Genomic DNA, 162,497 nt, shown 5'->3' on the forward strand with positions numbered 1-162,497 from the left:
ATCCGCTCGCCCGCACATTCACCCTCGCATTGAACCTGACATTCTAAACCCGACCTGAACTTATGAAACTCAATACCATCATTTTCGGCTCCTTGTGCGTGCTGGCCTCGGGCTGCTCGGGCTTTCTGGAGCTCGCGCCCATCGACGCCACCAACGTGAACAACTTTTACAAAAACGCCTCCGATATGCAGGCCGCCGTCACGGCCGCCTACGGAATGCTCGCCAATGCCGGCGAATACGGCTACGCCTATTACAACGTGGCCGAAGTGCGCTCGGATAACACCATGAACTGGGAAGGCGGAGGAAACCTGCCCGACGCCGAGCTCGACCAGTTCAAAATGGCTTCGACCAACGAGATTATCCGCGTAATGTGGGTGGATACCTACCGCGGCATCCTCGCCGCGAACACCGTGCTCGACCATATCGGCGGTGCGCAGATGGACGATGCGTTACGGCAGCGGTTTATCGGTGAAGCGCGTTTCCTGCGTGCATTGCAGTATTTCAACCTCGTACGTACATTCGGCGACGTGCCGCTCGTGCTGTCCGAAACCAAATCGGTAGACGAAGGTTACAGCCAGCCCCGTGTGCCGAAAGCGGAAGTGTACGCCCAGATCATCGCCGATCTGACGGACGCTGAGCAAAAGTTGCCCGTTTCCTATTCCGGCAACGACATCGGCCGGGCCACGCGCGGTGCGGCCAGGGCATTGCTCGGCAAGGTGTACCTCACCACCGGCGATTTTGCCAAAGCAAAAGATAAGCTGAAAGAAGTGATCGATGCGGGAACCTACAAGCTGCTCGACGATTATGCGGCGCTCTGGCCCGTTGCCAATGCGAACAATGCGGAGTCCCTTTTTGAAGTACAATTCAAAAAAGGCGGGACAGGTACCGGCAGCAGTTTTTATAACAATTTCGCCCCGCGCAACTCGGGTAGCTCGGTGATTAAAGTCGGCTTTGCCGGTGGGCGGCATTTGCCCACCACCGATCTCATTGCCGCCTACGAAGCAGGCGACTACCGTAAAAATGTTTCATTATCATTGGGTTACACCGACAATGTGACCGGCAAATATGTGGCTGATCCTTACACACTTAAATTTCAGGACACACCCTTCTCCGATGGCGATGCCGACAACAACTGGCCGGTATTGCGCTATGCCGATGTGCTGCTCATGTACGCCGAGGCCGTGAATGCAACCGACGGCCCCGCCCCTGCGGCCTACGATGCCATCAATGCAGTGCGGAAGCGTGCAAAGCTGGCCGAATTGCCGGCAGGCTTGTCCAAGGCGGCATTTGCCCTGGCCATCGAGCACGAGCGGCAGGTGGAGCTGGCATTCGAAGGCCACCGCTGGTTCGACCTCGTGCGTACCGGACGGGAGGTGGCGGTGATGAATGCGCATTTCAAAGCTACGGTCGTGCAGGATTTCAATGCCATTTTCCCCATCCCGCAGACGCAGATCGATATCAATCCGAGCGGGATCAAGCAGAATCCGGGGTATAGTTTTTAATGATTGAATGATTGAATGATTGAATGACTGAATGACTGAATGTCAAGAATAGTCAGGTATTGTCATTGTGAATCTTCTGAATAAATCTAATCACTCGTTCCCCGTTCCAAGGCGGCTCCTTTGCTCATTCAAAATTCATTCACTTATTCCCGTTCCACGGCGGTTCATTCAATCATTCAATCATTCAATCATTCAATCATTCAGTCATTCAATCATTCAATCATTATCACCATGAAGCAAGTTGCATTTTTCATCTTCGTTCTGTCACACCTGGCAGGGTCGGCATTTGGCGCACGGGAGAGCTCGCATAGCCGCGCGACCGCCGACAGCATTGTGACCCCCAAAATATTTATCAACACCGGCTTCGAAAACGCCTCGCCCATGAACTGGCGTATCGATTCGGCGGGGCGGGTGATCGGGCAGATGGTGTACGACCATGAGCGCTTCTCACCAAACCGGGCCGTAAACCATTACCATTTCCGGGTGGAAGCCGCTGTGGGTACCGAGGTGACTTTGATCCTCGAAAATTTCGATAACATCTGGAACGGCAGGCTTGCCAGCGACCTTTCGGAGAAGTCGCGGTATGTAGTTTCATTTGACAATAAAAAGTGGGAAAGCCGCTCAGTGATCCCGCTGCCGGGCCGCAGGGTGTTTATCAAATTCAAAATGGAGGCGCCGCATGCCTACATTGCGAGCGTGGAGCCATACCGGATCAGCGACCTGGACAAAATGCTGGCGCGCGTCAGGCAGGATAAGCATGCCAGTGTGACTACCATCGGGAAAACATCCGAAGGGCGCTCGCTGGAAATCGTGCGCATTGGCAACGAGAATGCGCCGAAACGGCTCTTCCTGCGGGCCCGCGCGCATGCGTTCGAGGCGGGCGGGAACTGGACCGTGGAAGGACTGGTGCAGAAACTGCTCAGCAACGACGAAGCTGCCAAACGTTACCTCAAAACCTATTGCGTATATATTCTCCCGATGGCCAACAAAGACGGCGTGGCGCGCGGCAAAACGCGTTTCAACGCGAACGGTTACGACCTGAACCGCAAATGGGACGTTCCCGCCGATTCACTCATTGCCCCGGAGAACTATTATCTCGAACAATGGCTGCACCGCATGATCAAGGCCAATAAAAGGCCCGACCTGGCCCTGGACATCCATAACGATGCCGGCGGCTACCTGCACATCAGCCGCCCCGACGGCGACATCAGCGCCTATCTCTCCAATATGGAAAAACTGGAAATGCTGCTGCGCAAACACACCTGGTTTACGGCCGGCTCTACAAAACCGAGTTTCCGTAACCCGGGCACACTCGGCGAAGGTTTTATGGAACGCTTCGGCATTCACGCCGCTGTTTATGAACTGAACTACGAATGGATCGCCGGATTGAATAAAGCCCCTCTGGCGGAGGACTGGATTTCACTGGGAAAAGATCTTGGGGAGGTGTTTTACAACTATTTCAGTGAAAAGCGGTAAACCGTATTCCCTCCGGCAAAAGGCCCGGACCTGCAATCGTGGGCAATGGTGTGTTTTACACATCATTGCCCATAAACAGATTTTAAGATTCGACTCTCTTAAAATGCATAGCCGAGAACAAGGTTGAACCGGCGGCCGTTTCCTCGCGTGTAGTTCGCATCGTTACCGTAAAACTGTGCAATTGTAGGATAGTAGGCCGTGTTAAGCAAGTTCTCCACTCCCAGGCTAAGTTTTAACTGTTTGGTGATTTTGTAGGCAGCTGCCAGGCTCCAGAGGTTGAAAGATTCGATAGGAGCTTCCCCGAGCGCATAAATACCTTTTTCATTTGGTTTGAACCTGTTGCGACTTCCAACGTACATCCAGTTAAGGTCTAAGCTCAGATTCTTGTGATTGAACTTGGCATATGCGGTAATCTTGGCCGGTGTAATCCGGTTGGAATTCAGATAAATGTCTTTTTCTCCGCTAAAAGATCCGTCCTGATCCTTGTCTCCTTTGCCTTCCACATAAGCATAGTTGCCTCCAAGGGTCAGCCCGGAAAGCACGCGATAATCCACCTGGACTTCATATCCCCATACGCGCTCGGGCATACGTTCGGCAATGTACACGCCATCTACTTCCAGCAGATTGGATCCGAGTTTCGACGTACTGTAATAGTAGGCGGCTGTCAGGCCGACTTTACCCAGCTGGCTACTGAAACCACCTTCGTAGTTGTTGACGATAATAGGCTTTGTTTCCAGTTTGGATATCGTACTTTCTTTGGCCGCCCGGAGCACCCTGCCCAAGTCAAAAATGGAGAAGGACTGCGAGTAGCTCACAAACGGGTTAAAGAGGCGAAACTTCGAATACCGGGCTCCGGCATTGAAAACGAGTGCATTATAATTGAGCGTCCCGCCTTTCACCGCAATACTGCCTGCTCCGTTTGCTCCGGTGGCCAGTGTGTTATAGTCGTTAATTTGAATTCTTATGTTTTCCGCCCTGGCGCCGGCTTTCAAATTCAGGTGGTCAAACCACTGGACTGAAAGCTGCGCGTAGGGTGCGAGGTTACGCATATCGATTTTGGGGACCCACACCCTTCCGTCGACAAGGCTCTGCGCGGTTTTATCATTCAAAAGGTCAAAACCATAAGTCACATCGCCAGAAATTTTGTCGGTTAACCGTAAGGGAGTGTTTAAATTAACTCTCAGACCCTTTTTGTTGGAAACAATTTCAGACTGGCCGCTGCCGTAGAAGGAGGCGGAATTGGAGTATACAGTCCAAAAGTCCTGCAAGTAAACGTTGGCTGTCAGGCTTGTTTTGCCAAAGATTTCTTTGCTGGTATATTGAAGGTTAAGATTGTGGTTATGCCTTGTACCTTCATCGATCCCGACCCTCTTTCCAAGAACCCCGATGGCGGGACTTTTCCCGAACACACCGTTTTTCAAAACAAAAGCGGAATGCTGATTTGAGCTGTAAAAGTTGTACATCAACTCCAATCTCTGATTTTGGGAAAAATTGTAGCCCAGCTTGGTAAAAGCATTGTATATTTTCGTTTCGCCAAGGCCATATTCAGGTGAAATCACCAGGCCTTCGGCATCACGGTAAACGCCCGTCTTTTCATACATACCACTGACCACATAGTCGAACTTATTGAGTTGCCCGAAAAGTTGCTGGGACACGCGAAACCCAATAGTGCTATCCCCTTTGGTATTTCCGGTCAGGCCGACCTGAGAAAGTCCGCCGATTTTTCGCCCGTCTCCGGGCACTTTGGTGATGTAGTTGATCAATCCTCCATCGGCCCCGTTTCCGTATATGGCCGTCGCCCCTTTTATTACTTCAACCCGTTCGATCACAGAAGGATCAATCGAGCGAATGTCCCTTCCGCCTGCGCGAAGCGGTGTGGATTGTGGGATGCCGTCGATTAGCACAAGCAGGTTTCTCCCGCGAAGGGTTTGGCCGTAATTACCGGTTTGATTGGTCGGTGAGCCCAGCCCTGGAACGGCATATCCCACTATGTTGGCAATATTGGGGCTGACCGTAGAAAGAGCGTCAATTTCCCTGGGGCTGATTACCGTTACCGAGGATGGCGTTTCAGAGAGCGATTCAACCCTGCGACTGGCCGATACGATTACCTCGTCCAGTTGGGATGTGTTTTGTTCGAGGTTGAATTCGATGGTCGTGACCTCTCCTGAGCCGATCCGGACTTTTTTCTCCTGCGGAGCAAAGCCCAGCGAGGATACTGTGAAGACCACAGCGCCGGGAGCGAGGTCTGTTACGACAAAAGCCCCATTTTCATCGGTCTGAGCGCCTAAGCCGCTCCCTTTAATCAAAATATGGGCCGACGGGACGGGTTGATTGAACGAATTTTTAACGATACCCTTTACCGTTCCTCTTTCTGTTTGAGCAACCAGATTTTGGGATAATACAAAAATGGATAGTAGAAAAATAAGTATAACTCTCGGGTGCATCGATGTTGGGAATAGATGAAATTTCCTCAAAAATAGTTTATTTAGACTTATTATAAATATTTTTATCGAAAAAATCAATCCTTCCCGGAAAAAGGCACTCTGGGCCTTGTGAAGGCATGTTACACGCAGTTTACCACAAATGAATGGGACAGAAACTGCGGTATAATGATCATTCTCCCCTGACCTTTATTCGCTTCGCAAACTCCTTACCGGGTTCATAAAGGCGGTCCGCATGGATTGAAAGCTGACTGTCAGAAATGCTACCAGCAGGGCTAATAGTGCGGTTTTCAAAAATATGAATGCATCGACACCAACCCGGTAGGGATAGTTTTGCAACCATTTGTAGATGGCGCAGTAAGCCAGAGGAAATGCGAAAACAAAGGAGACCAGGACCAGTTTCAGAAAATCGGAAGTCAGCAGGCGGGTAATGCTGGCCACCGACGCTCCCATGACCTTGCGAATACCGACCTCCTTGCTGCGTCGCTCGGCCGAAAGCGTAGCCAGCCCGAAAAGCCCGGTGCATGAAATGAAAATCGTGAGAATCGTACCAAAGAGCATGATTTGCCTCCATTTAGCCTCGTATCCATACTGTTTCATATTCTCATCGTCCATGAACCGATAAACAAATGGATTGAGGGGAAACAGCGTGGAGTAAGTTTTGGTGATGTGCCGGAGGCTGGAAGTTTCGGTTCCGGGTTTGACCTTGACCAAAAACCTTCCGTATGGGTTAGCTGGCCGCATCGTGAAGAGCTGGGGGCCGATTTTCTCGCTTAAATCGGTATAGTGATAGTCTTTTACAACGCCCACGACCGTGCATTTGAGATTCTCATACGAGAAATCAACGATTTGGCCGATCGGGTTTTTCCATCCTGCCTGCATGACAAAGGCTTCGTTCACCAGCACCGAGTGGGTTGAATCGGCCGGAAATGCAGCCGAGAAATTACGGCCTGCCACAATGGGCACCTGGATGGCGGGCAAATACTCAGGGTCGATCGTTTCGTACGTGAAAGGAATCTCATCGCCTCTGTTGACCTTTGCCGCTGTGTTCCACCGGCCGGCATTCTTGGGTGCTACCGCAATAATGTTGGGGTCTTTTTGGAGTTCTTGCCTTAGCAGATACGCTTGCTCCCTGGTGAGGTTAGGCTTTTCGATGCTGATCAAATGCTCGTCGTTGTAGCCCAAATCTTTGTTGATCAGGAAATTAAACTGGGAGTCAATCGTGAGCGTTCCGATGATTAGAAAGGAAGCGATGGCGAACTGGAGTACCACGAGGGTAGTCTGTAAATGGCCTTTGCCCGAAAACCGCATACGATGGTAAAGCGTTTTGACAGGATTATAACCTGATAACACAATCGCCGGATAAAAACCGGCCAGTAAACCGGTGACCAGCAAAAGTGCGATGTAGCCCAGTGCAAGGTCAGTATCCAAAAGATACGAAAGGGACAGGGCCTTGTTGGCGAGGTCGTTAAATGCAGGCAATGCAAGCTGGACAAGCAAAAGCGCAAAAGCGAATGCAATCATGCAAAGCAGGAAGGATTCACCGAGAAACTGCATCGCCAACTGTATACGGCCACTTCCAACCACTTTACGGATGCCGATTTCCTTCCCACGTTTCAGCGAGCGGGCGACAGTCAGGTTTATGAAGTTGATGCAGGCAATGATAAGAATAAAAGCCGCGATGCCACTGAGAATATATGACCACAGCGGATTGCTGTGCCCCACCAGGCCGCCGTCAGAGGGTAACTCGGCGCTCAGGTGCATATCCGTAAAGGGTTGAAGGGTATAGACTTTCCGGTCCTTCATACCGTATTTCAGTGCCACTTCCTTAATGGCTTCTTTAGCGTCGGCATTGTACACCGGGTTCATTTTCCGCTCGACCTGCGCCACGTTGGCTCCCGGGGCGAGGAGGACGAAGGTGTTCATGAAGGTATTGAACCAGTTAGTAGCGCGATGAACTTCTCCCGGCCCGATGATCATCGGAATGACCATATCGAACCTGATCGACGAATTCTGGGGAAGTTTTTTGGCCACGCCCGTTACGTTATAAGGCTCAAAGCGAGCGTCTTTGTCAAAGCTGTCTTTCATCAAAATCGTCTTTCCGAGCACATTCTTACTGCCAAAATGCCTTTCAGCCATTTCTTCAGAGAGTACTACCGACCGGGGTTCTCTCAATGCAGTTTTCGGGTCACCGCTCAGCAAGGGAAAAGAGAATATCGAAAAAAAGGCAGAGTCCGCACGAAAAATTTCTTCACTCCTGATTTCATGACCCTTTTTGACATCGTTCCGGTAACCGTGGAAACGCACAAAAGCCCTGATTTCCGGCACACTTGCGGCAAATTTCGGGCCGGCAACATAGCCCGTGTTCCCCATCGAGCCGACCTTCTTGCCGTCGGGGGAGATGTATTTGTTGGTGATGCGGTAAATGTTTGGATTGTTGTCATGAAATTGGTCAAAACTGACCTCGTCCTTCGTATAAAGCAAAATCAGCATAGCGGCGGCGAGCCCGATGCTCAGTCCGGCAATATTGATGAACGAGTAGATCTTGTTATGGACGAGGGTCCGCCGGGCGATGGTGAAGTAATTACGGATCATATCATGGCCGAATAAAAAGGTGGATGGATAGTAGTTTTCAGGTCTTTTAATATACCTCCATTTCAGAAAACCCAGAGCTTCGCGCCAGTACCGCAGCCGCGCTTTCCGTTCGCCGGAGCGGCGGACCTGGTAGTCAAACTCTTCATGCAGGTCGCCCAGGATCGACTCCAGAAAGTATGGGTTGCAAATCAGGCTCAGCAGCTTATCGGCCCAGGCGGGCGGCTGAGGAGGCAGGGGCGGTTTCATAAGTCGATCACGAGTTTAAACGGTTTGGCAAGACGGGACCAGAGATTTTCGCGCACTTCGCGCACTTGCGTAAGCGTGCGCTCGCCGTAGGCTGTAATCGTATACAGGCGCTTGCGGCGGCCACCGCGTTCCGCAGTAGGCTCGCCCATCGCGGATTTGACCATCCCTTTTTCCTCCAACCGTTGCAGTGCGGAGTGGACCTGATTCAACCTCACCAGACGCCCGGTGGTTTCCGTAATCTCATGCACGAGCGCCACGCCATATGCACGTCCGTCGAGCGCGGCCGTGGAAAGCAGCACAATTTCTTCAAACTCTCCTAAGTAGGCCCTGTTCATACGTTCAATTAGTTTCATATTTGCTGATAAAATACTTTGCCAGCGTTTTGTTGGAAGTTTAATTTGTTGTAAAACAGTTAGTTGATTTTCGGGTAGGCAATATGAAATGTTCATTTGCGGACGGTAAAATGTCCGGTTATAGGTTGTGTAGGGTAGAACATTTTAGTACTGCTCAGCAATTCAGGAATTACTTTTCCAAATGCCGGATTGGCATACGGCAAGGGCACAGGAAGCCTTTCTGGCACATTTATTTACAAATGCCGGTTCGCAAATCTGCGCGGCGGAAATATTGGACTTAAACAGGACGGATATGGCTGTTGTAAAAAATATCGACACAATGGAACGTGGAAAAGAAAGATTGGGAGTGGCCCTGGTCGGACTGGGAGAGTATGCGACCGGCCAATTGATGCCTGCACTGAAAGAAACAAAGAACTGTTTTCTGGCCGGACTCGTGAGTGGCGACCCGCGGAAGCTGGATCAATACAAGAACGAGTTCGGTTTGACGGACGATTGCCTTTATAGCTACGAAAATTTTGATTCGATCGCTGAAAATGGGCAGATCGATATCGTCTATATTGTGCTTCCCAACAGCCTGCACGCCGAGTACAGCATACGCGCGATGAAAGCCGGTAAACATGTCATTTGTGAGAAACCAATGGCGATGAACGTGGCCGAGTGTGAGCAAATCATTGAAACGGTCCGGGAGACCGGAATGCGGTTTTCGATGGGTTACAGGCTGCATTTCGATCCGTTCAACCAGGAAATGATGCGGCTGGGCCGGAGCGAGAAATACGGTCAGGTGAGAAATCTGACATTGCTGGACAGCATGGAGATCGGCGAAAAAGACCAATGGCGGCTGGATCCGGCCCGGTCGGGTGGTGGACCGTTGGTCAACAATGGTATTTACTGCATCCAGGCTGCCATTTATATCACCGGCAAACTGCCCGCTGCGGTCGACGCCAGGTTTACGCCCAAAACCGATCCAGAAAAATTCCGGGGAGTAGAGGAGGGTATCACCTGGACGATGTATTTCGGGGACAACGTAGTGGCCGACTGCGAAAGCAGCTATTCAAAAAATCAGAATCTGATGCGGGCGGAGGCAGAATCGGGCTGGTTCGAACTTGATCCTGCGTATGAATACGAAGGGTTGAAGGGCCGAACTTCGGAGGGGGAAATGCAGTGCAGGCCGGTTAATCAACAGGCATTGCAGATGGATGATTTCGCGCTCTGCGTGGTCACTGGTAAGGAGTCGCGTGTACCGGCGGAAATGGGACTCCGGGATATGAAAATTATCGCTGCTGTGTATGAGTCCGCAGAAAAGCGTGCCAAAGTAGATTTATATTTAGCCGATTTCGCCGTACCCGGCGAGGGTGGATGAAAATAATAGTTATCAGACCTTATTTCTTGTTCGATCACTGCGTAAATACCTCATAAAATCACTAAATTTTAATCCCTATTTTCTATGTTTAACGGACGGGAAGCCTTCACCTTCTATGGCGAACAGCAATTATGTACAGACCAAGGTGCTTGTGGTGAAATAAAAAACAAAGAGTATTCAGACATGGAGAGAAGATATGGGATTTGACTTCCATATCTTCTCTTCATGTCCGGTTATAACTTGCCATTTATCGCCCGCAGAATCTCAAACCCCATTTGAGTCTGGAACGGGTCCGGGTTCAGCGAAGAGTTTGACAGGATTACCACGCCGGTCTTCGACGATTCGTCAAACCCTATAAAAGAAGTGTAACCGCCATTTCCGCCGTTTTTCCAGATGTAGTTCTTTTGATCATATGCAACCAGCGTCCACCCGAGTCCAATACCGTCCTGGTGGTCTCCATTGTGGGTGAATGTACGTTGATGGGTGAGACTGATGGCCTCTTTGAGTGGATTGTTGACCAGGCCTATATTCGCCTCGAGGAAAGTCAGCATGTCGTTCAGACTGGAAATCAGCGATCCGGTTCCCTGGAAGATGTTGGCCATGTATTTGCTCCACGACTCGACAGGCTTATTCCCATGGTGGCCGCTGACCAGGTTTGACATCTGCTCTTCGGTGAATGAAACTGTGGTGTGTGTCAAGCCCAACGGCCTCAGCACATTGTGGCTGATCATTTCCTCGTAACCCGACTTGTACCGGTTGCTCAGGATCTGTCCCAATAGTCCATACCCCACATTCGAGTATTCGAGCTTGCTGCCGGGCTCGCGGTCGAGGGTGTAGCCGTTGACAAATTCATACATCTTTTGCTCGGTATAGCCTATGTAGGGGTTGTAGGCGTCGTCGTCGATGTTGGAAGGCAGCCTGGGAAACCCCGATGTGTGGTTTGCCAGGTGTCGCAAGGTGATTTTTTTTCCGTTGAACGAAGGTACTTTCACTTCGGCAGGCAGGAACTTTTCAATAGGGTCGTCCAGGTTCAGCTCTCCGCGCAAATGCATATTCGCCAGTGCGATGGCGGTAAATGTTTTGGTAATGGATGCGATTTCGAGAATTGACGTCGGTTCGATCTGATCCGGAGCGCCCGGTTCCTTTTCACCATAACTGAATATTTGCCTGGCGCCATCTTTGACTATCCCGACGATTACGCCGACGTTCGCACCTGTTGCGATGTAGGGATAAACCGCATGGTCGACCGCTTCTTTGACTGTTCTGGGCGCGGGCACCTTTTTTTCGCAGGAACAACATAAGGCAGCGATGAGGATGAAAAGCAGGGAGTATTTAAATGAAGACATGTCTGTATGAATTTCAATGGCTGTTAAATATTGTGGTCAAGGGCAATTCTAAGGCCCGGGAATACATAATTATATACCCCGAATTCTTTGTTGGTTTTGGAAATTGATTTCAGATCGGAAGACAGGTAAAGCTGTGTCGAGAGGTAGTATGAATGCGTCAACTTAAATTTAAAACCCGCAGCAAAGGGGACCGCCATCGTCGTTTTACGGAGGTATGGGGTAATATTGGCCGACGCGCCATGCTCATAGCTGAGTTTCGCTTGGGTCAGATATGAAAGCTGTATGCCCGACTGAATGGTAAAAATCAGCTTCTTTTCCGGTGCCGTATTATATCCGACCCAGAATGGTAGATTCAGGTAGCCGAGATCTGTTCGCCTTTGTTCAAATCCACCACCCTGAAAAGCAAAAAGCAGGTCGCATCCGACATTGAGTTTTCGGGTCGGGTTGTAGCTCAGGCCCAAACCCTGGGCAGTACGAATTCGGGAATAATGCGGCGCGATTTTGAGGAAATCGGCGATGGGAATACCGGTATCGTAACGAAACATCGTGGCCGAGGGCATAAATCTCACACCGACCGACAGTTTGTTCTGTGCAAAGCCGTGCGGGCCTAAATGCAAAAAAGAAATAATGAGTGTGAATAAAGAAATACATTTCATGGCGGAGTCAGGCAATCAGGGATAAAGGTTGAGCAGATAATTACTACCTGACAAAAGTACCTGGGTGCCAAACGTCACACGTTCGGGTTTATGTATTTTTATTGTATTTAAGTGATTGTAAATCAGGAAATTGATAAATCGGAACTTGTTTAGGAATCTTCCGCCGGTCTGCTGCGCTCGCGAAATTCCCTCGGAGAGTAACCGGTGTATTTTTTGAAGGCGGTATTAAAAGAGGTTTTGGAATTGAAACCCGATTCGAAAGCGATGTCGAGAATGCTCAGATGATCGAACTCCGGATTAGCAAGCATTCTTTTGCAATCTTCGAGCCTGTACCGGTTGATGAAATTGTAAAAGTTCTCATTGAATCCGGAATTGATTAGATAGGATGTCTGGTATGAATTCAACAAAATCATTCTGGCCAGTTTGGGCAAGGTAATTTCGCTGTCTATGTAAGGTTTTTCAGTTTCCATTAGGGTCAACAATCGTTGATGGTAAAGCCTGAGTTTTTCATCGCTGATTGTCTTCTTCTTTTGCAGGGTGGGGCTTTCGGGGACGGTATCCAAATAGGGTTCATCCAGATCTGCCATATCGGCGTCTTCGCCAACTTCCTGGTTTGGCGAAGACCGCTGCGACTGACTATCGACAAGGGCCGATAGACTTTTGGCCTGCTCATTGGAGAAGGAGAAAACATCTTGCTGTCGGACCAATTGAAAGCCGACATAATAGAATCCGACCAGGTAAACGGTGGGAAAAAAGCCCGACAGAAAAGCATTGCCTGCGATAACTTCTGCCAAAGAAACCGCAAACAAAATGCACATGCCTATCATGATATTGGAAAGCCAGTGATAATCATTGTCGGGAAGGTTGGACACAAACAATGGCAATGATTTTCGGTGTTTGGTCAGTTTACGGATTGAAAGGTACATGTAGATCGCAATTTGCAGAAAGAATGCGGCCACCAGAAATGCATCAATCGGATTGTGTTCAGCGGAAACAGCGGCTTTACTCAGGGTCGCCAGGTCAGCGTTTGTGAAAACGTAGCTTTTAAAATACAGCAGCAGGATGAGAAGATATGGAACAAAATGATAGAAGATCTTCGCCGACCATTTCTGCGAAACCGATGTCAGGTAAAAGGTGGCCCAATAAATAATGGGGGCAAATGCGAACAACACCGGCTGAAAAGCCACACATAGCCAGGGATACCGGTTGTAGGCTCCCGCGGTGGCCAGTATTTCGTCTGTAAAATCGAAGGCGATACCGGTAAAAAGTGCAGCCAGAAAACGGTAACCAAGAAAATTCCGGCTCCTCTTGGTCATAGCCAGAACCGATAAAAAGAGCAGGCAACTGGCGGTAGCTGCATTAATAATCAAACTGTACATTTGGCAGCGAAATAGAGTGTGGGTTTAGGCATTATGAATGGTACTCGTGTTCGATCCATGAAAATAAATATGCATTTTACAGCCAATTTCGATACTAACCTAAAACCAGTATTGTTTGACTAAGCTATTAGATTTAAATCCCAAGGTGCTCTGGAGTCTCCTTCAGGGCCCTGCCCACCGGTTTACCCTGCAAACCCGTATTTTCCATTTTATTTGTATTGCTACGCTGCTGGTAATGGTTTATGTGCTGATATTCAGTATGGTTGTCGGCATGATACAATACGCGTGGATTACGGCGGCGCTGATTCCATTGCAATTGCTTTTGTACTACCTGTCGCGGGTCAGAGGATTTACGCTTCTGTCGCTTTCCGTTTACTCGCTGTTGTTCCATATCTTTTTTGTGGCAAGTTACCGTGTTAGTGATGGCGTTAATGGCTCTACATTGCTTTCATTATGCCTGGTCTATTTTCTTTCGCTGGCGGTTGCCCCCAGGCGCGGATACCTGGTTCTGACGGTCGTCAACCTGGCCACCGCGGGTGGGTTGCTTTGGCTCGAATACCAGGATCCGTCCTTTATCCTTACGGCCTATGCTAATAGAAAAGAGCATTTTATCGATATAGCTTCAACTTACGCGGTCAATGTAGTCATGATACTGATTGGCCTGGGATACATTATCAGTAATTATAGCAAGGAGAAAGACAAGGCCGAGCAAAGGGCAATGCTGCTCGATGAACTGCATGAGGAAAAAGCCAGATTGATTTCCGTCATTTCCCACGATTACCATACCCCGCTGATTTCCTTAAAAAAATACCTCGACATTATAGACAACTATGATCTTAGCAGTGCTGAAAAGCAAATGCTTACCAACGAGTTGAGGCAATCGATCGTCAACACGCAAAACCTGCTGATGAACCTGCTCGATATGACCAAATCCGAAGGCAGACTAGTCAATCAGGATACCTGTTTCAACCCGTACTACGCCGTTGAAGATACGATCAAAGTCTATCAGGATATCGCCCGTGCGAAAGGCCTGACATTTGAATCAGTGCTGCCGGAAACGCTGCTTTTGAAGGGAAACCCTTACCTTTTTACCATTATCGTAAGAAATTTAATCAACAATGCGGCCCGTGCCTGCCGTGCTGCGGACAACATTAAACTTGCCCACGAATACCAGGGCCGCTATCACGTTTTTTCTGTAAGCGATGCCGGGCCGGGTATTTCTGAGTCAGCGCAAAAAGATATTCTGGACCGCTGGCAAAATCCGCTGCTGCACACCCTTCATTCCGGTGGGCTTGGCTTAATGCTCTCCAAAAAATACACCGAGGTGCTGGGCGGTGAATTGACGTTTACGACTCACGCCAATAGAGGCACCGCCTTCTTTATCAAGCTTCCCTTGGTTAGCCATCCCAACGGAGTAGCTGCAATGTCCAGACATTAACAGACCGTTGAACCTTGCCGATCGGGATTGCCGCCGGCTCAGATGGAACTTCGCAATACGCAAGTCCGGGAATTTGCTGCCTTTCAGGGCCACCATCGCGGCCCGACAGAAAAAAAACTGCCGAAAAATTTGACAACCATTTGGTTGTTTTTATATTTGACAACCAAATGGTTGTCAAATGATAGAAAGAAGAGATGTTTTCCAGGCCATAGCCGATCCAACGCGAAGGATGATTATCCAAAAATTGTCCCAGGGGCCCTTGAATATCACCCAGATAGGGGAGGATTTCGGCATCAGCAAGCAAGCCATAGCCAAACACGTCAAAATACTCAGTGAATGCGGTTTGATCCTTATGAGCCAGAAGGGGCGCCAGCAGGTTTGCGAAGCGCGTCTTGACCAACTTGATGAGGTTACAGACTGGGTAACGGCGTCGCGCAAACTTTGGAACAACCGCTTTGAAAAACTGGAACAATTCCTGATCAACACCAAAAAACAATAGCTATGAATACAGAAAGAAAGCAGCTTTTCATCACCCACCTGTTCGACGCGCCTGTCGAAGCCGTTTTCCAGGCCTGGGTCGATCCGGACCAACTCACACACTGGTACGCGCCAGACGGATGCACCATTGAATTCAGGACCATCGATGTCAGTACCGGCGGAAGGTTTCATTCCTGTATACACGATCCGGTACATGGCGAGTGCTGGGTTAAAGGGACTTACCTGGAAGTGACTCCGAACCGGAGGCTTGTTTTTACGATGATCATGTCAGATGAGGCCGGTAATTCGGTTAGCTCGGTTGCGGCGGGTAAAAGTGCGGACTGGCCCGAGCATCAAACGACTACGGTGACTTTTCAGGCGCTGGGCGCTCAAACTAAGGTATCTATTTACCAGACCGTATCGGAAGAAGAGGCCCGAAAAACCGGTGCCTATCAGGGATGGCTTAAAATGCTCGGCAGACTTTCATCGATGCTGGTCGAAATCTGATCGCGGTTGCTGTACTAAAAATCAAAAAAAGATGAAAAAGACAATTCTATACTTTGCCCTGATGTTTTTGACGGTGGAGTATAATAGCCAGGCCCGGCAAACTTCTGATGGTCGCCAGCTTCCGGCAGACCGGAAGGATACAGTCGCTTTTCAAAGCGGGTATTTGCCGGTTAATGGCATTAAAATGTACTATCAGATCCACGGTAGCGGACAGCCCGTCGTGCTGATCCACGGTGGTGGTTCGACCATCGAAACCACATTTGGAAGGGTTATTCCCTTGCTTGCCCGGCACCGGCGGGTCATCGCCATGGACCTGCAAGCCCACGGAAGGACTAGTGACCGGAACCAGGACGAGTCATTTGAGCAGGATGCGGACGATGTTGCGGCGCTCTTAAAGAAGTTGAACATTGCCGAAGCAGATTTCTTTGGTTTCAGCAATGGTGCGACTACTACGCTGCAAATTGCGATACGCCACCCCGAAATGGTTCGTAAAATGGTGTTAGGTTCTGCCCTGGCTAAGCGCAGCGGGGTGCCCGTTGAATTCTGGGATTTTATGAGCAAGGCAAATCTGGATAACATGCCAAAAGAGTTAAAGGACGCTTATCTGGCGGTTACTCCCGATACGGCGGGCCTGCGGACGATGCAGCGTAAGGATGCAAAGCGGGTGGTCAATTTCAAAGACATTTCTGACGCACAGCTAAAGTCGATCAAGGCGCAGGCACTCATTATCATTGCTGACAAAGATGTAATTAAACCCGCGCATGCCCTCGAAATGCAGAGACAAATCCAGAAATCGCAGCTGGCTGTCATTCCGGGTTTGCACGGAGAGTATATAGGCGAAGTCACCACTTTGAAACAGGGATCATCCAGCCAGGCAGACTTCGTAGTGCCGATGATCGAACGGTTTCTGGATAGCACAGATTAATAGGAGAAAAAGGCCCTTTTGTCGAGCTCCGGCATATCGGCGATCTTAACTGATGATTGCCGGAAAGTGTAGATGGGCTATTTTGCCGAAAACGGAGAAAGGGCCTGTTTCCATAAATCAATTGCGCAGGCCATTTCCCGTTCATCCAGGGAACAGTAACCTATGCGTATGAAGTCATTGGGCATGGAAACAGCAGATTGAAAAAAATAGCCCCGGCCGTCGTTGATCTTTAATCCCAATTTCCAGGCATTCAGGGAAACCGCCCTGGCGCTTATACCCTGTCTGTACGCTGCCCAAATGGCTAGACCACCATCCGGCTGTTCAAAAGTTAGAAATTCTCCGAGCTGCTCGCGAAGCAATCGGCAGGTGTTTTCCAACCGGCCCTGATAAATCCTATGCGACTTTTTGATGTGTCTGGAAATCTCTCCGTTGCTCAAAAGTTCGGCGATCGCTTCTTCGAGCAAAAGCTCACCCTGGCGGTCTATTAATTTGCGAAGGGCAGCCGCCTGCTCCACCACTTCCTCCGGTGCTACCATAAACCCTATACGAATGCCCGGTGCAATACTTTTACAAAAAGAGCCAACATAAATAATATGTCCGCTCGTATCCAGACTAGCCAGGGGAAGTAGAGGGTTACTGGCGAAGTGATAGTCAAAATCATAATCATCTTCAAGCAACGCGAATCCATATTTACGGGCCAGGTCCATCAGCCGCATACGCCGTTCTGCACTTAATGTAACAGTGGTGGGCCGGTGATGATGGGGAATAATATAGACCATCTTGGGCGGCTTCCTTTCGCACAACTGTTCAATCCTGTCTACATCCATTCCTTCTTTGTCTACCGGAATAAATACCAGTTTGGCCCCGGCCAGGTTAAATGTCCGATTGGCGTCCATGTAACCGGGTTCGGGCACAAATACAGTGTCACCCTGACGGAGCAGTAGCTGAGCTGTCAGATAAATGGCCATTTGAGTTCCCTTAGTGATCAGGATTTCCTTTTCAGAAACCTGCATTCCTCTCGTCCGATTCAGATACTTGGCAAGCTCCACCCTGAGACGGTAGGAACCCTGCTCCGGACCATACATGAGAAACTTGTTTGTCAACCGGCTTTTCCCTAATCTTCTATACTCCCGTACAATCTGCTCGATGGGTGCTATTCTCGGATCGGGGAAGCCGTCTTCGATTTTGTACAAGGGCGGTGGCCCCTTTAAGGTGTTGGCTTCAATGTTCGCATCGTTCGGGATTGGGCCATAGCCTGTCTGCTGTATCAGCTGGTATCCGGGTTGCCGGCTCCGCACCCGATTTTTACTGTTTACTTTAATGGCCCTTGATGAAGTATCAGGCAAATGGCTGGACACATAAACGCCGCTTCTGTCTCTGGTCTCGACCCAGCCTTGCGCGGCCAGTTCTTCATAGGCCGCAACCACGGTTTTTCGGTTGATTTGCAGCCGCTGCGCCAGCTCGCGCGAAGAAGGTAATCCCTGCCCGGGTTTTAAAATGCCTTCACAAATCAGCTGAATAATTTCAGACTCCAGTTGCAAATAGAGCGGGCTGTGCTGGCTCCCTTTTTTAAACGAGATCTCGAGAATTTTTTCAATCATATCTGGACCCACAGGTATTTTAAAACTGGCCCGCTAAGGTAGCCAAACGAATAGATAATTTTGCAGAGTATCACAGTTCATCAAACATTTTAAACTAATTAAATCATGCAAAAAATAACATTGAAAACAGTCACGCTTTTGATAACTCCTGGATTGCTCATTAGCCGGAAAGGAGGTGTGCAATGAAGGCGATCATTGTAACAGACCAGGCTGCGGGAACAGCCGGAATGAAGCTAGCGGATCGGCCCGAACCACAAGGGCTCGGCAGCCTTGATGGCGCGAACTATGGCGATGTCGTTGTCCGGGTTCGTGCATCAGGATTTACAGGAGATGAGCTTGCATGGCCCTCAACATGGGTCGACCGCCTTGGTCGTGACAGGACGCCTTCTATTCCCGGTCACGAGGTGGCAGGAGTGGTCACTTCGCTCAGTTATGGAACGACCGGGTTTTCAGTGGGGCAGCGGGTGTTCGGCCTGACCGATTGGACCCGCGACGGCTCGCTCGCAGAGTATGTAGCGGTTGAAGCGCGCAACCTTGCTCCGCTGCCGGCGGACATTGATTTCACGGTAGGGGCAGCCCTGGTTATGCCGGGCCTGACGGCCTGGCAGGGATTGTTCGAGCATGGCCGTCTTCAGTCGGGCCAGACGGTACTCATCCATGGTGCTGCCGGTGTTGTCGGGTCAATGGCAAGCCAGCTTGCACGAGAGGCCGGAGCTTATGTCATTGGCACCGGTCGGGCTGCCGGCCGGCAGACGGCGTTGGACTTCGGTGCCCACGAGTTTGTGGATATGGAAAGCGACTCCCTGGAAGATGTCGGGGCCGTTGACCTCGTTTTCGATGTGCTGGGTGGCGACATTGCGAAACGGTCCGCGGAAATCATACGTCACGGGGGAACGCTCGTAACCATCGCTGGTCCTACCGATGCACGGCCTACCGGTGGCCTGACTATTGATTTCATCGTTGTACCTGATCGCGCTCAATTGACGGAGCTTGCTGAGCGTGTGAAGTCGGGACGGTTGAGGACATACATCGGCAACATAGCAAACCTTGACGACGCTGTCGCCGCATTCAATACCGCCAAACCAACCAAGGGTAAGACGATCATTCGTATAGACCCATAATGGTACGGGACGGCGATGTTTATCCTTTTTAATCATCGCCGTCTTCCTGATGGTTGCAATTCACAAACCTGGAACTGATTGGTATCAGACCGGTCGTTATCGATTAACCAATTCCATTTAAACAAACGAAATGAACCAATATGCTCAAATTCTCTTAAGAGTTGCCATCGCAGCAACAATGCTTTCAGCAGTGGCTGACCGATTTGGCCTCTGGGGTGCGCAATCCGGCTGGGGCAACTGGCAGAATTTTGAAAAGTACACCGCGCAGATTACTTCATTCCTTCCCGGCATTTTGAGCAAGTTCTCGGCCTATGCCGCCACCTTTTTCGAAACAGTATTCTCGATCATGCTGCTTTTGGGCTTCAAAACGAAACTAGTCGCCATGGGCACAGCAGTCCTCTTGTTGATTTTCGCAGTGTCTATGGCTGTCACACTGGGGCCAAAGGCACCCCTTGATTACTCCGTCTGGCTAGGCAGCGCCGCTGCATTTTTGCTTGCCACACAAAACGACAGCGATCCGAAATCATAGAGCTGAAAAAAGGTAGCTATCGGCGTGGAAGAGTTCCACAAACAACACAAGCTTCTGCTCCCGAAAGGAATAACATTTAACTCATAAGCAGTCCTGAGGGGATGAGGCAGCTTGGAGTCAGACTTTTAATGCACCCAGCTGCATGATCAGCGATAAGTTGTCGACAATCCCGTACTCGCGGATTACCTTACCACCGCTAATGTCAAGTATAGTGAGCCCGCTGACATTTACCTTCTTACCCGCAGGATCGACCCCGAAAAGTGTATCTTTCTGATGGGTGCCGGTGTATGTCCATTTCAAGATCGCCTTGTTATCATAAACGTCTACTTCGTGGACGGAGATTCTTATGTCCGGGAATGAGTGATACGTCTGCTTCAATACCCGACGATATTCGTCAATGCCGACGAGACGTTTTGGAAAGTGCGTGTACTCGACATTCAACTCATTATCTGCCCACTTGTCCAGCAGAAAGTCATTCCCCGCATTCCAAATCTGCATGTAGTTTTTGGCTATTTCTTTTGATTCGATATTTTCCATTTGGTCAGTTTCGTTGGTTTAGCATCGACTGACAAAAATCGGACCGATAACATCGTACCGTTAAGCTGGGCCGTCACCCGCCGTCGGCGGCTACTTACCGGGGAAGAATTTGGCCCTACACGAGACACCGACAAAATCAGAAGCGGAACGTGATTGTAAGCGTCGCATTCCTGGGCGCTCCGGGAAAAAGGCGAAAGTAATTTTGCGCGCCCAGCCAATAGGTCCTGTTCAGCAAATTTCCTGCATTCAGGGCCAGCTGGACATTACTTTTGGCCGGCGTGTAATATAGCGCAGCATCAAAAACCGTAAATGCCGGAACGATGAATGCGCGGGTAAACCAGGGTACCTTGTTGCCCTGATGCTGCACGCCCAGCCCGATTCCAAACCCTTTCAATGCGGAGCTGCCCGTGAAATTATACCGCGTCCACAAATTGGCACTATGCCGGGGCGTGTTCTGTTTTCTGGCGCCGATCAGGCTTTCGTCCTGGTCGCGGGTGATCACCGCGTCGATAAAACTGTATGAGGCATTTACCTGCCATTCGGGTGTGATGTACCCCGCAAGGTCCCATTCAATTCCCCGGCTGCGCTCAGCTCCTCGGGTTACAAGGCGGTCGGGGTTTGCCGGATCGTTGGCGTTCATGAGAATGTTCTTCTGAATGATTTCATACAATGCAAGGTTTACTCTCAGCCGGCTACCGGGCAAATCTGCTTTCAGTCCGAGCTCTTTCAGGTCGCTTCGCAGGGGATCGAACCGGCTTCCGGCAGGCAAGGTACCGGTTTGGGGCATGAGCGTGACGGTATTGGATTGAGGCTGAAAGCCTTCGAGATAGGTGCCGTACACATTCAACGCATTGTTAATAGTGTAGGTCAGCCCCAACCTTGGCAGCACCGCGGTTTGGTGCACCGTTAGTGTATTAGGTGCTTTGTAATTGGTAATATCCTCAAACCATTCGTGTCGCAAGCTAAGCAGCACAGTCAGTTTACTAATCTGTATTTGCTCCTGAATGTAGACCGCATGGGTGGTGGTCAATGCGGAAGGCAGCGCGGTACGGACGTTCAAGTTATAATCTTCCGCATTCCGGATGGTATACACCGGGTTTTGGAGGTCGAAATGGTTCACGTTTGGTTTAGGAAGTGTTTTGCCGTTGACGGTGATCGTCTGATAGCTGGCGGAGTTGGCCGGGATAAACGAGGGTGCCACGGTGCCGTCTTTCAGCAAAAAGCCCCGGGCTGCATTTTGTCCGCCTCCTTTCAGTTTGCGCCAGCTGCTCAGGTCATAGCCTGCGAGCAGTTTATGGATCATTTTACCGGTGTTAAAATTAAAATTGAAATATGCATTCACATTGTCGATGTTCCAATACTGCCTGCGCTGCACGAATTGCATCGCGGCAAGGCTGGTTACCGGCTGGTTATCGATGTCGGGTGCGAATGCGTTGGTGGTGCGGTGCTCCTGCAAATCTTCGGACCAGGATTGTTTCATGTACGACGCGTTGAAGCCCATCTGCGAAGTCAGCTTATGGGCCAGGCTACCCGTGATGATCATCTCTTTGGAATGGAAGAAATCGTTGGGAGCGCCCAGGTTCAGCGCGATCGGCGTGCTGCTAAGTCCGGTTTTTCCCGCTATCGCTCCGAAAATAGGTTGACCGCGGTCGAGCATTCCGTTCATATTGCTGTAAATCAGCTCCGCATTCAGCGCCGTTTTCTCATTGGGAATGTAGCTGATCGAGGGCGACACGAGCAGGGCTTTGCTTCCGACCATATCCCGGAACGAACGTGCCTGCTGAAAGGCGCCGTTCAGGCGATAAAGCAGCGTTTTCGATTCATTCAGCGGACCTGTGAAATCCAGCGTGCCGCGAAACGTACTGAAACTGCCTGCGCTCATGCCGACTTCCCTGCGCTCGTTTGCCAGGGGCTTTTTGGTAACCAGGTTAATGCTCCCACCGGGATCAACCGATGAAAAGGTTGCGCTCGCTGGTCCTTTGATCACCTCCACACGCTCTATATGGGTTGTCAATGGTTGCAGAAAATAGTATTGGCGTGTCCGCATTCCGTTGACGATCTGTCCTTCCTCATTCTGGCTGATGCCGCGGATCGTGTATTGATTGTAATAGCTGGTCGGGATCACGCCGCTGGCGATCTTCACCGCATCCGCGAGCTGAAATGCCTGCCGGTCGGCCATCAGCTCCTTGGTAATGGAGGCGATCGACTGGGGAATGTCTTTGTTCAGGGCAGAAACTCGCGTGGCCGAGAAAGAATAATCGCTGTTGTAATCTTTCGCGGCGCGGCCGGTCACCTCTACGGTTTGCAGTTGGCTGGTCGCGGACTGCAATTCGATACGCATGTAGTCGGGCGAGGCTTGTAGTCTGGCCGTTTTGTAACCCATATAACTAACCTGAATGGTGCCCCGGCCCTGCATTGAAAATTGCCCTGCAGAATCGGTAACCGTTCCGGTACCAGTTCCGATGAGGGTAACCGTCGCTCCGGCTATCGCGGAGCCGGTGGCCGCGTCCGAAACCGAGCCGGCTATGCGTTGCGCGGTTGCGGGTAATGGAGCGAATAAAAGCAGCAGGGTAAAAATTCTGATCATATAAGCAGGGACAGGGTGGAGATGAAGCGTTTTCAAACTGTTTTCAAATAGAGCGATTCCAGCTCGTTGGCCGAGATATCCGCCGCATCGATCACCGATTGCAGGGTACCTTCCTTCATGATGCCAATATGGCTCGCCACTTCTTTGGCCCTGAAAATGTCGTGCGTCGCCATCAGAATAGCGGTGCCTTGCGAGGCGAGTGTTTTAATGATCCCCGAGAATTCATTGGAAGCTTTCGGGTCCAGACCGCTGGTCGGCTCGTCGAGCAGCAGCACTTTGGCTTTTTTGGCGACGGCTATGGCGATACCTACTTTCTGCCGCATTCCCTTCGAGTAGCCGGCAAGTCTCTGATCAAAAGCCTGGGACTGTAATCCGGCAGTAGAAAGCAGGTGGCGCAGCTCATTTGTAGTATAATCAAAACCGGCAAGGGCCGAAAAATATTCCAGGTTTTCGATGCCCGTTAGATTAGGATACAGCATGACTGTTTCCGGAATGTAGGCCAGGTACTGCTTGATTTCCTGCGGGTGATCGGCTACCGAAACGCCATTGATCCGTGCCTCGCCGGCAGTAGGTTCGATAAAGCCCAGGAAGAGATTGATCGTCGTGGTTTTGCCCGCACCATTCTGACCCAGCAACGCAAATATCTCGCCCTCGCCGATGCTCAGGTTCAGACTGTTGAGCGCGGTATGGTCGCCATAATTTTTAGTAAGGTTTTTCGCTTCAAGCATTTTATATTTCTTTGATTTGAATAAAATTTTTCCTGAAAAGCAGCAGGGAAACGGCCAGCAAAAGCAGTGTCCAGGCTAGTATCGCGAACGCCCCGCCGGTAATAGCCTCATGGGTATAGCCATTAGACTGGTAAGCGGGGTATCCGGCCCAGTCGATGCTTTCGGTAGGAGTGTTTTCAAAAATGAAGGGGTAAAAGTATTCGCGGATCTGCCGATGGTGTGCTTTGACCGATTGCAGGTAACGGATATGGCTCGTCAGGTCGGTATTGGCCACTTTGTTGAGCGATTGCTGCGTGGCGATTACCGGATTGAAGCCCGCTATGCGCTCGGAAACCGCCTGGCGTTGATGCAGTTTTTTAATCAGTTTTTCAGAAGAATAGGCCGATTCCAAATCACCCGAAAACTGCATCGCATAATACCAGCCCGGCGAATAGCGGTCGTCGGGAATGGGATATTTGCGGTACTGCGGATATGCGGCGTAAAACTTTTCCATGGTCGGCTTTTTAGGCTCATCCCACCTGGCATGGTAACCCTCGCGCTGGCGGATCGCCGTTTCGGCTGCTTCCGGCACCGGGATCAGGCGGTTGACCGCAATGTTGGCCACTCCCGGAAAGAGCATGCAGAGACAAATCCAGATGCAAACCAGCGCGGTAGCATTGAAAGCGGAACTTTTGCCTAGCGCGACCACCAGTATCGAAAGCGCAAACCAGAAAAGCATATACAGCAGCACAACCACCAAAAGCTGAAAAGTAGGCTGGGAGAGGGGTAACCTCAGCCATATAACAGCAACGACAAACAGCAGGATCGTCGCAGCAAAAATGCCCGCGAGCCGGACCACAAGTTTGCCGGCAATCGCCCAGCGGATGCTCTGGGTGGCGGTACGCACGATTTTCCAGACGCCATTTTCCTGTTCTTCCGAAAACGTATTGTAGGTACATGCGATGATCAGCAGCGGAAACAGGAAAATGAACACGAAAGAAGCATCCAGGTTTCCGACCAGCAATGTCAACGGATTGGTCAGCTCGGAATCATACAACTGCCCTTCAATGGCGAGCATTTTTACTTTGAGGCTAAAAGGGTTCACGTCGCGCTGGCCGATGGAAAAGACAGCCCACGGTGACGCCGGATGGGTGGTGTAAAAGAACGGGTAATAAGCGGTCGTGCCGACTGGCTTGCCCGTGCCATGTCCGACAATTTCCTTGAGATGCTGCCGCTGTACCATCGGTACCGAAGCAATTGTTTGCTGCTGGCGGCTGATCACCTGGCTTCCGTGGTAAAATCCGTAGCACCCGAAGAGCAGTAAAGCAATGGCACACGTGAGCACGGTCCTGCTCATCAGGAAGTTTTTGGCTTCGAGAATTAATACTTTTTGCGGCAGTTTCATAACTGGAATTCACGTTTGGAAGAAACAAAGGCCAATGCGGCGAACCCGCCGGCAACCCATACAAGCAAGGCAGCCATGCTATACGCGCCGGCCAGATTGTCGGTGACGGGCACCGGTCGGAAAGTGAAATCGGGCTGCCGCTGCCAGTTTTTAGCACTCACCTTCTGTTGGTTATCGTCTTTGAATTTGATCCGGGTCAAATGGATTTCGTTGAGTGTTTTTGTTTTTTCAAACCGGTATTTTTCGGTTTGCTTCTGAAATGCTGTAAACGTGTCGAAATCGGTACCGGACAGGTTCATCGAGAGGTTGCGTATGGAAAGATAGGGGTCGGCGAAACTGAGGAGCGAGGATACCGCATTCTGGGATTTGTAGGTGTCGATCAGCCGGTCGAAATGCTGGTTGAAAATCCGAGAAGTGATGTTTTCGCCCTCCTGCATCACCAGTGCACCGTAGTTGACCGGCAATTGGGAAATCGAGTCGACATTGTATTTTTTGAGGGTGGCTGCTTTCAAACCTGCAAAATGCGGATCGTCGGGGTTGTGACTGTCGCCTGCCTTGCTCACGTCGGCCAGGATAGCCTGTTCGAATGCAATTTTATCGGGGGCCTGGTATAAGGTACTGCCCAGCGTCTGTGCGCTTTTGGGTAGTACGATGCAAAACAGCATCCATATCAGTACGAGCAACATTAAGGCGCTTCTGCCTGATTTACTCGCTGCAGAAACTCCCACGACGAGCATGGTAATTACCAGGAAATAGAGCGCGTACAGCAGGACTATCAATAGTATACGCAGGGACGAACCGGGACTGAAACCACCGGAGATCATAGCGGTGCCCAGTATAAGGCTTAATGTAAGAATGGGCAGGAATAAAGCCCAGCTTACGGCCGTCAGACCTGCGGTTTTACCGAGCAGAACATCGAGGTAAGATGCCCTTTGGCATAACAGGATTTTGAGCATACCGTTTTCTTTGAGCCCAGCGACGGTCTGAAAACCGATGAAAAAGATAAAAAGCGGCACCAGCAGCTGCATGACCGTCGCCATACTCAGCTCGCCGAAGCGCAACATTCCGTTCGAGAATCCGGCCTCGCTCATATTGACCGTATTCTGCCGGTGGGCTTCCAGGAAAACGGAATTGCCGACATAACTGTCGAGCCCGAAGTCGAAAAAGCTAAGCGGCGATTTTTCGCGGAAAACCATATATCCGTAATGTGCCACCCGGTGCGGGTGCCGGTCGGGCTGGTTCATCCATTGATCATGCACTTCCTGGTGTGCCGCATGCTGCTGCTTGTTGAAATTGTGAACGTACTGCCAGCCAGTGAAAACCGCCAGCAATGAAACCACCAGCAACACCGCAAAGAGTGCGAGGGGTGTCCCGCTCCGAAAAACGGAATGCCATTCCTGGCGGGCAATAATTTTAATAAAAGAGAAATGCATTGACCTGAATGGGTTATCACCCCCCCTTTCCAAAGAAATAGCGGGCGGAATAATTGTGTTTATGCAATATTGTTGCAAATAAAGGTTGAATAATTAAAAATGCAACATTGTTGCAGTTTTAATTGAGAAAATATTTGAATGGGCGAGGTCGTGAGCGGATTAATGTATTTTCGCTAACTTCCCGACTCAACTAATCTTTGTCCGATTTCCTGTTTGAGACCGTTTCCCTTATCACACCCACCGGCTTTCAAGAGGACGCGGCCGGGGTTGCTAAGAGGTTTCTCGCTTATCCGACTATTGCCGAAACGAACAGTTCACCAAAAGCCCTGGAAGAACTGTATACGGAACGAGCGGTGAGTGCCTGGCTATTCGAATTCCCTGGCTTCAAGTAAGTTCTGAGATATTTCACCAATTACTATGAACTACCATACCATTCAGCCTCCCGCTAAACTTGCAGAATACATTCAGTTTTTCTGGGTGTTGGAAGGTTCGGCCACTGCACAAAAACCGTTTCATCACAGAGTGCTGGCCGAGAGCGCACCCGAATGGATATTTTATTGTAAAGGGCAGTTTGAGCTTTCGGGTGCCGGACCCGAGCGGCACAGGACGCCGGCTTCCTGTCTGTCCGGCCAAATGCAACACTTTAAGAAGCTGTTTACCACGAGCGATTTCTGCCTGTTCGGTGTCTACCTTTTTCCATATGCTATTCCGGCCGTCTTTAATCTTCCGGCACATGTGCTTAGCGATGAGACTGTTGATACCCGAACGTTGCTCGGCGAAGAGGGGCAAATGCTTGAAGAAATCGTATTCAGGGCCCCGGATCACCTTGCGCGTGCCACGCTTGTTTCTGAATTTATGTTGCAACGGCTCGCACGGAGTAAAGAAGTAAACAGCCCGGTTTTTGCTTCGATCAGGCGAATTCTTCATTCCTCGGCCGCATTATCTATTCCCGAGCTGGCAGATCAATGCTACCTGTCCCGAAGGCATTTTGAAAGAAAATTCATCCATTACGCTGGATACAGTCCGAAGCAGTTCCAGAGAATCGCCCGGTTCAATACGGTCATCAAAGGATTTGAACAGCCGCCCCTTTCGTTGACGGAAATCGCACACAGATGCGGTTACTACGATCAATCCCATTTCATTCACGACTTTCGCCTGTTCTCCGGATACAATCCGAAAGCTTTTTTCTCACAGCAAAACCGGGCAGCGGATTACCGGGCTCTCGAAGAATTCCATCCCTGAACAAGGATTGGAAAGATGGCGCGATTTTACAATTCTCTCTGTGGGATGGTGCCTAGCTTTGCCCAAAAAACATTATGAACTCACATAATAAGGGCATTATGAAAAAATACGCTTCATTCATTTTATTGGTGTGCTTACTTGTCGCGCTTTCTTTCTGGATACCGGAGCAGGTATCTGCTCAATCGACAGGTGATGAAGGTTCGCAGCCTGTTACCGGCATCACGGCAGGGCGTGCCAGGTCCCTGATTGGGGGCGTAATCGCGCTGGTCAGCGTGATCGTCGGCTGGCGGGCCAATAAGGTGCGCTCAGAGATGACAGATCGGACAGGAAACAAACGAACACAGGCCATCGTTGCCTTGTCGCTTGCGGGGGTAGCCATTATCCTTAGTATTATGCACCTTAGCACCTCTGCCGGTGCGGTCTTCGGTTCAGGCAGTGGTAAAGCAGGGGCAATTGTCGCCCTTGTGCTCGCACTGATCGGCGGATGCCTGGGTGGACTGTCGTTCCGTCGCAGGGTGCAGTAAATACGGTCATAGTGATTGGGAAATTTAGGTATCCGGGTCGAATTGTTCTTATATATCGCAAAAACGCTGATAGGACTGTTAAAAAGGCAGTGAGGAGAGAATTTGCGAAATTTTATCGATATAAATTCTCAAAAAGTGGAATTTAAAAATTCTTTTCTACCTTTACGGGCACGTGCCCGTAAATTCTTTATCAACCCTGAATTCAATCACAGCCAAACCCTTTTACCTTGGAAAACTTCAAAGAAAAATTTCTCAAATGGCTCGGAACGCTCGGGCCGGGCATGATTACGGCAGCGCTTGTTTTCGGGCCCAGCAAAATGACTATCACGTCGAAAATGGGGGCTAACTACGGTTACTCGTTGCTTTGGCTGGTGGTGGTCGCGATATTCTTTATGGCCATTTTCACCAGCATGGCCACACGTATCGGGGTCGCTACGAACGAGTCGCTACTGGCCACGGTGCGCAGGAAGTGGGGCAAGGCAGCGGCTGTGGCAATGGGTATCGGCGTTTTCCTGGTAGCATCATCCTTCCAGGCAGGAAATTCGGTAGGAGTGGGCATTGCCGCCGGAGAGCTGTTTCACACATCGCCGGTGCCGTGGATCTTGTTTTTCAATGCATTCGCGATATGCCTGTTGTTTTTCCGGAGCTTTTACCCGGTACTCGAAAAGACGATGATCTTTCTGATCGTAATGATGCTGCTTTCTTTCATTACTACCTTGTTTTGGGCAGAGCCGGTGGCAGCCGAGGTAGCTCGCGGCCTGGTGACACCCCAGATGCCGGAAGGTTCGTTGGGGCTGGTTATCGCATTTACGGCTTCCTGCTTTTCCATCGTCGGTGCATTGTACCAGTCATACCTGATCCAGGAGCGGATCCGCATTAACCCGGCGGTGAGGCAGGGCAGGAACGACAGTAATACCGGCATTATCCTGCTTGGCGTCATGTGCCTGATCGTGATTGTATGCGCTGCGGCGATCCTGAAACCCAAGGGCATTGCCGTCAACTCCGCATCGGATATGGCCAAGGCCCTTGAACCGCTTTTCGGGAGCAATGCTTCCGCAGTTTTTCTGATCGGTCTTTTCGGTGCGGCATTTTCATCGGTGATCGGTAATGCATCGGTCGGAGGCACGTTGCTGGGCGACGCGCTCGGAATGGGCAGTAATTTCTCTTCCAGGCAGGTGCGTTATCTGGTCGCGCTCGTGATGGTGATTGGTGCAACTGTGGCCATCCGCTTCGGCAAACTGCCGCTCGAACTGATCGTCTTTGCACAGAGCGTAACCATTTTCGTGGTGCCGTTTATCGGGACAGTTATGTACCTCGTAGGCAACGATGCGCAGATCATGGGCGAGAAAGTCAACAAGCCTTTCGTGAAAATTTTCGCGGGGTTAGGACTGCTCATCATTTTCGCGCTGGCGCTGGTGAATGTCAAAGAATTATTTTTTAACAATCCGCTTTTTAAATAAAATGAACGGTATAGAATCTTTTGAGGAACAATGGCTTAGCCCTTCCGACGCGCTGATCGAGGATATGAAGCGTATCGAAGGTGACATTATGATCCTGGGTGCAGGAGGGAAAATCGGGCCGAGCATTGCGCGGCTGACGATGCAGGCCATCGAACGGGCGGGGCTCGACAAGCGGGTGATCGCCGTGTCGCGTTTCAGCGAAGAGGGGCTTGTGCAGGAACTGAATGCCGAGGGTATCGAGACGATCGTCGCCAATATTCTGGACGATTCGCAGTTGCAGGACCTCCCGGAGGTTGAAAATGTGCTCTACCTGGCCGGGCAGAAGTTTGGTACGTCCAGCAATGAGCCATACACCTGGGCGATGAACACCTATTTGCCCGGACGGGTGGCGGAGAAGTTCCGCAAGTCGCGCATTGTGGTGTACTCGACGGGTAATGTGTACCCGTTTACGCCGGTGGGCTCGGGCGGGGCAACGGAGGAAATGCGGACAGACCCGGTAGGGGAGTACGGGCAGTCGTGCCTCGGGCGCGAGCGGATGTTCCAGTACTTTTCGTCGGTCTACGGCACGCCCATCCTGCTTTACCGGCTCAATTACGCGATCGACTTCAAATATGGCGTGCTGCTCGAAGTAGCCAAATCGGTGCTGAACGGCAAGCCGCTGGACGTAACCATGGGACATGTGAATGTGATCTGGCAGGGTGATGCGAATGAAATGGCGATCCGTTCGCTGCTGCATTGCGAATCGCCTTCGAAGATCCTCAATATTACCGGTCCGGAAACGGTTTCGCTGCGCTGGTTGGCCGGCGAGTTTGGACGTATATTCAACATCGAACCACAGTTTGTCGGTGAAGAGCAGCCGACGGCACTGCTGAGCAATGCCGCAGAGTCGTTTCGTTTGTTCGGTTATCCACGCACGACATTGAAACAAATGATCGGCATTACGGCGCAATGGCTGCTCGAAGGCGGCAAAACCATCAATAAACCCACGCATTTCCAGGAGCGGAAGGGGCAGTTTTAATCCAGGGAAGAAAGGGAGGAAGGGAGCAGTCATGAATGGTTGGGTGTTGTCATGGGTCGTCTGGGGTTGTCAAGAATGGTCGGGTTTTGTCATGAGTAGTCATGAATGGTCAGGTTTTGTCATGAGTGTCATGGGTAGCCATGAATGGTGAGGGGGTGTTTGTTTAGTTAATTGTTTGATATTTAGGTGGTTATTTAAGTATGTTGAAGGAGGATATTAAGAAGCTTTTGTTTGACGGAACAGTGATTCCGGCTCATCCGCTGGCGCTGACGCGTGACCTGCAGCTTGACGAGCAGAAACAGCGCGGGCTGACGCGCTACTATATGGCCAGCGGGGCCGGAGGAGTGGCGGTTGGTGTGCATACCACGCAGTTCGAGATCCGCGATCCGGAAGTGAATTTGTTTGAAAGAGTGCTGGCGATAGCGGCCGGGGAAATCGATAAGGCGGCATTGAAGCGCCCGTTTATCAAGGTAGCCGGCATTTGCGGATTGACGGAACAGGCTTTGAAAGAAGCTGAAATCGCGATGAAGCACGGTTATGACCTTGGGCTGGTCAGTATGGCCGCCTTTAAAACACAACCCGAGTCGGAGATTATCGAGCACGTTAAAAGGGTGGCGGAAGTGATTCCCGTATTTGGGTTTTACTTGCAGGCGGCCATCGGCGGGCGGGTTTACAGCTACGATTTCTGGCAGCAATTTGCGGAAATTCCCAATGTATATGCGATTAAAGTGGCGGCATTTAACCGCTACCAAACCCTGGATGTCGTTAGGGCGGTGGCGCATTCGAGCCGTCGGGACGAAATCGCGCTGTACACGGGTAATGACGACAATATCGTAGCCGATCTGTTGACGCCCTACCGCTTTGAAATAGGCGGAGAAATGATTGAAAAACGTTTTGTAGGCGGTTTGCTTGGCCATTGGGCCGTTTGGACGGAAAAGGCCGTGGAGCTTCTCGCAGCCGTGAAGCAGACGCTCGACACCGACTATGCCAATGCCGCTTCGATGCTGGGTACCAATATCGCCGTCACCGATATGAACGCGGCTATTTTCGACCCTGCACATGCATTCCACGGCTGCATTACCGGCGTGCATGAGGTGCTTCGCCGCCAGGGCTTGCTGGATGGTATCTGGACGCTGAACCCGAATGAAAACTTATCGCCGGGCCAGTCCGAAGAAATTACGCGTGTGATCGCCGCCTACCCGCATTTGGTAGACGATGCTTTTGTCGCTCGCTTTCTTGAAAATGAAATGAATGTGATCTGATGGATTTATTGCGTTCCTTACCGGTTTGGTTAGCTGCCCTTGCGGTGGTATTTGTGGCGGAACGTCGACATGACCCAACACGGCCATGCCCTGTCGAATCTGATTCTTTGCCGCTTTTCGTGCACGTGCACGTAGTGGCTTCCGGGCTGAATGTGCCCTGGGAGATGGTGTGGGGACCGGATAACTGGATATGGTATACCGAACAGAGCGGCAGTATCAGCAAGCTTAATCCCAGGACAGGAGAGAAAAAGTTGCTTGTGAAAATCGACGAGGTATACCGCCACCGCTCGCTGGGGCTGCTGGGGATGGCCTTGCATCCGGATTTTCCCAAAAAACCATATGTGTATGTGGACTATACCTGTAAGAAGGATTCGGTTATCACGACAAAACTGGTGCGTTTCACCTACCGCCAGAACCGCTTGACCGATCCGCTGACCATGCTGGAAATCCCTGCACATACGGGCCATAACGGTTCGCGGATCGCGATTTCACCTGATCGCAAGCTGATATTCGCTACCGGGGACGCGGTCACCATTACCAATGCGCAAGATACAAGCTCATTGAACGGAAAGGTGCTGCGAATGAACCTGGACGGAAGTGTGCCGGCCGATAATCCGATCAAAGGGAGTCTAGTCTGGTCGTGGGGCCACCGGAATATCCAGGGGCTGGCCTATGGACCTAACGGCATCCTTTACAGCTCGGAGCACGGCGATGCGGTGGAAGATGAGCTGAATATCATTCAAAAAGGACATAACTACGGCTGGCCGAAGGTCGAAGGCTTTTGCGACCAGCCGAAGGAAAAGGGATTCTGCGACTCGGTGAAGGTGACGGAGCCTGTGAAGGCATGGACGCCCACGATCGCCCCGGCGGGCATCGCAGTCTACGAAGGCAAGTTGTTTCCCGAATGGAAAGGGGCGGTCCTGCTCACGACTTTGAAGGAAGCCGATTTGCGTATCCTGAAAACGGACGCGAAAGGCAGCGGCATTGTGTCGGAAAGCATTCCCCTCGATGCTGCCTACGGGCGTTTGCGCGCCGTATGCGTAGCCCCGGACGGCAGTATCTACGTTTCCACCAGCAATCGCGACTGGAATCCGGGCAGTGGTTTCCCGAAACCGGAAGATGACCGCATTCTGCGCATTACCCGCGGGACGCGGGCGGATATGCTCGCCCGCAACACGCAAAACCAGGCGGTAACCGAAAACGCGTCGAACGGGGCAAAGCTCTACCGCCAATATTGCGCATCCTGTCATAAACCCGACGGCAAAGGTATAGCCGGTACTTTCCCAACCCTGCATGGCACGCAGCAGGTGAAGGATAAGGACCAGCTTGTACAGATCATTCTGAATGGCCTTTCGGGGAAGATAACCGTCGAAGGCGAAGAATTCGACCAGCATATGCCGGCGATGGACTTTCTGCCCGATGAGTCGATCGCGGAGATCGCAACATATGTACGGCAGTTCTTTAACCGGGACCTTGATCCCGTCAGCGTTCAGGATGTTGCTAAAATACGAATCAAGTAATCATTTTGTCCATAATAGGGCACGTGCACGTCACCAATTGTATATCTAGTTAAACCCCAATACCCTATGATCCAAATGAAGTTTTACCTGAGAAAGCCTCTGCTGGCGGTGATGCTGGCGCTGGCCTTGTGTATGTCGGGCCACTTGCGGGCCCAGGACGCCGGCAATGTGTCGGGGACAGTGGTGGACAGCCTCGGCAACGCCACTTTGCCCGGTGTGAGTGTGGTAATTAAAGGTACAAGTAAAGGCGTCACGACCGACGTGGACGGTAAATTCCAGATTCAGGCCACGGCGAGCGATGTGCTGACGTTCTCGTTCATCGGCTACAAGAAAGTCGAAGTGCCGGTGGGCAACCAGTCGGTGATAAGGGTGGTGATGCGGCAGGATAATACCGTCCTCGACGAGCTGGTTGTGGTTGGTTATGGTACGGTCAAGAAAAGTTCGGTCACCGCTTCGGTAGCCAAGGTCGAAAACACCGTGCTCGACCAGATACCGGTCGGAAGGCCCGAATCGGTATTGGCAGGACGGCTTGCCGGCGTGAACGTGACGCAAAACAATACCTCACCGGGCAGTGCTCCGCTGATCCGCATCCGCGGGGCGAGCTCCATCGACGCCGGTAACGACCCGCTGGTGGTCATCGACGGTTTTCCCGGCGGTAGTCTGGGCAGCGTGAGTACCAACGACATCGAATCGATCGAGGTTTTGAAAGACGCGTCCGCAGCGGCGATCTACGGTTCGCGGGGTGCGGGCGGCGTAATTATTGTTACCACCAAAAAAGGGAAATCGGGCAAAGCCAGGTTCAATTTTAATGCATATGCCGGCGTGGCAAACGCCAAAGGCCATAAGGACTGGATCACTGGTCAGGAATATTATGACTACGCTGTGCGTTACCAGAACCGCGAGTATAAGTGGATTGGAGGAGATACGAGTATCCCTGTTTGGAACGACTCGCGCCGCCCGAACGCCTACCAGGTGAGCGACGTATTGAAAAACGGCAACAATGTAATATGGGAAGACGCGGTAACGCAAAGCGCAGCCATCCAGAACTACAATCTTTCGGTGGGTGGCGGCAACGACCACGTACGATATTATGTATCGGGTACCTTGAAGGATGAAAAGGGCACTTTGAAAAACACCTGGTACAAAAACTACGGCCTGCGCGCGAACGTGGACGTGACGGTCAATTCCGTGGTGAGCCTGGGTTTTATGCTGAACCCGTCGTACTCGAAACGTCGTTTTGCATCCTCGGACATTAACAACTACGTGAAGTTCCCGAGCTTCGTAGCCGTGCAGAACCCCGACGGTACGTATCCGAGCGCGCGCTCGTACTGGGGAGCCGTGGTGAGCGGGCAGGCGAACCCAATGGCGACACTCGACGGCACCTATTACTACGGAAGGACCGTCAATAACCTGGGCGAAGCCTTTATTAACCTGAACCTGGCCAAAGGTCTTTCATTCCGCTCGTCATTGAGCACCAACCTGGCATCGAATACAACCGACCGCTTCCAGGCATCCTGGGCGACCAGTACCAGTTTGAACTCCGGTTCGCAGGCACTGAGCTCGACTACCAGCATAGCCAATGAGAATGTTTTGAGCTATACCAATACTTTCAAAGGCGTGCACAATGTGAGTGCAATCGCCGGCGCCTCCTACCAGAAGTACAATTCGAGCAGCTCGTCGCTGGCGGCGGTGAATGGTTCTTTCAACAACGATATTATCCATACGCTCAACAATGCGATCATTAACCCATCGGCTTCATCGTCGTCCAGGTCGCAATGGGGGTTGATCTCCTATTTCAGCCGGGTGAATTATGGATTTAAAGACAAATACCTGCTTTCTGCGTCGATCCGCACCGATGGAAGTTCCCGGTTCGGGCCTGACAACAAGTGGGGGTACTTCCCGTCGGCTTCCGTGGCGTGGCGCATTTCGCAGGAGGATTTTATGAAAAATGTCCGTCCCGTGAGCGAGTTGAAACTGCGTGCAAGCTATGGGGCCACCGGTAACTTTAACATTGGTGATTTTGAATACCTCGGCCAGATCGGCGATGTATATTACTCACCTAACAACACGCTGACCAAAGGCCAGACCCAGACATCCTATGGTAACAATAGCCTGAGTTGGGAGAAAACCAAAAGCTACGACTTCGGTCTCGAACTGGGCCTGTTCCGCAACCGCGTGAACCTGGTGCTCGACTATTACGACAAACGCACAAGCGGGTTGCTCTACAACGTGTCGATTCCCTCCATCACGGGCTTCCCGAGCGCATTGTCCAACGTAGGTAGCGTGAGTAACAAGGGTTTTGAAATCGAACTGACCACCAAAAACCTGGTGGGGGAGTTCAAATGGGAGACTTCGTTTAATATGGCCAGGAATGTCAATAAAGTGGAAGACCTCGGCGGTGTGCAGGAGCGAATTACTACCGATGCTTACGGGATGGGCTGGATCCTGCGTCTGGGCCAGCCGATGTTCTCCTATTATGGCTACAAAATCGTAGGCGTGCTGCAAAATGCGGAGGACGTGAAGAACTCGCCGGTGCTGGCCGGATCGGTTCCGGGTAACCCCAAATTCCAGGACGTGAATGGGGACGGTCAGATCACCTCGGCGGATAAAGTGATTCTTGGCAACTTTCAGCCTAAGGCCTATTTTGGCTTGATCAATAACTTTGCTTACAAAGCATTTGACCTGAGCATCGCCATGCAGGCTTCGGTAGGGGCTAAGATGTATAATTTTGAAAACGAGTATTACCAGGGTGCACTGCTCGGTGCAATGCGCCGCTCGCTGGTGGATACGCAGTGGTGGTCGGAAGCGGAGCCAGGCAATGGCATGGTGCCCGCCAGCTCGTTGAGCAAGCTCACTTATCAGTCCTCGTCGGACGCTTATATCGAGGACGCCTCATTCCTGGCGGTGCGGAATATCAACCTCGGCTACACGGTACCAGCGAATATTTCGCAGAAGCTGCATTTGTCGGGCCTGCGCGTGTATGCGTCGCTCGCGAATCCATTCATGTTTACCAAAAAAAGTTTTCATGGCTACAATCCGGAGGGTTACACGGGCGGCGAAATTGCCGGAACGGCCAGCAAACCAGGCTATAACAATGGCGCGGCGCCGATCAACAGGGTATACACGCTGGGTCTCAATTTCAATTTTTAATGCTTGAAAATCAGGATATGAAAATTACAAACCCTATTAAAACCGCCCTGATGTTGATTGCATTGGGCCTGACCAGCTGCGAAGACAAGCTGCTGAACCTCACACCGGAATCGGTACTTACGCCGACGAATTTTTACAAGACGGCCAATGATATCAACCAGGCCGTGCTGGGCGTGTATAATTCACTGCAAACCCGCCGCCCGACCGATTATCTGCTGATGGAAGTGCCCGGGGATAATCTGTATATGTCGGCCAATACAACCATCGCCGGTTCTAACGACGTCGATTTCCTGACCGTGAACGCCGACAATGCTTTGACGGCCGCATTCTGGAATACAACTTACAACGGTATTTTCCGGGCAAATGCGGTGTTGCTCAATATCGACACGCCTACCAACTACGGGGCGGGTTTAAAGGACCAATATATCGGAGAGGCCAAATTCATGCGGGCGCTGTTTTATTTCGATCTCGTGCGGGTTTTTGGCGGTGTTCCCAAAGTCGTCGATAAAATTTCCATTACCGAAGCGGCGGCATTGCCTAAATCGACCGAGGAGGAAATATATGCGTTGATCGTCGAAGACCTGACCGATGCCATCGCTAAACTCCCCGCACGCAAATCCATCGCTACCGGGCGTGCCAGCAAGGGAGCGGCTATGGGTCTGTTAGGCAAAGTCTATGTTTATCGCCAGGATTGGGCAAACGCGAAAACGCAGTTGGAAAAGCTCGTCAATGAGCAGGATTACAAACTGGTGAGCGATTTCGCTTCTCTCTGGAAGCTCGAATCCGAGGACAACGACGAAATTCTGTTTACCGTCAAGTATGTAGACGGAACCAATGGGCAAAGCTTGTCGACGTCTTATACGCCCAATGGCGGCCTTGTCGGAATTGCCGATCGCGGGGCCGAGACTTCGCTGCCGTCGTGGAGCCTGATGAAGAAATACCAAGCGGGCGACAAGCGTAAAGCCGCCACAGTTCAGGAGTGGTGGACTTCGCCGGCACAGCCCAATGCGGAGCCCATTTATTACCCGTATGTGAGCAAATATGCCGTCAAGCATTCCTATGGCGCATCAGGGATCGATATTCCCGTGTTGCGTTATGCGGATATTCTGCTGTTGTACGCCGAAACGCTTTTCAAGCTGGGAGATAAAGCCAATGCGCTCGTACAGCTTAATAAAGTCCGCGAACGCGCATTCGGAAACGCAACACACAACTACAAGGGCACGGAAGCCGCCGACTTTATGGATCTGATCCTCAACGAGCGGCAACTGGAACTTGCCTACGAACACGAGCGCTGGTTCGACCTCGTGCGTACCGGTAAGTATCTGACCGTAATGGCGCAGGAGGAGCGTCTTTACAACTATGCGGCCAAAACGCCTGTTGTAGTGAACCTTACACCCAAGGACTTCATGAAAGTATACCCTATTCCGCAGGCACAGATCGATCTTTCGACTGGTTTGAAGCAGAACAACGGATATTAAGCAGTTATTTCGACGCCCGTAACCGGCAGCTGCCGGTTACGGGCAGTCTCTACCTAAACCCTTATTTTTACTGCATTCGCAATCCTTAACCCTCAAACCAGTGAAATTCCGGCATCTGTTAGTGATTCTTTTGGCGTTTGGCAGAGCATTTTGTGCAATTGGTCAGCAGGATGACACCAAAGCCCTGCAAAAAGCCATCGACCGCGCCGCCCAGAAAGGGACCAACCGGGTGGAAATCCCGGCCGGTCATTATATACTATCGGCTCCGCTGCTGATCCCTTCCAATTTTACGCTCGTCGCCGATCCGAAGGCCTATCTGGAATTGAAGAAATCATCGAACCAGTACCTGCTCCGTAACAAGGATATCGAAAAGGGAAACGAAAACATCAGGATCTTTGGCGGAAAATGGAACGGCAATGCCTGGACGCAAACGCGCACCATCCGTGACAAGGTCGAAAATTCGGACTTTTGTTTCGGGTTCTTCTTTTACAAGGTCAAAAACCTGGAAGTAGGTAAGTTGCAGATCGACAGTACGCGCAGTTGGGGGATTGCCTACATGGAATGCGACAACGTGTACATCCACGATATCCGCTTTCAGCAAAACCCGTTCCGCGATGCCCGGTTTACGAGCGCATTGAACCACAATGGCGACGGCGTTACCGGCGGGGGAAACAATGTATTGATCGAAAATATTTCGGGCTTTACCAACGACGATCTGATCGCATTTGCATCGGGCGGTGCCAGTTTTCAGGGGAAAATGTCGCCGTTCCCCGCCAGGAACTACGAAAACGTGACGGTACGTAACATCTTCCCGGAAAATATTTACGACTCTATCCCCGCATTGAAAGGCGTAGCATTCTACACGTTTGAGCACACCCGCGTTTCGAACATTACAATCGACAATGTCAAGGGCAACACCGCCGCGGCCTCGGTTTTGTTTTATAGTTTGTTCGATAAGAAGGGATATTTCTCAAATGTCAGGATTTCCCGCGTCGAAGGCACCAATGTGTATTCCCGGTCCGAGCACCCGAACCTGCATGCTTCTTATGCACCCGTTACGTTTAAAAATTCGGAAATCGACCGGCTGGTCATTGAAGGTGTCAGCCGGGAAGAGGGACGGTATGCCCAGCCGACATTCCGTTTTGACGACAATATGGTCGTAAATGAGTTGCTTTTAAGGGATGTGTCGATTACGTACAAAGGCTTGACTGGCAACGCCCTGATTGATTTTGGGAAGGCCCATATTTCCAAAGCCAGGATATCGGACATTGAAATACTGAACAAGAAGTAGAGAAACTTTTTGGTAGCCCAATCACCGATTTCATTCTGAGAATGTACCATCATTCCTCGCCGGGGAAGTCGGCTAATTGCTTTTCAAATTGCGCGGATTGTGTCCCTCCATGCCCGACGGCCCATTCGGCCATCGCCAGTAGTACCGGTCGCAATGCCCTGCCCTGGGAAGAAAGCTCATACGTAACATAGGGTGGAACGACCGGTTTGGATATCCTCGTGACAAGCTGGTCGGATTCCAGTTGCTTCAATTGCTGGATCAGTACTTTTTCGGTAATACCCGGTACCGATTTTCGCAGCTCGTGATAACGCTTGGTGCCTGTCAGGAGATTGAACAGGATAATGGGTTTCCAATACCCGCCGATCCGTTCCATTACGAACGTCACAGGGCATGCTGCAAAGGCATTGCTTTTGTTTTCCTGGATGACCGAGGTCTCTTTAATATTTGCCATAGTTGAACATACCATTGGGTAAGTACTTGTACAAAAGTAAGTTCAAATCTAGTTTTGGGCAAACATTTAAACAGACAAAAAATGATTGTAACAGTAACAGGCTCTCTGGGAAACGTAGGACGTATCCTGACAGAAAAATTAATAGCAAAAGGACATACGGTCAAGGTTGTTACGTCCAATCCGGAGCGGTCGGAAGAAATTCGCACCCTGGGTGCGGTACCGATGGTGGGATCGGTGCACGATTACGAATTTGTAAAGCGGTCCTTTGAAGGCAGTGACGCAGTGTACCTGATGATACCTCCCGATTTTCATGCACCGGATATCAAGGAATATATAAAGACTATCGGTCGGCAATACGCAGATGCCGTGAAGGAAACCGGTGTCAGGCTTGCGGTGAATCTGAGCAGTATCGGTGCGCACCTGGAAGATGGCCTCGGACCGACGGGCCCGAATTTTTATGTTGAACAGCGCCTTAACGAGTTGGAACACGTGCACATCTTGCACCTGCGTCCGGGGATGTTTATGACCAATTTTTATGGAGCAATGCCGATGATCCAACACCAGGGCATAGTCGGCAACAACTTTAACGGATCCATTCATCTGCCGCTCACGCACCCGAGGGATATTGCCGAAGCCGCATTCAGGGCGATCGATGATTCCTTAGTTTCGGGAAAACAGATTCAGTACGTGGTCAGTGATGTAAAGAGCGGCGAACAGGTAGCCCGGGCACTTGGCGCGGCGATTGGGAAGGACGACGTTTATTGGGCAGAGTTCTCCGATAAACAGCTTTTGGAAGCCCTTATGCGCGACGGTTTTTCCCAGTCTATGGCGCAGGTTTACATCATCGAAATCGGGATGGCCATTCGTGATGGGAGCTTTGCCGAGGATTACCAAAAACAACAGCAGCAACCCGTCGGCGGAGTCACATTGGATGCGTTTTCGAGAGAGTTTTCTGCTACACGCCTCCCGGTCTAACCCTTCACCGCCTGTATCCCCAGCCGGTCGCACCAGCCGGTAAACGTGCTGTGTGCTGTATCCAGAACTTGTTGTTGCTCGGGCGTTATGACTTTGCTGTTCGCCCTGCATGTGAGTTCAACAGGCAGGCCCCGTTTTTTAAGAAAATACTTTGCGCTCAGCGGGTAGGCTCTGGAGATCAGCGGCTCCATGCGTGTTATTTCGCCCTGTATCCAGTTCGCATCTTCTGATTTGGAGGGATTATCTGCATTCTGGCAGAGCCATGTATGTATTTCGGGGTAGAAATTTCCAGAGATAGGCGACATGCCTTTTCCACCCTTTTGCAGTGATTTCAGGGCGGTTGCGGAATGGGCATTGTACAGCTCCATCTGAGTGCCCTTTGATACAGCCAGTTTTTCTTCGATTTTCCCGAGATCTTCGGTCGTATCCTTGTGGTAGATCAGGTTCCTGTTGGATACCAGGAACTTGAATACCTCAGGGGAAAGAATCCGCTTATACGGCGAGGGGCACTCGTAGGTGCCCAATTTCATATTCCCGGTAAGCGCGAAAAACTGCTCGAAATTCTCCATCAGCACCTCGTCGCTTTCGTTTGGTCGGGCAAAATGGCTGGATATCAGGATAACACCATCCACGCCGGTATCTTCAATCTTTTTGGCAAATAGTGCTTTGTCCGCGAGAGAATTGCCAAAGGAGCCCGTTGACACGACCGGCACTTTTCCTTTTACACGCTTCACCACGTGTCTGGTGAGGTCAATGCGTTCCTGATCGTTCAGAAAATACATTTCACTGCTGAGGCAATTGGCAAAGAAACCCTTTGCACCTGCGGCGAGGTAAAAGTCGATGACCCTGGAAACGTTGTCGTAGTCAATTTTCAGATCCGTACCGAATGGGGTGATCATGACCGGGACGAATTTTTTTCCGTCTGCTGCGGGAGCCTGAGGGGCTGTTACGCCTGTCGCATGATCATGTGCGCGGGCGGACTGCTTAATCCCGCCGCCAGCCAGAATTCCTAACGTCGCAGGCGTCATTTTTTCGAGGAAATCCCTTCTACTCACTTTATTCTCGGTTTTCATGGAATGTTAAGGGTTAAGATGATCCGGTGATGTAAAGAGTACTTGAAAATGTCACAATGGGCAGTCCTTTTCATCCGATTATTTTTTCGGACTGCTCCTTTCGGAGGAAGATTCTTCCGGGTGAATCTGCTTCGCAATGCCACGACGCAATTATTTTGGAATTTATTTCTAAAAAATTGTACTGTTCGGAGGCCTGATTGCAATGTGAAGCCGTACATGTAGTTGTATCCACCTATGACTTAGTTGCTAAGCGTTTTGTGGATCCTTTCAAAACTTAACCCAATTAAGTCCATGGAACAAAAAGTTTTACCAGAACATGGTACGCGCTTTACAAGTAGTTGCAAGTGGTGTTGCCTGTTAGCCGCCCTTGTAGGCCTGTCAATCTCCACGCGCGCGGCCGCGCCATTTGAATCCGCAAGCATTGTTATTAGTAGCGGGAGCGTCGGCAGGCCCGCATTCCTTCAAACGGTGAAGGGAAGGGTAACCGACGAAAAAGGGGATGGCCTTCCCGGTGTGAATATTTTGGTGAAAGGAAGTCAGCAGGGCACGAGTAGCGATGCGAGCGGAAATTTTATGATCGAAGCGCCAGGGCCCGACGCCGTTCTGGTATTTTCGTTTGTGGGCTATCAGCCTCAGGAAATCACCGTCGGCAGCAGTTCTGTCCTGGAAGTAAAGCTGGCTGTCGATTCCAAATCACTCGATGAGGTAGTGGTGACGGCCCTGGGTATCAAGAAGGAGGTTAAGGCGGTGGGGTATTCGGTAACCAGGGTGGAAGGGAGTGCATTTACAAAGACGCGGGAAACCAACATCGGCAACTCGCTGGCCGGCAAGGTCGCTGGGGTAAACGTTTCGGCAGCGGCGACCGGACCGGCCGGGTCTAGCCGGATCACCATTCGGGGCAATACTTCGCTTACAGGCGACAATGCGCCGCTTTTTATCATCAACGGGATTCCGATGAACAATACAAAGTTCGGGAAGACACAGGGCGATAATCCCGATTGGGGGGACAATATATCCAGCATCAATCCCGATGACGTAGAAGATATGACGGTCCTCAAAGGTGCGGCTGCCGCGGCATTGTATGGGTCCAGGGCTAAAAACGGCGCCATTATTATCACCACCAAATCGGGCAAAGGGAACAAAGGCATCGGTATCGAACTCAACTCCAACAATACCGTGGAGGTGCCGTATTTTATTTGGGACCTGCAAAAGGAATATGGGCAGGGCTATAATGGCGTGAAACCGTCGGGTGTTGGTGTTGCGGCGGCGCATGGGCAAAATCATTGGGGTGCGCCTTACGATGGATCGATGGTCGTGCAGCTGGATGGCGTGGAGAGGCCCTATTCGTACGTAAAGGACCAGGTTTTGAAGGATTTCTATGGCAACGGGTATACTTCTTCCAACAACATAGCCTTTACCGGGGGCGGGGATAAGGGAAATTTCAGGCTCGCCGTGACAGATATGCGCAACAAAGGCATTATTCCGAATGCGAAAATGCGCAGGGATAATGTCAGCCTGAGCATCAATCAGAATGCTACCAAAAACATCGCGATCAGCGCCAATGTCGACTACATCAACGAAAAGGTAGATAACCGTTACGTGCTGGAAACGAACAATGCCAACAGTGCGGGGACTATCTTGTTTGTGAACAGTAACATGCCCACCAGCGCGCTGGCACCCGGGTACGACCCCGTTACATTTAAGGAGAAAGTCCTTGGCACCGACCTGGGCGCTACCAACCCGTATTATGCCCTCAATCAGATCAAAAACCATACGCAGAAGGACCGGTTCATTGCGGCGATCAATGCGCGGTGGAACATCACTGATTGGCTGTTTGTGCAGGGGAAGGTCGGACAGGATATGTTTTCCTATCAAATCAACAAGATCGTTCCCGAGGGTACCGGTTATCGTCCCAACGGCCAGATCGACCAGATCACGACCAACTTCTACGAGCGAAATTTCGAAGGGATGATCGGCCTCAACAAGGCGCTGAACAAGGATTTTAATTTGGTGGTCAATGCGGGTGGTAACCTCATGGCGCAGCACAGCAATGGTACCAATATCAGCGGATCGGGCATTATCACGCCCCGCCTGGAAGTCATTAACAACACTTCGGTCCGAAACACAACCACCAGTATTATGGATAATAAGATCAACTCCCTGTTCGGTACCGCGGAGCTGGCCTATAAAAACTATCTGTTTCTGAACGTAACGGGCAGGAACGATTGGTTCTCGACCCTCAGTCCTGAGTCGAACAACTACTTTTATCCGTCCGCCAGTCTTAGCTACGTATTCTCCGATGCGTTTGAAATGCCCAAGGCCATCAGTTTCGGCAAATTCAGGGTGTCATACGCATCGGTGGGCGGGGCCACAGACCCGTACCAGCTCAATCTGACCTACGGCGTATTACCTTACAGTTACGACGGCAAACCGTTGGGCACGATCAACCAGGCCGTGGTGCCCAATAAAAATCTCCGTCCGCTGAGCGTGAATGAATTGGAGGCGGGCCTGGACCTGCGCCTTTTCAATGGCAAGCTGGGAATCGACGTGGCAGCGTATAACAGGTCTACCAAAAATGATATTACTACCGAAACCGTCTCGTCGGTTACCGGTTATAATGGTGCAGTGGTAACGGTGGGCGAGCTTCGCAACCGGGGTATCGAAATGCTGTTTACCGCGCGGCCTGTTACTGCGAAGAATTTCAGCTGGGACGTTTCGCTCAACGTGGCGTACAACAAGAGCAAGATCCTGAAAATCTCGAATTCGACCAATGAGTTCCTGTTGGGGACGGCCACCAAGGTTTTCCTGAAACAAGTGGTTGGAGAGGAGTATTCGCAGATCGTCGGGCGTACCATTAAGCGTGATGCCAATGGCCGGGATGTGATGGATGCCAAAGGCTTGCCGATCGTACCTACGGATGTGAAGGCATTCGGCTCTGGTATTCAGCGGTACACAACCGGTATTACCAACACATTCAGCTACAAGTCGTTTACGTTGTCGGCCCAGGTAGATGGCAAATTCGGAGGGCTGATCTATTCGAATACCAACTACAACCTGGAACACCGCGGAATGTCTCCGCGCTCATTGCTCGGCAGGGCGAATGGCGTAGTGCTGCCCGGTGTAACCGAAACCGGCGAAGAGAACAAGGTGCTGGTGACGGCAGCCCAGGTCAACAACCGCGATATTATCGTAAGGCGTCGCGATGCGCTGGACGACTATCTGTACAATGCAAGTTTTATCAAACTCCGTTACGTGTCGCTGACCTACAACCTGCCGCGCGCATTGTATGAAAAGATCGGCTTCGTAAAAGGTGCCAGCATCTCGCTCGTTGGCAGAAACCTCCAGACCCTACTGAAACATACACCGGGGATCGACCCGGAAACGAATTTGTCGGCCGGTAACGACCAGGGGATCGAATCGACACAGCTTCCTCCAACCAGAAGCTACGGCTTTAACGTGAATTTGAAATTCTAAATCGGGAACGGACCAAACCTGTTTAAAATGAAAAAAACATTCAGCATTCTATTGGCCGTAAGCACAATGCTCTTGCCAGGCTGCGACGGCGATTTTGAAAAACTCAATAGGGACCCCAATGCAGCTACTGCCGAGGGATTTAGCCCCGCTTATCTGTTTACTTCCGCACAGCTATTTTCGTCAAGGGGTGACGACGGGGCTTCCCTGCATTATACCGAGCCTTTCGTCCAGCATTTTGCGACGCTGAGCGACGCGGGGACATTCGATTTCTTTGGGGACAAATATGTATATAACAAAGGCGGAAGCGAGAGCCTGTGGAAGAACACATTCAATGCAGTGAACGGGGGAAGCAAGCTGCTGGAAGACGCCATACAATTATCGAAGGACAAACCAGAGCTGAGCAACCTGCATAATATGGCCAGGATCTGGAAAACGGTAATATACCATCGTCTGACGGACCTGTACGGCGACGTGCCTTATTCGGAGGCCAACCAGGGCTTTTCGGCACAAAACTATAAGCCTAAATATGATACCCAAAAGGATATCTATTACCATATGCTCAGTGAGCTGGAAGATGCAACGGCTAAGCTGGACGCATCGAAGGGGGCCGTCACAGCCGACATTGTTTACGGCGGGGATGTGGCTAAATGGAAGAAGTTCGGGTATTCCATGATGCTGCGCCTGGGCATGCGGTTGCAAAAAGTAGAACCGGCAACTGCCGAAACCTGGGTGAAAAAAGCCGTTGCCGGCGGGGTATTTACGTCCGTCGATGATAATATGTACGTCAGGTTTCCGGACAAAACCGGCGCAAACCAATCCCTTGTGAATGGGGAAAGCTGGACGCTGTCCGTATCGGGTGTATCACCGGGCAAGATCAGCGCAACGATCTTCAACTACATGAAAAGCCGCAACGACCCGCGTCTGAAATACATGGTGGCCGTTTATTCGGATCCTTCCAAGGCATCTACCAAAAATACGGATCCGGCTGTTCAGAAAGGCATGCCGAACGGTTTCAATCTGGTAACTATTAAAACTGACCCAAGTTGGGACAATACGAAAGACCAGCACCAATATTCTGGTATCAACCGGGATATTTATGCCAAACTCGATGGCCCGAGAATGGGCCTCACCTATGGGGAAGTCCAGCTGATGCTGGCAGAAGCGACGATTCGCGGATGGATAAGCGGTGACGCGGAGGCGCTTTACAAAAGCGGTGTTGCCGGGGCTATGAAAAACTTGGCAAAATACGACGCATCAGCAGTCATCACGGATGCCGAAATTAATGCCTACTTCACGGCCAACCCTTTTGTAGGTGCCGCCGATAAGGAAAAAGCGTACGAACAGATCAACACCCAATATTGGGCGGCCTGCTTTATGAATGGTCTCGAAGCCTATGCGAATGTTCGTCGCTCGGGCTACCCCAAGCTGACGCCCATCAATTATCCGAGCAACGAAACCGACGGGACTTACCCGCGCAGGTTACGCTATCCGGAGGACGAACCGGTATTGAATGCCGCCAACTACAATGCAGCAGTGGCGCGTCAGGGGACAGATAATTTTAAAACAAGAGTTTGGTGGGACAAACAATAATCGAAAAACAGGATAATCGATAAGAAACCAAAAGCAGTTGTTCGGGCGCCGCGGCATCCGACGCCCGTTTAAAGCTATCGGTTGGAAAACGCTTGCTGGTAAGCGGCAGGCGTTTTTCCGGTTATTTGTTTAAATTGTTTATAGAAGCAGGTGAAATTCTGAAAACCACTTGCGTAGCAGATCTGCTTGGTGTTCATATTGTTATTAATCAGCATTTTACAAGCGTTTCCGATCCTGATCTCGATCAAAAATTGAGAGAACTGCTTGCCTGTTCGAGACTTGAAGTACCTGCAAAAAGAGTTGGGGGAAAGTCCGGCAATCGACGCGATTTTTTCCAGACTGATCTTCTCGTGGAAGTGCGCGAGCGTGTATTTGTAAATGGCGTTGATCCGCTCACTTTCCTGTTCGGCATTGTCTCCTCTGAATCCCAGTGAAGCCAACGCGTTGTTTTCGTCCGCGCGATTCGCAGCAATCAGGCATTCCATCAAAAGCATTACGCGGTAGGGGCCTTCGGCAACGTGCAGTTTTTCCATCAACCCGGCAATGAGCTCTCCCAGCTCGCCTCTGACCGACAAGCCGCGCCTGGCCCTGTCCAGCACATTCCTGAGCGTCGCGTTCTCGGTGAGCATCAGAAACCGCTCTCCCCAGAAATTCTCTGTGAAATGAACGACCGTTGCAAATGGATCGGTTTGATCATTTCCTTCTGGCTGATATTCGCTGTCGTAGTGCCAATAATGCGGCAGATTGGAGCCGACAAGCACCACATCGCCCGCTGCAAAACGCCTGATATCGTCACCGACGAACTGAGTACCGCTGCCTCTGTGGAAGCAAATCAGCTCCACTTCCGCGTGGTGGTGCCATCGGCAGTTGATGTTGGGAATCAGTTCTTTTCTGACGCTGAAAGATCTGTTTGGCGCGGTCGCTACCTGCAAAAGATGAGGTTTCATGGTAAAGGATTTTAGAAGGATATGAGCGTACCCGTCCTTTTCCGGGGAATTTGCAAATCAAAAAAACACAAGAAAAACTGCGAAATATTTCAAATGCCAAGATAGCTTAATAGTTGGATAGAATACTGTCCGCGGCAGCTTTATCAATATATTTTCTTTGTATTGTCCGATCGGCAGCTCTCGTTCTTGCATGAGGCGTTCGAGCGTTCAGATCGACGGTTGCGTTGTTTTATGATACCTGACAGGGGAGAAAGCTGACGGAAACTCCCGCAACCAGCGCCCGATGTACAAATATAGTATTGTAAAATATTAACCCGAGCTCTATTTACTGGATTCCCACAGGTTCGGTTGGCGGACCTCCGTGTTTCGATACAGTCCACGAGTGGGTGGTTATGCTGTGCCCTTTGGGTTGCGACAACTGCCCGGAATTTTCTTTATAAGCTTATTTAGCTTCAAGTTCGTCATGAAAAACCGTCGACTTCGAAGATCGGGCATTGTTGCTCAGCCATTGGTGCCAGGTCCCTGCCGGGTGTCAATATCTGGCCGATTCCACCGGCAGAAATAGACCGGCACAGCTCAGAATTGAAACAGAACGATGGGCACGAGCACGGCAACACCCGGATTTATGACATTTTTAATTTAGTTAGGCAGAGGATAGGCAGGGCTTTTAGTCCTGCTTTATTTTTAGTAAGACTTGAAGCCGCGCATGTATTTCATCGTTGGTTTTAACTCAGCGGATTCTGGCATCAAAGGCAAAAACCCAGCCGGTGCAGTCTGCTAATCGAAATCCTCAAGATAGGTTTGCATGGTTTGAAGGTTAGCTAAAGCATTACCGGCTGTGTTGTTGAAATACACGTAAACCGTTTTCCCGGCCTGGCGCCAGCCCGATACGTATCCCGCATACTCATAAAGGAGGCCAGGATCGTAGCTGCCGCGGTAATTGCCGTCCGGGCCATGGAACCGCAGGTAGACGACATCCGAGTCAAGCGCCGGCTGTGGGGATTGGCTACCAGCTTTGTCATGGTACACCATTGGCAATCCGAATTCATCGAGCAGGTCGTAGCTTTCCTGCCGATACCACGACCGGTCTCTGAATTCAACGGCTAATGGCCATTGGTCTGCGGTTCCTTCCTTTACGGCCGAAAGTAAGTCAGCCAATCGCCCGAACAAATTGAATTTGACCGACGGCGGGAACTGTATCAGAATGCAGCCGCATTTGTTTCCTGCCGCCTGGATGGTTTCTGTGAAAGCGGTAATATCTTCCGGATGGAAATTCAATCCAGGGTTGTGCGTGATTTGCTTCGATAATTTAAATGTAAACCGAAATGTCTCCGGCACCGATTCGCTCCAATGGGCGACCGTTGCGGGCCGGGGGAGTTTATAGAATATGGAGTTGACTTCCAGGGAATTAAAGAAGTGTCCATAGACCTGCAACCTGCTTCTTCCCTCAAATTCGGGTGGGTATTGCGTTTGATTTTTATAGGGCAGCAAAATGCCGCTGGTGCCCAGGTACAAGTCGGAGTCGTTCATAAGTGGTTATTATTGCCGGTCAACAACCCTTTCCGAATGCTGCTCGGCGGGATGTTTAGATGTCACAAGGCTGATCAGCACCTGGAAAAGGCCCATCATCAGCTGGGGCAGAAACACTTGCTCAGCAAAGCCGAACAGCCAGGGCGATGACGCCAGAAATGCTGCCATGAAGATGTCGACGGTTAAATGTATGCGCATGGGGATGCTTCGGACCATACCGCCTTCGTAGTTGGTAAAAAGCGACATGATTATTGCTGCCAAACCAACCAGCAACATAATCCAGGTGGCTGCAACAGATTCTTTAAAGCCTAGAATCCAGGGCGACGACATGAAGAACAACCCTGTCAGATAATCAATTCGGGCATGGTTGGTTGTGCTGACGATTTTCATTGGAAGCTTGGTTAATAGTGAGAAGTGTAAATTAAAGCGTCGAGTATGCATTAAATCCGTGCCAGTCGAAGTTACCCTGGTCCAGTCCAGGGGCTATTGTCTCCCCCCGAAGTATCACGTTTTGGTCGCCAAAATAAGGCAGGCACGCTATCAAAAGTAATTTGCAGGTTGTGCCTGGCCGCAGCCGTCGGAATAGGGTAGTAAGCATCAGCAACAGATTTTGTGAGCTGCACGGGCTTACAAAAATCGTTCCGGATACGGAGTAATTTGAAGGCAGGGAAAGGATGACCCGCTTACCAACCGAACTACTCTGGGGAAATCAGATCGCTATGGAAAAAGAGGAGTTTGTAAATGCGCCGGCGGAAGGCAAGTAACAGCTGAGTATGAGTCATTGCTGCCGGTAGCGTATCTTGGCCACCGCATTCCGTTTTCAGTAACGAAGGCATTTACGTGCCCTGCGATCAGTCGTTCTTTTGCCGGCGAAACGGAACAGGGCGTCTACGCCATACCAAATCGACACTTCCAGTGCCCCGGTATCCAGGCCGAGGGACGACACGGGAAGGTCGTAACTGGCCTGGAAAAGTATATTGCCATATGCCCATCCGGCAGTACCGATGAGCGCGTCGCGCCGAGTGTCTCCCCAGATCATCCCGCGGTACCAAACGCCCAGTACCAAAGGCGAAAAGATCATATTAAAGCCGGCATCGAGCTGCCGCGAGCTTCCCTGTTTTCTGACCTGCATTCCCAGGTTCAGCGCGCTTTCCCGGCTCAGGTCGCTGCCGAGGTTGTTGCCGAACAAAGCCGGGATGCCGATGGGGATTTTGGAGCCGAGCTGAATGTTGATCCGCTGATGGTCGATGCTGACAGGGCTATTGATGCCCATATTGTGCCATGCTCCGCTGATCCAGTAGGAAGCATAGTCTTCATGCCTGGGTACGTATTCAAGAATGCCGCCGACCGACAAAGTAAACCGGTTTTGCTGGATGGCATTTCCGGAGAGCGGATCCGGGCTGCCCAGGAAATCGGAAACATAGGTAAGGTCGGCCCCGTTCCATCGGTTTAATGCCCAGGCAGCCTGGACACCGCCGATCAGCCGGAGTTCCTTTTGGCCGTCGAGGTACACCAATTTCGAAAACTGGCCGGAGAGTTGATCACTTTTCAGAGCACTGCCGCGCTGGTCGTGAAGCACCTGAACGCCCAGGCCGATTTGCAGGTCCTCGGCATAAGTGTCGAACGAGAAAGCAGCCGTTTGAAATGCGGTGCCAACGGTTGCCCATTGATTGCGATAGTTGGCGATCAGACGGGGCGTTCCGGCATCTCCGGCAAGTGCCGGGTTGGCATAAACAGGGTTCGCGTAAAATTGGGAAAATTGCGGTGACTGTGCCCGGACAGAACTGCACAGGCAATAAATCACGCCCGTGAAAAGTAGCATTGTTTTCATAAATGTCAGCGGGTCAGGTAAATGTTCCCCCGTAGCTTCCCGGATTTTTTCTTGTCGATATAGCGTATTTCGGCTTCGTAAACGTACATGTCGGCAGGCATTTCCTTGCCGCCGAAAGTCCCGTCCCAGGATTCGCCCGGCTGCTGGCTGCCGGGCTGTACATCTTTCATTTCAAAGACAATTTCTCCCCACCGGTTGCGGATCCGCAAAAGACCAATTCTGCTGATCCCCGCCCCGAACAACGTGTAGCGGTCGCCGTGGCCATCGCCGTTAGGCGTAAATGCCTGCGGGATGTCTACCTGGCATTCCCGGACGACAAATGCAGCTGCGCGCTCAGTCGAATCCAGGCAAACCCCGCCTTTTATCGTAACCAATTTGACACCGTATGTGCCTGGTTCAAAGGGGAGGGCCGGCTCCCGCGTTTCGGCTGTTCGTCCGTCACTGAAATACCACAGATATTGGTCGGCCGGTTCGGAATGGTTGCGGATGACTACCGGGCCGGGCGCGCAGAACAGTGAGTCGCCGGCGAAGCCAAAATCGGCTTTGGCGGGGGAAACGACGGTTACCGCAGTTTTTTTAGCAACTACCTTGCAAGCCTGGGTTTTACGGAATACACTCAATGTTACCTGATAGGTCCCCGTGCCTGGAAACAGGTGTTCTGGCGAGTGGTTCAGCGAATCCAGCGCACTGCCATCCCCGAAGTCCCACACAAATCCGATCTCCGGAGGTGATTGATTGGCAAACTTTACCGATGAGTTGTTGCAGGCAATGGCGGGGCTCTCAAAGGTTCCTGAGGGCGATTCTGTTGTTTTGATCGTTAACTGGGTAGAGTCGGAGCCGCAGTCGGTGAATGCGATCAGCGTCACTTTGTACTCGCTTTTGCTTTTCGAAAATGTATGCGTGGGATTAGCGGTGGTTGCAATGGTTCCGTCGCCGAATCGCCATAGCCAGCGGACCGGCTTTGGAACCGAAGCATCTTTGAACTGTACAACCTCACCCGGACATACTTCCGATTTGGAAATGGTATACAGTGCTTTCACGGTGCTGGGGTACACACGGATAGCCACCGAGTCATTGTCGGCTCCGCATTCGCCGGTGACTTTCAGTCTGACAATGTAAGTTCTGGCGCTGTCCTTCGCCGAAAAGAGGTGGGATAGCGTATCGTTGGCGGATGCCAGCGTGGTTCCGTCGCCAAACGACCATACCGACGTTTTTTTGTCGTGGCCGGTGGACCGGTTGGAAAACAGGAGCGAAGCAGGTGTGCACCTAAGCATTGTCGAATCGACGCCGATCTCGGCGACTGTGCCTGGCCGGACAGTCACTTCCTTCACATCGGTTTGGCCTCCGCAGGCATTGTCGGCCGCGACGCTGATTTGGTAGACGGAATCTTTTCTGCTCGTATTTTCAAGTAATCTGGCTGCAAGCTGGAATCCCTTGAAAACAGTCTGCCCATTTACTTTCCAAACATATTCGATACCAGGTTCGGCATTGCCGCTCACATTGAAGGACACATTTAAAGGTGCGCAGCCGGCTGTTACGCTGGGTGTAAAACTGATTTTCGCTGGCGGACGTGTAATGGTAATCTCCCGGATGAGCGTGTCGGCACAAGCACCTGCGCGTGCGACAAGTGCGATGGTTTGTTTGCCGGGAGACAATTGAAGTTCCGGGTTCGCCTCGTTGGCAACGATTTGATTATTGACCATCCACACGTAGGCTTCTGCCCGCAACGACGTGTTGACAGGCTTAAAAGCCTGCCCTGCGCAACCGTCTTGAAGGGAGAACTCTGCTTTGGGGCTGCCCATCGTTACCTTTGCCTGTGCCTCCGCCCTGCAACCGGTCTTGCTGGCAACGGAGTACCGGATATCAAATTCATTGCCTGATAATCCGGCGGTAAAGAGGGTGTCTCCTTTAATACAGCCAGAGCAGGAAGCGGTTGCCCATTGGCCGCCCGCCGGGGTGCCGGAGAGCTTGATCCAGGCCGTTCCTTCGCAGATGGATTTATTGTCGGCGGTGGCCTCAATCCCTTCGACAGACACCTTCACGGATGTCGTCATCACGCATTTGCCCGTACCGCGGGTGTACGTGATATTGAAACTGCCGGGTGTTTTGGGAATAAAGAAACTTTGCCCGTTAACGGTTTCGACGGCACCTCCGCTCCACTCGCCGCCTGGCAGGTTGGCGGTAAGTAAAATGCGCCCGGAGCTTGTACAGATAAGGGTGTCTTTGGGAATGGATAAGATTTTTACCGGTTGAGCCGGGGAAACGCTGAAAGTATCGCTGGCTATTTGCGTGCCGCAGGCGTTCTGGACTTTGGCCACCACAATGTATGGCGCGGAAGCAAATTTGAGAGGAACCTCCTGGCCGGGCGAGAACGGGGTGCCATTCATGGTATAAACGGCACCGGGGATAGGATTGGCTATCTTGTAGGCTATTTCTTCACACACATCCGGCTGCGGAGTGATGGATGGTGCTATGGTGCTGATGACCTTGTACTTTCTGGTAATCTTCCTGTTACCGCAACTGTTGTTGACGGTTAGCGTAATGGTATACTCCTTAGCCTCTTCCAGCTTGATTTTGATGGCCGCGGCATTAGGCTTGGTATTGTTCTGATAACTGAATTTTCCACCCTCAATCTCCCAACCGTAGCCCGACTCGTCCTGTGAAATGCTACCGTCGAGATCGATGATGCCGCCGCTTGATAAACACACAACTGTGTCTTTTTCAATGACCGATACACCGGAGACTTTAAAATCCGGAACAGGCGGTTTGGCGAGTTTAAACTCGGTCTCGGCCGTACTGGTGCCGCAAACCTTGGAAGTAGCTGTCAGTTTTACTTTGTAGGTTTTGGTAGGGTCTGTAAAAGAAAGGTACGGATAGGTGTCGGTACTCGTCCGGCCATCGCTGAATTCCCATAAAAAGTCGACGCCGTAGGTGGGGCAGCTCTCGTTCCGGATCGTCACGGCAGCACCTGCGCAAGCTGCGTCGATCACCGGCCTTGCTTCCGGTCTTTTCTTGAATATCAGCAGATAACCCTTATTATCATTCCCGCAGCTCACGGCGCGAATATTGAAGTTGTATTCAATTTCGGCAGCACTGCAATTTTTGGCGAACTGCCTGAGGTCATAAACGTGCATGGCTTTCTTTTCGGCAGTCAGCGAAACGCGCTCCGTGTTGCCATCGCCCCACCTGATTTCATATTCTTTCGAATCACAAAAACCGGGTTTGAGGGTAAGACAAAGTTCGTACGTCGAGTCGCTGGGGGTTACGCAGAGCTCGCCGGTGCCGGTACAAAACTGGAAGTCAACGGGTATTTGCGCGTGTGCAGAAAAGGTTAAAAACAGGAATAGAACGGCAGGTAGAAGGTATTTCAATGCAATTTTAAGTTTGATAACACAGAAAGACAGAGGGTTGGAAACAGAGATCCGGGCATTAAAGATAGCACTCTGAAATAAATAAGTCACCAACTTTTTACCGTCGACGACTTATTTATTGCCCTGGCGTTGAAATAAGCTTTCAAATGGTTATTTCCGTGAGCGAGCCGATCGCCAAAGGAGTATTTGAGTTGTTCAAATAGGGGGACGTTGTTTTGTATACGTGACAAAATGAAGGTTAATACGTGTCGAAAAGAAAACGCCTTCCGGGCGTGCGAGCAATTAGGCCATTGAAAAGTGGATAAAATTTTTTGACCGTGTAGGGTGTAATCTGTTAACTTTGAAAGAAAGCGGTACGGTGATCAAACCCCTATTCTTACATATTGCTGTCTTTCTGAATTTGATCAAGCGGATTGGAATTACCCTTCTGATTTCCCTGATCGGCGTTACAGGCGTATTTTCCCAACCTGCCAGGGAAATCGTCGACTGGCAGGATCAACATATGTTTGTAGGGGAAGAAATCCAGTATCTGGAAGATACGGCGGGTTCTTATACCTTTTCGCAAGTGCTGTCTTCGCCTCTAAACGAGCATTTTGTAAAGAGTCCGGCAAATACGCCCCAAAATTACCACCTGAAATCAACCTACTGGTTCCGGATAAAGATCCGCCACAATCCCGAAAGTCGCAAAAACTGGGTGCTGGAATTCTTCGACCAGACAATCGACGACATCACCGCCTATTTACCGGATGGAAAAGGCGGATACAGCGTGCGGCGAATGGGCGACAAGCTGCCGTTTGGTAACCGGGAATATGCGCACAAGAACTTTGAATTGAATATCGCCAACGACACAGCCTTTGACGGCACCTACTACTTCCGCGTAAAATCACATCAGACAGCCGACGCAATTATCGTACTGAGATCGGTCAACCGGTTCATTGCCTATGCGCTGGACGAGTATTTTATTTTCGGGATATTTTATGGTATGGTGCTGGTTTTCAGTTTCTACAACCTGATGATGTACGTCGCGGTCCGGCAGGTGCAGTACCTGTATTATGTCTTGTATAATTTATGTGTAGGGCTTTTCGAGATGTGTGTGGATGGTATCGCCTACCAGTACCTGTGGCCCAATGCGCCCGAATGGAACCAATATGCTTACGGTATTGCGTTATACGGGATCAGCATTTTCGCCTTGCAGTTTACCAGGACATTGCTTTATACCCATAAAAAGGCACCTGCCCTGGACCGCTTCATTATCCTGGTGATGGTGCTGCGGACAATCTTTTTTGTGGCCTGCTTTGTCGTAGATACCAACTGGTTCAGCTATAAGTTTGTAGAGTTGGTGCCGCTTGCTGTGGCTTTTTACACGGGCATCCATATTTACCGGCAAGGGTATCATCCGGCGCGTTTTTTTGTGTTGGGGTATAGCTTTCTTTCGCTGGGTTTCATTCATAAATTGTTGCTGATGCTGCACGTGGATGGCCTGAACTTCGGGGTGGTTACCTATTACAGCCTGAGTATCTGTTTCGTCATCGAAATGATCTTTCTCTCGTTCGCGATCGGCGACAAGGTGAGTATCCTGAAAAAGAAGAAGGATAAGGCGCAGAGACAGATGATTCACCAGATGAAGCTCAATGAAAAGCTGAAAGACTCACTGAATGTCAGGCTTGAAGCCGAGGTCGCGGAGCGGACGCGCGAGGTCGTGGAAAAGTCGGCGATCATTGAGGCGCAAAACCAGGAGCTGACCCAGGTAAACGAACTGTTGCAGAAGCAGAAGGAAGAAATCCTTCAAATGAACCTGTTGCTCGAAAAAGATAATGAGGTCCTGCACACCAATGTAGTGAAAGTGACGCAAGCCCGCGTCATGTCCACGGAAGTGGATTTTGAGGAGTTCAGCAAGATCTACCCCGACAACGAGAGCTGCTTCCGGTTCCTGGCGGGAATGAAGTGGGGCAACGATACGGAGAACGATCGTTACGAATGCCGCAAATGCGGCCACGACCACTTCTTTCACGGGCATTCGCCGTACAGCCGCAGGTGCGCCAAATGCGACTATGATGAGTCGGTAATCGCGCACACCATTTTTCAGAACACGCGCATTCCGATTAATAAGGCATTCTACATGGTGTTTTTGATGTATACAACCAAGGGGAAAATCTCTTCCCATAAGCTGTCTGAAATCCTCTCCATCCGGCAGAGCACTTGCTGGGCTTACGCAAGCAGGATCAAAAAAGTAATGCATGACCGCCGCAAAGAGATCGCCGCTTCCAAATCCGGCGAAGGTTGGAGCCTGCTGGTGTTGGAACACCCCCTTGAAGCGGTCTGAGACGAACTGCGCCCGCGAGGTCTCCCGCATATTTTTCCAGGTTTAGGTAAAATCGTGCACTTTTTTTAACCGGAAAGCGGCGGTTTGCAGGCGTATCAGTCCTATACCCCGCCAGTGTGCGAGAGCCTTCGTCACTGCTTGTAAATCAGATAAATCGCTCCTTTTTTACTACGGGTTTAAACCGTATCAAAATATTCATAAGTGTCTATATTACAGGAGATTACATTCATTTTTTGCTATTGATTTTCTCAAAGTATACCTAACTTTGACCCCATGGAATTGTCCAAGAATTTATCAGATTAATTACCAATAATGCATTAACACTCTATGGGAAAGAGAATTACGATGTTCATTGCCATGATTTTCGCGGTAGCAAGCCTGGCGAATGCGCAGGAGATTGTCGTGAAAGGTGTGATCAGGGATCAGCAAAACCAGACCTTGCCCGGCGCGAGCGTTTTGGTGAAGGGGACGCAATCAGGTACTGTGACAGATGTAGACGGAAACTATTCGATCGGCGTGCCCAACGGGCAGTCCGTGCTGGTGATCTCATTCATCGGTTACGAAACGCAGGAAATTGCAGTGGGCAACCGGACGCAAATCGATGTGACGCTCGGCGGCGATCTGAAAACGCTGAACGAGGTGGTCGTGATCGGCTATGGCACGCAAAAGCGTGGCGACGTTACGACCTCCATTGCGTCAGTGGATACGAAGGATATCGAAGAGCGGCCTATTTTGCAGGCGGCGCAAGCATTACAGGGTAAGGCCGCGGGTGTGCAGGTTACGCAGCCCTCGGGCAAGCCTGGCAGCGCATTATCCATACGTGTGCGCGGGGCTACGTCCGTGCAGGCGGGCAACGAGCCGTTGTATGTGGTCGATGGTGTGCCTACGATGGACACGCGCGACCTGAACGTCAACGATATCGAAAGCATTCAGGTGCTGAAAGATGCCTCCTCGGCAGCCATTTACGGTGCCAGGGCATCCAATGGCGTGGTGATCGTGACGACTAAACGCGGGAAGGCCAATCAGTCGCAAGTGAATTTTGCAGCTTATTACGGCATTTCGAACATCGCGAAGAAGATCGAGGTCCTGAACCCGCAGCAATATGCCGACCTGATGAATGAAATGGGCCACAATGTGACGGTGGGCAGTGAAACCACCGACTGGAACAAGGAGGTTTTCACTACCGGGCATAATCAGAACTACCAGCTCAATTTTTCGGGTGGTACCGACAAAAACCGGTATTTCGTTTCGGGTGCGATCACCCAGGACAAGGGCATTATCCAGCCGGCGAGCTACCGGCGGTATTCGTTCCGTATGAACCTCGATAACCAGATCAAAAGCTGGTTTAAGCTGACGACCAATGTCAGCTATGCCAACGCGAAGGTCAGGGACGTGAAGGACAACAACAATGCGGGCCGTAATGCAGTGGTACTGGGAGCATTAGGCGCTCCGCCGACCATGGGTATTTACTCCCAGGATTCAATCAGGGGTACTATTTTCTCCACTAATCCGCTTAAAGCAGGCTGGGACAACCCGCTTGCAGCGATGTTCGGGCCGACGCAGGTCGCCCGCGACAACCGCATTTTCGGTAATGTGGCCGGCGACCTGACGCTGGCGAAAGGACTGGTGTTGCGCTCCAATTTCGGGATCGATTTCATGAATCATACCAACGATTACTACCTCGATCCCTACCGGACTACCGAAGGCTGGGGGGCCAACGGCAGTACCCACGGGCTCGGTAATGCCACCCGCAGCAACTCATTTACCTACCTTTGGGAAAACACCGTGAACTACGAGAAGAAGTGGGAAAAACATGAGTTCTCGGCACTGGCGGGGACGACCGTTCAGAAAAACAACTGGAATAACGCTTATATGGCAGGCCGGGACTTCCCTGCGGACGGCGTCGTGAAAACGATGAACGCAGCGAACGAGATTACGGAAGCGTATACCGAGCAATCCGAATGGTTCCTGAACTCGTACCTGGGACGCCTGATGTACAATTTCGATAGCAAGTACCTGATCACGGCCAATTTCCGGGCGGATGGTTCGTCGAAACTGGCGAAGGGCAACCAATGGGGCTTTTTCCCGTCGGTATCCGCCGGGTGGCGTATTTCCGCCGAGCCGTTCATGCAGGATGTGAAGGTGATCAACGATCTGAAACTGCGCGGCGGCTGGGGCCAGAACGGTAACCAGGAAGGTCTCGCGAATTATGCCTCCTACGGCCTCAATTCCTATACGCGCCGCACGCCTACGACCCCGCCTTCGGGCCCGGCCGTAACGCCGCCCACGTACGCGCCTAATCCTGACCTGAAATGGGAAACGACCACGCAGACCAACATCGGGATCGATCTGAGCATGTTGCAGGGCCGCGTCACTTTCACGGCGGACGCCTATTTGAAAAAGACCAATGACCTGCTGCTCAATGTGCCGTTACCCAATACGAGCGGCTACACCTACATGCCGCGCAATTCCGGAAAATTGGAAAACAAGGGGCTTGAATTCGTTTTATCGACCGTCAATTTCGATAAAGCTGACTTTCAATGGACGACCGATTTTAATATCGCATTCAACCGTAACAAAATCACCGAGTTGCAGCTGAGCAAGATCTACCGCTACGCCGATGTTGAGGGCCGGAGCGACCAGATCGTCATTTTGCAGGAAGGCGCCTCGCTGGGCACTTTCTACGGATACATTGCGGACGGCGTGAATCCCGAAACCGGCGACATGATTTACCGCGATGTTAATGGCGACGGCGCGTTCTCGCCCTCGGACCGCACTGTCCTGGGATCGGCCCAGCCGAAATTCACCTACGGGATGAACAACAACCTCACCTACAAGAATTTCAGTTTGTCGTTCCTCTTCCAGGGTTCGCAGGGTAACAAGGCATTTAATGCTTCGAGGCTGGAAACGGAGGGAATGTATGACAGCAAAAACCAGTCGACCGAAGTATTGAGACGCTGGAAACAATCCGGAGATATCACCGATATTCCGCGGGCTACCGATGGCAACGTCAACAACTCACTGATTTCCTCCCGGTTTGTGGAGAACGCATCTTTTCTGAGAATGAAAAGCGCGACGATTTCTTATGCGCTCAGCAAGGAATTTGCCGGAAAGATCAAGCTGAGCAGGGCGTCCGTTTACCTCACGGCGCAAAACCTGTTTACCATCACCAAATACAAAGGGTTTGATCCTGAGGTGAATGCGTTTACGTCCAGCGGTGCTACCCTGGGTATCGACTACGGAACCTACCCGGTGTCCCGCGCATTCGTAGCAGGTCTTAATGTTTCGTTTTAATTCAGGGATTTTATGAAAAAGACTAATTATATAGCATGGGTACTCGGCGCGTCGATACTGCTGTCTGCGTGCCAGGACCAATTGGATTTACAGCCGGTTTCTCAAACCGTGGTAGGGGAAAGCGGTAGCGGTACGGCGGGTTCCACGATCAAAGACGCGGCCAGCGCCGAGGCCGCCCTGGCGGGGAGCTACGCGATTTTCAAGAACGGCTCGGCGGAATATTATGTGATGGATTACTTCATCCTGGGAGACGGGCAGTCGGACAACTCCTATGCCGGGGCAGACAATGCGGCCTGGTTTGAGGTGGACGAGTTCAGGATTCTGTCTACCAATGCGGTTGCGGCCAGGGATTGGCGGTATTTGTACAACCATGTCGCGAGCGCCAACTCGATCATCGCCAATGTACCTAAGGTCACCGATGCATCGTTGTCAGCTGCCCGGAAGGCGCAGATCGTCGGCGAGGCGAAGTTCATTCGCGCGCGGGCTTATTTTGACCTCGTGCGGATTTTTGGCGACGTACCATTGGTAGTGGACGAGCTGCCTACCATTACTTCTGAAAATGTAGAGGAAATATACGGTCAGCTTTACCCCGCCAGGAGCACAGCGGAGCAGGTTTACGCGCAAATCCTGAAAGACCTCGACGAAGCGGCTCCCGCTGTGCCGAAATCCGGACCGAACAAAATGACGGTAACCCCCGGCGCCGTGTACACCTTACAGGCCAAGGTGTATGCTACCCGCAAGGACTGGGCAAAGGTGAAAGAGCATGCCGACAAGGTGATCGCATTGGGTTACACGCTTATGCCCAATTTCGAGGATTTGTGGGACGGCAAACATGAAAACAGTGCAGAAGCCATTTTTGAGTTGAATTTCCAGGATTGGTCAACCGGCGGGAACTGGGGCTCGTCCATGTTCTACGGGACCGACTGGAAAAAATTCAATACGCCGTCCAATGACCTGGTGAAAGCTTTTGACGATGAGAAAGACGTTGTACGCAAGGCATCGACGATTTACACGGCCAACGTAACCGGCAAATGGTCGGATAAATACTGGGCGCTGACTAAGTTTCCATTCGCTTATAAAATGCGCAATACTGACGCCTCGCAGAATATCATCATGTACCGCCTGGCCGACGTACTCCTTTTGAAAGCGGAAGCTCTGAACGAAACCGGCGATCTGGCGGGTGCGCGTGCGTTGGTGAACCAGATCAGGACCCGGGCGAAACTGGCGGCGACGCCGGCGGCAGATCAGGCGGCCATGCGGCTGGCCATTGAAAAGGAGCGGCGGTTGGAGCTCGCATTTGAAGGGCAGCGCTGGTATGATCTGCTGCGGACGGGCAGGGTAGTGCCGGTAATGGAAGCGGTGAAAGATGGCGCGGGTAATAGTCTGAATTACAAATTGACTGAAAACAGGCTGGTATGGCCGATACCGCAGGGAGAGATCGATAAAAACGCAAACCTGACCCAAAATAAAGGTTACTAGAAAATAATGTACAGTCATGCCGGCGTCCCGGCATGACTTCTTTTTTAACTCAACTTATGAAAGAAATTCTGATGGCGACGGTCGCCGGCCTGACCTTTGCGTTAACGAGCTGCTCGGCCGAAACGCCGGCAAACGACAACCCCAGACCCACCGATACGACCTCGGCAAACAAGGTAGCGGTTTGGGTTACGAATGGTCAGCAAAGTAAATTATTCAAGAACGAAAATGGGCTTTCCATTATAAAAGCAGGCACCGGAGCGCCTTCCCCGAACCTGATCAACATTGATTTTTCGGCCAAATTGCAGGAAATGGAAGGTTTTGGAGCGGCGCTGACCGGTTCTTCCGCCTATTTGATCAATCAAAAACTGAATGCATCACAACGCGAAAAGCTCCTTAAAGACTTTTTTGACCCGCAAAACGGCATCGGGATCAGCTATCTGCGCATTACCATGGGGGCTTCGGACTTCTCGCTGGAAGATTTTACGTACAACGATCTGCCGGCAGGCCAGACAGACCCCGCATTAGCCCAATTCTCCGTTGCCAAAGACCAGACGGACCTGATACCGGTGCTGAAATCAGTCGTGGGCTTGCAACCGGCCATCCGGATTATGGCAACGCCCTGGTCGGCGCCGGCATGGATGAAAACGAGCGGGAAACTGGCTGGCGGAAGCCTCAAACCCGAGTGGTATGAGGTATATGCCGATTATTTCGTGAAATACCTGGATGCTTATAAAAAGGAAGGCATTGCGATCGACGCGATTTCGGTGCAGAATGAGCCGTTACATCAGGCGGCCTATCCGTCCATGAGCATGGATTCGGCAGCGCAGGGCCTCTTTATCAAACAGCATTTGGGACCGCTTTTTAAATCAAAAGCGATTAAAACGAAAATCCTGCTGTACGACCATAACTGGGACAGGCCGGGATACCCGATCTCGATTCTGAATGATCCGCAGGCCAGCCAGTACGTGGCGGGATCGGCATTTCATGCTTATGGGGGAAATGTAGCCGCCATGAGCGAGGTGCACGACAAATTTCCCGATAAAGGATTGTATTTCACCGAAATATCGGGCGGGCGCTGGGCTGTCAATTTCTCCGACAACCTGAAATGGAACATGTCCAATATTTTTATCGGAACGGCCAACAACTGGTCAAAAAATGCTTTGCTCTGGAACATCGCGCTCGACGAAAACGACGGCCCCAAAAACAAAGGATGCGATAACTGCCGGGGTGTAGTTACAATCGCTTCCGATGGCAGCGTGACAAAAAACGTTGAATATTACACGATTGCGCATATGTCTAAATTCGTCCGGCCAGGCGCATTCCGCGTGGAATCAGGCCGGTTGAGTGCTTCGACGAAGCTGGAACACGTTGCATTTCTCAATCCCGACGGTTCGAAAGTACTGGTAGTGCTGAACCAGGGAGCGGATAACAGCAAATTCACGGTTGTATTTGGCGAAAATCAGTTCAACTATACGATTGATCCCAGTGCAGTCGCGACCTTCTACTGGAAATAGCCTGAATACCAATAGGAAATCCCCGGCCCGTCGACACAAAAGGTCGGCAGGCCGGATGGGTCTTGCGGCAAATTATTCTGGCCTGCCGAACACGCTCATGAACGGACGCATATCCATTTCCGCGATATTGAGGTTGGACTTTCGATAGTAAAACTTCGTCCCAAAGCGCGATGCGTAAACCGGGATTTCGCAGCGAGCTACCGGTAAATTGCCGATTTTATCGACGACGAATGTTTCTTTCTGGTTACCCACAAACCGGAAGTCTGCATTTTCGAAGTAATTCTGGTACAGGATACTTTTGTCTACTTTTTCGACAAGTACAAAATCATTGTTGAATTTCAGAATGTCACCGGCTTCCGAGCGGATATAATAATGTTCGCGGTCGAGACTTAACTGCAAGCAGGCTGAATCTTTTTTTGCGAATAAATCGTCCGATACGAACGAATGCATTTCATTGCCGTCAGGCATTTCTATCCTGTTTTTTTGCGTCAACCCGTCGGGCGAAAATTCGTGGACTTCGAGCTTATCGCGGTACAAGAGGTACAGGTCGCGGTCCTGGATCATATAGTCCGTGAAGTAACTTTTGCGCTCGTCCCAAACCTTCATGAAAAGCTGCCGGCCTGTGGCTGCATCGAACGCTGCAATAAACGGCGTACCGAAACGCGCCGGACTACCGTACTTCATCGCATACCCCGTATTGATCATATACAGGACACCGCCTTCCCTCAACAAATGCGATTTACTGGTTTGCTTCTCGTTCAGATCAGTGGACCAGATGGTTTTGCCATCCAGCGAATGGCAGCTGATTTTGTTCTTCGCGGCGAAGAAAACGGTGTCTTTATTGAAAACCGGATTGGAGCAAATGTCCAGGAAAAGGTTCATGTAGGAATTTCCGCCGTAAGGTATCCCATAGGCGTAGTATGCGCCGCCGCTCATGGCGCCGCTTGCCGCACCTAATGCCACGCCCGTGAGTACCGCAAGCCCTACCCGTTTCATATCTACCTTTTCGGAATGCGAGACGCGGTCCACAGACCAGCCCTCTCCATCGGTAATCCTGACCAAATGGAGGCCCGACGACTTGATCAGCGCCGTTTCATCGTCCAGCATTTGCAGATCTTGCCAGCCGTAAGTGCCCGGTACGTACCTGTGCCAGACCGATCGGCCATTTTCGAGATCAATGCCCTGCATGACTTTGAAGCCGCCATCCTGGAAGTTGTAGCAAAGCGCGCGGTCGAGCTCTGGAAAAACTTTGAAAGCGATACCCTTCGAAGTCCACAGCGGCAAGCCATTGTCGGTGTTGATCCTTTCCAGTTTGTTACCTCGCTGTTGGAGCATTACATTGCCGTCCAGGAGTAGCTGGCTTTGCGCATATTTGAATTTTTTCTGCCACCTGGGCTGCCCGCTGGCAGGGTCGAATACCAACAGGTTACCTTTCATCGTCCACATTTGTTTGCCCGGTTTTTTTTCGCGGAGCATTATCGCAAAGGACTCGTCGGGGAGCAGGTGAAGGCGGTAAACGGGTATTCCAAAGCCAATTTCGCGCCCTTTCAGCGGCGTATTCGTCCTGAAATCAATGCCGGTTTGCAGGTCATTGACAGTAAGCTGGATTTTAGATTGGGAAAAGGTGCCGACAACAGGATGCAGCAGGAAAAAAAGCAATAGAATTTTTTTCATGGATAAGTTATGAAACTGATAAATGAGGTTTTGATTTCTAAATATCGAAATTAAAATACAAAAGAGAGGATAATGTTACCAGACGACACTATGTAATGTATTGATTTGATGTTTACCGGAAAATACTTGTCAATTTTCCGGTTGCCTGCCGGTTCGCAACCACGCTAATTTTGGCTATCAATTAAAAAAACGGCTCTATGAATCTTTCAAAGGAAAGGATGTATCAGGCTATTATTGAAAAGGATAGCCAATTTGAAGGCATTTTCTTTACTGCTGTGAAAACCACAGGTATTTTTTGTCGTCCGACCTGCACAGCCCGGAAACCAAAAATGGAAAACGTTGAATTTGTTTTTTCTACAAAAGAGGCATTTCAAAGAGGGTATCGGCCTTGCAAGGTCTGCCGGCCGCTGGAACATTCGCAACAGACGCCGGAAACCATTCGCTCGCTCCTGGATGAACTGACTGGCGACCCCGCCTTAAAATTCAAGGATGCGGATCTGCTCGTCCGCGGCCTTGAACCGAATGCAGTCAGGCGTTGGTTTCTGAAAAATCATCGGATGACCTTTCATGCCTACCAGCGCATGTACCGGATCAATTCCGCTTTCAAGCATATTCAGCAGGGGCAATCTGTCACTACCGCAGCATTTGATTCCGGGTTTGATTCCCTTAGCGGTTTCGGGGAATCCTTTAAGAGTATTTTCGGGTTTTCACCCGCAAGAGGAAAGTTACAGCGAGTGATAGACCTGACAAGGCTGGAAACGCCTTTGGGTACTATGTTTGCCTGCGCCACAAAAGAAGGTTTGTGTCTATTGGAATTCACAGACCGGAAAATGCTGGAAACCGAATTCCGTTTTCTCTCAAAATCCCTGAATGCAATGATCGTACAGGGAAGAAATGAGCATCTCGCATTGCTGGAGAAGGAGCTTAGGGAGTATTTTGCGGGAGCAAGAAAGGCGTTTTCTGTCCCGATGCTCACGGTGGGCTCCGCCTTTCAAAACAAAGTCTGGCAAGCATTGCAGGCCGTACCCTACGGCGAAACCCGGAGCTACCAACAGCAAGCCGCGATGATCACGAGCCCCAATGCGGTGCGAGCGGTAGCGAATGCCAACGGCATGAACAAAATATCCATTCTGGTACCTTGTCACAGGGTCATAGGAGCAGATGGCAACCTGACGGGCTACGGCGGCGGGGTATGGCGCAAACAGTGGTTGCTCGATATGGAGAAGGCCAATCGGTAGCTTCCAACGATTGCATCTTATCAAACAAGTATCCCCTGGCTCATGATTCGGAAAGACTTCCGATCGCTGCCCGCCGGTGTTTATTTTATCCACATGGCAGCGAAGGCTACCTGGCATTGATTGACCGAAGTCTTTAATAGCAAAACCCTGCAAATTAATCGTTTGCAGGGTTTTCTTTGTAGTGCGTATAAAGTCAAAAAGGCATAACCCCTTGTTTGAGCTCGGCTGGCTTTCGTTTCAACTTTGCGGGCCAGCTTGTCCTTTGTTGACAAAGAAGTGCATCAGCGAAGCCCTTTCCTGGGTATTTGTAGCCAGCATTCCAATGATAGCATACACGGTACCGAGTATCAACAGCCCTATCCCTAATGCGAGATAATTATTGCTTACGGTCGGGGAAAGGAAATAGGCGGCAGCGAAACTGACTGCTGCAAGCAGAATAGGTTTGCCAACGCTGCCAAAATATTCCAGAAACCCGGCTTTGCAGAGTGGGTATACAAATAAACCCCATGCGGGAAGCATCACAGCAATCTTGAATAGCGTTAGTCCCCAGGCAACGCCTATTAGCCCCCAGGAGCTGCCTATCCAAATACAAAGCGGCATAAACAGCAGCATACCCAAATTCCAGTAAAAGCCCCAGTCTGCACGGCCCCTCGCTAACAATAGTGCCCCAACCGGATTACCAATGCTGTTGCAAAGCGCGGTTACCGCAAGGATTTTTAAAAAGGGTATCGATTCAACCCAGGCTTCTCCAAAAAAGAGAATGATCAAAGGTTTGGCCAGCAAGATCATGGCTGCGTAAATTGGTGCATTGGCATAGGTGAGCATGCGCAAAATCTGAACATAGGCCCGCCTTAGTTTTCCAATATCGTCCTGCATTTTTGCCAGCACGGGAAATGCGACTTTGGTTACAATCGGATTGATGATTTGATATGGTTTGAAAGCGAGGGTCTTGGCAATATTGTAGACACCAAGCGCCTCCATGCCGAGCAATTTTCCGATCAGGAGTGTATCGAACTGGGAGTTAAAATAATTAACCGTTTTCTCACCCATCTGGAAAAGTCCGAACGAAAAAAAGCCTTCGCTTTTCAGGCTGTGCCAGTCAAATTCGAACCTAGGCCTGAAGATTTTCAGGCCGTAAACGACCAGTAGCAAGGTGGAAACAATGGCCTGGGCCAAATTGGCGTAAACCAGCGCATAAATGCCGAAATGCCAGAATGCCAGGAGAATAGATATCAAAAGGCCGCTTGTCTTCCCGATTACGTCCCGGATGGATAACGATTTGAAATTTAGTTCTTTAACCAGCAGCGTTTCAAATTGCTGGCCAAATGGGACAATCAAATAGGTAGCGGATGTCCACCGGATAATGCCGACTAACTCAGGGCTTTGGTAAAAATCGGCAATGAAAGGGGTGGCGATGTATAGTATAATGTAGATGGATGTACCTGCAAAGATATTCAGCCAGAACAGCGTATTTATCTGCCTGCTAGTGACCTTTTGGTTATGAATGATCGCATTGGAAATTCCCATATCCATAAATATCTGGGAAAGTCCGATCACAAAAAGAGCCACTGCCATTAAACCAAAATCGGCTTTGTCAATAAACCTCGATAGGATAACGATTTGTAACAGCTGCATCAGAGAAGTAGCCACGGCTGAAAAAGACGTCCATTTTGCCGCTCCAAATGCTTTTTGTTTCAGTGACATGTAAGAGTGTTAATTTCATAAATATTCCTGACCAGATTTTCGTAGTCTTGCTCCACTTTCCCGGCAGAGAATGCTTCTGCCAGAATCGCCCGATTGGTTTTAACCTGGTCTTCCGTCAATGCGTTCAATCCATGAATCTCGAAATCACGCTGCAAATCAAACACATGGATGCCCAGTCTTTTGAAAAACCGGAAAGCTGGATTGATTCCGGCCATGTAAACACGCGCTCCGAGCCAAAGCATAGCGATAATATTACCCATTGCCTGCTGTCGGTGGTGGTAAAAGATGCCTACACCGCAAGTCAGTAATATCTCGATATAGGCTTGCTGGGGCATGAAACCCAGCAATGGAGATGAGCCTGAACCCCACAGTTTTTTAGCACTTTGGATCACCGCCTTTTTGTAATTGTTGTTCTCTCCATAAGAAAGCGGAATAAATACCTTTGTCTCGTTATCCAGCGGTACATTTTTGAGCAGGTGAATGACGTCCAGGTGATTTGATTCCGGGGTGTTGGAATTGCCTATCAGTATATTTTTACCGGCAATCTTTTTATCCATAAAGGCTTCCCCAACATACTGATTCAGATTGAAGAAAGCCGCATCGAAGAATTCACATTTCGTTTCAGGATATTTTTCTTTATATAACTCGTAATCTTCCCGGATATAAGTTACGAAGTAGTCCACCTCGCGCTGCGCCGATTCGAGCACATCCCAGAAATTCTCTTTTCCCCAGGCCGTGTAGAAAAGCCATCGGAGCGGTTTGTATTTGTTTAAAGTCCAGGAAAGGCTTAACCATCGCTTTTCGCGCGTCAGATACGACAGGGTTTCCGGCGCGTACAATCCGGGCTGGATTTTCGGCAGCGTATACATGTCGTAACCCCATACGACCCAATATAACTTGGGTTTTCTGCTCAGTTTTGAAATAGCGGACGCGAAAGCGGCACTTATGGAATGCGCTACGATACCACTGACCGCCGGTGTAGCGGTTACGTGATCGTCTAAATTCTCGTGTTCATAAAAGAATTCGCAGGTAAGCTCGGGATGACTGATAAACCGATATATCCCCTTGTCTTTATCTGCTTTGAATACAAGATATTTATTATTGCCTGGATTTACTTTTTCGAAATTCTTGATCGTATTGTCACAAAACTTTTCGTCGTGCATCAGGTGCAGTATCATGCAGAAAAACGATTATGGTAGAAGCCGAGTATCAAGTCAGTAATTTTGAGAACATCTTCTGTTTCCAGTTCGTAGAACAGCGGCAAGCGGACGAGGCAATCGGCATAACGGTCGGTTTCCGGCAGCGCCCGTCCGTCATGTTTTTGTGCATAGAATTGGGATTTATGCAACGATAAATAATGGAAAACAGACAGAATTCCATTGTCTTTCAGCAACTGTATCAACGCGGTCCGTTCATCGAGTGAGTTGCACACCAGATAAAACATATGCGCGTTATTGGTTGCGAACCCGGGGATATAGGGAAGCTGCACACCGTAACCGGAGAGTGGCGCAAGCTTTTCATTGTAAAGATTCCAAATGGCCTTTCGTTTGGCCTGGATGTCGTCCAGATGTTCGAGTTGCGCAAAAAGAAATGCTGCGATGATATCCGACGGCAAAAATGACGACCCGATGTCTACCCAGGAATACTTATCCACTTGTCCCCTGAAAAATTGCGACCGGTTTGTCCCCTTTTCCCTGATGATCTCTGCGCGTTCTGTCAGGCCGGGTTCGTTGATCGCGAGCATTCCGCCCTCGCCGGATATGATATTCTTGGTTTCGTGAAACGAAAACGCTCCCATGTGGCCAATGCCGCCAAGCGGCCTGGAATCGAAGAAAGAATCGATGGCCTGAGCCGCGTCTTCAATCACAAACAGGCCGTATTTTGCGGCCAATTCCATAATAGGTGCCATATCGCAGGCAACTCCCGCATAGTGAACCGGAAGGATCACCTTTGTTTTAGGGGTAATCAGCGCTTCAATTTGCGACACATCCATGTTGGGATGATCGGGCAGGCAGTCTACAAAAACAATTTTGGCACCTCTTAGCACGAAAGCATTGACCGTAGATACGAATGTGTACGAAGGTGCGATCACCTCATCGCCTGGTTCGATATTCACCAGGATAGCAGCCATTTCCAGGGCGTCGGTACAGGAAGTTGTCAGGAGCGATTTCTGAAAGCCGTAACGCTCTTCAAAAAGAGAGTGGCATTTCTTTGTGAAAATCCCGTCTCCGGAAATCTTGCCGGACAAAACTGCCTGATAGAGGTAATGGGCCTCTTTTCCAGTCAGATATGGCTTATTAAATGGAATCATAATGTGGACTAAGCCCCGAGAGGCGATTGTTTTTCAGTTTGAGTTTTTTGAAATCACTTGCAAATGCAGTGACGACGGTGAAGAAGAGGGAAACTATGCTCCTGCTCAGATCGGCGAATATTGCCAATATGGCGCGGAGATTTATCGGAAGTAAAGCGGAATTTCAAGATTACTCTGGTTATCAACACAAGCCGTACTCAATGCTCATAAATATCTCGACATTCCAAAATGAGTGGCATTGAAATGAAGTTTGTTATAAAACGGGACTGTCTCCTGATAGCAATCGAGAATCACTTTGTAGCAGCCGGCAGCTTTGCAATAATCGGTGAGATGCGTTATCAACAGATCTCCATATCCTTTTCGCCTGTATTGTTGATCCACAACAATATCTTCAATATGGCCCGACCTTCCGCCCCGGATTTTATATTCAATAATCACGCTGCCGTAGCAGACGATCTTGTCATCGGAAATTCCTACAACTGCGTAAGCATTGGAACAGGCCGCAAGTTTATTCCAGCTTTCTTCTATATCGATGGCATCCACGCCGCCAGGGAATTCAGACAATTGTTCGAGTAGCAAACAAACGGAATAGGTATCTTCTTTTTCTAGTGGACGAAAGATCAGGTTGTTCTGTCCAGAAATCAGCATGTGTTCAGTGATTAATATCTAAAAGTTTCAATTTGGAGCTGAAAACTATGATTTTATTGGAAGAAGTCCAAGAATTGGTGTCGTCGGGTGCCGTTCGATACGTTATGTTTATTGTAAGCTATTGAAAACCAATGTGCTGAAAATCGGATTTCAACAGCTTACATCTTTCCGGTTTTTAGCGATCCCGTTTGCTGCTGTGAATGATCAGCTACCTTCGGTTACCTGGCAAGTTGCAGATCTGCTATGCTTTTTATCCGGTTGCGTTCCAGGAAAGCGTCAATCGTTTCAAAATGCTCGATCACACGTTTGTCTTTGAACTCAAAGACTTTTTCGGATAAGCCCCGTAAAAAATCACGGTCGTGCGAAACCAGCACCAGCGTTCCGTCGAAGTTCCTGAGTGCTTCTTTCAAAACATCTTTCGACTTCAAATCCAGGTGGTTGGTGGGCTCATCGAGAATTAACAGGTTGACAGGTTCAAGGAGCAGCTTCACCATGGCAAGCCGCGTTCTTTCTCCACCGGATAGTACGCTTACTTTTTTATCGATATCGTCGCCCTGAAACATAAATGCGCCCAGAATATTCTTGATCTGGGTGCGCACATCTCCTTCCGCAACTTCGTCTACCGTTTGGAAAATCGTCAGATTCGGATCTAATAATGCTGCCTGGTTTTGTGCAAAATAGCCGACCTTGACATTATGCCCCAACTGGCAGGTTCCATCCACATCCAGCTCGCCCATAATAGCTTTGATCATCGTGGATTTCCCTTCACCATTCCGGCCTACAAAAGACACTTTTTCGCCTCTTGAAATGGACATACTGGCATTTTTGAACACGACATGGTCGCCATAGGATTTAGATACATCTTTCACGGTAACCGGATAGTCCCCCGACCGTGGCGAAGGCGGAAAGCGAAGTTTCAGGGCTGAATTGTCCACTTCGTCGATTTCAATGATTTCCAGTTTTTCCAACATGCGTTCGCGGGAGGATACCTGATTGGTTTTGGAATATGTCCCGCGGAAGCGCTCGATAAACTGCAAATTATCGGCAATCATCTTCTGCTGTTCCTGATACGCCTTCATCTGATGTGCCCTGCGCTCTTCCCGCAATACCAGATAATGCGAGTAGTTGGCCTTGTAGTCATAAATCCGGCCCATCGTCACTTCAATCGTACGGTTGGTGATATTGTCGATGAAGGCACGGTCGTGGGAAATCACCATGACCGCATTGGCCTTGTTCACCAAAAAGTCTTCCAGCCAGATCACCGACTCAATGTCAATGTGGTTTGTAGGCTCATCCAGCAAAATAAGGTCTGGCTTTCGCAACAATATTTTGGCGAGCTCAATGCGCATACGCCACCCGCCGCTGAATTCCTTGGTTTGTCGCTGGAAATCTTCCGGCCTGAATCCCAGTCCTTTCAACGCTTTTTCAACCTCCGCGTCATAATTGACTTCTTCCAGCTGATAATACTTTTCACCGAGTTCGGTCACCTGCTCGATGATCGCCATGTATTCCTCGCTGTCGTAATCGGTACGGGTTTCCAGCGCAAGGTTCAGCCTGTCCATTTCGGCACGCATTTCAAAAACCTGCTTGAATGCTTTGGCTGCTTCTTCGAAAACGGTACAGTTATCTTCAGTCAATAAATGTTGCGGCAAGTAAGCAATAACAGCGTCTTTAGGGGCACGTACATAGCCGCGCGTGGCTTTTTGTTCACCAGCAATAATTTTCATCATGGTGGACTTCCCAGCGCCGTTTTTGCCCATCAGAGCAATTTTATCCGTAGGATTGATAACGAAGGAAACTTCACTAAACAGGGTAGAACCGCTAAACTCAACGGCCAAATTTTCAACTGTAATCATCTTCTCATTGTTTGAATCCGCAAAGCTAAGGTTATCGGATTGAAAGAGACGAAAAAAGTCATTTTTTGGCGCTTTTAGGATTCCAGCAGCCTGGGCCGTTACATGAAAAATTGTTCGGAAATAATTTTTCCATCGGCTACTGTGTACACGCACAGTTCAACTAGCTTGTCACGATCCCTGCCCTTCATTTTGATGTCCATTGTCAGGACAAAGCAAAACGAGCTCCCGGCAATCAAGGGTTCCGATACCGTTGTCCCATGGCGTGACTCTACCAGGGCGCTAAACTTCTTGTCCTTCGCCAGCATGGCTTTCAGGCCTCTGGTTTCCTTTTCAAAGCCTGGAAATTCGAATTGTTCTATGCTCACCGCATCATCGGCATACAGCTCTTGAAGGGCTTGGGTGAATTGTTCTTTGCGGCAATAGTCTGCCAGACGGGTTGCTACTTGTTCTATGGTCATAATTTTGGGATTAAGGATGGAATTTGAATTTTCAACTGCTGACCTCCACGAGTGAATCGCCGGGCAGGGCGATAAATATTTCCTGGTAATGATTTTTGAAGGAATTACTTTTTCAAAGATCCCAAATGTTTGTAGGTGTTGATCAATAAGCCTGTTGGTGTGGCTTTGGAGTCAACAAAAGCAAGTTCCCTGGCATCAACAGTGTCGGACAACAGGCGTTTGCCCTTGCCAAGCAGGACCGGATAGGTGATCAGCACCACTTCGTCGGCGAGGTTTTGGTCGAGCAACAAAGAGGTCAGCGTCGAACTCCCTACAACAATCAAGTCGGGGCCGTTCGTCGATTTAAGTGCACGAATCTGTTCCGCAACATTCTCGCCTACATGTTGTACCGGTCCCCATTCCAGGCTGGCGGGTCTATGGGTTGCAATGTATTTCGTGGCCGCATTGATGGCGTTTGCCATCGGGAAATCTCCGGCGTTGGGCCAAAACCCACTAAAAATATCGTAGGTGTGGCGGCCCAGCAGCAGGTCGAAATTCGGTCCGTAGGCTTCAAACAGCATGGCAGCGCCGGCCGGGCTTCGATAGGGGGTTGTCCACGCGCCATAGGTGTAGTCGCCATCATGTTCGATGACGCCGTCAAGCGAGATGTGTTCGAAGATTCTGATCTTTCTCATTTTGTTTTGTTGGTTTGATGATGGACAAAATTAAGCAAGGCCGGATACCTGGGAGGGGTGCGGGCGCGACAATTTACGGGTGCTTTTTACCTTATGCCGCCCCGGGTATGTGCTGATCGATCACTATTTTTCAATACAACCTATTATTTGGGTACTTTTGTCGGCTGATTTAAATGCGCCTCGTGTGAAGAAATGAGGAATGATAGCCTCCGCGAAATCATATGGAATGAAAAAAACTGCTATTGACATACATCGTGACGAACTGGACGGCGTCGGGGTGGAGATTGTGCCCGTGAAGTCGCTGCAATGCGAAACGTAGCCGGCGCATCGCGACGACCACTACATCTTTATCGTGCAGCAAGAGGGCTACTGCCTTTGGGAACTGGATTTCAGCCAGGTAGCGCTCACAGGTCCTATGATCGGCTTCATTGCACCAGGACAGGTGCACCATAATCTCGACTTCAATGAGGCCAGCGGGTGGCTGATGTTCGTTGAACCGGGGCTGGTATCACCGGAAAACCGCGAGATTTTCGACAATTTCAGTCATGTGCGGCAAGTAGCAGCTATTACGCCCGATAATCTGCTATTCCAGCTGGTACCCATTCTCAAAACGACGCTTGAACAAGCCACGCTGGCACTCAAAGAAGGGGTGATGAGTTCGTTAACCGCTTCGGTTACGACGCTGCTGGCGTCGCATATCCTGCAATCAGAGTATCCGGCAGGGCTGATCGAGGGCCGGAAGTATCGCACCGCTGCGCGCTTTAAACAACTTGTCGCCGAGCATCGCAAGGAATTGAAACAAGTGAAAGAATATGCTGCATTGCTGAATATTACGCCATTGTACCTGAATGAAATCGTAAAGGAGGTCACCGGCTTTTCAGCCAGCCAGCGCATCAATCATGAAATTCTGCTGGAAGCGAAAAGAATGCTTGCTTATACCCGGCTGGATGTAAAGCAGATTGCCTATGAGCTGGGTTACGAAGATCATGCCTACTTTTCGAGGTTTTTCAAAAAGCATACAGGCATGACTGCGGTTGCATTCCGGAACTCAAAACCATTATTTGTCTAATCATAGCCATGCAATGCCTCTCCCCGGGCGACAGTCACACCCGTTAATTTTGCTGCCGTAAAATCATCATACGGCACAAAAATGAACACCATTGTTGCAACAAGCGAAGACAAGACCTTCGCGAAATTCATCACACCCATTATCATCTCGGTCTTTGCAATATACCTTACAATGGGTATGACGCTCGGGGTACTTCCCGGTTTTGTCAAAAACGACCTGCATTTCGGAAATCTCGTCGTAGGTATAGTCATTGGCCTGCAGTCACTGGCAACCTTGCTCACCCGGGCCTATTCGGGCAGGCTCACCGACACCAGCGGGGCTAAAACCAGTAATTATTTCGGCATTGCACTCGTAGGCACTGCAGGCGCGGTTTACACTTGCGCCGTGACTTTCGGATTTGACCCTAACACAGCGCTCGTTCTCCTGATGTTCGCGCGCATCGTGCATGGCGTGTCCGAAAGCCTTTCGGTGACCGGATCGCTTACGTGGGGCATCGGCCTGGTGGGAGCGCCCAGATCGGGCAAAGTAATGACCTGGAATGGCATTGCCATGTACGCCGGTATCGCACTCGGTGCGCCGTTAGCTATCTGGATGAGACAGGCTTACGGCGTTCAGTACGTGTTCGCTTCCACGATCATGCTGTCCGGAATAAGCTGGGTGGCCACTGTCCGGTTGCCGGCATTGAAGGTGGACGGAACGCACATCCGGACCCCTTTTTACAAAATCATAGGCCTTATTTCAAGGCAAGGGCTGGGGCTGGCGTTCGCGTCCATTGGTTTTGCCTGCATTTCTTCCTTTATCTCCCTGTTTTTCAATTCCCGGAGCTGGGGGAGCCCGTCGCCCGCATTTGTCACATTTGGCGCATGCTATGTGCTCACAAGGGTTTTCTTTTCCTCATTCCCCGACCGTTTCGGCGGTTACCGTGTGGCTTTGGTATCGCTCCTGATCGAGCTGTGCGGCCAGTTGGTGATCAGTTTTGCTCCCTCGTCCGAGCTCGCCATTGCAGGATGCGGCCTCACGGGCGCAGGCTTCTCGTTGGTCTTTCCTTCACTGGGAGTACTGGCCATTCAGAAAGTCGCTTCGCAAATGCGCGGTACCGCGCTGGGCGCCTATGCCGCGTTTTTTGACCTTTCGCTCGGCTTGGCCGGGCCGGTCGCGGGCTTGATCGCGGGTTGGGCGGGATATCCCTCGGTATACTTGTTCGGAGCGACGAGCTGTTCGCTGGCGGTGGTGGTTTTATTGAGAAAAAACACGGACGCCGGAAAAGCATGATGAAATAGGGTGTGACTCTCGGAAGGTGGCTGCCTCCCTGCTCGTCGGGGGGGCATTACGTATGGTTTTTTGTCGCCGGATAGTTTCTAATTTAAATTATTTAGTCGGGCAGGGTAGGGTGTTGTTTTAAGATTTTGTCATTGTGATAAATGGTGTACACTAAATTCGTCGAACTGAAAAAGATGCAGAATAAAACTTTGGATCAGGGTTATTCGAACAAAAGCTTGATTCAGGCAGAATCCAACCTGGAACGGGAAGAAGCTTCGGATACGACGATAGATAAGGAATTTTTTATCAGAAGTGTATTTCAAACCGACGTAGAAAAAGGCTACGACCTTTTGTTTTGTCATTATTACACCTCGCTGTGCAGCCATGCGGTCAGGTACGTATATTCAAGAGAGGTAGCCGAGGATATCGTCTCGGAGGTCTTTATGGCTTTCTGGAAAAAGGCGGCACATGTCCATATTACCACCTCCTTCCGCGCATACCTTTTTATGTCGGTAAGGAATAAATGCCTTACCTATCTGAGGTGGGAATTCAAGAATGAAATCGCAGAGGAGTTATCGGATAGCACGCTCGTGTCAATGCATATGGAGCCAGACAAACTTGTCGAGTTTGACGAGCTCTATCAGCGAATCGTGAAAATAGTCGACGGATTGCCTCCTCAGAATCAGAAAGTTTTCTTGATGAGCCGTTTCAATGGAATGTCTTATCAGCAGATCGCGGACAAGCTGCAAATTTCAAGGAAGGCGGTCGAAGCTCATATCAGCAAGGCTCTTGGAGAACTGAGAAGAGCACTTGGCAGCAGCCTTTGAGGAAAGCGGCTAATGCTTTTTCAAAGTTGTTGGACCCAAACATGCGTCTATGGAAGGGCCTTAGTGGCCCGAAACAAATTTTATTAAAACAACAAATGAAGCCAGAATTGACGAAGTATATTGTTTTTTCCTATTTCTCGGGCGATGCGACACCTCTTCAAAAAGAAATGGTGCTCGAATGGCTGGCAGACGGGCGGAATGTTGAGTTGTATTTTACGTGGTTGGAGGAATGGGAGAAAATGCACATCCAGTTTCAGCCCGATCCCGCGGAAGCACTCACGAAAGTAAAGGCCAAGCTCCGCGACGAAGAACCGCAAGCTTTACCGCCAGAGCCGCTCCCAACCGGGAAAATTTCAAAAACGAGGGTATTGCTATGGGCAGCAGCCTGTCTGTTTCTGATGAGTTTCGCGGCTTTTTTGGGGAAGGAATTTTTGATTTACCGTACCTATCATACAGCATTTGGCGAGCAAACCAGGTTCCTGCTCGCCGATGGAAGTACGGTACTTTTGAATGCAAACTCAACATTAAAGGTTCCGCGGTGGGGATTTGGGAAATCGACCCGGCATGTATACCTGGATGGGGAGGCCGAGTTTTCGGTGCGGCATACGGACGATCATCAGTATTTCAAGGTCCATAATGCTGATAAAAGTTTGATTACTGTGCTCGGGACTGAATTTGTGGTCTATACCAGGGCGAGGGAGACCAGCGTGGTGCTTAACAAAGGAAAGGTGGAAATCTCTTCGTCGGCCGGGGAAAAGCCTTTGACCATGTTGCCGGGAGACCACGCGACGGTCGGAAGGAGCGGTCAGATTACCATCGAAAAGCTATCCCATGAAAAGCTTGCCGAACATTCGGCGTGGAAGGAACACCGGCTGGTATTCGACGATACGCCATTGTATGAAGTTGCCCGGAAGATCCACGAACTCTTTGGGGTGGAAGTGAAAATAAACGGCAAAGAGCTGGCCGCGCGCACCGCAACGGGGTCATTCCCGGCTAAAAATGCCGAGGAACTGCTCGCAATCCTCTCTTACATGTACGATTTCGAGATCAAAAAAGCTGAGAATAAGGTCATTTTAACTCCTAACCGTTAATTGTTTTCTATCCCTTAACCTGTTGTTTATGAAGCTACGATTACAATTTATGAGGTTGCTGTTGCTCTGTCTGGCTGTGGGGGCACTTCCTACACGTTCGCTTGGACAGCTGCTGGCCGACTCCAAGACCATCGTTCGCCAATCGGACACGCGACCTCAGCTGGTGGGCCTTGCAGATATACTTCTGAAATTGAAGGACAAGTTTCAGGTCGATTTGCTGTTCGAAGAGAAAATCGTGGAGAACATCCGGGTTTCGTCCAACAGTATCCGGCCCTCGGCCTCATTTGAAGATAACCTGGAAACCCTTCTGCGGTCGACGGGCATCCATTATATGAAGGTTAAGAAGAATACTTACGTGTTGAGGACTGAGAAAATCAGTATCGCGCAAAAGCCGCTTGAACACGTGCCTGCATTTCCGGCTGATAACAGGTTAAAAGCAGTAGAAATGCTGGAAAGAAAAATGCTGCAGGTACCGGCCAAAGTGGCAGATGTAACGGTTACCGGGCGGGTAACGGACGAAAAAGGGGAGGTCCTCCCGGGCGTGAATGTGACGGTGAAAGGTACATTAAGGGGTGTATCGGCGGACGCTTCCGGAAATTACAGCCTGTCGGTGCCGTCGGGGCAGGTAACCCTGGTGTTTTCTTTTGTGGGGTATGTCACACAGGAAGTACAGCTTGGCGGGAAAAAGACCCTGGATGTCATTTTGCGGTCGGATAACAAGAACCTGGAAGAAGTAGTGGTCGTTGCTTTCGGGACGCAGCGGAAAGAAAGCATAGTAGGGGCTATTTCATCCGTGTCCCCCAGCGATTTGAAAATGCCGGTAAGCAAGTTGAGTAACGCCCTGGCCGGCCAGATTGCGGGCATTGTATCCGTACAGGGAAGCGGTGAACCGGGCTCGGGATCAAGTTTCTGGATCCGCGGGATCAGTAGTTTCGGGGCTAATAATACGCCGCTTATCCTGGTGGACGGGATCCAGCGCTCCATGGATCTGGTGGACCCGGAGGATATTGAATCCTTCTCGATCCTGAAAGATGCCAGTGCAACCGCCGTTTATGGGGTGAGAGGAGCAAACGGGATCGTGCTGATCACCACCAAAAAAGGCAAGTATTCCGATAAACCGACCATCAATGCCCGGTACGAACGCGGCTTTTTAGCGCCGATAAGGCTGCCGAAGCTGGCCAACGCGGAACAATGGATGGACTATTACAATGATATCAGCTATGATGCCAACGGGTCTACCCCCTTCCCGGACCATATCAAGCAAAAATACCTGTCCGGGGAGGACCCCGACCTGTATCCCAATGTGGATTGGATGAAAACCACGTACAAAGACGTTACAACCAGTAACCGCCTGAACCTGAATGTGACCGGGGGCGGCAGAATTGCGCGGTACTACGTGTCAGGCTCGTACTACAATGAGAACGGCTTGTTTAACCCCGTTGTCACCGAATCCTACAATCCATCCGTGAAGTACAACAAGTTTACTTTCCGGTCCAATCTGGATGTAGATATAACCAAATCCACGGAGTTAAGCCTTAGCCTTTCCAATACTTACGAGAACAAGAGCCGCCTGGGCGTGGATATGGCCACGATGTACAACATTGTGATGACCACCCCGCCGATCGCCATTGCGCCGTATTATTCAGACGGAAGCCACGCACAGCCGCTGGTGGGAAGCAATCCATATTACTCGCTGAACTCGACCGGGTTTTCCCAGGACTTTTGGAACACCTCGCAGTCGTTGATGAGCCTCACACAGGATTTGAGTGAATATATGCTCCCCGGCCTCAAATTCAACGTGAAATTTTCGTGGGATGCTACCAATGAGTCGACATTGGATAAGCGGAAAAACCCGGCGACCTACTATGCCACCGGGCGCGACGAAGCGGGCAAGCTGATACTTCATAAAAACGCGGACGGCAGTGATTATTTGTCTTTGGCACGATCCAACCGTGGCACGAAGACGACCAATCTTGAATCGTCGCTCAACTACGACAATGCATTTGGTGATCACCGGGTCGGAGGCCTGTTTCTGTTCACGCGGAGGGAGTTTACCAACAATTTTCCGACGAATTACATCATGGCATTTCCTTACCGCAATATCGGTATTGCGGGCCGTTTGACATATGCCTTTAAAAACAAGCTGTTTTTTGACGGGAACTTTGGTTACAACGGCTCCGAAAACTTTGCGCCATCCCATCGCTTCGGGTTCTTTCCTTCGATCGGCCTGGGATATAACCTGAGCAAGGAGCGGTTTTTTCAGGATCTGTTTCCGGTAGTCAATCTGATGAAATTCCGGGGTTCGCACGGGTACATCGGTAACGACCAGATCGGGGGCGATCGCAGGTTTGCCTACAATTCCGAGATGCAGTATTCGGGTTCATATACCTTCGGTACCACGGGCCAGAAATATATTTCGGGTATTGCCACGGGGAATCCAGGGAACCCCAATGTCGCCTGGGAAGAGGCCATCAAAACGAACATCGGATTGGAGCTCGGGATATGGGATAAGTTGAAATTGCAAATCGACTATTTCAACGAGCGCCGCGACGGGATCTATATTTTGCAGCAGAGCGTCCCATCGGTCGTCGGGATTAACGTGGCCCAATATGTGAACCTGGGGAAAATGGCCAACAGGGGTGTTGATGGGTCTGTCGAATACAGCTATGTGAAAGGAGACTGGCTGCTCTCTGCCCGGGGGAATTTCTCCTACAACCGCAATAAGGTCATTTACAACGATTCCCCAACGCCGATTTATGGTTACCAGGAAATCGCGGGACAGGCTTACGATCAGCAGTTCGGATTGGTGTCGATGGGTCTTTTTAAATCCGTGGAGGATATTGAACAAAGCCCGGTTCAAAAATTCGGTTCGGTTGTGCCGGGTGATATCAAGTTCAAGGATATCAACGGGGATGGGGTAGTGGACAGCTACGATCGGATTGCGATCGGACGAAGCACAGTCCCTGAACTATCCTACGGATTCGGGGTGAGTGCGAAATACAAGCATTTCGATTTATCGGCTTTTTTTCAGGGCGTCGGCCATGTGACCAGGATTATCGGCGGGGACCCGCTGCAAGGGCCGCAGGGAAGTATTCTGGTAAATGGGCAAATTCTGGCCGACGCGGCCGAGAAGAGATGGAGCTTACGTAACCAGGACCCGAATGCCGAGTACGCCCGTATGTCGCTGGCCTATAATGAAAACAACCGGCAGGCGTCCACTTTTTACCAGAGGGACATGAGTTTTATCCGGCTGAAAAATGCGGAAATAGGCTATACCGTTCCAAAAAGCATTGTAAGTAAAGCGCGGGTTTCCAGTTTGCGTTTTTACGCACAGGCGGTTAACCTGGTTACGTTCAGTAAGTTCAAGTTATGGGACCCGGAGCTCAATGCCAGTTTCGGAAATATTTACCCGCAAATGAAGACGGTCAGTTTAGGAGCAAGTCTCAATTTTTAACAGCAATTAACATGAGAAAATTTTCTATTATTTCAGGCATTTTGCTTTGCATGTTTGTAGCTACCTCTTGCAGTGACTACCTCTCTGTGGAATTGCAGAATGCACTAACGCTGGAAGAAACCTTCAATAAAAGAGCGACCACCGAAGCGTATCTCGCGCAGATTTATGGGTTTCTGCCCGACGACTCCGACATGGTCGGCGGCGAGGGTTCTGTCGTTCCCAGGTCCGACGAGGCGATGTTTTCCTGGTTGTCGGGCGTATCGTGGTTGAATATGAATAATGGCTCGTGGGGCCCGACGACCAATTCCTACGCGACCTGGAAAAGCAGTTATACCGGCATTAACCAGGCTACCATTTTCATGAACAATGTGGACCGGAATGTGGAGATCGGTCCGGCGGAAAAGGAAGTAATGAAAGCGGAAGCACGGTTCATACGCGCATTTCTATACTTCAACCTCTTGCGCAAGTACGGTCCGGTTTACATCTGGGGGGACAAGGATCCGGATATTTCCATCCGGCCCGAAACAATAGACCGGCATACCGTAGCCGAGAACTTCGACTTTGTGTTATCAGAATTTGATAAATGCATTGCTGTACTGCCAGCCACCATCGCGGAGGAGGCTTGGGCGGGCAGGGCTACCAAAGGGGCCGTCCTGGCGGCAAAGACCCGCGCCACGCTCTACGCGGCCAGGCCGCTTTTTAACGGCGCCGATTATTTGAAAGGCATGGTGAACAAGGAAGGTAAAAACCTCTTTCCGCAAAGTACCGATCCTGCCAAATGGGAAATCGCCGCGCAAACGGCTAAGCAGCTGATCGATATGAACCAATATGCGCTCTATGTCGACAACACGGAAACGGACCCCATGCGGAAAGCGATCAAGTCGTATCAGGGGATATTTTTCAAGTTCTGGAATTCGGAAGTAATCTGGGGACGCTGGCTGGGGGCGGCCAATGGCTGGGTTGTAAGGGCTAACCCGCCGAGGGCGGTAAAGGAAGGGTACGGAGGCTATTCGCCTTCCCTCAAACTGGTGGACACCTACCCAATGGCCGCAAGCGGACGTTATCCGGTAACCGGGTACGATGGTACCGGATACCCCATCGTAGACCCGAAGTCGGGTTACCGCGAGGAGGGTTTCACACCCGCCTACATTCACCCGATGGACAACTGGGCGCCTATCCGCGCGCACAACAGTACGGTGGGGCGAGATGCGCGTTTTTACGCTTCCATTCTTGCCAATGGCTTCAACTGGTATAACCGCGGCTCAGGTGACAAGGTGATCACCTTCCATACCGGCGGGACCTCGGGCTACCAGGCTTCGGGCGACTGCGTGAAGGCGGGCTACCTGTTCAGGAGGATGAGCGATCCCAGCAATAATACCGAGAATGGGCAATGGGGACAATTTTGCTGGCCAATGTTCCGGCTGGCGGAAATTTATCTGAGCTATGCCGAGGCATGTAACGAAAAACCGCAGCGCAACGAAGCAGAAGCATTGGCATACGTCAACAAGGTCCGGAACCGCAGCGGGCTCAACAAGTTGGAAGTCGCCTATCCGGAGGTGATCGGTAATCAGGCGCTGCTGAGGGAACTGATTCGCAAAGAGCGGATGGTTGAAATGGCTTTTGAATCACACCGCTATCATGATGCCCGCACGTGGATGATCGCCGAGAAGGAATTTGTCGGTCCTAATTATACCCGAAACCTGGAGGCGACCAATTACGATGATTCTTGGAAACGATCGTCGACATTATTTCCCGGCACCAGGGTGTTTGAAAAGAAGCACTATTTCTTCCCGATCAATCAGGAACAATTAAACGAAATGAAAAACTTTACACAGAACTATGGCTGGTGAAAATAACAAATGCCGGACTGCGATGATCGTTCCATGCAGGCTGGCGCAGGTTTGGGTGTGCCTCCTCGCCATGCTCGGCTACGGGTGCGAAGACCGCCGCATGAATAATATGATAGGCGATCAGGTTTATCTGAATGAATTCGGTGAGAACGTGCAGCCTGTTTTCAAGGGGGATCATTTTACCTATCGGCTGCAAGTCATCAAAAGCGGTGTGGGGCAGCAGGGTGGTGAGGTTTCTATTAATGTCGATGAGTCCATTCTGGCCCGGTATGAGGGCAAGTATACCTTGCTGCCAGCGGAACTCTATCAAGTGAAATCTTCGCAGGTTCCACTCAAAAGTTCAGAGTATAAGGCGCATTTCGAACTAGAATTTGACGCCGCTGCAATCGAGCGTCTGGAAGCCAGTACCCATTTGCAATATGCGATTCCTTTCAGGCTTTCGTCAAATACCCTTAAACTTGCTCCGGATCAGCAGCTCTTTTCCGTGGTCGTTCCGAAGGTTTTGAATCCTTATATCCAATTCAAAACACCGGGACTCGCACCGGCCACGGCGTCTGTCAGCCTGGCCAACTCGGCGCCCGAAACCAGGTATTACGCTTTTCTGCAAACCAATTACCACAACCAGTCGGACCTGCAATACAAAGTAGAAGTGAGCGAGCATGCCCTGGAGGCCTACAACAAGGAGCAGGGAACAACGCATCAATTACTGCCTGCCGCGGCCTATCGAATTGATCAGGCCAGTTTTACCATCGCCGGCCAGAACAATGAACAGGCGATGTCCTACTACCTGATAACCGGCAAAGTTCCCGCCGGGGAGTATATGCTGCCGTTTGAAATTATGCAGGTTTCCAAATACGGCATTGACCTCCAGGCGAAAACGATGTTGATTCCTGTCAAAATTCTGGAATAAGGGTGAGGTTTGTTGGGGCTTTGTTGGTTTCAGAAACTAATTTTATTGATACACTTCAAATTCGAGTATTCCCATGGATCCCCCTCTATCCCCGCTTTTTTCAGGTTTAAACGACCTAATTTTGAAATAACGGGCAGTGATAGGACTGAATTTTATGTTAATATTTAAATCTGAGTTGTCCGTTTTATGTAGCAAAGTTGTCCAGGTTTTATTGTCGGGCGACGCCATTATCTGGAAGTCAGTTGAAAACGCCGTTTTGCCGAATGTAATTTTTGCTTCTGTAATGGCCGTTTCAATCTTCATCAAATCTACCAGCAGGGTCCATGGATATTGTCCACCGGCTTGTGCCATGGTGGTCGGGTCGCCGTCGATACCGTTTTCCGCAAAGTAGATTTGGCTGGCCGGACCAAGAGCGCCTTCGTTGTTGGCCCGTAGAAAAGCCTGCTTCCCGATAGCGAGATTGGTCTTCATGCTTTTGGGACCTACTTTTTCGTATTTTAAGTTAATGAGTTGCCCGATTTTGTCGTCCACAATGGGTTTTTGGGCGCCTTGCGGGCTTAATATGCTATAACTAATCACGCGGTAGTCGTCAGCAGCGGGTATAACTTTGAAGTCGCTGGCTGCGAATAGGTCGCTACTGTCCTCACGGAATCCGATTACGTAGGATTTTCCCGCTTCAAGTGTAAGAGGCGGGATTTGGGCATATTGATAACCATCTGGATCAATAGACAAGCTTGCGGTATTTAGGGACGCTGTCAGCAGGGGGTAGTCGTCGACATACCGCTTAACAATAAGCGAATGTCGGTTACTGTTTCCCGCCAGATTTTTCCGGCCTACCTCAGTCAGCCGGATTTGAACGCTGCCTACCGTAATACGCATACCACGGTAGAAGTCTCTCGGATCGGTTCTGCCTGCTGGTGTAGGTTCTGTTGCTGTGACGCGTTTCGCGGAACGTGCATTGGGTGTTTTGTTGAGAATGGTGAATGTCTTGTCAAGTAGCTTACTTGCAGGTTTACCAGGTTCTACCGCAATGGCTTGCACCCGGCTCGTCCGGGTTAATGTAAGGGCGCCTCTGTATGTCTTGCCAGCGGTAGTAGGACGGCTTCCGTTAACAGTATAGTATATTTTTGAGCGGGGCGCAGCCGCGAGTGTGAGTTTCTGGCTTCCGGAGTAATCGATGGTGTCCGACAAAGAAGCTTCTGGAATGACACTCCATCCTTGATTTTTCTTGACAAAATTGGCGATTTGCGTAAGCCTGTCCTTATAGAGTTCGGGAAGAATGTTGCCATCTGCAGTTATCGGGTAGCTGAGCATGTAGGTGGCCCCAACCTCCCAGTTCTTTTGAATGTTCCTGATCATCATGTCGACTGGCTTCGGCGACCGAAGTTTTGGATCTTCACGCCAAGACCAGGTATTATCCAGGAGATTATCAACCTCGATAGCAAGTTTTTTTTTGACAGTGGCCGGTTTTGCTACCTCCAATGCCGTTTCCTGGGACGACGTGCCACCCTCGTACACAATGACATCTGTATTCGGATATTGCAACACCGTGCCCCCGTTTCCCAGCCCTGTATTGTTGGCAAATATCACTTTCGGATTGTTAGCTCGCAGGATGGGAATTATTTTATTCCATGGAAACCAGTTATAGTCAAATCCCTGGTAAAGTTCGGTGGCGGAAGTCATATCTACCCAAAAGCCGTCAACGCCCAGCGCTATCAGTTCCCTGATCAGCCCGAGGTTGAGGGTTCCGTATGTACCATCAGGCGCCGTATCGACAATATCTTTATTCCAGCCATTGTCAGGCGCAATGTAGGCGATGAAGCGAATGCCTTTTTTATGACAGGCGTCCACCAATTCTTTTACGATGTTACGTTTCGTTTTAAGTTCGAGCTTGCTGGGAGAAGTGGAAGGCCAGAGGCGTACACCATCCCCCGCTTTTACATTGGCTGTCAATACCTTGCCGCCCAGGTCTACGATGGTCTGTGCCCACTGGTCGGCGTTGAATTTAGTAATTCGTTTTTCAAATTGAGCGATCCCATCCTTGCCCTTGAGGCTGGGAGCGCTATATGCCCCCCATGTAATGTAAATACCAAATTTAGCATCCGAGAACCATTTTGAACGATAAGGGGCCGCTTCGAACGTGAGGATCTTGCTCGCAGTTGCCCCCTTTGAATCTGTGACCCTGGCAGTGAAGGTATAAATGCCCTCTCTGATCGCCATGCCATGGATCCTTCCGTTTTTGTCCAGTTCGAGTCCGTTGGGTAACGCTCCACCAGCCAAATCCCAGGTATAGGGTACCGCACCGCCATCAGCGGAGAGTTGGAAGAATGGGGACGGTCCATCTTCGGTCCACGATTGGTACGATAGGTTATCGACAAATGCCGGGTAAAGCGAGGTTCTGGGGTTCGTCTGGTATTCCCCGGAAGAAGTAGTGGTAATCCGGAGTTTCGAACCCTGTCCGGATCCGGGCTGTGGAAGCGTTAGAAGTACAAGCAAGGTACCTCCAACCAGTTTAGAAATTTGTCTCATAGCAGCAAATAGGACTAGTGATAGTGTGCCAAATGATTTAACGGTGAATGTCAATTAGCCTGTGCCAAAGGCTAATTGGCGGCAATACTGTTATTTTGTTCCAATCTTATACCACGCTATTGTTCCGACGGAACAGTTGAAATGATTGACCGATATGTTATTCAATTCAATCGAATTTGCTGTATTTCTTCCCGGTGTTTTCACACTGTATTGGCTCTTGCCCAGTAATACGGTGAAATATCAAAATATCCTGGTGCTTATCGCCAGCTATTTTTTTTATGGTTGCTGGGACTGGCGTTTTTTGGGGTTGCTGGGTTTTTCCACGCTACTCGATTTTTACAGCGGACTTCGCATTCATAATTCACAATCGCCAGGAGCCCGTAAGCTTTGGCTGGTTGCCAGTGTAACGATCAACCTGGGTTTTTTAGCCTATTTTAAATACTTCGGTTTCTTCGTCGAATCCTTCGCCGAATTGCTTTCTTCCAATGGGTTGCAAGCTTATTCAAGTGCTCTTAGGATAGTATTGCCCATCGGAATTTCGTTCTACACATTCCATGGCCTGTCTTATGTGTTTGATATTTACAACAGGAAAGTAACCCCTACGACCGACTTCGTCGATTATGCACTTTTCGTGAGTTTTTTTCCGCTGCTGGTGGCCGGGCCGATCGAGCGGGCGACGCACCTTCTACCACAAATAGAACGAACACGTACTTTTGAATACGCCAACGCTGTGGATGGACTTCGGCAGATGCTATGGGGTTTTTTCAAAAAAGTCGTGATCGCTGATGGTTGTGCCGCTTACGCAACTCCGATTTTCAGCGATCCGGGAAATTATAGCGGAAGCACACTGGTACTTGGAGCGGTGTTTTTTGCACTCCAGATCTATGGGGATTTCTCCGGCTATTCCGACATCGCCCTCGGAACAGCCAGGCTGTTTGGTTTTGAGCTGTTGAAAAACTTCAATTTTCCCTACTTTTCGAGAGACATCGCCGAGTTCTGGCGCCGCTGGCACATATCGTTATCGTCGTGGTTCAAAGACTATCTTTATTACCCGCTTGGTGGAAGCCGGTTCGGAAAGTTCAAAACAATCCGTAACACGATAATCATTTTTACAGTTAGTGGCTTTTGGCATGGCGCAAACTGGACGTTTATAGCCTGGGGTGCATACCATGGCTTACTATTCCTGCCGCTTCTGATATTCGATCAGAATCGTAAAAATATAGGACCGGTCGCGGCGGGGCGATTTTTGCCTTCCTTGCTAGAAGCATTTCAAATGGCATTTACTTTTGTGCTGGTGACCATTGGCTGGATACTTTTCAGGGCCGAAAATATTGCCAAGGCCGGAGCGTACCTGAAAGGTATTGCCACCACGTCTCTTTTCTCGATACCGCTTCATAGCGGCTACCACACGTTGATGATCCTCATCGCTTTGATGTTCGGTATTGAATGGGTTGAACGTAGCAGCAACCATCCGTTCGAAAAATTGCATTCGCGATATCCGGCGATCCGCTGGGGCACGTACCTTTTTCTGTTGATGCTTTGTCTGGCCAATTATAAACAGGACCAGGAATTCATTTATTTTCAGTTTTGACAATGAAGCGGTTTGTCGCACACTCCACCATTTTTGCCGGCATGGCTTTTCTGTTGCTGGCCGCAGTACTTTTTATTCCCAATCCCGCCGTAAAGCACAATATGCTCGGCGCGTTGCTCGACAAACATGAAATGCTGCGTAAAACCGGTAGAACGGGGCCGAGAATCGTCGTTATTGGAGGGTCTAACGTTGCCTACGGACTGGATAGCAAGTGTGTGCAGCAGGCCTTGCATATTCCTGTCGTGAACGCCGGCCTGCACGCAGGGCTGGGAATGAAATTCTATCTCACCGACGTCAAACCCTATATCCGGGAAGGAGATATCGTATTGGTGATTCCTGAATACAGTCAATATTACACCGATTCCTTTTATGGGAGTATGGAGTTGGTTTCGGTACTTTTCGATGTGTATCGCGACGGCATGAAGCAAATCGATGCCAAACAATGGTGGTATCTGATGCGCTTTATTCCGTTTTATGCAGCGTCAAAACTGAAAATTTTGAAGGAGCCAGGCGCAACAGAACCAGTTGGCGTGTATGACCGAAAAGCATTTAACGGCTTTGGTGATGCGTATGTACACTGGACCAGGCCCGGTATAAAGTTCAAAGCTGCGCAAAAAGCTAAGGAGGAGGATCGTGTGAATCCGGAATCTATGCGTTTTTTGGTTGATTTTCAAGAGTTTGTTGAAGCTAAGAATGCCACAATACTGCTTTTACCGCCTGCTTATCAATCCACCTCATTCGTTAACCAAAAACCAATGATTGACAGAATATATCGGTCGATCAAAGAATACAATCTACCGATCATAGCAATTCCAGAGCGCTATGAGCTGCCGGATTCCTTGTTTTTTGATACGAGCTATCATCTGATCCAGCCCGGAATCGAGCGCCGGAGCAAACTGATAGTCGAAGACCTGGCGCATTACATTATCGGGTCAGGACATCAACTGTGAGCGGCCTTCGGTGCTCCGGAGGGTAGGAGCATTTGTAGAAATGCCGACACTTTATCCGCATCTGACAGGAGAGGAGAATCCGGAAATTGCCAGACTCGCGCGCCAGCGGCTGGGGGGCGCACTCGCTTTGCTGGGCGACCCCGATTCGTTGATCCTGGATGAGCCTACCAACGTGCTGGACCCGGAGAAAATCAAGATTAAGAATACGTTGGTGATGTGGCTTCCGCTGTTCGCGCCATTATTCGTGGTGCTTGTCGCTTTCGTAACGGCCTATGCGGATGGTGACCGGTTTTTATGGGCCGGGAGTTAATCCCTGGGGCAATTTCTCGGGACACGTTCTGGTAAGATGGGCTTTGTTCGTTTATCTCATCTACGTTCCGCTCCGATTAGAGCTGTACGCAGCTGTCGAACATCAGAATCACACTTTTGACTACCGTTCTAGGCTGCATGGACATCCCAGCTTTATCGGGAATCATCTATAACACTCCCCCGCTTTTAAGCGTCGTCGTAAAATAAGGCGTCAGATGGACGTACATCGCATTGCGGAATTGCGCGGCGGTGCCGTTTTTCAGGACATCGAGGAGATCGGCGTGAGAAACCGGATTGGGCAAATCCGCATGAATCCCCTTATCTAAATATTCCCTGAATACATGGTCGAAGACCGGGAACAGCAGCGTTTGAAATCGCCTGAACGTATCATTGCCGGTCATTTCGTACAGTTTGCCATGAAACTCGATCTCGTCTTCCCGTGAGAGCGATTTGAGCCCTTTCTGTTTGTTCACAATGGCTTCGAGCTCTTCGAGGTCCTTATCGGTTTTGCGGGCGAACAAGAATTCGGCGATACCCATTTCAAGGATCAGCCGCAGCTCGAAAAGGTCTTTCTGGTTGTCATGACTCAGGATCGACGGGCTCATTACCTTCTCGATACCCGCGAAAAGGTCGGGTTGCGCCATGATCATCCCGCGCCGTGTGCGGCTTTCGATCAGGCCCAGCATCCTTAGCCGGCTTAGCGCTTCGCGGACCACATTCCGGCTTACATTCAGTTTTTGTGCGATCTCGGTTTCATTGGGCAGCGAATCACCCGGTTTGAAACCATTGTCCATCAGATATTCCCTCAGAATGTTTTCTACCCTGTCGGTCATCGACAGGCTCTCCATGGGGCCTAGTGCGCTCGCTTTCATTGATCTCAATTTCCTTTTGGTCGCAAAGGTAAGTTAAAGATGGCTACATAGGCAACTTTTATAATATTTTCAGACAAACACTTTTATATTAAAATCCTATAATTACATTTGTAGGACAAATAAACAACCAATCATTCTTTCGTATTTCTGACAATTCCCGATATAAACCTTTATGATTTGAAATTTTATGCGTTACATTAAAAGCAAAACGATCAAAACACTGATGATTCTCGCGGGACTGTGGTCTGCGGTTTCGGCGGTGTATGCGCAAGATCTGGTAGTTTCCGGGCAGGTGAAGTCCGGGCAGGACAATCAGCCGTTGCCGTTTGTGACTGTCGTGGTAAAGGGCAGCCAGCAGGGAGTGAATACGGACGCCGATGGGAAATTCAGGATCAGCGTAGGCAAGGAGAGCATTTTGATCTTTAGTTTCGTAGGCTATCGTACGCATGAAGAAAGGGTCGGAAGCAGGACCGAGCTCAACGTGGTTCTCGAACCCGACCAGAACAACCTGAACGAAGTGGTAGTAGTGGGTTACGGGAAGCAGGAACGCGAAAGTATTACCTCCTCCATCTCCAAGCTCGACAGCAAGGTTCTTGAAAATATCCCCTTCGCCAACGCGGCTTCGGCCCTTCAGGGGTCTATCGCAGGCCTGCGGGTGCAAAGTACATCGGGTTTGCCTGGTAATGCGCCCCGCATTATCCTGCGGGGAGGGACGTCGATCAATAACCCGGATGGCTCGGCTCCGCTTTTTATTATCGACGGCGTGATCCGTTCCAATATGAATGACATCAGCTCTGAGGAAATCGAGTCGATGCAGGTGTTGAAGGATGCGGCCGCTACGGCCATTTACGGGGCCAGGGCCTCCAATGGGGTAGTGATTATCACGACGCGGTCGGGCAAGGCAGGCAAGGTGCGGGTTTCGTATCAGTACGATGCGACGATGTCCAGCCTTGCCAAAGGATATGACCTGCTTTCTGCGCGGGACTGGCTTTATTTTCAGCGGATGGGCACGGTAGCTTCTTCGGTTAAGAACCCTGCCAACCTTAACAAATTAACATTGCCCAACAGCTCCGGCACGGGGAATGATCTCACCAATAATACGGCCTACACAACCCAATATCTGACACCCGCCAACGAGTACAAGCTCAAAGAAGGATGGGAAAGCATGCCCGATCCGGTCGATCCGAGCAAAACGCTGCTGTTCAAAGGTGCCGACTACCAGGATCTCCTTTTCAGGACCGCATTATCACAAAATCACCATATTTCGGTGAGCGGTGGGACGGAAAAGGCTACTTATAGCGCCGGACTCGGTTATATGGATGCCGAGGGGATCGCTATTACTACCAAATACCGGAGGCTGAATTTTGACCTGAATGGTGATCTGACCGTGAGCAACAAGCTCCGGTTTTACAGCCGGTTGATGTTTTCCAGTTCGGGCAATAACCAGGGTATTTCCGATAATGCGCTGTTCGAACGCTCCATCGGCCTGGCCCCGACGGCCAAATATGCCTACGAAGACGGGACACTGGCCCCCGGAACCGGCCAGAGTATCGGGAACCCGGTGTATCACCTCAATAAAATCAAGGCGAAGAATAACCGTGATAACCTGACGCTGGCGATCGGCTCGCATTGGGATATTTTGCCAGGACTCTCTTTCGATCCCCAACTGTCGCTGTTCAAGTCTACGGTAGAGGCACGGTCGTTCCAGGAAGCATTTTATAACGGGCCGGGTTTGTACGTGGATACACGTAACGCGACGGGCTCTTTCGATAAAACCGAGCAGTACCAGGCCGATGGCGTGCTGACCTACGCCAAAACGCTGGCAGGCAAGCATAATCTGGAAGTGAAGGCAGGTATTTCTTATTTCAATCGCATCATTAGCGGGCTGAGCGCGACAGGTAGAAAAGCGGCGTCCGATCTGGTACCTACCCTCAATGCATCGGCGGAGCCCGTAGCGGTTGGCGGATCGGAGAGCAGCCAGGTATTGATCGGCTATTTTTCGAGGATCAACTATGATTTCGACCAGAAATATCTCGTATCGCTCAGCGCGCGCTATGATGGGGCCTCCAACCTGGGGCGCAATAACCAATGGGGCGTTTTCCCGGGCGTGTCTGTCGGCTGGAACGTACATCGGGAGGAGTTCTGGAAGGTGCTGCCGGAAAATCTCCTGCGCGTGAAATTGCGGGCAAGCTACGGCGTGAATGGGAACATCAGCGGCTTGGGCGACTTCACCGCGCAGGGGAATTACAGCGTCGGTAACCAGTATTCGACCAATGCGGCCGTACTCAATACGACCATCTCCAATGCGGACCTGAAATGGGAACGTTCGAAGACATTTGATATAGGGGCCGACGTCGGTTTGTTCGGAAACAGGATCAGCTTGCTCTTTGATTATTACCGCAGGGTCACCGATAATCTGCTGACCTCGCTAAGCCTTCCCATGTCGACCGGCTTTTCGAGCGTACTCACCAATTTGGGGAGCCTGGAAAACAAAGGGGTAGAGCTCGAATTGAGCGCGCGCGTGCTCCCGTCCAGCAGCGCGGTCAACTGGAATGTTTCCTTCAATGCGGCGCAGACCAGGCATAAGATCCTCAGCCTGCCTTACAACGGCATTGAAAACAACCGTATCGGCGGGGTGTACGTCTGGAACCCGGCTATGAATGGCTATGCCTGGATGGGCGGCCTGCAAGAGGGCGGCCGGATCGGCGACATGTATACTTATAAACAATTGAGTATCTACGCCACCGACGAGGAAGCTGCCGCCGGCCCCGTTGACAACCTGGTAACAGGTGCCAACAAGACCAAATATGGCGGAGATGTGAACTGGCTGGATGCGGATCAGAACAAGGTGATCGATGAAAAGGACAGGGTGTATGTCGGTAATCCCTATCCGGTTTGGACGGGTGGTTTTACCAATTCATTGGAATACAAAGGGATCAGCCTGCTGCTGCGGATGGATTACACGACCGGTCACACGATCCAGAATTATCCGAGAGCACAGATGATCGGCCAGTTCCAGGGGGAAATCGGGCTGCTTTCGGATGTGAAAAGATCGTGGCAGAAACCCGGCGACATTACCGACATTCCCAGGTTTTACTGGGCCGATCAGCAGGTGCAGAACAACCTGTATCGTGGAGGCATCGGCGGAGGGAACTCGATGTACTATGAAAAGGGTGATTACCTGGCTGTGCGGGAGCTAACCCTGGCATACAGCATACCCAAATCCATCTTAAACAGAGCCAAAATCAACGGTTTGCGGCTTAATATCACGGCGAACAACCTGCATTACTTCACCAGCTACAAGGGGTTGAACCCCGAGGAAGGCGGGGTGGACCGGGGAAGATACCCGATACCCCGCTCTATTATCCTGGGTTTGAATATTTCATTGTAAAACCATCATGACGATTCAGATGAAGACAAAATATAAAATCCTGACTTGCCTGGCACTGTTATGTGCCGGGGTGAACCAGTCCTGCACCGATAACCTCGACGTTGCGCCTGTGAGTGTGATCACGGAGGCCTCGTACTGGAAATCGGAAAACGACGCGAACGGCGCTTTGAATGGCCTTTATGTGCTTTTGCGAAGACAGGCATCGGAGAACCTGTACCTGTGGGGCGAAGGACGCAGCGAAGTGATGGGCTTGGGCGTGCAGGGTTCCGGCGGCCGCGAGCGGTATCATGACAACAGCCTGGATGTGACCACCGCCGGTCCCAACTGGCTGGGGATGTATTACATTGTCCACCAGACCAACCTGATCCTGACATATGTGCCGCAAATTACCTTTACTTCCGAGGCGACCAAAAACAATATCCTCGCCCAGGCGTACACCATGCGGGCATTTACGTATTTCACCATGGCCAAAACCTGGGGAGATTTGCCGTTGGTAACCGAGCCGACCGAGGGTTACGACCCGGCCTCCATCCAGAAGCCCCGCACACCGGTGAAAGAGATTTTTTCTTTTATCAAGGAGGATATCATGAAGGCCGCCCAGCTTTTTGGTGAATCCAATGCCCTGGCGCAGGGGCGGCAGTTCTGGTCGAAACCAGCCTTGAATGCGCTGAAAGCAGATGTATTCCTCTGGACGGCCAAGAGGCTCGGCGGGGGCGATGCTGATTTTAATACAGCGCTGGCAGCCATTACCGAGGCTGAGAAAGCAGATATAAGCCTCCTGCCCAAATTCGAAGATGTTTTTGATTATACTAACAAAGGCAACAAGGAAATTCTGATGGCAGTCCGTTTCAAGGATATCGAAGTGACCGACAACCATTATAGCCTCATGTACTTCCCGCAGGCGTTTTTACCGTCCGATCTGGACGCCGCGACCAAAGCGGCGATCGGTCTGCCGGCCGGCCAGAACTACTGGGCACCGTCCGCGACGATCCGGAGCCAATTTACGGAAGACGACAGCCGGAAGAATGCCTCTTTTATCGAAGTATACACATCGGCGTCGGGTACACAGAAATTTGTCGGGTCGCTGGCCGTGAAGTTCAATGGTTTTGTCAACTCCGGCGTCCGGCTGTTCCTGGACGACGTGATCCTGTACCGGTACGCCGACCTGCTGTTGATGAAGGCGGAAGCAAAGAATGCATTGGGCCAGGATCCCTCCGCGGAAATCAACAAGGTACGGGAACGGGCCTATGGAGCCGCCTACAAGCAACATGTTTTCGTAAGCGGCACCAGGGATGCCAACGACGAAGCCATTCTCCGGGAGCGCCTTTTCGAATTGGTTTTTGAAGGAAAAAGATGGTGGGACCTGGTGCGTTTTGGCAAGGCATTCGAAAAAATACCCTCATTGAAAGACCGTGCCGGTAAGGATTATCTGCTGCTTTTCCCGATTTCAGAGGCTACATTAAGCCTCGAACCGCAGGTCAAGCAAAACCCCGGCTATTAATCAGATCATTGCTGACTTAAACTCTTAACCTCATGAAACAATTAATTCTTACTGCTTTTATCTTCCTGGTAGTCACATCGGGCATTTGCACGCACGCCCAAAAGCCGTCGGGCGGGGAGCCGCAGCTTGCATTGCAGCTCAACCCCGGCCCGGATAACCCAAGAAACAGTGAAGGGGATTTTATCACACTTAAAAACGGCGATATCCTTTTTATATACAGCCGTTACACCGGCAGTTCCACCAGCGACCATGCGCCTGCCTACCTGGCCGGAAGGCTCTCCCGTGACGGTGGTAAGACGTGGACTTCTACCGACAGGCTGATCGTCGAGCGGGAAGGCGATATGAATGTGATGTCGGTATCGCTGCTTCGGTTGAAGAATGGGAAAATTGCTCTGTTTTACCTGAAAAAGAACTCGGAGACGGACTGTATTCCACAGATAAGGACTTCATCCGACGAAGGCAAGACGTGGAGCGCGCCCGTGCCCTGCATTACCGACAAAAAAGGGTATTTTGTGTTGAACAACAGCCGGGTGATCCAATTGTCCGATGGCCGGCTGATGATGGCGGTCGCACTGCATCGCGCTATCGACGGCAAATGGCAGAATCAGGCCACGCTGTACAGCTATTATTCCGATGACCAGGGTGCGAGCTGGAAATCGTCTTCGGCAGTACCTAATAATTCGCAGATTATTACGCAGGAGCCCGGACTGATCGAATTGAAGGACGGCCGGATTATGATGTTCATTCGCGCGAGCGGCGGTGTGCAGCAGTTGTCCTATTCATCCAATAAAGGAGCCAGCTGGTCGCATATAGCGCCTAGCAACATTGCTTCGCCGCTATCACCAGCTTCTATCAAAAGAATTCCCGGCACATCGGATCTGCTGCTGGTATGGAATAACAACGATGGCAGCCAGCCCCAAACGAAAGATAAGCGCACGCCGCTGACGGTAGCTATTTCCAAAGACGATGGTAAGACCTGGATCAACACCCGGAATATCGAAGCCGACCCGGATGGCTGGTACTGTTATATCGCGATCCATTTTACCAAAAATGACGTACTGCTGGGCTATTGTGCCGGAAGTCAGGCGAAAAAGACGCATCTGTCGGTGACGAACGTGAAGCGTTTTTCGCAAAAATGGTTGTACCAGTAAGCGACCGTATGAGAGAGCATCATGATCGTTCGCGTCGATTTTTTCTCCTGCGTGCGCTGGCAGGCGCATTGGCGGGCCTGTTGCCCACCTGGACGACCGCGCATGTATATACGGGCAGGAAAGCAGCCTCGGCAGAAGAGGATTTGAAAAAGATCGCGGCTTTGCTGAATGGCAAAACGCGTGGTGTCTGGGTCTTTACCGGGGACAGCATTACCCAGGGAGCCAAGCATACCCACGGGCATCGGAGCTATCCTGAAATTTTCGCGGAGCGCCTCCGCTGGGAACTGGCGCGGGTAGGCGACATCGTCGTCAATACCGGCATGAGCGGGCACACGACCCGGCAGGTGCTGAATGATATGGAATGGCGTGTGGGGCAATTCAGGCCCGGGGTGGTCTCGGTCATGCTGGGAACCAACGACTGCGCGCGCAACCAGGTGCCCCTGGCGGATTTTGAGGCTAATCTGCTATCAATCGTAGCGCAGGTTCGTGCGATGAATGCCGTGCCGATCCTCCATACGCCCAATCCGATCATTGCCGGAAAGGCCCCGGAGCGCGTGTCACTCCCTGAATACGTGGCAGTGATCCGAAAAGTGGCCGGGCGGGAAAATACCATTCTGGTGGATCATGATGCCGCGTGGAATGCCGGGATAGCAAGCCGGTCGGCCGAGGCAATCCATCGTGAATGGCTGAACGATCCGTTGCATCCCAATCAGACCGGGCATCAGCAGCTGGCCGCAGTCCTTTTTAAAACGCTGAACATTTTTGACCCAGCCCAACCTACCTGCGGGGCAGCCTATTATGAAGGAGCGCATTGAAAACGAACTAATCACCATTATCGCCGCGAAGCAGCCGGGCTCCGCCGTGCTGATTTCTGCCGGCGTGCATGGCGACGAATACGAGCCCATGGTTGCGGCAGCTGAGCTTGCGGCGGTTTTGCCGGGAATGCTGACGCACGGCCAGGTCACGGTGGTCACGGTCGTAAATCCCGACGCCTATCGGCATGGGACACGGCAGGGCAGCGATGGCCTGGATCTGGCCCGGATTTGCCCGGGTAGCCTCAGCGGGTCGGCCTCCGAAGCCTATGCCGCCCGAATCAGCTTGTTGATAGAGCAGGCCGATTACTACGTGGATATGCACACCGGCGGGTTAACCTACGAAATCCAACCGTTGGCTGGGTATATGCTGCATCCCGACGAAGGCATTCTGGATATGCAGCGGCAAATGGCCCGCTGTTTTGATGTGCCGGTGGTGTGGGGTACCGACTGCCGGCCGCAGGGGCGGACTTTATCGGTCGCAAGAGACGCAAATGTTCCGGCTGTTTACCTGGAATTCGGCGGCGGGACCGGGTTCCGCCGACCAGTGGTCGATACCTATGTGGCTGGGGTGATAAATCTGCTCAGGTTTCTGAGGATGGTTGATGGAGAGGTAAGCCGGTTGCCCGAACCTTATTGGCTGGAAGATCATCGTCCCGACAGCGGTTATCTTCAGGGGAAAATGCCTTCGCCTGCAGATGGTATTCTGATGACCGAGGTTGCATTGGGAGAGATAGTACGCGCAGGCCAATGTTTCGGGCGCATTTTTGATCCGTTGTCCGGTGCCAGCCATTCGGTGTATACCGACGTTGAGGGAATTGTCTTTCTCAAAAGAGCTATCGTGAAAGTGAAGTCCGGCGATGCGCTGGGGGGCATTTTGCCCATTATTAAAACCGGAAAATATACGATTTATGAATAGGGACCAGGTGGTATTGATTACCGGCGCTACCGGAGGGATCGGTCGGGCCGCCGCCACGGCATTTGCCTCGGCGGGTTGCAGGCTGGTGTTAACCGACATAGAACCGTCGCAATTGGCGGCACTGGAAGACGAGTTGAAAGGTGACCACAATAAGCAAATCATATCGTTGCCCGGCGATTTGAGCGAAACCAGTTTCTGGAAGGAGCTTATAGACAATGCTTTTGCAAAATGGGGCACGGTCGATGTGCTGGTCAATAATGCAGCCTGGCGGACGATCGAAACCATGCGGACAATCCCGGTTGACACCTGGGAGAAAACCCTGCGCATTTGCCTGACCGCGCCGGCGTTTCTTTCGCAAGCGGTGGCAATGCGAATGGAAGCATTGCGGCGCCCGGCTGTGATTGTGAACGTATCGAGTATGATGGCCGATCGGCCCGCCGGCACGTCCCCGGCCTACATTGCCGCGAAGGGCGGGCTCGACAGCCTGACCGCCGAGCTGGCCGTGACTTATGGGCGCGGCGGGATCAGGGTGGTAGGCGTGAGCCCGGGATACGTCGAGACTGCATTGAGCCGAGATTACCGCGATGCCCGTGGAGATGATGTAAGCGCCCGGCTGATCGACGCGGTAAATGATAATGTGCCCTTGGGAAGAGGGGCGAACCCTGAGGAAATCGCGGCTGCAATATGCTGGCTGGCCTCGGAGGGAGCCTCTTACGTCACCGGAACGACATTGGTCGTCGACGGTGGTTTTAAACCCAATTTCAGCGGGTATAGTGTAAAAAGAAATCAATTCCCTGATCAATTTTGAAAAACATCTGGAGACATTCCTCCCTATTGCCGCAGGTGACGGCAGAAAGCCGGGTTTTGCTCGGTGAAGCCGAGACCCCATTGGTACGTTCGCAGAGTATCGGGGCCGCTCTGGGTTTGGATACATTGTATTTCAAACTGGAAAACCTTAACCCGACAGGCTCGTATAAGGACCGGTTTGCGGCCGTGCTGGTTTCGGAAATGAATATGCGCGGACAAAAAGTGTGCATTGCTACTTCGAGCGGCAACACCGGGGCGGCGCTGAGCGCCTATTGCGCGGCCGCCGGTATCCGTTGTGTGATCGTAGCAGTGGACGGGGCGCCGGTGCAGAAAGTGCGGCAAATGCAGCTTTATGGGGCGGAAGTGGTCATGGTGAAAGACTTTGGCAAAGATCCGCAGACTACCACCTTCGTTTTCGACCAGCTGGAAGCGCTTTGCCATTTGCATAACCTACCTCTGCCGATTAGCGCCTACCGGTATTGTCCGTCCGCTATGAGGGGTGTCGAAACAATCGCAGCGGAAATAGCTGAGGTACTGCCGACTGGTGTGCAAGTTTTTGTGCCGGCCGGTGGCGGGGGGCTTACGCTGGCGGTATGCCGTGGCGCGGAGCAATCCGGTGCAGATTTCACGGTGCATTGCGTGCAGCCAGAAGGAAACAATACGATTGTGGGCGCGCTGCGGAATGGCGAAGCTGCGGCAGTCCCGGTGAATGCGTCCACAACTGCCGTCAGCGGCTTGCAGGTAGCCAGCGTGATCGACGGTGATGCGGTTATCGGGCATTGCCGGCGGTCGGGCGGCAACGGGTACAGCGTTAGCGACGAGCAGGTGTTTGCCTGGCAACGGGCATTGGCCCAAAGAGAGGGTGTTTTCTGTGAGCCTGCCGGGGCGGTAGCGTTGGCAGGGCTGGAAAATGCCCTCAGACAAAACGAACTGGATAAAAGCCGCCCGGTAGTGTGCCTGGTAACCGGCAGCGGCTTTAAGGATATGAATGCGGTAGATCAGCGTTTTCAACTCCCTCCGACGGACCTAATGCCGTCACATCAATGGATAAAAATAATTCAAACTCTTTTTAATCAAGATTATGCGTGAGCAAAGTTCTATTTTCCAGGGCCTGTGGCCTGCGCTTTTTACACCGGTAAACCCGGACGGAAGCCTTAATCCGAAGGAGCTCGAAAAGCTCATCGAACTGTTGATCGCCCAAAAGGTGGATGGGCTGTACCTGCTGGGCTCGACAGGCCAGGGTTTCCTTTTTTCAGAAGAAGAGCGTAAGCAGATTACCCGGCTGACGCTGGAAATAGCCGGAAAACGTATTCCGGTGATGGTACAGGTGGGTGCCCTCAATACCGAGGAATCTATACGCCTGGCAAGGCATGCCGCCGACCACGGTGCCGACGGCATTTCGGCTGTCGGTCCGATCTATTACGGCGCCTCGGCCGACATGGCCTTCGAGCATTACCGGCGCATCGCGCAAGCTACCGACGTCCCTTTCTTTCCCTATCAGATCGGCAATGCGGCCAATATGCAGGTGATCGACCGGCTGCTGACCTTGCCACAGGTACACGGTATGAAATTGACAACCGACAAGATGTTGGAAATCAGTACGATCAAAAACAGGGCAGGGGAGCAATGGAAACTGTTCAGCGGGGCCGATGAGCTGATGTGCCAGGCCGCGCTTTGCGGTACTGTGGGAGCCATCGGTACAAGTTACAACCTGTTTGGCCCGACTTGCAAATACATCAGGGAATCGTTCCTGGCCGGAGAAACGATGCATGCCATGGAGTATATGCTTACTTTCCAGAAGTTTATCGAGACGATTATCCCGGTTATCTGGTCCTTTTTCAATCGTGCGATGTATTTACGCTACAATATCGTCATTGGTGAACCCAAGCCGCCATTGCTGGCGAAGCCCCTTCCATGGACCGACGATCAAATCATGGCCATGATGGAGGAAATAGAGAATTTCTATACGCCCGTCAGTTAGTCGAGCGCTGGCCTCGATTTTACCAACAACATCCCAAACCCACGGTTTATGAAGATTGCAAAACCCTTTCCGGAAGACAAGCCGGCTTTGTATGCCTGGCTGGTGGTCGGTATGCTATGTCTGGTGGGTTGTCTCAACTACCTGGACAGGATGATGATTACCACCATGCGGAGCTCCATTGTGGCGGCGATTCCGATGTCGGAGACGCAGTTCGGGCTGCTTACCTCCGTTTTCCTCTGGGTATACGGGCTGTTAAGCCCCGTGGCGGGTTTCCTGGCCGACCGTTTCAGCCGCAGCAGAGTGATCATTGTCAGCCTGCTGGTGTGGTCACTCGTGACCTGGCTTACCTCGCAGGCGGTCACCTTCGAGCAACTGCTGGCGACCAGGGCATTGATGGGCATCAGCGAGGCATGCTACATTCCGGCTGCATTGGCCCTGATCATGGATTATCACCCTGAAAAGACCAAATCGCTGGCCACGGGTATCCATATGGGCGGCGTGATGTTCGGGCAAAGCCTGGGTTTTATCGGCGGATGGCTCGCTGAAAACCATTCCTGGAATTTCGCATTCAAGGTCTTCGGTGGTTTCGGCATCGTTTACGCGATGTTGCTGGCACTTACCCTGCGTGATCCTCAAATAGCCATTCAAAAACCGGAGAGCAGCGAGGATAGGCCCATGGGTTTTGCGGGAGCGATCGGCAGGTTGCTCAGAACGCAGTCCTACCTTTTGGCGATCCTGTACTGGGGGTTGATCAGTATCGTCGGCTGGGTGGTGGTAGCATGGTTACCGACGTATTTTAAGGAGCATTTTGCCTTGTCGCAGAGCATGGCCGGGTTGTATTCGACGGGGTATTTTCACACCGCATCGCTCACGGGCGTATTGCTGGGCGGTTTTCTGGCCGATCGGTGGAGCAGGCAAAATCCCCGCGCGCGGGTACTGGTCCCCCTGTACGGCTTGCTGATCGGCGCGCCGGCTATCTTTCTGGCGAGTAATACGGCCGTACTGTCTGTGGCCATCGGCTGTTTCATGTTGTATGCCCTCACACGCACATTTACGGATGCGAACATGATGCCCATCCTGAGCATGATCGTCGATGCGCGCTACCGGGCAACGGCATATGGCATTCTCAATATGTTCAGTTGCATTGTCGGCGGGCTGGGAATCTATGCGGGAGGGGTGCTTCGCGACGCGGACGTGCCGCTTTCTGCCATGTTCAGGGTCGCGGCAGCAATGATGCTGGTATGCGTGGTGGTTTTAAGATATATCAGGACAGAGCCTGTTGAGAATCAGGTATTAAATCAAATTGAAAAATGAATATTGAAGAATTAAAAGACAAACTATACGTGGCCGTGCTAGCGGACGTACTCGATCAGCTGGGGTTTACCCACCAGGCCACCCGAACCTCTTTTTTCGCCTATACCGGTATCAACAAGCTGATGGGCCGCTGCAAGACGACGCTCTGGGCGGATATGTACCACCAGGATCCCAATCCTTATGAGCTCGAATTGAAGGCAGTGGATTTATGCCAGCCGGGCGATGTGCTCATCTGTGCGGCAGGCGGTTCCAACCGGTCGGGTATCTGGGGCGAGCTGCTCTCTACCGCTGCAAGTAATGCCGGTTGTGTGGGCGTAGTGGTGCACGGTTCGGTGCGCGATATCGACAAAATGACGGCTATGGGATTTCCCGTATTTGCAACCGGTAAAAACCCCTATGACAGCCAGAATCGCCAGAAAGTGATTGACCTGGATGTGGTCGTAGAGATCGACGGGGTGAAATTTGTGCCCGGCGACCTGGTTATGGCCGACCAGGACGGGATTGTGGTAGTACCGCAGCAGGTAGAAGCACAGGTGCTGGCAGCGGCGCTCGAAAAGGTTTCCGCTGAGAACGTTACGCGCGACGCGATCAGGAATGGAATGAAGGCTATGGAGGCATATCAGAAATTTGGTGTATTATGAAAACAAAGCACGTTGTTACCGGGCCTGTCCCGCAGAGCCATTTACCTTTTTCGCCGGGAATCGTGTCGGGGGAATATCTTTTCGTGTCCGGACAGGCGAGCGTCGACGATCAGGGCCAGATCGTCAACGATACATTTGAGGGCGAATGTCGCCGGTCGTTCGATAACCTGAAAAGGATTGTCGAGGCCGCGGGCGCAACACTTGACGATGCGGTACAGGTGAGAAATTACGTCGGCCGGCAGCAGGATCTGGCCAGTTTCAATGCCATTTATCGGGAGTATTTCCGGGAGCCGTTTCCGGCACGCACCACGCTGATAGGATGTCTGGGCGACCTGCTCAAATTCGAAGTCGACGCCGTCATCCATTTAGGTAAATAACCGGTTATGATTGAACCAGCACCTCAGAAACCTGATTTTCAGCAAGCGCCCCGGCGCGTGGGATTATTGGGGATTTATCATGAGACCAACACGTTTATCGAGTCTGCCACGACGCTGGCCGATTTCCGGGACGGATACTGGCTGGAATCGGACCGGATCAGAGACGAATACCAGGGCGCCAATCATGAGATCAGCGGATTGATCGAGGTGATAGACAGCGCTCCGGATATGGAACTGGTGCCTATATTTTACGCTATGGCTACGCCGGGAGGACTGATCACCAGGGACTGCTACGAACAATTGCTAGACCGTATGATGCAGCTACTGGACGAGTCGGGCCCGTTGGATGCCTGCCTGGTCGCGCCGCATGGCGCCGGTGTGGCCGAGGGATACCCGGATATGGACGGGCATTGGCTGTCGTTGCTGAGACAGAAACTGGGAGCCAAGGTGCCGGTCATCGGTACGCTGGACCCTCACGCCAATGTCAGCCAGGCGATGGTCGATGCGACTGATGGCCTGATAGCCTATGCAACCAACCCGCACGTCGATCAGAAACAGACCGGCGTGGCGGCAGCCTGGCTGCTGGTCAGGACGCTGCGTGGGGAGATTTCGCCCATACAGTCGTTGGTGAAACCGCCCGTGGCCATTAGCATCGAGCAGCAGTTTACTTCCCATCAGCCCTGTCTCGGGCTTTATACATTTGCGCAGGAGTTGAAACAGCTTCACGGGTTGGTATCGGTGAGCGTATTGCTCGGCTTTCCTTATGCGGATGTGTACGAAATGGGATCGGGGTTCATTGTGATCGCGGATCACAGCCAGTCACCGGTTGCGGCCAGCCAGGCAACGGAAGCGGCATCGAAGCTTTCGGATTTTTTAATGGACCACAAACAGGCATTCAACGGGAAGAAATCGGGCATAGAGACTGTACTGAAAGGTTTCAATGATCATCCGCGACCGATACTACTGCTGGATATGGGCGATAATATCGGGGGCGGAGCGCCGGGCGACAGTACTTTGATCCTCGAACATCTAGAAGCAGGCGGCTTTTCTGGCTTTTTTATCTGCTTGTATGATCCAGAAAGCGTAGCCCAATGCAGGAGAGTGGATGCCGGGGTGGTTACCTCTCTTTCTTTGGGAGGGAAAAAAGGTTTTCAAACCGACGTTGAGGTAATTGCATTATACGACGGTCACTTTACGGAGGATACTCCGCGGCATGGCGGGTTTGTCCATTACGACATGGGCCCTACGGCGGTGGTCCGTACGCTGAGCGGCAATACGGTGATGCTTACAACGAAGCGTACTCCACCGTATAGTCTGCAGCAGCTCACCGCTTTCGGCCTGGATCCACATGGTTTCCGGGGAATTGTCGCCAAGGGAGTCAATGCGCCTATTGCAGCATACGGGGAGGTTTGCCCATCTATTATCCAGGTCGACACGCCCGGAGTGACCCAAGCCGATATGACCCTTTTTGAATACAAAAACCGAAAGGTGCCTCTGTTTCCCTTTGAAGAACATGTCTGACAGTTTATGGACCTGCAAAGCACCACGGTAAAACTACTGGACCTGCCTTTCTATACGGAGGGGCCCTGCGTCGATGAAGTAGGGGATTTATTCTTTACCACATTGAGCGGCGGACAGCTGCTGCGGATGCAGCGAGGTGAAGCGCCCGTAAAATGGGCCGAGGCCCGGTGCCCGAATGGTCAGCTTATCACCGCCGGGGGCATTCATTTGGTCTGCGACAGTATGCAGAGGGCCATCGTTCAATTCGATCATACAGGCGGTCGCACCGGCGAGCTGCTCCACGGGCAATGCGCCGGGCACGCTGTACAGTGCCCGAACGACCTGATCGAAGATCGCCACGGCAACGTGTTTTTTACCGATTCGGTACGCGAAAGCGGAAGGGTTTTCAAAGTAGGAAAGGACGGGTCGCAGCAATGCATTGCCGGCGGCCTGGACTATCCGAATGGACTTGCGTTGTCGCCCGACCAATCGCTGCTTTACGTCGCGGAAAGTTATCAGAACAGGATACTAGCCATATCGTTAAGCGAGGAGGCAGTCTGTCCGGTATCTGTTTGGGCCACGCTGCCCGGGCATCGCTCCGGCAGGCCGGTGGATAATTTACCCGATGGATTGGCAACTGACGCGGAAGGGCGTGTTTGGGTGGCCCATTATGGCATGGGGGCTATTCAGGTATTTTCGCCTGAGGGATTGTTACTCGCCAGCTTGGAAACTGCATTACCCCTTAGCAGTAACCTGTGTTTTATTTCCGACCAGCCGCACCGTAAATCGGTTTTGATTACCGGTGGGTACGCAGAGCCCGGACCTGGCGCTGTGCTGATGATGACTGTCGATATGTGATATGAAAGTTTTTATGAAATATTTCTCAATTATAGTGATGATGATGGTAGTTGAAGCGGCTATTGCGCAAACCGGATTGAAATGGAATGCTTTGCCCGATTTGCCTGACAAGCGCGGGTTTGCGGGTATGTATGCGGGTGTAAGCCACGGCGCGCTGCTCTGCCTGGGCGGCGCAAATTTTCCCGACGGTTATCCCTGGGAGGGAGGCATCAAGAAATGGTATGACGGGATTTTTTTGCTCCAAGAAGTTGGTAGCTGGAAAAAGCTGCCGCAAAAAATGGAAACCGCTGCCGGCTATGGCGTTTCGGTTTCCTACCAGGAACGGGTAATTCTGATTGGCGGCAGCAATACACACGAACATTTAAGCCGGGTGATCGGCTATGAATGGGATGGCGCTGCACTGGTGCAGCATCAATATCCTTCGCTGCCTTTCCCCCTGGCCAATATGTCCGGTGCGGTGCTTGGCGACCTGCTGATCGTGGTGGGGGGAAATGTTTCGCCCACAGGTCCGGGATTGAATAAATGCCTGGTGCTGGATTTGAAACAAGTCGAAACCGGCTGGGCTGAATGGGAAGCATGGCCCGGCCCCGGACGCATTTTCCCGGTTTGCGCGACATTCGACGGCGACTTTTATATGTTCAGCGGAGAGACGACCGCGATCAATTCCAGAGGAAATTCATACAGGCTGATTCATCAGGACGGCTACCGGCTGAACATTCAGCATTCGGGCGGACAGCGAACTGCGCATTGGGAAAAACTTGCGGCAATGCCGAGGGGTATGTCTGCTGGCGGTTCGGTGCTTCCGGTGTTAAAGGGCGACCGTTTTTTGTTCTGGGGCGGGGTCGATGCCGTGACGGCCCAACACAAGACGCCATCCTCGCATCCGGGGATTACCAACGACGTGCTTTACTATTTCCCCCATACCGACTCCTGGGAGTTTGCGGGCCGGCAGCAGCGTATCCCGGCCCGCGTGACGCTGCCGGTGGTGCAGTGGCAGAACCAGTGGTTTTACATTAGCGGCGAGATCAAACCCGGTATCAGGACGCCCGCTGTTATTGGAGTTTATTAAAATATATTGACCTTCGGCAATAGCTGATCCATGAAAACAATCGCATTTAAAGGATATCGTTTTTCCCAGCTTACCTTGGGGACCGTTCAACTGGGTATGCCTTACGGAATATCCAATTCACAAGGCATGCCCGACGACCGGGAAGCACTGGATATGCTGCGTATGGCAGCGGATGCAGGGATTACCACCTTCGATACGGCACGGCAATATGGTGCCTCCGAGGCAGTATTAGGCCGTTTTTTGGCAGGTCATACCGGAGCTGACCTGAATATGGTTTCCAAGTTTAAGATCGCCCCGCAAGATGCCGGTGCATTGGAGCGGGCCTGGAAATCGGTAGAGGGCAGTGTCAGAACTTCCATTGAGTGCCTGGGTATCAGCAAGCTCCCCGTCTGTCTGCTGCACAAGGGAGAAGAGCCGATGGATGCGGTGGCCGGGATATTGCCGGTGATCATTTCACGGCTCAGGGAGCAGGGGTTGATCGATATAGGCGGGGTGTCGGTGTACGAGCCGGCGGATGTCGCCTTTTGCCTGGCGGAGCCGCTCGTCGAGGCGGTGCAGGTGCCGGTGAATATCTTCGATCAGCGGCTGGTCGTTTCGGGCGCATTGCAGCGTCTTGCACAGGCGCAGAAACTCGTTTTCGCCCGCAGTGTGTTCCTGCAAGGATTGTTTTTTATGGACCCCGGACAAATCACTGGCAACCTTGTCCCAGCCGTCCCATTTTTGAAGCAGCTTCACACATTTGCGAACGAATACCCGGCCGATATCGCCGGTCTGGCCTTTTCTTATGTCAGGGATCTGCCGGGGATCGATAGCATTGTGGTAGGAGCGGCTACTTCGACGCAACTGAAAGAAAATGTGAAATTGCTTGGTGCTCCCGAGATCCCGGCGTCGCTTCGGGACGAATTTATGAAAGTATTTACAGCTGTCCCCGACGAAATCCTTACGCCGGGAAGATGGAGAATTTAATCAGATGATGAACGATTTATTCAATTTGACGGGCAAAGTTGCGATCGTTACCGGAGGAGCCGGCTTTTTTGGTACACCCATATCCATAGCCCTGGCGGAAGCGGGCGCTCAGGTAGTTATTGCCTCGCGTAACGTGAGCACCTGCGGGGATTTAGCATCCGGGTTGTCGGCCAGGGGGCTCCTGGCAACAGCCATGCCGCTAGACCTGGAAGATGAAGCTTCGATCCGCACACTTGTGGAAACAGTCATGAACATGTTCGGACGTATAGATATCCTCGTCAATAATGCTGTTTCGCGGCAGGGTTTTCAGAACCTGGAAGAAATAGAGGTTACAGGCTGGGAAGCGGCGCAGCGCGTCAACGCTACCGGCCTTGTGCTCATGACCCGGGCGGTTATCGAACCCATGAAGGCGGCGGGTAAGGGAAGCATTATCAATATCGGATCGATCCAGGGAGCGGTAGGGCCGCATTTTCCGGTTTATGGACAGACGGGTATGACAAGTCCGGTCAACTATACGTACGATAAATGGGGAATGGTAGGTTTCACCAAATGGCTGGCTAATTTTTATGGCCGCTATAACATCCGGGCCAATTGCATTAGTCCGGGTGGATACGGGCCCGGGGTCGCGCAGCTGGAAGGGAAGGAGGAGTTCGTTGAAAACTATAAGAGACTCACGCCGTTGGGACGGTTCGCCGATGACGCGGATATCAAAGGACCCATCGTGTTTATGGCCTCGGACGCATCCGCATTCATCACCGGGCATAACCTGCTGGTCGATGGCGGCTGGACGAGTTGGTAGCTTCTCTGGGGGCTTCTATCGCATTACTACGATCGTATTTCGAATCAATTCTTTTGTACCGTTTTCAAATTCGATCCCAAACCGTACGGATAAGCACAGGGAGACACTTGGTCTCCCTTGTACAAGGCTGCTTAGGCACGTGCAAGAGAGACGTCGTTGCCTGGCCATAACCGGCCAGCGGCTACGAGAGTTAAATTCTGTCAAGTAGAAGTTTTTCAACCACGGTCTTTTAGCGAATGTAACTGCTTGTTCCGTAGCCCGTATCGAGCGTTACAGGAAGCCAGAACAGAATGCTGACTGTTGAATTTCTCGCCTAAACCTGCATCATAAAATGAAATACAATACCTGGATCGTCGCTGCCTGCTGTTTTTTAGGATTATCTGATAACCTTTTTGCCCAAGAGGACCTTTCAGTATATGGTTACTGGAAATACCATCAACCCGCGGCGGATCAGCTCTTTTACAAATCGCTCAGTGAAAGGGCATTTTCGCAGTTGGGCAAACGTGAGGCTACTGTTTCATCCCTGACCACCAAAGAGCAATGGCAGAAACGGCAAGCGGATGTCCGCGCAAAGCTCGCGAGGGCTGTCTGGCCTTTTCCTGCAAAAACACCCTTGAACCCGGTCATTACGGGAACATTGAAGAAGGAGGGCTTTTCGGTTGAAAAGCTGTACTTCGAATCCCGTCCCGGCTACCACGTGACAGCCGCCATGTTCCTGCCTGATAAAAGGCAGGAAAAGGCACCAGCGATTATTTTTTGCAGCGGACATAGCGAGAACGGCTTCCGCAGCGAAGCCTATCAACGTTTGATCCTGAACTACGTCAAGAAGGGTTTCATCGTATTGGCCTTTGATCCGATCGGGCAGGGAGAACGCATACAGTACCAGCCCGACGAGCTGAAAGGAGGTGCAACGGCCGAGCATTCCTATGCGGGCGTGCAATCATTTATTTCCGGAATTCCACCAGCCAATTACTTTATCTGGGACGGCATTCGTTCCGTGGATTATTTACTGACCAGGAAGGAAGTCGACCCGGCGCGTATAGGCATAGCCGGCCGCTCGGGAGGGGGAACACAAAGCGCCTACATCGCGGCAATGGATGACCGGATCGTGGCAGCGGCTCCCGAATGCTATATTACCACCTTTGATAAACTGATCCGCTCCAACGGCCCGCAGGACGCCGAGCAAAACCTGATGTTCGGGCTGGAAGAGGGGATCGATATGGCCGACTTCCTGGAAGTGCGCGCTCCTAAACCCGCATTGATCGTGGCCACTACCCGGGATATATTTGCGATTCAGGGTGCCAGGGATACTTATAATGAGGCCAAAAGGGCGTACAAGGTTTTCGGGAAACCCGAACAGATCCAGATGACGGAAGATGACGCCGGACATGCTTCTACGGTCAAAAACAGGGAGGCTTCCTATGCCTTTTTTCAAAAATACCTTGACAACCCCGGCAGCCCTGTCGATCAGGAGGTACAAATGCTGACGGACGAAGAGCTGCATGTAACGCCCGGCGGACGAGTAATCACCGCTTTGAAGGGTGAAAGTATGTTCTCATTGAATGAAAAACGTGCCAAAGCGCTTGCGGCAAAGAGGAACGCGGTAAATCCGGCTGCGAATCTTTCCGAAGCGCTACGGAAGAAAATTATTTCGGTTTCCGGATTTACAAAGCCGGCAGGCAAAATAGACGTCATTTTCTCAGGCAGGCTGCACCGCCCCGATTATGCCATCGAAAAATACCTGGTGAAAGGCAGTAATGGTTACCATCTGCCGATACTTTGGCTGAAACCCGCCAAAAGCATGGGTACGACCGTCCTGCTTCTGGATGACCAGGGCAAGGCAAACGCAGCACAGCAAGACAAGCTGGCCGACCGGCTGGCGCGCCAGGGTTATGAAGTGGTTGTCCCCGACCTGAGCGGCATCGGCGAACTCGGAAGCGGGTTCATTAACGGTGGCGATTCGGTCATTGAGGGTGTTCCGCTGAACTTGTGGTTTTTTGGCATGTTAACGCACAAAAGTCTGGTGGCAACCCGTGCTGAAGAGATTATGGTCCTCACAGAATTTATCAGGAAAAACGGAACCGCAGGGACTGTTCTGACAGGCGTCGCCGCGGGAACGCTCACATCCGATTTGCTGCACGCGGCTGCCATTCACAATCCATTCGGCAAACTGGTGCTGATCCAGCCGCTGGTATCGTATCAATCCATTGCCGAGGAAAGGCTTTACAAACCTGGCTTCGCATTATCGGCCGTGCCCGGAGCATTGGCCGAATATGATCTCCCCGATCTGGTGGAAACACTTGCTGCGAAGAACTTGCTAATGATTAATCCGGTTACTGCGGCGGGAAAGGAAATGAATCAGCAGCAGGCCGACTCCATTTACCAGCGGTCGTTGAAGCAAAAGCAGGGCGTTGGGTTAAATGTCCGGTGCGGATTGTCCTATGAAGAATTACTGAACTCTGCCCTTTCGTGGCTCAGATAGGTGCGTTTTTACACTGTCCAGGCTGACTTCCGCCGAAGCTGTTCTCTGGTTTCGGGCGGTCCGGAGCAGGGTTTTTACAGTTTCGAAAAATAGTATTACAAAAGCAAACAAAAATAGAGGATGCCTACTTTTCCGGAAGATAGTTTTGTCAAAACGAAATTTGTCAAAATTTATCACTTAACCTCATGCGAAAAGGAAAACGTCTACACCTCCTGTGGCGAACATCCGTGTGGCTTATTATGGCCATAATTTGTTGCTGCACTGCGTCGCTGACCGCACAGTCTGTGGGAAAGGTTACAGGCCGGGTCGTCGATGAGAACGATGAAGGCCTGCCCGGCGTGAATGTACAAATCAAGGGCACCACTACCGGGGCCATTACGGATGCAGAAGGGAAATTCTCCCTCGACTTGCCTGGCAGCAGCGGAAGTCTCATATTCTCGTTCATCGGATATCAGACCCAGGAAATCGCGCTGGCCAATCGCTCGGTGATCAATGTGACTATGAAGCCCGACGTAGCCGTATTAAGGGAAGTTGTCGTGACCGGATATGGAACGCAGTCGCGCGAGACGCTCACTACTTCGGTTTCCAAACTGGATACAAAGGTTTTCGAGAACGTCCCTTTCGCCAATGCAGCCTCGGCTTTGCAGGGTACGGTTTCGGGCGTGCGCGTCCAAAGTACGTCGGGGCAGCCCGGTGCGGCCCCCCGCGTGATCGTACGCGGAGGTACTTCCATTAATAACCCCAACGGAGCTTCCCCGTTGTACATCATCGACGGTGTGATCCGTACGGATATGAACGATGTGAACTCCGAGGATATCGAATCAATGCAGGTGTTGAAAGACGCTGCCTCTACCGCGATATATGGTGCGCGAGGGTCTAACGGCGTCGTTATTATCACTACCAAAAGCGGCAAGTCAGGCCAGGCGCGCATCACTTACTCTTACGACCTGACCACCTCCAGGCCGGGCAAACTGTACGAAATGGCCAATGCGCGGGATTACCTGACTATCAACCGGCTTGGCGTTTTCGGGGCGGCCAAATTTGGTGACAACACTTCGCGTCTGACCCTACCCATGGGCTATGGTACGGGTAACGACCTGACCAACAAAGCCGCTTTCACCACGCAGTACCTCACCCCGCAAAACGAGCACAAACTCAAAGAGGGCTGGGAGAGTATGCCCGATCCGGCAGACCCGACCAAAACGCTCATTTTTCAGGATACGGATTTTCAGGGCCTTCTTTACCGCACGGGGGTGTCGCATAACCACAACGTGTCGATGGGCGGGGGAAATGAAAAGGCCACGTTCAATGCCGGACTGGGCTATATGAAAACAGAAGGGACTGTTATTACGACCAGTTACGATCGGCTGAGTTTCAACTTGAATGGGGATGTAATGCTAAAGAAAAACATGAAAGTCTTTTCACGGGTGATGTACTCACGGGCCAAATCCAACATCCCTTACGGTTCCACAGCTGTTACCTTTTATCGGAATGCGGGATTAGCACCGACAGCCAAATACAGGTTCGAGGATGGAACGCTGGCGCCGGGTACCAATAATGGCATAGGCAATCCGGAATACTTTATGAACTCCCGTCAGTACAACAATACCAATGAAAAGCTGACACTCAGTCTCGGCGGCAACTGGGAGATTCTGCCCGGGCTGTCGTTTCAGCCCCAGGTTTCGATGTACAACGTTTCCCGCGATTCCCGCTCTTTCCAACCCGGTTACTGGAACGGCCCGCTGGCATTTGTCGACTCGCGTATATCCACCGCAGCATCCTCAAAGTGGCGGCAGACACAGGCCGACGGGGTATTATCCTATACCAAAACACTGGGTAAAGACCATCACCTGGACGCACGGGCCGGGCTGTCGTATTTTGTAAGGGACACCTCGGGCATCAGTGCGACGGGGCGCGGGGCATCTACCGACCTTATCCCTACGCTGAACGCCTCGGCCGAACCGACGGCCGTCAGCGGGACAGTGACGCGCCAGGTGATCATGGGCTATTTTGCCAACGTCAATTACAGCTTTCAGAACAAATATCTATTGACCGTTAATATGCGTTACGACGGAGCATCCAACCTGGGCGAGGCTTATCGATGGGGCTTCTTTCCGGGCGTTTCTCTTGGCTGGAACGTGCATAAAGAGGCTTTTTGGAGCGGTGTTTCACGGGTGGTGTCGCAAACCAAGCTGAGAGCCAGCTATGGCGTGAACGGGAATATTTCCGGGCTGGGTGATTTTACTGCCCAGGGGGCTTACGGGGTTGGTGCGAAGTACGGAGGCGCCGCGGCGATCCAGAATACGGTCATTCCCAACAACGACCTGAAATGGGAACAATCCAGGACTTTTGATGTAGGTGCGGACCTGGGCTTTTTCGACAACCGGTTAACTATCCTCACCGACTACTATGTCCGTACAACCAGCAACCTGCTCACCAGCCTGTCGCTGCCGCAATCGACCGGCTTTGCCAGCGTGCTTACCAATCTGAGCACATTGCAGAACCGTGGTTTCGAAGTGGAATTGGGCATACGGGTGTTGCGGCCGGCATCGGCTTTGCAATGGAACCTGGCATTCAACACCTCCTGGACCCGCAATAAAATCCTGAAACTGCCCTATAATGGCGTAGAAAACAACCGGATTGGTGGTGTGCTGGTATGGGACGATGCACGGCAGGACTATGCATGGAAAGGAGGACTTCAGGAGGGCGGCAGGCTCGGAGAAATGTACGACCGCAAGCAGGTGGGCATTTATGCAACGGATGAAGACGCGAAGAACGGCCCGATAGCGTCATACATCGTGGGGACCGACAAAACGCAGTATGGCGGTGACGTGGAATACTATGATGCCGACAAGAACGGCACCATCGACTCGCGCGACAAACGTTATATGGGTAATGCCTATCCGGCCTGGACGGGTGGTATTTCAAATACGCTCAATTACAAAAACTTCGGCCTTTATGTCCGTCTTGACTATACCACCGGTCATACCATTTTCAACTGGGCGAGGCTGTTCCTGGACGGTAACCTTTATTCCGACGGTAACCTGACGCAGCGCATGGTGGAAAGATCCTGGAAAAAACAGGGCGATGTGACGGATATGCCGAGATCCTACTGGGGTGGCGAAAGAACGCAGCGCAATCTGTTCGACGGCGTCACGACCTCCGGCAATTCCATGTACAACGAGCCGGGCGATTTTCTGGCTTTGCGGGAGGTCACCCTGAGTTATCAGGTGCCGGCTTCGCTGTTGGGCAAGCTCAAAATCTCCAATCTGCGGTTCAATGTAACAGCCAACAACATCTATTACTTTACCAAATACCTCGGCCTGAACCCCGAAGAAGGCGGTGTGGATGACGGACGCTACGCGATGCCCAGGAATATCATCTTCGGTGCCAGTGTTTCATTCTGATAAGCCATTAAACATGAAAATAATCAAAGTCTTTATGCTAGGGCTGGCTATGCTGGCATGCATTTCCTCCTGTAATGTACTGGATGTTTCGCCAACGAGTGTGATCACTACCAACTCTTTCTGGAAAACCCAGAATGATGCCGAGGGAGCACTGAATGGGATGTACGTTAATCTGAGAAACATATCGGGCTCTATCTATACACTTGGTGAGCAGCGCAGCGAGGTATTCGAAGGGGGCGTATATGGAAGTGGCCGCAACGATTTGTATTTGAATGCGCTAAGCGGCGATCAACCCAATCATCCCGATTGGTCGGGTTTCTATACGGTCATCAATAGCGCCAATCTCATCATTAAACATGCGGATGAGGTCACTTTCTCTAATGAGGCAGCGAAAAACAATATTTTGGCCCAGGCTTATACGATGCGTGCTTACCTGTATTTTGTGATGACCAGGACGTGGGGAGATCTGATCATCCGGACGGAACCAACGGAAACATCGAAAGCAGAAGTGACCATCCGGGAGCGCGCTCCACAAGCAGAGGTTTTTAGCCTTATCAAATCGGATCTGGAAAAAGCGCTTTCGCTATTTACGGATAACAACTTCCCCACGGGCCGGTTCAAATGGTCTAAGCCTGCGGCCAATGCCGTAAAGGCCGATGTGTTTCTGTGGACCGCCAAACGTATGAACGGCGGTAACCAGGATCTCACAACGGCATTGAATGCGATCCGGGAGATTGAGAAAGCAGATGTTGCACTACTGCCGAATTTTGCCGATTTGTTTGAGTATGCCAACAAAGGCAACAAGGAGACGATCATGACGATCCGGTACCAGGACCTGGACGGCGCTGCCAATAATCAGTTCTGGCTGCATTGGATCATCGATAGCGCCATTCCCTCCAATACCGACGCCGAAACGAAGGCGCTGGTTCAGCCGGTCGGCGGGGGACAGGGATTGCTCGTGCTGACAGAACTGGTCAGGAAACAATTCACCGAAGACGATACTCGCAAAAAGGCATCTTTTCATGAAATATATACCTATGATGCATCGGGAAAAGCCACTTTTTATACCAGTGTTTCCATGAAAGGGCGTGGACTGGTGACGGGAGGTACGCGGCTGTTTTTAAGCGATATTGTCCTTTATCGTTGGGCGGATCTGCTGCTCATGAAGGCCGAGATCAGGAATGCGTTGGGTGAGGATCCGTCTGAGCAGATCAATCTCGTACGCCAGCGTGCCTACAAGGCCAATTTCAGCAAGCATACTTTTGTGAACGGCAGCAAGCAGGAGAACGACGCCGCCATTCTCCAAGAACGGTTGTTTGAATTGCTCTATGAAGGTAAGAGGTGGTGGGACCTGGTGCGTTTCGAACAGGCTTTTGAACTGGTGCCGAATCTCAAAACCCGGAAAGGGCAGGATTACCTGCTGCTTTTTCCGATAGCGAATACGGTGTTAAGCCAGGAACCGAAAGTAAAGCAAAATCCCGGATATCAATAAGTAAGCCCCAAACGGATGACCATCGATAACACTATTTCTAAACCCGGTATTTTCTCTTACGCGTGGATGGTCGTGCTGATGTTGTGCGTCGTAGGCGGCCTCAATTACCTCGACCGCATGATGATCACCACCATGCGTGCCTCGATTGTGGAGGCCATCCCCATGTCCGAAGCGCAGTTCGGCCTGCTCACATCGGTGTTCCTGTGGGTGTATGGGCTACTTAGTCCCGTTGCCGGCTACCTTGCCGACCGTTTCAACCGCAGCAAGGTGATTATCGGCAGCTTGTTTATCTGGTCGGTCGTGACGTGGCTTACTTCACATGCCACCACCTTCGAAGAGCTGCTTGTAACGAGGATCCTGATGGGGTAAGTGAAGCCTGTTACATCCCGGCTGCGCTTGCGTTGATTGTCGAGTATCATCGTGGAGCTACCCGGTCGAAAGCCACAGGCATCCACATGGCGGGTGTTTATGTGGGGCAAAGCCTTGGTTTTGTGGGCGGCTGGCTGGCCGAAAGCCGCACCTGGAATTATGCATTTGTTGTTTTCGGAACTATTGGCGTCGTATATGCTACCTTTCTTGCATTCACATTGAAGGATGCGCCCCGGGCTGCTGCGGAAAATCCGCGAGCTGCTGTCGAGCCGCTTGCGGGAGGTTTTCGGGATGCCATCCGGGAGCTTTTCAGGCATACCGCCTACTTGCGGGCATTGGCCGCCTGGGGATTGCTCGGGGTCGCGAGCTGGATGATCAACGGCTGGTTGCCTACCTATTATAAGGAACATTTCAACCTGTCTCAAACCGAGGCCGGCGTATATGCAACCACCTATTTCTTCATTCCGATGCTCCTCGGCGTATTGTCCGGGGGCGGCATTGCCGACTACTGGGACCGGTTCAACAAGCGTGCACGCATCCTGCTGCCCGCCCTGGGCCTCGTGATCGGGACACCCGGTGTGTTGCTGGCGAGCAGCACCGATTTGGTATGGGTAGCGGTGACGGGTTTCATGGTTTATGCATTTACCCGGCCGTTCCTGGATGCGAACATGATGCCCATTCTCTGCATGGTGGCAAATCCCCGCTACCTGGCGACAGGTTACGGAATACTCAATCTTTTCAGCTGCATCGTAGGAGGGCTTGGCATTTATGCGGGGGGATTATTGCGTGATGCGCAGGTCAATCTCAGCATTATGTTCCAGGTAGCGGCGTTCACGATGCTGCTTTGCGCTTTTTTGCTTTACCGTATTCATCCCCGTTTAACATCAATCTGATTTATTCTCAAAACGCTTGAATCTTATGAATACTCTACGAATTTGCATGCTCGTGGCCGCGCTGGTGATAGGGCAGGTAGCCCATGCCAGCACAGACTTTGGCCCCGATAGCCTCAAAGGTCCGCGAAAAGTCCGCGATGTGATGATCTACGAGGATGCCCGGTTTTATTCCACGTTTCCCTCGGTGGTCAAAAAGAAAGACGGGGAGGTCCTGGTCGCATTCCGTCGGGCGCCGGAGCGGAAGAATTTCGGCGAGAAATCCAGCAGCCACGTGGATCCCAACAGCTATCTGGTCACTGTAAAGTCGAAGGATGGCGTCACCTGGACGCAAGAGCCGGAGTTGCTGTACGCACACCCTTTCGGCGGCTCACAGGATCCTTGCCTGCTGCAATTAAAGGACGGTACGTTGTTGTGTGCCAGTTACGGATGGGCATTTCTCAGACCGGACGGCATGGAAAGTCTTAAACAGCCCTATTTCGAGACCTCCGGAGCGGTGTTTCTCGGCGGTTATATCCTGCGCTCGACCGACGGTGCCAAAACCTGGAAAGGGCCTATTTACCCCCCGCGCGTGCAGCCCGAGATAAACCTGGACCCCTTCGGGAAACCCGTCGCGGCGTACAATCGCGGAGCGATGTATGAAGGGAAAGACGGGAGGATATTCTGGGTGGTAGCCGCCAGCGAATCGAACAAGCCGAAGCGTACCTCCAACCATTTGCTCGTGTCGGAGGATAAAGGGATGAGCTGGAAATACAGCAGCGTCGTGGCTACCGATGAAAAAGCGTCGTTTAACGAGACATCCATTTACGAAACACCCAAAGGCGACCTGGTGGCTTTCCTGCGGACGGCGGAGATGAACGACCAGGCCTGCATTGCGCGATCGACAGATGGCGGAAAGACATTCGGCAAATGGGAGCAAATGGGTTTTCAGGGACATCCCATGCAGGCGATGCGCCTGCCCGACAAGCGCGTGTTGCTCGTGTACGGGTACAGGCACAAGCCCTATGGCATACGCGCCCGGATTTTGAATGCGGAGTGTACTGATTTTGCTACTTCAAAGGAAATCGTTTTGCGGGAGGATGGCGGCGGCAGCGACATCGGCTATCCCTGGGCGGTACAATTGAACCCGAAAGAGGTGCTTGTTACCTATTATTTCAACATCGGGAACGGCACAAGGCATATCGCCGGGACCATTCTGCAAACTGGCAATTAAACCGGCATTGCAATGGCTACCATTCCACTTGATTCCGGAATCTATCGGGTGAACCTAAGGTTCGAAAAGATTTTAAAGAATGTCAGAATATGCGATTGCTTCTTACTCTTTTGCTCATGAGTGTGTTATCGGTTGGTTTGGCGCAGCGCCCCGGTCGGGAAAAGACCTATGTCGCATTGCTGCAAAAGGTGTTGCACGAACAGCAGGAATGGGTGAAAGTACATGCCGCCGAATATCTGCTTTGGGCGGGTTACCCGGAGGGCGTCAGAGAAGTGTTCCTGAAAGAAGAAACGCGCTTGGGGAACAAGCCGCAATACCGCGTGGGAATTTGGCGCGTGTTGCACCAGGCCTCGCGTGGGGAAGCCGACAGGCAAATATGGTCCGGTAAAATTAAGGAAGCTTTCCTCGACGAACAGGGCCGGGACCGTATTCACGCAGCCGAAACCCTGGCAAAACTCCATCAATCGACACTTGCCGAGGCGCCTGAAATTACGCGCCGGGCGATTAGTAGCAATGTGCCTTCGCTGGCAATATACGCGCTCTGGAGTACGGCTTTTCACTCGGAGCAGGAGCGGCAAAAGGTGAAGCAGGAACTGATCGGGAATCTGGCATCGCCGTCCGGCTCGCATGGGCCTGGCAAAACGATCCCGGCCTATGCACTACGGCAGCTTGGGGATTTGGAAGCAGATCAATGGCAGCTATTGGCCCGCGCCGCGCTCGAAGAACCTGATGACTCGCCGACAAAAGTATATCTGTTGAGCGCGGCCTGGGTAACGTCCGGCGGGCAGCCCGATGTGCAGGTGGGCCAGCTACGGCAATTGCTTATGAAATACAGTACTTCCCCGGAAAAAGGAGCCCGTTCCGAAATGGCGATGGCGCTGGCCGAAAGGGGGGATTCAGCCGCCGTCCCAGTGCTCACCGGAATGTTTGAGAACAAGCATTCCCTGCAAGACAGCGCAGCAGATTATGATGTGATGGCCGCGGCGGCTTATGCCCTGATCAGAATCTGCCAGCGGGAAAAATAGTACCGATTGTTTTAATTGCCACGAAGGGCGAAACTCTTAATACCATGACATTGAAAATGCGCGAAAGCCGGGTGCTGCGCAAATTGCGGGCCGGCGAAATTGTCAGTTGTTTCAAAATGAACCTGTCCGAGCCTCGCGTGGCCGAGATGGCCGGAATCGCCGGTTTTGATTGCGTCTGGGCCGATCAGGAGCATATCGGGCTCGATTGGTCGGTGCTGGCCGGATGTGTCTGGGCTTCGAAATCCCAGGATGCGGACCTGCTCGTGCGTGTGCCCCGTGGCAGTTACAGCGATTATGTACGCCCGCTCGAACTCGACGCTACCGGCATTATGGTACCTCATATCATGAGCCTTGACGACGCCCGGAAGGTAATCGAAATGACGCGTTTCCATCCCATTGGCCGGCGGCCTATCGACGGCGGTAATGCCGACGGGGCATATACTGCCATGGATTTTAACGCATACCTCGAAGAGGCCAACCGGCAGCGTTTTGTCATTTTCCAGATCGAAGATCCCGAGCCGCTGGAAGACCTTGAAGCGATCGCGGCACTTGATGGTTACGATATGCTTTTCTTTGGTCCCGGCGATTTTAGCCAGGGCATTGGCGCGCCCGGCGTATGGGACCACCCCAAATTGCTCGAAACGCGTATCCGGGTGGCGGAGATGGCCCGTAAACACGGCAAGTTTGCCGGTACGGTAGGCGGGCCGGGCAATCTGAGTGAACTCGTTTCAATGGGTTACCAGTTTGTGAATGTCGGTGCGGACGTGATAGGGTTGAAAAACTACTGCTTCGACCTCATAAAATCTTTCGGCGCCACCACAGCCGGACAGTCATCCTCCTATCTCGAAAGCGGCTCCAAATGAAACGAAAAACACTGGGACGTACCGGATTGCAGGTGTCCGAAATCGCATTCGGCGGGGTGGAGATAGGCGTGCCTTACGGTATCGGTGTGCATAGCCGGGAGGATATGCTTTCGGAGCAGGAGGCCATCGGTCTTCTGCATGAGGCTTTGGAAAAAGGTATTAACTTTTTCGACACGGCCCGGCTGTACGGCGCCAGCGAGACCATTATGGGCAAAGCTTTTAGCTCCCAAAGAAGTGAAATCGTGCTCGCGACCAAGTGCCGGCATTTCCGGGGAGCCGACGGCCAGCTGCCATCGGACCACACCCTGAAAAGTTTCATTGAAAATTCCCTGCACGAAAGCCTCCGCGAGCTGCAAACCGACTATATAGATCTTTTTATGCTCCATCAGGCGGATCAGGAAATTCTGGAAAATGAAGTCATTGCCGAAACATTTCAGGAGCTGAAACAACGCGGTGTCATTCGCGCGACGGGAGCATCCACCTATCTCGCGTCCGAAACGGCCATTGCGATCAACAAAGGGCATTGGGATGTGATCCAGCTGCCGTTCAGCCTCATGGATCAGCGCCATGCGGTGTGTTTCGGTGCGGCCGCCGAACAAGGCGTGGGTATCGTGGTCAGGTCGGTGCTGATGAAAGGCCTCCTGAGCGACCGCGGCAAGAACCTGCATCCGGCGCTGGCCGATGTGGAGCGTCACATCGGCGGCTACCGGACCTTGCTGGGCCCTGATTTCCCCGATTTGCCGAGGCTGGCTACCCGCTTTGCATTGTCTTTCGAAAGCATAGCGTCGGTGTTGGTGGGTATCGATAAGCCTGAATACCTGCATCATGCGCTGGCAACGGCCGGTGGACCTGTTATGGATCCTCATATATTACAAACCGCCAGCCAGATGGCCTATCCCGAGCCGGATTTCCTGAACCTGCCGTATTGGGACAGGATGGGATGGCTGTGCTAAAAACTGAACCTAATGCTGAAAATCGGAATCATCGGGATGAGTCCCGGCAATGCGCATCCTTACTCGTGGTCGGCCATCATCAACGGCGCTTTCGACGGCGACGAGATTGTGCGCATCGGTTACCCGGCCGTGACCGCCTACCTTGAAGCAAACCGGGACACGCTGGGAATTCCCGGCGCACAGGTGACGCACGTATGGGCGCAGGAGCCTGCAATCGCCGAAAGCATTGCACGCGGCGCAGGCATTATGCATGTATGCGCCCGCATGGAGGCGATGATCGGGGAAGTGGATGCGGTGATCCTTGCCCGCGACGATCCTGAATACCACCGCGAAATGGCGGCGCCGTTCATCGAAGCGGACGTGCCGATTTTCATTGATAAACCATTGACCTACTCCCGGGAAGACCTGGCGTGGTTTGCACAGCAGCACAGCGCAGGCAAGTTCCTGATGTCGTGCTCGTCCATGCGTTATGCCAGTGAATGCCGCATTGCACGGCAGGAAATCAAATCCTTAGGAAAAATGGAGCTGGTGACGGCCGTAGGCAAGAAGGATTGGAAGAAATATGGCGTGCATTTGCTCGAAGGTATTTTCGGCATCCTGGGAGATCCCGTGCCCCATTCGGTGCGGCATATCGGCCGGCCCGACAAAGAAATTATCCACCTCAGAATGACCGACGGTCCAGATATAATGCTCCACCTTTTCATGGACATTACGGGCACTTTCCAGATTTCGCTTTTTGGTCAGCAGGGCTGGAAGTTGATCGATATCCGCAATTCCTACGCGATGTTTCGGGACAATATCATCGAATTTATCCGCTCGGTGCAGGAGGGGAAACCGCGCCTTGCATTTGAAAAAACAGTAAAGATCATGCAGGTCATCATCGGAGCGAAGGAAAGCCTGGAAAGGGGCGGTGCGGAGGTGTTGATTCATAAAAACTTTTAATGTTATGAATGTCAAAGATTTACTGAGCCTGAAAAACAAGGTCATTCTCGTGACCGGGGGATCGGGGCAATATGGGAAATGCATTGTGGAAGGCCTCGCGGAGGCGGATGCGACGGTGATCACCACTTCGCGGGAACTGGCTTTGGCGCAGGAGACAGCGGCGATGTTCGGCGAGCGCGGGCTGGATGTACACCCGATGCAGGCCGACCAGGCAGTGCATGAGTCGGTAATGGCATTGAAGGCGGATGTGCTCGGCCGGTTTGGCAGGCTCGATGGCTTTGTGAACAATGCGGTGTCGCGGCCTATGAAAGGCTACAATGCCCCTTTGAGCCAGTTTGAAGAGTCGATGCAGGTGAATGCGACCGGTATGATGGACCTGCTGCGCGAAATGACCGACCTCATCGTGCAAAGCGGCGGCGGCAGCGTGATCAACATCGCCTCGATGATGGGCATGTTCGGTCCGGATGTCTCCAATTACGAGGGTACCGTAAACATGGGCGATCTGCCGCCCGACTATTTCTTTCACAACGCGGGGTTGATCAACCTGACGCGCTACATGGCGCAGATGAATGCGGGCAAGAACATCCGGTTCAACTGCATTAGTCCCGGCGGGCTGTTCAACAACCAGCCGCAGGCGTTTTTGAATAACTATTGTAAAAAAGTGCCCCTCCGACGCATGGCCAATCAGGACGACATCAAAGGGCTTGTAGTGTTGTTGGCCTCGGATGCAGGGGCTTACATTAATGGTGAAAATATTCTTATGGATGGAGGGCTGAATGCCTGAAATCCTGTAAAAAATAGTATCAGTAATCAAGCGAAAAGTAGGAGCGTGCAGGGATAGGTGATACGTACTTTTGTGAATAGGGTATTTTTTGAAATTATATTTTGTTTTTATGAAAAAGATAGTTCATCCTGATCGCGACCCGGCGTTCGCCACCGGCGCTTATTCCGACGGCGTTCTCATCGACGGGTTTCTGTTTGTAAGCGGCCAGGCGTCCGTCGACTTTCGGACATCGCAGTTTGTGCGGGGAACAATCGAGGAGGAAACTGCACGCACACTGGACAACATTGCCGCGATTATCGGAGCGGCCGGCGGCTCAATGGAAAACATCGTGAAATGCACGGTACATCTGGCGGATATCAGCGAGTTTGATCGCTACAATGCTGTGTACGCTACATACTTCCCCGGCATCAAACCAGCCCGCACAACCGTACAATCCGTGCTGGCCGAAAATATCAAAGTCGAGATCGACTGCATCGTCAAACTCCCCGCCTGACCTGGATATGATAAACGAACCTCCGGTAGGCGTGGTGGGGCTGGGCCTGATGGGTAGCAGCATCGTAGCCGCATTGCTCGTCGCGGGCCATTCAGTGAAAGCCATTGCACCCCTCGCATCCGATGCAGCAGAAGCCCCCGGGCGGATCGAAGGACAGCTTCGCCAATGCCGGGAAGCCGGGTTGGTCGGTGCGTTGCCGCCATACCTCGGCATGCTTACCGTTTCGGAAGACTACGCCGCATTGGCCGGTTGCCAGCTTGTGATCGAATGTGTGATCGAGCGGCCGGAAATCAAGGCATCGGTATATGCAAAAATTACCGCCGTTGTGGCCGCAGATTGCATTGTAGGCAGCAACACCTCGGCCATTCCCATCAGCGAGCTTCAAAAGCATATCGATACCCCGGCCCGTTTCCTGGGTATTCATTGGGCCGAGCCAGCATTCATGACCCGGTTCCTGGAAATTACCTGCGGCGAGCAAACAGACCCGGTTTTTGCCGAACGTGTTTTCCGGCTGGCACACCGGTGGGGCAAGGAGCCGACGCTGCTTCGGAAAGACATCCGCGGGTTCATTACCAACCGTCTGATGTATGCGGTATACCGCGAGATATTCAGTCAGATCGAGACCGGCCATGCCACCGCCGAGGATGTGGACAAGGCGTTCCGGTATGATGCGGGTTCGTGGATGACGTTGATGGGTATTTTCAGACGCATGGATTACCTGGGTCTGAAAGATTTCAACGCGATCCTGCCCCGCCTGTTTCCGCAACTCAGCAACAGCACCGAAGTGCCCGAAATCATGCAGCGAATGGTGCGCGAAGGTGCGCGGGGCGTCCATAACGACCACGGACTTTACCCTTATGAGCCCGGCGAGGGCCGGCAGTGGGACGATGCCTTTGCCCGCTTCAACCGGGAGATACATCAATTAGCGGCGGAATATTCTGCCGGAAAAGTAAAAGCCTATTTACAATGAAAAGCTACCAGAAATCAGCCGAACTACTGGAAAGGGCCAAAAAGGTGCTCGCCAGCGGCGTTTCTTCCGAATTCAGGAAATACAACCATCCGCACGCGCTCTTCTACACGCACGGGCGCGGCAGCCGGATTTACGACGTCGATGGCAACGAATACCTCGATTTCACTTTGAGCCAGGGGCCGTTGATCCTCGGCCATTCGCACCCCGAAGTGCTGCGCGCAGTCAACGAGTATTCGCAGGAGGGCCAGCTCTTTGCCGGCCAGCATATCCGCGAAATCGAGCTGGCTGAAAAACTGAACCAGCTGATCCCTTCGGCCGAGCTGATGCGTTTTTGCCTCGATGGTTCGGAGGCGGTGCAAACGGCTTTCCGCGTAGCGCGGGCGAAAACAGGCAAGCACAAATTCCTCCGTTTCGAGGGGCATTATCACGGCTGGATGGACAATGTTTGCTGGGGTATCAGCGCGCCGTCGGCGGAAGCATTGGGTAGCCGCGAGTATCCGAATGTATTCCCCTGGACGCAAGGACTGCCGGAGGGTGTCGAGAATGAATTTATCATTCTGCCCTGGAACGACCTTGACCTCGTAGCCAGAACCATCGCCGAACGCGGCCATGAGATCGCCGCTATCATTACCGAGCCGGTGATGTGTAACAGCGGCTGCATTGAGCCCAACCCCGGCTTCTTGCAGGGATTGAGGGATATTTGTACGGAACATAATGTGGCATTGATCTTCGACGAGGTCATTACCGGTTTCCGCCTCTCACTGGGCGGCGCGCAGCAGTATTTCGGCATCACGCCCGACCTTTCCATATTTGCGAAGGCCATCGCCAGCGGCTACGCGATCAGTGCTATTGCGGGGAAATACGAATGGATGCAGCTGATCGAGCAGGCGAAGGTGATCCATGCCGGGACGATGAATGCCGGGAACCCCACGGTGGCAGCCGCTCTGGCAACCATTACCGTGCTGGAAAAGGAGCGGCCGCACGAACGAATGTTCCGTTTGGGAAAAAAACTGATATCCGGCTTGCGGAAAGCCGCGGCCGATAGCGGGCATTCGATGCTCATCCAGGGGCCGGGCCCTATGCTCGCGACGAGTTTCACATCGTTGGAAAAAAACAGTGATTACCGCGATACCCTGACGGCCGACAAGGCCAAACTGGGCAAATTCATCGCTGCCGTGCATGACGAGGGCGTGCGGGTCATTGGCCGGGGCTTGTGGTATATCAGCGCCGTGCACACCGACGAAGATATTGAGCAAGCTATTGCTGCCGCCGAAAAGGTGTTAAGACAGATCTAAACAAAGCTGAACCGATGAAACAAAGGGGGCAAAGCAACCAACCGGTGCTGCTGCTGGGAACCCATCCGATAGCGGGCAGCATTGCCAACTGTTTGGTTCAGGGAGGATGGGCGGTGCTCGACGACCTGGACGGAGCGTTGCCGGAAGATATCCGGTTGGCGATACTGGTTACCGAAGAGAATTCAGATATCAAAAAGTGCCTGATCCGTGAGGTTGAGAAATGTGTACCGGTTGAAACACTGATCTGCATTAACACCGAAACCATCGGGCTCGACACATTGCAGGAGCATGCACTGTATCCCGGACGCATCATCAGCCTGAACTGGACGGAACCGGCAGACTCAACGTTTTTTCTGGAAATCATTACCAATAACCTTACCCACCCCTCACATGCCGGGTATCTTGCCGATATCGCGAGGACAACCTGGAACAAAGACCCGTACGTGATCCACGGCAATACGGGCATCCGTATGCGCCTGATGGGTGCCCTGATCCGGGAGGCGCTTTTCCTGGTTGGAAATGGATATGCCAATGTGGAGGACGTCGACCGCGCGTGCCGTAACGACGCCGGGTATTACCTGCCCTTTGCCGGAAACCTGCGCTATATGGACCTGATGGGTACCTATGCCTACGGAATGGTGATGAAGGAGCTCAACCGCGAGCTCGCCCGGGACACGGAGCTGCCACTGTTTTTTAAAGAAATGATTGTCAATAAAGAATGGGGAATGGATGCCGGGAAAGGCTTTTACAGCTATGCACCGGGTGAGGCTGGGAAATGGCGGGACCTTTCGGGTAAATTCAGCCGTGAGATCAGCGAACTGATCACGAAGTATCACCATGCCGAAGAAACGGTGTTAAATCTTAGAAACGGAGCCCATTGACATGAGCAGGCTGATATTCGATGCCCACCTTGACCTGGCGATGAACGCCATTGAATGGAACCGCGACCTCTCGCGACCGCTGGACGAGATCCGTCAGCGGGAAATGAATATGAAGGATAAGAACGACCGGGGCAAAGGCACGGTATGCCTTCCGGAGCTGCGTAAGGGCAATATCGGCATTGTGGTGGCCACGCAACTGGCCCGTTACTCGCCGTATGGCAGCTCATTGGCAGGGTGGAACTCGCCGCAGCAGGCCTGGGCCATGACGCAGGCGCAGCTAGCCTGGTACCGCGAAATGGAAGCGCTCGGCGAAATGGTGCAGATCACGGACCTTACAGGCTTGGAAAACCATCTGAAACGGTGGGCGCAGCCGCTGACGGAGAATGAAAAACGGCCTGTGGGCTATATTCTGAGCCTCGAAGGGGCTGATTCGCTGGTGGATGTTTCGTACCTGAACCGGGCCTATGACTATGGTCTGCGGGCCGTGGGGCTCTCGCATTTCGGGCCGGGGCGTTATGCCCCTGGTACGAAAATGCAGGGGCCGGTGACGCCGCTGGGCTTTGAGCTGATGCGCGAAATGTCGAAGCTGCATATGATCCTCGACACGACGCATCTGACCGATGAGGGATTCGATCAGGTGATGGATTTTTATGAGGGGCCGGTCTGGTCGAGCCACCACAACGTACGCAGGATCGTGCCCAACCAGCGGCAGCTTTCCGACGAACAGATTCGCAGGCTTATCGGCAGGGGGGCGGTGATCGGCGGGATGCTGGACTGCTGGGCGATGGATATCCGGTTTATCGACATGGTTTCTGATCCGTGGCAGCTGGACATCCGCCTCGCCCATCTGGCCGATCATTGGGACCACATCTGCCAGATCGCCGGTAACAGCCAGCACGTGGCCATCGGCAGCGATCTGGACGGTATTTTCGGTACCGAACAGTCGCCCTGGGACCTGAACTCCATCGCCGACCTGCAAAAGTTTGAAGCGATCCTGAGCGATCGGGGGTATAAGGACGAGGATATCGACAATATTTTCAGTCAGAACTGGCTTCGGTTCCTGCGAAATGCGTGGCAATGAGCTGTTAACTTTTCAGTTGTTGGTTAATCAAAAATTGAATGTCAAACTCTTCGACTTCATTTCTCGCCGGGAGCGCGCGCGTGAAAACTACGCCGCCGCTCGGGACGCGCATTAATGGCGACTTCGTCACACATTACGCGACCTACATTCACGACAATCTGTTTGCGAAAGCGCTGGTGCTCCGGAAAGGCGAAACAACCGTCGCCCTGGTGGTGGTGGACATTTGTGTGATGCCGAAAGCGTTTATTGATACGGTGAAAGCTGCTGTCACCACGCGTACGGGCATACCAGCAGACAACGTGCTCATATCGAGTACGCACACGCACGCGGCAGGTTCGGTGGCCGACGTCCATTTGGGGAGTGTCGACCCGGCCTATGAAAAATGGCTGCCGGGGCAGATCGTAACCGCCGTGGAAGCGGCGTTACAGCGCCTGAAACCCGCCAGAACCGCATTCGGATCGGTGATGGCGCCCGAGCATGTGTTGTGCCGCCGCTACCGGATGAAGCCGGGTTACGTACCCGTCAACCCGGTTACCGGAGAAGCGGATGAGGTCAAAACCAATCCATTCGGTGTGGAGGAATGGATCGACCATAGCCCGGCACCAACCGACCCCGAGCTGGGCTTCCTGGCTGTGCAGGGGCTCGACGGACGATGGATCAGCATTTTGGCCAACTATTCATTGCATTATGTCGGTGACTGGGAGAACGGCACCATTTCGGCGGATTACTTCGGCTATTTTTCGGAGCGGCTGCGCGAATGCCTGCGCGCGGGAGAGGAATTCGTGGGCATAATGAGCAACGGCACCAGCGGCGACGTCAACATCTGGGATTTCCAGCACAGCGACCGATACCCGAAAGCGCATTTTCAAAAAAGCGAGCTTATTGGTCACGACCTGGCCGATCGGCTTTTGGCGCAGCTGGATAACCTGCAATGGCAGACAGACCCCGCGCTTGTTTGCCTTTACGAACCATTAACCGCTGCCATTGTAAAACCTTCCGAACCTGAATTGCAGGAAGCAGCCGGACGCGTGGCTAAGGCCCTTTTCGAGACCATTGAGCCGGATGGGGAAGGACTCCGGCAAATATATGCCCGGGAGCAGTTGCTGCTTAATGAAATGCCGTCGGTAAAAGACTGTCCTGTGCAGGCATTTCGGATCGGTAACGGAGTGATCGGCGGGCTGGCGGGCGAGTTCTTCTCCGAAACAGGGCTGTATCTCAAAGCGGAAGCCGGCATCGACCACTATTTCACCATCACGATGGCGAATGGCAATGCGGGCTACGTACCGCCGGCACACGAAATACAAAAAGGCGGTTACGAAACCTGGCGCTGCCGGTACAGCTGCCTCGAAGCGGGCTCGGAAGAACGCATCCGCGAACAACTGCTGAAACTCGTTCACCAACTCGCCCGCTGATACTATATTTCAGGAAAGCACCCGGCGATTACCGGACGATCAACGTCTTCCGGTAATCGCTGGGTGTCATATTTTTGAGCTTTTTGAACTGCCGGTTGAAATTCGCGAGGTTATTGAACCCGCATTCGTAAGCGACTTCCACTACATTGCGGTCGTTCAGCGAGAGGAGCTTGCACGCATGCCCTATGCGCACGGTGGTGAGGTATTCCACGAATGTCACCCGGAACTGTTCCTTGAAAAAGTTACAAAATGCCGTAACCCCCATATTGCCCACCGACGCGATTTCGGCGAGGCTTATGTCCTTGTCGAAGTTCTGCATGATGTAGCCGGTGATCTTTTTGAAGCGGTCGGAGGAATCGTAATGGAAGTTCTGGACGAAGCGCGGGCTGGCCAAAAGGTCGTATTCGGTTGTACTGGACATGATATCGAAGATCAGCATCAGCGACGACAACCTTTTCAAACCGTTTTGCGCGGGCATCTGGCGGATGAGCACATTGATTTTCGAACGAGTTTCACCCCGGAGAGCCATGCCACGCTCAGCAAGTTTGAGTATCTTTTTAAAATTGTCGATTTCCGGAATATTCATAAAATCTTCTCCCAGGAAATCGTCCGTGAAATGAATCACCAGCGCATCGGCTTTTTCCGGCGCGCGGCGTTCGAGGTAGATCGGGTCGTTGACCCACACGTGCGGCAGCAGGGAGCCCATAAACACGAGATCATCCTCTTCAAAATAGCCGATATGGTCACCCACCATCCGTTTTCCGGTGCTTTTGTTGATCATAACAAATTCGTAATGAGCATGGTAATGCCAGGGTGCGGGGAAGAAATCACCGGTTTCCTGAAACACAATGAAGGACTTGTCGACGTCCTGCGGCAGGTGGAATTCAACGGCTTTCATAATGGTGGGTTTGGAATGTATTGATAATACTAATACAATTTTTCAAAATGTACCAGTTTGTGAAAAATAGTATCATCAATAAGCAGGAAAGTAGCAGGTTACCCCATTTAAAGCACTGACCCTGAACAAAAAGACGGTTCGCTGACTATGGATATCAATCCTTGTTAAGGAGATGTGGCAATCATTACAATGGCTTTACGGGCCAATCAGCCAGGGGTTTAGTGGGGGCTACATCGCGGGATTCGGATAAGTAGGACGAAAAACTATGATGAGTATTAGCCCCCAACTTCGCTTCAAAACCTACAAATGTCGTCCCGGGATTCGGGGCGTCGTAGTCATGCTGCGGAGTGGTAGGCCATGTTTTAATGCTGATCGGCGTTTGTGTATCGAAAATGAGCAACATTTTCTTGCCATTCTGCGAAAGCTCTACGGTTTTCCCGTCGACAATCCGTACATCGGCGCTGGTGAGCATGTTCCAGCGCATGGTGGTTTCTTTCGGGCCGCATTCGATCTCGTCCCGCACTACGACGTACCGTTGGTCGATAATTCCCAGTCCGCGCCTGACCGCTTTGGCCTGATCCTGATACATTTCCGTCAAATGGGTGGTTACGAGCATATTTGCGCCTTCTCCCAAGGCGCCGTCAATCCTGGCGTAGCCTTTCGCGTTGGTCAGCTGGCCGTCAAACGATAGCACATTGTGGGCGAAATTATTCAGCCGGAACACTTCCCACCGCTGGGAGTTTTGTGCCCGGTTCCAAAGATCCACGCCCTTGGATTCGAGTGAATTGTAGTCCTGCATGCCGAAATCCATGGCCCAGCGCTCGCCAAGGGCGTCCATTACAAAAGATCCCACATCCATATGAGCGTGGTTGACCGCCGGTGAGCCTGCTTTCACGCCGAGGAACACCGCGTGGGGCTTTTCCCAGGAGCTTCGCATGAGTGCAACGGGCGAAGGACCCTGGCCTGCCCAGAATGTTTGGGTCGGTGCATGTACGGCGGAAAGCTCGGTTTGCGTTCCCCAGATCAGCAATGCAGGCAGAATTCGGTTTTTGACTTCCGTCTGGCCGGGTGAGGAGAGCAGCGCTTTCTGTCCCCATAGCAAGGACGGATCCTGCGTTCGTTGTGCGAACCAGAACAGAGCAGGAGTGAGGCCTTCTTTTAAGCCGCTATCGCCCCAGTTGTGTGCCATGCCTGTTGGCCCTACCAGGTGCTGCATGAATGCGCCCGTTTTTAAAAAACCGTCGGAACCGGAAAGCCCGAAGTCCGTCCCCAATGCCTTTTCCAATGCGGATATCAGCAACACATTGAAACTTGTTCCATAACCCCAATAGCTGAATCCTTCGGGATAGGCGCCATCGGGTTTGTAGGAGTGTAGCATGGCCTTGGGTACCGACCCCACCGCCCGTTTGACGATCCGGGCGGCAATGGTAGGCTCATGCTCGGCGATTGCCAGCGCCCCAAAGGTGATCCCGGCATTGCAAACCTGGTTCCAGTTGTGCTCGGCCGACAAAAACCAGTTGTAGGTCTTGTCCAGCGAGGGGTTAATGCCCTTGGTAAGCATTGCTTCGCGCAGGCGGGTGCGGGTCGGTTCGCCCAGCTTCTCGTATAGCCAGTCGTAGCCGATAGCGACCGCCATCGTCATTTCAGCTACATCCAGAAAATGCGTGGGATTCCAGTCTTCGAATGCTGCTACCACGAGCAGCTCTTTTTCGGCCCTCGCCAGGTATTTCGCTTCCCCGGTGGTACGGTAGGCATAGGAAAGCATGAAAACGCGCCGGAGGCACTCCCTGGATTTGTCCAGCAGGCGTTTACCGATCTTGATCCGTTCGACCGGCGCTACGTCAAGCATTCGGTCGCATTCATCGAGGATCGCCTTGTGCAGGGTTTGCCATTGCGGGTATTTCCGGATTTGCGTAAGGAGGGCTTTCTCCTCGCCTTTCAATAGGAGAAGCCGGGGATGATCTTGCCGGAGTGTTTTGAGGATCTGGCTGCTGTCCACAGCGGGCTGTGCAGCAAGGCGGGTGAAGGTGAACAGTTGCAGGGCAACCAGTATTGTCAGCGCTCTTTTCATATTGATGGATGTGTATTGGTTTAAAAACCATCCGACCGGTATGGTGACCGGTCGGATGAAACTGATGCCCTATATTACTCCCAACCCGGGTTTTGCTTGATTTTGGGATTCTGCGCGAGCGTATTCAGCGGGATCGGCCAGAGATAATGCTTCTTTTCATCGAAAACCGGTATCTCGTAGTCGGTACCTTTGTACACCGCGATGTATTCTTTGCCGGAAACAGGGTCAATGTCCGATTTCATGGTGGTACCGGCGAAGCGTTTTTTCGCTGCGTCGTTCCACCGGATACCCATGGCGGGGATTTCCAGTTTTTTACCCTGCTTCCAGCGGATCAGGTCGGCATACCGGTGGCCTTCCATGAACAGCTCGATTCGGCGTTCGCGCCTGATTTCCGCGATGATCGGCGAGATACCGTCCTTGGTGTAACGCGGGTCGACAGGGACTTTGGACAACAGCAGGTGCGGCATGCCTACGCGGTCGCGGAGTTTATTGATGGTCTTGTCAAGATCGGCCTGGCTAATGGTACCCAGTTCCGCCGTCGCTTCCGCATAAATCAAAAGCGCTTCACCCAGGCGGAGGGTAATAGCCGGTGACTCGCCGGTGTTGTAGGCCTTTCCAATCATATCATCGGCATTGTAATGCTTGATAATGTGATACCCCGTAGTCGTTTTAAAGCCTCCGCCGGGCATACCTTCCAGCATCGGATACGCACGGCCGTCGGCCAGATGGTATTTGTAGATACCTGTGTCCTCGGGATGCAGAATAGTCTGGCGCAGGCGCGGATCGCGGTTTTCGAAGGTGCTTTCGATCGTTTCGTCGCCTTTATACAGCGGTGATAATGTAATGGGCAGTCCGTCGGTACAGAGATAATCTTCCACCAGGCTCTTTGTCGCGCCGCCGGTGTAACTGAAATATTGTTGGACGTGGTTGTTAATGACCCCGGTTTTGTATTTTCTCCAATAAATCACCTCGGAGTTACCAGCCAGGTCCAATATCCGGTGATAGGCATTGTAGTCGCTCTGGGGTTTGCCTGTGCTGTAAATGCGGTAAGGGCCGGTATCCATTAATTCCGCGGCTGCTTTGGCAGCTTCTTCCAGCCACATTTTGGAGTCACCCGCTGCGTGGTATTTGTTGAAGGTGCCTTCGAAGAGGCACACCCTGGCCTTGACCAGCAATGCTCCCCACCGGTTGATCCTGCCGGGTGCATTGCCATCTCCCCAATTGTTAGGCAGCTTCTGGCTTGCGAAATTCAGGTCTTCGAGTACTTTCTGCATGGCTTCCGCGCGCGGGGTGCGGGCGGCGTAAAGTTCCTCGGAATCAATCGTCAGCTCTTTTTCTACAAAAGGTACATCGCCATATTTCTGTACCTTGTCGGCGTAGAACCATCCGCGGAAAAGCCGCGCTTCGGCAATGTATTTGTCCTTGACAGCCTGGCTTACCTTGGCGCGGTCGTAATTGGCAAGCCCCACATTGATGGCCCTGACAAAATCCCAACCCTGGTAACCAAACCAGTCGGGGCTGGAAGGTACATTGTATTTTCCCGCGCGGATCTGCTGGAAAAAGTTGTGTCTCGGCTCGCGCGGGGCCATATTATCCGAGAGCTCGTCGATTGACCAGATATTGCCGAAGTGGCTGTCGAATCCCTCGGTGTGGCCCATCATAATAGGGATCTTCCAGTCGTTGCGCGCAATGTTGTAAAGGCTGTTGTTGTAGACCGCCAGATCGCTTTCAGTATTCCAGTAGGTTGCGTTGGTAATTTTATCGATCGGCGTCCGGTCAAGAAACTCATCGTTACAGCCCGCCAGCAAGAGCAGTACCATGACCGCTATGGTTTTTGAGAATATATCTTTCATACAAATTTGATTTATAATCAACTGAATATTTGTGTATTAATGCGCTTAGCTGCAATGCATTTCCCGCGAAAAAGGGCAAGATCGGGTATTGCATTCAGCCCGCTTAAAAGGATATATTGATCCCGATCGTGCCGATACGCTGCATAGGGTACTCGATCGTCGGCGTCCGGATCGTTTCAGGATCGAGCGGTTTGCGGATTTTCGAGAATTCGAACAGGTTCATTCCCGACACGAATACCTGTGCGCGCGAAATTCCGATCCTGCCCGTCAGATCGTACGGTAATGTGTAACTGAGCATGATATTCTTGGCCCGCAGGTAAGAGGCGTTCTGAACATACCTCGATTGCGGCAGAATGTTCTTTTTATCGCTGGTAGAAATGTGCGGAGCTGCGAAATAGGCATCCCGGTTGGTCTCCGACCACGTGTCGGTGATGTAATACTTTTCTACGTGCCCTGCGTTGAAGGGATAAAACCAGTTCCAGTTTCCGTTATTGGGCAGGTAATCCGCTTTCCCGATACCCTGGAAAAATGCGGTAAGGCGCAGGCCTTTGTAGCCGATGCTAGCATTGATCCCGTAGGTGTACCGGGGCGAGGAGTTGCCGATGATCTTGTAGTCGCCCGGGTTACCCAGGGTGTTATTGCCCGAGCTGATGATGCCGTCGCCATTCAGATCGGCGTATTGAATGTCGCCCGCACGCCAGTTGTTGCCCAGTCGCGACTGGTTGGGGGCCGCAGCCACCGCATCGGAGGACTGAAATATCCCGACGGTTTGGTACCCCCATATTTCACCCAGTTTCTGGCCTTCGTAATAAATCCCGCTGCCTTCATTGGGCAACGCGCCGGAGGGGTTGCGGAACTTGGTGATGGTCGCGCTGGCATCGGAAAGGGCCAGGGTAACGTCGTAATTCCAGTCGCTTTTGATCTTATCCCGCCAGGTCAGCGACAGTTCCCATCCCTTGGTGCGCAGGTCTGCGGCGTTTTCCTGGGGAGCCGTCGTGCCGAGAATGTCCGGATAAGCCACGTTCATCAGCATTTTTTTGGTGTCGCGGGTGTAAAGGTCGAACGACATATCCAGCCGGCTTCTTAAAATAGTCAGGTCAAGGCCGATGTTTTTGGAAGTAACCGACTCCCAGGTGAGCGTCGGGCTCACCAGGCCGGCTGCCGAAACATAGGGAATCAGCGAGCCTGCAAAAATGTAGGGAGCTTGCCCCGAACCCATCGTTGAGACGGACGGGTAATAGATTTGAGCGCCGGTGCTACGGTTCTGGATGATCTGGTTCCCGAGTGTTCCAAAAGAGCCCCTCAGTTTAAGGTTATCCAGCCAGCTGCTGGTGCCGTCCATAAACTTCTCATTGCTGACCCGCCATCCGGCCGAGAAGGATGGAAAAAAGCCAAACCGGTCGTTTTTAGGAAAGCGCGATGTGCCGTCATAGCGGCCATTGAATTCGAGCAGGTACCGATCGGCATAGTTGTAAGCCACCCGGTAGAATACGCCGCGTAATGCCACCTGCGACCGACCGCCAAGCGTCTGCTGTGTGCCGGTGGTGGTATTCAGGTCGGGAACCTGCGGGGTGATCAGCGAACGGGCCTGAGCGGTAGCAGATTGGTAGTTACCCATTTCCTGGTTATAACCCACCAGCGCCATCAGTTGATGTTTGCCCAGATTTTGAAATGTATATTCCGCGAATGTATTGAGTACATAATACCGGTTGTAATCGTTGACATTCTTGATCCAGTCATCACCGCTGAAACCATAACTGATCGGATTGGCTTCTTTCAAATCCTGGGACACTATCTCCACCTTGCTCTGAACATCCTGATAGATATTATTGTAGATATTGTAAGAGAAATTCCCCGTGATCTTCAAACCGGGCAGGGGCGTGAGCACCGCCTCCTGCGAGAGCCACAGGTCGTTTTTGGTGAAGGTTTCCCGTCCGCCGTCGAGCAGGTAGGGGAAAAAGTTCGTTCCGCCGAAATACTTGCCGATCAAAGGCGCGTATTTGTCGTGATCTCCGGGTGTCATGTAATACGGCAAATCCGGAAACTGTATCGCTTGCAGCGGGTTCACCCTGGCCAGTGAGTTGATGTTTACGTCCCAGTTATAAAAGTGCGGCTTATCGCTGTTCTGAGAGTTAAAAACCACTTTTTCTGACAGGTTAAGCCATTTATTCACCTGAAAATCGGCTTTCATCAGGATGTTGTATCGTTTGAACTTCTCATTATTGTAGCGGAGATAACCGTCCTTGCTGTACCGTCCGAATGAAAAGAAGAATTTGGATTTCTCGCCACCGCCCGAGATCGACAAATCCTGCTGGTTGGTGGGAGCGTAATCAGTCATGATCTTTTCCTGGTAACGGTTATAGCCGTAGTATTGAAGCGCGCCGTCCACGACGCCCCATTCGTTTTCAGGAATGGGGTTTTCCGAGTACTTTTTGACAGCTGTTACGAACTGGTCGTTATAGCTCGGTGCGCCCAGGGTCCGGATGTTGGCCGCATTGCGGGCCAGTACGAACTGGTAGGGATCGGTCACCACATCCATGTTGAAAATGGGTTTGGCCAGGGAGAACTGGGTACCGAAATTCACCAGTACCTTCCCCGATTTGCCGCTTTTCGTAGTGACGAGCACGACACCAAATGCGGCACGGGCACCGTAGATGGCCGCCGCGGAGGCATCTTTCAGCACGCTGATGCTCTCGATATCATTGGGGTTGATCCGGTTGATGTCCATCGGGACATTGTCTACCAGGATCAGCGGAGCACCGCCGTTGATCGATTCATAGCCCCTGATATTAAACGTGGGTGATTGAGCTGGGTCTCCGTTGCGGACCGTAATGTTCAGGTTGGGTATTACGCCCTGAAGCCCCTCGCCGGTGTTGGCAATGGGGCGGTTCTCGATACGCTTCGCATCTGCCACGCCCACTGCGCCTGTGACGTTTACTTTTTGCTGGGTTCCGTAACCTACCACGACCACCTCGGTCATCAGGCGATCTTCGACCACCATATTAACGGTAATGCTCGTACGTTTGGCGACGAGGACTTCCTGAGTAGCGTACCCGACAAAGCTGAAAACAAGGGTTGGGTTCTCGCCGGGCACATCCAGTTGAAATTTCCCTTTCGTGTCGGTGGTGGTACCGTTTGCCGTCTCCTTCACGACGACGCTTACACCAGGCAGGCCCGACCCCGATTCATCCAGCACGATTCCGGAGACGGGTTGTGCAGCGGCGCATACGCAGCAGGTCATGGCGACCACCAGGGCACACGCAAGCTGAGCAAGTTGTTTTCGGGCAAAATTAAGCGATGAGTAGAATTGTTTTTTTTTCATAAACTAGTTCGTTAGGTGTAGTTGAAAAAAAACTTGAAACGTGTTTTCGCCGGATTTGAATCAGGCGATTGCCCGAACGGAGCGTGTCGCGTTGTCGACTTGTTTCCTGTCCGGGGTCGGGACTTCGCAGCCAATAAATATGCAGTAGAAAGAGTCCGGTGGTGCACTATTTACTAATATTTTTTATTGAAAAAAGCCAAATGGTACATTCGCCATTACCTGGAAAATGGGGAGTGAACACGGGGCGATTCTGTTTCGCGGCAGCCCGACGCGGATATTGTTGTGAATGTGACCGAAATGGCAGGGCTTGCGGGAGAGGACTGTATGCCGTGAGGCAAACTTGTCGGTGACCCGCGGTGTAAAGTAGTCGGGAATATCTGGTCCGGTTACTTTCTGTTGATCATTCTTTATATCACCATACGAAAACCGTCAAAATAGTTACGAGTGGAAGCTTGTCTTTGAAATATTTCCAATAATCCGCCGGGCAATAAGCGATCGTCTCTTTTCATTATTCTTAATATCAAAAAGATACAGATCTCTAAGCTTATGCCAGGAATAAATGCTTCGCATTTGTTGTAATGCATTTCGATAAAACCTGAGTTATAAAAAGAATGTTAGCTGGAATTATAATATTTAAATGGAGTAACTGATAAAACTTATTTAACGGTATTTTCCGCATGTTCATTAGACTAATACCAGATGAATTACTAATGTTTTAAGTTATTGATAATCATTGAATTGTTCGATTGTTTTGTACCTATAAATTAATCTGATCGTACTTTTTAATTTGTTTTTGTCATCTCATTTGTAGGCTATACCCAAAAATATATTGATGAAGTGTCTAAAAAATGCGAAGTATATCTATTGTGTACTAGAAATAGTTTTCTTTTGATAGTGTAAGAATGTATAAATAATATATTGGTGTAATTTTGGTTACAAAAATATTTCAACTAGTTGTTGTAGTAATACAAAAACTAATACTTAGATTTATCGCAATATTTTATTGTTGAAGCTCTGGAATATTTTAAATGCAATTTGTATTTAAAGTTCTTATGCTGATTAACATTTTCTCCCTTCTCTCATTTTAACCATTTAATTATTCAATCATGAAAAAGTTTTTTCAAACCACCGCCTCTATCCTTATTACTGTTCTGGCAGTAAACTTCGTAGCTACCGCCGGTACCCTTCCTGACGGTAAAGGGAAAGCAGTAAGCGTTACTTTTGACCCGGCTACCGGAATTGGCTTTGTAGGCAAGGGTGATGTGCAGCTCGCCTTCGGCTGGAATGATGCGGCGCTGCAGATTAACGCACCCGCCGTAACTTTCACTTATAATTCCACCGACTCATACGACGCGGTTTGCACGTGGGTTACTGGCGAAGGAACAAGAGGTGAGAAAACGCATAATGTAACCTTCAACAAAACGACCGTGGTCAACTCGACCATCGCTTACGAAGCTAGAAGAAACAACCTGGGCAAGATTACCGGTTTTAATTTGACTGGTTTGGGGACAGTTACGACGGATGGCGTGGTACCGGAAGTAGGCGGTGCGTGCTTAGGAGAGGGTGCCAACGGTACCTATTCTTCTGTAACGCCAACCGGCTCAACAGGTGGTCTTTATGTCAACTTTAACACTTCGAGTGTCCTGCTTCAATAATTCCTATTGAAAATGTCAGATTTGCAGCAGATCGCTAACGGGCGATAGGCGTCAAAACAGGGGCTGGTAATAACTGGCGCCTGTTTTGACATTGCAGCACATTCAGGCTTTCACACCATAGTTTTACATAGCCCATGCCATTCAATTGCGCCATAACATCTTGTGTCACAGACAAAGTCAGAAGCATTGGCTGCGGGGTTCTTTTTTTTTGTATCACTTTAGTGGGATCGGTTAAGGGTCAAACGCCTGATCCGGTAGCTCAAATGCCTGTTTTGAGAATCAGCGGTATTGTTTGGGACTCGGCCGGGAAAGTTCCTGTGAACAACGTTTCCGTGCTGCTGGGTAGCATCGGAACAGATTCGATGGTTGCTTTGGCATTGACAGACAAACAGGGAGCGTTTGTACTGTCAGGTCCGGGGGGCGGGTCCTATGAATTGCGAATAAGCTGTTTGGGTTACGGGTCCAAAGTTCTGCGTATACCCATGACCGCCAACAGTCACATCCGTTTGGATTCTTTGCAACTGTCGGCACGACCTGTCTCCCTCCATGAGGTTACGGTGACTACGCAAAAAAATCCGGTTCAATACGAAGCTGACAGGCTGATCTACACCGTTGCAAACGACCCGACCAACGCGAACCTTAATACCTTTGAGCTTTTTCGCAAGATTCCCATGCTCACCATTAACGGTGATGATGGCATTGAACTGAATGGCAGCAGCAGCTTTCTGGTATTATTGAATAACCGGCCCTCGTCGCTTTTTGTAAGCAATGTGGAAGAGGCGCTCAGAAGCCTTCCCGCGAACTCGGTAAAAAGTATTGAAGTGATCACGAGCCCGCCTGCCCGTTATGAGTCGGAAGGGATTGGCGGGATCATCAACATCGTAACATATCGCCGGAATGTAACGGGCTATTCGGGATCGGCCCGGGCAGGTTATTCAGCGCCGGGAGGGCCTGTAACCAGTGGCTCGGTACAAGCCAAAGCGGGGGACCTGGGTTTTGCAGGAATATGGAGTCTTGCAAACAGCCGCCGCCCCGCCACGACCAACTCCCTTGACCGGCTTGACAAACTTTTTGGTACTATTCTGCAACAGGCGGGACAAAATAAGGGGAACTACGAAAATTTGAATCTATCAGGCGAATTAAGCTGGCAGGTCGACGATCGGAATCTTCTAAACATTCATTACAACTCAACCCGTTCCACTAGCGAGAGCTTGTCGGACACGCGAGTGAATATACGGGACATGAGCGGAAAGGCCTTGCAATCGTATCGTTCCCTGAACACCTTTAATTCGGTCTCTCCCGGACACGACTGGGGTTTTGACTACCAGCTTGGGTTTAAGAAGAATAGCCAGCAGTTATTGACCTTTTCGTTTCGGGAGCTTGAAAACGAGAATAGTTCACATTCCCAAAATCGCATAGCAGAGAGGTTAAACGCCTATCTGAGGGGTGGAGTTTCGGAAAATAGCAGTCGTTTTACCGAGCGGACGGCTCAGATAGACTATGTGCAGCCTATTAAAAATCACTCTCTGGAAATAGGGTTGAAGACCATTTTGCGCTCCAATAACAGCAGTTATTTTTTTGACCGCGAGTTGGCCGGTACCAGTCTGTTTACACGTGATTCCAGCCTGACCAACCAGTACGACAACCGGCAGACTATCAATGCCGGCTATGTGTCCGTTTCATTGAAATGGGGCCCCTGGTTGTTGAGGACGGGCACCCGGGTGGAGCAGACGAGGGTTGCGGCGAATTTCAGGACAACCGGTACCCTGGCCAATCAATATTATTTCAATGTAGTGCCAAATGCTACCTTTTCACGAAAGTTTGGCACATCTACCAATCTGTCTTTATCGTATAATCAGCGGTTACAGCGGCCTAGTCTCTTTTTCATCAACCCATTTGTGAATAACCAAAATCCCTATAATATCTTTTACGGTAACCCGTCGCTCAATCCGACTGTCAGCCATGTAGTGAACCTGAACTTTAATACGTTTACAGGTAAAACCAATTTTTCGTTAAACCTCAATCACAACTTTACCAACAACGCGATTTTGCAGTTCACCACCATCGGTGCCGACACGGTGGCTCGTACTACCTTTGGTAACGTCGGGAGTGAATCAGGTTCGGGGCTGTCTCTGGGGATTAGCTCCACTTTTTTTGGAAAGCTTTTTATAAATCTGAACAACAGTATCAATTACCGAAGGTTCAGGAGCAGGACCGACCAAAGACAGACATCGAGTGACGGACTGACGTACAGTAGCTTATTCAGCGCCGGCTATACCTTTACAAAATCGCTGCGCGCCAATGCAGCCGCATCCTATACTTCCGCGTCCCTATCCTTCCAGGCGCGGAGCATCGGTTTCTTTTCTCACAACCTGTCATTGAATTACAGTTTCCTGAAAGACAAAAAGGGGGATTTTACATTTTCCGCCGTAAGCCCGTTTATCCCAAGCCGTCAGAACCGAACCGTAACCGAAGTCAGCCAATTTTCGATGGTTTCTACCAACGCAATTATCATGCATCGTTACATGCTGACATTTACCTACCGGTTTGGGAAGCTCCAAGGCGGTTTCAAACGTAAAAAACGAGGCATTCTGAATGATGACCTGATGGGACAGTAGCGATCCGCTTCCACGGGGCCGGTCGGTTATACATTCGCCTTTCCCGACGAAGCTTCTGTGGGCTATTAGCCCCCCATCATTGCCGCAATTGCACCCCTCATTGCTTTGGAAGTGTGCCGAGATTTGTATCCTCACAAAAACTGATACACTCATGAACAAGCACATCCTTATCATCCTGTTGTCGGCCATTACCGTTTTCAACCTTGGTTGCCGGCAAGGTTCGAACGAAAAGCAGGACAATCCGGCCGCGCCGAAGGATTCGGTAGCCAGCGAGCCCGTCAAGCCATCCCAAAGCGGCTATGCCGACGTCAATGGATTGAAAATGTATTATGAAGTTTACGGCAAAGGCAAGCCTGTGGTTTTGCTGCACGGGTCCTTTATGAACATTATTTCCAACTGGTCGCAAATTATCCCGATGCTGGCCGGCAGGCAGGTGATCGTTGCCGAAATGCAGGGGCACGGCCGCACCCGCGATATCGCCCGGTCATTGAGTTTCGAAGCCATGGCCGACGATGTTTCCGGTCTTCTCAAACATGTGCAAGTCGATAGCGCCGATATTCTTGGTTACAGTATGGGAGGCGGTGTGGCTTTTCAGTTTGCCGTGCGTCACCCCGAACAGCTCCGTAGATTGGTAATACTTTCAGGCGCCTATGCGCACAATGGCTGGTGGCCCGACGTCGAAGCAAGCTTTTCGACGACGACAGCGGATATGTTCAAAGGTTCGCCCATTCAAACCCAGTGGGATAGCCTGGGCAACGACCCAGCGAAGTTTCCCGAATTCTTCAAAAAAGTGATGAGTATCGACCTGAAACCTTATGACTGGTCGAAAGATGTAAAAAACATCAAAGCACCGATATTCATGGCTATCGGAGACGCGGATGGTGTGCGGTATGAGCATGCCATTGAGCTTTTCCGCGCCAAGGGCGGCGGTAAAATGGGCGATATGCATGGCCTTCCCAAATCGCGGCTGGCGATACTGCCAGGAACTACCCACATAGGAATGGTGGTACAGCGCCCCAATTGGCTTATTCCCATGATCACCGATTTTCTGGATTCCGACCTGAATTCCGCGCCGCCGACATTCTGACATTATTGAGAATAGGGAGGTAGTAATCCCAAAGACCCGTTTTCACGTTTGCGAACGGGTCTTTGGGAATTGATAGAGCCAGTTTATGGGATATTAATCAATCCATCCCGGGTTTTGAACCAGGTTGGGATTCATTTGAATCTCGCCCGTAGGTATCGGCCACGTCATAAGGAAGTCTCCTTTATAAGAATAATCGCTTACGTTGGCGCCCCATATCTGTTTTTTGCCGTTTCCGGTATAGAACACTTTCTCGCCCCAGGTTTTCCAGCGCAGTTCATCGAAGTAGTTAATGCCTTCGCCCGGCAGTTCGATCCTCCGTTCGTTGCGGATTCTTTGCCGCAGATCTTCCTGACCTTTTACCGCCGTAGCCGCATTCGAGTTCAGCAATGCGACCCCGGCCCTTTTTCGTACTTCGTTTACTTTCTCGATTGCCTCCGCAGTTGCACCGGCCTCGTTCAGTGCTTCCGCCCACATGAGCAGCACATCTCCATACCGGAGGATCGGGAAATCGGTTGGGCCGTAGTTGCGATCAATCAACCCCGAAACACCTTCGATCACGAACTTCCGGTAGAAATAGTAAAAATTGATCTGGGTATCGCTCTGGATATCACCACCCGTAGCGGCTTGTCCCCGGAACGGCCACCGCATCGTCTGCAAGCTCTCCACATCCGTAAAGTTGAAAGCGCCCCGGAAGGTGGCATAAGGGGTAACCACATTGGCCTGCAAGCGAGGGTCCCTGTTTTCATAGGCTTTTTTGATGCGCTCTTCATTGCCTTGTGGCAGATACAAACTCATTTTGGCCCCGCGAGCACTGGCAGCCGCATGTTCCTCCGCGGTGATATTGTTTCTCAGGAAAAATACCTCCCGCTCAGCCACCGTCAAACCCGAAAAACCCGGTATAACATCGTCCCACTTGAATGGGGTGCCATCGATATTCTCGTGAAGGTCCACCAGGTTCGGCGACGGCATGTAGTAGTTCCATCCGCGGCGAAATGCCGAAGGCCAGCCGATAAACAGTTGAAAGTTGTTTCCATACCCCTGCTCACCGCGGTGCTGGATAGAGAAAATCATTTCGGAACATTGCTCGTTGGCTTCGGTAAACAGTGCTTTGTAGTCGCCGAACAATGCGTGCCCGGCATCCTTCACCTTCTGAAAATCGGCGGATGCTTTTTCCCATTGTTTCAGGTACATATACACCTTCCCGCGTAAAGCGTAGGCGGCCGCTTTGGTGGCGTGACCATAATCGGCATTGCCGCTGGCGTAACGGTCGGGCAGGTTTGGTTCATTGATGCAATCGTTGAGATCGGCAAGCACCTGGTTCCAGACCTCGGCTTCGGTAGCCCGCGGTTTGGTCGCTTCCGTGGGCGTAAAGGGTTCGAGGTAAATCGGCACACCTTTGTACAGCTGGTTGAGCCGGAAATAGAAATAGGCCCGAAGGAATTTGCATTCAGCTAGGTAGCGCGCTTTCTTCTTATCGGTGGAAGGTGATTTTGCAGGAATATTTAAAAGGGCGTCGTTGGCCCGCTGGATGCCTTCATACATATGCTGCCACACTTTGGAAAACATCGCGTCGCCGGCGGTGATCGTGCCTCTCAGCAGCGGCTCGTCCCAGCGGCCTTGTCCGGTGTAGCCGAAGCGGTCGGTTTGGTAAAGTTCATGTACGGTAGTAAGTCCGCTGTGGCCCATTTCAAGCCTGAAAGTATTGTAAATGCCGGCTATCCCGAGGTCGGTCAGGTTATCGGTCGTCCACATGGTGGCATCGGAAACGGAAGAGTAGGGGGCTGTATCGAGCAAATTATCCTGGCAGCCGCCCAGGCTCAGGGCTAAGATTATAGCAAAGAATTTTTTCATCATTTTTCTTCTTTAAAATGAAACATTCAACCCCAGCGAAAACTGGCGCATGGTCGGATAATTGGGGTTAGGCCCGATTTCGGGGTCCAATCCAGGAAACTTCGTAAGCGTCAGCAGGTTTTCACCTGCCAGGTAAACCCGCAGTTTGCTCATGGCCAGTTTGCTTGTCAATCGGCTGGGGAAGGTATAACCCAGTTGGAGGTTGCGGAGCTTCGCGAAGGAGGCATTGTACAAATAATAGTTACTCGTACGCCCGTTCTGCGCGTCCGTTACCCCTTTGAGCCGTGGGTAATGCCCGTTCAGGTTATTGGCGGGGTCACTGGCGTTGGATTCATTATAGTAATAGTGGTTGTCCGCCACCAGCGTTGGCACCGATTTTCCTTGCGCTACGATCGACTGGTTCAGGTAAATCGTGTTCCAATAGTAATGCACTCCGGCCGCACCCGACCAGATCATCGAAAGGTCGAAGCCGCGGTACGACAAGTTGAGCGTCAATCCGTAGTTGATGGAAGGCGTAGCGCGTTTGCCCGTAAACTGCTGGTCATACACGTTGCCGTAAATGCCGTCGCCATTGGTATCCGCGTAGATTAAATCGCCGTACCAGATTTTGGTCGGGTCGATGCCGTCCGCGGGTTGAAATTTGTATCCGGCATCCACCATCCCGCGCAGCCAGGTCAGGTCTTCCGCCGTCCGGATCATCCCATCGCGCGGGCCTCCGTTGACATCCAGTGAACCGTCGGAGTGGCGGTAATTACCCGAGCCCTTGTAAACCGGGTACAAGTAAAGCTCATTGATGGCATGGCCTTCCAGGATACGTTCGGTACCGCCGGTCGACACCGTGCCGATATTGGACTGGTAAACGCGGCTGCCCGAAACATCCGCATATCCCTCCTGTAATTGGCCTTTATAGGTGTCGACACGGTTGGTATTGTAGGCAAAATTGCCCGATATCGAATATTGGAAATCGTTAATCCGGTCCTGGTATCCGAGGCTGAGTTCTATACCGCGTTTGGTCACTTCGGCGATATTCATCGTAGCCGGGCTGGCAGTACCTACAATGAGCGGGATATTGGGGGCGAAAAGGATTCCGTCCGTAAAGCCCTTGTACAAATCGAGTTCGAAATTCAGCTTCCGCCGGAGCGCAAAACCACTGAGCCCGATATTGGTCGTTGTGGTCGTTTCCCATCTCAGGTCCCGGTTGCCGGTTTTGGTTTGGGCGAGCCCCTTTATGGCTGTGTTATTGAAAGAGTAATTCACCGTGCCGTACGCGGGCAAATGATCGTAGTTACCGGCTGCATTGTTTCCGGTCCGTCCCCAGGAAGCGCGGATCCGGATATCGTCGAAAATATCGGTCAACGGCTGCATAAAAGCTTCCTCCGAAATGCGCCAACCTGCCGAGAAGGCCGGGAAAAAGCCCCACCGGCTCGATTCCCCGAAGCGCGACGATCCGTCATACCGGAATACTGCCTCGGCCAGATATCGTTTCTTGAAAGAATAATTGAGCCGCCCGAAAACCGATTTCAGCCCGTAGTCCGTTTCGTCTCCATTGATGCCCGTCATGGTGGTGCCTGAATTCAAAGTAGTCAGGTCGGGATGCGTAAGGCCCTGCTTGGATGCGTCAAAGTTGTACTGGTTGAAATATTGCTGGTTGTACCCCACCAGCGCACCTATCTCGTGATGGGTAAATTCCCTGTTGTACCGGAGCACATTATCCAGGATCAGGTTGCGGCTTTTGTACAACGAGTACCGGGTGGTCATTTGGGCAGCGGGTTGTGCTGCGGTGCTTAGCGTATTGGTCGCGAAGTTCCACTTTTCGTATGGAACCGGGTGCGTATTGTTCTCGGTGTAGCCCTGGTTGTAATGCACTTTGGATTCAAATTCCAGCCCTTTGAAAAGGTCCAGCTTCGCAAACAATGTGGTATTGATCCGGCTTACCCGGTTGTTGCCGCCCTGGCTGTACAGCCAGGCAATCGCGTTGTTGGCAGTTGCAGATTCCTCTGCGGCTGCGGGAAAGCCATATTTGCCCTGATAAACCGGATAAACACCCGGTACGGTCTGGGTAAGGTAGGAGTAAGCGGTGCCCACGTCGGCTACGCTGGTATTCTGAAGGTCGCCGAAAGTCTGTGTTCCCACGGTCAGGAATTTGGCCACTTTGGATTGCAGGTTGATCCGCATCCGCACGTTGTCGGCGCCCGTTTCAGGCATGGTTCCCGGGTTGTTGAGATAACCCACCGAAAACAGATACTGCGTGTTTTCCGAGCCGCCGTTGAGGGTCAGGTTATGGTTTTGCAAAAGCCTGCGCTCTCCGAACAGAACCTTTCCCCAGTTGGTATTCGGATACGCCACATTGTTGGGAATGCCCTGGTCGGTTAATGCGTCGGGATTTGCTTTGGCCGCTTCCCATTTTTCGATCGTCGGATTGGAATACACGGAAGCTTGCCCCAGGTTGTTGAAACCCTCGTTGACCAGGCGCATGTGCCGGGCATAGTCGGTCACAAACTCCGGCACGTTGTTGGGCCGCAGGAGGGAGGTCATCACCGTGTAGTTCACGGAGGTTTTGCCTTTAGTACCCTTTTTTGTCGTGATCAGGATTACACCGTTGGACGCAAGAGAGCCATAAATAGCCGCTGTGGCCGCGTCTTTGAGTACGGAAATGCTTTCCACGTCATTGGGGTTCACCGCGTCCATGGAACCTACCACGCCGTCGATCACGACCAAAGGAGAGGTGCTGTTCAACGTGCCCGTGCCGCGTATGCGTATGCTCGATCCGTCCGCACCCGGCTTACCCGTGGTTGCCTGCACATTGACACCTGCTGCTAACCCGGCCAGCGAAGAAGACAATGTCGAAGCCGACCGGTTTTCAACAGACTGTGCATTGATGGTCGACACGGAGCCGATTACGTTTCCTTTTTTCTGGGTACCGTATCCTACTACTACCACCTCATCCAGGCTCCGTTCATCCACTTTCAAGGCAACCTCGATCAGTGTCTTGTTTCCTATCGCCTGGATTTCCCTACTCACATAACCGACAAATGAAAATACCAGCACTGCATTTTCATCCGGTACATCCAGGCTGAAATTTCCGTCCCTGTCGGAAGTAGTGCCTTGCTGCGTGCCTTTGATGATTACGTTGACACCCGGGAGTGGTTCGCCCTTTTCGTCGGTCACTTTTCCTTTCACGGGCAGGGTTTTTGGGCGCTGTTCCGGCAAATCTTTGCTCAGACCACTGGCCGGTGCGCCCGCTTCTTTTCCGTTCTGCGGATTTTTAATGATATACACCATACTACCGGTGTTCATATACGTCAAATGCAGCGAGCCGAGCATCCTGTCGAGCAACTCCGTTACCCGGTAGGTTCCCTTGCCGACGACAAAGCGGGCTTCGCTGTCGACCTGGTTCTCGATAAAAGCGAAACGAAGCGGGGTTTGCTTCTCGATTTTACGGAACAGGTCCCGCACACCTTCGTTTTTCAACTGAATGGTAACCTGCATCTCGGCCAGGGGCTGCGCCTCGGAAGGCCGGGCGGCCATGAGCTGAATGCAGCTTACTGCGATGATCAAGTAGGATAAACCTAAGCGCATAAGAAATCGGAGACCGGGCTGATGGTTGGAAAGTGCATACCTTCCCCCGATGATAAAGTTTTTGTACATTTACCAGACGTTTTTAGTGATAGCCAATTATTAAAAGCGACACCCGTTCGTTACGCCTAACTTGCGGGTTAAAAAGCCTTTCGGTTCCCGCCGAAGGGCTTTTGCTTGAATGTGGTTTGAATTTTCAGGCACTGAGGCGACACTCAGCCATCTCTGGGGAAAATCGTAAGATCTGCGCCGTACGACATTGTTTTCAGGGTTTAGTCATTATAATCAGGGTTCGTGCCCGCATTTGCATTAATCACAGGAGCCACCTTCTATCGAGACATTGCCGTTTTCGATGGTATAAGAGGCGCCGATCATTTTAGTAAGTACGGTCAGGACGGTATCCAGGTTTTCGTGATGCATGAATGAGGCTGTGATCCGGCATTTCCGGACTTCCGCCCGGCTAAAAGTCAGTTTCACACCATAGTGTTCTCCGATGAGCTGGCCGGCTTTTTCCAGGTCGATGTTATCCAATACCAGGTAGGCATCCTTCCACGCAGTTTCTTCAATAGCGCTCACTGAGGCCGTGTCGTAGTGTTCGGTCCGGGTATTGACGGTAATCTGCTCATCCGGCTTGATCTTCGCGTACACGCGCTGCGCGCTTCCGACCTCTACCAATCCGCGGGTAACCGTGACGACCACTTTATCTTTCTGCATGTTCACATTAAATGCTGTCCCGAGCACCCGCGTCACGACAGTGCCTGATTTCACCCGGAAGGGCTTCGTAGGATCATGAGCAATGTCAAAATAGGCTTCGCCCCGCAATGTCACGTCACGCGACCCGTTCCGAAAAGAGGCCGGTGAGTAGGTGAGCTCGGCATGCTCGTTCATCAGCACCGTACTGCCGTCCGGGAGCGTTAAAAATTGTTTTCCCCGAACGACCTGAGGCTGGTCCTGTCGGGAGGGCTGCTCATTGTGGGTTATATTCACCCGGGCCGTCTGGCTGCTCCTTAACGTCAGCCACATGACGCCGCCCAGGGCCAGAATCACTGCCGCGGCCCAACTCCACCACATAGTCGCCCTCCCCGCTTTGGGGCGGGCGGTACCCAGAATATTGGTCAGGATTTCCGCGCGCGCCTTGCCAGGCAGATTTATTTCTGACGAATCCGTGTCGGAATGCGCATCCAGCCACTCCCGGAAACGGAACTCATAACCATTTTCCGTCAATTGCCGGAGCTCCTGATTTTCCGCATCGGAGGCATCTCCCGCGAGGTACCTGGTCATGAGGAAATCAAATCGTTCTATTCCCGATTGCTGGAAATCGCCGGGGGCATTCGCATCGTGGTCGGTGCTCATGAGGGCATCTGTTTTTCTACTAACACATGAATGGATCAGAGCCGGGAACGGCCCTTTATTTCATATGTCTCCTGAAAAATCGGTAGGGGGCAATTTTTTCTAAAAAAAATTATTTTGCTGCGAAAATCAGCAGCCAGAAGAACGTCTCGGCCTTTAAAACAGGGGCGAGACGGGTACGGATAAAACGTAGAATGCGTTTCATATGCGCTTTGACGGCCAATCTCGAAAGGTTCATCCGCTCGGCGATGGCCTCGTGGGAGAGCCCTTCTTCCCTTGCCAGTTGAAAGATCTCCCGCTGGTGGTCGGGCAAGCTTCGGACAGCCTCCTGCAACAGCCTTTCGCGCTCATCTTCCTGGACCATCCGTTCCGTGGCGTTATCGGCCTGTTCCTGATAGCCGATTTCGCGGATCATTTCGGTAAAGTTAGATTTGCGGCGGTAGGCATCGAATACCTGCTTTTTGGCCATTCCGTGCAGATATGCCCCAAAATTCAGGACGTCGGCCATTTTTTCTCGTCTCAGCCATACGTCCATAAAAACATCCTGCACAATTTCTTCGGCAGCATCCGGCGAGTTAAGAAACTTCAAGGCAAGCCGGTAAACCTTTGGGCTGTACGCATCGAAAACCCATACAAAGGCTGATTCGCTTCCATCGGCTAGCTCGCGCAGCATTTCGCGCTCGTTATCTGATTTGTGCGTAGCCATGATGAGGGAAAAACTGGTTTTTAAAGCAAAACTATTACAATTTTTATAAAATTTATTCAAATAAGCTGACTGGTGCTACTTTTATTTCGGTAAGACAACCTGCCCGGTTTTCAGCAACACATTGCTGATTTTCCATTTGATGTATTTTTTTCAGAATTGATGTATTTGTTCAAAAACCGGTATATCTTTGTCATCAGATGATATGATGAATACGCCCATACATAAAAGATCATTAGCCGACGAGGTCGCGAACCAGATCAAGGCCTATATCCGGTCGGGGCATTACGTGGCCGGTCAGCGCCTGCCCACCGAACCCGAATTGATGAAGCAATACGGGGTAGGGAGGTCTTCCATTCGCGAGGCAGTCAGAATGCTGGCGAATTCCGGGTTATTGCGTGTGCAGCAAGGCCTGGGGACATTCATCAATGAGTTTGTAGAAGAAAATGAAACGTTACATCAGCGATTAAACCGTGCGGCAGCGAAGGATATTGATGAGGTAAGGCAGTTGCTGGAAGCTAAAATCGCGCAAAAAGCAGCGCTCAACCGTACCCAGCAGCAGCTCGACGAAATAGAAGGTTTCCTGAATGAGCGCATCCAAACTGCTCACCAGGGCAAGATCGAGGAATGCATCCAGGCAGATATCAATTTTCACGTAAGCATCGCCAGGGCATCCGGCAACGAAATTCTGGCCGACATGTATTATGCATTTTCGTCCCGACTGAAAAGCTGGTTTTTACAAATCCACCCCGATACCAGTTCATTCATTCAAACTAACGATTTGCACAAATCCCTGTTTATGAGCATTAAAGATGGTAACGAAGAGCAGGCATTACGCTGCGCCAGGGAAATTTTGAGGCATTAAATTTTTTTAAACTTAAACATCAGATGATATGATGAATAGTTCCGCGATCAGGGAAACTCCCGCGCCTGTTTTGGAATCCGCCAAAACGGTGTACCCGATTCTCTTTGCAATTAGTTTCGCGCATTTGCTGAACGATACGATGCAAGCAGTCATCGCGTCGATTTACCCTTTGCTCAAAGTTGATTTTCACCTGAGTTTCGCCCAGATAGGCCTGGTAACATTGTGCTATCAGATTACGGCTTCTCTTTTGCAGCCGTTTGTGGGTCTTTATACGGATAAAAACCCCAAACCCTTTTCGATCGCCGCGGGAATGGGCTTCTCGTTGATCGGGGTGCTGTCGCTGGCCTGGGCTGATTCCTTCGCATTCGTATTGATCGCCGTGAGTCTGATCGGTATGGGGTCGTCGATCTTTCACCCGGAATCGTCGCGCATTGCCCATTTGGCTTCCGGCGGCAAGCGCGGCTTTGCTCAATCGTTTTTCCAGCTCGGCGGCAATAGCGGCAGTGCCCTGGGGCCGTTGCTGGCTGCGTTGATTGTAGCGCCTTTTGGTCAGCATGGCATTATGTGGTTTTCGCTGGCTGCGATCATGGGTGTGATGCTGGCCATCTACATCAGGAAATGGTACAAGGGTAGTATTTCACAGAAAACGGCCAAAACAGCGTCCGCTACCCATGCTTCGCTGAGCCGAAACAAGGTGGTTTTCTCTCTGGTGATCTTGCTTATCCTGATTTTCTCCAAGTATGTGTATCTGGCCGGTATGACCAGTTATTACACTTTTTTCCTCATGCATAAATTTGGCCTGACCATTCAGGAGTCTCAGATTCAGTTGTTTATATTCTCGTCGGCGGTCGCCATTGGCACTGTCGCGGGCGGGCCGATAGGCGACCGGTTCGGGCGCAAGCATGTTATCTGGATTTCGATCCTCGGCGCCGCCCCCTTCACCATGCTGCTGCCGTATGCCAACCTGTTTTGGACAACCATTCTCGCGGTATGTATCGGACTGATCATCTCCTCTGCCTTCTCGGCAATTGTGGTTTACGCACAGGAATTGGTGCCGGGAAAAGTCGGCCTGATCGGCGGATTATTTTTTGGATTATCTTTCGGTATGGGCGGGCTCGGTTCTGCAATGCTGGGTAACCTGGCCGACCAGACGAGTATCGAATATGTATTTCAACTTTGCGCGTTTTTGCCACTGATCGGAATTATCACCGGGCTCTTGCCGAAACTTAAAAACGGGTGATTGCCACGGATTAAAATATTTCTGTCAGAATTCGGATGAGGGAGCCACCCTGGTATATGTCGAAAGGTAGTGTAATGTCTTCTCAAAATCCGTGTTTGAGGGTATTGAATCTGCTAATTGATGAAGTTCTGTTGATGTCATCTTCACTGCACCCAAATATCCGCTTTGTACTTCCTCGCCATAGAATAGTGTGCCCCGATTTTCGTCGAATTGGAAGAACACACATGCACGGCCGGAAAACACTCGTATCTCATGACGCCTTAGGGATAATAAGCTTCCTTTGACGAGTTTGCTCAGTGCTTTCAGGCCTTGTCCGCCCGCATGTTCACACGTTTTTACCTCTAATGTCCGGCTATAACTTCTTCGAACCAAATACCATAAATACGTGCCGAATATAAACAATAGCAAGCCCAGGATGAAGCCTTTGAAAATGTTTAGAACCATAGATTTGAGGATTCGTTATCAGACGTTCTGGTAGCGAACGAATATCATTTCGATCTTTTAATCTTGCTCCGACAAATGTCTCCAATCACAACAGCAACAAGAATCCCAAGAACCACATACAAAGTTGGTCATACTTTCCAATTTTGCAATTGAAACTGTATAAGTAACAGGACAATTATCGCTATTGCTATCAACACTATAACGCGGGCTGCATTTATGTAAATCCTTTGCATTTTTTTGAAAGTTGGTGTCTTACTGCAAAATATATGTCAAGATAATGTGTGACTATCGAATAACCGCGGCTATTGATGACTCATTTAACCGGTTGCAAAGAATAAGCAATTTAAATATCAAAAAGGAATCCGGACGCCGATCATTACTTGCCGTGGCCTGAGTTGAAAGCCGCTCTCCGCGATTGTGAATGCGGAATTTACGATGGATAGATAATTTTGTGCATTCGTCAGATTTGTTCCCCGGATTTCGAGATCCGTTTTCCTTTTTCCAAAAGTATAACGGTATCGCAGGTTTAAATAAAACTGGTTTTGACTCGTGCTTCCCCGGGTGGTATAATGCTCTGCGTCCAATCGCAGTGCATGTGCATTAGCGGGGTAAATGTCGATTCCTAATTGCAGTTGCGAAATGCCCGATGCTTTATTGCGCTGATCGGCGATCCGACTTTGCAAAAAATGAATGGTTTCCGAAAGTTCCATGCCAAGATAACTCGTAAACAATGTCGACGCCGATAGCCCCAGGCGATAATTCCTGTTTCGAACCGAAACCCCGCGATCGGTCACGATCTGTTCGGATCGGGTAAATCCGGCGTCGCTGTTCAGTTTGAGGGAGGTTTTGATTTCACCAAAATACTTACCAATTCCTAAATGGACATTCTTCGAAAGCTGAACATTGTTATTTAGACCGAAGGTAAGTTCCGCAGCACCTGTTGAATCGATGCTGGTGCGGTATTGCAAATTGTTGTTGATCCGCATTGCCGAAGCGGCCAGATTGAGGAATACCAGCGAAAGCAGGTTTTTGTAGTTTATTCCTATCCTGCCCGTGAGGACCCTGTTAACCGGAATGGCTCCGATGGCTTTCTGCACGTTTCTGTACGACCTCAGAATAAAGCCATTGTAAATCTGCGATGGACTGCCGAAGTCGTATGAATAATATACACCAGAGGTAAAGTCGGTGTATTCCGTGACGCGGTACCTCGCCGTTATCGAGGGCTCGAATGCCAGCCGAGTCTGCCTTTGAAGTTCGTCTTTTATGAAATCTGATACTCTGAATGCATGTACCCTTAGCGGGAGATTCAGTTCAACCTGCCATTTAGAAGATTCATAGTAGCTGCTTATCTGTGCAAACGAGGTCAGGTGTATGTACTTCAACTCGTTTCGAAATGCATTGCCGTGCGTCCGCGTGCTGTCGCTGGCCGTCGTGTTTATAACGCTTTCGAATTGATGGTTTTGGAAGTTCAAACCTGCCAACGGTGTGAATGCGATTCGTGAAAATTGCCTGGTAAAGCTGATCGAATTTCTCGAATCCAATTCGGTGGTAATTACATTTTGCGAAATGGATTGAAAACTTTTACCTGCATTAAACAGGTCCTGAAAAACGCCGGGGCGAACGGTCAGCGTTTCCGGTCGCCGGTTGTAAATTGTTTGCGAGCTGATGTTTAACAGCTGCTTGCCCGCATGTGTAATGAGGGTAAGGTTGTTTTGCAATTGGGTTTGTTTGCTTGCCAAATTCTGATCCGTTGGAAGCAGGTTACGGCTTAGTTTACCAGCACCATCGATTTGTCCGAATTGCCCGCTGATATTATTTTTCAAAAACAGCTGTTCGGTGTTCTTTTCAATGATCAGATGGGTATTCAGCGCCTTTGAATCGGAGCGGTTCGTGATCCGTTCGTCGATCTCGACGGTTCCGCCGGGCGTTAGCAGTCGTGTATAGTTTTTTCCGGTTTGGCGCTGCACTTCGTCCCGTATTCCTATGCCCAATTTCAGCTCGGTTTGGTTCCTGTTTTTTTTGATCAGGTTTAATGAGCCGAGGTGAGATGTGTTGTCGAGCCACCGGTCGGGGCTGATATTGGGCGTACTCAGCGACTGAATGCTCAGTACCGGAGCCGGGACCCTTACTTGCGGCGATTGGGTGAGGACATCCTGCTGCCTGGAAAGGTCTGCCCCGGCATTGTTGCTTTGTACGCTCGCTATCGCCTGGAAGTTTCGATTGAATACCATAGGAGTGACGTTTACCTCCCACAAAACGGGGCTCAATCCGACGCCGGCTTTTGCGCTTCCGGTTGTCGTGATCTTTTTGAGCTGAATGTTGAGTGAGGCCTTCTCCGAATATACTTTTGATTTCAAAATTTTGATCGGCTGGTCGTTTTCCATCACCTGCACTTTCCTGACGGCGTCGGCCGGCAGGTTCTCGTTGGCAAGATTGTATCTGCCTTCGAGCAAATCCAGGCCGTTGATGTAATATTTCCCGATCGGGTTTCCCTGGTAGAGTATCTGTCCGTTTTCCTTGATCTCGATGCCTGGCATGCGTCTGATCACATCCGCAATCGTCCGGTCGCCTTCGGCCTTGAAAGCGCTTATCGGGTAATCGATCGTATCTTTTCGTAAAATGATCGGGGGCGCTTTAACCGTTAGTTCTTGCAGTTTTAATGCGCTTTCCTTTAAGACCAGCAGTACGGACTGCGTTTTGTTGGAAAGCAGGAACACTCCCACTTCGAATCCCAGACGTGTTGCTTTTAGAATAAGCGTGTCGGCGGTGAGGGCTATTTTCAATGTAAAACTCCCGTCATTGGCGCTGAATGTGAATGCGGATATCGTATTGTTTTTGTTAACGATCGCGATGTTTGCATTTGGAATAGCTGTGCCGCGCTCGTCTGTCACCTTGCCCGATATGATAGTTTGGGCATGGGATTGGCTGCTCCCGATCTGGATGAAGAGAACGAGGGCTAAGATGATTCGCTGGGTTATTCCAATCTTCAATTGGTATAAAACTCAATCGGGTTGTTGTCGGATTTGATCTTCTGCTGCACTCGTTGGGTTATTTCGCTTCGGCCCGATGTGAAAACCACGCCGGATTGTTCGGCTATGCCGATGGGGTTTGCCCGGTATGCTTCGCGTTTTCTGAAAAATGTCCGTTTGTCAGTTTTGACGAATTTCGACGGCCTCGTGTCAGGCATTTCACGCCGCGACTGCCTTAGGCCGTTTAAAACAAAGTCGTATTGTCTTTTTGAATCGCTGAGACGGATTATCAGGCCAGGCAGTCCGCAAAACTTGTATGGTCCTTCACTAACCGGCACTGCCTCCGTAAACCAGGCCTCCCATTTTCTGCCGCCGAATTCCGTTGTGGCCCGCTGGACCGGATAACCCGCAACCCTCGCGGTGTCTTGTGTTAAAGTCCATTGCAAATGGCGCCCGGTTTCGGCGTATGAAAAGTAATCGTGGTAAATCCTGTCGGTTGTATGGATCGAGTTGCAGCCGTGTTTGACGATGTTAAAATCGAAATCCGTCCGGTGCTGTTGTAGAAATGAAGCCAGGTTTTGGCGGTTTGCGCCATCGCTCGCTGCCGCGATGGCCGAATCCTGCAAATACCTGTTTTGGCTCTTGAAGAGGGATTGCTCCCCATTGATAAACAGAAAAAACGACTCCGTTTTGGAAACGTTGCTTGTGCTATCGGGATAAAATTTCAATTCGAAGGTGCAGGTGATGTCAGAAACAAAGGGCGATACTTTGTCCTGACCTGTTGCAAATTCACAGGCCAACATCAGGAATGCGACACAGGTAAATCGTAACATATCGGATACTTTATGATGTAAGTACAGATATATTATAATTTACTTATACTCTACATTAATTTTATGGACATTCAGTTGCATTTACGCCGTCATAGACGACCATCTTAGCCGGTCCGATATAGCGTTGTAAATCACTGGTCTGTAGGAACTCGCAACGGTTGGGATTGAAATAAGTGTCCAATAGAATATTAGGAAATATGGAGACGCAGGCTATGAAAAAGCTATTCTGTTTTGTTATTGTCGCTATGATTGCCGCATTCATGGCAGGATCCTGTTCGAAAAAAGAAGTCCAGGCGGTCGAAGTTTCGTCCAGGTTGAACAGGGATTCGGTCAACCTGGGAGTTTTATACGTCGATCAGGCCTATCGATATGTCGGCAAGGACTCGGTGAGTCTTTTTGAAATAGACACGCTCTATAAAGTTTACCAGAAGAGAGTCTTTCTTGCCTTCCCGTATCGGGGAGAAGGCCCGATCGGACTTTATCTCGGAGATGAATTTCCCAATACTGAAATAGAAGGGCCGGCAAGAACTTTCGCCTTGTTTAAAAGGGTTTCTTACCCTTCGGGACTGACCTGCGAATGGAATGAGGAAAAAGGCACGTTGATTGTCACCTCAAAATATACGCCGGCGCTGCTTGATATGGTCTTTCCCGGTAAATCCGCTTATATAGACCCTGCCCATTCCAGGATACATTCCAGTCTGGCGGGCGCCAGAGAGGTGAATAAAGCCGGGGGCCAATCATTCATCACTTTCATTTATCAGGATAATGACCCGAAACTGGGGCAGGTAACCTACAAGCTCAGACTGAAACAGTTGTTTGTATATGTCCCGCAAGCGGGCTTTCAGGGATACGACGCCTGGTACGCCATGTATTAAGCTGTCGGGCTCGCCGACGGGTGGTTAAACCACCCGCATTTAAGCAGAACGGACGTCCAGGATCTTTAACTTCCGGATCCCGGCAGGCATTTTCCATTCTACGGTTTCACCCTTGCAAAGGCCGATCAAAGCGGCGCCCATCGGAGTGAGAATGGATATTCTTTGCTGCTTAATGTCGGCCAGATGGGGCATGACGATACTGAATTCCATTTCCCGGTTCGTGGTCAATTCCAAAACCTTTACCTGTGAATTGAGGCGGATGCTATCCTCGGGAAGTTCATCGTCTTCTACGACTATGGCACGGTTCAGCTCGTAAGCAAGCGACATTTCGCTGGCGGCGGGGCTATCCGAGAAGTTGCTCGCAAACTGCTTGAGAAGGCGAAAATCGTTTTTTCCAAGTATGACAGGGCTTGTGTTGCTGCTCATGATGCTTTTGGGTTGGTTAGTTGTATAAGGAGTGGTTTCAAAATGAATGGGTTCAGGAATAGCCGATTGCAGTCCATTGCAACTCTTATTGAGTTGCGATGGAACTGCATGCAATGATAGCGTTATGTGTTTGTGCTGAATGGCAAATGCCCGCTTTGCTAATTGGCGGGAGAAGTGTTTTGGAGGTCGGACCAGTATTGGTAAACGAAAATCCTTTCCTGCCGCGACAGGCCCTCGTTCGCTTTGGTTAGCCGGGCCAGAATCCTCAGAAATCGTTCGGTAGCAATCTTATATGAGTTCGCCGTCCGGTTTCCAACCTGACTTTGCCGTTGTATCGTACCTGTTTCGTCCAGGACGACCGCATTCTCGCGGATGAAGTTTGTTATGATGGACATATCAGGCCGATGGCCCGGCAAGCCAGCTTCGTGCTGGCGAAACTGGCCATGTGTACTGAAAAGTTGCTGGATTTTTTCCAGTGCCGGTGAAATTCCCATGTTATCCATACATTCCAATCGATTGATAATCACTACTATCCTCTCTTATTTTATATGGGTTAATTAAAGGCCAATGCCGCAAATTGATGAAATACCTTTTCGTCGAGCTTGTAGCGGTCGTTGAGTGTAAGGCTGCTGCGGGCGTTGAAAAGTGCATAGTTTACGGCATTGTACATCAGCCAGTAGGAGGGGGTTACTCCGAGCAGGTTTTGCTCAATCCTCAGGCGCTCGCGGGCCTGCCGGGCCAACTGAACGGGGATCGGCAAACTACTCAGCACATTCTCTTCTTTGCGGGTCATGGATTTATTCTGAAAGCGTTCATACACCGCCGCTGTCAGCGTAAGGTTCTGCTGTGTTACAGAGCTTAGCAGGTCGGTCAGCTGCTGCTGAAGTACTTCCAAATCTATTTTCCGGTTTCCTTTGGGTCTGCGCAATTGCGGTAAAGCTTCCGGACTGCTGGAAGAACCGCTTTTCTTTTGCTGTCCCTTGAAAGCGCCGGGTAATTGTCCGCGAAGCCATTCCTGGTAGTGGGAGAGTTCTGTGAAGGAATCCGCCCAGCCCATTAACCCGTTTTGGCATACTGCCCTGTACATGCTTCCGCCTGGCAAGCCGGTGTCAGCTGCAAGCGTGCGCCCCTGTATGCTGAAAGGCGTTTTGCCGTTATAGCCATTGGTAACAATAATACTTCGTTTCAGGCGCTCCCCTCCGATGGGCAGTTCCTCGGGAAGGATAATGCTGATGCTGAACTCCCCGGTAATGGTGTGCTTGATCTGGAGTTCGTATTGACTGAACAGGCTGTCCACAGCCTGTCTGATCATTTCATTAGGAATAATCGTGTAGCCGGAGCTTTGTATCCCGAAAATTGTCTTCCTGTGCCCGGGCGGTGTGCCTACAATCAGCTGCTGCCGGTCGGTCGCGATAATGTCATACTCAGGCAGCATGTCGGCCAGTAACACCGAATCCACCGGATAACAAATCTCCTCCCAGGATGTAGCCGCTTGCGGCATCGCGCTCAGATACGTCATTCCAATTGTTTTTTACAGTTGTAAATTTACAGCCGGAAATTAAAATTCCAACCATCGTAGCCAATATTTCGCCTGAGCCGGGCGGAAAAGTTACAGAATCGTAAAAAATTTATGGATTCTTAAAAAAGCCCCTGCAAATTACTTGCTGGCGAGGGCACCGGTGTCAAAGCTTTTTTGAGCATTGCGGCCATTTGGGGAAAGGTAAGAAACCCTGTCGCCTTGAGGCCCCGGCCATTCACTGTAAATGTAAAGGTAGGGCAGCTGTCGATCTTGTTCGTGCGGATTTTCAGTGCGTCTTTTTGCAATGCACGCCGTGTCGCCGGACTGTCGAAATCATTTCCAAATTTTTGTAAATCCAGAATGCCGTGATTTTCCCGGCTGATTTCCCGCGCCAGGTCTACCAAAACGCCTGTATGCGAAATGTCTTTCCCTTCAACGAAAGCGGCTTTGCGAAGGGCATTCATATAAAGGCCCGCTGCTCGTTGCGACTGTAATGATACTGCCTTCACCGCCTGGCAGGCCCTGATGTTAGAAGGTTCACCGCCTGGTCCCTCCGGGCTGCGGCTCATGGCGTCACGTGTGGCCAGGCAGAACCTGACATTAATCAATTCGCTGAATTTGCTGGTGAATTCCTGCCAATGCTGCTGCATTCGCCAGCTTACAGGGCATAACGGCTGTGTGTAGTATACGATGTTGACTATGGTGTGGTTCAGGTTGATTGGTTCCATTTTTCCTTTCTATGAGTTTCAGCACAACCGGGTCACGTTGGACTCCGGGCATTTCTATCTGTAATGGTGCATGGAAGCCTCAAAAGGTGTGCCGTAGCTATGTAGAAAGACTTCGTAGCAGCAAAGAATAGCCTCTTCGTACAACCTGCACCGATGGGCACAATAATTGCTGTACAACGCATTTGAGCCTAATCATAAGCTTATGTATACAACAGATGATTTATCGGAGAGGCTCTGGAAAGTCTGCCTGCCATATATATCCAACACGAAAAGTGTCAGCATTCACAAACACTATTGCTACAAAGTGGCTGTGAGCCTTGATCACCGGATCGAATGCCGGGTGGGGGGATCTAACTATGCGGCAATGAAAGGGTTTGTGGTCAATGGCCGTACGCTGCACAAATGTATCTCTCCCGATGGGCCCGTGCTGAATATCTTAATTGAGCCGCAAAGCCCGTGGGGAAACAGGATCAGGGCGATCCTTGGTAATAAAGATTTTATACGGTTCGAAGAAATACTGGATGTGGACGATCTTGGGGTTATTCTTCCCCCAAACCATGCACTTTTAAAAGATACCGATCTGATCCCGTACATATCCGAACTGATGTTTCTCATTACGGGGCTGAAAATTCAGGATTCGAACCTGATCGATCCGCGCGTGAGGCGGGTTATTGACTACGTATCTGCAAATCTCACGAGTGAAATCACAAATCAGGAAATCCTCGATCTTACCAACCTCTCGTTTCATCGGACAAGACATTTGTTTGCTGCCGAAGTGGGAATTCCTTTATCCAGATACATTTTGTGGCAGCGGCTGCGGCGCACACTCAAAACTGTAATCGAGTCGGGTGAATCGCTTTCAAAGGTTTGCCGCGATTACCGCTTTACAGACCTTTCGCATTTCCATAAGACTTTTAAAAGCATTTTCGGATTGAACCCATCTACTTTTTTAGTTGAATGCAGGGTTATTGTCCAGGACGATGCGCACGTTGAAGAAGTTGTTGCCAATAGTGAAGACTTGTAAATTGGGGCTAATATTTACAGTTTCAGGGCTTTTCTTCTTTCAAAAGGTTGTGGCGTAGTTACGTTTGTTCCATTTTAGCGCTCCCTTTGCTCACCTTGTCGGTTTCAGCTCGGAACCACGCCCAATATTTTTAAACTTTTTGAAAGAACGGGGGTAGCGCGTTTATGAAATTATCTGTTTCTGCGGATTCTCAATCCAGAGAATTGCAGGATTGTAGTATCTCTTATATTATCAAGACAACGGACCACTCTGTACAGACGCAAAACAGATATGGATTCAAGATTGTTATTACCTTGGGTGATACCTTTGATTCGGAGATCAATGGGCATCATTACAAGGCTGTTAAAGGTTTTATCATCGATCGGAATGTACAGCATGCCTGGGATGCCGGTAAGGCAGTGACGTTTATCAGCCTCATCGAACCTGCGAGCCGATGGGGCCATGATCTCAGGATTTTGCTTTCGGGGCGTAAGGTGTGCTTTGTCGAGGAACTGATTGCTGTTGAGGAGCTTGACGCAATCCTGCCGCGCGGGCTCGAAGCGATGGGAGAAGTGATTGTAGCCCGGTGTGTTCGTGAGTTTTTTGCACGGCTCGCTCAAAAAACTCCGGCGTTGCCCCGGAGAAACATGGATGATCGAATGGAACGGGTGATATCTTTTATTGGCCAAAATCTTTTCAAGAACATCGACCTGTCGGAGGTAGCGAACCTGGCACACCTGTCTTCTCATCGTTTCAGACATTTGTTTACCGAGCAGATTGGTCTCCCTTTCACGCAATACATCATATGGCAACGTCTTAAAAAATCAATCTATGCAGTGGCTTCGGGGAAAATGACACTTAGCGAGGCGGTGGAGAATTTCGGCTTCACTGATCAGGCACATTTCAGCAATGCATTTAGGAAAACATTCGGTTTATTCCCGAGGGCGTTCCTGCAAACATCCTACGTTATCATACAGATCGGCCGGCAAAAAGAATAGCCTCAATTTACAATACCGCTCTATTTGAAAAGGTATAATTTTGAAAAGAGTAAAGGGATATTATGGTTGTTACGTGATTCGGATGATTACAGTGTATGCTGTAAAAGCTGAGTCACGTATATTTATTATCGTTATTCTGACCTTGCAAAGGTAAAGAGGTTCGGAAGAAATTTTTTCGACGCCTCTTAAGCAGATCATTCTTCCTGTACGCGAGATATTGGGTGGTAAATAAGCTGGCATAACTTTTCTAATTCAAAAGGCAGACTTTAACCATCACAACTA

At 51.2% G+C, this 162,497-nt stretch carries 119 protein-coding genes and 1 pseudogene (1 of these 120 only partly in view); 77 read left to right on the forward strand and 43 right to left on the reverse strand.

Going from position 1 to position 162,497, the window contains the following annotated elements; all coding sequences use genetic code 11:
- From AC2YIT_RS25575 to AC2YIT_RS25585, 3 genes are all read left to right on the forward strand, one after another.
- Positions 1 to 47: the end of a TonB-dependent receptor gene (locus AC2YIT_RS25575; protein ID WP_487281077.1), read on the forward strand. 3,496 nt of this gene lie to the left of the window's left edge; 47 of the gene's 3,543 nt are visible here — the last part of the coding sequence; the start codon falls outside the window, past its left edge; the stop codon is at positions 45 to 47.
- Between the two features lie 15 nt (positions 48 to 62).
- Positions 63 to 1,502 (forward strand): RagB/SusD family nutrient uptake outer membrane protein, encoded by a 1,440-nt coding sequence (locus AC2YIT_RS25580; RefSeq protein ID WP_487281078.1) that lies wholly within the window; start codon positions 63 to 65, stop codon positions 1,500 to 1,502.
- 231 nt (positions 1,503 to 1,733) lie between these two features.
- Positions 1,734 to 2,978, forward strand: a complete 1,245-nt coding sequence (locus AC2YIT_RS25585; protein ID WP_487281079.1) for a M14 family zinc carboxypeptidase — start codon at positions 1,734 to 1,736, stop codon at positions 2,976 to 2,978.
- A gap of 98 nt (positions 2,979 to 3,076) precedes the next feature.
- On the opposite strand, the gene AC2YIT_RS25590 is transcribed toward AC2YIT_RS25585, so the two are convergent.
- The 3 genes from AC2YIT_RS25590 to AC2YIT_RS25600 form a co-directional block, all read right to left on the reverse strand.
- Positions 3,077 to 5,422, reverse strand: a complete 2,346-nt coding sequence (locus tag AC2YIT_RS25590) for a TonB-dependent receptor (protein ID WP_487281080.1) — start codon at positions 5,420 to 5,422, stop codon at positions 3,077 to 3,079.
- A gap of 186 nt (positions 5,423 to 5,608) precedes the next feature.
- Complete coding sequence (locus AC2YIT_RS25595) at positions 5,609 to 8,260, reverse strand: ABC transporter permease (protein ID WP_487281081.1); 2,652 nt, start codon at positions 8,258 to 8,260, stop codon at positions 5,609 to 5,611.
- Entirely contained in the window at positions 8,257 to 8,595 is a 339-nt protein-coding gene (locus AC2YIT_RS25600) for a PadR family transcriptional regulator (RefSeq protein ID WP_430846516.1), read from the reverse strand. The genes AC2YIT_RS25595 and AC2YIT_RS25600 overlap by 4 nt, the downstream gene beginning before the upstream one ends.
- Before the next feature lie 310 nt (positions 8,596 to 8,905).
- Here AC2YIT_RS25600 and AC2YIT_RS25605 point away from each other — a divergent pair, with 310 nt between their 5' ends.
- Positions 8,906 to 9,973: a Gfo/Idh/MocA family protein gene (locus tag AC2YIT_RS25605; protein ID WP_487281082.1), complete on the forward strand. Its 1,068-nt coding sequence runs from the start codon at positions 8,906 to 8,908 to the stop codon at positions 9,971 to 9,973.
- 233 nt (positions 9,974 to 10,206) lie between these two features.
- Here AC2YIT_RS25605 and AC2YIT_RS25610 read toward each other — a convergent pair whose 3' ends face one another.
- The 3 genes from AC2YIT_RS25610 to AC2YIT_RS25620 all read right to left on the reverse strand — a co-directional run bounded on the left by AC2YIT_RS25610 (position 10,207) and on the right by AC2YIT_RS25620 (position 13,291).
- The gene (locus tag AC2YIT_RS25610) at positions 10,207 to 11,319 is read right to left on the reverse strand and encodes a serine hydrolase domain-containing protein (RefSeq protein ID WP_487281083.1); all 1,113 of its coding nucleotides are present in this window, start codon (positions 11,317 to 11,319) and stop codon (positions 10,207 to 10,209) included.
- A gap of 23 nt (positions 11,320 to 11,342) precedes the next feature.
- Complete coding sequence (locus tag AC2YIT_RS25615; RefSeq protein ID WP_430846522.1) at positions 11,343 to 11,975, reverse strand: outer membrane beta-barrel protein; 633 nt, start codon at positions 11,973 to 11,975, stop codon at positions 11,343 to 11,345.
- 149 nt (positions 11,976 to 12,124) lie between these two features.
- Entirely contained in the window at positions 12,125 to 13,291 is a 1,167-nt protein-coding gene (locus AC2YIT_RS25620) for a helix-turn-helix domain-containing protein (protein ID WP_487281084.1), read from the reverse strand.
- Positions 13,292 to 13,469: 178 nt separating this feature from the next.
- On the opposite strand from AC2YIT_RS25620, the gene AC2YIT_RS25625 reads away from it, so the two are divergent.
- From AC2YIT_RS25625 to AC2YIT_RS25640, 4 genes are all read left to right on the forward strand, one after another.
- Positions 13,470 to 14,792: a sensor histidine kinase gene (locus tag AC2YIT_RS25625; RefSeq protein ID WP_487281085.1), complete on the forward strand. Its 1,323-nt coding sequence runs from the start codon at positions 13,470 to 13,472 to the stop codon at positions 14,790 to 14,792.
- Between the two features lie 178 nt (positions 14,793 to 14,970).
- Positions 14,971 to 15,291 carry an ArsR/SmtB family transcription factor gene (locus AC2YIT_RS25630; protein ID WP_487281086.1) on the forward strand — a complete coding sequence of 107 codons (321 nt, stop codon included), beginning with the start codon at positions 14,971 to 14,973 and terminating at the stop codon, positions 15,289 to 15,291.
- Positions 15,292 to 15,293: 2 nt separating this feature from the next.
- Positions 15,294 to 15,776 (forward strand): SRPBCC family protein, encoded by a 483-nt coding sequence (locus AC2YIT_RS25635; protein ID WP_430846530.1) that lies wholly within the window; start codon positions 15,294 to 15,296, stop codon positions 15,774 to 15,776.
- Between the two features lie 31 nt (positions 15,777 to 15,807).
- The gene (locus AC2YIT_RS25640; RefSeq protein ID WP_487281087.1) at positions 15,808 to 16,701 is read left to right on the forward strand and encodes an alpha/beta fold hydrolase; all 894 of its coding nucleotides are present in this window, start codon (positions 15,808 to 15,810) and stop codon (positions 16,699 to 16,701) included.
- A gap of 77 nt (positions 16,702 to 16,778) precedes the next feature.
- Here the strand turns inward: AC2YIT_RS25640 and pdxR are convergent, their stop codons facing one another.
- On the reverse strand, positions 16,779 to 18,302 hold the full coding sequence (pdxR, locus tag AC2YIT_RS25645) for a MocR-like pyridoxine biosynthesis transcription factor PdxR (RefSeq protein WP_487281088.1): 1,524 nt from the start codon (positions 18,300 to 18,302) through the stop codon (positions 16,779 to 16,781).
- A 182-nt stretch (positions 18,303 to 18,484) separates the two neighbouring features.
- Between pdxR and AC2YIT_RS25650 the strand changes: the two genes are divergently transcribed.
- A complete protein-coding gene (locus AC2YIT_RS25650) occupies positions 18,485 to 19,423 on the forward strand; it encodes an NADP-dependent oxidoreductase (protein WP_487281089.1) in 939 nt (312 codons plus the stop codon).
- 130 nt (positions 19,424 to 19,553) lie between these two features.
- A complete protein-coding gene (locus tag AC2YIT_RS25655; protein WP_487281090.1) occupies positions 19,554 to 19,952 on the forward strand; it encodes a DoxX family protein in 399 nt (132 codons plus the stop codon).
- A gap of 117 nt (positions 19,953 to 20,069) precedes the next feature.
- Here AC2YIT_RS25655 and AC2YIT_RS25660 read toward each other — a convergent pair whose 3' ends face one another.
- From AC2YIT_RS25660 to AC2YIT_RS25680, 5 genes are all read right to left on the reverse strand, one after another.
- Positions 20,070 to 20,489: an ester cyclase gene (locus tag AC2YIT_RS25660; protein ID WP_487281091.1), complete on the reverse strand. Its 420-nt coding sequence runs from the start codon at positions 20,487 to 20,489 to the stop codon at positions 20,070 to 20,072.
- Positions 20,490 to 20,625: 136 nt separating this feature from the next.
- Complete coding sequence (locus AC2YIT_RS25665) at positions 20,626 to 23,076, reverse strand: TonB-dependent siderophore receptor (RefSeq protein ID WP_487281092.1); 2,451 nt, start codon at positions 23,074 to 23,076, stop codon at positions 20,626 to 20,628.
- Positions 23,077 to 23,108: 32 nt separating this feature from the next.
- Positions 23,109 to 23,804, reverse strand: a complete 696-nt coding sequence (locus tag AC2YIT_RS25670; RefSeq protein ID WP_487281093.1) for an ABC transporter ATP-binding protein — start codon at positions 23,802 to 23,804, stop codon at positions 23,109 to 23,111.
- Between the two features lies 1 nt (position 23,805).
- Complete coding sequence (locus AC2YIT_RS25675) at positions 23,806 to 25,188, reverse strand: ABC transporter permease (RefSeq protein WP_487281094.1); 1,383 nt, start codon at positions 25,186 to 25,188, stop codon at positions 23,806 to 23,808.
- Positions 25,185 to 26,621: an ABC transporter permease gene (locus tag AC2YIT_RS25680; protein ID WP_487281095.1), complete on the reverse strand. Its 1,437-nt coding sequence runs from the start codon at positions 26,619 to 26,621 to the stop codon at positions 25,185 to 25,187. The genes AC2YIT_RS25675 and AC2YIT_RS25680 overlap by 4 nt, the downstream gene beginning before the upstream one ends.
- A 417-nt stretch (positions 26,622 to 27,038) precedes the next feature.
- Between AC2YIT_RS25680 and AC2YIT_RS25685 the strand changes: the two genes are divergently transcribed.
- From AC2YIT_RS25685 to AC2YIT_RS25725, 9 genes are all read left to right on the forward strand, one after another.
- Positions 27,039 to 27,863: a helix-turn-helix domain-containing protein gene (locus tag AC2YIT_RS25685; protein ID WP_487281096.1), complete on the forward strand. Its 825-nt coding sequence runs from the start codon at positions 27,039 to 27,041 to the stop codon at positions 27,861 to 27,863.
- A 128-nt stretch (positions 27,864 to 27,991) separates the two neighbouring features.
- Entirely contained in the window at positions 27,992 to 28,387 is a 396-nt protein-coding gene (locus AC2YIT_RS25690) for a DUF6223 family protein (RefSeq protein ID WP_430846554.1), read from the forward strand.
- 227 nt (positions 28,388 to 28,614) lie between these two features.
- Positions 28,615 to 29,847 (forward strand): Nramp family divalent metal transporter, encoded by a 1,233-nt coding sequence (locus AC2YIT_RS25695; protein ID WP_430846556.1) that lies wholly within the window; start codon positions 28,615 to 28,617, stop codon positions 29,845 to 29,847.
- A 1-nt stretch (position 29,848) separates the two neighbouring features.
- Positions 29,849 to 30,865: an NAD-dependent epimerase/dehydratase family protein gene (locus AC2YIT_RS25700; protein ID WP_430846558.1), complete on the forward strand. Its 1,017-nt coding sequence runs from the start codon at positions 29,849 to 29,851 to the stop codon at positions 30,863 to 30,865.
- 200 nt (positions 30,866 to 31,065) lie between these two features.
- Positions 31,066 to 32,127, forward strand: coding sequence for a dihydrodipicolinate synthase family protein (locus AC2YIT_RS25705; protein ID WP_487281097.1), 1,062 nt, complete (start codon positions 31,066 to 31,068; stop codon positions 32,125 to 32,127).
- A 107-nt stretch (positions 32,128 to 32,234) separates the two neighbouring features.
- Positions 32,235 to 33,647: a PQQ-dependent sugar dehydrogenase gene (locus AC2YIT_RS25710; RefSeq protein ID WP_487281098.1), complete on the forward strand. Its 1,413-nt coding sequence runs from the start codon at positions 32,235 to 32,237 to the stop codon at positions 33,645 to 33,647.
- 66 nt (positions 33,648 to 33,713) lie between these two features.
- Positions 33,714 to 36,797: a SusC/RagA family TonB-linked outer membrane protein gene (locus AC2YIT_RS25715; protein ID WP_487281099.1), complete on the forward strand. Its 3,084-nt coding sequence runs from the start codon at positions 33,714 to 33,716 to the stop codon at positions 36,795 to 36,797.
- 17 nt (positions 36,798 to 36,814) lie between these two features.
- Positions 36,815 to 38,275: a RagB/SusD family nutrient uptake outer membrane protein gene (locus AC2YIT_RS25720; RefSeq protein ID WP_487281100.1), complete on the forward strand. Its 1,461-nt coding sequence runs from the start codon at positions 36,815 to 36,817 to the stop codon at positions 38,273 to 38,275.
- 100 nt (positions 38,276 to 38,375) lie between these two features.
- Positions 38,376 to 39,566, forward strand: coding sequence for a glycosyl hydrolase family 28-related protein (locus tag AC2YIT_RS25725; RefSeq protein WP_487281101.1), 1,191 nt, complete (start codon positions 38,376 to 38,378; stop codon positions 39,564 to 39,566).
- Positions 39,567 to 39,615: 49 nt separating this feature from the next.
- On the opposite strand, the gene AC2YIT_RS25730 is transcribed toward AC2YIT_RS25725, so the two are convergent.
- Positions 39,616 to 40,017 (reverse strand): winged helix-turn-helix transcriptional regulator, encoded by a 402-nt coding sequence (locus AC2YIT_RS25730; protein WP_487281102.1) that lies wholly within the window; start codon positions 40,015 to 40,017, stop codon positions 39,616 to 39,618.
- Between the two features lie 81 nt (positions 40,018 to 40,098).
- On the opposite strand from AC2YIT_RS25730, the gene AC2YIT_RS25735 reads away from it, so the two are divergent.
- Positions 40,099 to 40,992, forward strand: coding sequence for an NmrA family NAD(P)-binding protein (locus AC2YIT_RS25735; protein WP_487281103.1), 894 nt, complete (start codon positions 40,099 to 40,101; stop codon positions 40,990 to 40,992).
- Here AC2YIT_RS25735 and AC2YIT_RS25740 read toward each other — a convergent pair.
- Positions 40,989 to 42,065 carry a dihydrodipicolinate synthase family protein gene (locus tag AC2YIT_RS25740; RefSeq protein ID WP_487281104.1) on the reverse strand — a complete coding sequence of 359 codons (1,077 nt, stop codon included), beginning with the start codon at positions 42,063 to 42,065 and terminating at the stop codon, positions 40,989 to 40,991. The genes AC2YIT_RS25735 and AC2YIT_RS25740 overlap by 4 nt on opposite strands.
- Positions 42,066 to 42,356: 291 nt before the next feature.
- Here AC2YIT_RS25740 and AC2YIT_RS25745 point away from each other — a divergent pair, with 291 nt between their 5' ends.
- Both AC2YIT_RS25745 and AC2YIT_RS25750 read left to right on the forward strand, forming a co-directional pair.
- Positions 42,357 to 45,539, forward strand: a complete 3,183-nt coding sequence (locus tag AC2YIT_RS25745) for a SusC/RagA family TonB-linked outer membrane protein (RefSeq protein WP_487281105.1) — start codon at positions 42,357 to 42,359, stop codon at positions 45,537 to 45,539.
- Between the two features lie 27 nt (positions 45,540 to 45,566).
- A complete protein-coding gene (locus tag AC2YIT_RS25750) occupies positions 45,567 to 47,129 on the forward strand; it encodes a SusD/RagB family nutrient-binding outer membrane lipoprotein (RefSeq protein WP_487281106.1) in 1,563 nt (520 codons plus the stop codon).
- Positions 47,130 to 47,203: 74 nt separating this feature from the next.
- Here the strand turns inward: AC2YIT_RS25750 and AC2YIT_RS25755 are convergent, their stop codons facing one another.
- From AC2YIT_RS25755 to AC2YIT_RS25775, 5 genes are all read right to left on the reverse strand, one after another.
- Positions 47,204 to 48,076, reverse strand: a complete 873-nt coding sequence (locus tag AC2YIT_RS25755) for an AraC family transcriptional regulator (protein WP_487281107.1) — start codon at positions 48,074 to 48,076, stop codon at positions 47,204 to 47,206.
- Positions 48,077 to 48,853: 777 nt separating this feature from the next.
- Complete coding sequence (locus tag AC2YIT_RS25760; RefSeq protein ID WP_487281108.1) at positions 48,854 to 49,606, reverse strand: DUF72 domain-containing protein; 753 nt, start codon at positions 49,604 to 49,606, stop codon at positions 48,854 to 48,856.
- A 9-nt stretch (positions 49,607 to 49,615) separates the two neighbouring features.
- Entirely contained in the window at positions 49,616 to 49,996 is a 381-nt protein-coding gene (locus tag AC2YIT_RS25765) for an SPW repeat protein (RefSeq protein WP_487281109.1), read from the reverse strand.
- Positions 49,997 to 50,426: 430 nt separating this feature from the next.
- Positions 50,427 to 51,437, reverse strand: a complete 1,011-nt coding sequence (locus AC2YIT_RS25770; RefSeq protein ID WP_487281110.1) for a PorP/SprF family type IX secretion system membrane protein — start codon at positions 51,435 to 51,437, stop codon at positions 50,427 to 50,429.
- A 5-nt stretch (positions 51,438 to 51,442) separates the two neighbouring features.
- On the reverse strand, positions 51,443 to 54,808 hold the full coding sequence (locus tag AC2YIT_RS25775; RefSeq protein ID WP_487281111.1) for a PKD domain-containing protein: 3,366 nt from the start codon (positions 54,806 to 54,808) through the stop codon (positions 51,443 to 51,445).
- 400 nt (positions 54,809 to 55,208) lie between these two features.
- Here AC2YIT_RS25775 and AC2YIT_RS25780 point away from each other — a divergent pair, with 400 nt between their 5' ends.
- From AC2YIT_RS25780 to AC2YIT_RS25795, 4 genes are all read left to right on the forward strand, one after another.
- A complete protein-coding gene (locus AC2YIT_RS25780) occupies positions 55,209 to 57,131 on the forward strand; it encodes a 7TM diverse intracellular signaling domain-containing protein (protein ID WP_487281112.1) in 1,923 nt (640 codons plus the stop codon).
- Between the two features lie 327 nt (positions 57,132 to 57,458).
- On the forward strand, positions 57,459 to 60,425 hold the full coding sequence (locus tag AC2YIT_RS25785) for a SusC/RagA family TonB-linked outer membrane protein (RefSeq protein ID WP_487281113.1): 2,967 nt from the start codon (positions 57,459 to 57,461) through the stop codon (positions 60,423 to 60,425).
- A gap of 12 nt (positions 60,426 to 60,437) precedes the next feature.
- Positions 60,438 to 61,904, forward strand: coding sequence for a RagB/SusD family nutrient uptake outer membrane protein (locus tag AC2YIT_RS25790; protein ID WP_487281114.1), 1,467 nt, complete (start codon positions 60,438 to 60,440; stop codon positions 61,902 to 61,904).
- A gap of 56 nt (positions 61,905 to 61,960) precedes the next feature.
- Positions 61,961 to 63,418: a glycoside hydrolase family 30 protein gene (locus AC2YIT_RS25795; RefSeq protein ID WP_487281115.1), complete on the forward strand. Its 1,458-nt coding sequence runs from the start codon at positions 61,961 to 61,963 to the stop codon at positions 63,416 to 63,418.
- Positions 63,419 to 63,490: 72 nt separating this feature from the next.
- Here the strand turns inward: AC2YIT_RS25795 and AC2YIT_RS25800 are convergent, their stop codons facing one another.
- Positions 63,491 to 65,092 (reverse strand): outer membrane protein assembly factor BamB family protein, encoded by a 1,602-nt coding sequence (locus AC2YIT_RS25800; RefSeq protein ID WP_487281116.1) that lies wholly within the window; start codon positions 65,090 to 65,092, stop codon positions 63,491 to 63,493.
- Positions 65,093 to 65,310: 218 nt separating this feature from the next.
- On the opposite strand from AC2YIT_RS25800, the gene AC2YIT_RS25805 reads away from it, so the two are divergent.
- Positions 65,311 to 66,330 carry a bifunctional transcriptional activator/DNA repair enzyme AdaA gene (locus tag AC2YIT_RS25805; RefSeq protein WP_430847708.1) on the forward strand — a complete coding sequence of 340 codons (1,020 nt, stop codon included), beginning with the start codon at positions 65,311 to 65,313 and terminating at the stop codon, positions 66,328 to 66,330.
- A gap of 237 nt (positions 66,331 to 66,567) precedes the next feature.
- Here the strand turns inward: AC2YIT_RS25805 and AC2YIT_RS25810 are convergent, their stop codons facing one another.
- The 7 genes from AC2YIT_RS25810 to AC2YIT_RS25840 form a co-directional block, all read right to left on the reverse strand.
- Positions 66,568 to 68,034, reverse strand: a complete 1,467-nt coding sequence (locus tag AC2YIT_RS25810) for an MOP flippase family protein (RefSeq protein ID WP_487281117.1) — start codon at positions 68,032 to 68,034, stop codon at positions 66,568 to 66,570.
- On the reverse strand, positions 68,025 to 69,212 hold the full coding sequence (locus AC2YIT_RS25815) for a TDP-N-acetylfucosamine:lipid II N-acetylfucosaminyltransferase family protein (protein ID WP_430846605.1): 1,188 nt from the start codon (positions 69,210 to 69,212) through the stop codon (positions 68,025 to 68,027). Before AC2YIT_RS25815 ends, AC2YIT_RS25810 begins: the two co-directional genes overlap by 10 nt.
- Entirely contained in the window at positions 69,209 to 70,345 is a 1,137-nt protein-coding gene (rffA, locus tag AC2YIT_RS25820) for a dTDP-4-amino-4,6-dideoxygalactose transaminase (protein WP_430846607.1), read from the reverse strand. Before rffA ends, AC2YIT_RS25815 begins: the two co-directional genes overlap by 4 nt.
- Positions 70,346 to 70,549: 204 nt before the next feature.
- Complete coding sequence (locus AC2YIT_RS25825; protein WP_430846609.1) at positions 70,550 to 70,993, reverse strand: GNAT family N-acetyltransferase; 444 nt, start codon at positions 70,991 to 70,993, stop codon at positions 70,550 to 70,552.
- Between the two features lie 218 nt (positions 70,994 to 71,211).
- The gene (locus AC2YIT_RS25830; RefSeq protein WP_487281118.1) at positions 71,212 to 72,849 is read right to left on the reverse strand and encodes an ABC-F family ATP-binding cassette domain-containing protein; all 1,638 of its coding nucleotides are present in this window, start codon (positions 72,847 to 72,849) and stop codon (positions 71,212 to 71,214) included.
- 98 nt (positions 72,850 to 72,947) lie between these two features.
- On the reverse strand, positions 72,948 to 73,307 hold the full coding sequence (locus AC2YIT_RS25835; RefSeq protein WP_487281119.1) for a SnoaL-like domain-containing protein: 360 nt from the start codon (positions 73,305 to 73,307) through the stop codon (positions 72,948 to 72,950).
- A gap of 104 nt (positions 73,308 to 73,411) precedes the next feature.
- Entirely contained in the window at positions 73,412 to 73,981 is a 570-nt protein-coding gene (locus tag AC2YIT_RS25840) for a dihydrofolate reductase family protein (protein WP_430846615.1), read from the reverse strand.
- Positions 73,982 to 74,333: 352 nt separating this feature from the next.
- On the opposite strand from AC2YIT_RS25840, the gene AC2YIT_RS25845 reads away from it, so the two are divergent.
- The 7 genes from AC2YIT_RS25845 (at position 74,334) to AC2YIT_RS25875 (ending at position 84,442) form a co-directional block, all read left to right on the forward strand.
- A complete protein-coding gene (locus AC2YIT_RS25845) occupies positions 74,334 to 75,050 on the forward strand; it encodes a helix-turn-helix domain-containing protein (RefSeq protein ID WP_487281120.1) in 717 nt (238 codons plus the stop codon).
- An 81-nt stretch (positions 75,051 to 75,131) separates the two neighbouring features.
- The gene (locus AC2YIT_RS25850; protein WP_487281121.1) at positions 75,132 to 76,322 is read left to right on the forward strand and encodes an MFS transporter; all 1,191 of its coding nucleotides are present in this window, start codon (positions 75,132 to 75,134) and stop codon (positions 76,320 to 76,322) included.
- Positions 76,323 to 76,504: 182 nt separating this feature from the next.
- Complete coding sequence (locus AC2YIT_RS25855; RefSeq protein ID WP_487281122.1) at positions 76,505 to 77,137, forward strand: RNA polymerase sigma-70 factor; 633 nt, start codon at positions 76,505 to 76,507, stop codon at positions 77,135 to 77,137.
- 95 nt (positions 77,138 to 77,232) lie between these two features.
- Entirely contained in the window at positions 77,233 to 78,228 is a 996-nt protein-coding gene (locus AC2YIT_RS25860; RefSeq protein WP_487281123.1) for a FecR family protein, read from the forward strand.
- 28 nt (positions 78,229 to 78,256) lie between these two features.
- Entirely contained in the window at positions 78,257 to 81,682 is a 3,426-nt protein-coding gene (locus AC2YIT_RS25865) for a SusC/RagA family TonB-linked outer membrane protein (protein WP_487281124.1), read from the forward strand.
- A gap of 11 nt (positions 81,683 to 81,693) precedes the next feature.
- Positions 81,694 to 83,532 (forward strand): RagB/SusD family nutrient uptake outer membrane protein, encoded by a 1,839-nt coding sequence (locus tag AC2YIT_RS25870; RefSeq protein WP_487281125.1) that lies wholly within the window; start codon positions 81,694 to 81,696, stop codon positions 83,530 to 83,532.
- On the forward strand, positions 83,522 to 84,442 hold the full coding sequence (locus AC2YIT_RS25875; protein WP_487281126.1) for a DUF1735 domain-containing protein: 921 nt from the start codon (positions 83,522 to 83,524) through the stop codon (positions 84,440 to 84,442). Before AC2YIT_RS25870 ends, AC2YIT_RS25875 begins: the two co-directional genes overlap by 11 nt.
- A gap of 42 nt (positions 84,443 to 84,484) precedes the next feature.
- On the opposite strand, the gene AC2YIT_RS25880 is transcribed toward AC2YIT_RS25875, so the two are convergent.
- Positions 84,485 to 86,971: an alpha-L-fucosidase gene (locus AC2YIT_RS25880; protein ID WP_487281127.1), complete on the reverse strand. Its 2,487-nt coding sequence runs from the start codon at positions 86,969 to 86,971 to the stop codon at positions 84,485 to 84,487.
- 154 nt (positions 86,972 to 87,125) lie between these two features.
- Here AC2YIT_RS25880 and AC2YIT_RS25885 point away from each other — a divergent pair, with 154 nt between their 5' ends.
- From AC2YIT_RS25885 to AC2YIT_RS25895, 3 genes are read left to right on the forward strand one after another with little or no spacing between them, the layout of a single operon-like run.
- Positions 87,126 to 88,562, forward strand: coding sequence for an MBOAT family O-acyltransferase (locus AC2YIT_RS25885; RefSeq protein ID WP_487281128.1), 1,437 nt, complete (start codon positions 87,126 to 87,128; stop codon positions 88,560 to 88,562).
- Positions 88,563 to 88,564: 2 nt separating this feature from the next.
- Positions 88,565 to 89,512, forward strand: coding sequence for a hypothetical protein (locus AC2YIT_RS25890; protein ID WP_487281129.1), 948 nt, complete (start codon positions 88,565 to 88,567; stop codon positions 89,510 to 89,512).
- A gap of 10 nt (positions 89,513 to 89,522) precedes the next feature.
- Positions 89,523 to 89,822 (forward strand): P-loop NTPase family protein, encoded by a 300-nt coding sequence (locus AC2YIT_RS25895; RefSeq protein ID WP_430846636.1) that lies wholly within the window; start codon positions 89,523 to 89,525, stop codon positions 89,820 to 89,822.
- A 166-nt stretch (positions 89,823 to 89,988) separates the two neighbouring features.
- On the opposite strand, the gene AC2YIT_RS25900 is transcribed toward AC2YIT_RS25895, so the two are convergent.
- Complete coding sequence (locus AC2YIT_RS25900; protein ID WP_487281130.1) at positions 89,989 to 90,693, reverse strand: FadR/GntR family transcriptional regulator; 705 nt, start codon at positions 90,691 to 90,693, stop codon at positions 89,989 to 89,991.
- Positions 90,694 to 90,880: 187 nt separating this feature from the next.
- Here AC2YIT_RS25900 and AC2YIT_RS25905 point away from each other — a divergent pair, with 187 nt between their 5' ends.
- The 32 genes and pseudogenes from AC2YIT_RS25905 (at position 90,881) to AC2YIT_RS26060 (ending at position 129,331) form a co-directional block, all read left to right on the forward strand.
- Complete coding sequence (locus AC2YIT_RS25905; RefSeq protein WP_487281131.1) at positions 90,881 to 94,084, forward strand: SusC/RagA family TonB-linked outer membrane protein; 3,204 nt, start codon at positions 90,881 to 90,883, stop codon at positions 94,082 to 94,084.
- A gap of 19 nt (positions 94,085 to 94,103) precedes the next feature.
- Positions 94,104 to 95,585 (forward strand): RagB/SusD family nutrient uptake outer membrane protein, encoded by a 1,482-nt coding sequence (locus tag AC2YIT_RS25910; protein ID WP_487281132.1) that lies wholly within the window; start codon positions 94,104 to 94,106, stop codon positions 95,583 to 95,585.
- A gap of 32 nt (positions 95,586 to 95,617) precedes the next feature.
- The gene (locus AC2YIT_RS25915) at positions 95,618 to 96,736 is read left to right on the forward strand and encodes a sialidase family protein (RefSeq protein WP_487281133.1); all 1,119 of its coding nucleotides are present in this window, start codon (positions 95,618 to 95,620) and stop codon (positions 96,734 to 96,736) included.
- 8 nt (positions 96,737 to 96,744) lie between these two features.
- Positions 96,745 to 97,551, forward strand: coding sequence for an SGNH/GDSL hydrolase family protein (locus AC2YIT_RS25920; RefSeq protein WP_487281134.1), 807 nt, complete (start codon positions 96,745 to 96,747; stop codon positions 97,549 to 97,551).
- Positions 97,499 to 98,467, forward strand: coding sequence for a succinylglutamate desuccinylase/aspartoacylase family protein (locus tag AC2YIT_RS25925; protein WP_487281135.1), 969 nt, complete (start codon positions 97,499 to 97,501; stop codon positions 98,465 to 98,467). The genes AC2YIT_RS25920 and AC2YIT_RS25925 overlap by 53 nt, the downstream gene beginning before the upstream one ends.
- Positions 98,460 to 99,275 carry an SDR family NAD(P)-dependent oxidoreductase gene (locus AC2YIT_RS25930; RefSeq protein WP_430846649.1) on the forward strand — a complete coding sequence of 272 codons (816 nt, stop codon included), beginning with the start codon at positions 98,460 to 98,462 and terminating at the stop codon, positions 99,273 to 99,275. The genes AC2YIT_RS25925 and AC2YIT_RS25930 overlap by 8 nt, the downstream gene beginning before the upstream one ends.
- Positions 99,272 to 100,363: a threonine synthase gene (locus AC2YIT_RS25935; RefSeq protein ID WP_487281136.1), complete on the forward strand. Its 1,092-nt coding sequence runs from the start codon at positions 99,272 to 99,274 to the stop codon at positions 100,361 to 100,363. The genes AC2YIT_RS25930 and AC2YIT_RS25935 overlap by 4 nt, the downstream gene beginning before the upstream one ends.
- The gene (locus AC2YIT_RS25940) at positions 100,356 to 101,255 is read left to right on the forward strand and encodes a dihydrodipicolinate synthase family protein (protein WP_430846653.1); all 900 of its coding nucleotides are present in this window, start codon (positions 100,356 to 100,358) and stop codon (positions 101,253 to 101,255) included. The genes AC2YIT_RS25935 and AC2YIT_RS25940 overlap by 8 nt, the downstream gene beginning before the upstream one ends.
- Before the next feature lie 48 nt (positions 101,256 to 101,303).
- A complete protein-coding gene (locus AC2YIT_RS25945; RefSeq protein WP_487281137.1) occupies positions 101,304 to 102,569 on the forward strand; it encodes an MFS transporter in 1,266 nt (421 codons plus the stop codon).
- The gene (locus AC2YIT_RS25950) at positions 102,566 to 103,210 is read left to right on the forward strand and encodes an RraA family protein (RefSeq protein ID WP_487281138.1); all 645 of its coding nucleotides are present in this window, start codon (positions 102,566 to 102,568) and stop codon (positions 103,208 to 103,210) included. The genes AC2YIT_RS25945 and AC2YIT_RS25950 overlap by 4 nt, the downstream gene beginning before the upstream one ends.
- Positions 103,207 to 103,587: a RidA family protein gene (locus AC2YIT_RS25955; RefSeq protein WP_353718308.1), complete on the forward strand. Its 381-nt coding sequence runs from the start codon at positions 103,207 to 103,209 to the stop codon at positions 103,585 to 103,587. Before AC2YIT_RS25950 ends, AC2YIT_RS25955 begins: the two co-directional genes overlap by 4 nt.
- Before the next feature lie 6 nt (positions 103,588 to 103,593).
- Positions 103,594 to 105,108 carry a M81 family metallopeptidase gene (locus AC2YIT_RS25960; protein ID WP_487281139.1) on the forward strand — a complete coding sequence of 505 codons (1,515 nt, stop codon included), beginning with the start codon at positions 103,594 to 103,596 and terminating at the stop codon, positions 105,106 to 105,108.
- A gap of 6 nt (positions 105,109 to 105,114) precedes the next feature.
- Complete coding sequence (locus AC2YIT_RS25965; protein WP_487281140.1) at positions 105,115 to 105,945, forward strand: SMP-30/gluconolactonase/LRE family protein; 831 nt, start codon at positions 105,115 to 105,117, stop codon at positions 105,943 to 105,945.
- A 13-nt stretch (positions 105,946 to 105,958) separates the two neighbouring features.
- Entirely contained in the window at positions 105,959 to 107,014 is a 1,056-nt protein-coding gene (locus AC2YIT_RS25970; RefSeq protein WP_487281141.1) for a hypothetical protein, read from the forward strand.
- A 30-nt stretch (positions 107,015 to 107,044) separates the two neighbouring features.
- On the forward strand, positions 107,045 to 107,980 hold the full coding sequence (locus tag AC2YIT_RS25975; RefSeq protein WP_487281142.1) for an aldo/keto reductase: 936 nt from the start codon (positions 107,045 to 107,047) through the stop codon (positions 107,978 to 107,980).
- 4 nt (positions 107,981 to 107,984) lie between these two features.
- On the forward strand, positions 107,985 to 108,779 hold the full coding sequence (locus AC2YIT_RS25980) for an SDR family NAD(P)-dependent oxidoreductase (protein ID WP_487281143.1): 795 nt from the start codon (positions 107,985 to 107,987) through the stop codon (positions 108,777 to 108,779).
- A 331-nt stretch (positions 108,780 to 109,110) separates the two neighbouring features.
- Positions 109,111 to 111,261 (forward strand): acetylxylan esterase, encoded by a 2,151-nt coding sequence (locus AC2YIT_RS25985; RefSeq protein ID WP_487281144.1) that lies wholly within the window; start codon positions 109,111 to 109,113, stop codon positions 111,259 to 111,261.
- A 284-nt stretch (positions 111,262 to 111,545) separates the two neighbouring features.
- The gene (locus tag AC2YIT_RS25990) at positions 111,546 to 114,668 is read left to right on the forward strand and encodes a SusC/RagA family TonB-linked outer membrane protein (protein ID WP_487281145.1); all 3,123 of its coding nucleotides are present in this window, start codon (positions 111,546 to 111,548) and stop codon (positions 114,666 to 114,668) included.
- Positions 114,669 to 114,681: 13 nt separating this feature from the next.
- Positions 114,682 to 116,160: a RagB/SusD family nutrient uptake outer membrane protein gene (locus tag AC2YIT_RS25995; RefSeq protein WP_487281146.1), complete on the forward strand. Its 1,479-nt coding sequence runs from the start codon at positions 114,682 to 114,684 to the stop codon at positions 116,158 to 116,160.
- A 132-nt stretch (positions 116,161 to 116,292) separates the two neighbouring features.
- Positions 116,293 to 117,422: pseudogene (locus AC2YIT_RS26000) on the forward strand (MFS transporter).
- A gap of 25 nt (positions 117,423 to 117,447) precedes the next feature.
- Positions 117,448 to 118,632 carry a sialidase family protein gene (locus AC2YIT_RS26005; RefSeq protein ID WP_487281147.1) on the forward strand — a complete coding sequence of 395 codons (1,185 nt, stop codon included), beginning with the start codon at positions 117,448 to 117,450 and terminating at the stop codon, positions 118,630 to 118,632.
- Between the two features lie 116 nt (positions 118,633 to 118,748).
- Positions 118,749 to 119,657, forward strand: coding sequence for a HEAT repeat domain-containing protein (locus AC2YIT_RS26010; RefSeq protein WP_487281148.1), 909 nt, complete (start codon positions 118,749 to 118,751; stop codon positions 119,655 to 119,657).
- Positions 119,658 to 119,701: 44 nt separating this feature from the next.
- Entirely contained in the window at positions 119,702 to 120,520 is an 819-nt protein-coding gene (locus AC2YIT_RS26015; RefSeq protein WP_487281149.1) for an HpcH/HpaI aldolase family protein, read from the forward strand.
- Complete coding sequence (locus AC2YIT_RS26020) at positions 120,517 to 121,473, forward strand: aldo/keto reductase (protein WP_430846685.1); 957 nt, start codon at positions 120,517 to 120,519, stop codon at positions 121,471 to 121,473. The genes AC2YIT_RS26015 and AC2YIT_RS26020 overlap by 4 nt, the downstream gene beginning before the upstream one ends.
- A 12-nt stretch (positions 121,474 to 121,485) precedes the next feature.
- Positions 121,486 to 122,415: a Gfo/Idh/MocA family protein gene (locus tag AC2YIT_RS26025; protein WP_487281150.1), complete on the forward strand. Its 930-nt coding sequence runs from the start codon at positions 121,486 to 121,488 to the stop codon at positions 122,413 to 122,415.
- 4 nt (positions 122,416 to 122,419) lie between these two features.
- Positions 122,420 to 123,199 (forward strand): SDR family oxidoreductase, encoded by a 780-nt coding sequence (locus AC2YIT_RS26030; RefSeq protein ID WP_487281151.1) that lies wholly within the window; start codon positions 122,420 to 122,422, stop codon positions 123,197 to 123,199.
- A 109-nt stretch (positions 123,200 to 123,308) separates the two neighbouring features.
- Positions 123,309 to 123,692 (forward strand): RidA family protein, encoded by a 384-nt coding sequence (locus AC2YIT_RS26035; RefSeq protein ID WP_430846691.1) that lies wholly within the window; start codon positions 123,309 to 123,311, stop codon positions 123,690 to 123,692.
- A gap of 7 nt (positions 123,693 to 123,699) precedes the next feature.
- Positions 123,700 to 124,662, forward strand: a complete 963-nt coding sequence (locus tag AC2YIT_RS26040; RefSeq protein ID WP_487281152.1) for a 3-hydroxyacyl-CoA dehydrogenase family protein — start codon at positions 123,700 to 123,702, stop codon at positions 124,660 to 124,662.
- Complete coding sequence (locus tag AC2YIT_RS26045; RefSeq protein ID WP_487281153.1) at positions 124,659 to 125,957, forward strand: aspartate aminotransferase family protein; 1,299 nt, start codon at positions 124,659 to 124,661, stop codon at positions 125,955 to 125,957. Before AC2YIT_RS26040 ends, AC2YIT_RS26045 begins: the two co-directional genes overlap by 4 nt.
- Positions 125,958 to 125,971: 14 nt before the next feature.
- Positions 125,972 to 126,838: a 3-hydroxyacyl-CoA dehydrogenase family protein gene (locus AC2YIT_RS26050; RefSeq protein ID WP_487281154.1), complete on the forward strand. Its 867-nt coding sequence runs from the start codon at positions 125,972 to 125,974 to the stop codon at positions 126,836 to 126,838.
- 1 nt (position 126,839) lies between these two features.
- Positions 126,840 to 127,919, forward strand: a complete 1,080-nt coding sequence (locus AC2YIT_RS26055) for a dipeptidase (RefSeq protein ID WP_487281155.1) — start codon at positions 126,840 to 126,842, stop codon at positions 127,917 to 127,919.
- A 38-nt stretch (positions 127,920 to 127,957) separates the two neighbouring features.
- Positions 127,958 to 129,331: a hypothetical protein gene (locus AC2YIT_RS26060; protein ID WP_487281156.1), complete on the forward strand. Its 1,374-nt coding sequence runs from the start codon at positions 127,958 to 127,960 to the stop codon at positions 129,329 to 129,331.
- A 28-nt stretch (positions 129,332 to 129,359) separates the two neighbouring features.
- Here AC2YIT_RS26060 and AC2YIT_RS26065 read toward each other — a convergent pair whose 3' ends face one another.
- The 4 genes from AC2YIT_RS26065 to AC2YIT_RS26080 all read right to left on the reverse strand — a co-directional run bounded on the left by AC2YIT_RS26065 (position 129,360) and on the right by AC2YIT_RS26080 (position 137,475).
- The gene (locus AC2YIT_RS26065; RefSeq protein ID WP_487281157.1) at positions 129,360 to 130,229 is read right to left on the reverse strand and encodes an AraC family transcriptional regulator; all 870 of its coding nucleotides are present in this window, start codon (positions 130,227 to 130,229) and stop codon (positions 129,360 to 129,362) included.
- A 184-nt stretch (positions 130,230 to 130,413) separates the two neighbouring features.
- A complete protein-coding gene (locus AC2YIT_RS26070; protein ID WP_487281158.1) occupies positions 130,414 to 132,300 on the reverse strand; it encodes a heparinase II/III domain-containing protein in 1,887 nt (628 codons plus the stop codon).
- Between the two features lie 74 nt (positions 132,301 to 132,374).
- Positions 132,375 to 134,153 carry a RagB/SusD family nutrient uptake outer membrane protein gene (locus tag AC2YIT_RS26075; protein ID WP_430846707.1) on the reverse strand — a complete coding sequence of 593 codons (1,779 nt, stop codon included), beginning with the start codon at positions 134,151 to 134,153 and terminating at the stop codon, positions 132,375 to 132,377.
- A gap of 103 nt (positions 134,154 to 134,256) precedes the next feature.
- A complete protein-coding gene (locus AC2YIT_RS26080) occupies positions 134,257 to 137,475 on the reverse strand; it encodes a SusC/RagA family TonB-linked outer membrane protein (RefSeq protein ID WP_487281159.1) in 3,219 nt (1,072 codons plus the stop codon).
- 1,106 nt (positions 137,476 to 138,581) lie between these two features.
- Here AC2YIT_RS26080 and AC2YIT_RS26085 point away from each other — a divergent pair.
- From AC2YIT_RS26085 to AC2YIT_RS26095, 3 genes are all read left to right on the forward strand, one after another.
- Positions 138,582 to 139,130: a hypothetical protein gene (locus AC2YIT_RS26085; protein ID WP_487281160.1), complete on the forward strand. Its 549-nt coding sequence runs from the start codon at positions 138,582 to 138,584 to the stop codon at positions 139,128 to 139,130.
- 263 nt (positions 139,131 to 139,393) lie between these two features.
- Entirely contained in the window at positions 139,394 to 141,748 is a 2,355-nt protein-coding gene (locus AC2YIT_RS26090) for a TonB-dependent receptor (RefSeq protein WP_487281161.1), read from the forward strand.
- Positions 141,749 to 141,899: 151 nt separating this feature from the next.
- The gene (locus AC2YIT_RS26095) at positions 141,900 to 142,835 is read left to right on the forward strand and encodes an alpha/beta fold hydrolase (protein ID WP_487281162.1); all 936 of its coding nucleotides are present in this window, start codon (positions 141,900 to 141,902) and stop codon (positions 142,833 to 142,835) included.
- Between the two features lie 93 nt (positions 142,836 to 142,928).
- On the opposite strand, the gene AC2YIT_RS26100 is transcribed toward AC2YIT_RS26095, so the two are convergent.
- The 4 genes from AC2YIT_RS26100 to AC2YIT_RS26115 form a co-directional block, all read right to left on the reverse strand.
- Complete coding sequence (locus AC2YIT_RS26100) at positions 142,929 to 144,689, reverse strand: RagB/SusD family nutrient uptake outer membrane protein (RefSeq protein ID WP_487281163.1); 1,761 nt, start codon at positions 144,687 to 144,689, stop codon at positions 142,929 to 142,931.
- Between the two features lie 9 nt (positions 144,690 to 144,698).
- A complete protein-coding gene (locus AC2YIT_RS26105; protein ID WP_487281164.1) occupies positions 144,699 to 148,334 on the reverse strand; it encodes a SusC/RagA family TonB-linked outer membrane protein in 3,636 nt (1,211 codons plus the stop codon).
- 237 nt (positions 148,335 to 148,571) lie between these two features.
- Positions 148,572 to 149,615, reverse strand: coding sequence for a FecR family protein (locus tag AC2YIT_RS26110; RefSeq protein ID WP_487281165.1), 1,044 nt, complete (start codon positions 149,613 to 149,615; stop codon positions 148,572 to 148,574).
- Positions 149,616 to 149,724: 109 nt separating this feature from the next.
- Positions 149,725 to 150,318 carry an RNA polymerase sigma factor gene (locus tag AC2YIT_RS26115; protein WP_487281166.1) on the reverse strand — a complete coding sequence of 198 codons (594 nt, stop codon included), beginning with the start codon at positions 150,316 to 150,318 and terminating at the stop codon, positions 149,725 to 149,727.
- Between the two features lie 187 nt (positions 150,319 to 150,505).
- Between AC2YIT_RS26115 and AC2YIT_RS26120 the strand changes: the two genes are divergently transcribed.
- Both AC2YIT_RS26120 and AC2YIT_RS26125 read left to right on the forward strand, forming a co-directional pair.
- Entirely contained in the window at positions 150,506 to 151,180 is a 675-nt protein-coding gene (locus tag AC2YIT_RS26120) for a FadR/GntR family transcriptional regulator (protein WP_430846725.1), read from the forward strand.
- Positions 151,181 to 151,208: 28 nt separating this feature from the next.
- Entirely contained in the window at positions 151,209 to 152,420 is a 1,212-nt protein-coding gene (locus AC2YIT_RS26125; RefSeq protein WP_487281167.1) for an MFS transporter, read from the forward strand.
- A 794-nt stretch (positions 152,421 to 153,214) separates the two neighbouring features.
- Here AC2YIT_RS26125 and AC2YIT_RS26130 read toward each other — a convergent pair.
- Entirely contained in the window at positions 153,215 to 155,854 is a 2,640-nt protein-coding gene (locus AC2YIT_RS26130) for a carboxypeptidase-like regulatory domain-containing protein (protein WP_487281168.1), read from the reverse strand.
- Positions 155,851 to 156,666, reverse strand: coding sequence for a GLPGLI family protein (locus tag AC2YIT_RS26135; protein ID WP_487281169.1), 816 nt, complete (start codon positions 156,664 to 156,666; stop codon positions 155,851 to 155,853). Before AC2YIT_RS26135 ends, AC2YIT_RS26130 begins: the two co-directional genes overlap by 4 nt.
- A gap of 212 nt (positions 156,667 to 156,878) precedes the next feature.
- On the opposite strand from AC2YIT_RS26135, the gene AC2YIT_RS26140 reads away from it, so the two are divergent.
- Entirely contained in the window at positions 156,879 to 157,541 is a 663-nt protein-coding gene (locus tag AC2YIT_RS26140; RefSeq protein ID WP_487281170.1) for a hypothetical protein, read from the forward strand.
- Positions 157,542 to 157,580: 39 nt separating this feature from the next.
- On the opposite strand, the gene AC2YIT_RS26145 is transcribed toward AC2YIT_RS26140, so the two are convergent.
- From AC2YIT_RS26145 to AC2YIT_RS26160, 4 genes are all read right to left on the reverse strand, one after another.
- On the reverse strand, positions 157,581 to 157,967 hold the full coding sequence (locus AC2YIT_RS26145) for a GreA/GreB family elongation factor (RefSeq protein ID WP_430846735.1): 387 nt from the start codon (positions 157,965 to 157,967) through the stop codon (positions 157,581 to 157,583).
- Positions 157,968 to 158,125: 158 nt separating this feature from the next.
- Positions 158,126 to 158,470, reverse strand: coding sequence for a hypothetical protein (locus AC2YIT_RS26150; protein WP_430846737.1), 345 nt, complete (start codon positions 158,468 to 158,470; stop codon positions 158,126 to 158,128).
- A 50-nt stretch (positions 158,471 to 158,520) separates the two neighbouring features.
- The gene (locus AC2YIT_RS26155) at positions 158,521 to 159,486 is read right to left on the reverse strand and encodes a hypothetical protein (protein WP_430846739.1); all 966 of its coding nucleotides are present in this window, start codon (positions 159,484 to 159,486) and stop codon (positions 158,521 to 158,523) included.
- Between the two features lie 119 nt (positions 159,487 to 159,605).
- The gene (locus AC2YIT_RS26160) at positions 159,606 to 160,214 is read right to left on the reverse strand and encodes a DsbA family oxidoreductase (RefSeq protein ID WP_487281171.1); all 609 of its coding nucleotides are present in this window, start codon (positions 160,212 to 160,214) and stop codon (positions 159,606 to 159,608) included.
- 202 nt (positions 160,215 to 160,416) lie between these two features.
- On the opposite strand from AC2YIT_RS26160, the gene AC2YIT_RS26165 reads away from it, so the two are divergent.
- Complete coding sequence (locus tag AC2YIT_RS26165) at positions 160,417 to 161,238, forward strand: helix-turn-helix transcriptional regulator (RefSeq protein ID WP_430846743.1); 822 nt, start codon at positions 160,417 to 160,419, stop codon at positions 161,236 to 161,238.
- A gap of 293 nt (positions 161,239 to 161,531) precedes the next feature.
- Positions 161,532 to 162,215, forward strand: coding sequence for a helix-turn-helix domain-containing protein (locus AC2YIT_RS26170; RefSeq protein WP_487281172.1), 684 nt, complete (start codon positions 161,532 to 161,534; stop codon positions 162,213 to 162,215).
- Positions 162,216 to 162,497: the final 282 nt, after the last annotated feature.

This window comes from Dyadobacter sp. SRI_021 (genome assembly GCF_057586235.1).

What these genes read in the sequence shown, in the direction of transcription:
- AC2YIT_RS25825 (WP_430846609.1), bottom strand. Translation starts at nt 70,993, where the DNA reads ATGCTGATTTCTGGACAGAACAACCTGATCTTTCGTCCACTAGAAAAA.
- AC2YIT_RS25730 (WP_487281102.1), bottom strand. Translation starts at nt 40,017, where the DNA reads ATGGCAAATATTAAAGAGACCTCGGTCATCCAGGAAAACAAAAGCAAT.
- AC2YIT_RS26065 (WP_487281157.1), bottom strand. Translation starts at nt 130,229, where the DNA reads ATGAAAGCCGTTGAATTCCACCTGCCGCAGGACGTCGACAAGTCCTTC.
- AC2YIT_RS25785 (WP_487281113.1), top strand. Translation starts at nt 57,459, where the DNA reads ATGGGAAAGAGAATTACGATGTTCATTGCCATGATTTTCGCGGTAGCA.
- AC2YIT_RS25680 (WP_487281095.1), bottom strand. Translation starts at nt 26,621, where the DNA reads ATGCATTTCTCTTTTATTAAAATTATTGCCCGCCAGGAATGGCATTCC.
- AC2YIT_RS25975 (WP_487281142.1), top strand. Translation starts at nt 107,045, where the DNA reads ATGAAAACAATCGCATTTAAAGGATATCGTTTTTCCCAGCTTACCTTG.
- AC2YIT_RS25580 (WP_487281078.1), top strand. Translation starts at nt 63, where the DNA reads ATGAAACTCAATACCATCATTTTCGGCTCCTTGTGCGTGCTGGCCTCG.
- AC2YIT_RS25995 (WP_487281146.1), top strand. Translation starts at nt 114,682, where the DNA reads ATGAAAATAATCAAAGTCTTTATGCTAGGGCTGGCTATGCTGGCATGC.
- AC2YIT_RS26030 (WP_487281151.1), top strand. Translation starts at nt 122,420, where the DNA reads ATGAATGTCAAAGATTTACTGAGCCTGAAAAACAAGGTCATTCTCGTG.
- AC2YIT_RS25735 (WP_487281103.1), top strand. Translation starts at nt 40,099, where the DNA reads ATGATTGTAACAGTAACAGGCTCTCTGGGAAACGTAGGACGTATCCTG.
- AC2YIT_RS25650 (WP_487281089.1), top strand. Translation starts at nt 18,485, where the DNA reads ATGAAGGCGATCATTGTAACAGACCAGGCTGCGGGAACAGCCGGAATG.
- AC2YIT_RS26080 (WP_487281159.1), bottom strand. Translation starts at nt 137,475, where the DNA reads ATGAAAAAAAAACAATTCTACTCATCGCTTAATTTTGCCCGAAAACAA.
- AC2YIT_RS25605 (WP_487281082.1), top strand. Translation starts at nt 8,906, where the DNA reads ATGGCTGTTGTAAAAAATATCGACACAATGGAACGTGGAAAAGAAAGA.
- AC2YIT_RS25960 (WP_487281139.1), top strand. Translation starts at nt 103,594, where the DNA reads ATGATTGAACCAGCACCTCAGAAACCTGATTTTCAGCAAGCGCCCCGG.
- AC2YIT_RS26040 (WP_487281152.1), top strand. Translation starts at nt 123,700, where the DNA reads ATGATAAACGAACCTCCGGTAGGCGTGGTGGGGCTGGGCCTGATGGGT.
- AC2YIT_RS26015 (WP_487281149.1), top strand. Translation starts at nt 119,702, where the DNA reads ATGACATTGAAAATGCGCGAAAGCCGGGTGCTGCGCAAATTGCGGGCC.
- AC2YIT_RS25620 (WP_487281084.1), bottom strand. Translation starts at nt 13,291, where the DNA reads ATGACCAAGAGGAGCCGGAATTTTCTTGGTTACCGTTTTCTGGCTGCA.
- AC2YIT_RS25720 (WP_487281100.1), top strand. Translation starts at nt 36,815, where the DNA reads ATGAAAATTACAAACCCTATTAAAACCGCCCTGATGTTGATTGCATTG.
- AC2YIT_RS25835 (WP_487281119.1), bottom strand. Translation starts at nt 73,307, where the DNA reads ATGACCATAGAACAAGTAGCAACCCGTCTGGCAGACTATTGCCGCAAA.
- AC2YIT_RS25880 (WP_487281127.1), bottom strand. Translation starts at nt 86,971, where the DNA reads ATGAGACAAATTTCTAAACTGGTTGGAGGTACCTTGCTTGTACTTCTA.
- AC2YIT_RS25955 (WP_353718308.1), top strand. Translation starts at nt 103,207, where the DNA reads ATGAAAACAAAGCACGTTGTTACCGGGCCTGTCCCGCAGAGCCATTTA.
- AC2YIT_RS26070 (WP_487281158.1), bottom strand. Translation starts at nt 132,300, where the DNA reads ATGAAAAGAGCGCTGACAATACTGGTTGCCCTGCAACTGTTCACCTTC.
- AC2YIT_RS26115 (WP_487281166.1), bottom strand. Translation starts at nt 150,318, where the DNA reads ATGGCTACGCACAAATCAGATAACGAGCGCGAAATGCTGCGCGAGCTA.
- AC2YIT_RS25920 (WP_487281134.1), top strand. Translation starts at nt 96,745, where the DNA reads ATGAGAGAGCATCATGATCGTTCGCGTCGATTTTTTCTCCTGCGTGCG.
- AC2YIT_RS26035 (WP_430846691.1), top strand. Translation starts at nt 123,309, where the DNA reads ATGAAAAAGATAGTTCATCCTGATCGCGACCCGGCGTTCGCCACCGGC.
- AC2YIT_RS25945 (WP_487281137.1), top strand. Translation starts at nt 101,304, where the DNA reads ATGAAGATTGCAAAACCCTTTCCGGAAGACAAGCCGGCTTTGTATGCC.
- AC2YIT_RS25750 (WP_487281106.1), top strand. Translation starts at nt 45,567, where the DNA reads ATGAAAAAAACATTCAGCATTCTATTGGCCGTAAGCACAATGCTCTTG.
- AC2YIT_RS25745 (WP_487281105.1), top strand. Translation starts at nt 42,357, where the DNA reads ATGGAACAAAAAGTTTTACCAGAACATGGTACGCGCTTTACAAGTAGT.
- AC2YIT_RS26155 (WP_430846739.1), bottom strand. Translation starts at nt 159,486, where the DNA reads ATGACGTATCTGAGCGCGATGCCGCAAGCGGCTACATCCTGGGAGGAG.
- AC2YIT_RS26160 (WP_487281171.1), bottom strand. Translation starts at nt 160,214, where the DNA reads ATGGAACCAATCAACCTGAACCACACCATAGTCAACATCGTATACTAC.
- AC2YIT_RS25915 (WP_487281133.1), top strand. Translation starts at nt 95,618, where the DNA reads ATGAAACAATTAATTCTTACTGCTTTTATCTTCCTGGTAGTCACATCG.
- AC2YIT_RS25890 (WP_487281129.1), top strand. Translation starts at nt 88,565, where the DNA reads ATGAAGCGGTTTGTCGCACACTCCACCATTTTTGCCGGCATGGCTTTT.
- AC2YIT_RS25910 (WP_487281132.1), top strand. Translation starts at nt 94,104, where the DNA reads ATGAAGACAAAATATAAAATCCTGACTTGCCTGGCACTGTTATGTGCC.
- AC2YIT_RS26045 (WP_487281153.1), top strand. Translation starts at nt 124,659, where the DNA reads ATGAAAAGCTACCAGAAATCAGCCGAACTACTGGAAAGGGCCAAAAAG.
- AC2YIT_RS25770 (WP_487281110.1), bottom strand. Translation starts at nt 51,437, where the DNA reads ATGAAAACAATGCTACTTTTCACGGGCGTGATTTATTGCCTGTGCAGT.
- pdxR (WP_487281088.1), bottom strand. Translation starts at nt 18,302, where the DNA reads ATGATTGAAAAAATTCTCGAGATCTCGTTTAAAAAAGGGAGCCAGCAC.
- AC2YIT_RS25830 (WP_487281118.1), bottom strand. Translation starts at nt 72,849, where the DNA reads ATGATTACAGTTGAAAATTTGGCCGTTGAGTTTAGCGGTTCTACCCTG.
- AC2YIT_RS25600 (WP_430846516.1), bottom strand. Translation starts at nt 8,595, where the DNA reads ATGAACAGGGCCTACTTAGGAGAGTTTGAAGAAATTGTGCTGCTTTCC.
- AC2YIT_RS25615 (WP_430846522.1), bottom strand. Translation starts at nt 11,975, where the DNA reads ATGAAATGTATTTCTTTATTCACACTCATTATTTCTTTTTTGCATTTA.
- AC2YIT_RS26150 (WP_430846737.1), bottom strand. Translation starts at nt 158,470, where the DNA reads ATGGATAACATGGGAATTTCACCGGCACTGGAAAAAATCCAGCAACTT.
- AC2YIT_RS25875 (WP_487281126.1), top strand. Translation starts at nt 83,522, where the DNA reads ATGGCTGGTGAAAATAACAAATGCCGGACTGCGATGATCGTTCCATGC.
- AC2YIT_RS26060 (WP_487281156.1), top strand. Translation starts at nt 127,958, where the DNA reads ATGTCAAACTCTTCGACTTCATTTCTCGCCGGGAGCGCGCGCGTGAAA.
- AC2YIT_RS25865 (WP_487281124.1), top strand. Translation starts at nt 78,257, where the DNA reads ATGAAGCTACGATTACAATTTATGAGGTTGCTGTTGCTCTGTCTGGCT.
- AC2YIT_RS25980 (WP_487281143.1), top strand. Translation starts at nt 107,985, where the DNA reads ATGATGAACGATTTATTCAATTTGACGGGCAAAGTTGCGATCGTTACC.
- AC2YIT_RS25805 (WP_430847708.1), top strand. Translation starts at nt 65,311, where the DNA reads ATGTATCAGGCTATTATTGAAAAGGATAGCCAATTTGAAGGCATTTTC.
- AC2YIT_RS25655 (WP_487281090.1), top strand. Translation starts at nt 19,554, where the DNA reads ATGAACCAATATGCTCAAATTCTCTTAAGAGTTGCCATCGCAGCAACA.
- AC2YIT_RS25670 (WP_487281093.1), bottom strand. Translation starts at nt 23,804, where the DNA reads ATGCTTGAAGCGAAAAACCTTACTAAAAATTATGGCGACCATACCGCG.
- AC2YIT_RS25950 (WP_487281138.1), top strand. Translation starts at nt 102,566, where the DNA reads ATGAATATTGAAGAATTAAAAGACAAACTATACGTGGCCGTGCTAGCG.
- AC2YIT_RS25885 (WP_487281128.1), top strand. Translation starts at nt 87,126, where the DNA reads ATGTTATTCAATTCAATCGAATTTGCTGTATTTCTTCCCGGTGTTTTC.
- AC2YIT_RS25930 (WP_430846649.1), top strand. Translation starts at nt 98,460, where the DNA reads ATGAATAGGGACCAGGTGGTATTGATTACCGGCGCTACCGGAGGGATC.
- AC2YIT_RS25700 (WP_430846558.1), top strand. Translation starts at nt 29,849, where the DNA reads ATGAACGGTATAGAATCTTTTGAGGAACAATGGCTTAGCCCTTCCGAC.
- AC2YIT_RS26020 (WP_430846685.1), top strand. Translation starts at nt 120,517, where the DNA reads ATGAAACGAAAAACACTGGGACGTACCGGATTGCAGGTGTCCGAAATC.
- AC2YIT_RS25760 (WP_487281108.1), bottom strand. Translation starts at nt 49,606, where the DNA reads ATGAACGACTCCGACTTGTACCTGGGCACCAGCGGCATTTTGCTGCCC.
- AC2YIT_RS26025 (WP_487281150.1), top strand. Translation starts at nt 121,486, where the DNA reads ATGCTGAAAATCGGAATCATCGGGATGAGTCCCGGCAATGCGCATCCT.
- AC2YIT_RS26050 (WP_487281154.1), top strand. Translation starts at nt 125,972, where the DNA reads ATGAAACAAAGGGGGCAAAGCAACCAACCGGTGCTGCTGCTGGGAACC.
- AC2YIT_RS25795 (WP_487281115.1), top strand. Translation starts at nt 61,961, where the DNA reads ATGAAAGAAATTCTGATGGCGACGGTCGCCGGCCTGACCTTTGCGTTA.
- rffA (WP_430846607.1), bottom strand. Translation starts at nt 70,345, where the DNA reads ATGATTCCATTTAATAAGCCATATCTGACTGGAAAAGAGGCCCATTAC.
- AC2YIT_RS25640 (WP_487281087.1), top strand. Translation starts at nt 15,808, where the DNA reads ATGAAAAAGACAATTCTATACTTTGCCCTGATGTTTTTGACGGTGGAG.
- AC2YIT_RS25740 (WP_487281104.1), bottom strand. Translation starts at nt 42,065, where the DNA reads ATGAAAACCGAGAATAAAGTGAGTAGAAGGGATTTCCTCGAAAAAATG.
- AC2YIT_RS26075 (WP_430846707.1), bottom strand. Translation starts at nt 134,153, where the DNA reads ATGAAAGATATATTCTCAAAAACCATAGCGGTCATGGTACTGCTCTTG.
- AC2YIT_RS25630 (WP_487281086.1), top strand. Translation starts at nt 14,971, where the DNA reads ATGATAGAAAGAAGAGATGTTTTCCAGGCCATAGCCGATCCAACGCGA.
- AC2YIT_RS25970 (WP_487281141.1), top strand. Translation starts at nt 105,959, where the DNA reads ATGAAATATTTCTCAATTATAGTGATGATGATGGTAGTTGAAGCGGCT.
- AC2YIT_RS25870 (WP_487281125.1), top strand. Translation starts at nt 81,694, where the DNA reads ATGAGAAAATTTTCTATTATTTCAGGCATTTTGCTTTGCATGTTTGTA.
- AC2YIT_RS26010 (WP_487281148.1), top strand. Translation starts at nt 118,749, where the DNA reads ATGAGTGTGTTATCGGTTGGTTTGGCGCAGCGCCCCGGTCGGGAAAAG.
- AC2YIT_RS25905 (WP_487281131.1), top strand. Translation starts at nt 90,881, where the DNA reads ATGCGTTACATTAAAAGCAAAACGATCAAAACACTGATGATTCTCGCG.
- AC2YIT_RS25585 (WP_487281079.1), top strand. Translation starts at nt 1,734, where the DNA reads ATGAAGCAAGTTGCATTTTTCATCTTCGTTCTGTCACACCTGGCAGGG.
- AC2YIT_RS25765 (WP_487281109.1), bottom strand. Translation starts at nt 49,996, where the DNA reads ATGAAAATCGTCAGCACAACCAACCATGCCCGAATTGATTATCTGACA.
- AC2YIT_RS26105 (WP_487281164.1), bottom strand. Translation starts at nt 148,334, where the DNA reads ATGTACAAAAACTTTATCATCGGGGGAAGGTATGCACTTTCCAACCAT.
- AC2YIT_RS25590 (WP_487281080.1), bottom strand. Translation starts at nt 5,422, where the DNA reads ATGCACCCGAGAGTTATACTTATTTTTCTACTATCCATTTTTGTATTA.
- AC2YIT_RS25610 (WP_487281083.1), bottom strand. Translation starts at nt 11,319, where the DNA reads ATGTCTTCATTTAAATACTCCCTGCTTTTCATCCTCATCGCTGCCTTA.
- AC2YIT_RS25675 (WP_487281094.1), bottom strand. Translation starts at nt 25,188, where the DNA reads ATGAAACTGCCGCAAAAAGTATTAATTCTCGAAGCCAAAAACTTCCTG.
- AC2YIT_RS26005 (WP_487281147.1), top strand. Translation starts at nt 117,448, where the DNA reads ATGAATACTCTACGAATTTGCATGCTCGTGGCCGCGCTGGTGATAGGG.
- AC2YIT_RS26085 (WP_487281160.1), top strand. Translation starts at nt 138,582, where the DNA reads ATGAAAAAGTTTTTTCAAACCACCGCCTCTATCCTTATTACTGTTCTG.
- AC2YIT_RS25810 (WP_487281117.1), bottom strand. Translation starts at nt 68,034, where the DNA reads ATGTCACTGAAACAAAAAGCATTTGGAGCGGCAAAATGGACGTCTTTT.
- AC2YIT_RS25705 (WP_487281097.1), top strand. Translation starts at nt 31,066, where the DNA reads ATGTTGAAGGAGGATATTAAGAAGCTTTTGTTTGACGGAACAGTGATT.
- AC2YIT_RS26090 (WP_487281161.1), top strand. Translation starts at nt 139,394, where the DNA reads ATGCCTGTTTTGAGAATCAGCGGTATTGTTTGGGACTCGGCCGGGAAA.
- AC2YIT_RS25790 (WP_487281114.1), top strand. Translation starts at nt 60,438, where the DNA reads ATGAAAAAGACTAATTATATAGCATGGGTACTCGGCGCGTCGATACTG.
- AC2YIT_RS25595 (WP_487281081.1), bottom strand. Translation starts at nt 8,260, where the DNA reads ATGAAACCGCCCCTGCCTCCTCAGCCGCCCGCCTGGGCCGATAAGCTG.
- AC2YIT_RS25860 (WP_487281123.1), top strand. Translation starts at nt 77,233, where the DNA reads ATGAAGCCAGAATTGACGAAGTATATTGTTTTTTCCTATTTCTCGGGC.
- AC2YIT_RS25965 (WP_487281140.1), top strand. Translation starts at nt 105,115, where the DNA reads ATGGACCTGCAAAGCACCACGGTAAAACTACTGGACCTGCCTTTCTAT.
- AC2YIT_RS26095 (WP_487281162.1), top strand. Translation starts at nt 141,900, where the DNA reads ATGAACAAGCACATCCTTATCATCCTGTTGTCGGCCATTACCGTTTTC.
- AC2YIT_RS25855 (WP_487281122.1), top strand. Translation starts at nt 76,505, where the DNA reads ATGCAGAATAAAACTTTGGATCAGGGTTATTCGAACAAAAGCTTGATT.
- AC2YIT_RS25685 (WP_487281096.1), top strand. Translation starts at nt 27,039, where the DNA reads ATGAACTACCATACCATTCAGCCTCCCGCTAAACTTGCAGAATACATT.
- AC2YIT_RS25715 (WP_487281099.1), top strand. Translation starts at nt 33,714, where the DNA reads ATGATCCAAATGAAGTTTTACCTGAGAAAGCCTCTGCTGGCGGTGATG.
- AC2YIT_RS25940 (WP_430846653.1), top strand. Translation starts at nt 100,356, where the DNA reads ATGCGTGAGCAAAGTTCTATTTTCCAGGGCCTGTGGCCTGCGCTTTTT.
- AC2YIT_RS25660 (WP_487281091.1), bottom strand. Translation starts at nt 20,489, where the DNA reads ATGGAAAATATCGAATCAAAAGAAATAGCCAAAAACTACATGCAGATT.
- AC2YIT_RS26110 (WP_487281165.1), bottom strand. Translation starts at nt 149,615, where the DNA reads ATGAGCACCGACCACGATGCGAATGCCCCCGGCGATTTCCAGCAATCG.
- AC2YIT_RS26100 (WP_487281163.1), bottom strand. Translation starts at nt 144,689, where the DNA reads ATGATGAAAAAATTCTTTGCTATAATCTTAGCCCTGAGCCTGGGCGGC.
- AC2YIT_RS25665 (WP_487281092.1), bottom strand. Translation starts at nt 23,076, where the DNA reads ATGATCAGAATTTTTACCCTGCTGCTTTTATTCGCTCCATTACCCGCA.
- AC2YIT_RS26135 (WP_487281169.1), bottom strand. Translation starts at nt 156,666, where the DNA reads ATGTTACGATTTACCTGTGTCGCATTCCTGATGTTGGCCTGTGAATTT.
- AC2YIT_RS25815 (WP_430846605.1), bottom strand. Translation starts at nt 69,212, where the DNA reads ATGATACTGCACCTGATGCACGACGAAAAGTTTTGTGACAATACGATC.
- AC2YIT_RS25850 (WP_487281121.1), top strand. Translation starts at nt 75,132, where the DNA reads ATGAACACCATTGTTGCAACAAGCGAAGACAAGACCTTCGCGAAATTC.
- AC2YIT_RS26125 (WP_487281167.1), top strand. Translation starts at nt 151,209, where the DNA reads ATGATGAATAGTTCCGCGATCAGGGAAACTCCCGCGCCTGTTTTGGAA.
- AC2YIT_RS25840 (WP_430846615.1), bottom strand. Translation starts at nt 73,981, where the DNA reads ATGAGAAAGATCAGAATCTTCGAACACATCTCGCTTGACGGCGTCATC.
- AC2YIT_RS26055 (WP_487281155.1), top strand. Translation starts at nt 126,840, where the DNA reads ATGAGCAGGCTGATATTCGATGCCCACCTTGACCTGGCGATGAACGCC.
- AC2YIT_RS25755 (WP_487281107.1), bottom strand. Translation starts at nt 48,076, where the DNA reads ATGAAACCTCATCTTTTGCAGGTAGCGACCGCGCCAAACAGATCTTTC.
- AC2YIT_RS25985 (WP_487281144.1), top strand. Translation starts at nt 109,111, where the DNA reads ATGAAATACAATACCTGGATCGTCGCTGCCTGCTGTTTTTTAGGATTA.
- AC2YIT_RS26145 (WP_430846735.1), bottom strand. Translation starts at nt 157,967, where the DNA reads ATGAGCAGCAACACAAGCCCTGTCATACTTGGAAAAAACGATTTTCGC.
- AC2YIT_RS26140 (WP_487281170.1), top strand. Translation starts at nt 156,879, where the DNA reads ATGAAAAAGCTATTCTGTTTTGTTATTGTCGCTATGATTGCCGCATTC.
- AC2YIT_RS25900 (WP_487281130.1), bottom strand. Translation starts at nt 90,693, where the DNA reads ATGAAAGCGAGCGCACTAGGCCCCATGGAGAGCCTGTCGATGACCGAC.
- AC2YIT_RS25635 (WP_430846530.1), top strand. Translation starts at nt 15,294, where the DNA reads ATGAATACAGAAAGAAAGCAGCTTTTCATCACCCACCTGTTCGACGCG.
- AC2YIT_RS26165 (WP_430846743.1), top strand. Translation starts at nt 160,417, where the DNA reads ATGTATACAACAGATGATTTATCGGAGAGGCTCTGGAAAGTCTGCCTG.
- AC2YIT_RS25800 (WP_487281116.1), bottom strand. Translation starts at nt 65,092, where the DNA reads ATGAAAAAAATTCTATTGCTTTTTTTCCTGCTGCATCCTGTTGTCGGC.